We start from the raw sequence: 224,126 nt of genomic DNA, 5'->3' as shown, positions 1-224,126 counted from the left end.
CGTTCCGGGCCAAGGCCGAGCGCCAGGTCGGCAGGCTGCCGACGCGGATGGGGGAGGCCCTCGAGGCGATCCGCGAGCGCGCGCCCGAGGCGACCGTCTTCGTGGTGGGCTACCCGCACCTCTTCCCCGAGGAGGGCACCTGCGAGCTGCTCCCGCTCGCGCGCGGCGACTACCCCTACGCCCGCGACCTGGTCGACCGCGTCAACGACGCCCTGTCCGCCGCCGCGGACCAGGCCGGGGCGACGTACGTCGACGTGGCCGCCGCCACCGACGGACACGACATCTGCTCGACCGATCCGTGGATCGCCGGCCTGGTCCCGGCCGAGGCGGGCCTGGAGTACCACCCCTACGCGAAGGAGCAGGAGGTCGTCACCGAGCTCCTCGTCGACGAGCTGCGCTGACGCGGTCTGTGGAGAACGGCCGAGCCTGGACGAGAAAACTCACGCTGGGACGAGGATGCTTCCTCGTCCCAGCGTGAGTTTCACCGGCCGGCCGGTGAAACTGTCTCCGGCGGCACCCCCGGAGATCAGCCCTCCAGCGCCTGGATCGCCTCGTGGATCGCGAGCGTCCGCTCGGCGGACTCGACGTGCAGGCTCTCGACCATCTTGCCGTTGTAGGTCACGACCCCGGCGCCGCTCGACTGGCGGGCGTCCTCCCACGCCTGGATCAGCCCGCGAGCGTCCTCGACGGCCTGCTCACTGGGGGCGAAGCCGGCGTTGGCGCCCTCGATCTGGCCCGGGTGGATGAGGGTCTTGCCGTCGAAGCCCATCTGGCGGCCCTGCTCGACCTCGGCGAGGAAGCCGTCGACGTTCTTCACGTCGTTGTAGACGCCGTCGACGATCACGATGCCGGCGGCGCGCGCGGCGAGGAGGGCGAGGCCGAGGCCCGTGATCACGGGCTGGCGTCCGGGCACGTGCTCGGCGTACAGCTCCTTGACCAGGTCGTTGGTGCCCATCACGAAGCCGGTGAGGCGTTCCGACGCCGTGGCGATCGACAGTGCGTTCAGCATGCCGATCGGCGTCTCGACCATCGCCCAGAGCTTCGTCTTCTCCGGAGCGCCGGCCGCGGCGAGCGCGTCGACGAGCGCGAGGACCTCCTCGGCGGAGTTCACCTTGGGCACGAGGACGACGTCCGGGCCGGCCTTGGCAGCCACGCGGACGTCCTCGTCGTGCCACTCGGTGCCGATGCCGTTGACCCCGGATGATCAGGTGGCGGCGGCCGTACTCGCCCGAGGCGACCGCGGCGGCGGCGGCCTCGCGGGCGGCGGGCTTGGCGTCGGGCGCGACGGCGTCCTCGAGGTCGAAGATGATCGCGTCGGCGGGCAGCGTCTTCGCCTTCTCCAGCGCCCGCTCGTTGGAGCTGGGCATGTAGAGGACGGAGCGCAGCGGCTTGAACTCGGTCATGGGTCAGGCCTCCGGGGTCTCGATGGCGTCGTAGGTGGCCTTGAGCTCGGGGTCGATCTCGGCCAGCCTCTCGGCGAGCTCGACGAGCACGAGGCACTGCTTGAGGGAGGCGTCGTCCTCCATCTTGCCGTCGATCATGACCGCACCCGTGCCGTCGCCCATGGCAGCGACGACGCGGCGTGCGTGCGCGATGTCCTCGACGCTGGGGGAGAAGACCCGGTTGGCGATCTTGATCTGGGCCGGGTGGAGCGACCAGGTGCCGACGCAGCCGAGGAGGAAGGCGTTGCGGAACTGGTCCTCGCACGCGACGGTGTCCTTGATGTCGCCGAACGGCCCGTAGTACGGGTAGATCCCGTGCGTCGCGCACGCGTCGACCATCTTGGCGATCGTGTAGTGCCACAGGTCCTGCTGGAAGATCGCGCGCTTCGCGTCCAGGTCGGGCAGGCCGTCCCCCGCCGCGCGGCGCGTCCTCGCGGACGAGATAGCCGGGGTGGCCGCCGCCGACGCGGGTGGTCTTCATCTTGCGGTCGGCCGCGAGGTCGGCGGGGCCGAGCGAGAGGCCCTGCATGCGCGGGGAGGCGCCGCAGATCTCCTCGACGTTGGCGACGCCGCGCGCGCCGTCTCGAGGATCGCGTGGACCAGGATCGGCTTGGACAGGCCGGCCTTCGCCTCCAGCTGGGCAAGGATCCGGTCGACGTAGTGGATGTCCTCGGCGCCCTGCACCTTCGGGACCATGATCACGTCGAGCTTCTCGCCGATCGCCGGCACCAGCGTGGTCAGGTCGTCGAGCACCCACGGGCTGTCGAGCGCGTTGATCCGGGTCCACAGCTGGGTGGGCCCGAAGTCGGTCTCCTGGGCGATGCGGACCAGGCCCTCGCGCGCCGCCACCTTGTTGTCGGCCTTGATGGCGTCCTCGAGGTTGCCCAGCAGCACGTCGACCGAGCCGACCATCGCGGGGATCTTGGCCGCCATCTTCTCGTTGCTGGGGTCGAAGAAGTGGATCGCGCGGCTCGGCCGGGCGGGGATCTCGCGCAGTGGCTGCGGGGCGCCCACCGCCAGCGGTCGGAAGAAGTCCTTGGCACTCTTGTGGCTCACGTTTGGACAAACTACCGGCGAGTCACCCTGTCCGGGTATGACGGATCTCTCGCGAGACGGCCGCGCTCCCCGTGGGCCCCGGAGCAGGCGCGCGTGGTGGAGCACCGTGGTCGCGGCGATCGTGCTGGCCGCGGTCTGGACCGGAGCCGCGATCGCCTGGGCGGCGCTCTACTGGGACCGCCTCGCCGAGGCGTGCCCGGCCTACGACGGCGAGGGCACCATGGCCGCACCGCGCTCGCTCCAGGCGCGCGTGGTCTGCGGCGCCGACGGGAGCGACCTGGTCGCGCCGGGCTTCTACCTGCCCCTTCTCGCGGCGATGGGGGTCCTCGTCCTCGTCGCGGTCCTCCTGTGGGCACGCAGACGACCGCTGCCCGTCGTGGCGCTGCTGTGCGTCGGTGTGATCGGTCTCCCCGTCGTCGCCTCCGAGGTGGCGCTGCGGCTGGAGGACGCCTGCTCCGCGGAGCAGTGGAGACGGTACGGCGCGACGGGATGCGAGCAGGACCGCGAGGCGCGGTGAGCCGGGGCGGGCGTGGGTGCGCCTGACACTCAGCGGCGGCGCCACCACCGACGGCGGGGTGGCGGCTGCGGTGCGCGCACGGTCGTACGACGGGCGGCCTGGCGATCGCGCCAGGCGGCGATCGTCTGCTCGTCGTGCTGCTCGTCGTGCGGCTCCGCGGCAGGCTCCGCCGCGGGTCGGTCCTCGCTCTCGCCCATCGTGCTCACCTCGCCGCCAGCGTACGCAGCGCGCTGTAACCCGCCGGCCCTGTGCACGCGCACAACGCGGGGCCTACTGTTCGGCCTGTGGACGGACCGGACGTCAAGGCGGCGCTGCGCGCGCTCAGCGCCCGGCTGCTGCCCGAGTCCGACCAGCTCGGGGTGGCGATGGCGGACGTGATCCGCGCCGAGATCCCCGGGTACAGCGCCGACGGCCTGGTCACCTACGACGAGCTGGTCACCTCGTGCGCCGTCAACACCCGCTACATCCTCGGCAACCTCGCCGGCGACCTGTCCCGCTCCGAGACGCCGGCGGCGACGGGCACGACCCGAGCGGAGCAGGGCGTCCCCTATGCGGACGTGCTGCAGGCGTTCCGGGTGGGCTCCCGCTTCATCTGGGAGGTCCTCGTGGAGCGCGCCGAGCCCGAGGACCGTGACCTGCTGCTCCTCGCCGCGGCCGACATCTGGGCGGTCAGCGACCAGCTCGCGACCGACGTGACCGACGCCTACCGGCGTGCGACGGCGGACCGGGCACGACGCGACAGCCAGATGCGCGCCGTACTGGTCGGGTCGCTCCTCGACGGCGACGCCGACGCGATGTCGTACGTCGGCGAGACGGCCGGCATGCTCGACCTCGGCCGGGGAAGCGAGTACGTCGTGGTGTCGGCGGAGTCACCGTCGCCGGGCAGCGAGGGCGTGGCCGACGTGGAGCGGGTGCTGCGCAGGGTCCACGTGCGCTCCGCCTGGCGTCTCGACCACGACCACCAGGAGGGCGTCGTCGCGCTGCGCCGCGGCTTCGGGGTCGACCAGCTGGTCGACGTGCTCGACGGGATCGCCCGCGCCCGGGTCGGGGTGAGCACCGTGGTCGCCCGCCTCGACGACATCCCGGAGGCCTGCCGCCAGGCTCGGGTCGCCTGCGCGTCGGTCTCCCCGGGGGCGTCCGCCGTCGGCCGGTTCGGGGCCGACCCGCTCGGGGTCCTGCTGGCGGGGAGCCCGGACCAGGCCCGGATGCTGGTGGACGCGGTCCTGGGTCCCGTGCTCGCTCTGCCGGCGGAGGACCGGGACGTGGTGTTCGCGACGGTGCGCGCCTGGCTGGCCGCCAGCGGATCCACGTCGGCCGCAGCGCGCGAGCTGCACGTGCACCGCAACACCGTGCGCTACCGGATCAGGCGGCTCGAGGAGCTCACCGGACGCGACCTCGCCCGCCCTGTCGACGCCGCGGAGCTGTACGTGGCGCTGGAGTGCGTGCGGATCCTGGGGCTGGGGTGAGGCGGGTGGTCCTGCAGAGCTACAGGGGGACGTCCGCCCGCCGCGGGTCGCACCACGAGGAGCCGCTCGGCGTCCGGCTGAACTGCTCGTCGTACAGGCGCTTGTAGAGACCGCCGGCGGCGAGCAGCTCGTCGTGGCTTCCCTGCTCGACCAGGCGTCCGTCCTCGAGGCCGAAGATCACGTCGGCGGAACGGATCGTGGAGAGCCGGTGCGCGATCGCGATCGTGGTGCGGGAGCGGGTGGCGCGCTCCAGCGCCTCCTGGACGAGCCGCTCGGTCTCGGTGTCGAGCGCCGAGGTGGCCTCGTCGAGGATCAGGATGCGCGGGTCCTTGAGCAGGACCCGGGCGATGGCCAGGCGTTGCTTCTCGCCGCCGGACAGGCGGTAGCCCCGCTCGCCGGTGATCGTCTCGTAGCCCTCGGGGAAGCCCATGATCCGGTCGTGGATGTTGGCGTCGCGTGCCGCCTGCACGATCTCCTCCGAGCTCGCCCCGGGCCGCGCGTAGGCGATGTTGTCGCGGATCGTGCCGTGGAAGAGGTACGGCTCCTGGGTCACCATGCCGACGGCGTCGGCCAGGGAGGAGAGGGTGAGGTCGCGGACGTCGTGGCCGTCGATGAGGACCGCACCCTCGGTCACGTCGTAGAAGCGCGGGACGAGGTACGTCGCCGTGGTCTTGCCGCTGCCCGACGGGCCCACGATCGCGGCGAGCTGACCGGGCTCGACGACCAGCGAGACGTCGTCGAGCGCCCAGACCGGCCCTGCGGGCCGCTCGCCACCCTCGGCGTCCTCGCCGTCCGTCGGGATCCGGACTCCCGAGTCACCGAACCGGTCGCGGCCCACCGCGCCCGACAGCGCGCGCGGCTCGGGATAGCGGAAGCGCACGCCGCGGAGCTCGACGCGCCCACGCAGCCGCTCGGGGTCCAGGGCCACCGCGCCGGGCCGCTCGGTGATGGCGGGCTCGAGGTCCAGATACTCGAAGATGCGGCGGAAGAGCGCCAGCGACGTCTGCACGTCGAGAGTGACCCGCATCAGCTGCAGCAGCGGCATCTGGAGCCGGCTCTGCAGGGTCGTGAAAGCGACCAGGGTGCCGGCGGTGAGCGTGTCCGCGCCGACCGGCACGTTGCCCGTGATGATCCAGCCCGCCACGAGGTAGATCAGGGCCGGAGTGATCGCGAAGAAGGTCTGCACCATCGCGAAGAAGGTGCGCCCGGTCATCGCCTGCTCGACCTGCAGCCGGGTCTGGCGGCGGTTCGCCTCGCGGTACCGCTCGACCTCCGACTCGGCGCGGTTGAAGACCTTGGCGAGCAGGATGCCGCTCACCGAGAGCGCCTCCTCGGTGATCGCCGTCATCTCCGAGAGCGACTCCTGGGTGCGCCGGGCCAGCCGCTGCCGGGCCCGGCCGACCCGGAACTGCAGGCCGATGAAGAGCGGCATCAGGAACAGCGTCAGCACGGTGAGCTGCCACGACAGCACGATCATCGACACCAGGGCCGCCGTGACCGTCACGGAGTTCTGCACGATCGTGGTCGCGGTGTCGGTCAGCACGGTCCGCACGCCGGCGACGTCGTTTGCGAGCCGTGACTGGATGGCGCCGGTCTTCGTGGCGGTGAAGAACGCCAGCTCCATCTTCTGCAGGTGCTCGAAGAGATCGCCCCGCAGGTCGGCCATGGCGGAGTTGCCGACCGTGGAGGTGAGCCACATCTGCACGATGCCGATGAGCGCGGCGACCACCGGGATCGCGCACATGCCGGCGATCAGCCAACCCAGCAGCTCCAGGTCCGGGCTGCCGCCGTCGAGCGGGAAGAGCGCGTCGTCGAAGACCGCCCGCGTCAGGAAGGGGACCATCGCCTGCAACGCGGCGGCGGCGAGCACGGCCACGAGGACGAGGGCGATCTTGGCGCGGTAGGGGCGCAGCAGCGACGCGATCCGCGGCAGCACCGGCTCACGCCCGCGCAGGTCGGCGGTCGTCAGGTGGGTCACCACCGGGCTCCGGCGGGGCATCAGGCGTCCCGCCCCGCGGGTGCGTCCGGCGCTCGGTCCCAGCCGGCGCCCCACCGCCCGCGGTGGGCGACCTCGCGCCACGGCGTACGACGGCGACGGCTCGCCGAGCCCTGCGCGCCCGTGGAGCGCGGCGCGGGGTGGCCGACGGTGATCGCGCCGATCGGGTGCGGTGCCTCCGCCTCGGGGGTGTCGACGAGACCGAGCCGCTCCTTCACCGCGTCCACGCGGTCCGGGACCAGCCCGAAGAAGCAGGCGCCGAGACCCGCGTCGGTCACCGACTGCAGCAGCAGGAGCGAGGCCATGGCGGTGTCGAGATGCCAGTAGGGCATCGCCCACCGGCCTTCGTCGCGCTGGTGGAGCCCGGCGCGGAGCTTGTCGGGCTCGGCATAGCGGTCGAGATAGGCGTCCCGCCGGCCGCACGGCACCACGACCACCGGCGCGCTCATCATGCCGGCGAGCCAGCGGTCGGGCGTGCCACCGGGAGCGGCCGCGTCGGTCTGGGCCGCCCAGAAGTCGCGCACCGCCTCCGGAGTGTCGAGCACGATGAACGTCCAGCCCTGGGAGAAGCCTGCGCTCGGCGCGCGGGTGGCGTGGTCGAGCGCCCGCTCGAGGACCGCGGGGTCCACCGGGTCGGAGGTGTACGCGCGCGTCATGCGGCGTCGTCGCACCACCTCCGTGAACTCCACGCGGCCAGCCTAGGGGTGGCCGGGCGCGGCGCGAGCCGAGCGGGCCTCGAGCCGCGCGGCCGGGCCGCAACCTGAGGTACCCGGTGTGCGCGGATAAGGCAGTTGTCCGATGTGAGGGCCTACCTCAGGAGACGAGTCTCTACGTCATGAGCAGCAACTACTTCCTCAACGCAGAGAACGAGTACCGCCGCCAGCAGGCGGCCCGTGGGATCGCCGCCAGCCGGGCGGGGCGCAGCCGCTCCTCGTGGCTGCGGCGCATCGCCGCCACCGACCCCAGCATCGAGCGTCGCTCGCGCTGACGAGTCGCCCGCCTTGCCCACCCTGTCGGTGGCGGACGCCATGATGGTGCCCGTGGCCGCACACAGCAGCCTGACCATGGTCGGGCGTGACACCGAGCTCGCCGAGGCGGTCGCCGTGCTCGACGACGCCGTGAGCGCCGCCGAGTCCGGGACCCCCCGGCGGGCCGTGCTGCTGTCGGGCGACGCCGGCGTCGGCAAGACCCGGCTGCTGCGGGCGCTGCGCGACCACGCGCTGGAGGCCGGATGGCAGGTGCTGGCCGGGCACTGCCTGGACTTCGGCGACAGCGCTCTTCCCTATCTCCCCTTCAGCGAGGTCCTCGGTCGGCTCGACGCCAGCCATCCCGACCTGGTCGAGGCGGTCGCCGCGGTCCACCCCGCGCTGCGCCGGCTGCAGCCCGGGCGACGGGCCCGGGTCGTGGGCGAGGAGAGCGCCGACGAGCACAGCCGCGGCACGGACCGCGGCGACACCTTCGTGGCCGTGCACGCGCTGCTCGATGCGGCGGCCACCGAGGCGCCGGTGCTCCTCGTCGTCGAGGACCTGCACTGGGCCGACCAGTCCACCCGCGACATGCTCGGCTTCCTGTTCACCCGGGCGTTCTCGCGGCCCGTCGCCATCGTGGCGTCGTACCGCTCGGACGACCTGCACCGGCGTCACCCGCTGCGCCGCCAGGTCGCCGAGTGGTCCCGGCTGCCGCAGGTCGGACGGCTGGCGCTCGGACCGCTTCCGGCCGAGGCCGTGCGCGCGTTGGTGCAGGAGCTCGCACCGAGCGGTCTCGACGAGCGGTCGGTCACCCGGATCGTCGAGCGCGCGGAGGGCAACGCCTTCTTCGTCGAGGAGCTCGTCGCGTCCGGGTCGTGCGCGGACGGCGACGTGCCGGGCGACCTGGCCGACCTGCTGCTGGTCCGGCTCGACCGCCTGTCCGAGGACGCCCGGCACGTGGTGCGGGTCGCCAGCGTCGCCGGGCGGCGCGTCACCCACGACCTGCTGGCGGCCACGGCCGACCTGCCGCCCGACCAGCTCGACGCCGGCATCCGGCAGGCGGTGGAGATGAACGTTCTCGAGGTGGGCGGCCATCTCTACTCCTTCCGGCACGCCCTGCTGGGCGAGGCGATCTACGACGACCTGCTGCCCGGCGAGCGGGTCCGGCTGCACGCCCGGTACGCCGCCGCGCTGTCCAGCGGCGCCGCGCGCGGGACCTCCGCCGAGCTGGCCCTGCACGCGCGTCGCGCCAACGACCTGGACCGCGCGGTGACGGCGAGCATCGAGGCCGGTGACGAGGCGATGGCCGTCGGCGGGCCCGACGAGGCGGCCGACCACTACCAGCAGGCCCTCGAGCTGCTCGAGGACCCGGAGCGGGTCGCACGGCTCGACGTCGACCATGCCCGGCTGGTGGTGCGCGCCGCCAACGCGCTCATCACCGGCGGCAACGCCGTCCGGGCAGGGCAGCTCGTCTCCGCGCGCCTGGCCCAGCTGCCGCCCGACGCCCCCGATGCCGACCGCTCGCGCCTGCTCAACACGCTGGCCGAGGTGCTCGCGATGACCGAGACCGAGCTGGACCCGGTCGAGGTGTCCGCCGAGGCGCTGGCGCTCGCGCCCGAGGGGGAGAGCCCGCTGCGCGCGAAGGTGCTGGCCAACCACGCCCGGATCCTGGGCACCTACCGGACCGGCGAGCAGGACGCGGCCGAGGCCTTCCTCACCGAGGCGCTCGCCCTGGCCGAGCGCCTGGCGATGCCCGAGCTCGCCTCCGACATCGTCACCACCCTGAGCGGGCTGCGGGTCAAGGCCGCCGCGGCCTCCGAGCAGGACGCGCTGCGTGCGGCGCTCGAGTCGGCGGTGGAGAGCGCCATCCGCGCCGGGGCCTTCCAGGCCGAGATACGGGGGCGCTGGCTGCTCGGCCGCTCCTACCAGGACTCAGGCGACTGGGAGCAGGCCGCGCGCTGGTTCCGCTCGGCGATGGACATGGGCGAGAAGGCCGGCCTGGTCTGGGCGCCGTTCAGCATCGAGTCGCGCTGGCAGCTCACCTGGATCAGCTATGCGCTCGGCGAGTGGGACGACGTGATCGCGCTCGTCGACGCCGTCGACGGGCTCAGCGGCCCGCCCATCCCCCGCGGGATCATCGAGCCGGCCCGGCTCTCGGTCCTGGCGGCGCGCGGCGAGGACGTGCTCGACCGGCTGCTGCTCCTGCGTGGGCTCTGGGAGGACGAGGGCGGCATCGCCGTCTACAGCTCGGGCGTGGAGATCCAGGTCCACGGCTCGCGGGGCGACGCCGCCGCGGCGATCGCCTCCTACGACCACGTCATCGAGGTGCTCGGCCGGATCTGGGGCGAGTACTTCGGCGGCCGGGTCCGCCTGGCCGCCATGACCCTCGCCGCGATCGCGCGGGCGCTGCCGCAGGCCAGCGCCGCCGAGCGCCGCAGCCTGGTCGGCCGGGCCGACCGGCTCCTCGCCGACGGCGAGGCGGTCCTCGCCGCCATCCGCGAGCGGGGCGGGCCCTGGGGCCCGGAGGGGCGGATGTGGTCCGACCGGCTCGTCGCCGAGCACCACCGGGTCCACTGGATCGGCGCGACCGACGCTCCCGGCGGACCCGACGGCGTACGCCGAGACGCACTGCTCGCCGCCTGGGAGACCGCGCTCGACGCCACCTTGAAGGTCGGGCACGTGCCCGAGCTGACCCGGGTGCGCGCGGCGTACGCCCAGATCCTCCGCCTCGCCGGCGAGACCGCTCGGGCGCGCGACGAGGCCGAGCAGGCGCGCGCCCTCGCCGAGCGGCTCCGCGCGCCCGACCTGGTCGCCGAGCTCACGCCGGACACCGGCGTCGCTCGGACTCCGGCGGCGAGCAGCCACAGCGGCGGCGCCGCGCTGACCCCCCGCGAGCTGGAGATCCTCGCGCTGGTCGCGGAGGGACGCTCCAACGGCGAGATCGGCAAGCAGCTGTTCATCAGCACGAAGACGGTGAGCGTCCACGTCTCCAACATCCTCGGCAAGCTCGGCGCCGCCGGCCGCACGGAGGCCGCCGCGATCGCCCGGCGCGAGAAACTCCTACCGTAGTCGGGTGTGCTGCGGGTCACCGCGGCGTAGCGTCGCCACGGTGACGACCACGGGATCCCGACCGGCCGACCCGGCGCAGGACGACACCCTGCCGCTCACCATGCGCCGCTTCCGACGGATGAGCGTCGTGGGCGGCGGCGATCTGCCGCCGGTGCCGCTCGACCGTCTGCCCCCGGGCCCCCGGTGGCCGGCCCTGGTCCAGACGGTCGCGCTCATGCGCTTCCGGCACCAGTTCCACCCGTGGCTGCAACGCAGGTACGGCGACGTGTTCACCGTCAACCTCATCCCCGGGAACCGCCCGCTCGTGCTCTTCGCGTCCCCGGAGGCGACCAAGGAGATCTTCGGCGGTGACCCCGAGGTCTTCCACGCCGGTCGGGGCAACGCGATCTTGGGTCCGATCATGGGCGAGCACTCCCTGCTCCTGCAGGACTCCGGCGAGCACCACCGCGCCCGCAAGCTGCTCATGCCCGCCTTCCTCGGGCACGCCCTGCGCGGCTACCGCTCCCTGGTCGCCGAGGTCGCCGCCGACGAGGTCGGACGGTGGCGCGAGGGCGAGGACTTCCGCGCGCTCGAGAGGATGAACGCCCTCACCCTCGAGGTGATCCTGCGCGTCGTGTTCGGGGTGACCGACGACGAGCGGCTGGCCCGGCTCCGCCCGGCCGTCAACCGGACGGTCGAGATCAGCCCGGCGATCCTGCTCGGCTGGGCCTACCCGCGCCTCCAGCGGCTCGGTCCCTGGCGGCGTACGGTCGACAACCAGGTCGAGCTCGACCGCCTCATGTACGCCGAGATCCGCGAGCGCCGCAGCGCCGCCGACCTGGCCGACCGCTCCGACGTACTGTCCCGCCTGCTGGCGGCGCACGACCCGGAGGCAGCGCCCGGCGAGGGCGGGCTGTCCGACGTCGAGCTCCGCGACCAGCTCGTCACCCTGCTCCTCGCCGGTCACGAGACGACCGCGTCGGCACTCTCGTGGGCGCTCGTCGAGGTCGGGCGCAACCCCGACCTGCTGGCGCGCACCCAGCGTGCGGTCGACGAGGGCGACGACGCCTGGCTGGAGGCGGTGCTCAAGGAGTCGATGCGGCTGCATCCCATCATCCCGATGGTCGTGCGGACCCTGATGGAGGACGCGACCGTGGGCGGCTGGGAGCTGCCGCGCGGCACCACCGTCGGGCCGTCGATCATCCTCAGCCACCAGCGGGAGCAGAGCTTCCCCGACCCCGAGGTCTTCCGCCCGGAGCGCTTCCTGGGCGACGACGTGCCCCCGCTGACGGTGTGGATCCCGTTCGGCGGCGGCGTGCGCCGCTGCATCGGGGCCGGGTTCTCGCTGATGGAGGGGGTCGAGGTGCTGCGCGCGGTGTTCGGCGCGTACGACGTCGCCGCGGTCGGCACCGACGTGCCGAAGGTCCGCAACATCACCAGCGTCCCGCGCCGCGGCGCGCGGATCCGGGTCCGGGCGCGCTGAGGCTCACGCGGCGGCGCGCGGCACCAGGCGAACGGTCATGGCGACCTCCTCGAAGAGGTCGCAGTAGTCCGCGTAGTCGGCGCGGGCGACGGTGCACGTCAGCGTGACGCCGAGCCCGTCGCGCAGCCATGCCCACTGGTCGCACACCACGTCGACGCCGCCGAGGCGGTGGGAGAAGCGGAGGTAGGCGGCCGGCTCGCCGTCGAGGTCGACCAGGTCGGCGTCCTCGACCTCGAAGGCGGCCAGCTGGGCCGCGAGCGCGCCGACGGCCTCCTCGCGCCACGGCGCGAGGGGGAGCGCCGCGTCGACGGGCGTGGTGTGGAGGACCAGCTCCGGCGTGAAGCCGGACGTGGCCGCCGCCGGCGCTCGGGCCAGCAGGGCGACCCCGGGGACCGGGCTGTCGAGGGACGACCAGCGGCGGGGGACGCTCACGGAGACGGCGGGCGGGCCGCAGGGCTCGGCTGTGCGGGACGGGACGGATGCGATGACGTGGCTCATGACGACAGCCTCGGCCGCGCGTCCCTGGGGACAAACCTCGCTGCATCGCCCCTGTGGACGACAGCGTGCGGCCGGATGTCGGTGGCCGCATCTAGCGTCGGCGCATGGCCATCGCACGCAATCCCCAGTTCGTGATCGACTGCCCGGACCCGAGAGTCCTCGCCGAGTTCTACGGCGCCCTGCTCGGCTGGAGGTCGAGCGTCGACGACGACGGCTCCTGGGCGACGGTCTCCTCCGGAGACCACCACATCCACCTGCAGCGGGTCGAGGACTTCCGCGCGCCGGAGTGGCCGAGCCAGGAGGTGCCGCAGCAGGTCCACCTCGACGTCGACGTCGACGACCTCGACGAGGCGGAGGCCGCGACCCTCGCGCTCGGCGCCACCAAGCACCCGCACCAGCCCGGCACGAGCTTCCGCGTCTTCCTCGACCCCGCCGGGCACCCCTTCTGTCTGTGCCGGTCGTGAGCCGCCGGCTCAGCGGGAGAAGCGCTCGCGGACCTCGTCCTCGGTGAGCCCGTAGTCCGCCAGGTCGTAGCGGTGGGAGGGGCGCCGGGGGCCGCTGCGCGACTCCTCGTCGAGCCGACGCACGGCCTCCTGCGCCGGCTGGCTCCAGGTGAGCCCGAACGCGTCGTAGATCGCGCCCACCGTGCCCACCGGGTCCTGCACGAACGCCCGGTAGTCCACGTCGAAGAACTGCCGCTCGTCGTACTTCTGTCGCGCCTGCCAGAACGCGTCCCACTGCCGGCCCAGGTGGCCGAGCTGGTCCCGGCCGAGGGTCTCGCCGACGAAGGTCGTGGAGTGTCCGGCAGTGGCCTCGGCCGAGAGCGAGCAGGCGGAGGCGACCGACGTGACCGGGTCGCGCTGGGTCATCACGACGAGCGCGTCCGGGTAGACCGTCAGCAGGGCGTCGAGGGCGATCAGGTGGGAGGGGTTCTTCAGCACCCAGCGCCGGTCCTGGTCCTGCAGGCCGATCAGCTGCAGGTTCCGCCGGTGCCGCTCGTAGGCGTCGGTCCAGTCCTGGGTGGCCAACCAGCGTGAGTACGTCGGGATGTGGGCCAGCGACTCGAAGCCGAGTGACTTGCCGGTCTGCCGGAGCACCCGCCAGCACTCCTCGGGCTCGGTGGCGTCGGAGTAGTGGATGCCCATGAACTCGGGGTTGGTGACGTGATGCTCCCGGAACGCCGCCTGCATCGCGGTGAAGACCGGGTCGTCCTCCCACGTCTCCCGCGGTGGCCGCGGCTGGGGGAACTCGGTCAGCCACATCTCGAGCCCTTGGTGGGCCGGGTCCGCGCAGAGCAGGCGGCTCAGCGCGGTGGTGCCCGTCCGGGGGAGGCCCAGCACGAAGAGCGGGCGCTCGATCGCGACGTCGGCGTGCTGGGGATGCTCGGCGAACCGGGCCTGGGTCAGCAGCCGGGCGACGAGGGCGCTCTTGACCTGGGAGCGCATGAAGTAGTTGCCGACCCCGGTCAGGCCCGCGTCCGCCGAGCCCAGGTCCTCGACGAGGATCCGGAAGGCCTCCTCGTGACCGGGGGCGTCGGCGAAGCCGAAGTCGGTCAGGCCGGTGGTGCGCGTGGCGGCCGCGCAGATGTCCTCGAAGGTGCCGACGTCGACGCGCTGGCGGGGCTCGCTCATCGACTCAGGCCCGGAACTCGCCGCAGTCGACGTTGAGCATCACACCGGTCACCGCCGAGGCCAGGTCGGAGGCCAGGAACAAGGTGGCGCGGGCCACCTCGTCGGGGGTGGCCAGGCGCTTGAGGTCGGTCGGCGCCGCCTTCTCGGCGTACACCTCCTCGTGCGTCCGTCCGGTCTCCTGCGCGATCCAGTCGAAGTAGGCCTTGTTGACGTCCTCGTAGATGTACGACGGCGCCACGCTGTTGACGCGGATTCCCCGGGGGCCGAGCTCGGTGGCCAGCGACGACGCCAGGTGCTCGAGGGTGCCCTTGGACAGCTTGTAGCCGGAGTACTCGGGCTGGCTGCTGTAGATGACGCAGGAGTTGACCATGATGACCGAGCCGCCGGGCTTCTCCTCGGTCTGCGCGAGCGCGTCCGCGAAGAGCGCGGAGAGCCGCAGCGGGGCGAAGACGTTGGTCTCGTTGGCGTTGCGCAGGCCGTCGAGGTCGAGGGTGCTGATCGGGTCCATGGGCGGGATGCCGAAGGCGTTGTTGATGAGGCAGTCGACCCTGCCGAACTCCTCGAGCGCAGCCTCGACGAGCTGCTTGCGCTGGTCCTCGTCGGTGATGTCCGTCGGTACGACGAGCGCGCGGCGACCGTAGGAGCGGACCACCTCCGCCATCTTCTCCAGCCGCGCGGGGGTCCGGCTGGCGAGCACGAGGTCCGCACCCATCTTCGCGGCCTCCTCGCCGAGCGCGCGGCCCAGGCCCGGCCCGACGCCGGAGAGCACGACGACCTTGTCGGTCAGCAGATCCACCATCGCCGGTCCTTTCGGTCACTGAGGAGCTCGTGAGGGACGAGCGAGCGACACGAAGTGTAGAACGTGTTTCAGTTTTCGGGAAGGGGGCGCCCGGCTCCGGGTCGTCGTACTGCGCACGGAATAGTCGGCGCCGACGATGGTTGCAACCGGGGTGAGCATTCCCAGCATCGACCTCAACGACCAGACCACCATCCCCCAGTTCGGCCTCGGCGTCTGGCAGGTGCCGCAGGAGGACACCGAGCGGGTGGTGTCCGACGCCTTCGAGATCGGCTACCGCCACGTCGACACCGCCCAGATGTATGGCAACGAGGAGGGCGTCGGCGCCGCCATCGCGCGTTCGGGCCTCGCTCGCGAGGAGCTCTACGTCACCACGAAGCTCAACAACAACCGGCACGAGCCCGCCGCTGCGAAGGACTCGCTGAAGGTCTCCCTCGACAAGCTCGGCCTGGAGAAGGTCGACCTCTTCCTCATCCACTGGCCGCTGCCGACGAGGTACGACGGCGACTTCGTCTCCACCTGGGAGGCGCTGCTCGAGCTGCGCGAGGCCGGCCTGACCACCTCCGTCGGCGTCTCGAACTTCCAGCCCGAGCACCTCGACCGCATCGTCGAGGCGACCGGGGTGGTGCCGGCCGTCAACCAGGTCGAGGCGCACCCGTACTTCGCCAACGAGGCGGTCCGCGCCGCGACCGCCCGCCACGGGGCGCGGGTCCAGGCGTGGTCGCCGCTCGGTCAGGGCGGCGGCGAGCTGACCGACCCGGCCGTCACCGCCCTCGCCGAGCGGCACGGCAAGACGCCGGCCCAGGTGCTGCTGCGCTGGGCGCTCGACCGCGGCGACATCGTCTTCCCCAAGTCCCTGAGCAGGACGCGGCTCGCGGAGAACTTCGAGGTCTTCGACTTCGCGCTCACCGCCGACGAGGTCGCCTCCCTCGCCGCCCTCGACAAGGGCGAGGCGGGTCGCCAGGGCCCGAACCCGGACACCTTCGACTGGATCCCCGACTGATCCCCCGCGAGGTGTGAGTCGTGGGCCCGCGAGGTGTGAGTCGTGGGCCCTCGAGGTGTGAGCTGTGGGGGTACGGATCCGCATCCTCGATGCCCCGGGGTTCACACCTCGCACCCCCGGGGCTCGCACCTCGCGCCCCCGCGCGTCACACCTCGTCAGCTGATCATCCGGCGAGCCACGGCGCGCTGGCGGGCGGCGATCCGCGCGGCGTACTGCTCGGGCGTCAGCCCGACCAGCCCCGGCAGCCGCTTGGCGACCTCGCTGACCGGCATCACCTCGACGCTCGGGCCGTCCTCGGCCGACAGCCCGCGGCTGAGCTGCTGCCAGCGCAGCATGACCGGGCCCGTGCGGTGGCCGGTGGTCTCCAGCCAGTTCGCGGCCGGGGCAGGGGAGCCGTCGAGCAGGGCGGGAGGCTGCTCGGAGATCACGAAGCGCATCGCCCCGTCGGGGTCGGTGAGCGCCTGCGCCTTGGTCAGCGACGTCTGGTGCGTCTCGTAGTCGGTCGAGGCGTACCAGTCCGAGCCGATCTGGATCGCCTGGTAGGTGCAGTCGTCGCAGCGGGGGACGGTGACGACCATCGCCTCGTCCTCGGCCAGCTCGTAGTGGCCGATCGACGAGAACTGCGACGAGAGGCCCCCGGGGGTGGAGGCAGGCGCGGTCAGGGTGTTGACCGGCTCCTTGTACTGGAAGAAGTGCGGGAAGGCGAACCACGTCTGGATGGACCCGGTCAGGGACCGCGCCGCGACCTCGTACCTCTTGCGCACGACGTCCTCGGTCAGCGCGCGGCGCGGCCGCCCCAGGGTGTCCACCCGCTCGATGGTCAGGGTGCCGCGCTCCTCGGTGTCCCAGTCGTTGAAGACCTCGCGCACGATCAGCGTCTTCGCGCCAGGCTCGGCGACGTAGGTGAACTCGAACGTGCCGTCGGGACCGATCTCCAGCTCGCGCTCGTCGAAGGCCAGCAGCGAGGTAGCCGCCGAGTCGGCGCTGTAGGCGCCACCCATGACCTGGAACGAGAGGTCGGCGGACGTGCCTCGACGGCCGCGGACGACGTACTCGACTCCCTCGCGGAGGTAGGCGTGGAGGTAGACCGCGTCGGGGTTGTCCAGGCCCTGGCGGGAGAACTGGTGCGTCGGGTTGATGAAAAGCGGCTGCTCGAGGTCGTAGTCGAAGGCGGTCTGCATCGCCATCCGGATCCGCCCGGCGAGGTAGTCGTAGCCCTCGAGCCGGTCCGCCTCGGTCGTGATGAAGGGCGCGTTGGCGATCAGCTCCTCCGCCTCGGCGATCGCCTCCTGCAGCGGCCTCGTGAGCCCGAGCGCCGCGCTCATCAGCCGGCCGCCTTGGCGATGATGTTCTCGGCGTACTGCTCGAGGTGCTTGATCTTGGTCTCCAGCGGCTCGGTGTCCGGCCCCTTGATGTAGGGCACGCGGAAGCCCACGATGCAGTCCGTGACGCCCTTGTCCTCGAGGCGCTTGATGCCGTCGAGGGTGTAGGCGTCGTAGGAGATGACGTGCACCTCGAAGTCGTCCCGGGTGTCGCCCTCCTCGGCGCGGATCTCCGCCAGCCGGGTGAGCAGCCGGTCGAGCTCCTCGCCGTCGCCGCCGGCGTGCATCCACCCGTCCCCCTTGCGTACGGCGCGGCGCAGGGCCGCGTCCGAGTGTCCGCCGACGAGCAGCGGGATCCGCTCGGTGGGCGCCGGGCACTGCTGGAGCGGCTCGAACTGGAAGAACTCGCCCTGGTAGCCGAAGAAGGTCGGCTCGTCGCCGGGCTGGGTGAGCCCGCGCAGGATGTCGATGCACTCGTCCATCCGCTTGCCGCGCCGCTCCCAGGGGACGCCGAGGGCAGCGAAGTCCTCGGGCCACGGCGAGAGGCCGACGCCCAGGCCGAGCCGGTTCTTCGACAGGTGGGCCAGGGAGGAGGCCTGCTTCGCCACGAGCACGGGCGGCCGGATCGGCAGCTTGAGCACGAACGGCGTCAGTCGGAGCGTCTCGGTCACCGCGAACAGGTGGGCGCACAGGATGAAGGTCTCGATGAACTCCTTGCCGAGCAGGAACTCGCGGTCCCCGGTGTCGGTGTAGGGGTACTTCGAGTCGGACTCCTGGGGGTAGATCAGGCTGTCCGCGATCGTCATCGAGGTGTAGCCGGCGGCCTCGCAGGCCTGGGCGAGCGGGGCGTAGTAGTCGGCATGGGTCATGCCCTCGGCGAAGGAGAAGCGCATGGGCTCACAGTAGAACGTGTTCTAGATCTGTGCCAGAGTGAGAGTCATGCCCGCCACCAAGCCGAAGCCGAACGGCCTCGACCGGCCGATCGTCGCCCAGCTCATCAAGTACGGCGCCAAGGCGAACGTGGCGGTCTACCGGCTGACCAACGGGCGGGTCGGCGCGACGTGGCGGATCGGAGCGGGCTGGAGGAAGCCGGTGCCGGTGCTGCTGCTCGATCACGTCGGTCGCAGGAGCGGGAGGCGGTTCACGACGCCGCTGCTCTACCTGGCCGACGGGCCGGACCTGGTGGTCGTCGCCTCGCAGGGTGGGCTGCCCCGGAACCCCCAGTGGTTCCACAACCTCGTCGCCAGCCCGGAGACGACCGTCGCCGTACCCGGGGAGCGCGACCGTGCCGTGCGTGCGCGGGTCGCCGGCCCCGAGGAGCGGGCGCGACTGTGGCCGCGGCTGGTCGACCTGTACGCCGACTTCGAGAGCTACCAGGCCTGGACCGACCGCGAGATCCCGGTCGTCGTCCTCGAGCCGCGCTGACCGACCCGAGACCGAGTCCCCCGAGGAGAGTGCTGTGGACGTCCAGGAGCTGATCGACCGCGCGGAGATCGCCGACGCGCTTACTCGTTACACCCTCGCGATCGACGAGGGCGACTTCGACCGTCTCGACGCGGTCTTCGTCCCGGACGCGCAGATCGACTACACCGAGAGCGGCGGCGTCGCCGACAGCTACCCGGTGGTGAAGGCCTGGCTCGCCGAGGCGCTGCCCGGCTTCTCGACGCACCGGATCCACATGCTCGGTCAGGTCGCCTGCGCCTTCGCCGCCGGCGGCGACGAGGCCGAGGTGACGGCGTACTTCCACAACCCGATGCGCGTCTCGGACGGCGCGGGCGGGGAGCGGGTGGTCGAGGTCGGCGGACGCTACGAGCACACCTTCGTGCGCACGACCGACGGGTGGCGCTCGCGTCGGCTGCACGAGAAGGTCGTCTGGACGCGCGGTTTCTGATTTCTTCGGGCCGTCTGGACAATGGGCGGGTGAGCGACCACCAGCAGCCTCCTGCCGACCGTCCCGTGCTCAACGGACTGGTGGCGCTGCTCGCGGTCGCGGTCGGCGTGGGCCTGATCCTCGCCATCGTGGCGCTCGTCGGCACCAAGGTGCTCGGCATCGGCGGCGACGGCGGGGACGCGGCCGACGGCGCGAGCGCCCGTCAGTCGATGTACCTCCCCTCGCCGGTGGAGACCGACGAGGCCTCCGGGCCGCTCGTCACCCTCCACACCGAGGACCCGGACGAGCCGGAGGGGTCCGAGGGGGCCGAGCTCCCCGACGAGGAGCCGACCACCGAGCTGACCAGCGAGACCGCGGCCGCCGGCGAGATCTCGCTGCAGGCCCTCGCGACGACGGTCGCGAGCGGTGAGCGGATCTACTTCAGCGGGGTGTACCCCGGCGGCGAGGGCGCGATCTTGTGGGTGCAGCGCTTCGAGAACGGCGAGTGGGCGGACTTCCCGGCGAGCGTCGGCGTCACCAACGGGACCTTCTCCAGCTACATCTTCACCGGCGTCAGCGGCGTGAACCGCTTCCGGGTCGTCGACCGCGACAGCGGGACGATCAGCAACGAGATCAGCGTCACCGTCGGCTGATCGGCCGATCGCCCGCCGTGATCGTCACCGTCGACCTGTTCAGCGCGGCGACCGACACCCGTGCCGGCGCCGGCGCGGCCTTCGCCTCCATCGCCGAGCAGCGCGGCTGGGGGATCGACGGCCGTGCCCTGTACGACGTCTGGGACCGCCACAACAAGGAGCTCCAGCGACGGGCCCGGCCGCCGTGGACGTTCACGCAGGTCTCGCGGATGGCGCTGCGGCGGGCCTACGCCGAGCTCGGCCTCGACCCCGGCCACGCTGGCGCGGACCTGGCTCGCCTGCACGACGGGATCGGCGCCTGGCCGCTGTGGCCCGATGTCGCCGACGGCCTGCGCCGAGTCGCCACGGCCGCCCGGGTCGGCCTGCTGTCGAACGTCGACGACCACCTCGCGCGGCGTACCCGGGCGGCGGCACTGGTCGACCCCGACCTGTTGCTCACCTCCCAGCGGCTCGGTGCCTTCAAGCCGGACCCGGCGATCTACCTCGCCGCTGAGCGCGCGGTGGCGCCGGAGCGACTGGTGCACGTCGCGGCGTCCGGGCGCGACGTGCGCGGCGCGCTGGAGGCCGGGATCGCCGTCGTCCGGCTGGCCCGCCCCGGCCACGCGGTCGACCCGGAGGGGCCGCCTCCGCTGGTCGAGGTGAGCGACGCGCGCGAGCTCGCGGCCGTCGTACGCGACCTGTAGCCGCGCGCCTCAGGCCGTGGGGACGACCAGCAGTGCCCAGGCCACGAGCGGAGCCGCGACGACGATGGACATGCCCCACTGCATGAGCCGTCGGAACACCATCTCCCGCTGGTCGGGGTCGGCGTTGGCGACCACGAGGGCGCCGTTGGTGGAGAACGGGCTGCAGTCGACGACCGAGCTGGAGATCGCCAGCGCCGCGATCAGGGCGATCGCGTTGACCTGGTCGGTCAGCAGGAAGGGCACCGCCAGCGGGATCAGGGCGCCGATGATGCCGGTGGTCGAGGCGAAGGCCGACACCACGGCCCCGATCAGGCAGATGAGGAGCGCCGCCACCAGGGGCGAGCCCACGTCCGCGACGGCGTCGCCGAGCCAGTCGACGACGCCCTGGTTCTGCAGCAGCGTCACGTAGGTGACGATGCCGCCGATCAGCAGCACGGTGCCCCAGCTGATCTTCTCGACCGCTCCCTTGGCCGACGCCGGGAACGCCAGGGTGAGTGCCACCGCGATGGTCAGCGCCGTGAAGCCGACGTCGAGGTCGAAGCCGAGCGCGCCCACCATGAGCGCGGCCAGCCCGACCAGGGTCAGCGCACGCTGGGGGTCGAGGCGGGAGGCGTCGCCCGGGTTGTCGGCACGCATGCTCCGCCGTGCCTCGACCGCCGAGTGCGGGGTGGCCGGAGCGGCACCGCGGGTCGCGGCGTACGACGCCTGCTCGGCCTCCGCGCCGACGGCGACCTCCTGCCGACCCCGGGCGAGAAGCTCACGCCCGCCGAAGGCGAGGTAGGTGATCGCGGCGATGGTGGTGGCGGCGAGGAAGGTGGACACGAACAGCACCCCCTGGTTGCCCGGCAGGTCGTTGGTGTCGACCACGCCGTTGGTGATCGAGCCGAAGATGCCGATGGGGGAGAAGCTCCCGGCCGTCGCGCCCTGCACGACCATCATGCCCATCATCACGGGGTGGATCTCGTAGCGAAGGGCGAAGCCCATGGCCACGGGCGCGACGATCGCGACCGCCGCGGGGCTCACCGCGCCGATCGCGGTCACCGCGGCGCAGACCAGGAACATGGCCCAGGGGACGAGGGCGACGCGCCCCCCGACGGCTCGGACGGCGCCGTGCACGATCCAGTCGACGGTGCCGTTGTTCTTCGCGAGCGCGAACAGGTAGGTGACGCCCACGAGGATCACGAAGAGCCCGCTGGGGAAGCCGGCGAGGACGTCCTCGGTGGTCGCGTTGTAGACCGCCAGGCCGACGACGAAGGACGCCACGAGGGCCAGCGCGCCCATGTTGACGCCCCGAAGGGTCGCAACGAGGAAGACGACGACGAGGACGGCGAGCGAGATCAGCTCGTGGGACATGGCTCTCCCTGCGGGTCGGGGACCGGCCACGGACGTGACCGGCGTCATAGGACGACCCCTGGAGTGTGCCAGTGGCTCATCCACCTGTCCACCAGGCCGCATGGCTAGGATGTCTCCATGCCCGCCCCGCGTGACCGCCCGCAGGTGCCGCCCCTGCGCCGGGAGCGTCTCTACGAGACGCTCGCGAGCCACATCTCGGACTTCATCGAGGCCCAGGGCCTGGTGGGCGGTGACCGGCTGCCGCCGGAGCGCCAGCTGGCCGCCGAGCTCGGCGTGAGCCGGGCGACGCTGTCGCGGGCGCTCGCGGCCCTCGAGACCCGCGGCCGGATCGAGGTGCGCCATGGCGTGGGTGCGCTGGTGCGCGACGCCGCCACCGAGGGAGCCGGCCTCCTGCTCCCCGGCGTCGACACGCGGCCACGCGCCGAGGTCGTGGCCGCACGGGAGGCCGTGCTCGCCGGCATCGCCCGCGCCGCCGCGGTCAACCCGCAGGGCTCGCTGCGCCTGGCGATGCTCGCCGACGACGGCCGGCCGCGCAGCTTCGAGCACACCTGGCGGTGCGTACGCCGCCTCGCCGGCTCCGCCCTGCTGGCCGACCTCGACGACACGCTGGCGGAGCACGCGCCCGACCCCGCCGCGTCGGCCGACCTGCAGGCGCGCCTCGGGGAGCTCGCCGAGGCGGTCGTCCGGGGTGACGCGGCGGCTGCCGCCACTGCCTGCGTCGGCCTGCTCGGCGACGCCTGAGTCCGCGCCTCGGTGGCCGGCGGATCGGTGGCCTAGCCACCTCGCACGGCTGCCGGGGCCGTCGCGCGTTCCGCGGCGCCCGGCGGGAACAACCCGGCGCGTGCCCGGGTTGGGCCCTATGTCAGACTTGAGTCCATCCGGCTCAACTAACTTGCACCAACGTCTTCACGCACGGAGGAGAGACACACATGGCACGAGCTGTCGGCATCGACCTCGGTACGACGAACAGCGTCGTCGCGGTCCTCGAGGGCGGCGAGCCCACGGTCATCGCCAACGCGGAGGGCGCTCGGACCACTCCGTCCGTCGTGGCCTTCGCGAAGAGCGGTGAGGTGCTCGTCGGCGAGGTCGCCAAGCGCCAGGCCGTCACGAACGTCGACCGCACCATCCGGTCGGTCAAGCGCCACATGGGCACCGACTGGACCACCCACATCGGCGACCCGGTGGACAAGGACTTCACGCCGCAGCAGATCTCGGCGTTCATCCTGCAGAAGCTCAAGCGCGACGCGGAGGCCTACCTCGGCGAGACCGTCACCAACGCGGTCATCACCGTGCCGGCGTACTTCTCCGACGCGCAGCGGCAGGCCACCAAGGAGGCCGGCGAGATCGCGGGCCTCAAGGTCGACCGCATCGTCAACGAGCCGACCGCGGCCGCGCTGGCCTACGGACTCGACAAGGGCGACGACCAGACGATCCTCGTCTACGACCTCGGCGGCGGCACCTTCGACGTGTCCCTGCTCGAGATCGGCGAGGGCGTCGTCGAGGTGAAGGCCACCAGCGGCGACAACCACCTCGGTGGTGACGACTGGGACAACGCGATCGTCGAGTGGATGGTCAAGAAGTTCAAGGACGCCAACGGCGTCGACCTCTCCGCCGACAAGATCGCCGCCCAGCGCCTGCAGGAGGCCGCCGAGAAGGCGAAGATCGAGCTGTCCTCGTCGAGCGACACCACGATCCACCTTCCCTACATCACCCACGGCGAGAACGGCCCGCTGCACTTCGAGGAGCGGCTCACCCGCTCGGAGTTCCAGCGGCTCACCGCCGACCTGCTCGAGCGCACCAAGGCCCCCTTCCAGAACGTCCTCAAGGACGCCGGCGTCAAGCTCTCCGACATCGACCACGTGGTCCTCGTCGGCGGCTCGACCCGGATGCCCGCGGTGACCGACCTGGTCAAGGAGCTGCTCGGCGGCAAGGAGCCCAACAAGGGAGTCAACCCCGACGAGGTCGTCGCCGTCGGAGCCGCGCTGCAGGCCGGCGTCCTGGCCGGTGAGGTCAAGGACGTGCTGCTCCTCGACGTCACCCCGCTGAGCCTCGGCATCGAGACCAAGGGCGGCGTGTTCACGACCCTGATCGAGCGCAACACCACCATCCCGACGAAGCGCTCGGAGATCTTCACCACCGCCGACGACAACCAGCCGTCGGTCGAGATCAAGGTCGCCCAGGGTGAGCGGGCCATCTGGTCGCAGAACCAGCCCCTCGGCAACTTCGAGCTCACGGGTCTCCCGCCGGCGCCGCGCGGCGTACCGAAGATCGAGGTCACCTTCGACATCGACGCCAACGGCATCGTGCACGTCTCCGCGAAGGACCAGGCGTCGGGTCGCGAGCAGTCGATGACCATCTCCGGCGGCAGCGCGCTGTCGAAGGACGACATCGACCGCATGGTCAAGGAGGCCGAGCAGTACGCCGAGGAGGACGCCAAGCGTCGCGAGGCCGTCGAGGCCCGCAACCAGGGCGACCAGCTGGTGTACACGACCGAGAAGTTCCTCGCGGACAACGGCGACAAGATCCCGGACGACGTCAAGGCCGAGGTGACCACCGACCTCGAGGCGCTCAAGGGCGTCCTCGAGAACGCCGACGCGAGCGCCGAGGACCTCACCGCCGCCATCTCCAAGCTGGGCGAGTCCAGCCAGAAGATGGGCGCGGCGATGTACGCCGCCGCCGAGGCCGACTCCGCCGCGGCGGGGGGCTCCACCGGGGCGACCGGTGAGTCCGACGACGACGTCGTCGAGGCCGAGATCATCGACGAGGACACCGAGGGCGACGCCAAGTGACCGAGGACAACGTCCGCCCGGAGGGGGAGCAGCCGGAGGCGGCTGCTCCCTCGCCGGAGGGCGACACCACGCCCGAGGCGGCCGCGGCCGCCGAGGCGACCCCGGACGAGGCGGCCCCGGAGCAGGCGACCGAGGGCCAGGCGACCGAGGACCAGGCCACCGAGGACCAGGCCACCGAGGACCGGGCCCCCGAGGACCAGGTGCCCCAGGACCAGGGGACAGGGGACGTACGGTCGGAGGCCGAGCCGACGCCGGAGTCCGACGAGCTCGCCGTCACGAAGATGGAGCTCGAGGAGCGGACCCTCGACCTGCAGCGCCTGCAGGCCGAGTTCCTCAACTACAAGCGCCGCGTCGACCGGGACCGGGAGCTCGTGCGGGAGAACGCGACCTATGCCGCGCTCACCCCGATCATCGACGTCCTCGACACCATCGACCGGGCCCGCGAGCACGAGCCGCTCGAGGGTGGCTTCAAGGCCGTGGCCGAGCAGCTCGAGCGTGTGGTCGCGGGGCTCGGGCTGGTGAAGTTCGGTGAGCCGGGCGACGCCTTCGATCCCACCATCCACGAGGCGCTCTCGCACATCGGTGCCGACGCCGAGGTGGAGGTGACCACGTGCAAGGTGGTCGCCAAGGCCGGCTACAAGATAGGCGACCGCGTGGTCCGCGCCGCGCAGGTGCTCGTGGTCGACCCCGCTTGAGGACAGGACTCACCCCGGTGAGGAGGAGAAGGGAGGTGCGCGATGAGTGACGACGGGATCCGGTCCGACTGGGCGAACAAGGACTTCTACAAGGTGCTCGGCGTCGCGAAGTCCGCGACGCAGGACGAGATCAAGAAGGCCTACCGCAAGCTCGCGCGCGCCAACCATCCCGACTCGCATCCCGACGACGCCGCCAAGCACGAGCGGTTCAAGGCGGTCGCGGAGGCGTACGACGTCATCGGCGACCCCGAGAAGCGCAAGAAGTACGACCAGGCCCGGGAGATGTTCAGCCGCGGCGGCTTCCCCGCCGGGGCAGGCTTCGGCGGCGGCTTCGGCCAGGCTGGCTTCGGGGGCGGTGTCAACGTCGAGGACCTGCTCCGCGACCGCGCCGGCGGCGGAGGCGGGTTCGGCGACCTGTTCGGTGACCTGTTCGGCGCGGGCGGCGGCCGCGGCCGGGCCCGCGCTCCGCGGGCCAGCCGCGGTGCCGACCTCGAGACCAGCGCGACGATCGGCTTCACCGAGGCCCTCGACGGCGCCACCGTCTCGCTGCGGGTCAGCGCCGACGGCGCCTGTGCGACCTGTCGCGGCACGGGCGGCAAGCCCGGCACCCAGCCGCACGTGTGCCCCACCTGCGAGGGCAGCGGCTTCGTCACCGCCTCGGTCGGCGGGGCGTTCTCCATGAACGAGACCTGCCCGACCTGCGGCGGACGCCAGCTGGTGTACGACGACCCCTGCCCGACCTGCCACGGCTCCGGTCTGGGCCGGTCCACCCGGACCATCCAGGCGCGGATCCCGGCCGGGGTCAAGGACGGACAGCGGATCCGGCTGCGCGGCAAGGGCGCGCCGGGCGAGAACGGCGGTCCGGCGGGCGACCTCTACGTCACCGTCAAGGTCACCCCCCACCGCGTGTTCGGCCGCAAGGGGGAGCACCTCACGGTCGACGTACCGGTGTCCTTCCCGGAGCTGGCGCTCGGCGCCGAGATCCGCATCCCGACCCTCGGTGGCGCCCCGGTGACCCTCAAGGTCCCGGCCGGGACGCCGAACGGACGCACCTTCCGCGTGCGCGGCAAGGGTGCCACCAAGGCCGACGGCTCGCGGGGCGACCTGCTGGCGACGGTCGAGGTCCAGGTGCCGGGCACGCTCAGCGCGGAGGCGACCGAGGCGCTCGAGAAGTACGCCGCCGCCACGGGTGACACCCGCCTGCGCTCGGGGCTGTTCGCCGAGGAGGCCGGGCAGCGCAGCGACCAGCACCAGGACGTCGGCTGATGGCCGCCCGGGTGCCGCAGGGACCTCCGGGCGAGGAGGAGGCCGTCTACGTCATCAGCGTCGCGGCCCAGCTCAGCGGACTGCACCCGCAGACGCTGCGCACCTACGAGCGGGTCGGGCTGATCACGCCGGGGCGCACCGGTGGCGGCGGCCGGCGCTACTCCTACCGCGACATCGAGCGGCTGCGCGAGATCGCGCGGCTCACCGCCTCCGGGATCGGCATCGAGGGGGTCAAGCGGATCCTCGACCTCGAGAACGCCGTCAGCGCGCTGCGCGCTCGCAACGCCGAGCTGGTCGCCGAGCTCGAGGCCACTCGTGAGGCCCTGCGTCAGGCCGCGTCCGCCCGGCCCGCCGCTCCGCGGAGCAACCTGCCCGCCCTGCCCGGCACCACCGTCGGGCAGTCCATCGTCGTCTGGCGGCGCAATCCCTGACGAGGTGTGAGCTCTGGGGCCCCGAGGTGTGAGCTCTGGGGCCTCGCGCCCCCGCAAGTCACACCTCGCGCCCCTGCAAGTCACACCTCGCGCCCCCGCGAGTCGCACCTCGCGCCCCCACAACTCACACCTCGCGGTCAGCGGGGGAAGGTGCCCTGGCGGGCCTCGGTCCAGCAGGAGCGGTCGTCGATCCCGTCGGGGGTGGTCGTGGGGGTGCCGTTGGCGGCGAAGCCGATGTCGTCCTTGAAGGGCAGCACCTGGATGCGCAGATGGGGGAGCGTGATGTTGCCGCTCACCTGGGCCTGCCACAGCTGTCCGTAGACGCCGGTGAGGGAGCCGCGGGTCGCGTCGATGCCGGTGAACCCCTGGCCGTTGACGTGCCCGCCGTTGCCCGTGGCGCCGTAGGCCTGGGGGCCGGTGGCGCCCGGTCCGAAGAAGCCGCCGTCGTACGTCGCCGGCACGCCGAACGGGTTCGCGAGGTACGGCGCCGCACCCGGCGCGGTGGTCAGGTCCGTCGTGGCCTGGCCGATCTGCGTGCTGCCCTGCAGGTTGATGCCCCTACCCCTCAGGGTGGTCACGTCGAAGCCGGCATCGGCGGCCCGGATCTCGAGCGCGGACGTGCCGTCGCCGGCGGTGAGCTTGAGGGTGTACTTCACGGGACCGACCGTCTCGGTCTTGGACACGCACAGCCCGTCCATGCCGGCACGCGCGAAGCCCGCGCGGAGCAGGTTCTTCCAGGTGCCGTTGCCGACGCGCACCGGCGCCATGCCGAACGCGGCGTCGTCCGCGGTGATCTGCGAGGACGAGAAGGTGGCGCTCCCGTCCTGGATGACCACCGTCGCGTCGAAGCCGAGTGCCTGCTGCCAGGTCAGCGTCGCGAGGCCGCCGAGCGTCCCGAGCGAGACGGCGAGCGCGGCCCCGAGCCGTCGCCAGCGGGTGCCGTGGTGGGTGTCGTGGTGGACGGTGTCGCGGGCCGTCATCAGCTCACCGAGATCGTGGTGTCGGGCAGCTGCACGGAGTTGAGCGGGCTGCCGGAGCCGTCGACCGGGACCTCGGTGTAGGGATCCGTCGGGTTCTGCCGGTGGGTCACCAGGTAGTAGAAGTCCAGGTTGATGCCGAGCAGCGTGTAGTTCTCGCCGCCGCCGAGCCACTGGGCGAGGCCTCCGGCGAAGTCCGCCGCGCTGAGCTCGCAGGTGCCGCCGATGCCGAGGAACCCGCCCCGGGCCACGCCGCCGACCAGACCGCACGCGAGGTGGGTGGCGGTCGGGAGCTGGGCGACGGGCACCGTGAAGGAGCTCTCCGCCGTGGTGAGCACCTCGGTCCAGACCCCGGCGCCGCCGATGGTGATCGCCTGGTCCGGGTCGATGGTCAGCCGGTAGCCGGTCGCCGGCTTCGGTGCGGGGGCGTCGCCGCTGTCGGCGTACAGCTGGATGTCGGTGGTGCCGGCGCTCGGGCACGCGCCGACCGGCGTGGTGTCGCCGGTGCAGAACTGCAGCCCGCTGAACGCCACCTGGTAGAGGTCGCTCCGGCTGCCGGCCGCGGCGTAGTAGACGGTGTTGGGGAACTTGCGTCCGTACGCCGTCCGGATCTGGCCGATGGCCGCGTCCGGGTTCGAGGTGGCGACGTTGCCGGACTGGAGGTGCCAGCGCACGCCCGCCAGACAGGGATGCATCCGGCCCGCCGCGTTGAAGTCGCCCGCGCCGTTGTCCAGCTGGACCTCCTGGCGGCGCTGCTGCGGGTCGCTGCTGCCCGGCTGGTCGCAGGCGAACGGCTGGTACGCGCCGCTCCGCGCCTGCCCGAGGGCACCCTCGCCGGCCTTCGGCACGAGCACGACGGCGAGCAGGACCGCGAGCACCGCTGTGACCACCAGCCACCGCTGCCGGGCCAGGGACGTCCTCACGAGACCGCGACGGCCCGCCGGCGGCCGCCTCGGGTACGCCGCGGCGCCTTCTCGCCCCAGGCCCACACCATCGAGCCGCCGACGATGCCCAGCACCGACCCGACCAGGTAGCCGCCGAGGTTGGCCGCCACGAACGCCGCGAGCGCGAGGAGGACGGCGAGGATGCCCACCAGCCCGCGGTAGTGCGGCGCGAACCAGGCGACGAGGCCGAAGAGCACCAGCCCCCCGCCGAGGATGTAGCCGGCCGAGTAGCTCCAGCCACCGCTGACGGCGAGGAAGAAGGTGAAGAACATCGAGCGCACGATCCACACGCCAGCGGCGATGCACCACAGCCCGCCCCAGAACGGCCGGGTACGCCGGAAGGTCCGGAGCCACAGCCGGACCGCGCGCAGCCGCGGGCCCATCAGCCGGCCGCCTGCGTCGGGCAGTCGGCCTGTGTCTTGTGGCCGCCCACGACCTTGATCTTCAGGTTCGGCAAGGTGATCGCTCCCTGCAGGTTGATGCCGTAGGTGTCGCCGCCGAGTCCGCCGACGTTGAGCCGGTCGACCGTGAGGCCGAAGTCGCCGGCGTCCGGCTGCGCCTGCTGGGCCGGCCAGTCGATCCCGGCGGTGGTGTCGACGGTGTCCGCGCTCTGCCCGAGGTTCATGCCGCTGATCAGGTTGCCGAAGCCGTTCAGGGAGCGGGAGTTCACGAACAGGTTGCTCGCGGTGATGTGGTTGCCGCCGGTCAGCAGCCCGTTGGCGTCGAAGGTGAGCGGTGTGCCGGCGCCGTCGGTGGTGGTGTTGCTGCCGTTGGCGAACGAGCTCCTCACCGGGACGCCCGCGATGATCATCAACGACACCTCGCCGACGACGGGCACGGTCTCGTAGGCGATGGCGCAGAGCCCGGCGAGCTTGGCCGACCGGATGCCCAGCTCGGCGACGCCGTTGTCCTGGCCGGTCGAGCTGTCGTTGGTCGAGAGGAAGCCCGCGGCCTGGGCGCCCTGCAGGTAGTTCGAGTAGAGCTTGAACTCCTGGTTGGCCGTCGTGAAGTTCACCGCGAGCACGTTGCTGCTGACGAGCTGGAACATCGCGACCAGTGCCGCGAGCCCGCCGGCGAGCGGCACCAGCGCTCGCCGGCGGGTGCCCCGTCGCGTCCCGTCGTCGACGAGCGACCAGCGCTGCGCGAGCGGTCGCGCGAGCTGCTCCCGGAGGAGCCGACGAGCGCTCATCGCGACGCTCGCCGAGCCTGACGCCGGGCCGCCTTCGCCGCGTCCTTCTCGGCGAAGCGGGCCAGCTGCCTGTCGGAGTACGGCGTCCACGCGAACACGAGCCCGGCGCCGGTGATGCCGAGCACCATGCCGACCAGCCAGCCGCCGAGGTTGGCCAGCGGCAGCGAGGCGACGGCGAGCATCAGGGCGACGAGGGCGGGGAAGTGCCGCTGCGCGGGCCGGACGACGGCGATGCCGGCCGCGGCCAGCATGCCTCCTGCCAGCAGGAGCGGGGTGATGCTGCGCGCGCCGATGGTCGTGTAGAAGTCGAAGGTGCCGCCGAGGAGCGGCCGGGCGATGAGGTACGCCCCGAGACTGAGGACGACCGCGCCCCAGAACGGGCGGGTTCGGCGGAACCGGGCGAAGCGGTGCCGGAGCCGGGTCGCGCGGCCCGGCCGCGGCTCCGGACCGGCCGAGGCGGCCGAGGCGGTCGCGGCCGAGCTGGTCGCGCTGGTCGAGCTGGTCGTGCTGGCGCTCGGGGCGCCGAGGGTGTCAGTCATGCGAGATCCCAACGAGGCAGAGGCGGGTGCCGCGCCGGGGCGCGCAGGGGTGCGCGCGCCCCGGCGGGGCGAGTGGGGCGCGCTGCCGCGGGACGCGGCAGCCGGGGCCGGTCAGCTACCGAGGGCAACCTTGAGCGAGAGGTTGTCCAGGGCGAGGCCCTGCAGCGTGATCGCGTACGCCTTCGCGTTGACGTTCGGCAGGTCCGCCGAGCTGCTCGTCAGGGCGAAGCCGTCGGCGACGTAGCCGCTCTCGGCCGTCGTGTTGGCGAAGCCGGCGGACGACTGGGCCTGACCGATCGTGGTCGTGCCCAGCGTCGCGCCGTTCGGCGTGTTCAACGTCTGCGCGTTGAGCTGCACCGAGCCGAGCGCGATCGTGGTGTCCGTCGAGGTCACCTCGAGGTGCGCCGGCAGGTTGATGAGCGGGATCGTGACGTCGGGGGTGATGACCTCGATGCCGCTCGCGTTGGTGGTCGTGCCGGTCTCCGCGTAGATCGTGGCCTGGTCACCGCCCGCGACGTCGGCCGCGCCGGTGCGCGCCTTCAGCCCGTCACTGGTGATCCGGTCACTGTTCAGCGTGAAGCCGTCGGCCGACGACAGCACGGCGCCGACCATTCCCTGCAGCATCGCGACACCGAGACCTGCGGTGAGCAGGGTCGCCGGGACCGTGACTGCCGCGAACCGGCCCAGACGGGTCCGGCCCATTCCTTCGACCTTCTTCAACTTTCCTCCTACAAGGCACCCGCCGATCCCTCCCGAACCGGCGGTGGAACCCTGGCCGCATCCCCATGCCTGTAGGCCAAGCGTGACGGAGTGTGACACACATCTCGGGGTGTGCGCGACACCCAGTAACAGATTTCTCGCGAAGCCGTCCCGGAGAACGCCCGGCCCGCAGCCGATGACGTACCGTTCCTCGCCGTGACCCATCGCGCCGACGCCCGCCCCTGGGTGCGGACCGTGCTCGGAGTCGCAGCGCTGGTGCTGTTCTTCGCCGTGATGCTCGCTCTGATCGCGGCGCTCGCCTTCTCCGTGACGGTGACGGGCAGCAGCATGGAGCCGACGCTCTCGAGCGGCGACCGCCTGCTCGTCGACCCCCGTGGTGCCGGTGACGTCGGGCGCTTCGACATCGTGGAGAGCACCCTCGGTGACCGCGAGATCCCCGTCGTGAAGCGGGTGATCGGGCTTCCGGGCGACCAGGTCCGGGTGCGTGCCGACCTGGACCCGCCGGTCGTGCTGGTCCGGCCCGCCGCCGACGACACGACGTACGTCGTCGACAACCCGGCCTGGACCGGACGGGTGGGCGCCAAGACCGAGGCGTGCTGTGACGACGACGGTACGTCGCTGCCCGCCGGCCGCCCGCAGCAGTGGGTCACCGTGCCGGCGGCCTCGTACTGGGTGGTCGGCGACAACTGGGGCGGCTCGGACGACTCCCGGACCTTCGGCTTCGTCCGGCGCGATCAGGTCAAGGCCCGCGTCGTGCTCCGGCTCCGTCCGCTGCGCGAGATGGGCGGTCTGCCCGGCGCTCCGCGACTGGTCGCGAGGGATCCCGACTGAGCCCGGACGAGGCTCCGCGACCGCGCAGGTTGGTGTGACACCGTGACCTGAGATCCCTGTGCCGTTGGCCACAACAGGCGTTAACCTCCACCCGTCGGGTCCGTCGGTGCATGGGGGCACGGCCGGGAGCCGCAGGACGAGAGGTGCGCGTGGACGCAGTGCTGGAGTGGCTGGAGGACTGGGTCCACCACGTCGACTGGTTCGCCTTCGTGTCGATCCCGTTCTTCACCGGGATCATCGGCTGGCTGATCAACTGGTCCGGTCTGTGGATGCTCTTCAAGCCGATCGACTTCTACGGCTTCCGCGTCCCCGGCCTGCGCGAGGTGGCCGGCGTGCTGCCGCGCAAGCTGCAGGAGGTGCCCGGATGGATGGAGGGGGGACTCGGCTGGCAGGGCATCGTGCCGGCCCGCGCCGCCAAGATGGGCAGCATCGCGGTCGACAAGGTGATCGCCAAGCTCGGCACTCCCGCGGAGTTCTACGCCCAGCTCGAGCCCGACCAGATCGCCGAGCACATCGTCGCGGTCTTCCGTCCCGACCTGCCCGCGCTCGTCGACGACGTGATGATGCGCGAGCACCCCCGGCTGTGGCGCGACCTTCCCCGCCCGGTGCGCCAAGCCGTGATCGACCGGGTCCAGGCCCAGCTGCCGGGCGTGGTCAAGACGATCACCGACGAGATCGGCGTCCACATCAACCAGCTGCTCGACCCGAAGATCATGGTCATCGACCACTTCCGCAAGAACCCGGAGCTGGTCGTCAAGGTCTTCAAGGACGTCGGCCAGCGCGAGCTCAACCTGATGGTCGCCTTCGGCTTCATCTTCGGCTTCCTGCTGGGCATCCCGGTGGCGGTCGTCGACCAGACCTGGCACATCTGGTGGCTGCTGCCCCTGCTCGGTGTCGTGGTCGGGTGGACGACGAACCTGCTCGGCATGTGGCTGATCTTCGACCCGCCGGAGGAGAGGCGGATCCTCGGCATCAAGGTCCAGGGCCTGTTCCTGCGCCGCCAGGACGAGTGCGCCGAGGTGTACGCCCGGATCATCGCCGACGACGTGATCACCCTGGAGCGCATCGGCGACTTCCTCATGGACGGCCCGCGCGGCGACCGCACCCGCCAGATGATCGCCACCGCCATGCGGCCCGCGATCGACAAGGCCGCCGGTCCGCTGCGCGGCGCGGTCAACGTCGCGATGGGCGGCCGGCGCTACGACAGCATCAAGGACTCGTTCGCGAAGGAGGCGGTCGGCCGCACGATCACGCCGTTCCGCGACCCCGGCTTCAGCAAGCAGCAGTCGGAGAAGATCCGGGTGCTCATCGCGCGGCGCACCAAGGAGCTGCCGCCCAAGGACTTCGTGGAGATGATGCGCTCGGCGATCAAGGAGGACGAGTGGATGCTCTACGCCCACGGCGCGATCATGGGAGCGGCGGGCGGCTTCCTGCACCTCGGCATCTTCAACTGGGGCTGGATCCCCGGCTTCCCGCCCAACTGACGAGTCCGAGCACCGGAGAGCTGACATGACTGAGGATCTCGACAGGGACGGCCTGCCCCGGCTGCCCGCGCTGACGGGGCCCGCGGTGGCGGAGTCGCTGCCGGGCCTGGCCCGCGTCGCCGGGTCGGCAGCGCTGCACACCGCCGGGTGGGGCCTGCGCACCACGACACGGAACTGGATGCGGGTCGGGCGCGCCGTGACCAACCGCGACGAGGCTGCTTCGCTGATCCGCGACGTGGGCTCGTACGTCGGTGCGCTCGGCGAGGTCGCCCGACAGGTCTCCGACGGGGTGCCCGTCGCCACCGCGCTCATGCGGGCGGGGGAGTCGCTCGGCGCGAGCCCGGACCGGCCCCGGGAGGTCGTGGCCGTGCCCGTCGTGGACGGGCAGGTGGTCGCCTCCCGCGCCCAGTCGCTGCGCGAGCGGGGCAACGACCTGCTGGAGCGCTCCCGCGACGTGTGGAGCCAGGACGACCGGCACCCGGCGTTCGACCGGATCCTCGACGAGCTCGCGCCGGACGAGGCGCGGATCCTGGTGATGCTGCTGCGCTCCGGGCCGCAGCCCGCGGTCGACGTGCGCACCGGAGGTCCGATCGGGATGGTGAGCAGCCAGCTCATCGCTCCCGGCCTCAACATGGTCGGCCCGCGAGCCGGCCTGCGCTATCTCGAGCAGGTGCCGTCGTATCTCAACAACCTGTTCCGACTCGGCCTGGTCTGGTTCTCCCGGGAGCCGGTGCGCGACCACCTCGAGTACCAGGTGCTCGAGGCCCAGCCCGACGTCCTGGCGGCGCTGCACTCGGTGAAGTTCGCGAAGGTAGTGCGCCGCAGCATCCACCTGACGCCCTTCGGCGAGGAGTTCTGCAAGCTGGCCCTGGTCGACGAGGAGACCGCGGCGAGCGACAGCCTTCCCGAGCACGAGACGCCGCCCGAGCTCGACGCACCCTAGGGCTCCGGAGGGCTCGGCTCAGGTGACGATCCGCCCGCCCGCCGTCTGCCACCACCGCGCGGCGGCGCGGACGGGCGCCGGCAGCTCGGTCGCGGAGGCGAGGGCGGCCAGCTCCGGCTGCTGCGCCATGCCGGCCGCGAAGAGCGCCTCGTAGGCGACCCGGTCGTCGCGGGTGGTGAGCTCGCGGAGCAGGCCGCTGTCCAGGGGAACGCCGGCGAAGCCGCAGATGCTCAGCCCCGCCCCACGGAGGACGGGGTCCGCCGCGGCCAGCCAGGGCGCGGGGTCGGCCGTGTCGAAGGGGATCATCAGGTTGGCGAACGCGAAGGCGGCGCCGTGGCGGGTCACCTCGTCGGGACCGTCCAGCGCCGAGCGGCAGATCAGCTCGCGCACCGTGTCGGCGAAGGGCGAGGCGACGAGCAGGAACGACGAGGTCGTCACGTGGGTGGCGCGGAAGTCGTAGAGCACCTCGAAGAGCAGCCGCGCCAGCATCGACTCGCCGACTCCTGTGTCGCCCACCTGTGCTGCCAGGGAGGCGGCGTACGCGAAGTGGTGGTTGCGCCGGCTCCGGGTCCAGGTCGCGGCCCGTCGCGGCTCGACCAGCTCCTCGGTCAGCCGGCCGCGCACCGCCGTACGGAACTCCGGCGGGCAGTTCGCGAGCGTCGCGCTCAGGATCGGCTGGCGCAGCGGGTCGCCCGCGGCGGCGTCGCACGCGGCGGCGTACGCCGGGACCAGGGGCACCCAGTCGTCCCGGCGCAGCCCGCCGACGCTGCGCATGTTCTGGATGCCGAGGCAGCCGGCCCGCGCCACGACCCAGGACTCGTGCGACAGCAGTTCGCCGCACCACGTGACCAGCTCCGGGGTGGGCAGCTCGGTCACGGCGCTGAGCAGGTCGGCGGGGCGCTGCATGCCGGGCTGCTCGACGGCCTCGCGGACGACGTCCGCGACGACCTCGCCGTACGCGCTGCAGCGCAGCTTGCTGAGGGCCTCGTAGCGCAGCTGGTGGGCGAGCCCGGCCGCCCGGCCGAGCTCCAGGGCCAGGCGCGCCACGAGGGGCCGGATCGTGTCGGCGGTCAGCCCGAAGGCGGTGTGCACGTGGTACTCCGCGAAGCGCAGCCAGTCCTGCGCGCTGGGCGCCTCGGCCTGGACCGCCTCCACCGCGGCGCTGAAGCCTGCCAGCGTGGGCTCCGGGACGTACGGGTCGGTGTCGGGTGGCGCATAGGAGTAGGTCCGGCACAGTACGTCGATCGGCGCGCGGAGATGGCCGTCCGGCATCCCGAGCGCCCGCTCGTACGCCGCGGCGACGGCGCCGCTGCGCCGCCCGGTGGTCTCGACCCGGGAGAGCGTCGCCGGCGAGAGGTGCGGGCTGCCGCCGGCGCGGCTCGCGAAGTCCCGCAGCGGGACGCCCGCGGCGACCCGGCTCGCGCGCAGCAGCCAGCCGATCCGGGCGCCGACGTCGATCCGCGGCCCCGCGAGGGGGGTCGGGTCGTCGATCTCGCCGGTGTGCCGAGCCACGTCGCTATCGTGCCTCCGCGGCGGCGTTTCATGTCACCACCGTGCCGAAACAATCGCCTGCCGGCGGCGTCGCTGTGTCACCGTCAGGGGCAGCGCGGTCGGCCCCAGCCAGCGCGATGTGGGGTCGCGTGTCCCGCCCCGGGGACGGCGAGGACGGCTCCGGGGGCCGACCGCGACAGCTCGCGGTGGGCGGGTGGGCCCGAGAACCGTCCGCCCGCCGCGCCCCTCTCCTCCCCGCCCGGCCGGCGCTCACCCGCGCCCGCGCGCCCGCCGGACCGCGCAGCGCCGCAGCCTCGACGCCCCCTTCCCGCGCGCCGCCCGAAAATTCCAAAGTTGAGTGGAACAGACTCAACTTTGCGCACGTTGTGCCTGGTGAGCGGCCGGAGCTCTCCGGCCACGATGGAGCCAGCACTCTCGAGGAGCCAGTACATGAGCCAGTTCGGGGCCGACAAGTTCACCACGCGCAGCCGCGAGGCGATCGAGGCCGCCCAGCTCGCCGCGACCACGGCGGGCAACACCACCGTCGAGCCGGTCCACCTGCTCGTCGCCCTCCTGCTCCAGGAGGAGGGCACCGCCGCCCACCTCGTCGCGAAGGCGGGGGTGGACGTGCCCGCCCTCGTGCGGGACGCCTCGGCGGCCCGCGACGCCCTGCCGCGCGCCAGCGGCGCCACCGTCCAGCACCCGGCGGGGTCCGCCGCGCTGACCCGCGTGCTGGCGTCCGCGCTCGACCTGGCCCGGTCGATGAAGGACGAGTACGTCGCGACCGAGCACCTGCTGATCGCGCTGGCCACTGTCGAGTCGAGCGCCCAGCGGGTCCTGGCGGACGCCGGGCTGAGCGCGGACGCGCTGCGGGAGTCGCTCACCGCGGTGCGTGGCGACCGCCGGGTGACCTCGCAGGACGCCGAGGCGACCTACGAGGCGCTGGAGAAGTACTCCGTCGACCTCACCGCCGCCGCCGAGGAGGGCAAGCTCGACCCCGTCATCGGCCGTGACCAGGAGATCCGGCGCGTGGTCCAGGTGCTGTCCCGGCGTACCAAGAACAACCCGGTCCTCATCGGCGAGCCGGGCGTCGGCAAGACCGCCGTCGTCGAGGGCCTCGCGCAGCGGGTCGTCGCCGGCGACGTGCCCGACTCCCTCAAGGGCAAGCGGGTGCTGAGCCTGGACCTGATGGGCATGGTCGCGGGCGCGAAGTACCGCGGCGAGTTCGAGGAGCGGCTCAAGGCCGTGCTCGACGAGATCAAGCAGTCCGAGGGCCAGGTCATCACGTTCATCGACGAGCTGCACACCGTCGTGGGCGCGGGCGCCGGTGGCGACAGCCAGATGGACGCCGGCAACATGCTCAAGCCGATGCTCGCGCGCGGTGAGCTGCACATGATCGGCGCGACCACGCTGGACGAGTACCGCGAGTCGATCGAGAAGGACCCCGCACTGGAGCGCCGCTTCCAGCAGGTGTTCGTCGGTGAGCCGTCCGTCGAGGACACCATCCAGATCCTGCGCGGCATCCAGGAGAAGTACGAGGCCCACCACGGGGTGCGGATCACGGATGCCGCCCTCGTCGCCGCCGCGACCCTCTCCGACCGGTACATCTCCGGGCGGCAGCTGCCCGACAAGGCGATCGACCTCGTCGACGAGGCGGCGTCCCGGCTGCGGATGGAGATCGAGTCCTCCCCCGAGGAGATCGACCAGCTGCGCCGCCAGGTCGACCGGCTGAAGATGGAGGAGTTCGCGCTCGCCAAGGAGTCCGACGAGGCCTCCGTCGAGCGCCTCGAGGCGCTGCGGGCCGACCTCGCGGACAAGGAGGAGGAGCTGCGCGGCCTCGAGGCCCGCTGGGAGCGAGAGAAGGCGTCGCTGGAGGGCGAGGGCGAGCTGCGCCGCCAGCTCGACCACCTGCGGATCGAGGCCGACAAGCTGACCCGCGAGGGCAACCTCGCGGGCGCCAGCGAGATCCTCTACGGTCGCATCCCCGCGCTCGAGGAGCAGATCCGCTCCGTCGAGGCGGCCGGTGAGGGCGACGAGGGCGAGTCCGCCGAGAAGCTGGTCGGCGAGGAGGTCGGAGCGACCCAGGTCGCCGAGGTCGTCGAGGCCTGGACCGGCATCCCCACCGGGCGGCTGCTCCAGGGCGAGACCGCCAAGCTGCTCGACATGGAGCAGGTCATCGGCTCCCGCCTGATCGGTCAGGCCGAGGCGGTGCGCGCGGTCAGCGACGCCGTACGGCGGGCGCGGGCGGGGATCTCCGACCCCAACCGTCCCACCGGGTCGTTCCTCTTCCTCGGTCCGACCGGTGTCGGCAAGACCGAGCTCGCGAAGTCCCTCGCGGACTTCCTCTTCGACGACGACCGCGCGATCGTGCGCATCGACATGAGCGAGTACGCCGAGAAGCACTCGGTCGCGCGCCTGGTGGGCGCTCCTCCCGGCTATGTCGGCTACGACGAGGGCGGCCAGCTCACCGAGGCCGTGCGCCGTCGCCCGTACTCGGTGGTGCTGCTCGACGAGGTCGAGAAGGCCCACCCCGAGGTGTTCGACATCCTGCTCCAGGTGCTCGACGACGGGCGGCTCACCGACGGCCAGGGGCGCACGGTCGACTTCCGCAACACGATCCTGATCCTCACCTCCAACCTGGGCTCGCAGTTCCTGGTCGACCCGTCGCTGTCGCCGGAGGTCCAGAAGGAGTCGGTGATGGGCGTGGTGCGCCAGTCGTTCAAGCCGGAGTTCCTCAACCGTCTCGACGAGATCGTCACCTTCGACGCCCTCACCCGTGCGGATCTCGCGCAGATCGTCGAGCTGCTGCTGCGCTCCCTGGAGGCCCGCCTGTCGGCGCGCCGGATCTCGCTCTCCGTCACCCCGGAGGCCCGCGAGTGGCTGGCCGACGTCGGCTACGACCCGGCGTACGGCGCCCGCCCGCTGCGCCGGCTGATCCAGACCGCGATCGGCGACCCGCTCGCGCGGATGCTGATCGGCGGCGAGGTCACCGACGGGGGGGCGGTCACCGTCGACCGTGGTGCCGAGGGGCTGGTGCTGCTCGCGGGGTGAGGCGCGGGGGCGCGGGAATCGCCGCTGGAGCGGTGGTTCCCGCGGTCCCTGGCCTTTGCAAGGCTCAAGAAGCGCAGGAAGCGGCCAGGAAGTACGCCGCCTGGGGCGGTCTGATGGAATGGGCCCATGAGCCAGGAGCAGCCCCGACCGGGACAGGCGACGCTGGCCGGAGCGTTGATCGTCGGCGGGTCGGTGTTCGTCGTGCTGGCCGCCTGGCAGCGGATCTCGACCCTCCACACCCTCGAGGCGCAGGAGGAGCTCGGCCGCATCCTGGGCGACGGGATGACCTCCGAGCTCGGCCTGTCGGTCGACGGGCTCGCGACGATGATCCGGGTGCTCTGCCTGGTCGGCGCCGGCGCCGCGACCGCGTCCGCGATCCTCGGCATCCAGGTCTTCAAGCGCTCGGCGAGCGCCCGGGTCGCGCTCACCGCCCTCGCCCCGCTGCTCTTCGTCGGCGGCCTGGCGACCGCGGGCTTCCTCGCCCCGATGGTGATCGCCGGCATCGCGCTCCTCTGGCTGCAGCCCACCCGGGACTGGTACGCCGGGCGCCCATGGGTCCAGCGCTACGAGGAGCGCCGCGCCGCCCGCCTGGCTGCGCTGCGGCCGCCGGGCCAGCAGTCGCCCGCGGCACCCCCGCGCACGCCGGCTCCGGGGCCGACCCCGCCGCTCCCTCCCGGACCGGAGGCGACGGGCGCCGTGCCGAGCGCCCCGCAGGCCGGCTGGGCGCCCGCCGCCCACCAGCCGGCGCGCCGGGGTCCGCGCCCGCCGGCGCTCGTCGCCGCCTGCACCGTCACCTGGCTGACCTGCGCCCTCGTGCTCGCGGGCCTCGCGGTGACGGCGGCCGTCATCCCCTCGCAGAGCGACGAGCTCTTCGCCGAGATGATGCGCCAGCAGCCGGAGCTGATGAAGGAGTCCGAGCTCGGCGAGAAGGATCTCCTCGCCGTCCTCTACGTCGTCCTCACCGGCCTGATGCTGTGGGCGCTCGCGGCCGTCGTCCTGGCCGGGCTCGCGTTCCTCGGCCAGGGATGGGCCCGGATCGTGCTCGCCCTCTCGGCGGGCAGCGCGGCGGCGGTCGCGCTCTTCTTCACCCTCGCCGCCTGGCCGCTGGTCCTCCTGGTCGCCGCCATGGCCGGCACGACCTGGCTGCTGGTGCGCCCCGAGGTCGGACGCTGGTACGCCGGACGCTGAGCCGCCGGGACCTCCGTCGACGGAGTCTCAGGCGTGCAGGTCCGCCGCGCCCAGGCGGCGTACCGCCTCTGCGATGACGTCGGGGCGCTTGCAGAACGCCCAGCGGACCAGGTGCCGGCCGCCGCCGGGTGCGTCCGGGTCGTCGTAGAAGACCTCCGAGGGGATCGCCACGACGCCGGCCCGGTCGGGGAGCGCGCGGCAGAAGTCCCCGCCGCTGGCCCAGCCGAGAGCGCTCACGTCGGTGGTGGCGAAGTAGGTGCCCTCGGGGAGGTAGGTCGTCAGACCGGCCGCGCGCAGGCCCTCGACCAGCTGGTCGCGCTGGGCCTGGAGGTCGCGCGCGAGCCCGGTCGGGAAGGCGTCGCCGGCGTCGAGGGCGGCGGCCACCGCCGGCTGCAGGGGCGACCCGGAGGTGAACGTCAGCCACTGCTTGGCCGCCGTGACGGCGGCGACGAGCTCGGCAGGCCCCGTCGCCCAGCCGACCTTCCAACCCGTGACGGACCAGGACTTGCCGGCGCTGGAGAGGGTGAGGGTGCGCTCGGCCATGCCCGGCAGGGTCGCGATGGGGACGTGTCGGCGTCCGTCGAAGGTCAGGTGCTCGTAGACCTCGTCGGTGACCACCAGCAGGTCGTGCTCCACCGCCACCCGCGCCACCGCCGCGAGCTCGTCGGCGTCGAGCACCCGGCCGGTCGGGTTGTGCGGCGTGTTCAGCAGGATCAGCCGGGTCCGCGGGGACACGGCCGCCGCGAGCTCGGCCGGGTCGAGCCGGAACTCCGGCGCGCGCAGGGTCACCGGGCGCCGTACGCCGCCGGCGAAGGCGATCATCGCCGTGTAGGAGTCGTAGTACGGCTCGAGCACCACCACCTCGTCGCCGGGGTCGACGAGCCCGAGGAGCGCCCCGGCGATCGCCTCCGTGCAGCCGGTCGTGACGACCACCTGCCGGTCCGGGTCGAGCTCGATCCCGTAGCGGCGCTGCTGGTGCCGCGCGATCGCCTGCCGCAGGGCCGGCACGCCCGGCCCGGGCGCGTACTGGTTCGCGCCGCCGCGCAGTGCCGCGACGGCGGCGTCGATGATCGCGGGCGGCCCGTCGGTGTCGGGGAAGCCCTGGCCGAGGTTGACCGATCCGGTCCGCACGGCGAGCGCGGACATCTCGGCGAAGATGGTCGCGCCCATGCCGGCGACGCGTCGGGCTGCAGGAGGCACGGGGACGACGATAGATAACCTTCGGTCGTGACGACCACGGACACCGCCCTCGCCGCCGACATCGACGCCACCTGCCGCCTCACCGGGGAGTTCACGCTCCGCTCCGGTCAGGTCAGCAACGAGTACTTCGACAAGTACCTCTTCGAGGCCGACCCCCAGCTGCTCGCGCGGGTGGCCCGCGAGGTCGCCCAGCTGCTGCCTGCCGAGATCGACCTGCTCGGGGCTCTCGAGATGGGCGGCATCCCGATCGCGACCGCCGTCAGCCAGCTCGTCGGCATCCCCCTGGTGTTCGTCCGCAAGAAGGCCAAGGAGTACGGCACCGCCAAGCTCGCGGAGGGACCGTCGTACGACGGCAGGAAGGTCGTGCTGATCGAGGACGTCATCACGACCGGCGGAGCGGTGCGCGACGCGACGACCGCGCTGCGGGCGGGCGGCGCCGTGGTCGAGACGGTCGTGTGCGCCATCGACCGCAGCCCCGAGGGCGTGAACCCCCTCGCCGACGTCGGCCTCGAGGTGCGCGCGGTCCTCACCAAGGCGGAGCTGGACGCGGCGCGGGCGGCCGCCCAGGACTGAGCAGCCGCCCGTTCCGCACCCGACAGCCGGGCTCAGCCCTCGCTCGGCGCCCCGGCGATGTTGACCAGCCAGTCGACGCCGTACTTGTCGCGGAGCATGCCGAAGCTGTCGCCCCAGGGCGCCTGCTCGAGCGGCTGGTGGACGGTGGCGCCGTCGGAGAGCCCCTCCCACCATGCCCGCAGCGTCGCCTCGTCCTCGGCGGGCCCGCTGATGCTCACCTGCTGGGTCTGCGGCTCCCCCGGGACGTGCGAGGGGTGGTCGGCGCCCATGAGGAGCACCGAGTCGGACACGGACAGCGCCGCGTGCATGACCCAGTCGACCTCGTTCTCCGCCACGCCCATCGACGTGCCGCCCATGTCGGCGAAGGTCATCACGGTGAGCTCGCCGCCGAGCACGGACTGGTAGAACTCCATCGCCTCGCGGGCCTGGCCGCGCCAGTTGATGTAGGGGTTGAGGTTGATCGCCATCGTCGGCTCCTTGGTGTCGGTCGGATCGTCACCTGTCGAGACCGGGCGGCCTCGGAGGATTCATCGCAGCGGCGGCCGAACGCTCATACGCGGGAGCGGCGTCAGTCGGCGGCGGTCTCGTGCCGCGTGGTGTCCATGCCCGCGATGTCGCGGTCCGGCACGCCGTCGTGGTCGAGGTCCTCGGCCGCGTGGCCGCCGGTACGCCGGTGCCGCCACCACTCCCATGCCAGCGGGATGGCGGAGAAGGCCAGGATGGCGAGGGTGACGTAGTCGATGTTCTCGCCCAGCGCCGGGATGGCCGCGCCGAGGAAGTAGCCCAGCAGCGTGATGGAGATGACCCAGAGCAGCGCGCCCACGACGCTCCACACGAAGAAGCGGCGGCGCTCCATCATCGTGACGCCCGCGACCACCGTGATGTAGGTGCGCACGAACGGCACGAACCTGCCGATCACCAGCGCCTTGTTGCCGTGCTTGTCGAAGAAGGCGCTGGTCTGGTCGAAGTACTTGCGCTTGAGCACGCGCCCGTCGCGCTCGTAGAGCGGCGGCCCGATCTTGCGCCCGATCTCGTAGCCCGCGACGTTGCCCGCGAAGGCCGCGACGATCAGCAGCGCCATCGCGATGACCAGCTCGGCGGGCTCGTTGGAGATGCCGACCACGGAGTAGCCGGTCGTGTTGCTGCCCGCGATGAACAGCCCGAGCGCGAACAGCAGGGTGTCGCCGGGCAGGAACGGGAAGAACAGGCCGCACTCGACGAAGACGATGGCGATCGCGATCCAGATGAACGTGTTGCCGTACTCGTGCTGCAGCCACTCCGGATCCAGCCACTTGATGCCCAGCAGCATCGGCACCAGGAGCGGGGTCGCGACCAGCGAGTTCACGCGCTCACGCTACCTGTCGGTGCCCAACGGTGTGACGGTTAGGGTGCGATCCGTGGAGCGACCCGGTGAGGAGGACCAGCGGGCGCCGTACGACCCGATGCCGCACGGCCCGGCCGAGGTCGGGGTCGGCCCGTGGACGGGTCCGTGGCCGCAGGGTCCGGGCAGCGAGGTGTACGACGAGCAGCTGCTGCGCGAGGGCGACCGGCGCAACGTCGTCGACCGCTATCGGTACTGGTCGGTCGAGGCGATCGTGGCGGACCTCGACCGCCGTCGCCACGGCTTCCACGTCGCGATCGAGAACTGGCAACACGACTTCAACATCGGGACCATCGTGCGCTCCGCGAACGCCTTCCTCGCCGCCGAGGTGCACATCGTCGGCAACCGCCGCTGGAACCGGCGGGGCGCCATGGTCACCGACCGCTACCAGCACGTGCGGCACCACCCGACGGTGGCCGAGCTGCAGGCGTACCTCGCCGAGCAGGGGGTGCCGCTACTGGGCATCGACAACCTGCCCGGCTCAGAGCACCTGGAGACGATGGCCCTCCCCGAGCGCGTCTGCTTCCTCTTCGGGCAGGAGGGCCCCGGCCTCTCGGACGCCGCCCGCCAGGCCTGCGACGGGACGTTCTCCATCGCCCAGTTCGGCTCGACCCGCTCGATCAACGCCTCGGCCGCCGCCGCCATCGCGATGCACTCCTGGGTCCGGCAGCACGCCGACCTGAGCAGCGGCGAGGCTTGGCGGGGGTGAGGGTCTGCTGAGGCGGACGCGGCGGGCGGCGGGCGTCGGATTCACCACGGGATGTAGCCGAATCCGCACTTCTGTAGTGGAGATCCACACGGGATGTGCGCACTCGCCTACATCCCGTGGTGAATCCGCGCCGCCCGGTCCACCGCAGCCGCCCCGCCGACACCACCCGGCCACCTGAGGTCCACAGGCCCTGCCCCGGCCGCGGACGCTCACGGTAGGTTGAGGCGGACGTAACCGGACCCCGTGCAGGAGCCAGCCAGCATGCCCATCGCCACCCCTGAGAAGTACGCCGAGATGCTCGACGCCGCGAAGGCGGGCTCGTTCGCCTTCCCGGCCATCAACGTCACGTCCTCGCAGACGCTCAACGCCGCGCTGAAGGGCTTCGCCGACGCCGGCTCGGACGGCATCCTGCAGGTGTCGACCGGTGGTGCGGAGTACCTCTCCGGGCCGTCGGTGAAGGACATGGTCACCGGCTCGGTCGCCTTCGCCGCGTACGCCGCGGAGGTCGCGAAGAACTACCCGGTCAACATCGCCCTGCACACCGACCACTGCCCCAAGGACAAGCTCGACGCCTTCGTCCGCCCGCTCCTCGCGCTCTCCGCCGAGCGGGTCGCCCGGGGCGAGGCTCCGCTCTTCCAGTCGCACATGTGGGACGGCTCCGCCGTACCGCTCGACGAGAACCTGCAGATCGCCGAGGAGCTGCTGGCCAAGGCCGCCGCGGCCCACGTGATCCTCGAGATCGAGGTCGGTGTCGTCGGCGGCGAGGAGGACGGCATCGTCGGGGCGATCGACGAGAAGCTCTACACCACGCCGGAGGACGCGCTGGCGACGGTGCGCGCGCTCGGGGTGGGTGAGAAGGGCCGCTACCTGACGGCGCTGACCTTCGGCAACGTGCACGGCGTCTACAAGCCGGGCAACGTCAAGCTGCGTCCGGAGATCCTGCGCGACGCGCAGGCGGCGGTCGTCGCCGAGCTCGGCCTCGACGAGGGGGCCCGGCCGTTCGACCTGGTCTTCCACGGCGGGTCCGGCTCGACGGCCGAGGAGATCGCGGCCGCCGTCGACTACGGCGTGGTGAAGATGAACGTCGACACCGACACGCAGTACGCCTTCACCCGCCCGGCCGCGGACCACATGTTCCGCAACTACGACGGCGTGCTGAAGATCGACGGCGAGGTCGGCGACAAGAAGGCCTACGACCCGCGGTCCTGGGGCAAGGCCGCCGAGGCGGGCATGGCCGCCCGCGTCGTCGAGGCGGCCGAGAACCTGCGCTCGGCCGGCAAGACCGTCGGCTGACGTGCCGGCGGTCGACGAGGTCGCGTCGCGACCCGCACGCGACCCCCGGCTCCCGACCGCCGCCGACGTCGACCGGGCGGCCGGCCTGCTCGGATCGGTCATCGCCCCGACGCCGCTGCAGCGCGCCGACCGGCTCTCCGCGCTGACCGGGCTCGACGTCTGGCTCAAGCGCGAGGACCTCACGCCCGTTCGCTCCTACAAGGCACGCGGCGCCTACACCGTGCTCGCCGGTCTCTCGGACGAGGAGCGGGCGCGCGGCGTCACCTGCGCCAGCGCGGGCAACCACGCGCAGGGCGTCGCCTTCGCCTGCGCCCGCGCGGGCGTGCACGCGACGATCTTCCTGCCGCGCACGACACCGCGACAGAAGCGGGACCGGGTCGCCGCGCTGGGCGGCGACCAGGTCGAGGTCGTCATCGCCGGTGACCAGTACGACGACGCGGCCGTCGCCGCGGCGGACTTCGCGGCTGCCTCCGGGGCGACCGTCGTCCCCGCCTTCGACCATCCCGGGATCATCGCCGGCCAGGGCACCGTCGCCGCCGAGATCCTGGCCCAGTCCGCCGGGCTCGGCTGGCAGCCGGACGCCCTGGTGCTGCCGGTCGGCGGCGCGGGCCTGATCGCGGGCTGCCTCACCGTCCTCGGCGAGCGGCTGCCCGGAGCCCGGGTGCTCGCCGCGGAGCCGGCCGGCGCCGCCTCGCTCGCGGCCGCCCTCGCTGCGGGTGGGCCGGTCGAGCTCGACGCGGTCGACCCGTTCGTCGACGGCGCCGCCGTACGCCGGGTCGGCGAGCTGACCTATCGCGCCGTCGCAGACGCCCGCTCGAGCGTCGAGCTGAGCCTCGCCGCCGTCCCCGAGGGCCTGATCTGCGTGGAGATGCTCGACCTCTACCAGGTCGACGGCATCATCGCCGAGCCCGCCGGCGCCCTCGCTCCGGCCGCGCTGCGCCTGCCGGGACCGGGTGCGCCCGATGCGGCGGGGGGCGGAACCGGGATCGCGGGGCTCCCGGCCGGCAGCCACGTGGTCGTGGTCGTCTCCGGCGGCAACAACGACGTGTCGCGCTACGCCGACATCGTGGAGCGGGCGCTGGTGCACGAGGGGCTCAAGCACTACTTCCTGGTGGAGTTCCCCCAGGAGCCCGGTGCGCTGCGCCGCTTCCTCGACGACGTGCTCGGGCCCGACGACGACATCACGCTCTTCGAGTACACCAAGCGCAACAACCGCGAGACCGGCCCGGCGCTCGTCGGCATCGAGATGCAGTCGCCCGACGACCTCGCCGGACTGCTGGCCCGGATGGAGGAGTCCCGGCTGCGCGTGGAGAAGGTGCCACCCGACAGCCCGCTGTTCGGCTTCGTGCTCTCCTGACGGCCCCGCGGCATGCGGGGCCGGAATCACCGGGCCGGGCTCACAGGGCCCCGACCACCCAGAACGCGCACATCCCGGCGAGCAGGATCACGGTCATGTTGGAGGTGCGCAGGCCGACGGCCGTCGCGACCGCCAGCCCGGCGATCTCGGCCGGTCCGACCGCTACCTTCCCCTCGCTGATCATCATGGCGACGATGAGCGCCGACAAGGTGGCGGGGCCCACGTAGTCGAGGGCGCGGATCACCGCGGGCGGGATGGTGCGCCGGCCGAGGCCGACGATGAAGACCGCCCGGCTCACGAAGGTGCCCAGGCCGACCGCGACGATGGCGAGGAAGGCGCTCATCGCGTCCTCCGGTCGGCCAGCACGCCGGCGGCGATGCCCGCCGCGGCGCCGACCAGCAGGCCGGCCCGGTTGGGCATTCCCGCGCAGGCGACCGTGACGGCTGCCGCGACGAGCGCGGCCACCCACTTGGGGTTGGTCGTGAGACCGGGGATCAGCATGCCGGTGAACATGACGGGGACGGCGAACTCCAGGCCCCACGCCGTCGGGATGATCGGACCGAGGGCGAGGCCGATGGCGACGCTGAGGCACCACAGGAGGACGAAGCACAGTCCGGCGGCCAGGTAGTAGCGGCGGAAGTCCGCGGCCGGGTCGCCCTTGCGGCGGTCCGCGAGGACGAACATCTGGTCGATGAGCAGATAGGAGCCCACCCACCGGAACCACGACGGCTGCTGCTGGAAGGCCGGCGCGAGCGCGACGGAGTACATCGCGTGCCGCGCGTTGACCACGAGGGCAGCGGTGACCGCCGCCGCCCAGGCAGCACCGGAGCCCAGCAGCGTGAGGAGCGTGAGCTGGCCGGCGCCGGCGTAGATGATCGGGGAGGAGCTCCAGCCGACGAGCCCGTCGATCTCGGCCTCGGTCACGGCCACGCCGATCACGAAGGCGAACGGGATCGCCGGGATCATCAGGGGCAGGGCGTCGACCACGCCACGTCGGAGCACGGCGCGATGGTGCCGCTCGCCGGGCAGGGAAGGCAATTTGGCTGCGCTCTCAGGTCGGTCCGTCAGGTCGGTCAGGTCCGTCAGGTCGGTCAGTCCTCGTCACGCCCCGCCGAATCCCTGGTGACGCGGCTTCTCGTAGAACATCACCGCCACCAGCCCGACGGCGTACATCACGGCGGGCAGCCACAGGGACTGCTGCATGGCCCTGCTGAACAGCTCTGCCACCTGCGGGTCCGGGATCCGGGCGGCGCCGGCCTCGCCGTGCGCGGCCGCACCGGGAAGGTAGTGCGCGAGCCGGGCGTCCATGAGCATCGCGATCGCCGCCGCGCCGAGCACGGATCCGACCTGGCGCGTGGCGTTGTAGACGCCCGCACCCGCGCCCGCGAGATGCAGGGGGAGGTTGCGGTTGGCGGTGGCGGCGGTCGGCGCCCAGATGAAGGCGTTGCCAACGCCGATGACCGCCATCGGTGCCGCGATCTCCCACACGGCGATGCCCGGCTCCAGGCGCCAGATGAGCAGCAGGAAGCCGGCGAGGCTGACCGCGAACCCGAAGCCGAGGACCTGGCGCGGGTGCAGCCGGTCGGTCAGCCGGCCGACCGGCTGGGCGAGGAAGATGGACATCACCGCCATCGGCACCATCAGCAGGGCTGCCTCGGTGGGGGAGTCGCCGCGGACTGCCTGGGCGTAGAGCATGAGCGGGAAGCCGAAGGACGCCCCGATCGAGCCCATGCAGGTGATCGCCACGTTCGACACCGAGAAGTTGCGGTCGCGGAACAGGCTGAGCGGGACGAGGGGCTCGGCCCGGTTGGCGCGCTGCCAGAGCACGAAGGCGAGGAGCAGTACGACCCCTCCGCCGATCATGGCGAGGATCCACGGCGACCAGTCCATCTGGTGGCCCTCCTGGATGCCGAAGCAGAGCAGGAACATCGCGGCACCGGACAGGGCGACCCCCAGCCAGTCGAAGCGGTGCGCGTGCGTGGGCAGCGCCGGGACCAGCCGCCAGGCCATCACGAAGGCGACCAGGCCGACGGGGATGTTGACGAAGAAGATCCACTCCCAGCCGAGACCGTCGGTGAGGACACCCCCGAGGATCGGCCCGACCACCATCGCGACGCCCGCGGTCGCACCCCACACCGCCATCGCGCTGCCGCGCTGCGCCGGCGGGAAGATCCGGGTGATGATCGCCATCGTCTGCGGCGTCATCATCGAGGCGCCGAAGCCCTGGACGACCCGCGCGACGATGAGCGCCTCGACCGTCGTCGTCAGCCCGCACCACAGCGAGGCGAGGGTGAACACGACGAGGCCGGCCAGATAGAGCCGTTTCGAGCCGAACCGGTCGCCCAGCCGTCCGGTGATGAGGACGGGCACGGCGTAGGCCAGCATGTATCCGCTGGTCACCCAGACCACGTCGTTCACCGACGCGTCGAGGTCGTCGATGATCGTCGGGGTCGCCACCGTGACGATGGTCAGGTCGACCAGGATCATGAAGAACCCGATGACCAGCGCCCACAGCGCGGGCCACGGGCTGGTCTCCGGCGCGTCGGGCGTGGCCGGTGTCGTCGTCGCGGGGGGAGGGGCGCTCTGGGTCACGATCCGAGTCAACACCCGGCCACCGACGCTCCTTCCCGAGCGCGCGACAATGGGTCCATGAGCCTCACGCCCGGCGCCGACCTGATGGCCGGCCCCCCGCCCACCCACCTGCCCGTCGACCCCGCCGAGGAGCTCCTCGCGGAGGGACTCGCGCCTGCCGCCGTCGTACGACGTCTCCCGTCCTCGCCCCTCGCCTGGGCGAGCCTTGCCGAGCAGGCCCGCGACGAGGGTGCCGACGACGTGACCGTCTACGCGTACGCCCGCGTGGGCTACCACCGCTCCCTGGACCTGCTGCGCCGCAACGGCTGGAAGGGCCACGGCCCGGTGCCGTGGGAGCACCAGCCGAACCGCGGCTTCCTGCGCGCGCTCGCGCTGCTGGCCCTGGCCGCGCGGGCGATCGGTGAGACCGAGGAGTGGGAGCGCTGCTCCACCTTCCTGCGTGACTCCAGCCCCACGGCGTACGACGAGCTCCTGGGCTGAGCGACGTCCCGGCCGTCACCGACGCCCGAACCGGGCGCGCGTCGGTGACGGCTCGGCGGGTCGGAACCGACGACTCGGCGGGTCAGAACCGACGACTCAACCCCCTGGGCAGGTCAGCCCTGGACGGCGAAGTAGGCGGCGACGAGCAGGAGGATGACGCCGAGGGCGGCCGCGATCGGCAGGTCGCTCGCGCGCGAGGCGCGGTGGGCACGGGTCGCGGCGGGCCGCTCGGCGGCGGGGACGGGCTGCGTCGCACGGTGCTTGTGGGTCAGCGGGGTCGTGGGCATGTGGGTCTCCTTGTCCGAGATGTACACCTGACCGGACGAGGGCCGGCGGTGTTCATCACGCGGATTTCGGAGTTTTCTCGAGCCCCTCGTCAGGGACGGAGCAGTGAGCGGACCCGCTCGGGCCCCAGCGCGGCGAAGAGCGTCGGCAGCCGCGGGCCGCGCTCGGCGCCGACGAGCAGGTGGTAGAGCAGCCGGAAGAAGGCCTTCTGGTCCGCCTTGACCTCGTCGGTCGGCGCGTCCTCGAGCGCCAGACCGCGGGCGAGCTTCGGCACGCCGTAGATCAGCGTCGTGAGCTCCTCGACGGAGTCGAAGGAGTCCGGCAGCCGGTCGAGCAGCTGGCCCAGCCAGAGCTCCTCGTCCTCGCTCAGCCGGCCGAGCCGCTCGGTGTCGGCCGTCTCGCGCACCACGGTGCGCTCCTCGGGGTCGACGTACGCCTCGATCCAGGTGGCGGCCTTCGAGAGCCGCGGCTCGAGGTCCTCCGGCGCGGCGCCGACGGTGCGGGCGGTGATCTCGCGGGAGCCGGCGGTCACGTCGGCGACCGAGGACAGCATCCGGAACGGTACGACGACCGCCGGCGTCCGCAGGGTCCCTGCGGTCGAGGTGGCCGAGGCCCGCTCCCAGGCGAGCACCGCCGCGTCCCGCTTCTCGGGAATGGCGGCCTTCCTGGTGAGCGCGTCCCACTCGTCGTACAGGCGCAGCACCTCCTGGCCGAAGTCGACGTTGAACGCCTGCTTCGGCTGCCGGCGCACGTAGAGCCAGCGCAGGATCGGGGCCTCGAGGATCCGCAGCGCCTCGGCCGCGGTCGGTACCCCGCCCTTGGAGGACGACATCTTCGGCATCCCGGCCACGCCGACGAACGAGTAGCCGACGAACGAGGGCGCGGTGCCGCCGAAGACCGGTCCGACGATCTCCTTGCCGACCGTGTAGGACGAGCCGGGGCTCGCGTGGTCGACGCCACCGGGCTCGAAGTGGACCCCCTCGAACGTCCAGCGCATCGGCCAGTCGACCTTCCAGACCAGCTTGCCCTCGTCCTGCGTCGCGACCCGGGTGACATAGGAGTCGCCACACACGTCGCAGGTGTAGGACAGGTCGGTGGTCTCGTCGTCGTACGCCGTGAGGGTCACGGTGTCGCGGCCGCAGCCGCGGCAGTAGGGCTTGTAGGGGAAGCGAGCGAGATCCTCGCTGGCGCCGTGGCCGGCGTCGTCCGCCTCGGCCGTGGACTCGCCGGCCTCCGGGTCGGCCTCGGCCTTCTTCGTGCGGAACCGGGACATCACCGTCTCGATCTCGCCGCGCTTGCGGATGGCGGTGAGGATCTGCTCGCGGTAGGTGCCGGCGCGGTACATCTCGGTCTGGCTGACCTCGACCATGTCGCAGCCCATCTCGACGAGTGCGGCGCGCAGGGGCGCCTTGTAGCGCTCGCCCCAGCTCGCGAACTCGCCCGTGGGGTCCGGGACGGCCGACAGCGGACGGCCGATGTGCTCGCTCCACGCGGGGTCGACGCCGGCGGGCACCTTGCGGAAGCGGTCGTAGTCGTCCCAGCTGTGCAGGTGGCGCACGGCGATCCCGCGGCGCCGGATCTCCTCGGCGACGAAGTGCACGGTGAGGAACTCGCGCAGGTTGCCCAGGTGGATCGGCCCCGAGGGGCTGATGCCGGAGGCGCAGGTGACGAGCTCGGGCAGGGTGCCGCCGTTGACCTGCTCGGCGTGCCGGAGTGCCAGGTCGGCGGTGCGGGTCACCCAGTCGTGGGGCTCCTGGTGCTGGCCGCCCTGCTGACCACCGTGCTGACCGCTGGGCTGACCGCCCCGGTTGCGCTCTCCTCGTGCCACGGCGCCCAAGCCTAGGCCGCTAGGACCGCGGGACCACCATCGCGTACGCCGCGGGCAGCACCCGCCAGGTCCGGGAGCGCACCGGCCCGTCGATCTCCCCGTCGCTGTTGCAGTCGAACGGGGTGCCGCTGACCCGCACCGTGCGCCCGCGCACGATCCGGACGTCGGCGTGCTGCTCGTGCCGCGCGAAGGGCAGCCTCAGCAGATATCCGAGCCGCGCCAGCGGTCCGGCCGGGCTCGCGATGAGGACGTCCACCTCGCCGTCGTGGGGCTCGGCGTCGGGGGTCAGCTCGGTGCCCCCGCCGACCGACGCTCCGTTGCCGACGGCGACCATCAGCACCGGCTGGTCGACGTCGACCACGACCTCGTCGTCCACCTCGACCCGGACCCGAAGGCTCGGCGGGTTCAACGCCGTCTCGAGCGCGCCGATCGGGTAGCCGACCTTGCCCAGCCGGGCCTTCCAGCGCGCACCCCGCTTGCCCGCCTCGGCGCCCGCGCCGAGGTGCACGCTGTTGACCGTCACCCGGTCGTCCTCGTCGACCACGAGGTCGGTCGGGCGGGGCGTGCCGGACAGGACCACCCGGGCCGCCTCCTCCGGGTCCAGGGGCAGGTCGAGGGTGCGGGCGAAGTCGTTGCCGGTCCCCAGCGGGACCAGCGCGAGGGTGCGTCCGGCGAGCTCGCCGCGGGAGTGCAGGGCCTGCACGACGGCGTGCATGCTGCCGTCGCCGCCGACCACCACGATCGTCCGGCCCCCCGCGGCGGCGAGCACCTCGTCGAGCTCGTCGGGCGAGGAGGTCGCGCTCACCTCGACCTCGGCGCCCTCGCGGAGCACCGCCACGGCCGCGTCGACCGCCTCCCGGTCCGCCGTACCGGCGTCGCTGTTGGTGATGAGCAGGAGTTCCGTGGCCACGCGGCCAGCCTAGGGCCGGATTGGCACAAGTTGCCGACGAGCGCCACGCGGGAGCGTGGTTGGATTCCGCGTCATGAGCACGGCTACGAGCACGCCCTCGAGCACGCCCCGCCGCTGGACCGCCCGCGAGCTGATCGACCTGGTGCTCGACGACGGCTCCTACGAGTCGTGGGACACGCCGGTCGACATCAGCGGCCACAGCGAGTCCTACCAGGCCGAGCTGCGCGCCGCGGCCGAGAAGGCGGGCACGGACGAGTCCGTCCTGACCGGCCGCGGCACCGTGCGCGGGCGGCCGGTGGCCTTCGTGGTCAACGAGTTCCGCTTCCTCGCCGGCTCGATCGGCGTCGCCGCGGCGAGCCGGATCGCGTCCGCCGTACGACGAGCCACCGCGGAGGGCCTGCCGGTGCTGGCGAGCACGTCGTCGGGCGGGACCCGGATGCAGGAGGGAACGCGCGCCTTCGTGCAGATGGTGGAGATCTCGCGGGCGCTGATGGAGCACCGGGGGGCGGGCCTGCCCTACCTGGTCCACCTGCGCCACCCCACCACCGGTGGCGTGTACGCCTCGTGGGGCTCGCTCGGCCACGTGACCGTGGCGGAGCCGGGCGCCCTGGTCGGCTTCCTCGGCCCCAAGGTCTACGAGGCGCTCAACGGCCGGCCCTTCCCGTCCGGCGTCCAGCTCGCGGAGAACCTCGCGGCGCACGGCGTCATCGACGCCGTCGTCCCGGTCGAGCACCTGCCGGCGCTGGTCGACCACGCGCTCGGAGTGCTGGTCGACCCCGCGGAGCAGCCCGCCCTGGAGCGTCGTACGCCGGTCGCCGCGGGCACCGCGCTCGACCATCCGGTCTGGGAGGACATCGAGGCGACCCGCGCTGAGGGGCGGGTCGGCGTACGGGACCTGTTGCGGTACGGCGCGAGCAGCACGCTGCGGCTCAAGGGGACCGACGAGGGGGAGCGGGACGACTCGGTGCTGATCGCGCTGACCCGGCTCGACGGGCAGCCGTGCGTGCTGGTGGGTCAGGACCGGTCGCGGCAGACGCCGTCGACGCCGATGGGTCCGGCGGCGCTGCGGGAGGCGCGGCGGGCGATGGAGCTGGCCGAGGAGCTTCGGCTGCCGTTGGTGACGGTGGTGGACACTCCGGGGGCCGAGCTGTCGCAGGCGGCGGAGGAGGGCGCGATGGCCGGCGAGATCGCCCGCTGCATCGCAGGGCTGGTCACGATGACGGTGCCGACGGTCTCCGTCATCCTCGGCCAGGGCTGCGGCGGCGGGGCGCTCGCCCTGCTCCCGGCGAGGACCGTGCTCGCCACCGAGCGCGGCTGGCTCTCCCCGCTCCCGCCCGAGGGCGCGAGCGTGATCGTCCACGGCGAGCCCTCCCGCGCCGCGGAGATGGCCAGCCAGCAGAAGGTCGGCGCGCTGGACCTGCTCGCCGACGGCGACGTGCACGGCGTCGTGCCCGAGCGTCCCGACGACACCCCCGAGTCGCTCGCCCGGGCCGTGGTGGCCGAGGTCGCGGCGCGGTTGGCGGGCGCGGAGACAGTTTCACCGGCCGGCCGGTGAAACTCACGCTTGGACGATGAAGGTTCATCGTCCCAGCGCGAGTTTTCTCGTCCCAGTCCCCGACTTCTCCACAGAATCAGCCCGGCGGAGACGGGGACGACCTCAGCTGACGACCATGTCCTCACCCGACCAGAACGCCCGCATGCTGGTGATCCTGCCCTCGTCGTCGAAGGTCATCACGTCGACGGGCGCCAGGGTGTAGGTCTGCTCGCCGGCCTTGGTGACCAGCTCGAAGGAGAAGGCCGCCTCGTTGCCGGCGACGCGGGCGAACAGCAGGCGGCCGGTCTGCTCGAGGCTGTCAAGGGTGCCGTAGAAGGCGGCGATCTGCTCGCGGGTGGTGAGGACCTCGGAGCCCACGGGGTCCTCGACGGTCGCGCCGTCGGCGTACAGGGCGACGACATCGGCCGAGGGGCCGGTGGCCACCAGGTCCACATAGGTCTGGATGGTGTCGAGGATGGTCTCGCGGCTGGCGCCCATGGCTGCTCCTGGGATCGGGGAGAAAAAGAGAACGTGTTCTCGTTCTCGGTCGAATCTAGCCGCAAGGTCGCGCTTTGGTAACGTGACGCCGCAAGAGCCCCGGTCTTGCCGGGGCTTCGTGCTGAGCAGGACATCCCTGACGAACACCCGTACAACCAGTGGTGCGTTGAGCAGCCGTCCCGATCCGGCGGGACGGAGGGACTCCGTCCCGAGCGAAGGAGCGAGCAGATGCCCGCAATCGTGATCGTCGGAGCCCAGTGGGGCGACGAGGGCAAGGGCAAGGCCACCGACCACCTCGGCAGCCAGGTCGACTACGTCGTCAAGTTCAACGGCGGCAACAACGCCGGCCACACCGTCGTCATCGGCGACGAGAAGTACGCCCTGCACCTGCTGCCCAGCGGCATCCTCACCCCGGGCTGCACCCCCGTCATCGGGAACGGCGTCGTCGTCGACATCGACGTCCTCTTCCAGGAGATCGACGGCCTCGAGGCGCGCGGCGTCGAGACCGGCAAGCTCAAGCTCAGCGCCAACGCCCACGTCATCGCGGACTACAACCGCACCATCGACAAGGTCACCGAGCGCTTCCTCGGCTCGCGGCGCATCGGCACCACCGGTCGCGGCATCGGCCCGACGTACGCCGACAAGATGAACCGGATCGGCATCCGGGTGCAGGACCTGTTCGACGAGAAGATCCTCACCCAGAAGGTCGAGGGGGCCCTCGAGCTCAAGGGCCAGATCCTCACCAAGATCTACAACCGCCGCGCGCCCTCCGTCGAGCAGACGGTCGAGGGCCTGCTGGCGCACGCGGAGCGGCTGGCGCCCTACGTCTGCGACACGGGACTCCTGCTGAGCCAGGCGCTCGACCGTGACGAGGTGGTCCTCATGGAGGCCGGCCAGGCGACCCTGCTGGACGTCGACCACGGCACCTACCCCTTCGTGACGTCCAGCAGCGCCGTCGCGGCGGGCGCGTGCACCGGCACCGGCATCCCGCCGACGCGCATCGACCAGGTGATCGCGATCGCCAAGGCCTACACCACCCGCGTCGGCGAGGGTCCCTTCCCGACCGAGCTGCACGACGAGAACGGCGAGTTCCTCCGCAAGGCGGGCTGGGAGTACGGCACCACCACGGGGCGTCCGCGCCGCTGCGGGTGGATGGACACGGTGATCACCCGCTACGCCGCGCGCGTCAACGGGGTCACCGACTTCGTCCTCACCAAGCTGGACACCCTCACGGGCCTGGCGGAGCTCCCCGTCTGCGTCGCGTACGACGTCGACGGCGTCCGCCACGACGAGATGCCGGTCAACCAGACCGACTTCCACCACGCGGTCCCGATCTACGAGAACCTCCCCGGCTGGTCGGAGGACATCTCCGGGTGCCGGTCGTTCGACGAGCTGCCGAAGGCCGCCCAGGCCTATGTGGAGTACGTCGAGGAGCGCTCCGGTGCGCGGATCTCGGTCGTCGGCGTGGGCCCCGAGCGCGAGCAGGCGGTCGTCCGGCACCCGCTGCGCTGAGCCTGCGCCGACCGGCCCCGGCCCCTCCGCCGGCCGTGCCCGAAAGCGCGTACATCCCGCCCAGGTATGGGATCGTCCGTTCGGGGCATTGGCACGACGGACGTGGGGACACATGGGATCTGAAGGTGGTGGCGTGGCGGCGCGACCGACGGTGCTGCTCGTGGACGACTCGCCGGAGCTGCGGGCGGTCGTCGGTGCCCGCCTGCGCGCCTCCGGGCTCTTCGAGGTCGTCGGCGAGGCGGGCGACGGCGGCGAGGCGCTGATGCTCGCCCACGAGCACCAGCCGACGCTGGTGCTCCTCGACACCTCGATGCCGGTGCTCGACGGCCTCGAGTGCCTGCCCCTGGTCCTCGCGGTGTCGCCGGACTCGAAGGTGATCATGTACACCGGCTTCCAGGCCAGCGGGCTCTCGACCCGCGCCCGCGAGCTCGGCGCCACCGACTTCATCGAGAAGGGTGCCCCGCTCGACACGGTCGTGGAGCGCCTGTGGAGCCACGTCGAGGCGTCCTCCGCGCAGCCGCCCGCGCCGCGGGGGCCGGCGCTGCGGCTGGCGCGGCCCGATGACCAGTCGGCCCATGACCAGCAGCTCGTGGCCGAGCATCTCGAGCGCTACCGGGAGGTCTTCGACCAGGCCACCATCGGCATGGCGACGATGACCCTCAACGGCAGCATCGTCCGGGCCAACCGGGCGCTCGTCGAGATGGTCGGCCGTCCCCTCGCCCATCTCGTCGGCCTCGACTACGGCGTCCTGACGCGTCAGCACGGCGACCAGCTCGACGACGCGCTCGCCCGCATCACCGAGGGCGGCGCCGACGAGGCGACCTTCGAGCACCCGATCGAGGACGAGGACGGCGTCCGCACGGTGCGGGTCACCCTGACTCCCGTGCGCGACTCGCGAGGAGCGCCGCTCTACGCCTTCGCGCAGGTCCAGGACATCACGACCGAGGTCGAGCTGCGGCGCAGCGAGGAGGTCTTCCGACTCCTCGTGACGGCGGTCAAGGACTACGCGATCTTCATGCTCGGCGTGGACGGTCGGGTCGCCAGCTGGAATGCCGGAGCCGCCTACATCAAGGGCTACAGCGCGAGCGAGATCGTCGGCCAGCACTTCCGGGTCTTCTACCCGCCCGAGGAGCAGGCCTCCGGACACCCGGAGCAGAACCTCGAGGTCGCCCTGCGCGACGGCGTCCACGCCGAGGAGGGCTGGCGGGTCCGCCGGGACGGCAGCACCTTCTGGGCCCGGGTGGTGATCACCGCCGTGTACGACGAGTCGGGCCGGCACCGCGGCTTCGCCAAGGTGACCCGGGACCAGACCGAGCAGCGCGCGCACGAGGAGGAGCGCCGGCGCGCGCTCGAGCAGCAGGCCCACCTCCTCGCCGTGACCGCCCACGAGCTCCGGACGCCGGCGGCCGTCATCGAGGGGGCGGTCGACATGCTGCGCGACGGACAGGACCTCGACCCCGTCGAGCGGGAGCACATCCTTGACGCCATGTCATCGAGCGCACTGCGGCTCCAGCGGCTGCTGACCGACCTCGGCACGGCGTCCGACGTCCAGGCCGAGGCACTCGCGCTGGCCCCCGAGCCGGTGTCCCTGCGCAGCGTGCTGGTGTCCTCGGTGGAGCGGGTGCACGCCGCGCACGGCGCCGCCCGCGTCCAGGTGCGCATCGACCAGGACGTCGAGCTGGTCGCCGACGCCGCTCGACTGGGCCAGGCTCTCGACAACCTGCTCGAGAACGCCGTCCGCCACGGGCGTCCCCCGATCGTGCTGACCGGCGAGCGCACGGCCGACGGTGTGCGGATGAGCGTCAGCGACGGCGGTCCTGGAGTCCAGCCCCGCCTGGTGGACCGGGTCTTCGACCGCTTCGTCCACGCCGGCCCGACCGCCGGCAGCGGCCTCGGCCTCTACATCGTGCGGGAGATCGCCCGGCTCCACGGCGGCGACGCGCGCTATCTCGTCGACGCCGGCCGCCCGACGTTCGTCGTCGACCTGCCGGTCCGGGCGCAGGTGCCGCGGTCCTGAGGCCGGCGGGTTGCAGGAATCACCGCTCCAGCGGTGCTTCCCTCGCTCCTTGGCCTCTGCAACGGTCAAGAAGTGCAGGTTTCGCCGCTTCTGCGGTGATTCCGACGCGCCCCACCCCCACCGCACACCCGCACCCTCCGCAACACCCACACCCTAGGATCGGCGCTCGTGAAGACCCTCGTCATCGGCACCGGCGGGCGTGAGCACGCGCTCGCCCTCGCGCTCTCCCGCGACCCGGGGGTGAGCGAGGTCCACGCGGCTCCCGGCAACCCGGGCATCGGCGCGTTCGCGACGCTCCACCCGGTCGACCCGATGGACGGGCCCGCCGTGGCCGCCCTCGCCGCCGAGGTCGGCGCCGACCTGGTCGTCATCGGTCCCGAGGCGCCCCTGGTCGCCGGTGTCGCGGACGCCGTGCGCGCGGCGGGGATCGCGGTGTTCGGGCCGTCGCGCGAGGCGGCGATGCTCGAGGGGTCCAAGGCCTTCTCCAAGGAGGTGATGGCGGCGGCCGGCGTGCCGACCGCCGGGTCGCGCACGTGCGCCACGCCCGAGGAGGTCGCGGCCGCGCTCGACGAGCTCGGGCCGCCGTACGTCGTCAAGGACGACGCGCTCGCGGCGGGGAAGGGCGTCGTGGTGACCCGGGACCGCGCCGCGGCGCTCGCCCACGCGGCCGGCTGCGGACGGGTCGTGGTCGAGGAGTTCCTCGACGGGCCGGAGGTCTCCCTGTTCGCCGTCTGCGACGGCACCACGGCGTACCCCCTCCAGCCCGCGCAGGACTTCAAGCGGATCTTCGACGGCGGGCGCGGGCCGAACACCGGCGGCATGGGCTCCTACTCGCCGCTGCCCTGGGCTCCGCCCGACCTCCCCGCGACCGTGATGGCCGAGGTCGTCCAGCCCACCCTCGACGAGATGGCGCGCCGCGGCACGCCGTTCGTGGGCTGCCTGTACGTCGGCCTGGCGCTGACCGCCGACGGCCCGCGGGTGATCGAGTTCAACTGCCGCTTCGGCGACCCGGACGTGCAGCCGGTGCTCGCCCTGCTCGCGTCCCCGCTCGGGGAGCTGCTGCACGCCGCGGCCCGGGGACGGCTCGGCGAGGTCGCGCCGCCGCGCTTCCGTGACGGCGCCTCGGTCACCGTCGTCCTCGCGTCCGCGGGCTACCCCGAGTCGTCGTCGAAGGGCGACGTCATCACCGGCGTGGGACGGGCCAACGGCGTCGCCGACGTCGACGTCATCCACGCCGGCACCGCTCTCGACGGCGACGACGGACCCCGCCTGGTCACCGCCGGCGGGCGGGTGCTCGCCGTGCGCGCTGTGGGCTACGACGTCGCCGACGCCCGCGCCCGCGCGTACGCCGCCGCGGACCTGGTCGCCTTCGACGGCCTCCAGCGCCGCTCCGACATCGCCGCCGAGCCGCTGGGCGCGGTCGAGGGGGCCTCGCTCGTCGACCCGGCCGATGGCTGAGCGGGTCTCGGCCGACCCTGTGCTCGTGCGTGCCGCCGTCGACGCGGACCTCGACGCGGTCGCCGCCATCTACGCCCGCGAGGTCCGCGAGGGCCACGCCACGTTCGACACCGAGCCGCCGCCGCGCTCGCGGTGGGAGGCCAAGCTCGCCTCCCCGCACCCCGGCGACCACTTCCTCGTCGCGGTCACCGGCGACGAGGTGCTCGGCTTCGCCTACTCCGGCCCCTACCGCGAGCGCGGCGCCTACGACCGCACCCGCGAGGTCACCGTCTACGTCGACCCGGCCGCCACCGGGCGCGGCCTCGGCCGCCTGCTGTACGACGCGCTGCTGCCGCGCCTGCGCGAGGGCGGCGTGCACACGGCGCTGGCCTGCATCGCGCTGCCGAACGACGCGAGCGAGGGACTGCACCGCGCCTGCGGGTTCGAGCGACAGGGCGTCCTGCGCGAGGTCGGGCGCAAGTTCGACCGCTGGATCGACGTCGTCTGGTGGCAGCGGATGCTCGCGGACACCGGCGCGCGCTGACCGGAGCCCCACCCGACCCGCCGCTGACGGAAAGGGACCGCCGGGCTCAGGCGCTGAGCACCTCGGCGTGCTCGCCGGTGTGCAGCGCCAGCATCCGGGCCACCGTGCGCTCCCAGCCGTACTGCTCGGCCCGCGCCCGCGCGGCTGTGCGCCGCCGCCGCTCGGGCAGCTCCAGCAGTCGCAGCACGGCGTCGGCGAGATCCTCGGCCCGCGGTGCCGCCCAGGTCCCGCACCCGGCGTCGACCAGCTCCCGGGCGCCGCCGCGGTCGGCGGTGACGACCGGAGTGCCGCAGGCCAGCGCCTCCAGCACCGCCAGGCCGAAGGTCTCGCCGGGACACACGGACAGGGCGACGTCCGCGGCGGCGAGCCGGTCGCGCAGCGCCGCGCGACCGCCGACGTACCCGTGGAAGCGCACCGGCGCGTCCCGGGCCAGCTCCTCCAGTTCGTCGCGGTGCGGCCCCTCGCCGTAGACGTCCAGGCGCAGGGCGACGCCGCGCCGGTGCAGCTCGACCGCGGTGGCGACGGCCAGGTGCGGTGACTTCTCGCGGGACAGCCGGCCGGCGTGCACCAGACGCAGCACGCCGTCGTCCTGCGCCACCCGCCGCGCGGCCGGGCGGAAGGTCGCCAGGTCCACGCCCAGCGGCACCCGCTCGACCGGGCAGCCGGCGGCGTCGGCGACGGTGCGGAACTCGCTCTCGGCGTACGCCGAGGTGACCACCACCGTGTCGAAGCTGCGCACGATCAGCCGGTTGAGGAGCCCGATCGAGACCTTCGAGGTCGTCTCCAGGCCGGTGCGCATCGCGAACATGTCGCCCATCCGCTCGTGGGAGAGCAGGACCGAGCGGACCCCGTTGCGGCGGGCCCACCAGGCCACGGGCAGCAGGGTCAGCTTGTCGCTCCACTCCACGCTGGTCGGCGCGAACCGCTCGAGCGCGTCCATCACCCGCCACGGCTCGACGATCAGGCGGTAGCCACCGCCCACCCGCGGCGCCCGCACCTGGACGACGTCGCCCAGCGCAGTGGCGCGGACCGCGTCGACGGGTCCGGGGATGACGAGGAGGCGCTCGGCGCCGGCGGCGACGTACCCGCGGCCGAGCTGCTCGATCGCAGTCCGCATGCCCCCCGACGTCGCCCCGACGAAGTTGGCCAGCTGGGCGATCCGCACCGGCCCACCCTTGCGGCACCGGGTGAACCCTCGCCCACCTGCCGGTTGACGGGCGCGAAAGGATGGAGGGCATGAGCAACCCGGAAGCCGCGCCCGACGAGGTGGTCTGCGAGGGTCGGCAGGCCGCCGGCATCGAGCTGATGGAGCCGCGCGAGGTCCCGCTGGGAGGCCCGCGTGCGATGTCGGTACGCCGCACCCTCCCGCAGCGCCATCGCTCGCTGATCGGCGCGTGGTGCTTCCTGGACCACTACGGTCCCGACCTGGTCAGCGAGAGCGGCGGCATGGAGGTCGCGCCTCATCCGCACACCGGGCTGCAGACCGTGAGCTGGCTGTTCACCGGCGAGATCGAGCACCGCGACAGCGCCGGGAACGTCGCCATGGTGCGACCGCAGGAGGTCAACCTGATGACGGCGGGCCGCGGGATCAGCCACTCGGAGGTCTCGACCCCCGAGACCACGGTGCTGCACGGCGCGCAGCTGTGGGTCGCGCTGCCCGATGCGGCCCGCGACACCGATCCCGGCTTCGAGCACTACGCGCCCGCTGAGATCGGTGGTGAGGGGTGGCGCGCCCACGTCTTCCTCGGCTCCCTCCTCGGCGACAGCTCGCCGGTGACGACCTTCACCCCGCTGCTCGGCGCGGAGGTGGTCCTCGACCCGGGGACGACGCTGCGCGTGCCGGTCGACCGGTCCTTCGAGCACGGCGTGCTCGTCGACATCGGCTCGGTCACGGTGGGGGACGTCGCCGCGCGGACCGCCGACCTGGCCTATGTGCCCCCGGGTGCCGAGGAGCTGCTCCTGGTCGCCGGCGCCGAGGGGGCGCGGATCCTGGTGCTCGGCGGACCGCCGTTCGGCGAGTCGATCGTGATGTGGTGGAACTTCGTCGGCCGCACCCACGAGGAGGTCGTCGCCTACCGCGCCGCCTGGCAGGACCAGATCACCGCTGCCGACGGGCAGGTCGTCGCGGACGGCCGGCTGGTCGCGCCCGGCCGGTTCGGCGTCGTACCCGACCAGTCGCTGCGCCCGATCCCCGCGCCCGGCCTGCCCAACGCCCGACTCAGGGAGCGCCGGTGATCGCTGGGGTCACCTGGCTGCTGGCGTTCCAGGTGCTGGGCGAGGTCCTGGTCCGCCTCCTGGACGTCACCGTGCCCGGCCCGGTGGCGGGCATGCTCCTGCTGTTCGTGTTCCTCCGCGTGCGGCGGTACGGCGACGACGGGTCCATCGTGCGCGCGGGCTCCGCGCTGCTGCGGCATCTGCAGCTGTTCTTCGTCCCGGCCGGCGTCGGCATCGTCGTCTACCTCGGGGTCCTGCGTGACGACGCCCTGCCGATCGCGGCCGCCGTCATCGGCTCGTGGCTGGTCGGCCTGGCCGTCGTGGCCTGGACGGCGGTGGGGCTCGAGCGGCTGCTCGGCGCGCCGCGCGACGACCTCGGCGCCGGCGCGGAGGGCACGGCGTGAGGGACGACCTGCTCGAGCTGGCCCGCTCGCCGCTCGCCCTGCTCCTGGTCACCCTGCTCGGCTACCAGGCCGGACGGTGGCTCCAGGCCCGCACGGGTGGGCACGCGCTCGCGCAGCCCGTGCTGCCGGCGATCGGTGCGGCCGGGCTCGCGATCACGCTCCTCGACGTCGAGTACGTCGACTACCGCGACGCCACGGAGCTGATCGCGTTCTGGCTCGGTCCGGCGACGGTGGCGCTGGCGATCCCCCTGCATCGGCAGGCCGACCGGCTGAAGGGCTTCGTCGTCCCGCTCCTCGTCGCCATCGTCGTCGGTGCCGCGACCTCGATCGTGACGGCCGTGCTGATCGCCCGGGCGCTCGGCGCGGACGAGGTGCTGGAGAAGACGCTGGCCACGAAGGCGGCCACCACGCCGGTCGCGATCGCGCTCACCCAGAGCCTCGGCGGGATCCCGCCCCTGGCGGCGGTGTTCGCGATCGGCATCGGCATCTTCAGTGCGATCACGGCGCCCGCGACCCTCAACCTGCTGCGCGTCCGCGACCGCCGCGCCCGGGGGCTCGCCGTCGGCGCCGTCTCCCACGGCATCGGTGCCTCCCGGATGCTCCGCGAGGACGAGACCGAGGGTGCCTTCGCGGGTCTCGCGATGGGCCTCTCGGCCCTGGCGATCAGCCTGCTGGTCCCGGTGCTCGCCCTCGTGCTGTTCTGAGCGGCGCCGCCGCCGGCGGCGGCGGGGCCGGCCGCGGGGGCCGGAACTACGACCGTAGTCGGACGTCCGGGGTCCGGCCAGGCGCTAGGTTCCCTGCATGCGCGTGCACGCCTTCACCGACGATGCCCTCGGCGACCTCGACGCGGTCGGCCTGGCCGAACACCTCGCGGCGGGCAAGCTCTCCGCCGCGGAGGCGGTCGACGCCGCCATCGCCCGGGTCGAGGCCGTCAACGGCCCGCTCAACGCGATGGCCCACCTCGCCTTCGACCGCGCCCGCGCCGAGGGCCGCACCCCGCGACCCGGCTTCCTGTCCGGCATCCCGACCCTGGTCAAGGACAACGTCGACGTGGCGGGGATGCCCACCCGTTCCGGCACCGACGCCTGGGAGCCGCGGCCGGCCAGGCGCAACGGAGACTTCGCCGACATGTACCTCGCCACCGGCCTGGTGCCGCTCGGCAAGAGCCAGCTCTCCGAGTACGGCTTCAGCGCCTCCGCCGAGCACCCGCGCCTCGGTGCCGTGCGCACGCCGTGGGACACCGAGCGCACCGCGGGGGCGTCGAGCTCCGGCTCGGGGGCGCTCGTCGCCGCCGGCGCCGTACCCATCGCGCACGCCAACGACGGGGGCGGCTCGATCCGGATCCCGGCGGCCGTCAACGGCCTGGTCGGGCTGAAGCCGACCCGCGGCCGGCTCGCCCAGGACAAGATGTTCCGCGACATGCCGATCCGGATCGTGTCCGACGGCGTGCTGACCCGCTCGGTGCGCGACACCGCCGCGTTCTACCGCGAGGCGGAGCGGCACTACCGCAACCTCAACCTCCCGCCCATCGGCGACCTGACGCGGCCGATCAAGCGGCGGCTGCGGGTCGCGCTCAACACGAGCGGCGTCGGGCGCAGCGCGGACGCGGAGACCCGTGCCCTCACCGAGCAGACGGCCGCGCTCCTCGAGGACCTCGGCCACACCGTCACCGAGACCGAGGCGCCGGTGGCCCCGTCCTTCGTCGACGACTTCCTGCTCTACTGGGCGACGCTCGCCGAGGTGATGCTGGTCACGGGCCGCGCCTTCCACGGCCGCAGCTGGGACCGCGCCAAGCACGACAACCTCACCCTCGGCCTGGCCCGTCACGCCCGCCGCAACCTGCACCGGCTGCCGGCCGCGATCGCGCGGCTCAAGCGCGCCAACGCGCGGGCCGAGCTCTACTACGACAGGTACGACGTCGCGCTGACGCCGACCCTGGCCACGGCCACCCCGAAGGTCGGCCACCTCGACCCGACCCTCGACTACGACACGATCATGGACCGCCTGCTCGACTGGGTCGCCTTCACGCCCTGGCAGAACGTGACCGGCGCGCCGGCCGTCTCCCTGCCCCTGGCGACCACCGCGGCGGGCCTCCCGCAGGGCATGATGCTGGCGGCCGCGCCGGGCCAGGAGGCGCTGCTCATCGAGCTCGCCTACGAGCTCGAGCAGGCCCGTCCGTTCGCACGGATCCAGGGCTGAGCCCAGGCCCAGGGCCGAAAAGCGGTGCCGATTTCGCGCCGTACACAGGCGCGTGTATCGTTCTGCGCCGTTGCCCCTTTAGCTCAGTCGGCAGAGCGTCTCCATGGTAAGGAGAAGGTCTACGGTTCGATTCCGTAAAGGGGCTCTGAGATGGGGCGCCGCCGCACGACCCGCCGGGTGGATACTGGGCGGGAGACGCGGAGGGCGCCCTCCTCACGTGGCGGGATAGCTCAGACGGTTAGAGCGCACGACTCATAATCGTGAGGTCACGGGTTCGATCCCCGTTCCCGCTACCGAGTACCCCGGCACCACCACCTGCAACTCAAAGGACTTCCTGTGGCCAGCAAGAGCAGCGACGTTCGCCCCAAGATCACGCTCGCGTGCGTGGACTGCAAGGAGCGCAACTACATCACCAAGAAGAACCGGCGCAACGACCCCGACCGCATCGAGCTGTCGAAGTTCTGCCCGCGGTGCCGCAAGCACACCGCGCACCGCGAGACCCGCTGAGTCTCCGCTCCACGGAGCGCACCGAAGGCCCGCGTCCCCCTGGGGGCGCGGGCCTTCGCCGTTCCCTCTCGCCGGTCCTCCGCTGACTCGCGAGTAGCCGAGACCCCCGACTAGGGTCAGGCCATGCCGATCGACGCCTCCCTGGCCGGGCGGGCCTTCCCGCCGACCGCGCCGGTCCCGGTCACCACGGACTCGGTCACGGCCTTCGCGACCGCCATCGGCGCGGGCGCCGCCGGCGCCGTCCCGCCGACGTACCCGATCGTGGTCACCTTCGCCGCCCTGCAGGACTTCCTCGCGGCCGAGCAGGTGGAGCTGTCGCGGATCGTGCACGGTGACCAGCGCTTCCGCTACGAGCGGCCGGTCGTGGTCGGTGACGAGCTCACCGCCACCTTGACCGTCACCGGCGTGCGCTCGATCGGTGGGAACGACATCATCAGCACCTCGAGCGAGATCACCGACGCGACCGGTGCGCTGGTCTGCACGGCGACCGCGACCCTGGTGCACCGTGGAGGCGAGTCATGACCGACCCGAGGCCCGCGCTGACGCCGGGAGCGGAGCTGGCGCCGCTGACCTTCGAGGTCACGCGCGCGGACCTCGTCGCGTACGCCGTCGCCAGCGGCGACCCCAACCCGATCCACCAGGACGAGGAGGTCGCCCGCGCGGTCGGCCTGCCCGGCGTGATCGCCCACGGCATGTACACCCTCGCCCTGGTCGGCCGCGCGGTCGCGGAGTGGACCGGCGAGGCCGAGGTCGTGGAGCTGGGCGCGAAGTTCGTCGCGCCCGTCGTCGTCCCCGCCGAGGGCGCCGCGCGCGTCACGGTCGCCGGCACCGTGGGGGAGCGGCGGCCCGACGGCCTGCTGAGCCTCGCTCTGGAGATCACCTCCGACGGCACCAAGGTGCTCGGCGCACCCAAGGTCGCCGTCCGCGCCTGATGAGCCCCGACCCCGCGCTGGCGGACCTGACCACGCTCCGCCTCGGCGGACCGGCGCGCAGGTACGTCGCCGCCCCCGACGCCGACGCCCTCGTCGCGGCCGTGACGGAGGCGGACCAGGCCGGCGAGCCGGTCCTCGTCGTGGGCGGCGGGAGCAACCTCGTGGTCGCCGACGCGGGGTTTGCCGGCACCGTCGTGCACCTGACCGGCGGCGGTGTCCGCGTCGAGGACGGCGGCGAGCGCGTGCGTGTCTCCGTCGCCGCCGGCGAGCCGTGGGACGCCCTCGTGGCCCGCGCCGTCGCGGAGGGCTGGGTGGGCGTCGAGGCGCTGTCCGGCATCCCCGGCACTGCCGGGGCCACGCCGATCCAGAACGTCGGCGCCTACGGGCAGGAGGTCGCCCAGACCATCGAGGCGGTGATCGTCTGGGACCGCGCTCTGCGCGGAGCGCGGACCTTCACCGGCGAGGAGTGCCGGTTCTCCTACCGCCACTCGCGGTTCAAGGCCGACCCCGGCCGCCACCTGGTCCTCAAGGTGACCTTCGCCTTCGACCGCGGCGAGCTGTCCGCTCCCGTCGGGTACGCCGAGCTCGCCCGCACCCTCGGCGTGGCCGCGGGGGAGCGCGCCCCGCTCGCCGCCGTCCGCGAGGCGGTCCTGGGCCTCCGTCGCGGCAAGGGCATGGTCCTCGACCCGGCCGACCACGACACGTGGAGCGCCGGCTCCTTCTTCACCAACCCCTTCGTCGAGGCGGACCGGCTGCCGGAGGGCGCGCCGTCGTACCCCCAGCCGGACGGTCGGGTGAAGACCAGCGCCGCCTGGCTGATCGAGCGCGCGGGCTTCGCCAAGGGCTTCGGCCTCGATCGCCCCGGCGCACGAGTGTCGCTGTCGAGCAAGCACACCCTCGCGCTCACCAACCGCGGCGGCGCGACGACCGCGGAGCTGCTCGCCCTGGCGCGCGCGGTCCGCGACGGTGTGAGGGAGCGGTTCGGGATCGAGCTGGTCAACGAGCCGGTTCTCGTCGGCTGCACGCTCTGAGGGCAATTTCGTCAAAGCGTCTCCAAAGGCGGCGCGCCGAAATTAGTCTGCCCTCACCAGACGGCGCTGCTCCCTGCGCTGTCGTTCTCACGAGGAGTCTCTCGGATGACCAACCTTCTGCTCCGGCGCGCGGCTGCCGGGCTCTCCCTCGCGGCTGTGGCCGCCGCCGGCCTCGCCTCGGTGCCGACGTCCGCCCACGCCCAGATGACCGACGGCTGGGCGTACGGCAACGTCGACATCGACGTCGACGGCCCGTGCGAGTCGCCGGGCGGCGGCGACTGGTTCGAGGGGGAGTGGACCGACAACGGCGCCCCGCACACCGCCGGCACGTCCGACTCGGTGACCGCGACCGGTGCCGAGGGCGACGTGGTCGACGCCGCCAGCTCGTACTCCTCGACGATCACCTCCACCCCGCTCGGCGCGGGTCCGGCGACGGTCACCGGCAAGGTGACGAGCTCGGCATCGGCGCTCTCCCACCAGGCGTCGACCGACTGCGACGTCCGGGCGGACGCGGACGGTCGGGCCTACGGCGTCTTCACCCTCACGCAGCCGATGTGGGTCACGCTGACGGTCGCCAGCGAGAGCCAGCGCAGCGGTGACTCCGGCGGCGCCCTCATGGCGGGCGTCGGCAGCATCGGCGAGTTCGGCTGGCCGCTGCCGGTCCGCCGGGCCGCCGCCGCCGACGAGACGCAGGCCGAGATGCTGATGGCGGCCGTCGGCAACCGCGGCTCGTCGAGCGCCAGCACGCTGCTCCCTCCCGGGGAGTACGCCGTGGCGACCCTCTCCAGCACCTACGCGGAGGCGTCGGGTGACACGGAGGGCAGCATCGCGTTCACGGGCACCTTCAAGATCGACTTCCAGACCCCGGGCACGGCCTCGGCCGTCCTCGGCAAGGGCGCCTCGAAGGTGCAGTTCGGCGCCCGCGACTGCGCCAACGGCAACGTGCCCGTCGCGCTGAGCAAGAAGACCGTGAAGAAGGCCAAGGCCGTCAAGTTCCGCGTCGACGGCAAGAAGGCGCTGACCCTGAAGGGCAAGAAGCTCAAGGGCAAGAAGGCCAAGGCGAAGACGGTGCTCCTGCCGTCCTCGCCCACGGCCCGCGTCACGGTGAAGGTCAAGATCAAGCTGGAGAACGGTCGCAGCATGCAGGCGACCCGGTCGTACCTCCCCTGCAAGTGAGGGGCTTGATCCGTCGCTGAGTGTGGTGGGCCCGGTCGGGAACGACCGGGCCCATCTGCATGTGGGTGACCTCGTCAGAGGTAAAGAAAATATGGATCCGACGTGACCCGCGCCGCCGATCACTAACGTCACGAGCCAACTCCCCCGACCGTGCCGACCGAGGCCGGTCTCCCCCTCTTGAGGAGCTCATTGATGAAGCGAATGATCGTCCGGCGCGGGGCCGTCGGACTCGCCCTAGGTGCTCTCGCGATGACTGGCGTCGCGAGCGTGCCTGCACCCGCTCGGGCCGCTGTCAGCGACGCGTGGGTCTCGACCGATATCGACGTCCACGACGACAGCAGCAACGTCAACTGCGTCGAGAGCGCCACGGGCAACTCCCCGGATGCTCTGGCCTGGAGCGACAACGGTGTGAAGGTGACGCAGAGCTATGCCGAGTCGGGCACGATCACTGCGCCCGGTGAGACGACGGCTCTGACGGCGACCGGCACGACGAGTGTGGTCGCCACTCCTCTCGGCGCCGGCCCGGCGACGCTCACCGCGAGCAGCTCCCTCACGGTCTCCGCCGTCCCGAGCACGGCGGCCACGGCCTGCAGTGGACATGCGACGGCCAGGGGCGAGGCTGACGGCGACTTCGTCCTGTCCCAGCCGATGTGGGCCACCATCACGGTGACGGGCAACGGCAGTGGAGGCGCGGAGGTGGGCGGCGGGGTCTATCTGCAGCTCGCAGACGGTTCCATCTATGCTCAGGCGAGCAAGCGGTCCAGCGGCACGACCACGGTCTTGCTGCCGGCCGGCCCGGTCGACTTCGAGTTCGATGCGTGGGCCGACGCCTACGCGGACGAGCCCGGCCGCTACGCCGGGGCGGTCGTGGTGGACGCCAAGATCGAGCTCCAGCCGCTCGGCGCCGCATCGGCCCTGGCGGGCAAGGGCAAGGCCTACACCGTGTTCGGCGCCCGGGACTGCGCGACCGGCAACATCGCCGCGGCGATCACCAAGAAGGCCAAGAAGAAGGCCCAGCAGGTGCTGATCAAGGTCAACGGCGCCACCGTCGCGAAGTTCAAGGGCAAGAAGCTCAAGAAGCGGACCCTCGCGCTGCCGGCCGCGCCGAGGGCCAACGCCGAGGTCGTCGCGACGATCAAGCTGAAGAACGGCAAGAAGGTGACCGTGACCCGGTCGTACCTGGCTTGCTCCTGACGCACCTGATCACCGCATGAGTGCTGCGGGCCCGGCCGACCGGCCGGGCCCGCAGTGCGTTCACCGGGACCGGGGTGGATCGCGTCAACCAGGGTGACGCGATCGGCCCCGATCAGAGTGATCGGGCCCGCTCAGTCCCGTGCGGCCGGCTCCGCCTGCAGCCAGGCGTCGATGTCGGCGAGCGCGGCGTCGACGAGGTCCTTGGGTGCCCGGCTGGCGCGGAAGGACATGCGCGCGAGCTCGGCCAGCTGTTCGTCGGTGAGGTCGTGGGCGGCGCGCATGGTGGCGTACTGGCCGGCGAGCCGCGAGCCGAAGAGCAGCGGGTCGTCCGCGCCGAGAGCGACGGTCGCCCCGGCTTCCAGCAGCGTCGGCAGCGGGACCGAGGTGAGGTCGGAGTAGACGCCGAGCGCCACGTTCGAGACCGGGCACACCTCGAGCGCCACGCCGGCGTCGACGATGCGGGCCAGCAGGTCCGCGTCCTCCGCGGCGCGTACGCCGTGGCCGAGCCGTCCCGCGTGCAGCGCGTCGAGGCAGACCCGGATGTGCTCGGGGCCGCGCAGCTCGCCGCCGTGCGGCGCGAGCAGCAGCCCCGCTCGCTCGGCGATCGCGAACGCCCCCGCGAAGTCCGCGGTGCGCCCCCGGCGCTCGTCGTTGGAGAGCCCGAAGCCGACCACGCCGCGGTCGACGTACTGGCTGGCGAGGCGGGCCAGGGTCCGGGCGTCGAGCGGATGGCGGGTCCGGTTGGCCGCGATCACGACGGCGATCCCGAGGCCGGTGCGCGCCGAGGCGTCACGCACGGCGTCGAGGACGAGGTCGGTGAACGCGGTGATGCCGCCGAAGCGGGCGGCGTACCCGCTGGGGTCGACCTGGATCTCGAGCCAGCGCCCGCCGTCGGCGACGTCGTCCTGCGCCGCCTCGAGCACGAGCCGGCGGACGTCGGCCTCGGTGCGCAGCACCGACCGAGCGACGTCGTAGAGCCGCTGGAAGCGGAACCAGCCCTTCTCGTCGGCCGCGGTGAGCTGCGGGGGCCACTCCTCGACGAGGGCGTCGGGCAGGTTGATCCGGTCGCGGGCGGCCAGCTCGAGCAGCGTGCTGTGGCGCATCGAGCCGGTGAAGTGCAGGTGGAGGTGCGCCTTGGGCAATGCCGTCAGATCCCGCACGCCGCTCATCCTAGGAGGACGCCGCGGCGCCTCGTACGGCGGAGCGCGGCGCCGCGTTGGGGCCGGGCCGTACTTTGGCGGGTGAGCGGTGCATCTGTAGAGTGCTCCTCGGTGGATCTTCCACATGCTCGGTCGCGCCCTGAACCAGGATGCGGGCGAGCGGGAGAAGCCGCGGAGGGCACTAGCTCAACTGGCAGAGCATCGGTCTCCAAAACCGAAGGTTGGGGGTTCAAGTCCCTCGTGCCCTGCAAGAGATGACGACCAGCCGGCCGCACGGTCGGCTGCAGAGAAGAGAAGGTGAGCAGCGTGGCGGATGCTCCGGCAGTCCGTGGGGATCGCAAGGACCCCTCGGGCGGCAAGCAGGCCGAGAAGCGCACCGGACCGGTGACCTTCTATCGCCAGGTCGTCGCCGAGCTCCGCAAGGTGGTCTGGCCCAGCCGCGACCAGCTCAGCACCTACTTCGTCGTCGTCCTCGTCTTCGTCCTCGTGATGATCGCGATCGTCTCGCTGCTCGACCTCGGCCTGGGCAAGCTCGCGTTCGAGATCTTCACCGGCGCCGACGACATCTGAGCGTCGACGCGTCCCGCGTCGGCCGACAACTGTTTGTTCTTCGACAACTGATGGAGCACCACGTGTCCGAGCAGTACGACCCGGCCCAGGCTGACGAGGCGCTCGCCGAGGCGGCCCACGACGTCGACGACGTCCCGGAGGCCGACGTCGCCGAGGACACCGCCCTCGAGGAGACCGCCCTCGACGAGACCGACGCCGACGACGCCGCTGACGTCGACCCCGACCATGACTCCGACGAGGACTCCGACGAGGACTCCGACGAGGACGAGCCGGCCGAGGCGGCCGACGAGGACCCGCTCGAGGCGTTCCGCCGCGAGCTGTGGGCCAAGCCCGGCGACTGGTTCGTGGTGCACACCTACTCCGGCATGGAGAACCGGGTGAAGCAGAACCTCGAGAACCGGATCCACTCCCTCAACATGGAGGACTACATCCACGAGATCGTGGTCCCCACCGAGGAGGTCGCCGAGATCAAGAACGGTCAGCGCAAGATGGTCAAGCGCACCGTTCTCCCCGGCTACGTGCTCGTCCGCATGGACCTCACCGACGAGTCCTGGGCCGCCGTGCGGCACACGCCGTCGGTCACGGGCTTCGTCGGCCACAGCCACCAGCCGGTGCCGCTGAGCATGGACGAGGTCGAGAAGATGCTCGCGCCGGCCGTCGTCACCGCGGCCGCCGCCGAGGCCGAGGCCGCCGCGGCCAGTGGCGGCGTCGCTGCCGCCACGCCGGCCAAGAAGCCGATCGAGGTCGCCGACTTCGGCATCAACGACTCGGTCCTCATCGTCGACGGCGCGTTCGCGACGCTGCACGCGACGATCACCGAGATCAACGCCGAGGCCCAGCGGGTCAAGGCGCTCGTCGAGATCTTCGGCCGCGAGACGCCGGTCGAGCTGTCGTTCTCCCAGATCCAGCGGGTCTGAATTTCGCTTCTCCGGGCCCCGGCGCGGAGAATGTCCGGGTTGCCCGGCTCCGGCCGGTGCGATGCAGGTGGCAGAGGCGTACGACGTACGCCTCGTCATGACCACGAGAAGAAAGAGATAGAGGAATGCCTCCCAAGAAGAAGATCGCCGCACTGGTCAAGGTGCAGCTGCAGGCCGGCTCGGCCACCCCGGCTCCGCCGGTCGGTACCGCGCTCGGTCCGCACGGCGTCAACATCATGGACTTCTGCAAGGCGTACAACGCGCAGACCGAGTCCATGCGCGGCAACGTCATCCCGGTCGAGATCACCATCTACGAGGACCGGACCTTCGACTTCATCACGAAGACCCCGCCGGCCGCGGAGCTGATCAAGAAGGCCGCCGGCCTGCAGAAGGGCTCGGGTGTCCCGCACAAGGAGAAGGTCGGCAAGCTGACCAAGGACCAGGTGCGCGAGATCGCCACGACCAAGCTCCCCGACCTGAACGCCAACGACATCGACGCCGCGATGAAGATCGTGGAGGGCACTGCGCGCTCCATGGGCGTCACGGTCGACTGACCTACCGTGGAAGGGCCGCGCTGGCCCGCTGACCACACCTCCTCATCTAGCTAAGGAACCACCATGCAGCGCAGCAAGACCTACCGCGCGGCTGCGGAGACGTTCGACAAGAACGAGCTCTACGCGCCGCTGGCCGCGATCAAGATCGCCAAGGCCGCCAGCAAGAAGAAGTTCGACGAGACGGTCGACGTCGTCATGCGCCTGGGTGTCGACCCGCGCAAGGCCGACCAGATGGTCCGGGGCACCGTCAACCTGCCCCACGGCACCGGCAAGACCGCCCGCGTCCTGGTGTTCGCCAACGGTGACAAGGCCGAGGCCGCCCGTGAGGCCGGCGCCGACTTCGTCGGCAGCGACGAGCTGATCGACAAGGTCGCCGGCGGCTGGACCGACTTCGACGCCGTGGTCGCCACCCCGGACCTGATGGGCAAGGTCGGTCGCCTCGGCCGCGTGCTCGGTCCCCGCGGCCTCATGCCGAACCCGAAGGTCGGCACCGTGACGCCCGACCCGGCCAAGGCCGTGTCCGACATCAAGGGCGGCAAGATCGAGTTCCGCGTCGACCGCCACGCCAACCTCCACTTCATCGTGGGCAAGGCGTCCTTCTCCGAGCAGCAGCTCGCCGAGAACTACGCGGCCGCCCTCGAGGAGGTGCTGCGGCTCAAGCCGTCCAGCTCCAAGGGCCGCTACCTGAAGAAGGTCACCGTCTCCACGACCATGGGCCCCGGCGTCCAGGTCGACCCCAACCGCATCAAGAACGTCGCGGTCGAGGACGAGGCCTGATCCAGGCACCCAGCGCGACGACGCCCGCCGCTCCCTCCGGGGATCGGCGGGCGTCGTGCGTCTGCCGACTTCTAGGGTGGGTGCCGTGAGGACGGGGCTGCGGAGGGGGCTGGGGACGAGCCTCGGGACCCTGGCCGCGCTGCTCGCGCTCGCCGCCTGCTCCGACGACCCCGCCCCGGAGACAGACCCGGCGGCCGACGAGCCGACGAGCACCACCGCGCCGCCGGGCCTCGACGAGGTCCCGCCCGGGTACGACGAGCGCCCCGACGGCGCCGCGCCCCCGGCCGACGACGAGCTCGGCGACGCCGCCCTGACCGCGCTCCTGCGCACCCGCTCGTCGGTGCGCGCGGACGGCCACTGCACGCCGGAGCAGGTCGCCGTGACGCTCGAGGGCCTCGACTCGAGCCTGGGGCACCGCTACTCCCGCATCGTCGTCCGCAACCGCTCCCGGGAGGCATGCGCCGTCGAGGGCGTTCCCGGCATCGGCCTCCGGGGCCAGTGGGGCTCGAGGTTCGTGCCGGAGGTGGAGCACAGCGACCGCTCCCTCAACGGCGACCCGGTCGCGTCGGCGCCGCTCCGCCTCGCGCCGGGGGAGCGGGCCGCGAGCGACCTGGAGTGGACCGGCGACCTGGCCGGCGCCGAGGCCGAGCCGGCGTCGCTGCTCGTCGTCCAGCTGGCGTCGGGTCAGGTGCCGGTGGCGATCCCGGCCCGGGTCGGCACCGAGTGGCTGGACTTCGGCCAGTTCACGACGCTCCGGCTGACGCCGTTCGCTCGCACTCCTTGACCGCGCCCCCTCACCCCGCGAGCGACTCCAGCGCCGCCAGCTCGACACACACCGCGACCCCGGCCATGGCCGCCTGCACCTCGTCGAGCACCGGGAAGGTGGGGGCGAGGCGGATGTTGCGGTCGCGCGGGTCGTTGCCGTGCGGGAAGGCCGAGCCGGCGGGGGTGAGCGCGATCCCGGCCTCCTTGGCGAGCTGGACCACGCGCGACGCCGTACCGTCGAGGACGTCGAGGTTCACGAAGTAGCCGCCGGTGGGGACGGTCCACTCCGCGATGCCGAGGCCGCCGAGCCGCGACGACAGCGCCTCCTCGACCGCGGCGAACTTCGGCGCGATCAGGTCGCGGTGCTTGCGCATGTGGGCGCGCACGCCGTCGGCGTCGCCGAAGAACTCGACGTGGCGCAGGTGGTTGACCTTGTCGGGCCCGATGGCGGCGAAGTTGAGCCGCTGCAGGTACCAGGCGCGGTTCTCGGGGGAGGCCGCGAGCGCGGCGACGCCGGCGCCTGCGAAGGTGATCTTGGAGGTCGAGGCGAACATGATCGGCCGGTTCGGGTGCCCCGACGCGGCCGCCAGTCCGAGGGCGTCGGCGCTCTTGGCCTCGTCGTCGGTGAGGTGGTGCACGGCGTACGCGTTGTCCCACAGGATCCGGAAGTCCGGCGCCGCGGTCGGCATCGCCATCAGCTCGGCGGCGACCTCCGGCGAGCACACCGCACCCGTCGGGTTGGCGTACGTCGGCACGATCCACATGCCCTTCACGCTCGGGTCGTCGGCGACGAGCGCGCGCACGGCGGCCGGGTCGGGGCCGTCGGCGTTCATCGGCACGGTGACCATCTCGATGCCGAGCTCGGCCAGCATCGTGAAGTGGCGGTCGTAGCCGGGGACCGGGCACACGAACTTCACCACCGGCTCCTGCGACCACGGTCGCGGGGAGTCCGGACCGCCCTTCAGCAGCATCGCCGTGAGCACCTGGTGCATCATCGTGAGGCTGGAGTTGCCGCCACACACGACGCTGGCGACGTCCACGCCGAGCAGGTCGGCGAAGATCTCCCGCATCTCGACCAGCCCGTCGAGCCCCCCGTAGTTGCGCACGTCCGTGCCCGAACGGTCCCGGTACGACGACGGCAGGCCGAGCAGGTCGTTGGACAGGTCGAGCTGGTCGGCGCCCGGCTTGCCGCGGGTCAGGTCGAGCTTCAGGCCCCGCCCCTTGAGCTCGTCGTAGGCGGCCCGCACGCTCGTCAGGCGCGCGGCGAGGTCGTCGGCGGACAGGGCGGACAGCGGCGTCGAGGAGGAGGGCATGAGGTCCATCGTGCCAAGTCCGCGCGCGACGCGCGCGCCCGGTCCGCGCACGCGGACGGCCGACGACGCGACCTAGGCTCCGCGCTGGACGTCGGCCGGCGACCAGAACGCCCGCATGCTCGTGATCCGGCCCTCCTCGTCGAAGGTCATCACGTCGATCGGCTCGATCGGCGACTGCTCGGCGCCCGACCCGGAGACCACGCGGAAGCTGAAGGCGGCCTCCGCGCCGGCGGCCCGCAGGGCGAGCAGCTCGGTACGGCGCTCGCGACCGGCCAGCACCTCGTAGAACGCGGCGATCTCGTCCGTGCCGCGGCGCACCGGTGCCCCGACCGGATCCTCGACGGTCGCGTCGGCCGCATAGAGAGCGGCGATGTCGGCGCCGCTGCGGGCGGTGGCGACGAGGTCGAGATAGCGGGTGACGATGGCGCGTGCGTCGAGGCTCATGGCCGGATCGTCCGCGTCGGGGGCGCGCCCGCGGACGGACGGTCCCGCTCCCCGGGACTGCGGGCGAGGCCTCGTGGATTTGGCGCGGCGCCGGCGCTCGCCGTACCGTGGGCCACTGAAACCTTAAGACCGCCGGTCGTCCGGGCTCCGAGCCCTGACCGAAGGTTCCGCCGAAGGGCGGACGGCCTGCGCAGGGGATCAGAGCACATCACGGGCGCCGAGAGGCGCACGCGGTCCACGCCCTGAGCGCCTGCGCTCGGGGCGTTCGTCATTGTGGCGAATCCTTCGCGGTGGTCCCCATCCGGAAGGAGACCCATGGCGCGGGCAGACAAGCAGGCCGCCGTCGCGGAGATCGCTGAGTCCTTCAGCGAGTCCGCAGGCGCTGTGCTGACCGAGTACCGCGGTCTCACCGTCAAGGAGCTGCAGGACCTTCGCCGCTCCCTCGGTGCGAACGCCAACTACGCCGTGGTCAAGAACACGCTGGCCAAGCTCGCCGCCACGGAGGCGGGCATCGAGGGCTTCGACGAGCTCCTCACCGGCCCGACCGCCATCGCCTTCATCAAGGGCGACGTGGTCGAGGCGGCCAAGGGCCTGCGTGACTTTGCCAAGGCGAACCCCACCCTGGTCATCAAGGGTGGCGTTCTGGACGGCAACCTCCTCGACGCGAACGAGATCGCCAAGCTGGCCGACCTCGAGTCGCGCGAGGTGCTCCTGGGCAAGCTCGCGGGCGCCATGCTCGCTTCGCTCAGCCAGGCCGTCTACCTCCTCAACGCCCCGCTCGCCCAGGCTGCCCGGCTCGCCGGCGCCCTGGAGGCGAAGGCCCAGGAGGACCCCTCGATCCTCGCAGGTGGTGCCGGTACGCCGGTCGCCGCCGAGGAGGCTCCGGCTGCCGCCGAGGCCCCCGCTGACGAGGCTCCCGCCGCGGACGACGCGGACGCGGCCGCCTCCGACGAGGGCGACACCGCCGAGGCCTGAGGGCCCCGGCGTCACCACCACCTGAAACCCCGGACCGGCCGCGACACCCGCAGCCGGACCACCTGAGAAAGGAAACGCCACCATGGCGAAGCTCACCACCGACGAGCTCCTCGACGCGTTCAAGGAGATGACCCTCATCGAGCTCTCCGAGTTCGTGAAGCAGTTCGAGGAGACCTTCGGCGTCACCGCTGCCGCTCCCGTTGCCGTTGCCGCTGCTCCCGCCGCCGGCGGCGGCGCCGCGGGTGGCGACGACGCCGCTGCCGCGCAGGACGAGTTCGACGTCATCCTCGAGGCCGCTGGTGACAAGAAGATCAACGTCATCAAGGAGGTCCGCGCGCTGACCTCCCTCGGTCTCAAGGAGGCCAAGGACCTCGTCGAGGGCGCCCCCAAGGCGATCCTCGAGAAGGTCAACAAGGAGACGGCCGACAAGGCCAAGGAGTCCCTCGAGGGCGCCGGCGCCACCGTCACGCTCAAGTGATCTCGGCCGAGCGCGTCGCATAGCGTGCTCGCCGCCCGGGGCCTCGCAAGCTCGGCCCCGCGGGCGTCGCACGCTGCGGCTTCGCCGCCGTGCGACGCGCTGCCGGCCTCGCGGTCGAGGTGATCTCGGTGCGAGGCCGACGGGCGGCCAGACGCGGCGGCCCGGCCAGACGTGGCTCGCTGGGCCAGATCTGGCCAGACGCGGCTGGCTCGGCCGAATGCCGGCGGCGCGCTCGGACAGCTCGCTGACACGAGGCGGGTCCCTTCGGGGGCCCGCCTCCTGTGCTTTTTCGGAGGTGGGGGTCGGGGGACGGCTACTCGGGAGTTGGACGCGATGCCTACTCGCCAGTACCTTGCGGGTCTCGATGGCCGGCTACGGGTGACGCGCGCCACGGTTGCCGCGTAACGTGCGCCACGCGGCTGCGTTGTTCCTTCGCAGCCGGGGCCGGCGAGCGGACGAGGGAGAGAGCACACATGGGCGTCGACGTACAGGTCACGAACCTGACGAAGAGTTTCGGGAAGCAGCTCATCTGGAAGGGCGTGACCCTGACCCTGCCCGCAGGCGAGATCTCGGTGATGCTCGGCCCCTCGGGCACCGGAAAGTCCGTCTTCCTCAAGGCGCTCATCGGGCTCATCAAGCCCGACGAGGGCTCGATCGTCATCGAGGGCACCGACATCGCCTCCTGCTCCGAGAAGGAGCTCTACGAGATCCGCAAGCTGTTCGGCGTGCTCTTCCAGGACGGCGCCATGTTCGGCTCCATGAACCTCTACGACAACGTGGCCTTCCCGCTGCGCGAGCACACCAAGAAGAGCGAGTCCCAGATCCGTGACATCGTCATGGAGAAGATGGACATGGTCGGTCTGCTCGGCGCCGAGATGAAGCTGCCCGGCGAGATCTCGGGCGGCATGCGCAAGCGCGCCGGCCTGGCTCGCGCGCTGGTGCTCGACCCCGAGATCCTGCTGATCGACGAGCCCGACTCGGGTCTCGACCCGGTCCGCACCTCGTTCATCAACCAGCTCTTCGTCGACCTCAACGCCCAGATCGACGCCACCTTCCTCATCGTCACCCACGACATCCACAGCGTGCGCGTGGTCCCCGACCAGATCGGCCTGCTCTACCACAAGCACCTGGCCATGTACGGCCCGCGCGAGATGCTGCTGTCGTCCGACGAGCCCGTGGTGCGCCAGTTCCTCAACGCCCAGACGATCGGCCCGATCGGCATGTCGGAGGAGAAGGACGCCGACCAGCTGGCCGCGGAGCGGGACATGGACCTGCCGCCGCTGCCGCCGATCCCGCTGCAGATGGAGCCGTCCAACGGCATCCCGCGGCGCGCCCAGGCGGCGCCCGGGGCCTGGTGCCGGGCCAACGGCGTGATCCCGCCGCCGGGATCCTTCACCCGCGAGGCGGAGCACGCCAGCGGCAGCACCAACCACTGAGCACCACAGCACGACAGACAGCACGACCGAAGGCACGACGATCAGGAACGGAAAGGGGCGGTAGGTGTCGCTCACCGCAGCGCGCGTGGTCGCCCCGCTCGGCACCGCTGGCAAGCTGTTCGCGTTCGCGCTGGACGTGGGGCGCGGCCTGTTCCGCCGTCCCTTCCAGGGCCGCGAGTTCATCCAGCAGGCGTGGTTCATCGCCTCGGTCACGATCATCCCGACCGCGCTGGTCGCCATCCCCTTCGGCGCGGTCATCGCCCTCCAGGTGGGTGGCCTGATCAAGCAGTTCGGTGCGCAGTCCTTCACCGGCTCCGCGTCCGTGCTCGCCGTCATCCAGCAGGCGGGCCCGATCGCGACCGCCCTGCTGATCGCCGGAGCGGGCGGCTCGGCCATCGCGGCCGACCTCGGCGCGCGCAAGATCCGCGAGGAGCTCGACGCCATGATGGTGCTGGGCATCGACCCGATCCAGCGCCTCGTCGTCCCTCGCGTGCTGGCCTGCATGCTCGTCGCGGTGTTCCTCAACGGCATGGTCAGCGTCGTCGGCGTCGGCGGCGGCTACGTGTTCAACGTGATCCTCCAGGACGGGACGCCCGGTGCCTATCTCGCCAGCTTCACCGCGCTCGCCCAGCTGCCCGACGTGTGGATCGGCATGATCAAGGCGCTCGTCTTCGGACTCATCGCCGCGATCGTGGCGGCCTACAAGGGCATGAACGCCGCCGGCGGCCCGAAGGGCGTGGGCGATGCGGTCAACGAGTCCGTGGTCATCACCTTCCTGCTCCTGTTCGTCGTCAACTTCACCTTGAGCACGATCTACCTGCAGGTCGTGCCCCCGAAGACGGGTTAGGGCGGACATGGCGAGCATCAAGGCGATCTACGACCGGCCCATGAAGGGCCTGGACAACCTCGGCCACGAGCTGTCCTTCTACATCAAGGTCCTGCTGGCGCTGCCCCGCTCGGTCAAGCGCTACCCGCGCGAGATCCTGCGGATCCTGGCCGAGGTCACGCTCGGCTCGGGCGCGCTCGCCGTCATCGGCGGCACGGTCGGCGTCATCATCGGCATGACCTTCTTCACCGGCGCCCAGGTCGGGCTGTCCGGCTATGCCGCGCTCAACCAGCTCGGCACTGCCGCCTTCGCCGGCTTCGTGTCGGCGTACTTCAACACCCGTGAGATCGCCCCGCTGGTCGCCGGCATCGCGCTCGCGGCGACCGTCGGCTGCGGCTTCACCGCCCAGCTCGGCGCGATGCGGATCTCCGAGGAGATCGACGCCGTCGAGGTCATGGCGATCCCGTCGATGCAGTTCCTGGTGACGACCCGGGTGGTCGGCGGCCTGATCGCGATCGTCCCGCTCTACGTCGTGGGACTGCTGTCGTCGTACGTCGCGAGCCGGCTCGTGGTCACGCAGTTCTACGGACAGTCATCGGGCACCTACGACTACTACTTCAACCAGTTCCTGCCACCAGGGGACGTGCTCTGGTCGTTCGGCAAGGTCCTGGTGTTCGCCGTCGTCGTGATCCTGATCCACTGCTACCACGGGTACACCGCCTCGGGCGGTCCCGCGGGCGTCGGCGTGGCCGTGGGCCGCGCGGTGCGGACCAGCATCGTGGCGATCAACGTGATCGACCTCTTCCTGTCGATGGCCATCTGGGGTGCCTCGACGACCGTCAGGCTGGCGGGGTGATCGGAGAATGAGCAGGATCCTCTCGGCGCACAAGGCGCTCGGCGTCGTGTTCGTGGTGCTGTTGCTGCTGGGCGTGTGGCTGACCTACGCGACCTTCACGAAGAAGTTCACCGACTACGACGAGGTCACTCTCAAGACCTCCAACATCGGCCTGCAGCTGCCCAACCGCGCCGACGTGAAGGTGCGCGGCGTGCTGGTCGGCGAGGTGCTCGAGGCCCGCTCCGGCGACGCCGGCGGCGCCGAGCTCACCCTCGGGCTGTATCCCGACAAGATCGACGTGATCCCCGCCAATGTGACCGGCTCGATCGTGCCCAAGACGCTCTTCGGCGAGAAGTACGTCTCGCTCGAGGTCCCCGAGACGGGCCCGTCGGGGGTCATCCGAGCGGGCGCCACGATCGACCGCACCGTGGTGTCGACCGAGCTAGAGGAGGTCCTCTCGGACCTGTACCCGCTGCTGCGCACGGTGCAGCCGGCCGAGCTCAACGCGACGCTCACCGCGCTGGCGACGGCGCTGGAGGGCCGCGGCGAGCTGCTCGGCAAGAACCTGGAGACCCTCGACAGCTATCTCAAGCGGATCAACCCGGAGATCCCCGCGCTGCTCGAGGACCTCAAGCTGACCGCGCAGGTCTCCGACATCTACGCCGACATCCTTCCCGAGGTGGCTCAGATCCTCGACGACACCGTGAAGACGACCGGCACCCTGGAGGAGCGCGAGGCCGCGCTCACCGCGACCCTGCGTGACGTGCGGAGCTTCTCCGACACCGCTCGCGCCTTCCTCGACGCCAACGCCGAGAGGCTCAAGCGGGCCGGAGAGCTGAGCACCCAGACCCTGCGGGCGGTGGCGCGCTACGCGCCGACCATCCCGTGCATGGCCGCAGCGGTCGTCAAGGTCCAGGGCCGCCTGGCCGAGGCCTTCCGCGGCTTCGAGCTGCACATCGTGCTGGAGACCCTCAAGGACCAGCCGCGCAAGTACACCGCGGCGGACCGTCCGTTCTTCGGCGAGGACCGGGGCCCGGACTGCCTGGGCCTGCCGAACATCCCGTACAACCAGGAGAACCCCTACCCGCCGTTGCCGCGCCTCAACGACGGCATGAGCAGCTCCACCGGCAAGGGCAACCTGCGCTCCGCTCCCGGCGGCCCGCTCGGCTACACCGGGAGCCCGGACGACGTGGCCGCGCTGCGCGGCGCCCTGGACACGGAGTACGACGGCGCGGGCAGTGACGTCAACGTCCTGCTGGCCGGTCCCCTCCTCGCGGGAGGTGCTCGCTGATGATCCGCGGACTCGACAAGAAGACCGGCGGCGACCTGCTGCGCCTGGTCGTTTTCATGGTGACCACGGCGCTGGCGACGAGCGTGCTGGTCATCACCATCGGCAACCTGTCCTTCGGCGCCACCAAGGAGTACGCCGCCGACTTCGTCGACGCGACGGGCGTGAACAAGGGCGACGACATCCGGATCGCCGGCGTCAAGATCGGCACGGTGCAGGACATCGAGATCATCGAGGCCGACCGGGCGCGGGTCACGTTCACCGTCGACGACGAGACCCGGATCGACGAGGCGACCCACGCGACGGTCAAGTACCGCAACCTGATCGGCCAGCGCTACATCGCGCTGACCCAGGAGGGCAGCGGTGGCGAGCGGCTCGGCGAGGAGGAGGCGATCCCGGTCTCCCGGACCCGCCCGGCGCTCGACCTCACCGTCCTCTTCAACGGCTTCAAGCCGCTCTTCGAGGCGCTCTCGCCGGATGACATCAACAAGCTCTCCTACGAGATCGTCCAGGTCTTCCAGGGTGAGGGCGGCACCGTCGAGGGACTGCTGTCCAGCACCGCCTCGGTCACCCAGACCCTGGCCGAGCGCGACCAGGTGATCGGCGAGCTGCTGACGAACCTCGACTACGTCCTCGACCACGTCGCCGACCGCGACCAGCAGCTGACCGACCTGATCGACAGCTTCCGCAGCCTGGTCGGCGGGCTCAACGAGGACCGCGAGGCGATCCTGTCCTCCCTGGACTCCATCTCGGAGCTCTCGGTGCAGACCGCGGCGCTGGTGACGGACATCAAGGACCCGTTCATCAAGGACATCAAGGAGCTGCGCAAGGTCGCCGGCAACCTCGACCGCGGCCGCAAGGAGATCGACCGCGGCCTGCAGGTGCTGCCGATCAAGCTCACCAAGATCGGCCGGACCGCGACCTACGGCTCCTGGTTCAACTTCTACCTGTGCCACTTCAAGGCCACCATCAAGATCCCGGGCCTTCCCAACCCGGTCGGCGCGACGTACGCGACGGCCGCCGACCGATGCACGCTCGGATGAGGGGAGTGAGCCACCGATGAAGCCCTTCCGCGAGCGCAACCCCGTGGTGATCGGCGCCGCGAGCATCGCCGTCCTCCTCCTGGGGCTCGTCGCCGCCTTCCGTGCCAACGACCTGCCCCTGATCGGCGGTGGGGACACCTACTACGCGTCGTTCAGCGAGGCGGGCGGCCTCAAGGAGAAGGACGAGGTCCGCATCGCCGGTGTCCGCGTCGGCCAGGTCACCGGCCTCGAGCTGGACGGGAACTCGGTGAAGGTCGCCTTCAAGCTCAAGACGGACACGCCGTTCGGTGACGAGACCCGCGCCGACATCAAGGTCAAGACGATCCTCGGCTCGATGTACCTCGCCCTCGACCCCGCCGGTGAGGGTCAGCTCGCGGAGGGCGCCGTCATCCCGGTCGAGCGGACCAGCTCGCCGTACGACGTCGTCGACGCCTTCACGGGCCTGGCCGAGACCTCCGCCGACATCGACACCGACCAGCTCGCCGGCGCTCTGACGACGCTGGCCGACCTGACGCGCAACACGCCCGAGGAGTTCCGCGCGGCGCTGGACGGCCTGTCCTCGCTCGCCGAGACGGTGGCCTCGCGCGACGACGAGATCAACTCCCTGCTGAAGAACCTCAACCGGGTCTCGACGGTGCTCGACTCGCGCGACGAGGACATCGTGGCGCTGATGAAGGACGCCGACACCCTGTTCACGGCGCTCCTGCAGCGCAAGGCGCAGATCCACCGCCTGCTGGAGTCGACGTCCACGCTCAGCACGAAGCTGACCGGGCTGATCAAGGACAGCCGGGCCGACCTGAAGCCGGCGCTGGACCACCTCGACTCCGTGCTGCAGGTCGTGAAGAAGAACGAGGACAACCTGGAGGACTCGATCCACCTGATGGCACCGTTCTACCGCGTGTTCGCCAGCACCCTCGGCAACGGCCCCTGGTTCGACACCTACATCTTCAACCTTCCGCCGGTCCCCGGGACGGTGACCCCGTGAGCCCCGCGCGCCGCTGGATCCCGCTCGCCGTCATCGGCCTGCTCGTCGTGGCGGGCCTCGTCTGGATGGTCGGGGGCCCGAGCAACGACAAGACGGTCACGGCGTACTTCCCGCGCGCCGTCGCGGTGTACGAGGGCAGCGAGGTCCGCGTCCTCGGGATCCCCGTGGGGCGGGTCCGTGACGTGGAGCCGCAGGGGACCAAGGTCAAGGTCGTCATGGCCTACGACGCGGACACCAAGGTGCCGGCCGACGCGGACGCCGTCATCGTCTCGCCCTCGGTCGTCGGCGACCGCTACATCCAGCTCTCGCCCGCCTTCGAGGAGGGCGACGAGGTGATGGCCGACAACACGGTGATCGACGCCTCCAAGACCGCCATCCCACTGGAGCTCGACGAGATCTACGGCAGCATCGACAAGCTGACCGTCGCCCTCGGCCCCGAGGGCGCCAACAAGGAGGGCGCGCTGACCGACCTGCTCGAGCAGACGGCGAAGAACTTCGGCGGGCAGGGCGCTCAGTTCCACCAGACGATCGAGGACTTCGGGCGGCTCAGCGAGACGCTCGACAACAACAAGGACGAGCTCTTCGAGTCCGCGGCGCAGCTGGAGTCGTTCCTCAAGACCCTGGCCGACAACGACACCACGGTGCGCGACTTCAACAAGTCCCTCGGCGACGTCTCCGGCCTGCTGGCCGACGAGCGCCAGGAGCTCACCACCGCGCTCTCGAACCTCGGGACGGCGCTCGACCAGGTGGCGCGCTTCGTCAAGCGCAACCGTGCCGTGCTCGGTCGCAACATCCGCGACGTCAACCGGGTCGCCAAGGTGCTGGTCCGCCAGCGTGCGGCGCTGGACGAGCTGCTGGACGCCGGCCCCCTGGCGCTGACGAACCTCTACCACACCTACAACCCCAAGGACGGCACGCTCGACACGAACGCCAACCTGGGCAACCTCGTGCACGAGCTGACCTCCAACCCGAAGGCCGTCCTGTGCGCCCTGGTCTCGGCCGCGGACAAGAACGGCGACATCTGCGACCTCGTGGGGACGCTGCTGCCGCGCAGCGCGCCCTTCGGCACGGGCTCCTGGCACGGCCAGACCTACGACCCGACCCTCAACGGCCTGGTGGAGGTGGACCGATGAGCCTGCGCAAGCGGATGCGGGCCGTGGGCGCCCTCCTGGCCGGAGCGGTGCTGCTGACCGGCTGCGACTTCGACGTCTACGAGCTGCCGCTGCCCGGCGGCGCCGACACCGGCGACGACCCGATCGAGGTGACGGTCCGCTTCGACGACGTCCTGGACCTGGTGCCGAAGTCCTCGGTCAAGGTCAACGACGTCGCCGTGGGGCAGGTCAGCGGGGTGCGCCTCGACGGCTACCAGGCCGTGGCCACCCTCCAGCTGCGCAAGGACGTCGACCTGCCCGACAACCCCGTGGCGTCGATCCGACAGACCAGCCTCCTGGGCGAGAAGTTCGTCTCGCTCGCCGCTCCGCCCAGCGGTGCGCAGGGGCGTCTGTCCGACGGCGACGTCATCCCCGACGGCGGTCGCAATCCCGAGGTCGAGGAGGTGCTGGGCGCCTTGAGCCTGGTCCTCAACGGCGGCGGCATCGCCCAGCTGAAGACCATCACCTCCGAGCTCAACCTCGCGCTCGAGGGCCGTGAGGACTCCGCGAAGTCGGTGCTGACCCAGGTGTCCTCGCTGATGGGCCAGCTCGACGAGCGCAAGCAGGACATCGTGAACGCCATCGAGTCGGTCAACCGGCTCGCGGTCACGGCGCGGCAGCACCAGGACAGCATCGACCTGGCGCTGGAGGAGCTCCCGAGCGCGCTGGAGTCGCTGGACCGCCAGCGCGACGACCTGGTCGCGATGCTGGACGGACTGACGAAGCTCAGCGACGTCGGCGTCCGGGTGATCAACACGACCAAGGCCGCCACGGTCGACACGCTCAAGTCGCTCGACCCGGTGCTCACCGAGATCGCGAAGGCGGGATCCGACTTCGTCGACGGGTTCAGCACCTTCTTGACGTTCCCGTTCATCGACGAGTCGGTGGGCCGCGACCCGCAGGTCGCCCGCAACCTGCACATGGGCGACTACGTCAACCTGTCCATCGACCTGCAGCTCGACCTCGGCAACCTCAACCTTCCCGACGTGCCCTGCATCCTGGTGAACGAGCTGCCGGACTCGCCGCTCGACCAGCTGGTCAACCTCAAGACCCTGTGCGACAGCACCTGGAAGACCCTGCAGGGCTGCCTGAAGACACCGCCGGACGCCAAGGCGTGCGCCCTGCTCCCGCAGTACCTCCTCGACGACGTCTGCAAGGCCGTCAAGCTGCTGTGCGGTCTGACCGGAGGACTCACCGGAGGTCTGACCGGGGGTGCCAAGAGCGGCACCGCCGGTGCCAGCGGCGCGAGCCCCAACCCGATCCAGAGCCTGCTCTCGAGCGTGCTCAGCGGCGGCGGGCTCGGCCGTCCGGCGCCGGGCGGCGACACCGACGTCGACACCATGTGGTCGGAGTTCGACGCCGCCTACGACACCGATCTCGTCAGCCTCTACGCAGCGCCGCTGACCGAGGGTGGACCGAAGGGGAGGGCCGCGCGGTGATCACTCGTCGTACCCGGATCCAGCTGCTCGTCTTCGCGATCATCACGCTCGTGGGCGTCTCGTTCGTCGGTGCTCGCTATGCGAAGCTCGACCGGGTGCTGGTCGACCGCGACTACACGGTCACGGCGCACTACCCCCAGTCCGGCGGCATCTTCACCGGGGCCGCGGTCACCTACCGCGGTGTCGGCATCGGCACCGTCGGCGAGCTGGAGCTCACCGACGAGGGTGTCGACGTCCACCTCGACATCGACAAGAAGTGGGACAAGATCCCCAGCGACGTACTCGCCCTGGTCGGCAACCGGTCGGCCGTCGGCGAGCAGTACGTCGAGCTGCAGCCGCAGACGGACGACGGGCCCTACCTGCGGGAGGGATCGGAGATCTCCGAGGTCGCGACCCCGATCGCGACCGAGAAGCTGCTGGGCGACCTCTCCGCGACGGTCGCCAGCGTCGACCGCGAGGCGCTGCAGACGACCGTGACCGAGCTGGGCGAGGCCTTCGCCGGCACCGGCCCGGACCTCCAGCGGATCATCGACACCGGCAACTCCTTCATCGAGACCGCCGACGAGAACTTCGACCTCACCACGGCCCTCATCCGGGACAGCAACACCGTCCTGCAGGGCCAGGTGGCCTCCGAGTCGTCGCTGCGCACCTTCGCCCAGCAGCTCTCGCTGTTCAGCTCCGCGCTTGCCGGCGCCGACCCGGCTCTGCGGAAGGTGATCGACTCGGGATCGGTGGCGGCCACCCAGCTGCGGACCTTCCTGGAGCAGAACGGCGTCGAGCTCTCCGAGCTGCTGGCGAACCTGGTCGCGACCGGCGAGGTCGTCGTCAAGCACCTGCCGGCGCTCAAGCAGATGCTCGTCGTCTACCCCTACGTGATCGGCGGCGGCTTCGTCACCGTGGGCAAGCGCTCGAAGCAGCAGGGCGGCAGCGGGTTCTGGGACTCGCACTTCGGCCTGATCATCGCCCCGACGTCGACGCCCTGCTACGCCGGCTATCTCAAGACCCGGCGCAACCCGGAGTCCGACCGCGGCAACCTGCCGATGCCCGACAACGTCGGCTGCACCGAGCCGATCACCAAGTCCAACCCGCGCGGCACGCAGAACCTGCCGCGCGTGGCCCCCGGTGTCCAGGGCTACGACCTGGGTGTCGCGCGCGACGCCGCGGGCGAGCTGACCTGGTCGGTGACCGGGCAGGCTGACGAGTGGCCCGGCATGCGGGGTAACGTGGCGCCCCCGTCGCTGGGAGAGGACTCGTGGAAGTGGCTCTACCTCCAACCGTTGCTCGACCCCACCGCCCGGTGAGGCCGACCTCGAGGACCACCGCGTGAACGAACCGAACGCCGCGCTCCGCTGGAGCGTGACCGGGCTGCTGCTGTGCGTCGCCGTCGCGGCGCTCGGCTTCAGCGTCTGGACGGTGGTCGACAAGGGCGCCGGGTCGAACCCGGTGAAGAAGCTCGACTCGCTCATCGACCCGCCGCGCGACGAGACCACCCAGCGGGAGAAGGCCCTCGCCGCGGGCCGGACCTTCGTCCAGCGCTTCAACACCTACGGTCCCGAGCTCCTCGACGGCGCGGGCAAGATGCCCGAGTACGCCGCGGTCGGGGAGCTGATGACCGCGAAGTTCCGCACCGTCTTCGACAAGAACGTCGGCTATGCCGAGGAGACGGTGAAGCAGACCCAGATCGACCGGGTCGGCAAGACCTACGCCGTGGGCGTGGCCAGCATCGACGAGGACTCCGCCGAGCTGCTGGTCGCCGGGGTGGTCGAGTTCTCCTATCCCGACCCCTCCGACAGCACCAAGCGGATCCCGTTCGAGCCGCTCCGCTTCCGCTACGAGGTCTCGCTGGTCAAGCAGGACGGCAGCTGGCTGGTCGACGACCTCGACGACCTCGACGACGAGCTGCCGTCGTTCGGCGAGGCGTCCATCCCCGAGGGTGGTGCGCCCGGCGGCGGGCAGCCGTCCGAGCAGCCGTCCGACCAGCCGTCCGGGCAGCCCACCGGCGCCCCGGCGCCGTCGGACGGCGCGTCCGAGGGCACGTCCGAGGGGACGTCCGAGGAGACGGGGGAGGGCGAGTGAGCCTCTACGACCTCCTCGACGTCGAGGAGACCGCGAGCGCGGACGAGATCCGCGCGGCCTGGAAGGCCGCGATCGCCGACCTGGACCCCACCGAGCGCCGCTTCCGCGCGTACAACGACGCCGCGGGCGTGCTGCTCGACCCCGACAAGCGCGCGGCGTACGACGCCGAGCTGGCTGCCGAGCGCGCCGCCGAGGCGAGTGCCGACGACGCAAGCGACCCCGACCTGGGGACAACCGACGAGCCTGGACGAGAAAACTCGCGCCTGGACGATGAAGCTTCTTCGTCCCAGCGTGAGTTTCACCGGCCGGCCGGTGAAACTGTCTCGACGCCCGCCCCCCAGCCCCGCCGCGCGCCGGGCACCCCGGCAATCGTCGCGGCGGCGCTCGCCGCCGTCCTCTGCGTCGCGGTGGCGGTGGTCCTGACGACGCTGCCGGGTGCGCGGGGCGAGGCGACTGCGAAGGAGCTGGCCGAGCGCGGGGAGCGGGTGGAGGCCGCGGCGATCTCGGCAGAGGGCGCCGCCGAGCAGATGGTCGCGCCGGTGCTGTCGTACGGCTACGAGACGATGGCGGCGGACCTCGAGCGGCGCGGTCAGCACATGACCGACGACTTCCGGGCGAAGACCGAGCGGGGCTGGCCGGAGATCACCAAGGAGGCCGAGGCGCAGCAGATCGTCGTCGAGGCCAAGCCGACCGGCGCCGCGCTGACCCGGGTGGACCCGGACGGCCGGCGAGCAGCGGTCGTGGTGTTCATCGACCAGTACGTCACCAAGGCGGGGGCCGAGCCCTTCGTGCTGCGGATGTGGGCGACGTTCTCCCTGGTCAAGGTCGACGGCAGCGAGAGCCGGTGGCTCCTCGACGACCTGTGCACCGACGACTCCTGCGACCTGCCGAGCAGCTCCTGACCGGCCAGCCTGCTTGACCTGAGCGGGCCTGCCGAGCATGATCGGCGCACGGTTCCCGCCGGCGTCTCGCCGGGGTACGACGGGCCGCGGTGCGGCTGCGTGAGGTTGCGCAGCCGACATTGTGGAGCGCGCCCGCGTGGTGTATCGTGGCCCCTTGCGCCTGCCCTCAGATGCGCTTCGGCCTGCCCGGTGGCCGATGACGTGGTGGACAGGGCGCTCTCGAAGAGTCGAACCGTCGAAGGACAACTCTTGGCCGCGCGCACGACCCCCGGTAAGTCCCGCATCTCTTTCGCGAAGATCACCGAGCCCCTGGAGCTTCCGCAGCTCCTCTCGCTCCAGACCGACAGCTTCGACTGGCTGGTCGGCAACGAGGCCCACAAGGCCCGGATCGACGCTCGCCTGGCGGAAGGCCAGGACGCCACGCACAAGTCCGGCCTCGAGGAGATCTTCGAGGAGATCTCCCCGATCGAGGACTTCTCCGAGACGATGTCGCTGTCGTTCGAGAACCCTGTGTTCTACGACCCGAAGTACACCGTCGACGAGTGCAAGGAGAAGGACCTCACCTACTCCGCCCCGCTCTACGTCTCCGCCGAGTTCACCAACAACGAGACCGGTGAGATCAAGGGCCAGACGGTCTTCATGGGCGACTTCCCGCTCATGACCCCCAAGGGCACCTTCGTCATCAACGGCACCGAGCGGGTCGTGGTCTCCCAGCTCGTCCGCTCGCCGGGCGTCTACTTCGAGCGCACCGCCGACAAGACGTCCGACAAGGACATCTTCACCGCGAAGCTGATCCCGAGCCGCGGCGCCTGGCTCGAGTTCGAGATCGACAAGCGCGACATGGTCGGCGTCCGCCTCGACCGGAAGCGCAAGCAGAACGTCACGGTCCTGCTCAAGGCCCTCCAGGCCATCGCCGAGGACACCGGCGAGGAGTACGACTACGAGGCGGTCATGGCCGACCTGCGTCAGTACGAGTCGATCCAGCTGACCGAGGAGAAGGACAACACCTCGGGCCCGGACGACGCGCTGCTCGACATCTACCGCAAGCTGCGCCCGGGCGAGCCGCCGACGCGCGAGGCCGCTCTCACCCTGCTGAAGAACTACTACTTCAACCCCAAGCGCTACGACCTCGCCAAGGTCGGCCGCTACAAGGTGAACAAGAAGCTGGGCCAGCAGGAGGCCTTCGACCAGCAGACGATGACGATCGCCGACATGGTCGCGACGATCAAGTACATCGTCCAGCTGCACAACGGCGACGAGTTCGTCACCGGCATCGGCGGCGAGATCCGCAAGGACGCCGACGGCAAGGACCTCCTGGTCACCGCCGACGACATCGACCACTTCGGCAACCGCCGCATGCGCACGGTCGGCGAGCTCATCCAGAACCAGCTCCGCACCGGTCTGGCCCGGATGGAGCGCGTGGTCCGCGAGCGGATGACGACCCAGGACGTCGAGGCGATCACGCCGCAGTCGCTGATCAACATCCGGCCCGTGGTCGCTGCGCTGAAGGAGTTCTTCGGCACCTCGCAGCTCTCGCAGTTCATGGACCAGACCAACCCGATCGCGGGCCTGACGCACAAGCGCCGGCTCTCCGCGCTCGGCCCGGGCGGTCTGTCCCGTGACCGCGCCGGCATGGAGGTCCGTGACGTCCACCCGTCGCACTACGGCCGCATGTGCCCGATCGAGACGCCGGAAGGCCCGAACATCGGTCTGATCGGCTCGCTCGCCTCCTACGGACGGATCAACCCGTTCGGCTTCGTGGAGACGCCCTACCGCCGGGTCGAGAACGGCCGGGTCACCGACCAGATCGACTACCTCACCGCCGACGACGAGGACCGCTACGTCATCGCGCAGGCCAACGCCGTGCTCGACGCCGAGGGCCGGTTCGCCGAGGACCGCGTGCTGGTGCGCCTGCGCCAGGGCGAGGTCTCCGAGATCCCGGGCGACGAGGTCGACTACATGGACGTCTCGCCGCGCCAGATGGTGTCGGTCGCGACCGCGCTGATCCCGTTCCTCGAGCACGACGACGCCAACCGCGCGCTCATGGGCGCCAACATGCAGCGTCAGGCCGTCCCGCTCATCCGCAGCGACAGCCCGATCGTCGGCACCGGCATCGAGTTCCGTGCCGCCGTCGACGCCGGCGACGTCGTGGTGGCCGACAAGGCCGGTGTGGTCAAGGAGGTCTCCGCCGACCTCGTCGAGACGATGAACGACGACGGCACCTACTCGTCGTACCGGCTCGCGAAGTTCAAGCGCTCCAACCAGGGCACCTGCATCAACCAGCGTCCGCTGGTCGAGGCCGGGGACCGTCTCGAGGTCGGCTCGCCGATCGCCGACGGTCCGTGCACCGACAACGCGGAGATGGCCCTGGGCACCAACCTGCTCGTCGCGTTCATGCCGTGGGAGGGCCACAACTACGAGGACGCGATCATCCTCAGCCAGCGCCTCGTGCAGGAGGACGTCCTCACCTCGATCCACATCGAGGAGCACGAGGTCGACGCCCGCGACACGAAGCTGGGGCCGGAGGAGATCACCCGCGACATCCCGAACGTCAGCGAGGAGATGCTCGCCGACCTCGACGAGCGCGGCATCATCCGCATCGGCGCCGAGGTGTCGACCGGTGACATCCTCGTCGGCAAGGTGACGCCCAAGGGCGAGACCGAGCTGACCCCCGAGGAGCGCCTGCTCCGCGCGATCTTCGGCGAGAAGGCGCGCGAGGTCCGCGACACCTCGATGAAGGTGCCGCACGGCGAGTCCGGAACGGTCATCGGCGTGCGCGTCTTCGACCGCGAGGAGGGTGACGAGCTCCCGCCGGGCGTCAACCAGCTGGTGCGCGTCTACGTCGCGCAGAAGCGCAAGATCTCCGTGGGTGACAAGCTGGCCGGCCGTCACGGCAACAAGGGCGTCATCGCGAAGATCCTGCCGATCGAGGACATGCCGTTCATGGAGGACGGCACGCCGGTCGACGTCGTGCTCAACCCGCTGGGTGTGCCGCGACGGATGAACATCGGCCAGATCCTCGAGCTGCACCTCGGCTGGCTCGGCAAGCAGGGCTGGCACATCGACGCCGACCTGCAGGACGAGGACTGGGCCAAGCGGCTCATCTCGATCGGCGCCGACGAGGCCGCGCCCGACACGAAGCTGGCGACGCCGGTCTTCGACGGTGCGCGCGAGGACGAGATCACCGGCCTGCTGGGCTCCACGCTGCCCAACCGCGACGGTGTGCGGATGATCGGCGAGAACGGCAAGGCCCACCTCTTCGACGGCCGCTCCGGCGAGCCGTTCAAGTCCCCGGTCTCGGTCGGCTACATGTACATCCTCAAGCTCCACCACCTGGTCGACGACAAGATCCACGCGCGCTCGACCGGCCCGTACTCGATGATCACGCAGCAGCCGCTGGGCGGTAAGGCCCAGTTCGGTGGCCAGCGGTTCGGCGAGATGGAGGTCTGGGCGATGGAGGCGTACGGCGCCGCCTACGCCCTGCAGGAGCTGCTCACGATCAAGTCCGACGACGTGCCCGGTCGCGTCAAGGTCTACGAGGCCATCGTGAAGGGCGAGAACATCCCCGACTCGGGCATTCCCGAGTCGTTCAAGGTCCTCGTCAAGGAGATGCAGTCGCTCTGCCTCAACGTGGAGGTGCTGTCCCAGGACGGCTCCACCATCGCGTTGAAGGACGCCGAGGAGGACGTCTTCCGGGCGGCCGAGGAGCTCGGCATCGACCTGTCCCGCCGCGAGCCCAGCTCGGTCGAAGAAGTCTGAGTCGCCGGTACGGCGGCCCCGACCGGGCCGCCGTACCCCTCAGTCCCCAAGCCTCACTCTGTACAGAACTAACGAAGGACATCAGCCATCGTGCTCGACGTGAACTTCTTCGACCAGCTTCAGATCGGCCTGGCCACCGCGGACGACATCCGCACCTGGAGCCACGGCGAGGTCAAGAAGCCGGAGACCATCAACTACCGCACGCTCAAGCCCGAGCGTGACGGCCTCTTCTGCGAGAAGATCTTCGGTCCCACCCGGGACTGGGAGTGCTACTGCGGCAAGTACAAGCGCGTGCGCTTCAAGGGCATCATCTGCGAGCGCTGCGGCGTCGAGGTGACCCGGTCCAAGGTCCGCCGCGAGCGCATGGGCCACATCGAGCTCGCCGCCCCGGTCACCCACATCTGGTACTTCAAGGGTGTCCCGAGCCGCCTCGGCTACCTGCTGGACCTCGCGCCGAAGGACCTCGAGAAGGTCATCTACTTCGCCGCCTACATGATCACCTCCGTCGACGAGGAGGCGCGCCACCGCGACCTGTCCTCGCTCGAGGGCAAGATCCAGCTCCAGCGCGAGTCCATCGAGAAGCGCCGCGACGCGGGCCTCGAGGAGCGCACGAAGAAGCTGGAGGAGGACCTCGCCGCGCTCGAGGCGGAGGGGGCCAAGGCCGACCAGCGGCGCAAGGTCCGCGACGGCGCCGAGCGCGAGCTCAAGCAGCTGCGCGACCGCGCGCAGCGCGAGCTGGACCGCCTCGACGAGGTGTGGGAGACCTTCAAGACCCTCAAGGTCCAGGACCTGATGGGCGACGAGGTCCTCTACCGCGAGATGAAGAACTGGTTCGGCAAGTACTTCGAGGGCCACATGGGCGCCACGGCGATCCAGAAGCGCCTGCAGAGCTTCGACATCGACGCCGAGGTCGAGAACCTGCGCGAGACCATCGCCACCGGCAAGGGCCAGCGCAAGGTCCGCGCGCTCAAGCGCCTCAAGGTCGTCGACGCCTTCCGCAAGACGGGCAACAAGCCCGAGGGCATGGTGCTCGACGCCGTCCCGGTCATCCCGCCGGACCTGCGCCCGATGGTGCAGCTCGACGGTGGCCGGTTCGCGACCTCCGACCTCAACGACCTCTACCGCCGCGTCATCAACCGCAACAACCGCCTCAAGCGGCTGCTCGACCTCGGTGCGCCGGAGATCATCGTCAACAACGAGAAGCGGATGCTCCAGGAGGCCGTCGACTCGCTGTTCGACAACGGCCGTCGCGGCCGCCCGGTCACCGGTCCGGGCAACCGGCCGCTCAAGTCGCTCTCCGACATGCTCAAGGGCAAGCAGGGTCGCTTCCGCCAGAACCTGCTCGGCAAGCGCGTCGACTACTCGGGCCGCTCGGTCATCGTCTCGGGTCCGCAGCTGAAGCTGCACCAGTGCGGTCTGCCCAAGCAGATGGCCCTGGAGCTCTTCAAGCCCTTCGTGATGAAGCGGCTCGTGGACCTCTCCCACGCGCAGAACATCAAGTCCGCCAAGCGAATGGTCGAGCGCGCGCGCCCGGTCGTGTGGGACGTCCTCGAAGAGGTCATCACCGAGCACCCCGTGCTGCTGAACCGTGCGCCCACCCTGCACCGCCTCGGCATCCAGGCCTTCGAGCCGCAGCTGATCGAGGGCAAGGCCATCCAGCTCCACCCGCTCGTCTGCACCGCGTTCAACGCGGACTTCGACGGTGACCAGATGGCCGTGCACCTGCCGCTGTCCGCCGAGGCCCAGGCCGAGGCGCGGATCCTGATGCTGTCGACCAACAACATCCTCAAGCCGTCGGACGGCCGTCCGGTGACCATGCCCACCCAGGACATGATCATCGGCCTGTTCTTCCTCACCACCGAGCGTGGCGAGGCGACGGTTCCCGCCGAGGGTGTCGACGGTGGCGTCAGCCTCCGCACGTTCACCTCCCCGGCCGAGGCGATCATGGCCTACGACCGTGGCGAGATCACGCTGCAGAACAAGGTCCGCATCCGCCTCACCGACTACGCGCTCGAGGGTGTGGAGGCCGGCGAGACCACGCTGGTCGAGACCACGCTGGGCCGCACGATCTTCAACGACGCGCTGCCGGCCGACTACCCGTACATCAACGAGGAGGTCGGCAAGAAGCGCCTCGGCGCCATCGTCAACGACCTCGCGGAGCGCTACCCCAAGGTGGTCGTCGCGGCGTCCCTGGACGCCCTGAAGGACAACGGCTTCTACTGGGCGACCCGCTCGGGTGTCACGGTGTCGATCGACGACGTGATCACGCCGGAGAACAAGGCCGAGATCCTCGCCGTGCACGAGAGCGCCGCCGCGAAGATCCAGAAGCAGTTCGAGCGCGGTCTGGTCACCGACGAGGAGCGCCGCCAGGAGCTCATCGAGATCTGGACGAAGGCGAGCCAGGAGGTCGGCAAGGCGCTGCGCGCGACCTTCGAGGCGAACCCGACCAACCCGATCTACGTGCAGGTGCACTCGGGCGCCTCGGGTAACTTCAACCAGATCAACCAGGTCGGCGCGATGCGTGGACTGGTGGCCAACCCGAAGGGCGAGATCATCCCGCGGCCGATCAAGGCCAACTTCCGCGAGGGTCTCTCCGTGCTGGAGTACTTCATCTCCACCCACGGTGCCCGCAAGGGTCTGGCGGACACCGCGCTGCGGACCGCCGACTCGGGCTACCTGACCCGTCGTCTGGTCGACGTGTCCCAGGACGTCATCATCCGTGAGGACGACTGCGGCACCGAGCGCGGCCTGCCCAAGGTCATCGGCGTCAAGGACGAGAACGGCGTCGTCGTCAAGGACGAGAACGCCGAGACCGCGGCGTACGCCCGCTCGGCGGCCAAGGACATCGCGCACCCGACCACCGGCGAGATCCTCGCCGTCGCGGGTGAGGATCTCGGCGACGTCAAGATCGCCGAGCTCATCGAGGCCGGCATCGAGGAGGTCACGGTCCGCTCGGTCCTGACCTGCGACGCTCGCACCGGCACCTGCGCGAAGTGCTACGGCCGCTCGCTGGCCACCGGCAAGCTTGTCGACATCGGCGAGGCCGTCGGCATCATCGCGGCCCAGTCGATCGGTGAGCCCGGCACGCAGCTGACGATGCGTACCTTCCACACCGGTGGTGTGGCGTCGGCCGACGACATCACGCAGGGTCTGCCCCGCGTCGTCGAGCTCTTCGAGGCCCGCACGCCGAAGGGCCACGCCCAGATCTCCGAGGCCGCCGGCCGCGTGGCGATCGAGGAGACCGACAAGGCGCGCATCGTGGTCGTCACCCCCGACGACGGCAGCGACGTCAAGGAGTACCCCGTCTCCCGCCGCTCGCGCCTGCTCGTCGAGGACGGCGGTCGGGTCGAGGTGGGCGACAAGTTCACCGCCGGCACGGAGGACCCGAAGGAGGTGCTGCGCATCCTCGGCGTCCGCCGTACGCAGCAGCACCTCGTCGACCAGGTCCAGGAGGTGTACCGGTCGCAGGGTGTGTCGATCCACGACAAGCACATCGAGATCATCGTGCGGCAGATGCTGCGCCGGATCACGGTGCTCGAGTCGGGTGACACCAACCTGCTGCCGTCCGACCTCGTCGACCGGGTCCGGTTCGAGGAGGAGAACCGCCGCGTGGTCTCCGAGGGCGGCAAGCCGGCCTCGGGTCGTCCCGAGCTCATGGGCATCACCAAGGCCTCGCTCGCGACGGAGTCGTGGCTCTCCGCGGCCTCCTTCCAGGAGACCACCCGGGTGCTCACCGACGCCGCGATCAACGGCCGCTCCGACAGCCTGCGCGGGCTGAAGGAGAACGTGATCATCGGAAAGCTCATCCCGGCCGGCACCGGCCTGGAGCGCTACCGGAACATCCGGGTCGAGCCGACCGAGGAGGCGCGGGCCGCGGCGTACGCCGTCACGGGCTACGAGTCCTACGACTACGAGTTCGGCAACCAGGGCCAGGCCGTGGCACTGGACGACTTCGACTTCGGTTCGTACCAGAACTGACCGAACGACACGAGGGCCCTCCCGAGCACTGCTCGGGAGGGCCCTCGGCCATTTCCGGTGTGCCTGGGCCGGCATCGATGGCGCGGGGCGGCGGTCCCCACGGCCGCCGCCCGCAGCTCAGGCCTGCGTCATCGTGATCGGGCTGCGTCCGACGGCGAGCCAGATGCCCGCCACCACGAGTCCGAGGATGATCATCGCCGGCAGGCCGGGGACGCCGGTGACGAAGACCGCGACCAGCAGTGCGGTCGCCAGAACGGCGGACAGCGCCCCGAGGCCACGCGAGACCAGGCGCTCGCGGAACGCCATCCAGGCCAGGCCGTACGCCGAGGCGAGCAGCGGGATGAACGCGATGTAGGGGCTGAAGTCGGTGAGGATGTAGTAGTTGTACAGCCCCTCGGCGTCGTAGGTGTCGCCCTCGACGCCGGTCGGCAGGTAGTTGCCGACCGCGCCGCGCCAGCCGTAGGTGAGCGTCACCAGGGCGGCGGTGGCGATGACGCCGTACGACACCGCGGTGGCGCCCGACGATCCGGGGAAGCGACGCTCGACGCGGTGACGCCACACGACGGCGGCCGCGACCAGGAGCAGCGCCAGGACGTAGCCGAGCGCTCCGGAGATGCGGTACGGCACGTGGTCCAGGCCGAGGACGTCCTGGGCGGTGACCGGGTAGTCGAAGTCGCTCCCGTTGGCGTCGGGCCGGCCCTCCAGCAGGAGAGCGACGATGCCGACGAGTCCGCACAGGGAGATGAGCAGCGGCCACGCGGTGAAGCGGCGTGCGGGTGCGCCGGTGGCAGAGGACAGGGCAGAGGACAGGGAAGGGGACAGGGGAGAGGTCTCGTTCATGGCCCCGACCCTCGACGGCCCGGCGGCCCGGGCGTCAGGTGCGGGTGTCACGACCTCCCGGGTCGCGCCGTACCCGGATCACGCCGTGCCGGGATCCTCGCCACCGAGGCCGGCCTCACGGGCGCGGACGATCAGCTGGCCGCGGTCGGGCAGGTCGAGCTTGGCGAGGACACCGTAGACGTAGTTGCGCACGGTCTTGCTGCTCAGCACCAGGCGCCGTGCGATGGTGGCGTTGTCGTAGCCGCGGGCCACGAGGTCGACGACCTCGCGCTCCCGGTCGGTCAGCTCCGGCAGCGGTTGGGCGCCGCGGGTCCGCGCGCCGGAGAGGTAGAGGGCGCCGCGCTGGGCCAGCTGAGGCCCGAGCAGGAAGTCGCCGTTCGCGACCGAGCGGACGGCGCGGGCGACCTCCTCGGGAGAGGCGCCCTTGAGCAGGAAGCCTCGCGCTCCGGCGCGCATCGAGGCGAAGAGCGAGTCGTCGTCGCCGAGCATCGTGATCACCAGGACACCCAGGGTCGGGTCGCGCCGGCACAGCTCCCGGGTGGTCTCGACGCCGGAGTCGCCGCCGAGGTCGAGGTCCATGAGGACGACGTGCGGGGCGTGCTCCGCGGCCGCCGCGAGGGCCTCCGCGCGGTCGGCGGCCTCGCCGACGACCTCGATGCCCGGAAGCGACCGCAGCAGCGCGGCCATCCCGATCCGGAACACCGGGTGGTCGTCGACGACCAGCACCCGGATCGTCTCCTCGCCGCTCATGGCAGCACCATGACCACACGGGTCCCCATCCCCTCGAGCGCGTGCACCTCGACGCTGCCGCCGAGCTCGGCGGCCCGCTCGCGCATCGACGCGATCCCGACGCCGGGGGCCGAGGACTCGGCGATGCCGCGTCCGTCGTCATCGACCTCGAGTCGGATCCCTCCGTCCTCCGGCGGGCTCAGCCGGACCAGGCAGCGCCGTGCGCCCGCATGTCGCGCCGCGTTGCGGACCGCCTCGGCGGCCACCTGGTAGACGACGATCTGGTGGATGCCGTCCAGCCGGTCGGCGTACGGCGCGTCCACCTCGACCGAGAAGCGACCCGAGGTGTAGCGCTCGGCGAGCAGCTCGAGCGCCGCGCCCAGCCGGCCCTCGTCGAGCACCGGCGGCAGCAGCACCCGCGCCATCTGCCGTACGTCGTCGGCGCGGTGGCTCAGCTCGTCCACGAGCCGGCGCAGCAGCACCGTGTCGCCGTCGCTCAGCGACGAGGTCGCGGGCACGGCCGCGAGGGCGAGCGCCGTGCCTGACAGGGCCGGCCCGAGGCCGTCGTGGAGCTCGCGGCGGAGCAGGCGGCGCTCCTCCTGGCGGACCTCGACGACCCGGGCGCGGGCCTCCTCGACGGCGCGGTTCGCCTCGTCGAGGAGCGCCGCGACGGCGACGAGACCGGAGATCTGCCGCAGCAGGCGGACGGTGCGCGGGTCCAGCCGCTCACCGCGCGGCGGCACCGCGACCAGGGCGCCGACCCTCCGGCGCCGCTGCTGCAGGTCGAGCACCAGCGCCCGCTCGGCGTCGTCCTCCTCGACGCGGCCGGCCGCGGCGAGCGGGACCCCGTGCAGGCTCACCTCCACGCGCGCCAGCCGGAGGGCCCGCCGCAGGGCGTCGACCAGCTCGGTCAGCTGCTGGCCGTCGGGGTCGCCCGCCTCGAGCGCCAGGGCCACCCGCCCGAGCAGAGCCTCCGGGTCGGCGCCGGAGCCGAAGACCAGGCGCTCGACCTGCGTCTGGAGCCAGTGCTGCAGCGGCAGGACCGCCAGCGCCAGCCCGGCGACGACGAGCATGCCGGTCGACGTCGCGCCCCAGGGCGCGACCTTGCCGAGCGCCCACACCGCGACCACGTACGCCGCGACGAGCGTGGTCGTCAGCAGGAGACCCACGAGCGTGCGGGAGATGGTGAGGTCGACCCGCCAGGAGGGCTGACGGCGGATCAGGACGAACACCGCCGCGAGCAGCATGGCCTCGGCGACCGACAGCAGCACGATGCCGGCGACGAACCAGCCCCCGTCGAGGCTGATCCCGATCTCGAAGGTCATGTAGGCGACGGCGAGCAGCGCGAGCGCGACCAGCAGCCACGCCAGCCCGCGGCGCTGCTCGGCGCTCCCGGTGCGGAAGCGGTGGGCGAGCCACCCGGTCACGCCGAGCCCGAGGAGGAAGTAGAGCGGGATCAGCCCGCCGTCGACGTCGTACGCCAGGTCCGAGGCCGCGCCGCCCCCGGTCAGCGGGTGCGGGGGAGCGCCCGGGGTCTGCACGAGGAGGCGCACGCAGGTGGCGACGAGCACGACGAGCCCACCGACGACGGCCAGGCGTCGCGCCCAGCCGGTGGCGCCCTGGGGCGTCAGCAGGTGGGGCAGGACCAGCAGGGAGATCAAGGTGGCGGTCATCCAGCCGGTGATGAGCAGCGGGTTGGCCCAGGCCTCGCCCGGCACGCCGGGCTCGGCCGTGCACAGCACCGTCCACGCGATCCCCGCCGCGGTGAGGGCGTAGCCCCAGCCGATCCCGAGGAAGGCCCACCCCACGGGATGCCGGCCGCGGACGACGATCAGGGTCCCGAGCGGTCCGTAGAGGAGGCTGGCGACGAGATCCAGCGGAGCGAGCTCACGGCGTACCTCGTAGGAGGGGCCGGCCACGCCGGTCGTGGACAGCAGGACCGCGACCGTGGCGGCCGTCAGCGCCAGCAGCAGCGCTCCGCACCCGATCGCCAGCTGCTCCGGCGCGCCGAGGCGGCGGCGGTCAGCGGCGGCTGGTGACATGTGCGCCATCATCGCCGCTGCGGCGTCGCGGCGGGGCCGGTTCGGTGCCGCGGGACCGGGCACGGGCGCGGACGCGGTAGGTGCGGTGGCGAGCCATGGCGCCCCAGCGTGGCCGCTCCTGCGTCCCGGCTTCCAGGGGCGGGCGGCCCGACTTCCCGGGTCGGCGAGGCCGCCTGACACAATCGGGGGATGAGCACCGCGGCCGACCTGCGCACCGACGTCCTCGTCGTCGGCGCCGGCCCCGCGGGGTCGGCGGCCGCGGCGTGGGCGGCCCGTGCCGGCCTCGACGTGATGCTGGCCGACGCGGCGGTGTTCCCCCGCGACAAGACCTGTGGCGACGGGCTGACCCCGCGCGCGATCGCCGAGCTCGAGCGGCTCGGCCTGCGCGACTGGGTCCGCTCGCACACGGTCAACCAGGGGCTGCGCGCACACGGCTTCGGGCAGACCCTGCACCTGCCGTGGCCGGGCGGCCACCTGCCCGACTGGGGCAGCGCGATCGCTCGTACCGAGCTCGACGACCACCTCCGTACGACGGCCCTCAAGGCCGGCGCCCAGCCGCTCGACGGCGCCCGCGCGGTCGACGTACGGATGGAGGGGGAGCGGGTCGGCGCCGTCGTGTTCAAGGACGGGCGCACGGTCGCCTGCCGGCGGCTCGTGGTGGCGGACGGCGTACGCTCTCCGCTCGGCAAGGTCCTCGGCCGCGAGTGGCATCGCGACACCGTGTACGGCGTCGCCGGGCGCGCCTATGTCAGCTCGACCCGGGCCGACGACCCGTGGATCAGCTCGCATCTGGAGCTGCGCGGCGAGCAGGACGAGATCCTGTCGGGGTACGGCTGGATCTTCCCGCTCGGGAGGGCGAGTGGCGAGGTCAACCTCGGCGCGGGCACGCTCGCCACGGCGAAGCGGCCCGCCGACGTGGCGATCAAGCCGCTGATGAGGCTGTACGCCGACCGCCTGCGCGCCGAGTTCGGCCTGGGCGAGGAGCTGCGGATGCCGACCTCCGCGCTGCTGCCGATGGGTGGTGCCGTCTCGAACGTCGCCGGTCCCAACTGGGCCCTCATCGGCGACGCCGCCGCGTGCGTGAACCCGCTCAACGGCGAGGGCATCGACTACGGCCTGGAGACCGGGCGCGTCGTCGCCGAGCTGCTCGCCGAGGGTGCCGATCTCGGGGCCGTCTGGCCGGAGGTGCTGCGCGAGCACTACGGCGAGTCGTTCTCGATCGCCCGCCGGCTCGCCGGCCTGGTCACCGTGCCCCGGCTGCTGCCCGCCCTCGGCCCGCTCGGCATGCGCTCCGACCTCCTGATGACCCTCGCCCTGCGCTGGATGGGCAATCTCGTCACCGACGAGGACCGCGACCGCGCCGCCCGCGTCTGGCGCTGGGCCGGCCGCCACTCCCTGGCCCGGGACGCTCGCCCCCCGTTCAGCTGAGTGGGGGTTGAGTCGTCAGTTCTGACCCGTCGAGTCGTCACTTCCGACCGTTCGAGTCGCCACTTCCGACCGTTCGAGTGGCCCCTTTCGCATCCCCGAGCCGTCCTCGGTACGGCGGTGCCCCCGCGGCACCCCGGTGCGGGACGGCATAGGCTCCTCGCATCGGGACGCGACGCGGAAGTGACGACTCGACGGGTGAGAAGCGACGACTCGACCGGTCGGAAGTGACGACTCAACGGGAGGCGGGCATGGGGCAGCGGGTGCAGCGGCTGGCGGCGTACGCCGTCATCGTCCGCGGCGACCAGATCCTGCTGTCCCGGCTGGCGGAGCGGGTCACCAAGCGCGAGCTGTGGTCGCTGCCCGGGGGCGGGGTCGACCACGGCGAGGACCCGCGCGACGCGGTGGTGCGCGAGGTCTACGAGGAGACCGGACTGCACGCGCAGGTGGGTGAGACCGCGCAGGTGTACTCCCTCCACGTCGCCGACTCGTGGCGGCGCGGCCGGCGCGTGGACGCCCACTCGGTGCGGATCGTCTACGAGGGCTGGGTCCCCGCCGACGCGCCCGAGCCGCACGTGACCGAGGTCGACGGCTCGACGGCGGAGGCTGCCTGGCAGCCGATCGCTGCGGTGCTCGACGGGACCGTTCCGACCGTGAGCCTGGTGACCGACGCGCTCGCGTCGTACGCCGTGCGCCAGCGGCAGCGCACCGCCGCCTACGCCTATGTCGTCCGCGACGGGGCGATCCTGCTGACCCGGACCTCGGACCTGGCGCCCGACCCGGGCACGTGGCACCTCCCGGGCGGCGGCATCGACCACGGCGAGTCGCCGCGCGACACGATCCGGCGCGAGCTGTGGGAGGAGTGTGGCCTCGTGGGCGAGGCCGGCGACCTGCTCACGGTCCTGGACCACCACTTCACCGGCACCGCCCCCAACGGCCGCGAGGAGGACTTCCACGCGATCGGCATCATCTACCGCGCCGAGGTCGAGCCGGGGGAGCCGCGGGTCGTCGAGGAGGGCGGCACCACCGACGCGGTCGCGTGGGTGCCCCTGGCCGACATCGCGGCCGGCCGGCTGACCGTCTACGGCTCGGTCCGCGCCGCCATCGAGGCGGCCGGCGATAGCGTGTCGGCGTGAGCCCGGACCTCCACCAGCCCGCCGAGACCGTCTTCACCTACGCCGCGCCGGCCCTCAAGTTCGGCCGCGGCGCCGCCGCCGAGGTCGGGTACGACGTCCGCGGCTGGGGCGCGCGCCGGGCCCTGCTCGTCACCGACGCCGGAGTACTGGCCGCCGGCCACGCCGAGACGGTGGCGGCGTCGCTGCGCACGCACGGGGTCGAGGTCGTCACCTACGCGGAGGCCCGGGTGGAGCCCACCGACGCCTCGCTCGAGGACGCCGTCGCCTTCGCGCGCGGTGAGGGCCCGTTCGACGCCGTGGTGGCCGTCGGCGGCGGCTCGTCGATCGACACCGCGAAGGCGGTCGCGCTCCTGCTCACCAACCCGGGCGAGCTGATGGACTACGTCAACGCGCCCGTCGGAAAGGCCCGCGCCCCCGAGCAGCCGGTGCTCCCGCTGGCCGCCGTCCCGACCACGACCGGCACGGGCAGCGAGTCGACGACCATCTGCGTGATGGACGTGCTTGCCCTCGAGGTCAAGACCGGGATCAGCCATCCCGCCCTGCGGCCTCGGCTCGCCGTGGTCGACCCGGCCCTGTCCGCGACCCAGCCGCCCGGAGTGATCGCGGCCGCCGGGATGGACATCCTGTGCCACGCGCTGGAGAGCTACACCGCCCGCTGGTACGGCGACTTCGCGGCCAAGGCCCCGGATCAGCGGGTGCCCTACTGCGGCGCGAACCCGATCGCGGACCTGTGGTCGGAGCGCGCGTTGAGCCTGCTGTCGGGGGCCTTCCGCGCCGCCGTACGCGACGCCCGGGAAGGGCGCGCGGGCACCGACGCTCCCGAGCAGATGGCGCTGGCCGCCACCTTCGCTGGCCTCGGCTTCGGCAACGCCGGCGTGCACATCCCCCACGCCAACGCCTATCCGATCGCCGGCCGGGTCCGCGACTTCCGTCCCGCCGACTACCCGCAGGAGGAGGCGATGGTGCCGCACGGCATGGCGGTCGCCCTCACCGCGCCCGAGGCGTTCCGCTTCACCTTCGACGCCGCGCCCGAGCGCCACCTGCGGGCCGCGGAGCTGCTCTCGCCCGGGGTCGGCGGCGCGGACGCCGACGTCCTGCCCGGGGTCCTGGTGTCGCTGATGCGCGACATCGGCATCCCCAACGGCCTCGCCGAGGTCGGGTACGGCGCGGGCGACGTCGACGCGCTCGTGGAGGGGGCCCTGCAGCAGCAGCGCCTGCTCGCCACCGCACCCAAGGACGTCGCGGGAGAGGACCTGGCGGCGATCATGGCCGCCTCGCTCGAGCACTGGTGATCGTCGACGACCGGAGCAGCCCCCGTAGGATTGCCGGGTGAACCCACGCCACCGCCGCCTGATCATCCCGGCCGCGTTGGTGGCGCTCCTGCTCATCGTCGTCGTGGCGGCGGCGCTGAAGTGAGCACGCCGTGAGCACCGCGCCGCTCGACGAGGGGCTGGCCCGGGTCCGGGCCGAGCTGCTGGCCGACGACCGCCTGGTCCGCGCGGTGGCCTCGGGGCGCCGGCGTGGCGCCGTACCGCCGTGGCGGCGCGTCGAGCTGCGCTGGGTGGACCTCAAGGCGGGTCGTCACCTCCAGGTCGTGCGGTACGACGCCACGCAGGCGCACACCGCCAACCACCTGCGCGGCGGACCGGCGGAGGAGGCGGTCGACGCGCTCCTCGCCGAGCCGTTCGGCAACTGGACCGTGGAGACCGCCGAGCAGGAGCTGAGCCTGCGGGTGACGAAGAAGGGCGCCGCGGCCGTCCACAGCGCCGCCCGGTCGGGAGCGGAGCCGGTGGAGCGCGGTCACGACCGGGCCAAGGACCGGCTGCTCCCCGAGGACGACCCGGTGTTCGCGGCGCTCGGCCTCGCCGACGCCCAGGGGCGGATCAAGCCCAGCCGGATGGCGAAGTACCGCCAGGTCGAGGACTTCCTGCGGATCCTCGACCGCTCCCTCACCGAGGCGGTCGCGAAGGGCCGGCTGCGCCGACCCACCGACGACGCGCCGCTGCGGGTGGTCGACCTGGGGTGCGGCAACGGCTATCTCACCTTCGCGGCGCAGCGCTATCTCAGCGAGCAGCGCGGGCTGCCCGTCCGACTCACCGGCGTGGACGTGAAGGAGCAGTCCCGCGACCACAACAGCGAGGTCGCGCGGCGCCTCGGGATCGACGCCACCTTCGTCGCCGGCACCATCGGTGAGGCACAGCTCGACGAGGCGCCGGACGTGGTGCTCGCCCTGCACGCCTGCGACACCGCGACCGACGATGCGCTCGCCCGCGCGGTCGCGTGGGAGGCGCCGCTCGTGCTGGCGGCGCCCTGCTGCCACCACGACATCGCCGCCCAGCTGCGCAGCGCTTCTGCGCCGGCGCCGTACTCCTCGCTCGTGCGCGACGGCATCCTGCGCGAGCGCTTCGCCGACACCCTGACCGACACCCTGCGCGCGCTGCTGCTGCGCCGTGCCGGCTACCGCGTCGACGTGATGGAGTTCGTCGACAGCCGGCACACGCCGCGCAACACCCTGCTGCGCGCGGTGCGGACGGGGAGCGCGACCGACGATGCTGAGTACGACGCCCTGGTGGCCGCCTGGGGGATCCGGCCGCGCCTCGGCGAGCTGTTGGAGCAGCGCGGGTGAGGACGCTGCTCGGCCTGGTCCTGGCCGTGCCCTTCGCGATCGGCTTCCTCGCGCCGGGCGCGGCGGTGGAGCCGACGCCGGGGGAGCCGGTCTTCGCGTTCACCGACCCGCGGATCACCGAGTCCAGCGGCCTGGTCGCCCGCGGCGGCCTGGTGGTCACGGTCAACGACTCCGGGGACGGCAACCGGGTCTTCACCGTCGACCCCGCCACCGGCGACACCGTCGGGACGACCCGCTGGCCGGGTGAGGCGCGCGACATCGAGGCGCTCGCGCCCGCCGGCGCCGTCGACAGCGGGGAGGTCTGGGTCGGCGACATCGGTGACAACGCGCGGTCCCGCGACCGCATCGCGGTGACGCGCGTGCCGTTCGGACGCGGGGACCGCGAGGTGGACGGGGCGTCGTACGAGCTGGTCTATCCCGACGGCCCGCACGACGCGGAGACCCTGCTCGCCGACCCGGCGACCGGACGGCTCTACGTGGTCGCCAAGGAGCTCATCGGCCGCCTGTACGCCGCACCCGAGCGACTCGATCCGGACGCCCCCAACGAGCTCACCCTCGTCGACGACGTCCTCGGCATCGCGACCGACGGGACCTTCTCGCCCGACGGCCGGCACCTGGTGCTGCGCAACTACGGTCAGGCCGCCGTCTACACCTGGCCCGAACTGCAACGGGTCGACCAGGTCGACCTGCCGCGGCAGCAGATGGGCGAGGGCATCGCGGTCGGCGAGGACGGCGCGGTGCTGCTGAGCGCGGAGGGCGCGGGCGCCGAGGTGCTGCGGGTCGAGCTGCCCCTCCGCGACCCACCTGCCACGCAGCACACGGACGACGGCAGCGGCCGAGCGCCCGTTCGCCTCGACCGGCCGGTGTGGCCCTGGGCGCTCGGGGGCGTGGCCGGGCTGGTGATGGTGGTCGTGCTCGTGCGCGCGCTGCGACCGAGGGACTGACCGGGCCGGTTCCGGTTACCTGTCCGGCGTGGCCCGGCTGCGTCGTACCTCCCCCGAGGAGCCGGGCTGGTCCCGGCGCCGAGCGGGGCGCGGGTTCGTCTACGTCGGCCTCGACGGGCGCCCGCTGCCACCCGAGGACGCCGCTCGCTGCCGGGCGCTGGTCATCCCGCCGGCGTGGACGGAGGTCTGGATCTGCCCGCGCCCCAACGGCCATCTCCAGGCCGTCGGGACGGACGCGGCGGGGCGGCGGCAGTACCTCTACCACCCGGACTGGGTGGCGCAGCGCGCCGCCGAGAAGCACGCGCGCGTGGTCGGCCTCGGCCGCCGGCTGCCGCGACTGCGAGCCGCGGTCCTCGCCGACCTCGACGCGGACGACCTCGGGGCCCGCGCGACCTGCGCGCTCGCCGTACGGCTGATCGACCTCGGCTGCTTCCGGATCGGCAACGACGTGTACGCCGAGGAGTACGGCTCCTTCGGCCTCACCACCCTCGAGCGGCAGCACGTGCGACGCTCGGGCGATGCGCTGGTGTTCGAGTTCACCGGCAAGTCGGGCATCGAGCACCACGTCGAGATCGAGGACCCGGTGGCCGTGCGCGCGCTCGACCGGCGGCGCCGGCGTCGCCGGGCGGATCCCCGGCTGCTGGACGTGACGGGGACCGACGTGAACGAGTACCTGCGCGAGGTGAGCGGGATCGACGTCACCGCCAAGGACTTCCGCACCTGGCACGGCACGGTGCTCGCGGCCGCCGCCCTCGCCGAGGCCCCCGGCCCCGAGGCGTCGACGACCAAGCGCAAGCGGGCGATCACGGCCGCGATGCGCGAGGTCGCGGACTTCCTCGGCAACACGCCGGCGCTGGCGCGCTCGGCGTACGTCGATCCGCGGGTGATCGACGCCTACGAGGAGGGGCGCACCATCCGCTCGGCCGTGCGCCGGCGCTATCCGGACCCGGACGCCCGGCAGCTCGGCCTCGAACGGGCGACGCTGCGGCTGCTGTCGACCTAGCGGTGTCGTGGCTGCTCGAGGGTCGGCGGTCGGTGACACGATCGGCGGATGAGCGAGCACGAGTTCACCGCGCAGCTGTGGCGCTGGCGGGCGCGCGACGAGGAGAGCGGCGGCGCCTGGTTCTTCGTCAGCCTGCCGTTCGAGGTGTCCGACGCGATCGACGAGGCCGGACCACGCAAGGGCTTCGGCAGCGTGCGGGTCGAGGTGAGCGTGGGTGCGAGCACCTGGCGCACCTCGGTGTTCCCCAGCGCGGAGGAGAGGACCTTCGTGCTGCCGGTGAAGAAGGCGGTCCGCACGGCCGAGGGGCTGGTCGAGGGTGGACCGTGCAGCGTCCGGCTCCGTACGGTCGAGTGATGGAGATCGAGGTCGTCCAGGGCGACATCACCCAGCAGGACGTCGACGCGGTGGTCAACGCCGCCAACCGGGCGATGCGAGGCGGGGCCGGCGTCGACGGCGCCATCCACCGCGCCGGCGGACCCGCGGTGCTCGAGGACTGCCGCCGGCGCTTCCCCCACGGACTCGCGACCGGCGACGCCGGGTGGACGACCGCCGGGGAGCTCCCCGCGCGGTGGGTGATCCACGTGGTCGGGCCCAACCGCACCGCCGGCGAGACCGACCGGAGCCTGCTGACCTCCTGCTACCGACGCGCGTTGGAGGTCGCCGACGAGCTCGGCGCCCGCTCCGTGGCGTTCCCGCTGGTCAGCGCCGGGGCCTACGGCTGGCCCCTGGAGGACGCTGCCGACGCTGCCGTCGAGACCCTGCGCTCGACGCCCACCTCGGTCGAGCTGGCCCGGATCGTGGCGTTCGGGCGGTCGGCGTACGAGGTGGTGGTGGGGAGGGTGTAGTGGAGGGGTGGGGTTGTCACTCGTGTCACTCCCGCCGCAAGTTTCACCGGCTGGCCGGTGAAACTGTCTCCTGGACGATGAAGTTTCCTCGTCCAAGCGTGAGTTTCTCCGGCCGGCCGGTGAAACTGTCTCCGCCCCTCAGAGCGCCCCCACCACGAAGTCGATCGACCGCGTCAGCGCCTCGACGTCGGCCGGGTCGACAGCGGGGTACATCGCGATCCGCAGCTGGTTGCGGCCGAGCTTGCGGTAGGGCTCGGTGTCGACGATGCCGTTCGCACGCAGCACCTTCGCCACCTGGGCGGCGTCGATCGCGTCGTCGAAGTCGATGGTGCCGATGACCAGCGAGCGGTGGTCGGGGTCGCTGACATAGGGAGTCGTGTACGACGTGCGCTCGGCCCAGCCGTACAGCGCGTCCGACGAGGCGGTGGTGCGCTCGACCATCACCTTGAGCCCGCCCTGGCCGTTCATCCAGTCCAGCTGCTCGGCCATGAGGAAGAGCGTCGCGACAGAGGGGGTGTTGTAGGTCTGGTTGAGGCGGCTGTTGTCGATGGCGGTCTTGAGGTCGAAGAACGGCGGGATGTAGCGGTCCGAGGCGGCGATCCGCTCGGCGCGCTCGATCGCGGCGGGGCTGAGGATGGCGAACCACAGGCCGCCGTCCGAGGCGAAGCACTTCTGCGGGGCGAAGTAGTACACGTCGCTCTCGGCCAGGTCGACCGGCAGGCCGCCTGCTCCCGAGGTGGCGTCGATGAGCACGAGCGCTCCCTCGTCGATGCCCTCGGGCCGCACGACCGGAGCCATGACGGCCGTGGAGGTCTCGTTGTGGGCCCACGCGTAGGCGTCCACGCCCGTCTCGGCCGTCGCGACGGGGCGGGAGCCCGGGTCGGCGGCGATCACCGAGGGTGCGTCGAGCCACGGCGCGGCCTTGGCGGAGGCGGCGAACTTGCTGGAGAACTCTCCGAACGTGAGGTGCTGCGACCTGCGCTCGATCAGGCCGAACGCGGCGATGTCCCAGAACGCCGTGGCGCCGCCGTTGCCGACCACGACCTCGTAGCCGTCGGGCAGCGTGAACAGGTCCGCGAGGCCCTCGAGGACACGGCCCACCACGTTGCGCACCGGCGCCTGGCGGTGCGACGTACCCATCAGCGTGGCGCCGGTGGCGGCCAGCGCGTCGAGGTGACCGGTCTGGATCTTCGAGGGACCGGCCCCGAAGCGGCCGTCGGCGGGCTTGAGGTCGGCGGGGATCTGGATGTCGGTCACGTGGTCAACCTTCTCGATCGGCACAGGCAGAGAGGACAGGCTGACGACGCTGTCAGAGATGCCTCCATTGTGACAGTCGCCGCCGCGCGATGTTCAATCGGTTTCGCCATGCAAGCCTCCCTCGACCTGCGCGCCGTGGCCTACCTGCACCCCGACGCGGCCGCTCTCGTCGCGCGGGTCCAGCAGGAGTACGTCGAGCGCTATGGCTCCCCCGACGAGAGCCCCGTCGACCCGGCCGTGTTCGACCTGCCCGAGGGCCTCTTCCTCGTCGGGTACGACGACGCCGGGACGCCCGTCGCGACCGGAGCCTGGCGCCGGTCGTCGGTCCGGACCCTCGGCGGCGCCAGCGCGGTCGAGGTGAAGCGGATGTTCGTGGTCCCCGAGCGCCGCGGCCGGGGCTTCGCCCGGGCCATGCTGACCGAGCTCGAGCGGACCGCCGTCGGGGCCGGCCACGACCTCGTCGTACTCGAGACCGGGCTGCGGCAGCCCGAGGCGATCGAGCTGTACCGCAGCGCCGGCTACCAGGAGATCGACGGCTTCGGCTACTACAAGGACGCCCTGCTGTCGCGCTGCTTCGGCAAGCTGCTCGGAGCCCCGGCTCACGGCGTGTGAGCCTCGGCAGTCTCCCCCACCTCACACCTCGCGCCCCCACACCTCACACCTCGCGCCCCCACACCTCACACCTCGCGCCCCCACACCTCACACCTCGTCAGGACACGTCGCGGCGGCGGACCAGGACGATGCTGACCAGGACGGCCAGGACGATGTAGGTGCCGACGGTGAGGGCGGCCCGGTCGGCGGGGAGCAGGTCGAGGACGCCGGGGGTCTGCTCGCCGTCCGCGCCGACGACCGCGCCGACGAGGGAGCCGGCGGCGGTCCCGGGCAGCAGCTCGGTGAGGCTCTCCACCCAGCCGAGCAGCTGGCCCACGCCGCGCAGCAGGTTCTCCACGACGAGTGCCCACACCAGGCCGAGGCCTACCGACAGGGCCGGTCCGCGGGCGAGGGTGCCGAGCAGGAAGCCGAGGACGGCCCACATCTCCAGCACGAGGAAGCCGGTGCCGAGGGCCTCGGCGACGGCCCCGGTCGAGGGCCACACGACGTCCTGACCCTCGGTCAGCGTGATGAGGAGCGACAGCCCGACGTCGAAGGCCACGGTCACCAGGAGCGTCGAGACGACGAGCGCGGTCAGCGCGGCGACGGAGCCCAGGACGGCAGGGACGCGTGGGACGCCCTGCGAGAACAGGGTCTTCCAGGTGCCCCACCCGTAGCCGTTGCCCGCGACGAGCGCGCCGAGCACCATCATCAGCGCGCCGCCGAACATCGGCATCCCCTGGAGGATCACCTCGGGTACGGCGTTCGGCAGCAGGCTGGCGAGCTGCTCGGCCCGGGTCGCGTTCTCGTCGGCGAAGCTGGTGTCGCCGGTCCGGTACGCGAGGTAGTTGAACAGGTAGCCGAACATCAGGCTCAGCGCCAGCCAGGCGCCGAGCGTGATCCAGACGGCCGGCCAGGCGCGCAGGCGCCTCAGCTCGGCGCGGGTGCTGCGGGTCGTGGCGATCGTGGACGGGGTCAGCGTGCTCATCGCACGGCCTCCTTCTGGCTGGTCATCTCGAAGAAGACCTCCTCGAGGCTGCGCTCGGCAGCCGTGATCTCGTGGACGTCGACCCCGGCGCCCACCAGGGCGCGGGTGACGTCGGGGGCGCGGTCCGCCGGCAGGGTGAGCAGCAGCCCGCCGTCCGTGGCGCGTCGTACGCCGTCGTCGCCGGCGAGCCGCATCGCGACCGCCAGCGCCTCCGGCTCGGGAGTGGCCCGCACGCGCAGCGAGACGCCGCCGCGCAGCTCGGCGACGCCCGCCTCCCGGAGCAGCCGGCCGTCGTCGATGACCCCGACGCGGTGGCAGATCTCCTGGACCTCGGCCAGCATGTGGCTGGAAAGCAGGACGGTCTGGCCACCGCGGGCCAGGTCGACGACCAGGGCCCGCATGTCGGCCATGCCCGCCGGGTCCAGGCCGTTGGTCGGCTCGTCGAGGATCACCAGCTCGGGATCGCCCATCAGCGCGGCCGCCACGCCGAGGCGCTGCTTCATCCCCAGCGAGTAGCCCTTGAACCGGTCGTCGCCGCGTCGCGCGAGGTCGACCCGTTCGAGCACGCGCTCGACCTCGGCGTCGCGCAGTCCGCGGTGCCGGGCCAGGACCCGCAGGTTCGCGCGCCCGGACAGGTAGGGGTGGAAGCCGGGGCCCTCGATGAGGGCGCCGACGGAGGGAGTGGTCCGCGCGGACCCGGAGGTCGGCCGGACCAGACCGAGCAGCATGCGCAGGGTCGTGGTCTTCCCGGCGCCGTTCGGACCGAGGAAGCCGTAGACCTCGCCGCGCCGCACGCTCAGCGTGACCTTGTCCACCGCGACCCGGTCGCCGTAGACCTTCGTGAGACTGTCGGTGCTCGCCACCGGTGTGTTCGCTGTCATGGGCTCCACGGTCCCCGGCCCGCCGCGTGCGGGCGTCCGCCGCGGGGAGGTCGTCGCGTACGCAGTCCTGCGTACGGCGGTGGCGCCCGTCGTCGTACGCCCCCGGGCGTGGCGCGCTCTAGCCTCGCTCCATGACCGCACACCTGACCCACCCGGCGGTGGCCGAGCTGTCCCGCGCCCACCGCACCTGGTGGCCGTGGACGGTCCTCGTCATCGTCCTGCTCGGGACCGCGGCGTCGAACGGCGAGAACGACGTGGACCGCCCGGTGCCCCTGGGCGTGCTCCTCGCCGTGCTGGCGACGCTGCCCGCGGTGCTGCCACCCCTGGCCGGCCGCCTGGCGGGCGTCCCGCTCGCGACCTCCGGCGCCCTGTGCGGCGCCTACTTCGCGCTCGGGTACGCCGACGGCCCGGTCTTCCTCGCCCTGCCGGTGGTCACCTTCCTCCTGGCCGGGGCCGTGCCGGTCCGGCGCTGGCTGCCGGGCGCGCTGGTGGGCGCCGTGCTGCTGGCGGCGGGCCTCGGGGCGCGCTGGCAGTGGCATGCCGACGAGCCGCACAAGAGTCTGTGGCAGGCGATCGGCATGCTCGGTGTCGTGCTCGCGGCCGGGGCGGTGGCCACCGCCACGCGCAACCGCTTCGAGGCGCGGGCCGAGCGGGTCGGACGGGCGGCGACCGAGGAGCGCCTGCGCATGGCGCAGGACCTGCACGACGGCGTGGGCCACGGGCTCGCCGTCATCGCGATGCAGGCCGGGGTCGCGCTCCACGTGCTCGACCGTGACCCGGCGGCGGCCCGGGACAGCCTGGAGGCCATCCGCGCGACCAGCAAGGAGGCGCTCGACGCGCTGCGGGCCGAGCTCGCCGCGATCGCCGGCGGGCCGGCGCCGCGGCGTCCCGCGCCGGGGCTCGCCGAGCTCGGCGCGGTGGTCGACCGGGTGCGCGCGGCCGGTCTGCGGGTGGAGGTCCTCGGGGAGCCGGGCGAGGTCGGGGCCGCGACCGGCGAGGTCGCCTACGCGGTGGTGCAGGAGGCCCTGACCAACGTGCTGCGCCATGCCGGAGCCGGCGTCGCGACGCTCGCCTGGGAGCGCGGTCCGGACAGCCTCACCCTCCGCGTCACCGACGACGGCAGGGGCGGCGCGGTGCAGGATGAGGGCATGGGCATCAGCGGGATGCGGGCGCGGGTCGCCGCGGTCGGCGGCACCTTCCGGGCCGGGCCTCTGGAGCAGGACGGCTTCGAGGTCGTCGCGGTGCTCCCCGCATGAGTCGTCCGCCGGGCGAGCCGATCCGCGTCGCGCTCGTCGACGACCAGCCGCTGGTCCGGATGGGGCTGGCCACGCTGGTCGCCGCCGAGCCCGGCCTCGCGCTGGCCGGCGAGGCGGGCGACGGGCGCGAGGGCCTCGCCCTGGTGCGTCGTACGACGCCGGACGTGGTGCTCTGCGACATCCGGATGCCCGTCCTCGACGGGCTGGGCATGTTGGCCGCGGTGGCCGCCGATCCGGCGCTCGCCGGGGTGCGCGTGGTGATGCTGACGACCTTCGAGCTCGACGAGTACGTCTTCGAGGCGCTGCGCGGCGGCGCCAGCGGCTTCCTGCTCAAGGACGCCGAGCCGACCGCGATCCTCGACGCGGTGCGCGTGGTCGCCGAGGGCGGCTCGCTCCTCGCGCCCTCCGTGACCCGCACGGTGATCGACCACTTCGGCGCCACCCGTCCCGAGCGCCCGCACCCGCGGCTCGGCGACCTCACCGAGCGCGAGCGCGAGATCCTCGGCTGGGTGGCCACCGGGATGTCCAACGCGGAGATCGCGGCCGCGCTCGTCGTCAGCCCCGAGACCGTCCGCACGCACGTCAGCCGGGCGATGGTGAAGCTCCAGGCGCGCGATCGCGCGCAGCTGGTGGTGTTCGCGATCGAGTCGGGCCTACGACGCGCGTGATCGGACGTCCTCCGGGACGCGCACCCCGTCCCGGTTGTCCGCGGCCGCCACAGGCGAGCCGATGACCCGGTGGACCGGGAGATGCCCGCCCCAGATCCCCGCCTCGACGTCCTCCGGCTCGTCGACCGGGTCGCCGGAGCGGGCCTTCATCGAGGCCTCGCGCAGCGGCACGGCGAGCACGGCCGTCGCCGCCATCTCCTTGCGGGTGCTGGGGCGCAGGGTCGCGGAGCGGCCGGGGATCATGTGGTCGACGATGAGGTCGAGGGCGCGCTGCCGCTCGGCCGGGTCCTCGACGGCCCGTGCCCGGCCGATCACCACCGCGGAGCGGTAGTTCATCGAGTGATGGAAGGCCGAGCGGCCCGCGACCAGGCCGTCGAGCTCGGTGACGGTGACGCAGACCGTCGCGTCCGCGGACGCACGCAGCCACCGGGCCGCGACCGAGCCGTGGACGTAGAGCGTCCCGCCCTCGTCGGGGCCGGCGGCGTCGACCGCGTAGGCCGTGGGCAGGACGACGGGATGGTCGCCGACGGTGACGCCGAGGTGGGCGACCAGCCCGTCGCCGAGCAGCGCGAGGAGTGCGCTGCGCTCGGCGACGGCACGGTTGCGTCCGCGGCGGATCCGGGTGCGGTCGGTGGGCTCCAGGGCAACGCTCATGGGACTATCGTGGACGACAAGTGGCCTGTATGCGCGGGCCAGTTTCAGGCAACTACGACAGGCCAATCCGATGCTTCCCGTCCGCCTCGACCGGGCCGACCCCCGCCCGCTGGGCACCCAGCTCGCCGACCAGGTCCGTCGGCTCGTGCTCGACGGTGCTCTCGCGCGCGGCGACCGGATGCCCCCGACCCGACGCCTCGCCGCCGAGCTCGGGGTCTCCCGCTCGGTCGTCGAGCAGGCCTTCGACCAGCTGCTCGCCGAGGGCTGGCTCGAGGCGCGCCAAGGGTCCGGCACCTGGGTCGCCGGGGGAGCGGCCGGCCGGCGCGCGGTGCCGGTGCGCCGGCGTACCCCCGCCCGGGAGCGGGACCTGGTCCTCCTCGACGCGGGCACGCCCTGGGTCGACCCGCGCCACCAGGCGGTGTGGCGCCGGGCCTGGCGCGAGGTGTCGACGGCGACCCCGCCGCGGGGCTACGACGACCCCCGAGGCCTGCCCGAGCTCCGGACGCTGCTCGCCGAGCGGCTCGGCCGGACCCGGGGTCTCGCCGTGGATGCCGACCGCGTGCGGCTCACCGGCGGCACCTCCGCCGGGCTTCGGCACCTGCTGGCCGTGCTGCCTCGTGAGCCGGACGATGCCGTCGCCCTGGAGGACCCGGGCTACCGCGCCGCCGCCGCGACGGTGCGCGAGGCGGGCCGCGCGGTGCGGGACCTGCCCGCGCTGGAGCCGGTGACCGACCTCGCGGGCTGTGCGGCGGCCTATGTCACCCCCGCGCACCAGCACCCGCTCGGGCGGGTGATGCCCGCCGCCGACCGGCTCACGCTCCTTGCGAGCGCCCGGCGCGACGGCGCCCTCGTCGTCGAGGACGACTACGACTCGGAGTTCCGCTACGACGTGGCCCCGGTGCCGGCGCTCGCGTCCCTGGACCGCGAGCAGGTCGCCTATCTCGGCACCGCGTCGAAGGCGATCCTGCCGTCGCTGCGGCTGGGGTGGACGGTCGTCCCGGACCGCCTGCTCGACGCCTTCGACGCGCACCGGGCGCTCACCCACGACGCGCCCCCGTGGCCGGTGCAGCGGGCACTGGTCACCCTGCTCCGCGACGGGTACGTCGACGCGGTGGTCCGCTCGGCGCGGCGGGTGTACGCGGAGCGGGCACCCCGGGTCGTCGCCGCCCTCGCGCCGCACGCCGAGCTCGCGGGGCCGGTCGCAGGCATGTACTCGACCTGGCTGCTTCCCCAGGCACGTGCCGTGAGGGTGCGGGCCGCCGCCGAGAGGGCGGGCTTCCGGGTCAACCTGCTGCGGGACTACTGCCGGACGGCGCGGCTCGACGGCCTGGTCGTCGGCTTCGGTGGGCCGACCGACGACCAGCTGGAGCGCGCCCTGGACGTGCTCGTCGACGCGCTCAGCCGGCGTTGATGCGGACCGGCCGGCCCGCGACGTACCCGACGGCGACCTGGGCCAGGCCCAGGCCGATGAGGACGGCGCACGGCGCCGACCAGCTGCCCGTCGCGTCGTGGAGGACGCCGACCAGGAAGGGACCCCCGGCGGCGAGCAGGTAGCCGACGCTCTGCGCCATGGTCGAGAGGGACGCGGTGTCGGCACTCGCGGCGGTGCGCAGGCCGAACAGCGCCAGAGCGACCGGGAAGACCGCGCCGCCCGCCCCCAGGAGCGCCGCCCACAGCCACGCACCGTCGGCGGGCGCCACCCACAGGCCGACCCAGCCCAACACGGTCAGCACCGAGAGGCCGAGGACCAGGTGCCCCTGGTGGCGCACGCGCACCGCGATCATCGGGGCGAGGAAGAAGAAGGGAAGCCCGATCGTGATGCTCGCCGCCAGCAGCAGGCCCGCCGTCGCGTCGCTGAACCCCGCGTCGGCATACACGCTCGGCAGCCAGCTCATCATCACGTAGGCGTTCACCGACTGGGTGGCGAAGAGCAGCGTGACGGCCCAGGCGGTGGGGCTGCGCCACAGCGATGTGCCGCGGACCTCCTGGCGGCGCGGGTCGCGCCGACGGCAGTACGGCGCCCAGGCGACCCCGGCGGCGACGGCGACCAGCGCCCAGACGCCGAGCCCGACCCGCCAGGAGCCGGCCGCGTCGGCGATCGGCACGGTGGTGGCGGCGCCGATGGCCGAGCCGAGCGAGAGGACGGCGGAGTAGGCGCCGGTCATCGTGCCGATCCGCTCGGGGAAGTGCTCCTTGACGATCGCCGGGATGAGGACGTTGCCCAGCGCGATGCCGGAGCAGGCGACCGCCGTGCCCGCCAGCAGCGCGGGTGTCCCGTCGACGACGCGCAGCGCCAGGCCGAGGGCGACCAGGCCGAGTGCGGCGATCAGCCCGCGGTCCACGCCGACCCGGCGGGTGACGGCCATCGCCGTGGCGCCCACGGCGGCGAAGCACAGGACGGGGAGGGAGGTCAGCAGGCCCTGGGTGGCGGCCGAGACACCGAGGTCGCCGAGGTGGTCGAGCAGGGCGCCGAGTGAGGTGATCGCGAGGCGGAGGTTGAACGCGACGAGCAGGACCGCGACCGCCAGGCCGACGCCCGCCCTGCCCGTGCCGGTGGGGGTGCCGGTGGGGGTGCCGGTGGGGGTGCCGGCGCCGGTGTCGTCCGGGTTCGCCATGGGTGGGCCGCCGGGCGCGGCGGCGGCATCATGGACGGAGGCGGACACGCCGCTAGGATAGCCAGACATCCGATGATTGGACCAATGACCGGAGGATCGCCCATGCCGCTCGCGCCCACGACGCCGGCCTCGCTGGTCGACCAGGCCATCGCGGGCATGCGCGCGCTGCTCGCCAGCGGCGAGTGGGAGGTCGGCACCCGGGTCCCGCCCGAGCCCGCCCTCGCCGCGGCGCTGGGCGTCAGCCGCAACACGGTCCGCGAGGCGGTCAAGGCGCTGGCCCATCTCGGCCTGCTGCAGGTGCGCCGCGGGGACGGCACCTATGTCGCGGCGACGACCGACATGCAGGCCCTGATGCGCAAGCAGCTCGACCGGGTCGACCTGGGGCACCTGCTGGAGGTGCGCCACGCGATCGAGGTGCGGGCCGCGGCGCTCGCCGCGGAGCGTCGTACCGACGACGACCTCGCGGCGCTCGACGCGATCATGGTGCGGCGGCGTGCGGCCGTCGGCGCCGGCGACGGGCCGGCGTTCGTCGACGCCGACGTGGACTTCCACTGCGCGGTCGTCGCCGCCGCCCACAACCCCCTGCTGGTCGAGCTGTACGACGGTCTCGTCGAGACCCTGCGCGCCAGCATCGAGGACCCCGGCGTCGCCGACGTGCTCGCCGCGGAGCACGACGCGGTCCTCGCCGCGGTGCGCGCGGGGGACCCCGCGGCCGCCGCGAGCGCCAGCGCCGAGCTGCTGGAGCACGTCATCCCGTGAGCCCTCAGCGCCGGGTGAGCTGGCCGCCGAGGATCGCCGCGAGCGCCAGCGCGAAGCCGACCAGCTGAAGCGGGCGCAGCGCCTCGCCCAGGACCAGCCACCCGAGCGCCGCCGCGACGACCGGCGACAGCAGCCCGAGGAGCGCGGTCGCGACGACCGGCAGCGAGCCGAGCCCACGGAACCACAGGAGATAGGCCGCCAGCCCGCCGACCGCGCCGAGCCACAGGTAGCCGCCCGCCGCCGGGACGTCGATCGCCGGGGGCGCGCCCTCGACGAGCAGGGTCGCCGGCAGCAGCACCAGGCCGCCGGCCGTCAGCAGCCAGCTGACCAGGACCGGCGATCCCACGCCGTCCGGGCGGCCCCAGCGCCGGGTGAGCACGACGCCCGCGGCCATCGACAGCGCTCCGCCGAGACCGGCCAGCAGGCCGACCGGGTCCACGCTCGCGTCGGGGCCGATCACGACGAGCGCGACGCCGCCGACCCCGGCGACGGCCCAGCCGGCCCGAGCGGCGGTGGGGCGCTCGCCGAGGAGCGGGAGCGCCAGCGCGAGGACCAGCAGCGGCTGGACCGCGCCGACCGTGGCGGCCACGCCGCCGGGCAGTCGCTCCGCGGCGACGAACAGCAGGGGGAAGAAGATCCCGATGTTCAGCGCGCCCAGCGCGAGGGAGCGCCACCACCACACGCCCTCGGGCAGGCGCCGCAGGACGAGCAGGAGGAGCAGCCCGGCAGGGAGGGCGCGCAACAGGCCCGCGTAGAGCGGGTGGCCGGGCGGCAGGAGCTCGGTCGTGACCAGGTAGGTCGTGCCCCACACGGCCGGGGCGAGGGCGGTGAGCGCCGTGAGGCCGGCCCGGCCGGTCGCGGCCGCCGTCGTCGGGGTCGCCGGCGCGGCGGTGGGGGTCGCGGTGTGGGGCTCGGTCGTGAGGGTCATGGATCCAGGGTCCGCGTCGCAGATGCATGAGTCCAACACATGCTTTTCATCGGATCGATCGTGGATCAAGATGGATTCGTGGAGTTGCAGCAGATGAGGTACGTCCTGGCCATCGCCGAGCACGGCAGCTTCACCCGCGCCGCGGAGACCTGCTTCGTCGTGCAGTCGGCGCTGAGCCATCAGGTGGCGCGTCTCGAGCAGGAGCTCGGCGTACGGCTCTTCCACCGCACCAGCCGGCAGGTCCGGCTCAGCCCGGCCGGCGCGGCCTTCCTGCCGTTGGCCCGGCAGTGCCTGGACGCCGCGGACCGGGCCCGAGCGGAGGTCGCCGCCGCGACCGGAGAGATCCGGGGCCCGCTGTCGATCGGCGTCATCCCCACGGTCGCCGCGCTCGACGTGCCCGGCGCCCTGCGCACCTTCCGCGAACGGCACCCCCAGGTGCAGGTCCGGCTCGCGAGCGGCAACAGCAGCACCTTCGTGCAGCAGGTCGCCGAGGGGACCCTCGACCTCGCCTTCCTCGGGGTGCCGGAGGGCTGGCCCATCGCCGGAGTCGCGAGCCGTCAGCTGGCGCGCGACCACCATCGGGCCGTGATGGCGCCCGACCATCCGCTGGCGCGGCGCTCCCGGCTCACGCTCGAGCGTCTCGCGGGCGAGACCTTCGTCGACTTCCCCGCGGGCACGACCGGCCGGCTGCAGTCGGACGGCGCGTTCGCCGCCGCGGGCCTGCGCCGCGAGGTGAGCTTCGAGACGACCGACATGCTGCTGATGGGGCGGATCCTGCGGGCCGGCCTGGCGCTCGCCCTGCTGGCGTCGACCTTCGTCGAGCAGCTGCCCGGGCTGGTCGCCGTACCGGTCACGAGAGCGCCGGTGCGCACCGAGCACGTCGTGTGGAGCAGCTTCGGCCCCGCCCCGGCCGCAGCGGCCTTCCTGGAGCAGGTGGGCATCGCGGTCTGAGCCGCTCGGGGTCTCGGCTCAGGTCGCCGGGGGAGCTGCCGATGGACCTGCGTGTCCCTCCCTCGTCCACTTCTCGTCGCGCTGCTGCGCCTCCCGCTCGCCCTCGTGCTGGTCGCCGGCCTCGCCGCGGCGGTCGGTGCCTCGGCGGCGAGCCAGGCGGTCGCCCGCACCGGGTCGGTCGCGGTAGCCACGCCGGTCGCGGAGCCCCGGCCGATCGAGGACTACGCCGTCTACGAGCCGCCCACCCGCTGCTCGCCGCGGGACCGGGTGGGGACGCGCGCCGTCGCGCGCTGGACGGTACGCCGCTTCGGCGGTGCTCTCGGTGGCATCTCCCGCCCCTGCGACGGAGGGGTGTCCGAGCACCACGAGGGACGGGCGTTCGACTGGTCCCTCGACGTACGCCGGCCCGCCGACCGGCGTCGAGCGCGCCGGCTGCTGTCGGCACTCTTCGCGCCCGACGCCGCGGGCAACCCCGCGGCGCTGGCGCGCCGGATGGGCGTCATGTACGTCATCTGGGACGACACCACCTGGTCCTCGTGGCGGCGCTTCGCCCCGGCGCCGTACCTCAGCGCCTCCTGTCCGTCCCGTCGCGAGTGCTCGCGCACCCTGCGCCACCGCGACCACCTGCACCTGTCGCTCACCCGCGCCGGCGCGCGCGGGACGCTCTCGTGGTACGCCGGGCGGGGCGAGCGGTGAGGGTGCGGGGCGAGCTGTAACTACCTGTTCATTCTGCTACCTGACCCGTAGACGGGTCAGGTAGTGACGCGAACAGCTAGTTACAGCAGGCCGGCCGTACGGCGCCGGCCGACGGTCGCCCTACTCCGCCCAGTCCGGGTTCCAGCCCTCGATGTCGCTGGCGGGCCGGGCGGCGGGGCCGGTGTAGATGGCGGACGGGCGGATCAGGCGGCCGGTCCGCTTCTGCTCGAGGATGTGCGCCGACCAGCCGCCGGTGCGGGCGCAGGTGAACATCGACGTGAACATGTTCGCGGGGACCTCGGCGAAGTCGAGCACGATCGCGGCCCAGAACTCCACGTTCGTCTCGAGCACCCGGTCGGGGCGGCGGGCGCGGAGCTCGGCCAGAGCAGCCTTCTCCAGCGCCTCGGCGACCTCGTAGCGCGGTGCGTCGAGCTCGCGGGCGGTGCGACGGAGCACCCGGGCGCGCGGGTCCTCGGCGCGGTAGACGCGGTGACCGAAGCCCATCAGCCGCTCGCCGGAGTCGAGCAGGCCCTTGACGTACGCCTCGGCGTCGCCGCTCTTCTCCACCTCCTCGATCATGTGCAGCACCCGCGACGGCGCGCCGCCGTGCAGCGGGCCGCTCATCGCGCCGATGGCGCCGGAGAACGCCGCGGCGACGTCGGCGCCGGTCGAGGTGATGACGCGGGCGGTGAAGGTCGAGGCGTTCATGCCGTGCTCGGCCGCCGAGGACCAGTACGCGTCGATGGCGTGCGCGTGCTTGGGGTCCGCCTCGCCACGCCAGCGGATGAGGAACTTCTCGGCGAGGGTCTTGCCCTCGTCGACGGTCCGCTGGGGTACGACGGGCAGGTGGATGTCGCGGGCCGACTGGCCGGCGTACGACAGGACCATCACGGCGACCCGGGCCAGGTCGGCGCGGGCCTGCTCGTCGGAGATGTCGTAGGTCTGGCCGAAGCCGAAGGCCGGCGCGAGCATCGCGATGGCGGCCTGGACGTCGACGCGCACGTCGCCGGTGTGGACGGGCAGGGTGAACGCCTCGGCCGGCGGCAGGCCCGGCGTGAAGGCGCCGTCGATCAGCAGGCCCCACACGTGCTCGAAGGGGACCCGGCCGACCAGGTCCTCGATGTCGACGCCGCGGTAGCGCAGCGCGGAGCCTTCCTTGTCGGGCTCGGCGATCTGGGTCTCGAAGGCGACGACGCCCTCCAGTCCGTGGTGTACCTCGGGCATCGACGAACTCCTTCGAAGCGACGGATGCGGGTGCTCACTGCCGGGCAGCCCGCGGGCCACCCGGCATTCTGCCCCACGCCCGCCGCACCGCTGTCCCTAAGGTGGGGTCCATGCCCGCCGACCCGGCCTCCCGCCCCGACCTCGCCGCCCTGCGCCGGGAGTACGGCGACCGAGGGCTCGCCGAGGCCGACGCCGGTCCCGATCCGTGGGGCCTGTGGCAGCGCTGGTTCGGCGAGGTCGCCGCCGCCGGTGTGCACGAGCCGAACGCGATGGTGCTCGCGACGACGGATCCGGACGGCTCGCCGTCGGCGCGGATGGTGCTGCTCAAGGGGGTCACGCCGGCGGGACCGGACGACGGGTTCACCTTCTTCACCAACACCGGCTCCCGTAAGGGCACGGCGCTCCGTGCCGAGCCGCGCTGCGCGCTGCTCTTCCCGTGGCACCCCCTGGAGCGCCAGGTCCGGGTCGAGGGGGAGGCGCATGCCCTGGGGACGGAGGAGGTCGCGGCGTACTTCGCGTCACGCCCCCGGGGCGCCCAGCTCGGCGCCTGGGCCTCGCCGCAGTCGCAGGTGGTCGAGGGCCGAGCCGAGCTCGACCGGCGCTACCGGGCGGCCGAGGAGCGCTTCGACGGCGTGCAGGTGCCCGTCCCGCCCGGATGGGGCGGCTATCGCGTGCGCCCCGCCTCGTTCGAGTTCTGGCAGGGCCGGTCCGGGCGGATGCACGACCGGCTGCGCTATGCCCGCTCCTCCGCGGGCTGGGAGCTGACCAGGCTGGCGCCCTGAGGCAGGCCCTGGTCGACCGGCTGGTCGGACCTCTGCGCGAGGACGTAGATGCCGGCGAGGACGAGCAGGAAGGCGAGGACCCCGACGACGATCAGGGTCTCGCGGCGGTCCGCGGGACCGGGGCGCGCCGCCGGGCGGCCCACCTCCTCCGTCCGCTCGGCGGCAGCCTCCGCGACCGGTGCGGCCTCGACCGGTGCGGCCTCGACCGGTGCGGCCTCGGCCGGTGCGGCCTCGGCCGGTGCGGCCTCGACCGGTGCGGCCTCGGCCGGTGCGGCCTCGACCGTCACCTCCTCGGTCGGGACGTCCTCGTCGCTCACGCCGTCGGCAGCCCCGGCGGCGCGCGCGGTCCGTGGCCGGTGACGGTGGTGGGAGCGGCGACGCTTGCTCCTGCGGCGCCGGACCACGTCGGGGTCGAAGCCCGGGACGGTGCCGGCGCCCTCGAGCGGCTCGAAGTGCGGGACGGCGTGCCCGGACGCGACGACCCGGCGGAAGGCGTCCTGGTCGTCGACCGGCTCGGTGAGCGGGTCGAACCGCGGCACGTCGTGCGACGGCGTCAGGAACGAGCGGAACGCGGCGTGCTCCTGCTCCCGCTCCGCGGCGCGGTCGGCGGTCGGGTCGGGTGCAGCGGAGTCGTCGGGCACGCTGGCATTCTGCCCGATCTCCGCGGGTTCCCCGGCGTGGCCCGACCTTCTAGCGGCGCAGACGGTCGCGGACCTCGGCCGCGATCGTGTCGACGGCCGGCGCCCGCGCGATGCCCGCGGCGATCTCCTCGGCGCGCAGCCGGTACGACGGCTCGCTGAGGACGCGGCGGAGGGCGGGCGCGAGCGCGCCGGGACGGCGGACCCGCACCGCGACCCCCGCGTCGACCAGGCGCACGGCGTGGTCGAACTGGTCGTAGTCCACCGGCCACACCACCGCGGGCAGGCCCGCCGCGAGCGTGTGGCCGAGCACCCCCGCGCCGCCGTGGTGGACGACGGCGTCGAAGCGGGGAAGGTCGCGCGCGTAGTCGACGTACGCATGCACGGTGACGCCGGCCGGCGCCGGGGCGACCGGGCCGGACCCGCCGAGGCTGACGTGGACGTCGACGTCGGGCAGCTTCGCGGCGGCGTCCGCCGCGTGGGCGACGAGCGCGGCCTTGTGCCACGGCAGATGGGTGCCGGCGGTCATCAGCACGGACCGGCGAGCGGCGGCCAGGACGGGTGAGGGGGCGGGTGTGGGAGGAGTGTGCAGCACCGGGCCGACGTACCGGACGGAGCGAGGCAGCGCGCGGGGGTACTCCACGGCCTCGGGCGTCAGCGCGAACACCCGCTCGGCCGAGTAGATCGCCTCGGACCCGTCCGGGCGGTAGATCCGGGTCACGCCGACGTCGGCCAGCCGAACCCCCGCCAGCCGCGGCGCGACCCGCTTGAAGGCGCGCACCCACGACCGCCCGACCGCGTCGCGTGCCCGGCCTGCCGGCGAGGTGCCCGGACGCCAGCCGCCGAGATACGACGGCGGGCCGGCGCGGCCCTCGATCGCGCACGGGGACGGGTGGAGGGTCCACCACGGGATGCCCGCCTCGTCGGCGGCGGTGCCGACCGAGCCCATGGTGAAGTCGGCGATGACCAGGTCCGGTCGCCGCGACTCCCAGGCCCGCAGGAGCTCGCGGCGGAAGTCCGCCTGGAGCGCGACCGCGGCCCTGAACTGCCGGAGGAGCAGCCGGGGGTTGCTGCCGATCCGGTACGGCGGGTCGACCACCGTCTCGATGATCTCGTCGGCGCCCTCCAGCAGGGCGAGGCCGGGCACGCCGGAGGCCGCGGTCGCCGGCTGTGCCGCGGCGGTGCTGATCACGCGGACGGCGATCCCCGGCTCCGCGGCGAGGCGGGCGGCGACGCCGAGCACCGGGTGCAGATGCCCGGCCATCGGGGGCGCGACCAGGTCGACCTGCCTCATGCCCGGTCCCGCGTCGCCGACAGCTCCGCCACCAGGTCCCGGCACAGCGCGGCGAGCTCGGGGCTGGCGAGATAGTCGAGGTGCCCGGCGTCGACCTCGACGTCGTGGGGCCACCACCGCGCCAGGTGGTCGCCGCGGCTGCCGACCCGGATGGTCCGGCAGGCCGGCGGCCGCGTGGCGACCGCGCCGTACGCGACCACCGTGAGCCGCTGCAGCAGGCCGGGAGGCAGGTCCAGGCGCCCGAGCAGGTCGAGGCCGATCGAGCCGCAGAGCACCAGCGAGCGGTCCGCGGCCCGGAGCCGGGCCTCGACCAGCGGACGGTGCCGTCGCGCCCACCGTCCCCGCAGCAGCCGGATCCGGACGAACAGGACCAGGTGGCGCAGGCTGCCGAGCCACAGCGGCACCGGTCGGTACGGCGCCAGGGTGGCGTCGTACGGGAAGTTCAGCCGGACCTTCGCCTCCTCGGGCACCGGGAGGCCGTCGAGGAAGGCGTCCTGGACCGGCGAGAGGCCGCACGAGCGGGGGTCGCTCTGCCCGGTGAGGTGGAGGACCTGAAGCCTCACCGCCGGCTCCGCACCGGCGAGAAGTCGTCGTCGGCCCGCACCCGGTAGGTGCGGCTGCGCCAGCGGATCGTGCGCTGCACCGCGCCGTGCCCGAGATGCACCGGCTGCAGCAGCTCGGAGGCCAGCGACGGCACGGGCGCGTGCAGCGACCGCCCGTAGACCCGCCGCTGCACGAGGCGCAGGAGCAGCCAGCGGCCGGTGAGCAGCGCAGCGAGGGGGCCGAGCCGACGGCGGCGCGCCGACCCCACGAGCACCGCCCAGAGCAGGTTCGGGTGGATCCCGTGCAGGACGCTGATCGCCGCGAACGACCCGACCGGCTGACGGCGCAGCAGCAGGTGCGCGAAGAGCATCCACCGGTGCAGTAGGCGCACATAGTGCCCCGGGGTCTCGACGGTCGTCGTGATCCACTGCGGTGACGCGGTCTGGCAGATCGTCCCTCCCGCGCGCTGGACCGCGCCGGCCACGGCGAGGTCGTCGGTGAGATGGCGCAGGAGGGGCGTGAACCCGCCGAGGGCCCGCAGGTCCGCGACCCTGATCGCCCAGCACATCCCGTTGATCGTCACCGGCGCCATCGGCAGGTAGGTCAGCGCCGCGTTGTTGTCGACGAACTGCTCGACCAGCCGCGCCCACGGCGTCCTCCCGCGCAGGTACGCGGGCAGGCCGGTCGCGAGCGTCGCCCGCTCGAGCCCGCCGAGCAGTGCGCCCAGGCTGGCCCGGGGAAGTCGGGTGTCGTCGTCGAGGACCAGCAGGATCTCGTCGTCCGCGCAGTCCTCGAGCGCCGGCTGCAGCTTCGCGAGCTTGGGGTTGACGCCGTCGGGCGCCGCCGGGCAGAGGCGGGCCTCCAGGCGGGGTGCCGGACCGATCCGGTCGACCACCCGCCGTCCCTCCACGTCGTCCTCGTCGACCAGCCACACGAAGCGCGCGCCCGCCAGCGACAGCAGGTTGTCCCGCAGCGCGTCCTCGAGCCCCGGGTCGCCGGAGAGGATCGGCTGCACCACCACGACCTTCGCGACCGCGGCGGCCGCCGGCTCGACCGGCGCCGGCGCCCGCGACGCCGCCCGCAGCGCCGCTGCGGTCTTGCCCGCCTGCAGGGCGAGATAGGCGGTCGCCGCCACTCCGGTCAGGGAGGGCGTCGTGCCGACGTCCAGCCCGGTCCCTGCGCCGCCCCTCACAGCCGCCCCCGCTGCCACGCAACGAACTCCTCGACGCCCTGCGCCACCGACACCGCGGGCGCGCCCAGGTCGCGGAGCATCCGGTCCGGCACGAAGGTCTTCGACCACGACAGCACGCCCACGCCATAGGGCGTGATGGGCGGCTCACCGGGCAGGCGCAGCAGGCGCCAGGTCCGCTCGAGCACGGTGGCGGCGCGCATCGCGGAGGTCAGACTGACCTCGCGGGTGGGAGGGTCGAAGCCCAGCCGCGCGATCACGTCCAGCAGCATCGCCTGGATCTCGACGGGCTCGGCGTTGGTGAGGTGGTAGACGCCGCGCAGCTCGGGGCGTGCGGCGAGCTGGAGGAGGTAGTCGGCGAGGTTGTCGACGTAGATCAGGTCGCCGACCGCGGGCGTCGCGCGCCCGGTCAGGCGGGGGATCCGGCCGGCCTTCGCGGCCGCGATGATCCGCGGGAAGAGCACGGTGTCGCCCGGGCCGAAGACCGCGCGGGGACGCGCGACGACCCACGAGCCGGCGTACCCGCGCACGATGTCCTCCGATGCCGCCTTGGTGCGCGCGTAGTCGTTCGCGAAGCGCGGCCCGACCGGCGCGTCCTCGGTCAGGTCGAGCTGGTCGCCGTCGCGGTAGAGCACCGAGGACGACGACACGTGCACCAGTCGCGGGCTGCCGAGACGCTGGCACCAGGCGACCACGGTGCGCGTCGCGTCCACGTTGTCGCGCTCGTAGGCCTTGCGCGGTGCGTACGGTGTGGCGCGGGCGGCGCAGTGGACCACCGCGTCCGGCCGCCACGGCAGCTCCGGCAGCGCGTCCACGGCGGTCCGGCCGAGGTCGACGCTGTGGTAGCCGTCGCGGTCGAGTCGCCGACGCCCGATCCCGACGACCTCGTGGCCGGCCGCCCGCGCCCGCTGCTCGAGCCGTCCGCCGACGAAGCCGGACTCTCCGGTCACCAGCAGCCTCACGTGATCCTCCTGATCCGCCGGCGCTTCTGGCCGGGTGTCTCCGCCGGCCACCCCATGGGTACGACGGCCGGGGGCCGCGCGCCCAGGCCGGTCGCGAGCCGGCCGATCTCGGCGCTCACCCGGCCCGTGGCGGCGGGCGACCCGGCCGTCGTGGCCAGCCGCCACTCCGAGCCGTGCTGCTCGATCCGGTAGTCGCCGAGGTCGCCGGCCAGGGCGACGGCGTGGCGCAGCACGTCGGGGTAGACGGCCACCTCGGATGCGCCGTGCGCCATGGGCACGAGGGTGAGCACGTCGTCGGCCCGGCCCAGGACGGCGGCGATGGCGCGCCCCGGGCGCCCGCAGGGACAGGGGCCCGGCGCGGCGAGGAGCACGTCGTCGAGGCGGTGGCGTACGACGTACTGCGTGGTCCGCGTGAAGTCCGTGACGACCGGATGGAAGCGCTGATGGTCGAGCCACTCCGGCTCGACGTGCACGTGGGCCTCGTTGAGGTGCAGCCGCCCGGCGGGGCAGCTGAGCGCCAGCAGGCCCTCGGTGGCCTGGTAGATCTGCTCCACCGGGCGGCCGAACGCCTCGCGGACGACGTCCTCGTCGTCCGGCTCGAGGGTCTCCGCGACGGAGACGACCTGCAGCGGTCGCAGGCCCTCGGGTCGGGCCTCGGCGATGCGACGGAGCACGCTGGCCGGCGCGACCAGCACGTCCGTGCCCGCCAGCGCGGGCAGGTGGCGCGCGAGCGGCACGGTGAGGTCGTGCCAGGAGAAGGACACCCGGCGCGAGCCGAGGGTCTCGTAGAGGTTGCTGTTGGCGCGCAGGAAGAGCGCGACGCGCACCGGCCGCCGGGCCAGGGCGCGCAGGGTGCGCGGCGCCATCAGCTGGCCCATCAGGATCCCCGCCCACAGGCGGCTCTCCGCCTCGGACACGAGGAAGACCCCCCGTGTGCCGGAGGTGCCCGAGGAGAGTCCGACGGTGACCCCGCCGGGGAGACGGTCGGCGAAGTGGCGCGAGCGCTCCGCGGCCTCGGCGACCGCCAGGGCGCGGTCCAGGGTGATCGCGTGGCGGTTGAACGCCGCGAAGTCGGCCAGCACGGTGTCCTTGTCCACGACGGGCAGCTCGTGCAGGGGCCGACCCGCGTAGGGCGCGTAGAACCGGGCGTGGCGCAGCTCGGAGCGCAGGAAGCGGTCCAGCGCGCGCGCCCGCGCCGCGTCGTACCGGCGGGGGAGGAGCCAGCGCTCGCGCGCGAAGGCGGCGGCGACGGCGGTCTGGCCCGTGGCCTCTCCCGAGCCCTGTCCCGAGAGCACCGTCAGGTCCCGGCGGACCAGGCCGCGTGGCCCTCGGGGCAGTGCGCGGGCAGGACCAGCAGCTCGGGGTGTGCCGCGTCGAGGTCGTGCAGCGCGGCGAGCGTGCGAAGCGTGGCGGGCCAGTCGTGCATGATCCCCTTCGCCAGCCGCGACGGCGGCTTGAGCTCGCGGAAGGAGCGCGTCGTCCAGGCCGCGTCGCCGACCAGCAGCACCGGGCGGCCGCCCGACGTGAACAGCAGGCCCAGGTGGCCGGGCATGTGGCCGGGCAGGTCGACGGCCAGCAGGCTGCGGTCGCCGAGCAGGTCCCACCCCCGCAGACCCGCGACGTCGACCGGGGCGAAGCCCTCGACCGGGTCGAGCCGGTCCCGCAGGTCGTCGGGCAGCAGGCCGGGCACGATCGCGTGCCGGACGGCGGCGATGCCCCGCAGCGACAGCGCCTGCTCCGCGCCCGCGCCGCCCGCGACGAAGCGCGCTCGCGGATAGTCGAGGAGCCCGCCCACGTGGTCGCCGTGGAAGTGCGAGACGACGACCCGGCGTACGTCGCCGGGGTCGACGTCCAGGGCCGCGAGCTGCCGCGGCAGCTGCTCCTCCTCGGGAAGGGTGACCGGCAGCGTGCTCCGGTAGAGGAGCTCGGGCAGGCGCCGGGTCGCGTCGAAGAAGTGCTGTGAGTAGCCGGTGTCGAAGAGAGTCCACCCGTGCCGGGGATGGTGCAGCGCGCCGACGTACGACGGGAACTCGACCGGCCACAGGCGGCCACCCTGGCGTGCCATCGCCTCGGGCCCCTTGCAGTGGCCGACGCGCAGCCAGTGGAAGGTGACCTCGGGCTGGTGGGGAAGGGGTGCGGTCAGTAGCACAGCACGACCCCGCCCATGCTGAGCCCGGCCCCGGTGCCGAGGAGCAGCGCGTGGTCGCCGCGCCGCAGCCGCCCGGACTCGACGGCGGCGTGCAGCGCCGACGGCAGCGACGCTCCGACCTGGTTGCCGTGGTCGGCGTAGATGTCGACGAGCCGGCCCTCCTCGATCCCGAACCGCTGGCGCAGCCAGTCCAGCGCGTGGTGGCTGGCCTGGTGCGGGACGACCACGGGCAGGTCCGCCAGCCGTACGTCCGCGGCGGCCAGCAGCCGGTCGACGAACGGCGGCAGGTGTCTCACGGCGAGCCGGAACACGGCGCCGCCCTCCATCCGGAAGCGGCCCCAGTCGGCGTACGCGCCCTCGACGCGGTCGGGAGCGAAGCGCGATCCGCCGCCGCGGATCTCGCAGGTGTGGGCACCCTCGCTGTGGGTGGCGAAGTGGGCTGCCAGCACCGACGATCCCGTCTCGCCGGCGTGACCGACGACCGCCGCGGCCGCCCCGTCGCCGAAGATCCCCGAGGCGCCGAGGTCAGACCAGTCGAGACCGACCGAGGCCAGGTCGCTGGACACGATGAGGATCCGCTCGTGGCGTCCGGCGTCCACCAGGGTCGCCGCCAGGTCGAGGGCGACCAGGAAGCTCAGGCAGCTGGCGTTGACGTCCCAGGCCGGGATCGGCCGGGACGGCGCCAGCTCCTCGTGGAGCAGCGCGGCGTTGCAGGGCAGCGGCTGGTCGGGCGTGGCGCTGGCTCCGATGACCACGTCGACGTCCTCCAGCGTCAGCCCCGCCGCCGCCAGGGCCTTGCGCGCGGCGCGCGCGCCCAGCTCGGCCGCGCTGCCGTGCTCCACGTAGCGCACCCGCACCCCGGTCCGCTCCTCGACGGTGCCGGCGGGCAGGCCGAGGCGAGCGTCCAGCGCGGCGCTCGTGACCGCCTCGTCCGGGAGCACGGCACCCGTGCCGAGGATCCGCAGGGCGCGTGGCCCGAGAGCTGGCACGGCTGCCTCCTTCGTCGTCGGGTCGAGGGTAGTGGGTGGGGGTGGGGAGAGGCGCCGTGTCTCCACGCCGCGCCCGCTCACCGCCCCGCCTCGTCCAGCGCCGCCTTGGTGAGCGACCGGCCGAGATCGACCAGCTCGTCGGCCCGGTGGAAGTCGATGGTCCGGGCGGCGCTGAGGGGGACGGTCACGAGGACGTCGGGCGGCAGGGCGGCGATCCGGTAGCGGGTGATCAGGCTCTGCATCGCGTCGAACGAGAGCGAGACGACCTCGGAGGTCCGTACGTCGGGCCGCGTGTCGGGCCGCGCCTCCGGGCGTACGTCGACCGCCTCGGCGGGGGCGTCGAGTGCCTCCAGCGTCTCGGGCCCGCCGTCGTCGCCGCGGCGGAACCGGCGGCGCAGGTCGGCGGCCCACTCCGCTCGCCGCACGGAGAACCCGCGGGCCGGGGAGGTGGGCTCGTGCGGCTCCCGCGGACCCTGGAGCGAGACCGCGACCGTGAAGTCCGCGGCCGCGGCGGCGGTGGGCTCGAGCGGCAGTGGGTTGAGGAGGCCGCCGTCGACCAGGATCCGGCCGTCCACCACGGCGGGCGTGAACAGGCCGGGGATGGCGAAGGACGCCCGCATGGCGGGGATGAGCGGCCCGCGCTGGAACCAGACCTCGCGGCGCGCGGCCAGGTCGGTGGCGACGGCGGTGTAGGGGATCGGCAGGGACTCGATGGTCACCTCACCGACGATCTCGTCGAGCGCGGCGGTCAGCCGCTGGGCCGTGGCGGCGCCGCCGCCCGCCCAGGTCGGGTCGGCCAGGCGCACCACCCGGCGTCCGGTCAGCGTCGAGGCCCAGGCAGCGAACTCGGTGTCCTTCCCGGCCGCCACGAGGCCGCCGACGACCGCGCCCATCGACGTACCCGAGACCGCGACGATGTCGTGCCCGCGCTCACGCAGCTCCTGGACCGCGCCGAGGTGGGCGTACCCCCGGGCGCCGCCGGAGCCGAGGACCAGAGCGACGCGTGCCATGCCCACCATTGTGGGTCGGCCGCGTCGGGATCGCCCGCCTCCGCCGTGTCGGGGTGCTCACAGGACCCCCGCGATCCCGAAAACAGTTGTGAGTGAGCACTCACTCACCTACAGTGCAGGCATGCCACCCCGCGCTGCCCCCCTCTCGCCCGAGGAGCGGCGGGAGATGCTCATCCGGGCAACCCGCCCGCTGCTCTACGAGCACGGCCGCCGGGTGACGACCCGGCTGATCGCCGAGGCCGCCGGGGTCGCCGAGGGCACGATCTTCCGCGTCTTCGCGTCCAAGGACGACCTCGTCGACGCGACGATCGCCCGCGCCTTCGAGCCCGGCGACGTGCTGGACCGGCTCGACGCGATCGACCCCACCCTGCCCCTGCGGGAGCGGATGCTCGCGATGACCGCGATCCTCCAGCAGCGCTTCCTGGCGATCTTCCAGCTGATGCGCGCGCTCGGCGCCGTCGGCCCGCCGGAGAGCCTGCGCGACCGCCCCGAGATCGTCCAGGGCCTCGAGGAGGTACGTCGACGGCTGCTCGCGCTGCTCGAGCCCGATGCCGACCGGCTGACGCTCCCGCCCGAGCAGGTGCTGCACGTGTGGCGCCTGCTGACCTTCGCCGGCTCCCACCGGGAGATCGCCGACGACGACCTGCTCACCCCGGACCAGATCGTCGACACCGTGCTGCACGGCCTCGTCGTGCGGACCGAGAGAGGGGACTCCTGATGCTCGGACAGCTGCTGCGCAGCCATCTCCGGCCCTACAAGGGCTGGCTCGCCGCCATCGTCGTGCTGCAGTTCACCGGCACCGTGGCCATGCTCTACCTGCCCAGTCTCAACGCCGACATCATCGACCGGGGTGTGGCCCGGGGCGACACCGGATATGTCGTGCAGCTCGGCGCGGTCATGCTCGCCGTCGCCCTGGTCCAGGCCGCCTGCTCGATGAGCGCGGCCTGGTTCGGCGGCCAGGCCGCGATGGCCTTCGGCCGGGACCTGCGCAAGGCCGTGTTCGGCCGGATCGGCAGCTTCTCGGCGCGCGAGGTCTCCTCCTTCGGGGCGCCGTCGCTGATCACCCGCGCGACGAACGACGTGCAGCAGGTGCAGATGCTGGCGATGATGACCTGCCTGATGGCGGTCACGATCCCGATCATGATGGTCGGCGGCGTCATCATGGCGATGCGCGAGGATCTCGGCCTGTCCTGGCTGGTCGTGGCCGTCGTACCGGTCCTCTTCGTCTGCATCGGCATCGTCGTCTCCCAGATGGTCCCGGCGTTCCGCCAGGTCCAGGAGCGGCTCGACGACGTCAACCGCGTGCTGCGCGAGCAGATCACCGGCATCCGCGTGGTCCGGGCGTTCGTCCGCGAGCGGCAGGAGGTCGAGCGCTTCGAGCGCGCCAACGAGGACCTGACCCAGGTCTCCCTGCGCGCGGGCCGGTGGATGGCCGTGATGTTCCCGCTCGTGATGGCGGTGTCGAACGTGGCCAGCGTCGGGGTGATCTGGTTCGGCGGACATCGCGTCGACGACGGCCAGATGCAGGTCGGCGCGCTGACGGCGTTCCTCTCCTATCTCATGCAGATCCTGATGTCGGTGATGATGGGGACCTTCATGCTGATGATGATCCCGCGGGCGTCGGTCAGCGCCGACCGGATCGGCGACGTCCTCGCCACCGAGACCAGCGTCGTACGCCCGCAGCAGCCGGTCACCGAGGTCACGGCTCCCGGTCACCTGGACTTCGAGGGCGTCGGGCTGACCTATCCGGGAGCGGAGGCGCCGGTGCTGCGCGACGTCACGTTCGCGGCCCGGCCGGGCCAGACGGTCGCTCTCATCGGGTCGACGGGCGCCGGCAAGACCACGCTGGTCAACCTCGTCCCCCGCCTGCTCGACGCGACCGAGGGCGTCGTCCGGGTCGCGGGCGTGGACGTCCGCGCGCTCGATCCCGAGCTGCTCTGGTCGCGGATCGGGCTGGTCCCCCAGCGGGCCTTCCTGTTCTCCGGGACCATCGCCTCCAACCTCCGCTATGGCCGGCCCGACGCCACCGACGAGGAGCTGTGGGCCGCGTTGGAGATCGCGCAGGCCGCCGACTTCGTCCGCTCCATGCCCGAGGGGCTCGACACCGCCATCGCCCAGGGCGGTACGACGGTCTCCGGCGGCCAGCGCCAGCGCCTGGCCATCGCGCGGGCACTGGTCCGCCGACCGGAGATCTACCTCTTCGACGACGCATTCTCGGCGTTGGACGTCGCCACGGACGCCCGTCTGCGGGCCGCGCTGGCGCCGGTGACCCGCGACGCGACGGTGCTCATCGTGAGCCAGCGGATCGCCACGATCCGCGACGCCGACCTGATCCTCGTCATCGAGGACGGCGCGGTGGTGGGGAGGGGCACCCATGACGAGCTGCTCCGGGACAACCCGACCTACCGGGAGATCGCCGCCTCACAGGGCGTCCAGGGAGAGGAGGTCAGCGCATGAGCGCGAGCTCGGCCGGTTCGAGCGCCGGCTCCAAGACGATGCGGCAGACCGAGCGGATCGTGCAGCAGGGCGGTCCTGGCCGCGGCCCCATGGGCGGCATGGTCGGCCAGAAGGCCGACGACTTCGGGGCGTCGGCGCGCCGCCTGCTGGCCCGGCTGCGGCCCGCTCGCGGCCGAGCGGTCGCCGTCCTGCTGCTCGGCATCGGCAGCGTCGCGTCCGTCGTGGTCGGCCCGTGGCTCCTCGGCCGGGCGACCGACGAGGTGTTCAACGGCTTCGTGGGTCGCGGGCTGCCGGAGGGCAGCACCAAGGCGGACGCGGTCGCGAACGCCGAGGCCGCGGGCGACGACGGCCTCGCCGACTTCCTGCGCGGCCTCGAGATCGTCCCGGGGCAGGGCGTCGACTTCGACAAGGTCGGCCAGCTCCTGCTCATCACGCTGCTGGTGTACGTCGGCGGCCAGGTCCTCGGCTGGCTGCAGGGCTATCTCGTCAACGACATCGTGCAGGCGACGGTGAAGCGGATGCGCAGCGACGTCGAGGAGAAGGTGCACCGGCTGCCGCTGGCGTACTTCGACCGGCAGCCGCGCGGAGAGCTGCTCAGCCGGGTCACCAACGACATCGACAACGTCGCGCAGAACCTCCAGCAGACGATGAGCCAGCTGCTCACCTCGATCCTGATGGTGGTCGGCGTCCTCGGCGCGATGTTCTGGGTCTCGCCGCTGCTCGCCGTCATCTCACTGGTCTCGGTGCCGCTCGCCATGGTCGCGACCGGCCGGATCATGAAGCGCTCGCAGACGCAGTTCATCAACCAGTGGCGCCAGACCGGCCGGCTCAACGCCCAGGTCGAGGAGGCGATCTCCGGGCACGCGCTGGTCACCGTGTTCGGGCGGCGCCGGGCGGTCGAGGACGCGTTCGACGCCGCCAACGAGGAGCTCTACCAGTCGTCGTACCGCGCGCAGTTCATCAGCGGTCTGGTGATGCCGGTGATGATGCTGATCGGCAACCTCAACTACGTGGTCGTCGCCGTGGTCGGCGGGCTGCGGGTGGCCTCGGGATCGTTGTCGCTCGGCGAGGTGCAGGCCTTCATCCAGTACTCCCGCACCTTCACGCAGCCCATCACCCAGATCGCGTCGATGGCCAACCTGCTGCAGTCCGGCGTGGCCTCGGCCGAGCGGGTCTTCGAGCTGCTCGACGCCGACGAGGAGGTGGACCCGGTGGAGGTCGTCGCCCCGAGCCCCCGGGTGGTTGAGGTGCGAGGAGCGCCAGCGACGAGCGCGCCGGTGGTTGAGGTGCGAGGAGCGCCAGCGACGAGCGCGCCGGTGGTTGAGGTGCGAGGAGCGCCAGCGACGAGCCTCGAAACCTCCGCCGGCGAGGTGCGCTTCGAGCATGTCTCCTTCGCGTACGACCCCGACGCGCCGCTGATCGAGGACCTCTCGCTCGTCGCCCATCCCGGCCAGATGGTGGCGATCGTCGGCCCGACCGGAGCGGGCAAGACGACGCTGGTCAACCTGATCATGCGCTTCTACGAGCTCAGTGGCGGGCGGATCACCCTCGACGGCACGGACATCGCGGCGATGAGCCGGTCCGAGCTGCGCAGCCGGATCGGCATGGTGCTCCAGGACACCTGGCTGTTCGAGGGCACGATCCGCGACAACATCGCCTACGGCCGGCCCGACGCGACCGAGGACGAGGTCCGCGCGGCCGCGCGCGCGACCTATGTCGACCGCTTCGTGCACTCACTGCCCGAGGGCTACGAGACCCGCGTCGACGACGAGGGCTCCAACCTGTCGGCCGGGGAGCGCCAGCTGATCACCATCGCGCGTGCGTTCCTCGCGCAGCCGGCGCTGCTGATCCTCGACGAGGCCACCTCGTCGGTCGACACCCGCACCGAGCTCCTGCTGCAGCACGCGATGGCCGCGCTACGCACCGACCGGACGTCGTTCGTGATCGCGCACCGGCTGTCGACCATCCGCGACGCGGACCTGATCCTGGTCATGGAGGAGGGCCGCATCGTGGAGCAGGGCTCCCACGCCGAGCTGCTGGAGCGGGACGGCGCGTTCGCCCGGCTGCACGCCGCGCAGTTCGCGGCCGCGCTCTGATGCTCAGGCTGGTCCCGCGCCCGTCAGCGGCGCAGCACCCGGCGGGCCAGGAGGTTGCCGCCGAGCTGGATGACCATCACCAGGGCGACGAGCAGCAGGATCGAGGCCCACATCACGACGCTGTCGAACTGGCGGAAGCCGAAGCGCTGGGCGAACGAGCCCAGGCCGCCGCCGGCGACGACGCCCGCGATCGCGGTCATGTCGACGATCGCGACGAAGGCGAAGGTGTAGCCCAGCACGAGCGGGCCGAGCGCCTCGGGGACCAGCACGCGGAAGGTGATCCGTGAGCGACTGGCCCCCATTGCGCGCGCGGCCTCGATGACCCCGGGGCTCACCGTGACGAGGTTCTGCTCGACGATCCGGCTGATGCCGAAGGTGGCGGCGACGACGATCGCGAAGGTCGCGGCCGGCGTCCCGATGCCGGTGCCGACGACGACCCGCGCCAACGGCTGCAGCGCGGCGACGAAGATGACGAAGGGGATGGGCCGGAAGAAGTTGACGACCACGTTGAGGACGACCTGCAGCGGCCGGTTGGCGTACAGCCCGCCCTTGCGGGTGAGGTAGAGACCCAGGCCGAGGGCCAGGCCGAGCAGCCCGCCCAGCACCAGCGCGGTCGTCGCCATCAGCAGGGTCTCGCCCGCCGCCTGCCAGAACTCCGGCTGCAGCTCGCCGAGCCGGGTGTCGATCGCCAGGACCTCCATCAGGCCACCTCCGTCCAGGCGACCAAGGAGCCGACCTCGGCGAGCGCCCGGTCGACGGCGTCGTCGTCGCCGGTGAGCGCCAGGGTCAGGTTGCCGAAGGTCGTGCCCTGGACCTCCTCGATGCCGCCGTAGACGAGCTCGAAGGCGACCTCGTGGCGCAGGAGGGTGGCGAACACCTCGGACTGGCGCACCTCCTCCCGGCGGAACGCCAGCCGCACGAAGCGGCCCGGGTGCCGCTCACGCAGCGCCGCGACGACCTCGGGGGCGGGCAGGTCGTCCACGACGGTGCCGACGAACCTCTTGGTCACGGGGTGCTGGGGATCGGAGAACAGGTCGACCGCGCGGCCCTGCTCCACGACCCGGCCGTCCTCCATCACGGCGACCCGGTGGGCGATGCGTCGTACGACGTCCATCTCGTGGGTGATGAGCAAGATGGTGATGCCGAGCTCGCGGTTGACCCGCGCCAGCAGGTCGAGCACGTCCCGGGTCGTGTCCGGGTCGAGTGCGCTGGTCGCCTCGTCGGCGAGCAGCAGCCGGGGCTCCGTCGCCAGCGCGCGGGCGATGCCGACCCGCTGCTTCTGGCCCCCGGACAGGTCGCTGACCCGGGCGTGCGCCTTGTCGGCGAGGCCGACGAAGTGCAGCAGCTCGGAGATCCGCCGCTGCTGCTCGGCGCGGGAGCGGCCGGCCACGGCGAGCGGGAAGGCGAGATTGCCCCAGACGGTCCGCGACTCCATCAGGTTGAACTGCTGGAACACCATGCCGATGCCGCGGCGCAGCTCGCGCAGACCCTTCTCGGAGAGCGCGGTGACGTCGACGCCGTCGACCACCACGCTCCCCGAGGTCACCGGCTCGAGCGCGTTGACCAGGCGGACCAGCGTCGACTTGCCGGCGCCGGAGTAGCCGATGATCGCGAAGATCTCGCCGGCCTCGACGCTCAGGTCGACGCCGTCGACGGCGCGGTTCGCCGGCGCCCCGCGGCGTACGCCGGGGAACTCCTTGACGACGCCGCGCAGCTGGACGAGTGGCTCGGCCGGTGTCGCGGTCACTTCTGCTCGCGGATCTGCGCCTCGACGTCGTGCAGGCTCTGCTCGAGCTCGGCCTGGCTCAGCGTGACGAACTCGGCGGTGCCACCCGCGGCCTCGTCGACGCCGTCGAGCACGGCCTGGGTCTGCTGGTAGACCTCGACCAGCTTCTGCAGCACCGGGTTGTCCTTGTCCTCGGCGCGCACGGCGAAGATGTTGACGTACGGCACGGCCTTGGGGTCGCTGGGGTCGTCGACCGCGATGGCGTCGTCGAAGGACAGTCCGGCGTCCTCGACGAAGTCGTTGTTGACGATCGCGGCGGCGACGTCCGGCAGCGAGGTCGGCGTCAGGTCGGCCTGCAGCGCCTTGACCTTCACTCGCGAGGCCGCCTCGTCGACGTCGGCGACGGTCGAGAAGATCGAGCCGCCGTCCTTGAGCTTGATGAGGCCCGCCGACTGGAGCACCAGCAGGCCGCGGGCCTGGTTGGAGTCGTCGTCGGGGACGACGACCGTCTCACCGTCGGGGATGTCGGCCACGTCGTCGTACTTCTGCGAGTAGAGGCCCAGCGGGTAGATCGCGGTGGAGCCGAGCGGGACCAGGTCGTCGTCGTTCGCGACGTTGTACTCGGCCAGGTAGACGATGTGCTGGAACTGGTTGGCGTCCAGCTCGTTCTCGGCGAGCGCGGGGTTCGGCAGCGGGTACTCGGCGAAGTCGCGGATCTCCAGCTCGATCCCGGCCTCCTTCGCGGCGTCCTCGAAGGTCTTCCAGTACGGGTCGCTCGCGCCGACCGTGCCGAGGACGACCTTGACCGGGTCGTCCTGGGACAGCTGCGCCGCGTCGCCGTCGGTCGCCCGGCGAGTGTCGTCCCCGCGGGTGAGCAGGAACACCGCGCCGGCGATGAGGGCCAGTGCCACCACGACCGCGCCGATCACGAGCGGCCGGCGGGACTTGGGGGCCTCGATGAGAGGGATCTGGTCGGACATGCTCGGTCTAATGCCACCAACTCGCTCGACATTCCCCGTCGGCGAGTCGCCTGGGTCACACGCGCGCCGGTCCGCGGGTGTGAGGGTCCGGGAAATGACGTTGTGCGGGCTTGATCGGCGACCTACGGTGGTCGCACACGGGAAAGGAGGTGGTCCGAAGAATGATTTCTTTGAGGACGCGTGAGGTGGCTGCGCGCTAGCAGCCCAGCAGTCTGATCGGGCTGCGCGCGAATCCAACGCAGCCACCCGACCCGCAGGTGAGCCCGGCACGTCCACCGGGCGAGGCTCGTCCGAGCCGCACCTGCGGGTCGCTGCATTTTTCTCGGGGGGCGGGCGGATTCACCACGGGATGTAGGCGGAGCGCCGCTTCTGTAGTGGAACTCCGCAGGGGAAGTGCGGACTCGGCTACATCCCGTGGTGAATCCGCGCCCCCCGGGGACCACGCAGAATCCACCACCCCGGCCCCTGTCTCCCCCGTCACAACAAGTTGCCATCGTCAACCATTCGACATATGGTTGATCTTCGGCAACCAATTTAGGTGATGACGAGAAGAGATGACGCCTCGATGACCCATGCTCCGTCGGCCCCCGCCGAGTCGGACCAGATGACCCACCGCGAGATCATGGAGGCCCTGACCGGCCTGCTGCTCGCGATGTTCGTGGCGATGCTCTCCAGCACGGTGGTGAGCAACGCCCTCCCCGCGATCGTGACCGACCTCGAGGGCAGCCAGACCGGCTACACCTGGGTCGTCGTCGCCACCCTTCTCACGATGACCGCGACGACGCCCATCTGGGGCAAGCTCGCCGACCTGTTCAGCAAGAAGCTGCTCGTGCAGGTCGCCCTGGTCATCTTCTCGGCCGGCTCGGTCGTCGCGGCCGTCGCGCCCAGCATGGGCGTGCTCATCGGCGCCCGCGCCTTCCAGGGTCTCGGCGTCGGCGGCCTCACCGCCCTCGTGCAGGTCGTCATCGCCTCGATGGTCTCGCCGCGGGAGCGGGGACGCTACAGCGGCTACATCGGCGCCGTGTTCGCCACGGCCACCGTCAGCGGACCCCTGCTCGGCGGTCTCATCGTCGACAGCCCGCTGGGCTGGCGCGGCTGCTTCGTGGTCGGCATCCCGATCGCCGCCATCGCCTTCGTCGTCCTCCAGAAGACCCTGCACCTGCCGACCGTCCGTCGTGACGTGAGGATCGACTACCTCGGCGCCACCCTGATCATGGCCGGCATCAGCCTGATCCTGGTCTGGGTCAGCCTCGCCGGCACGAGCTTCGACTGGATCTCCGGTACGTCGACCGCGCTCGTCGCGGGCAGCGTGGCCCTGATCGCGGCCGCCCTGTGGGTGGAGGCCCGGGTCGCACCCGAGCCGGTCATCCCGCTGCGCCTCTTCCGCGACCGGACCACCGCGCTGGCCACCGCCGCGTCGGTGATGATCGGCGTCGCGATGTTCGGCGCCACGGTCTATCTCAGCCAGTACTTCCAGCTCGCCCGCGGCATGAGTCCCACCGAGGCGGGCCTGATGTCGGTGGCGATGGTCGGCGGCCTGCTCGTCTCGAGCATCCTCAGCGGCCGCGTCATCACCCGCACCGGGCTGTGGAAGCGCTGGCTGGTCGGCGGGATGGTGCTCGTCATCGCCGGCATCGCGCTGCTCGGCACGATCGACGCGACGACCTCGCTGTGGGTGGTCGGCGGGTACATGGCGCTGACCGGCATCGGGCTCGGCGCGACGATGCAGAACCTCGTGCTCGCCGTACAGAACAACACCGCCCCGGCCGACCTCGGCGCCGCCAGCTCGGTCGTCGCGATGTTCCGCTCGATCGGCGGCTCCGCCGGCGTGGCGGCGCTCGGCGCCGTCCTCGCCCACCAGGTCAGCGACGGGGTGCGGACCGGTGTCGAGGGCCTCGTGCGGGCGGGGCGGATCAGCCAGGAGCAGCTGGTCGCGATGCAGCACTCGACGGGCGACATCCCGAAGCTGGCCGACCTGCCCGCGCCGATCCGCGCGATCTACGAGGCGTCGTTCGGTGACGCGGTCGGCCACCTCTTCCTGGTCGCCGCGCCGTTCGCCGTGGTCGCCTTCCTCTGCATCCTGTTCATCGAGGAGGTGCCGCTGCGGACGACCAACGGGCCGACGGTGGCCGAGTCCGAGGTCGAGGCGGCGCTGGTCGCGACCGGTGAGCCCGCGGACTATCCGGGCTACCGGGTCGAGGGCGCGGAGGGCGACCCGCGGCCGGGTGGACCGGTCCGGTGAGCGCGACGGCGACCCGCGGCGACGCGCTGCGGGAGCTCGAGACCGAGGTCGGCGTCCTCATCCGCCGCGTGCGGCGGGTGATCGGCGAGCGCGCCCGCGCGGTCCATCCGGACCTGATGCCGTCGTCGTACCTCATGCTCGGCTACGTCCGCGAGCACGGGCCGCTGCGCGCCTCGGCGATGTGCGCGGTGTTCGAGATCGACAAGGGCGCGGTCAGCCGCCAGGTGCAGCACCTGATCGACCTGGGTCTCGTGGACCGCGCCCCCGACCCCGGCGACGGCCGCGCGACCCTCCTCAGCGTCAGCGAGGAGGGCGCGCGCCGGCTCGACGACGTCGCCGAGGAGCGGCGCGAGCTGCTCGCCGAGCGGCTGGGGGAGTGGCCGGTCGAGGAGCTGGAGGACTTCGCCGCCTCGCTCCGTCGCTACAACGACGCGCTGAGCCTGCCCGGCGACCGCTGACGCCCGTCCCCGGTGCGATAGTCCCTCGCGAAAAGCACCGGAATCCGGCGGGGGACGGTGCTTTTCGCGAGGGACTATCGCCGGCGGCTCAGCGGACCCAGACCGCGGTGTCCGGGGGCAGTACGCCGCCGGGCAGCGGCCCGCTGCTGATCAGCAGCTCGCCCTCGGGCAGGGGCGCGGGATAGGTCCCGGCGTTGAGGACGACGCTCACCCCCGCCCGGCGTACGACGAGCAGGTCGTCCTCCGCGCGCGCCACCGTCACCTCGTCGGCCCCGGCGAACACTGCGCGTCGGGCGGCGAGCGCCTGGCGGTAGAACGCCAGGGTCGACCCCGGGTCGCCGTCCTGGGCCTCCACGGTCAGCCCGGCCCAGGTGTCCGGCTGCGGGATCCACGGCTGCGTGTCCTGGGCCCCGCCGAAGCCGTACGGCGGCGCGTCGCCCGACCACGGCAGCGGCACCCGGCAGCCGTCGCGGCCCGGCTGCCCGGTCCGGAACCAGGACGGGTCCTGGCGCGCCTCGGGCGGCACGTCCACCTGCTCGAGGCCCAGCTCCTCGCCCTGGTAGAGGTACGCCGAGCCCGGCAGCGCCAGCATCGTCAGCGTGGCCGCGCGGGCGCGGGCCAGGCCGGCCGGCCCGCCGCCGTACCGCGTCGGATGGCGCTCGACGTCGTGGTTGGACAGCACCCAGGTCGGCGCGGAGGAGGCCGCGGCGACCGCGGCGATCGAGTCGGTGATCACCTCCGCGAAGGCCTCGGCCGACCACGGCGTGCCGAGCCAGCCGAAGTTGAACGCCTGGTGGAGCTCGTCGGGGCGGATGAACATCGCCATCGACTCCGCCGTCTGGGTCCACGCCTCCGCGACCGCCATCCGGTTGCCCGGGTAGGAGTCGAGCACGCGCCGCCACCGGCGGTAGACCTCGTGCACCTCGGGCTGGTCCCACATCGGCTCGTCGTTGACGACCCGCTCGACCATGGACTCGGCCTGGCGCTGCTGCTTCTCCGGGCGCACCTGGTCGCGCAGCGACGACTCCTTGTAGAGGCCGTGCGCGACGTCGACCCGGAAGCCGTCCACACCGCGGTCCAGCCAGAACCGGAGCACGCCCTCGAACATGTCCCCGACCTCGGGGTTGCGCCAGTCGAGGTCGGGCTGGGAGCTGTCGAAGAGGTGCAGATACCACTCGCCGTCGGGCACCCGGGTCCACGCCGGTCCGCCGAAGATCGACTCCCAGTTGTTCGGCGGCAGCTCGCCCCGGGCGCCCTGGCCGGGCCGGAAGAGGTAGCGCGCCCGCTCCGGGGACCCGGGTGCCGCGGCCAGCGCGGCCCGGAACCACGGGTGCTGGTCGGAGGTGTGGTTGGGGACGAGGTCGACGATCACCCGCAGGCCGAGGGCGTGCGCGTCCTCCAGGAGGCGGTCGACGTCCGCGAGGCTGCCGAACAGCGGGTCGACGTCGGTGTAGTCGGCGACGTCGTACCCGTGGTCCTTCTGCGGAGAGGTGTAGAACGGCGTGATCCACAGTGCGTCGACCCCGAGCTCGCGCAGGTAGGGCAGCCGCGACGTGATCCCGGGGAGGTCGCCGATCCCGTCGCCCGCGCCGGCCGGCAGGCCGTCCGCGAAGCTGCGCACGTAGACCTGGTAGACCACCGCCTCGCGCCACCACGGGCGGCCGGCGGCGCTCACAGGTAGTCCTTCGGGTCGACGGTGAACCACACGTGCTCCGCGGTCGCGACCACCTCGTCGTCGGGACCGTAGAGCGTCGCCGCGGTGAAGGTACGACGCCCCTCGATGCCGCGCAGCTCGCCGACGACGACGTACCGCTCCGAGGTGCGGGGCAGGCTGTGGACCTCGGCGGTCATCCGGCCCAGGACCGACGGGCGGCCCTCGAGGTCGCTCGACCAGCCGCCCGGGCAGTCGAGTGCCGCCCAGGCGACGGGCACCGCGCTGTCGTGCGGCGTCCAGGTGGCCGCGACGCGCTCGCCGTCGACCGGGCCGGCGAAGATGCGCAGCCCGTCGCCGACCCGGCGGTCCGGCCCGCAGACGTAGCAGGTGGGGAAGGGATGGACCCGGTGACCGGGATAGCCCGCCGCGGCCTCGGCGGCGGCCGCCACGGACACCGGCGCGACCGGCGCGGGCCGCTCCTCGGCGTACACGGCCTCGGCGACGACCTCGCCGTCATGGGTGAGGGTGGCCCCGGCGGCGGTCGGGAGGACCGGCATCGGCACGTCGAGCGGCGGTGGCCGGCGCAGGGTGACCGTGACGGCCGCACCGACGCCCTGGGCCGGGAGGGTCGCGGCGAGCGCGCCCGAGGTCCAGCCTCCGTTGCCCGAGCGGGGCGGTCCGTTGAAGCGGTGGGGGACGATCAGCGGGGGCAGCGAGCTCACCGTCCCAGCATGGCAGGCGGCTGGTGTGCGGCCTTTCTCTTAATAAGTCAGAATATGCGGGTGAGCGATCTCATCGACACCACCGAGATGTACCTCCGCACGATCTACGAGCTGATCGAGGAGGGCATCGTCCCGCTGCGGGCGCGGATCGCCGAGCGCCTGCACCAGAGCGGGCCCACGGTGTCGCAGACGGTCGCGCGCATGGAGCGCGACGGCCTGCTCACGGTCGAGGGCGACCGTCACCTCGAGCTCACCGAGGAGGGCCAGCGCCTGGCCACCCGCGTGATGCGCAAGCACCGCCTCGCCGAGCGCCTCCTGACCGACGTGATCGGCCTCGACTGGGAGCTCGTCCACGAGGAGGCGTGCCGCTGGGAGCACGTCATGTCCGAGACCGTGGAGCGCCGGCTCATCGAGCTGCTCGGCCACCCGACCGAGTCGCCCTACGGCAACCCGATCCCGGGCCTCGCCGAGCTCGGCCAGGCCGCATTGGGCGAGAACTTCATGGCGGACGTCGAGCCGCTCTCCAAGGCGGCCGGCACGGAGAGCGCCCGGGCCGTCGTACGCCGCATCTCCGAGGAGATGCAGAAGGACGACGCGCTGATGAGCGCCATGCGCCGTGTCGGCGCCCTGCCCGACAAGACCATCACCATCCAGGCCACCTCCGACGGCGTCCTGGTCGGCTCCGGCGGTGAGACCGCCGAGATCTTCCCCGAGGCGGCGGACCACATCTTCGTGAAGCGGCTCTAGGCAGCCCCCGGGGACAGTTTCACCGGCCGGCCGGTGAAACTCACGCCTGGACGATGAAGCTTCTTCGTCCCAGCGTGAGTTTTCTCGTCCCAGCTGCCGTTATGACACGCGCAGCGAGGCCCGGGCGGCGGCCAGGGCGGGCAGCCACTCCCCGGTCCCGGCATCCACCTTGTACGACGCCAGCTCGTCGCCGCGGGTCGGCCCGCGGTTGAGGATCACCACCGGCACCCCCCGCTGCGCGGCCCGGCGGACGAACCGCAGCCCGCTCATCACGGTCAGGCTCGAGCCCGCGACGAGCAGGCTGCCGCCGCTCTCGGCCAGCGCCTCGACCGCGGCGAAGCAGCGCTCGACCCGTGCCTTGGGGACGTTCTCGCCGAAGAAGACGACGTCGGGCTTGAGCGGGCCCCCGCACTCCGTGCACCCGGGGACGGCGAAGTCGGCTGTCACCTCCAGCTCCACGTCACCGTCGGGGCGGACCGCGACCTCCGCATGACGGGCGGCCCAGCCCGGGTTGGCGTCCTCGAGGCGCCGCTGCAGCGCCGCGCGCGACGTCGTACGACGACAGGCGAGGCAGACCACGTCGGCGATCCGGCCGTGCAGGGCGACCAGCGCCGGGGTTCCGGCGGCCTCGTGGAGGCCGTCGACGTTCTGGGTGATCACGAGCTCCGCGCCGAGCGCGGCGACCGCGCGGTGTCCGGCGTTGGGCTCGGCGCGGCGCATGCGCGACCAGCCGAGATGGCTGCGCGCCCAGTAGCGCTGCTGCGCGGCCGGGCCGGACACGAACTCCTGGTAGGTCATCGGCATCCGTGCGGGAGCGCCGGGGCCCCGGTAGTCCGGGATGCCCGAGTCGGTCGAGATCCCCGCCCCGGTCAGTACGACGAGCGGGCCGCGGGCGCATCGCTCGAGCGCGGCCAGCTGGTCGGGGCGCGGGCCGGCGACGGTCACCGGTCCAGGGTACGCAGCGGCACGAACACGTACCGGCCGTGCCGCTCGACCCGCACCATCTCCCCGGAGACCGGGCCCACCAGCACCCCACCGGGACGCAGCTGTGCGACGAGGGCGTTCGGCAGCACCGTCGCGTCGGCGGACACGAGCACCCGGTCGTACGGCGCCGCCGCCGGCCAGCCGAGCACCGCGGGGTCGGCCTGGTGGAGCTCGACGTGCGCGATGCCGCGGAGGTTGTCGCGCGCCGTCGCGAGCACCTCGGGCACCAGCTCGACACCCACGACGACGCCCTGCGGGCCCGTCAGATGGGCGAGCAGCGCGGTCGACCACCCGGACCCGCACCCCACGTCGAGCACGCGGTCGCCGGGCTCCACGCCCAGCAGCGCGAGCATCGCCCGCACGGTCGAGGGTTGGGAGTTCGTGACGTCGTACCCGAGGGGGAGGGCGTGGTCGACGTGCGCGTAGCGCCGCTGGTCAGGGGGCAGGAAGCGCTCGCGCGGGACGGCGTCGAACGCGGCGGCGATGCGGCGCTCAGCCGTAGCGGAGCCGCGCACGCTCGCGCGCCTTCTGCGCCTCGACCTCGCGGTTCTTCGGCGGCGCTGTCGTGACGAGCTCGTCGAGGAGATGCTCGGTGATGTGCGCGATCTCGGCGACCGCGCGGTCGAAGGCCGCCTGGTTGGCCTGGCTGGGCTTGGTCGTCCCACTGACCTTGCGGACGAACTGCAACGCCGCGGCGGTCACCTCGTCCCGCGTCGCCGGGGGCTCGAAGTTGTTGAGCGGTCGGATGTTGCGGCACATGTCTCCACGGTACGCCGGGCGGCAGCCCGCTCGGCCGGTACTGACGGTTCGACGGGTCGGAAGTGACGACTCGACGGGTCGGAAGTGACGACTCAACGGAGCGGAGGGCGCACTGGGTTCCCTCGGGTTCGGGAGCGATGGAAGAGTGGGGACATGGCTGACAGCACGCGCCCGTACGACGTCGTCCTGTTCGGGGCCACCGGCTTCACCGGGGGGCTCACCGCCGACTATCTCGCGGCGCACGCGCCGGCCGGGCTGCGCTGGGCGCTGGCCGGGCGCAACGAGGAGAGGCTCGCCGCGGTCCGCGAGCACCTCGCGCTCACCGACCCGGCGCTCGCCGACCTGCCGCTGCTCGTCGCGGACGCCGAGGACCCCGACGCCCTGGCCGAGGTGGTCGCGACGACCAAGGTGGTGGCCACGACCGTCGGGCCCTACATCGAGTACGGCGGCCCGCTGGTCGCCGCGTGTGCCAGCGCCGGCACCGACTACGTCGACCTGACCGGCGAGCCGGAGTTCGTCGACCGCACCTATGTCGAGCACAACGCGGCCGCCGAGGGATCCGGTGCCCGGCTCGTGCACTCCTGCGGCTTCGACTCCATCCCGCACGACCTCGGGGCGTACTTCACGATCAAGGAGCTCACCCGCGAGCTCGGCGGCGAGATCACCACGCCGGTGACGATGCGGGGCGTCGTGCGCAGCCGGGCCGGGTTCTCGGGCGGGACCTTCCACTCGGCGCTCACCGCCTTCTCCCGCGCCCGCCAGATGAAGGAGGCGTCCTCCGCGCGCCGGCGGATGGAGCCGCGCCCCGAGGACCGGCGCTCGCGCGCGAGCGCGGGTCGGCCCCGCCGCGACCCGGACCTGGGGTACTGGCTGCTCCCGCTGCCCACCATCGACCCGGTGGTCGTCGCCCGCAGCGGCGCCCACCTGCCGTCGTACGGGCCGTCGTTCAGCTATGCGCACTACGCCGGCACCAAGACGCTGCGGTACGCCGCGGGTGGTGCCGTCGGGGTCACGGGCCTGACCCTGGCGGCCCAGGTCCCGCCCCTGCGCAACGCGCTGCTCAAGCGGGTCCCCCAGGGGGAGGGACCCTCGGCGAGCCGCCGTGAGAAGTCCTGGTTCACGGTCGACTTCGTCGCCGAGACCGCGGGCGCCAAGGTCCGCACCCGGGTGTCGGGCGGCGATCCCGGCTACACCGAGACCGCGAAGATGCTGGCCGAGTCCGCGCTCTGCCTGTCGCTCGACGAGAACCCGAACGTCACGGGTCAGGTCACCACCGCCACCGCGATGGGCGACGCGCTGCTCGCCCGGCTGCAGCGGGCCGGCATCGCCTTCGAGCGTCGCTGACCACCGGGTCGCACCGCCACCAGAACGTCGACGGCCGACCGGTTGCCCGGTCGGCCGTCGTCGTCCCTCGGGGGAGCGGTCGCGCTCAGTGGCGTCCGCGCACCAGGCGGCGCCCCGCCAGGGCGGAGCCGACCGCCGTCACCGCTCCGCCGCCGGCCAGGAGCCAGGCGAGCTGGAGACCCTCCTCGGCGCCGGCACCGGCGTCGATCCGGGTCGGCACCGGAACGTCCGCGGAAGCCACCCGCGGCTGGTCGACGGAGGCGTCCGTGTCGCCCTTGCCGTCCTTGTCGCCGTGGCCGCCGTTGCCGCCGTTCTCCTCCGGGGTGTCCGGCTTGTCCTGCGGGTCCGGGATGGCGATGTCGCCGGGGCCCTCGGGCCGCGGGCCGTCACCCTGGTTCGGACCGTCCTTGTCCCCCGGGATCTGCGGGCCGGGCTCGTCGCCGTCGTCGGGGTTGGTGATGTCGCCCGGGCCGTCGGGCTGCGGGTCGTCGCCGGGCTCGGGGTGGGTGATCTCGCCGGGGCCCTCGGGCTGCGGGTCGCCGTCGGGCAGCGGCAGCACGATGGTGCCGGGGCCGGCCGGCTCGCCGTCGGCGTGCGCGGCACCGACCAGGCCGGCGACACCGCCGACGGTCAGGGCGGCCGCCGCGAGCGGGGTGGCGACGAGGACGCGGAGTGCGGTGCGGGTGGTGGTGTTCATGACTGCTCCTGGGTGGTGTTCGGGCGGTGCCCGGGTTCGTTGTTCGACGGGGGTAGGAGCAGCCGGGACGAGGGACCTTGCAGCTTTTCGTCAGGATCTCTGGAGATTTCGTTGCGGCTCCACCGGACACGGCGACGGCGCCCGGTGCCTGGGGCACCGGACGCCGTCGCTCGGAGGGGCCTGCTCAGCCGGCGAGGGTCGCCGCCAGATGGGCGTAGACCACCGTGTTGTCGGGATAGCCCCGTGCCGTGCGCGGGCCGCCGCAGGTGATCAGCCGCAGCAGCGGCACCGTGGACTCCGGCCAGATCCGCTCCTCGGGCAGGTCCTCCTTCGGCACCCGCTCCACGGCGTCGACGACGAAGACCGCGACCGCACCGGGTCGGCGCACCCGGACCTCGTCCCCCGGATCCAGCTCCGCGAGCTCCCAGAAGACGTCGGGTCCGTCGGGGCCGTGCACATGGGCCACGACGACCGCGCCCCCGGGCTCTCCGGGCCGCGGACCGAGGCGGTACCAGCTCGCGTCGCCGAAGTCCGGCGTGTCGAAGGACCCGTCCGGCCTCAGCCCCCGGCCCTCGAGGCGCTCGTCCACGCCGATCGCCGGGATCTCGAGCCGGGTCGGCGCGGCCACAGGGGCCGCGGCCGCCGGTGCGGCCGTGGGGTCCGCGCCCGCCGGCGACGGTACGACGACCTCCGGCCGTGCCGCTGCCGTGGCCGCGGAGCCGGGTGGCGTCGCCGGAGTGCGGTCCACCGCCAGCGCCATGCCGAAGACGCTCAGCGCGAGGCCTAGCACCACGCCGAGCGTGGTGAGGAGGACCGCCGTCCTGCGGCGGGCTCGTGTCGTCGTACCCATGGTCCTGCTCCCGTCTCCCGTGCTTGCCTCGGATAGGAGCGCGAGGGCCCGGCGACCTTGCACCTTTTCCGCCCGGGCAGGGGGCCACGCGGGGCGTGCGCAGATCAGCCGGGGCAGGGGTCGGTGTCGAAGGTCCGCGTGCGGGTGGCGGTGTGGCCGGCCGCGTCGACGGCGGTGACGGTGGCGGTCACGGTGCCCCCGATGGGGAAGGGCCCGATGCTCGCCGTCCAGCCGCCGCCCGAGGCGGTCATCGCCTTCTGGCCGTCGCCGCTGTTGCCGCTCCACGCGACCCGCACCGAGCGGAGCGTGGTGTCGCTGACTGTCGTGGAGAGGGTGCGCCCGGTGCAGTCGGTCGGCCCCCCGACGGCGATGTCGCCGATCACCGGCGCGCGGTCCACGGAGACCTGGACGGACACGAGCACGGTGCCGCCCGACCAGCCGATCGCCACCGTTCCGGTGCTGCTGCCCTCGGCGAGGGTGGACCGGTCGGCCCGGATCGTCAGCCCCGAGCCGGCACCCGGCTCCAGGGACCCACTGCGCCGCGACACCGACAGCCACGACACCCGCGGCTTGACGGTGTAGGCGACCGCAGTGCCTCCCGCGTTGGTGAGCCGCACCGAGCCGGAGTCCTTCGGGCCCAGACGCAGGGTGCGGGTGGAGACCTGCAGCTCGCCGGGCGCCGCGATCGTCGCCTCGGTCGTCGCCTCGGTGGTCGCCTCGCTCGTCGGCGCGCTCTCGGCGGCGGTCGGCGCGGGCGGAGCGGCCGAGGTCGTAGGGTCGCCGGACGGCACCGGCGCGACGGAGGGAGTCGGCTCCGGAGTGGGGACGGCCGCGGTCGTCGCCGGGTCGGTGGCCACGTCCGGTGCGGACCCGTCCGGCCACCAGGCGAGGACGGCACCGCCGCTGAGCGCGAGCAGCACGACGACCATCCCGACCACGAGCAGCGCCCGCCTCGTCGTCCGGCCCCCGGCCAGGGGCGCGGCGGCTCGCGCCACCGGGTCGTCGACGTAGTAGGCGACCAGCCGCTCGTCCTCCAGGACCCGGTCCTTGAGCGCCGCGGGGGCCGCGAACGCCGGTACGCCGGCGAGCAGGGCCAGCGGGCTCACCATCAGCCGGCGACGGGCCTCGCACACCTCGCAGTTGTCGATGTGCCGCGCGACCCGCTTGCGGATCAGCGGCGAGAAGCGGCCGTCCCAGCCGGACAGCAGACCGGACAGGTCCGCGCAGAGCTCGCTGCCGCGGCGGGCGATGAGGAGCGCCCCGAGCGAGCGCTCGACCTGGTCGCGGGCGCGGCTGAGCATGACATAGGAGTTCTGCGGGGTGACGTCCATCGCCGCGGCCAGCTCGGCGCCGTCGAGCCCCTGGCGCAGGTGGAGGTCGAGGAGCGCACGGTCGCGGTCGTTGAGTCCCTCGATCGCGTCCCAGACCAGCGTGCGCAGCTCCTCGTGGACGGCGGCGTCGGTGACCTGCTGCTCCGGCCCGCTGGCGTGGTCAGGCATGGCCTCGAGCCATTCGTCGTCGTGCGCCTCCCGTGCCCGGCCGCGCAGCGTGCGCAGGCACTCGTTGCGGACCACGGAGTACAACCACGGCCGCAGCCGCGACGGGTCGCGCAGCTGCCCCAGCTTCTCCGCCATCACCACGAAGGAGTCCGCGACGCAGTCCGCCGCCTCCTCCCGGTTGCGCAGCATCGAGTACGCGAAGTCGTGGAGCCGGTCGGCGTAGCGCTCGTAGACGCCGGCGAAGGCGCTCCGGTCGCCCGCGAGGACGCCCGCGACGAGGGTCGCGTCGTCCGCGGGCGCACCCGGGGCAGTCATGGCGTGATCGTAGGGACACAGACGTACGAGCGCAGGCGGTTGCGAACCTTGCACTTTTTCGATGGGCCGAGCGTGGCGCAGATCGAGCGGCACCGCACGGCCCTCGCTCCGCTCGCGCCGCGGGCGCCGCCCGATGCGGCTGCGCCGCCGTGCGCCACGCTGCCGGCCGGACGATGGGCCGAGCGTGGCGCAGATCGAGCGGCACCGCTCTTCCTTCGGGCCGAGCGTGGCGCAGATCGACCGGCACCGCACGGCCCTCGCTCTGGACGGAGCCCACAACGAATCCCCGCGAAGCCTGTGGGTTCTCCACTGTCACCGGCGCGGCGCCAGATGGAAGGGTCGGAATCGTGCCACAGGTCTCCCGAATCGCCATCGTCAACCGCGGCGAGGCCGCGATGCGGCTGATCCACGCCGTCCGCGACCTCAACGCCCGGCACACCTCCGCGGACACCGCCCACGGCGCTCCGCTGCGCACCATCGCGCTGCACACCGACGTCGACGCGGGGGCGGCCTTCGTGCGCGAGGCCGACGAGGCCCACCTGCTCGGTGCGGCCGCCGACCGCCCCTATCTCGACCTCGCCGTCCTCGAGCGCGCCCTCGTCGAGACCCGGGCCGACGCGGCCTGGGTCGGCTGGGGCTTCGTCGCCGAGGACCCCGCCTTCGCCGAGCTGTGCGAGCGCCTCGGCGTGACCTTCGTCGGCCCGTCGCCGGCGGCGATGCGCAAGCTGGGCGACAAGATCGGGTCGAAGCTGATCGCCGAGGAGGTCGGCGTACCGGTCGCGCCGTGGAGCCGCGGCGGCGTCGACACCCTCGAGCAGGCGCTCGCCAGCGCCGAGGAGATCGGCTACCCACTCATGCTCAAGGCCACGGCGGGCGGCGGTGGTCGCGGCATCCGCAAGGTCACCTCGAGCGACGAGCTCGCCGAGGCCTACCAGCGCACGCGCGACGAGGCCGAGCGCGCGTTCGGCAGCGGCGTGGTGTTCCTCGAGAAGCTGGTGACCGACGCCCGTCACGTCGAGGTGCAGGTGATCGCCGACGGCCAGGGCACCGCCTGGGCCATCGGCGTCCGCGACTGCTCCGTGCAGCGGCGCAACCAGAAGGTGATCGAGGAGTCCGCCTCGCCGCTGCTGAGCGAGGACCAGGCCGCGGAGCTCAAGGCGTCAGCCGAGCGGCTCGCCGCGGCGGTGGGCTACGCCGGCGCCGGGACCGTCGAGTTCCTCTACCACCCGCGGGAGCGGACCTTCGCGTTCCTCGAGGTCAACACCCGCCTCCAGGTCGAGCATCCCATCACCGAGGCGGTGACCGGCACCGACCTGGTCGCGCTCCAGCTGCAGGTCGCCCGCGGGATCCCACTCACCGGCGACCGGCCGGTCGAGCACGGCCACGCGGTCGAGGCACGCCTCAACGCCGAGGACCCCGACCGCGACTTCGCCCCTGCCCCGGGCCGGATCAGCCGGCTCGAGTTCCCCGCCGGGCCCGGGATCCGCGTCGACACCGGCGTCGCGGAGGGCGACACCATCCCCGCCGACTTCGACTCGATGATCGCCAAGGTGATCGCCTGGGGCGCCGACCGCGAGCAGGCCCTGGCCCGCCTGCGCCGGGCGATGGGCGAGACCACCGTGATCATCGACGGCGGCGCCACCAACAAGAGCTTCATCCTCGACCTGCTCGACCAGCCCGAGGTCACCACCGGGGAGCCCGCCTGGGCCGACACCGGGTGGATCGACCGGGTGCGCGGCGAGGGCCGGCTGCAGGCCGCCCGCCATGCCGGCGTCGCCCTCGTCGCCGCCGCGATCGAGGGCTACGACGAGGCGGAGCGGTCCGAGATCGCCCGCATGCTCCAGACGGCCCAGGGCGGCCGGCCGCAGATCCAGCACGACCCGGCCCGCACCATCGAGCTCAAGCTGCGCGGCGCGACCTACGCGCTGACCGTGCGGCAGCCGGGGCCCGCGCGCTACGACGTCACCATCGCCGCCGGCGGCGAGCGGCGCACGCTCACCGCGACACTGGACCGGATCGACGAGGTCCACGGCCGGCTCACCGTCGACGGCCACCGGTACCGGCTGGTGACCTCCACCCACGGCCCTGTCCACCTGGTCGAGGTCGACGACGTCATGCACCGGATCAGCCGCGACGAGGGCGGCATGGTGCGTGCACCCGCGCCGGCGCTCGTCGTCTCCACCCCGCTCGCCGTCGGCGACGAGGTGAGCGCGGGCCATCCGGTCCTGGTGCTCGAGTCGATGAAGATGGAGACGGCGCTGACCGCGCCCTTCACCGGGCGGGTCAAGGAGCTCCTGGTCCGCGTCGGCAGCCAGGTCGAGACCGCGGCGCCGCTCCTGCGCCTCGAGCCGACCGGCGACGCCGAGGGCGAGGCCGCGACCTCCGCGCGCCTCACGGACCTCGACCTGCCGGAGGCCGGCGCGGAGACCGGGCGCGCGGGTGCCCTGGGGGATCTGCGCAGCCTGCTGCTCGGGTACGACGTCGAGGCGGACCAGCGCCCGGTCCTGCTCGCCGCCCATCTGGCCGCCCGCCCGGCCGGCTCCTCCGCCGACACCCTCCGTGCGGAGATGGACCTGCTGGCGCTGTTCACCGACTTCGCCGAGCTCAGCCGCAACCGCCCGGCCGGTGACGAGCCGTCCGCCGAGCTGCGCGTGCACAGCTCGCGGGAGTACTTCCACACCTACCTGCGCAGCCTGGACCCCGACCGCGGCGCGCTCCCCGACCACTTCCGCGACAAGCTGCTGCGGGTCCTCGCCCACTACGGGGTCACCGACCTGGAGCGCACTCCTGAGCTGGAGCGTGCGGTGTTCCGCATCTTCCTCGCCCAGCAGCATCCCGCGGACGTGGACATCGCGATCGGCGTGCTGCAGCGCTGGCTCGGCGATCCGCCGCCGCCGGCGGACGACGCGGCCGCGGTCCGTGCGCTGCTCGAGCGGATCGTGCGCGCGACGCAGCTGCGATTCGCGGTGGTCGGCGACCTGGCCCGGTCGGTCCGCTTCGGCTGGTTCGACCAGCCGCTCGTCGACGACGAGCGCCGGGCGGTGCTGGAGGGCGTGGCCGCCGAGGTCGCCGCCCTCGCCGACCCCGGTGCTCCCGACCGGGCGGCGCGGATCGACGCGCTCACCGCCGTACCCGAGCAGCTGGTCGGCTTCCTGCGCGACCGGCTCGCCGACGGCCTCCCCGAGCGCGAGCCGCTGCTGGAGGTGCTCATCCGGCGCCACTATCTCGAGTACGACCTGCACGACCTGACCGTCACTGCCGCCGACGGGCACGACGGGCGTCCGGTCGTGTACGCCGAGTACGCCACCGACGAGAAGGGCGCGACCCGGGTCGTGTCCACGATCGGCGACGTCGCCGAGCTCGCCGACCCCGACGGCCCGCTCGCCGCCGCGGTCGCCCCCGCGCTCACCGCGGACCACGACGACGTCATCGAGATCTACCTGCGCTGGACCGACGCGCCCGAGGACGCCGACCACGCCTCGGCCGAGCTCGCGAAGCTGCTCGCCGGCCAGGAGTTCGCCCGCCGTGCCCGGCGGGTCTCGGTCGCCGTGTGCCCGCCGGCGCCCCAGCCGGTCGGCTACTACACCTTCCGGCACGAGGGCCCCGACGGCGAGGAGCTGGTCGAGGACACCCTGGTCCGCGGCATGCATCCGATGGTCGGCCGCCGGCTGAACCTGTGGCGGCTGCGCGAGTTCGAGGTGACCCGGCTCGCGGCGCCCGACGACGTCCTGCTCTACGAGTGCGTGGCCCGTGCGAACCCCGCCGACCGCCGCCTGGTCGCGGCCGCCCAGGTCCGCCAGCTCGCCGTCGTGCGCGACGACGACGGTCGCGTGATCGCGCTGCCGCACGCCGAGCGCGCCGTCGAGAACTGCCTCGAGGCGATCCGCCGGGTGCGCACCGCGCGTGGCCGGGAGGGCACCAAGCTCGACGTCAACCACGTGTGGGTGACCGTGTGGCCGGTGGTCGAGGCGCACCTCGACCAGCTCACCGCGCTCCAGGGGAAGATCACGCCGCTGAGCGAGGGGGCCGGGATCGAGGAGGTGCTGGCCGAGGGCCGCGTCGCCGGGCCCGACGGCGGCGCTCCCGTGCCGCTGGCCATCCGCTTCCACGCGAAGCCCGGCGCGGGCGTCGTGGCCGACGTCATCGAGCCGCCGACCGAGCCGCTGGCTCCCCTCGACGAGTACGCCGGCAAGGTGCTGCGCGCGCGTCGGCGCGGCCTGGTCTACCCCTACGAGCTGCAGCCGGTGCTGGCCGGGGGCGGCACCGTGGTCGAGCACGACCTCGACCCGAGCGGCGCCCTCGTGCCCGTCGACCGCGAGCCCGGGCAGAACACCGCCGGCATCATCGTGGCCGTCGTGACCACGCCCACCCCGCTCTACCCGGAGGGCATCACCCGCGTGGTCCTGTGTGGCGACCCTCTCAAGTCGCTCGGGGCGCTCTCCGAGCCGGAGTGCGCCCGGGTGATCGCGGCCATCGACCTCGCCGAGCGGATGGGTGTGCCGGTCGAGTGGTTCGCGGTGTCCGCCGGTGCCCGGATCTCGATGGAGAGCGGCACCGAGAACATGGACTGGGTCGCGGCCGCACTGCGCCGGATCGTCCACTTCACCCAGGCCGGCGGCGAGATCAACATCGTCGTCGCGGGGATCAACGTCGGCGCGCAGCCGTACTGGAACGCCGAGGCGACGATGCTGATGCACACCAGGGGCATCCTCGTGATGACCCCGGACAGCGCGATGGTGCTCACCGGCAAGCAGTCCCTCGACTTCTCCGGCGGCGTGTCCGCCGAGGACAACCACGGCATCGGCGGCTACGACCGGGTGATGGGGCCCAACGGCCAGGCGCAGTACTGGGTGCCCGACCTGGCCGGCGCCTTCGGCGTCCTCATGGCGCACTACGAGCACAGCTACGTGATGCCCGGAGAGCAGGGACCGCGACGGGCGGCGTCGAGCGACCCGGTGGACCGCGACATCACGTCGTACCCGCACGCCGGCGACTTCCGGACCGTGGGCGAGATCTTCTCGGCGGAGCACAACCCCGACCGCAAGCGGCCCTTCGACATCCGCACGGTGATGCGCGCCCTGGCCGACGCCGACCACCAGATGCTGGAGCGCTGGGCCGGCATGGCCGACGCCGACACCGCCGTGGTCGTCGACACCCGGATCGGGGGCTACCCGGTCAGCCTGGTCGGCATCGAGTCCAAGCCGGTGCCGCGCGCGGGCTTCCCGCCCACCGACGGCCCCGACACCTACACCGCGGGCACCCTGTTCCCGCGGTCGTCGAAGAAGGTGGCCCGGGCGATCAACGCCGCGTCGGGCAACCGGCCCCTGGTGGTGCTCGCCAACCTCTCCGGCTTCGACGGCTCGCCGGAGTCGATGCGCAACCTGCAGCTCGAGTACGGCGCCGAGATCGGCCGCGCCATCGTCAACTTCCGCGGGCCGATCGTCTTCTGCGTCATCTCGCGCTACCACGGCGGCGCCTTCGTGGTCTTCTCCAAGCAGCTGAACCCCGCGATGACGGTGCTCGCGATCGAGGGCTCCTACGCCTCGGTCCTCGGCGGTGCGCCGGCCGCGGCCGTGGTCTTCGCCGCGGAGGTCGCCAAGCGTGCCGCCGCGGACCCGCGGGTCGCGACCCTGCAGGAACGCATCGACCACGCGGAGGACGGGGAGCGGGGCGCCCTCGTCGTCGAGCTGGCCGAGCTGCGCGCCCAGCTGCGCGCCGACAAGATCGCCGAGGTCGCCGCCGAGTTCGACGGGGTGCACGACATCCACCGAGCGGTCGAGGTCGGCTCGGTGGACGAGGTGATCGCGGCGAGCGACCTGCGGCCCAAGGTCGTCGAGGCGATCGAGCGGGGCCTCACACGGGGGTGATGGGCAGGGAGCGCCGCGGCTCGAACGTGAACGAGGCGCCCGTGCTGAACCGGGTGACGGCGACCTCGTCGGCCTCGGGCGCGGGCGCGTCGCGGCGTACGACGCTCGCGCGCCAGCCCTCCTGACCGGACAGCGGCGTCACCTCGACGTCGAGGTGCGGGTCCACGGCCCGGACCACGGCCTGCAGCGCCGCGGTCCAGCCGGGCCCGCACAGGGCGATCCACGCGTCGTCCTCGTGGCCGGGGGAGGGCCGGACGACGACGGCACCGTGCTCCAGCGCGGCGTCGACGTAGGCGGCCGGGTTGAGCAGGGGATGGACGGCGAGCAGCCGTACCGCGGCGGTCACCGGGTCCGCGGCGGCGTCCAGGCCCAGGGCCCGCGCTAGCCGCTCTGCCCCGATCCCCGCGACGCCGACCAGCTGCTTGCGGCGGATCCGCTGCAGCTCGGCCTCGGTCGGGGTGCGCTCGGCGACGGCGAGGGCGAACGCACGGTCGAGCAGGTGCATCTGCAGACAGACCTCGTCGGCGATCCGGGCCAGCGCCGAGCGTGAGAACGCGGCGAAGTCGATGTCGGACAGCAGCGGGCCGGCGTAGTCGGCCGCGCCCTCCTCGGCCGGGTCGATGGGGTCGAGCGCGAGGGTGGCGGCGCGTGAGCGCGCGGTGACGGCCAGCGCCGGCACCGGCTCCGGGACGGGGTGGGAGGGGTCGATCGTCACCGTCCACGCGCAGTGCGGGTGGCGGTCCGCCGGGGTCCGCGGGGGACGGTGGATCGGGCGCACCTGCGCCTGGGGGTTGGTGGCGACCGCGGTGGCGTCGAAGGTGGGGTCCTCGATGTCGTGGCACATGCCGCGCACGTAGTCCTCGCCCATCGGCTCCACGTCCATCAGCGCACCGCAGTGGTCGAGCCGGAACTCGCCGTGCCACGGGTCGTGGACGGTGTAGCGGAAGTCCATGAACTGCGGCGGCGCGCCGATGTCCAGCTGCAGGCCCTTGAAGATGGTCACCACGTCGCCCTGGCCGGGCTCCGTGGGCGCGTAGCCCAGCGCCTCCTGCATCCGCCGGGTGTAGATCGGGCTCGCGGCCGCCCACTCCTCGATCGCGATCTGCAGCATCTCCTCGCGGCCGAAGGCGGCGATGCACCAGGCCATGCCCGAGCGGTCGATGAGCTGGCCCATCAGCAGCAGCTCGGGGACGAGGGTCGCGAGCTCGGCGCGGTCGAGGTCGGCGTACCTGCTCGACGGGCTCACGCCAGCCCCAGGCGCGCGGCCATCTTGTCGAGATAGGCGAGCACCGCGGCCTCGTCGGAGTCGGGGACGCCCCAGATCAGCTCGGATGCGCCCGCCGCCGTCCAGTCCGCGAAGTCGGCCTCGGTCGGTCGCTTCGCCACCAGCACCCGGACGTCCGGCTCGCCCTCGCGCCCGGCGGCGGCCCACTCCTTGCGGAGCAGCTCGGCGCTCGCCGCGACGTCCGTCGACGTCGGCGTGGTCATCCAGCCGTCGGCGTGCGCGGCGATCCATCGCATCGTCTGCGGGCCGGCCCCGGCCCCGACGATGACCGGGATCCGGCCCTGCGGGGGCTTCGGATAGGCCCAGCTCGGTCCGAAGGAGACGAACTCCCCGTCGTACGACGCCTCCTCCTCGGTCCACAGCGCGCGCATCGCCTCGAGGTACTCCTTGAGGACGGTGCGCCGCCGCTCGGCGGGCACGTGGTGGTCGGCCAGCTCGTCGGTGTTCCAGCCGAAGCCGGCGCCGATGGTGACCCGTCCCCCGGAGAGGTGGTCGAGGGTGGCGAGGGTCTTGGCGAGGGTGATCGGGTCGGACTCCACCGGCAGCGAGACGGCGGTGGAGAGGCCGATCCGGGTCGTCACGGCCGCGCAGGTGGCCAGCGAGACCCAGGGGTCGAGGGTGCGCAGGTAGCGGTCGTCCGGCAGCTCCTCGCCGCCCGTCGGGTGCAGCGCGTCGCGGCGTACCGGGATGTGCGTGTGCTCGGGGACGTAGATGGTGTCGAAGCCCCGCTCCTCGGCGGCCACGGCGAGGCGGGCGGGCGTGATGCCGCGGTCGGAGGTGAAGAGGACGATCCCGTTGCGCATGGGGACCACCATAAGAACGTGTTCTAGAAATGTCTTGCGCCGTCGCGGATCGTCTCCTATGTTGGACAGGTGTCCAGTCAGGTGTTCGAGATGCCGCGCCAAGGGTTGAACCCGCGCCAGGCCGAGACCGTCGAGCGACTGCTCGCCGCCGGGCTCGAGGAGCTGCGCGCGGTCGGTCACGAGGCGCTGACGGTGCGCACGGTCGCCCAGCGGGCGGGCGTCTCGCCGGCGACGGCGTACACCTATCTCGCATCGAAGAACCACCTCTTCGCCGAGCTCTTCTGGCGTCATCTCAGCGCGGCCCGTGCCGAGCAGGCGGGCGGCGGCACGCCGCTCGAACGACTCCAGGCCACCATGCGGGCGCTGACCGCCCGGATCGTCGAGGAGCCGGAGCTCGCCGCGGCGGTGACGCCGGCCCTGCTGGGCACCGACCCGGACGTCGCCCGGCTGCGGCTGCGCATCGGCGGGGAGTTCCTGGCCCGCTTCGAGGCCGCGCTCGCCGAGCCGGACCGGCCCGCCGACCCCGCCGTGCTCGAGGTCCTCGTGCTCACCCTCTCCGGCGCGCTGCTCCAGGCGGGGATGGGGCTGATGACCTACGACGAGATCGCCGAGCGCCTGGCCTCCGCCGCCGAGGTCGTCCTCCGGGGGAACGCATGACGACCGCCGCGGGGACCCCGCTGCTCTTCGACCCCTACGACTACGACTTCCAGGACGACCCGTACCCGACCTACCGGCGGCTGCGGGACGAGGCGCCGGTCTTCCACGCGGAGGCCGACGACCTCTGGGTGATCTCGCGCCACCAGCACGTCTTCGAGGTGCTGCGCGATGACGTCACCTTCTCCAACCGGATGGGGGTCTCCCTCGACGCCTCCGCGTGGAGTCCCGAGGCCCACCGGGTGATGAGCTTCCTCGGCCTCGACGGCGCCGAGCAGTCGCGCATCCGGCGGCTGGTGTCGGCCGCCTTCACGCCGCGCCGGGTCCGCGAGCTGACGCCGGAGGTCGAGGAGCTCACGGAGCGCTACCTCGCGCGCACGCTCGCCGCCAACGCCGAGCGCGGCGAGGCCGACTGGATCGGGGACCTCGCCGGCAAGCTGCCGATGGACGTCATCTCCGAGATGATGGGGGTGCCGGTGGCCGACCGCGACGAGGTGCGCCGCCTGGCCGACCTGGTCGTGCACCGCGAGGACGGCGTGCGCGACGTCCCCCAGGCCGGCATGGAGGCCTCCTTCGCGCTCTTCGAGTACTACGGCGACATGGTCGCCCGGCGCCGCCGGACGCCCAGCGACGACCTGACCTCGGCCCTGGTCGCGGCCGAGGTCGACGGGGACCGGCTCACCGACGGCGAGATCATGGCCTTCCTGTTCCTCATGGTCGTCGCCGGCAACGAGACGACCACCAAGCTGCTCGGCAACGCGCTCTTCCACCTGTCCGCCCACCCCGCGCAGCTCGCCGAGGTGCTCGCCGCCCCCGCGCTGGTGCCGGCCTGGATCGAGGAGACCCTGCGCCACGACACGTCGAGCCAGATGCTGGCGCGCTACGTCGTCGCCGACGCCGAGGTCGGCGGCGTGCGGATCCCCGCCGGGGCGAAGGCGCTGGTGCTGCTCGGCAGCGCCAACCGCGACGAGCGCGTGTTCACCGAGCCCACGACGTACGACATCCACCGCGACAAGGCCGAGCTGTCGCAGATCCTCAGCTTCGGCACCGGCCGGCACTTCTGCCTCGGCGCCAACCTCGCCCGGCTGGAGGCCCGGATCGTGCTCGAGGCGCTGGTCCGGCGGGTCACCGGCTTCGAGGTGCACGCCGAGCGCGCGGTCCGGGTGCACTCCACGAGCGTGCGGGGCTTCGCCGCGCTGCCGGTCACCTTCAGCTCACGGAGGGACGGCTGATGGCCGGTTCGCGCAAGCCCGTCCACCCCGACCGCCGGCCCGCGGTCGTCGCCGGCGCCTCGTCGGGCATCGGCGCCGCGACGGCGCGATCCCTGGCTGCGGCGGGCTTTCCCGTCGCACTCGGCGCCCGCCGGGTCGATCGGCTCGAGGACCTCGCGGGAGCGATCCGGGCGGCCGGGGGAGAGGCCTTTGTGCACCCGCTCGACGTGGCGTCGACCGCCTCGGTCGAGAAGTTCGCCGCCGCGGCCGTGGCCGCACTCGGCGAGATCGAGGTCGTGGTCAGCAACGCCGGCCTGCTCGCGCCCGGCGCGATCGTCGACGCGACGACCGAGCAGCTCGCGGCCGAGTTCGACGTCAACGTGCTCGGCGCCCACCGGCTGGTCCGGGCCTTCGGCGCCGCGATGGTGGAGCGGCGGCGCGGTGACCTGGTGTTCGTCTCCTCCGACACCGCCGTGCGGGCGCGACCGTTCATGCGCGGCTACAGCGCCACCAAGTCCGGCCTCGAGGGGCTGGTCGAGGCCCTGCAGATGGAGCTCGAGGGCTCCGGCGTCCGCGCCTCGATCGTGCGCCCGGGTCCCACCTGGTCCGAGATGGGGGCGGACTGGGACGCCGACGCCGGAGCCAAGGTCCTCACCGAGTGGGTCAGGTGGGGGCACGCCCGGCACTCCCACTTCCTCAAGGCCACGGCCATCGCCGAGGCGATCACGACCGTCGTGAGCGCCCCCCGGGGCGTCCACATCAGCCCGGTCGACGTGAACCCCGAGGCACCGCTGTCGAAGCCACCCTCGAAGGAGGACCCGTCATGACGCTGGCCGACATCCCCGAGGTCTCGACCGTGCTCGACGACCAGGACGCCAGCGTCCCGGCGATCATCAAGGGCACCGGCCACCTCCCGGAGATGCGGGTCGACCCGATCGCCCTCTTCCACCGGGTGCGTGAGGAGTGCGGCGACGTGGGCCGCTTCCGCCTCGCCGACAAGCAGGTCGTGCTGGTCACCGGCGCCGCGGCCAACGAGGCGTTCTTCCGCGCGCCCGACGACGTGCTGGACCAGGCGGCGGCGTACCCCTTCATGACGCCGATCTTCGGCAAGGGCGTGGTCTTCGACGCCTCGCCCGAGGAGCGCCAGCAGATGCTGAAGAACCAGGCGCTGCGCGGTGACATGATGCGCGGGCACGCGCGGACCATCGAGGCCGAGATCCGCCGGATGGTCGCGGGTTGGGGCGACGAGGGCGAGATCGACCTGCTCGACTTCTTCGCCGAGCTGACCATCTACACGACCTCGTCCTGCCTGATCGGCAAGCCCTTCCGCGACCAGCTCGACGGCTCCTTCGCCGAGATCTACCACCGGCTCGAGCACGGCACCGACGCGATCGCGTACGTCGACCCGTACGCCGACATCGAGAGCTTCCGGATCCGCGACCGGGCCCGGGAGGAGCTCGTCGCGAAGGTCCAGGCGATCATCGCCGCCCGGGTGGCCCAGGGAGAGATACCCAAGGAGGACCGGGACCTGCTCGACGTGCTCATCGCGGTCGGGTACGACGCCGAGATGGTCACCGGCATCTTCATCTCGATGATGTTCGCCGGCCATCACACGTCGTCGGGCACCGCCTCGTGGGCGATGATCGAGCTGCTCCGCAACCCGGGCGTGATGGCCGACGTGGTCGCCGAGCTCGACGCGCTGTACGCCGACGGGTCCGAGGTGTCCTTCCAGGCGCTCCGCTCCATCCCCGTGCTGGAGGCGGCGCTCAAGGAGACCCTGCGCCTGCACCCGCCGCTGGTCATCCTCATGCGCCTGGTCCAGCAGGACTTCGACCTGCTCGGCCGCACCATCCCCGCCGGGACCGTCCTCGCCGCGTCGCCGCGGGTGTCCAACCGGATCGAGGAGGACTTCCCGAAGGCGGACGCCTTCGACCCGGGCCGGTACGTCGACCCGCGCCAGGAGGACCTGCAGAACCGCTGGACCTGGATCCCGTTCGGCGCCGGGAAGCACCGCTGCGTCGGCAACGCCTTCGCGATGATGCAGATGAAGGCGATCTTCTCGGTGATCCTGCGCGACTTCACCTTCGAGCCGGTGCAGCCGCTGGACTCCTACCGCGACGACTTCACCAAGATGGTGATCCAGCTGGCCCAGCCCGCGCGCGTGCGCTACCGCAGGCGGCAGCGATGAGGGTCGTCGCCGACACCGGCCTCTGCCAGGGCCACCAGCTCTGCCAGGGCGAGGCCCCGGCCGTGTTCGGCTTCGACGAGGTCGCGGACGTCGTCGTCCTCCTCGACGAGCACCCGGACGAGGCCCAGCGCGCCGATGTCACCACTGCCGTGAGGTACTGCCCCGCTTTCGCCCTTTCGATCGAAGAGGACTGAGATGACCGACCTGACCGCGCCCCTCAGCAGGGCGGAGATCGAGGAGTTCTGGGCCACCTGGCTGCAGATCAACCGCGACGTCGAGGCCGCGGGCGACTGGCGCCCGATGGCCGAGTGGTACGCCGAGGACGCGACCTACGGCTGGATGTACGCGCCCGACGAGCACTTCATGGCGGTCGGGCGCGACCAGATCCGGGACTGGGCGATCGGGATCGAGATGGACGGTCTCGACGGCTGGCACTACGACTACGTCTGCACCGTCATCGACGAGCAGAAGGCGATGGTCGTCGGATTCTGGAAGCAGCGCTCCGGGATCCTCGACGACGACGGCAAGGAGTTCGAGATCCTCGGGCTCGGCGGATCGTGGTTCGGGCTCAAGCGCGTCACGGCGGGCGCCGACGCCGGTCTGGTGAAGATCGACTGGCAGCGCGACTGGTTCGACATGCCGTCGACGGCGCACACGTTCCTGGAGATCATCAAGGCCGGCAAGGCACCGGACACGCTCCTCGAGCGCATGTCGGTCTCCGGCCATGGCGTCCCCGGGCACTACCACCACAAGGACCTTCCCTCCACCGTGTGGCCGCCCCCGGTCGAGGCCGGTCGGTATGTCACCCAGGCCGCCGCGCCCGAGGCCGCCTCGTGAGTGCGCTGCCTCCGCCCGCCCAACAGCTGGTCGACGGCAAGCTGGTGGGTGCGAGCGACGGCGCGACGTACCCGATCCTCGATCCTGCGTCGGGCTCCGAGATCGGGCACGCGCCCGACGGCACCGCGGCGGACGTCGACGCCGCGATCGCCGCCGCCCGACGGGCGTTCGACGAGTCGCCGTGGTCGACCGACCGCGACCTCCGCCTCCGCTGCCTCCGGCAGCTGCACGCCGCCCTCCTCGAGAACGCCGACGCGTTCCGCGCGTTGACCACCGCGGAGGTCGGCATGCCGGGCTTCATGATGGGCGCGGCCGGCTTCGACGTACCGGTCGAGGGCCTGAGGTGGGTGACCGACCTGCTGGAGACCTACGCCTTCGAGACGGACCTGGGGGTCGCCTCGCCGATGGGGATCCCGTCGCGCCGGACCGTGCGACGCGAGCCGGTCGGCGTGGTCGCCGCGATCACGCCGTGGAACGTGCCGACCCAGATCAACCTCGCGAAGATCGGCCCGGCGCTCGCAGCGGGCTGCACCGTCGTCCTCAAGCCGGCGCCGGACACCCCCTGGGTGGCCGCGGAGCTCGGGCGGCTCGCCGCCGAGCACACCGACATGCCTCCCGGCGTCCTCAACGTGGTGACGCCGCGGTCCGACGAGGTCGCCTCCGTCCTGTCGACCGACCCCCGCGTCGACATGGTGTCCTTCACCGGCTCGACCGCGGTGGGCCGCACGATCATGGCCGCCGCCGCGCCCACCTTGAAGAAGGTCTTCCTCGAGCTGGGCGGCAAGTCCGCCGCCATCGCGCTCGACGACGCGGACGTCGCCGCGGTCGCGGGCGCCACCGCCTTCGCAGCGTGCATCCACGCCGGCCAGGGCTGCGCGATCACGACCCGGCTGGTCGTCCCCCGGGAGCGCTACGACGAGGCGGTGTCCGTCGCCGCCGCGACCATGGAGTCGATCGGCGCGCGCGATCCCCAGGACCCCGGCGCCATCTGCGGTCCGGTCATCTCCCGCGCCCAGCGCGACCGCGTGGCGTCGTACTTCGACGTCGCCCGCGCCGAGGGCGGCACCTTCGCCACCGGCGGCTCGGTGATCGACCGGCCGGGCTTCTGGGTGGAGCCGACCGTCGTCGCGGGGCTCGACAACTCCTCGCGCCTGGCGCAGGAGGAGATCTTCGGCCCCGTGCTCGTGGTCATCCCCCACGACGGCGACGACGACGCGGTCCGGATCGCCAACGACTCGGCGTACGGGCTCTCCGGCTCCGTCGACTCGGGCGACCTGGAGCGGGCGAAGGCCGTCGCCGCGCGGATCCGGACCGGGACCCTCGCCGTCAACGGCGGCGTCTGGTTCAGCCCGGACGCGCCGTTCGGCGGCTACAAGCAGTCCGGCATCGGCCGGGAGATGGGCGTCGCCGGGTTCGAGGAGTACCTGGAGATGAAGACCATCGCCGAGCCGGCGTGAGCTGGCGATTCCCACACCCGAACAGGAGCGAGATGCGTTTCGACAACAAGGTCGCCGTCGTCACCGGCGCGGCCCAGGGCATCGGCGAGGCCTACGCCCGGGCGGTCGCGGGGGAGGGCGCCGCGGTCGTCGTGGCCGACCTCAACGACGAGGCGGGGGCCAAGGTCGCGGCCGGCATCAACGAGGACGGGGGTCGCGCGATCTTCGTCCGCTGTGACGTCTCCTCCCCCACGTCGGCCGAGGCCCTGGTCGCGCAGACGGTCGAGGAGCTCGGCGGGATCGACCACCTCGTCAACAACGCCGCCATCTACGGCGACATGGAGTTCAACCTGCTGGTCTCCGTCGACTGGGACTACTACCGGAGGTTCATGAGCGTGAACCTCGACGGCGCGCTCGTGATGACCCGCGCGGTCTACCCCGAGATCGCTCGGCGGGGCGGCGGCGCCATCGTCAACCAGTCCAGTACGGCGGCGTACCTCTACTCCGGCTTCTACGGGCTCGCCAAGGCCGGCATCAACAGCCTCACCCAGCAGCTCGCCCACGAGCTCGGCGGCCAGGGGATCCGGGTCAACGCGATCGCGCCCGGTCCCACCGACACCGAGGCCACCCGCACGCAGGCGGGCGACGCCGCGAAGGACATCGTCCGCAGCAGCCTCGCGATCAAGCGGATGGGCACGGTCGAGGACATGGTCGGCGCGCTGCTCTACCTGCTCTCCGACGACGCGTCGTGGGTGACCGGCCAGGTCCTGGCGGTCGACGGCGGCCAGACCTTCCGGCTATGAGCGGCCCGATCGCCCGGGTGGGCTTCGTCGGGCTGGGAAGCATCGGCAAGCCGATGGCGCTCCGCCTGGCCGCGGCGGAGAGCATCGACCTGCGGGTGTACGACGTCGCGCCGGACCCCGTCGCCGAGCTGGTCGCCGTCGGCGCCGCGGGCGCGCGGAGTGTCGCCGAGCTGTCCGCCGACGCCGACGTGGTGTGCGTGATGGTGCGCGACGACGAGCAGGTCCGCGCGGTGGCCGCCGAGGTCGGACCGGGCCCCGTCCTCGTCGTCCACTCGACGGTCGCTCCCGGCACCCCGGCAGCGCTCGAGGGGCAGGGGCTGACGGTGCTCGACGCACCCGTCAGCGGAGGGCCGATGGGCGCCTCCGCGGGCAGCCTCGCGATCATGGTCGGGGGCTCCGAAGGCGCCTTCGCGACCGCCCGGCCGGCGCTGGAGGCGATGGGCTCCAAGGTCGTGCACGCGGGTCCGCTGGGCGCCGGCACCCGGATGAAGCTGGCCCGCAACCTGATCCACTTCGTCGCCTTCACGGCGGTCACCGAGGCCCAGCGCCTCGCCGAGGCGTCGGGGCTCGACCTGCTCGCCCTGGGCGAGGTCGTGCGGCACACCGACGCCGTCACCGGCGGCCCGGGCGCGATCATGCACCGTACGACGACCGCGGCCCTCGCGCCGGACGACTTCTGGCACGGCGTCTTCGACCACGTGCGCGCGTTGGGGGAGAAGGACCTGGCCTTCGCGATCGCGCTCGCCGGCGAGCTCGGGGTCGACGTACCGCTGGCCCGGGAGGCACTGCCGCGACTGGGGAAGGGACTGGGCATCGGATGACTGACGAGAACGCCGAGAGCGCCGAGAGGGCGGGCGCCGACAGGGACAAGTTCGCCGACCTGCCGGAGCTGCGGGCCAGGGGCCTGCGCCGCATGGAGCAGGTCTACGGGTTCGAGATGACCGACGGCACGGGCGACTTCTTCCGCTACACCGCCGACCACCTCTTCGCCGACATCTGGAACCGTCCGGGGCTGTCCGACCGCGACCGGCGGCTGTTCCTCATCGGCCTGCTCGTGGGACAGCGCGCCGACGACGTGCTCGGCATCCAGGTCCCGGCCGCCCTCGCCAACGACGAGCTGGACGCCGAGGCGCTGCGGGAGCTGGTGATCCTCGCCTGCCACTACGACGGCTGGCCCAACGGCTCCCGGCTGAACTCCGTGGTCGAGCAGGCGATCGCGCGGGCGCGGCCGACGAGCGAGGAGCCCGACGAGGCCAGCTGAGCACCCGCGCCGTGAGCGGCCTCACAGCTGCTTGTTAGCCTCGGGAGCGATGACTCGCGACGTGGCCCAGGCCGTTCCGGAGCCGGAGGCGGAGCCGGTGGCTCCGGACGTCCTCGACTCCCTCCTCAACACCCCGGTGACCCGCGGCGGCGCCGGCGTCGCGGTCTGGCGGATCGAGACCGCGACCGTGGGCGACGAGGAGCTCGAGGTGGCCCGCCAGTGGCTCGACGAGGGCGAGCGGCAGCAGGCGTCGTCGTACGTCCGGGCCGAGCTGCGCCGCGCCTACGAGATCGCGCACGCGGCGGCCCGGCTGGTGGTCGGCGCGGTCGTCGACAGTCCGCCGGAGAAGGTGGTCTGGGGACGGCATCCCTGCCCCGGCTGCGGCGAGCCCCACGGCCGCCCGCGCGCCGAGGGGGCCGGCGTCGAGTTCTCGCTGAGCCACACCCCGGGTCAGGTGCTGGTCGCGGTCGCCGACGCCGCCGTGGGCGTCGACGTGGAGCGCCACCCGGACGACCCGGTGGCGCTGGCCAAGCTGCTCCACCCCCGCGAGCTCGAGGAGATCGAGGCCGCGGCGCACGGGCTCCTCGACGGTGGCCGGGCGTCGGTCCGGTTCACCCGCGCCTGGGCGCGCACGGAGGCCTATCTCAAGGGCATCGGGATCGGCCTGGGCCGCGACCCGCATCTCGACTATCTCGGCACCGACGCCGCCCCCCGGCGCCGCTTGGGGGAGTGGACCGTGCGTGACGTCGTCGTCCCCGAGGGGTACGGCGCCGCACTCGCCCTCCTGTCCTGATCCCCGGAAAGGTTAAATCTGCCGCTGAAGCGGGGGTTTTGCCGTCATTCGTGCGCCGAGGACGCCGCTCGTCCTTACGCTGCAAGTGGGTTCTGGCCGTTGCCACCGTCTCGGAGGCGTCGGCGGCCGGTGGAGGGAGTGTGGAGCCACGGTTCGCGGTGGGGCGCGGACCACGCGGCTCGATGCTCCCTTCTGGCTTTCTCGGGACCGCCCGCGTCAGCACCTGACAACAGTCGCGGCTCCCCTCGGACGCGACCCATGGGGGTTTCTGAGGATGACCATTTCCTTGCGCCGTGTCCGGCGCCCCGTCGAGCAGGCCGGGGCGCGCAGCGCCCGCCGCCGGCGGCACCTGATCGCACTCGTCCTGCCGGCGGCCCTCGTGGCCGGTGCCGCGTTCAGCGGCCCGGCGGTCGCCGACGACGTCGACTCCGGCCCGGCGTCCGCCGAGGCCTCGCAGGAGACGCCGGCACCTGAGCCGGCCCCGGAGCCGAAGCCGGAGCCGAAGCCGGAGCCCGAGCCCGAGCCGAAGCCCGAGCCGAAGCCGGAGCCCGAGCCCGAGCCGAAGCCCGACCCCAAGCCGGAGCCGAAGCCCGAGCCGAGCGAGGAGGCTCCACCGCCGGCGGAGGAGCAGCCCGCCGACGAGGAGAAGGCAGACGAGGTCGCCGAGGAGGATGCGGCGGTCGTCGTACCGGAGGATGCCGTCCCCGTGGGCAAGGAGGCGGAGAAGGCCGCGAGCCTGATCCCCCCGAAGGTCGCCAAGGAGGTCGCGCCCGCGGCCGAGCCGGTCAACACCAAGAAGTGGGTGGTCTGCAAGTACTCCGCGACCCCCGAGATCGGTGAGAAGGCCCAGACCGTCGTCATCACCGACGTCCCGAACGACTTCGACGGGACCTTCCCGGAGAGCTTCAACGACGCGCAGTTCGCCTCGCTCGCCATCCGCTACGCCAAGGTCGGCGAGCAGTCCAAGGACCTGACCCCCGACAACTGCCCGCTGTTCGGCGACCCCATCCCCGTGACGCCGCCGGTGCCGGTCCCGACCGACCCCTGCGGTCCCGCCAACGCGTTCTTCCCCGAGGACCAGATCCCGACGGAGACCGAGGGCTACACGGTGTCGACCTCGGGAACGCCGGTCACCTCGATCACGATCACCGCGAAGGACGGCTTCGTCCTGACCGTCGGGGACGGCGAGCAGGTGACCTATACCGCCACGGACTCGGGGGCGCTGTGCGAGGCGACGCCACCGCCGAAGCCGCCGGTCACGGACCCGTGCGGCCTGGCCAACGCGTTCTTCGCCCCGGCCGTGGTCCCCGCCGACACCGCCGGCTACGACGTGTCGACCTCGGGTGACCCGATCACCACGATCACGATCACGCCCAACCCGGGCTTCCAGTTCCCGCAGGGGACGCCCAACCCGCTGGTCTACACCGCCGAGGACTCCGGCGCCCTGTGCCCGGTGACGCCGCCGGGCCCGCCGCAGCCGACCGACCCGTGTGGTCTGGCCAATGCGTACTTCGCGGACGGGGTCGTCCCGGCCGACGGCGTCGGGTTCGACGTGACGACCGAGGGTGACCCGGTCACGAAGATCACGATCGTGCCGCTGCCGAACTACGAGTTCCCCGACGGTACGCCGAACCCGCTCGTCTACGAGGCGGTCGACTCGGGCGCGCTGTGCCCCGCACAGGCGCCGCCGATGCCCGAGGTGACCGACCCGTGCGGTCTGGCGAACGCCTACTTCGCGGCCGAGGACATCCCCGCCGACACCGCGGCGTACGACGTCTCGACGGCGGGCAACCCGGTCACGACGATCACCATCACCGCGAACCCGGACTACGAGTTCCCCGGTGAGGACCCGGTGGTCTACACGGCCGTCGACTCGGGGGCCCTGTGCCCGGCGACGCCGCCGGCCAAGCCGGCCGTCACCGACCCGTGCGGTCTGGCCAACGCGTACTTCGCGGCCGACGACATCCCTGCCGACGGCCAGGGCTACGACGTGACGACCGAGGGCGACCCGGTCACGAAGATCACGATCACGGTGCTGCCGAACTACGAGTTCCCGGACGAGACGCCCAGTCCCGTCGTCTACACGGCGGACGACTCCGGCGCGCTCTGCCCGGCGACGCCGCCGGCCAAGCCCCAGGTGACTGACCCGTGCGGACTGGCGAACGCCTACTTCGCCGCCGAGGACATCCCGGTCGACGGCGAGGGCTTCGTCGTCACCACCGAGGGCGACCCGGTCACCAAGGTCACGATCACGGCGCTGCCGAACTACGAGTTCCCGGACGCGACGCCGAGCCCGGTCGTGTACGAGGCGACCGACTCGGGCACCGCCTGCCTGGTGGCGCCGGCACTGGCCGCCAACGACCCGTGTGGCCTGGCCAATGCGACCTGGGTCACCCCCACGCCGACCGCGGACTACTCGGTGTCCCTGGTCAACGGCGTGATCCAGCTGATCGCGGCCGCGGGCAAGGCGTTCGAGGGCAACCAGCCGACGTACACCTACGCCGTCGCGCCGACGCCGCCCGACTCCGGAGTGACCTGCGCGGTCGCCGGTGTCGAGGAGACCAAGAAGCCCCCGAAGAAGGGCGCGGTGAAGGGCGTGCAGGCCACGGCCCTGCCGAGCACGGGTGGTCCGCTCGGCTGGCTGCTGCCGCTCGGCGTCGGACTGGTGCTCGCCGGAGGCGGCCTGGTCCTCACCCGCCGGAGCCGGACAGTGTGACCGGCTGGCCGGCAGCGAAGGACAGGTGAACGCACGCAGCCCGCGCCGGGAACCGGCGCGGGCTGCGGCGTCCCCGAGCGGGGCTGTGCGACGGGCGTGTCATAACGGGAGCCTGGACGAAGAAACTCACGCTGGGACGATGAAGCTTCCTCGTCCCAGCGTGAGTTTCACCGGCCGGCCGGTGAAACTGTCTCTGCCCGTCCCCCCGACCCCCATCCGGACCCGCCCCCACCTCACCGGACCATGTGGCGCCGGTCACCGGGAAAGGTTAAATCTTCCGCCGCCGCAGGGTTTTACCCGAAAACCCCGCGACCGGGACTTTGGTCCTCCCTAGGGTGCTCAGAGGGTTCTGGTGGTCCTCCTCCGATCTCGGGAGAAGCGGACCACCGGGGGTACGTCGTCGGACTGGGCTCGCGGTGGGGCGCGGGCATCGGGCCGGCGGTCGCACTGAGCCGTCTGGCCGCCCGCTCCACCGCTGTGCCACCGTCGCGGCTCCCCTCAGCGCGACGGATAAGGGGAATCCCATCATGTCCAGTCCTGTGCGCCGCGTGCGGCGTCCACGCACCATCGCGCTGGCGGTGCCCGCGATGCTGCTCGCCAGCCTCGCTCTCGGCACCCCGGCCTTCGCCGACGACGTCGTCGACCCTGGCCCGGCCTCCGCCGAGACCAGCACGCCGTCCGAGCCGGCCCCGGAGCCTCCGCGGGAGGAGCCGAAGCCCGAGCCCGAGGCCGAACCGAAGCCCGAACCGAAGCCCGAACCGGAGCAGAAGCCCGAGCCGGAGCAGAAGCCCGACCCGAAGCCCGACGCGCCCGCGCCGAGCCCCGAGCCGAAGGCCGACCCCGCGGAGGAGTCCGCGCCGGTCGAGGTCCCGGCCGACGCCGTACCGGCGGGCAAGGAGGCCGAGAAGGCGGCGGCCCTGGTCAAGGAGCCGCAGGCGGCGCAGGACACCTGCCCCGACGGCGGCGGCTGGATCAAGGTCGAGCCGGTGGACGCGCTCACCAAGACGATCACCGCGCCTGCCAACAAGCTGATCGCCGAGGTCTGCGCGAAGTCGAGCACGAACGTCGTCTCGATCGTGCTCGACCCGCCCGCCGCCGAGTACACCTTCACCTCCGGCGAGGGGCCGTGGGCGGTCTTCGTGAACGGCCAGGGACAGCCGCAGAACATCAGCCACGTCTCGTACCGCCTCATCGACGTCCCCGTCGAGGTGCCCGGACCGCCGGCCCCGACCCAGCTCGACCCGTGCGGGCCGAACAACGCCTACTTCACCGAGGCCAGCATCCCGGCGGACACCGACCAGTACGACGTCACCACCGAGGGCAACCCGGTCACCAAGGTGACCATCGAGGCCAAGCCCGGCTTCGTGCTGACCGGTGGCAACAAGGTGTACACGGTCCAGGACTCCGGCACGGCCTGCATCGTGGTGCCCCAGCTCCAGCCGACGGACCCCTGCGGCCCGAACAACGCCACGTGGGTGCTCCCGGCCGAGACGGCCGAGTACAGCGCGGCCCTCGTCGACGGCAAGATCGTCCTCACCGCCAAGGGCGCGGCCCGGTTCCCCGGGGACGAGACGACCTACACCTACGACGTCGGCCCGGCGCCGGACTCCGGCACCGCGTGCGCAGTCGACCGTGCCGTCGTGTGTGCGACGACCGTCGTCCAGGCGCGCGCCGCCGCCGACACCCCGGGGACGATCCTGATCGTCAACCTGGCCGACCTGATCGCCAAGGGCTTCACCGGCTCCTACCCGTTCACCTACACCGAGAACGGGGTGACCTACCAGGTCATCCGGGCCGCGGCTCCGGGTGAGACCGCGGGATCGGTCACCGGCATCACCTGCGCGGTGGCTGGCGTTGAGGTCACGAACACGCCGCAGGAGAAGGGTGAGGTCCGCGGCGTCGCCGCCACGGCCCTGCCCAACACCGGTGGTCCCGACGGCCTGCTGCTCCTGCTCGGCGTCGGGCTCGTGCTCGGCGGTGCCGGCGTGGTCCTGGCGCAGCGCCGGGAGGCCTGAGGCCCTGAGATGAGAGCCGCGCGCCACCGCTCGCGGCGCTGAACGACGGAGCCCGTGCCGAGGAGATCCTCGGCACGGGCTCCGTGCGTTCCGAGCAGTGCGGGGCGAACCCCGGTCCCGGTGCCCCAGGCAAGAGTCGAACTTGCGACCTTTCGCTTAGGAGGCGGCTGCTCTATCCACTGAGCTACTGGGGCGTGGGAGCCATCTTGTCAGGTCCGGGCCGTGTCGCCCGGATTGGGTCGTCGCCTCCCGCTTCGCGACAATGGTCGCGACTCGCCGCCGCCCTTGTCGTGAGTCCGTACGGTGATCGTGATACCAGTGCCGTCGGCCGCTGACTCGGCAGCGCAGTCGAGCCCTTGACCCTCCGCCCCGTGCGGCCACACGACCAGGTGAACCATGACGCAGGACGATGAGACCCGGCGCCCCGAGTCGACCCCGGGCAGCCGTGCCCGTCGGGTGCCGACCTCGCGCGCCGAGCGGCGCCGACGTCGCCTGGGCGGCGGTCCGGGCCGTCGTACGGCGGGCGGTCGGCGCAAGGCGCCCCAGCCGGGCAAGACCGTCTTCAGGGTCATCGTGGCGAGCCTGCTCTCGCTCGGCCTGGCCACGGGGCTGGGCGTCGTCATGGTCTACAACAACTGGAACGGCAACATCGACCGGCAGGACCTGGCGGCCCAGCTCAAGAACCGTCCGAAGAAGGAGAAGGTCGCCGGTCCGCGCCAGCCGATGAACATCCTGGTGATGGGCTCCGACAGCCGTGACTGCAAGGGCTGCGGCGTCGACGGGGAGTCGACCAACGGCCTCTCCGACACCACGATCCTGTTCCACCTCTCCGCCAACCGGAAGTTCGCCTACGGCATCTCGATCCCGCGGGACACCGCGGTCATGCGACCGACCTGCTACAAGGCCGACGGCTCGGAGATCCCGGCCTCGGGCTCGTACGAGAAGTGGAACGCCGCGTTCTCGTACGGCGGGCCGGCGTGCACCATGCAGCAGTTCGAGCAGGTCACCGGGATCCCGCTCGACAACTATGTCGTCGTCAACTTCGGCCAGTTCAAGGACATGGTCAACGCCCTCGACGGGGTCGAGGTGTGCATCCCGGAGGACATCGAGGACGACGTCCGCAACATCTACCTCAAGGCCGGCACCCGGGAGATCAAGGGGGACGAGGCGCTGACCTACGTCCGCGCCCGCTACCGGATCGGGGACGGCACCGACCCCAACCGCACCCGCCGCCAGCAGGCCTTCATCGGCTCGATGATCAACAAGGCGCTCACCAAGGGCATGCTCGCCCGGCCCGACCGCCTGATCGGCTTCATGAACGCCGCGACCACGGGCCTGCAGACGAACTTCGAGAACATCGCGCAGATGGCGGACCTGGCGGTCACCGCCCAGGGCATCGGCGCCGAGAACATCAAGTTCATCACCACGCCCTGGGTCTACTCCGACAAGGTGAGCTCGGGCATCGAGTGGACCCCCGAGGTCGCCAAGCTGTGGCGCCTGGTCCTCGAGGACAAGCGCCTGACGCCGGAGTTCCTCAAGGACGCGCTCAGCGCCGGGGACGAGCCCGACGGCTCGCCGACCGCGCCGGTCGGTGGCACGCAGTCGCCGTCCGACACCGCGTCCTCCGACAGCGAGAGCCCGTCCGGCTCCACATCCGGCTCTCCGAGCGGTACGCCCAGCGGTACGCCGAGCAACGGCACGCAGACGCCGCCGCCGGCCGAGGGCCTGAGCGCCTCCGGGCGCGAGGCCGCCGGCCTGTGCACCTGAGGGCACCTGAGGGCACCTGAGGGAACCGGAGGCCTGCCGTGGCTGAGCGAGACGACGACACCCCGCGGAGCGAGACGCCATGGGAGCGACGGCGTCGGCTGGCCGCCATCTTCGGTGACGCCGAGCCGGCCGTGACCTCCGACGAGCGCGACGACGTACCCCCCGCGGAGCGGGAGAGCGCCGCGGACCGCTGGCTCAAGTCCCAGGTCCCGCCGCACCACGGCGACTGACCCCGGACGCACCGAGGGCCGGCGGGGAGGTATCCTCACCGGCCCTCGTCGCCGTTGAGTCGTCACTAGACGACCGTTGAGTCGTCAGTAGCTCGCGGGCGAACTATCGACGACTCAACGGGTCGGTTGTGACGACTCGACGGGTCGGATGTGACGACTCAACCGAGATCAGGGACGCGCGGCGAGCGAGTCGCGGATCTGGGTGAGCAGGTCGAGCTCGGTCTCGCCGGGCTCGGGGTCGGGGAAGAAGCGCTCCTTGGCCTTGGTGTACGGCGTCACGACCAGGAAGTAGACGACGGCGGCGAGCAGGACGAAGGCGACGACCGCGTTGAGGAACGCGCCGAAGGAGTTCGGGGCGTTGCTGAAGTACTCGTTGGCGCTGTCGGGCATCTGCGCGGTGAGCCAGTTGACGAACGTGGTGACGACGGTGGCGAACGACGCGCCGATGATGAAGGCGACGGCGATGTCGACCAGGTTGCCCTGGAGAAGGAACTTCTTGAACCCGGACATAGGTATCTCCTCTTTCCCGAGAGTGGCGGTGAGGTGTGGGAACCCACTCTCGATCCCCGAAACTAACTGCGACTCCATGTATAAGTCACGTATTCGGCAGCGGCCGCCTCCGTGACGTGGTACAGCGCATTCGAATCTAGGGCGAGGACGACCAGCCGTCCGGGAAGCGCGCCGTCGGCGGCCGCAGCCGCATCCGGTACGGCGAGCACGGTCGCCTCGCGCGCCAGCAACCGCGTCGCCCGCGCCTGGGTGTCCGTGCTCAGCAGGCTGATCCGGTCGCCCGGCGTCAGCAGGGCGACCTGGCCGGCGTCGGACAGCCGCACCGGTACGGCGACCGTGCCCGGCGGCTGGGCCGTCGCGAGCGCGTCGCCGACCAGGCGTACGTCGGTCACCGGCTCGCCCGCCGCGACCGGGGCCGCCAGCCGACGGCCGAGCGGCTCGTCCGCCACCCGGTGCGGTACGGCGTCCGGCGGCATCCGCACCGTGGCGAGGTCGCCGCGCTCCAGCATCCGTCCTGCGGGGAGGTCGCGCGCCGCGACCAGCACGCTCGCCGTGATCGGCGGAGGCGGCGCGAGGGCGCGGACGCCGACCGCCGCCGCGCCGCCCAGGAGGAGGGCGGCGACCAGGCGACGACGGCGCAGCACCCGGCGGCGTACCTCGTCGCGGGCGTCCCGGATCCGGCGCAGGGGGTCCCGCGGCGGGCGCGGGGGAGCGTGGAGGTCCATGCGGGCGACCGTAGGCCGCCCCGGCGCAGCGCGTCGGCGTCCTCCACAGGCCCGCTTCACCGGCCCGCTTCACCTGCCCGCGAAGGCGCCGTCCGTCAGGCGGGCGCGGCGGCCGAGCTCGAGCTGGAGGAGCCGGACGAGCTCGCGGACCCGGCGTCGCCGGAGGATGAGGACGAGGACGACGCGGCCGGCGCGCTGGACGCGCTCGACGCAGACTTGCTGTCGGACTTGCTGTCGGTCTTGTAGAAGCCCGAGCCCTTGAACACGACCCCGACGGAGTTGAATACCTTGCGCAGCCTGCCCGTGCACTGGGGGCACGTGGTCAGGGCGTCGTCGCTGAACTTCTGGACCTGCTCGAAGGCGTGTCCGCACTCGGTGCACAGATACTGGTAGGTGGGCATCGACTCGTCCTCGCTTGGCACTCTCGCCCTAGCACTCTTACCGGGCGAGTGCCAATGCTACGTCAGGATGCCAGGGCACGGCACAATGGCGCCCACCATGGTGGACCACGACCCGGGCGCCGACGCCCCGCCCGCGACGCGCCGTTCCCCCTCCTGGCCCCGGTGGCTGCGCTGGACCTCGGCGATCGGGGTGCTGGTGGCCCTCGCGCTCGTCGCGGGGCTGACCACCGCCGTCGTCGGCGTACGCCGGTCCTGGCCGCAGACGGGCGGGGAGCTCTCGATCAGCGGCCTCGAGGGCGAGGTGCGCGTGGTGCGCGACGACCACGGCATCCCGCAGATCTACGCCGACTCGACGCACGACCTGATGCTGGCGCAGGGCTTCGTCCACGCACAGGACCGCTTCTTCGAGATGGACGTCCGCCGGCACGCCACGGCCGGCCGCCTGTCGGAGCTATTCGGCGAGTCCGGACTGGAGACCGACCTCGTGGTGCGCACGCTCGGCTGGCGCGATGTCGCCGAGAAGGAGGTCACGCTGCTGCGCCCGGCCACGCGCAGCGCCCTCGACGCCTACGCCGAGGGGGTCAACGCCTACCTGGAGGGCCGTTCGCCCTCGGAGATGGCCCTGGAGTACACCCTGCTCGGCATCACCGGCCTCGACTACCAGCCGGAGAAGTGGAGCGCCGTCGACTCCGTGGCCTGGCTCAAGGCGATGGCCTGGGACCTGCGCGGCAACCTCGAGGAGGAGATCGGCCGCGCGATCGCGACGGAGGTCGTGGGCGCGCAGCGCGCGCAGGACCTCTATCCCGCCTACCCGTACGACGAGCACGCGCCCGTCGTACAGCAGGGCGCCGTCGTCGGCGCGGGCGACCAGCGGGTCTTCGCGCAGGACGCCCGGGACACCCAGGACGCCCGGGGCGCAGGGACGACGCGCACCCTGGCGCGGGTGCGGGCGGTGCTGGCCGGCGTCCCGGCGCTGCTCGGGAGGGGCGACGGGCTGGGCAGCAACGCGTGGGTCGTCGACGGCGGTCGGACCGACACGGGAGCGCCGATCCTCGCCAACGACCCCCACCTCGGCATCTCGCTGCCGGGCGTGTGGACCCAGGTCGGGCTGCACTGCCGCACGCTGTCGGACGAGTGCCCCTACGACGTCGCCGGGTTCAGCTTCTCCGGGGTCCCCGGGGTCGTCATCGGGCACAACCGCGACATCGCCTGGGGCTTCACCAACCTCGGGCCCGACGTCACCGACCTCTACGTCGAGCGGATCGAGGGCGACACCTGGGAGTACGACGGCCAGCGGCTGCCGCTGGTCAGCCGCACCGAGAGGATCGAGGTCCGCGACGGCGAGGACGTCGAGATCACGGTCCGCTCGACCGGCCACGGCCCGTTGCTGTCCGACCTGGCGCGCTTCGCCGACGAGGACGGTATCGAGCTCACCGAGGACGGCCTGCTCGACCAGGTCGAGGGCATCGCCGCGGTCCAGGACACCGGTGAGGACGCGATTTCCCTGGCCTGGACGGCCCTCACGCCGCGCCCGACCGCCGACGCGCTGCTCGCCCTCGACCGCGCGAGCGACTGGACGTCCTTCCGCAAGGCCCTGTCGGACTTCGCCGTGCCCGGCCAGAACGTCGTGTACGCCGACACCGAGGGGCACATCGGCTACCAGGCCACCGGCCTGGTCCCGGTCCGGCGGCCGGGGTCCGACGGCCGGCTGCCCGCCGCGGGCTGGCTGCGGGAGACCGACTGGACCGGCGAGTTCGTCCCGTACGACGCCCTGCCGAGCGTGCTGGACCCCGAGTCCGGGATCATCGCCACCGCCAACCAGGCGGTCGTCGACCCGGCCCGCTACGCGCCGTACCTGACCTCCGACTGGGACCAGGGCTACCGCTCGGACCGGATCAACCGACTGCTGGCGGCCGACGACGAGCTCGACGTCGAGGCCATGGCGGCCATCCAGCTCGACGACCGCAGCGCGATCGGCGAGGCACTCACGCCGTACCTCCTCGACATCGAGCTGCCGCGCGGCTACTACTCCGACGGGCAGCGGCTGCTGCGCTCGTGGAACTACCAGCAGGACGCGGACAGCGCGGCCGCGGCGTACTTCAACGTGGTGTGGCGCGAGGTGCTCGAGCGCACCTTCCGCGACGAGCTGCCGTCGGTGATCGCACCCGACGGCGGCGACCGGTGGTTCGCGGTCGTGACCGCGATGCTGCCGCGGGGGCGCAACGCCTGGTGGGACGACGTGCGCACCGACGACAAGGTCGAGCGGCGCAGCGACATCCTGCGCGCGGCGATGATCGCCGCCCGCGACGAGCTCACGGCGCTGTCATCGCCGGACCCCGACGAGTGGTCCTGGGGCCAGCTGCACGAGCTGGAGCTGCGCTCCTCGACGTTAGGGGAGTCCGGGATCGGGATCGTCGAGCGGCTGTTCAACCGGGGCGGCTGGGAGGTCGGCGGCGGCGGCTCCCTGGTCAACGCGACCGCCTGGGACGCGCGGACCGGCTACGAGGTGGTGACCGCGCCGTCGATGCGCATGATCGTCCCCCTCGACGACCTCGACGCGGCCCGCTGGGTCAACCTGACCGGTGTCTCCGGCCACGCCTTCCATCCGCACTACACCGACCAGACCGACCTCTGGGCCCGCGGCGAGACCCTGCCCTGGATGTTCTCGCAGAAGGCCGTGGAAGCGGCGGCCGAGGACGTCCTGCTGCTCACCCCCTCGGGTTGAGTCGTCACATTCGACCCGTCGAGTCGTCAGTGGTGACCCGTCGAGTCGTCAGCTGGCGCCCCCCGGCGGCCCGAACCGACGAGTCGAGGGGTCGGATGTGACGACTCGACGGGTCAGAACCGACGACTCAACCCAGGCGGCGGAGCCCCGAGGGGGTTGCGGCGGCGCTCACCCGGCGGTCGTGCGGCTCGGCGGGTACGGCGGGGAGGACCTCGTCGTCGTACAGCAGGACGCAGGTGAAGGTGCCGACGGGCACCCGGGCCAGGGCCCGGTCGTAGGAGCCGCCGCCGCGCCCGATCCGTAGGCCGTCGGGCGCGACGGCCAGTCCCGGGACCAGGACCACGTCGGCCGTCGCGACCGCATCGACGCCGAGGGTCGGGCCGAGCGGCTCGAGCAGGCCGCGGCGGGCCGGGGCGAGCGACCCCGGCCCCCGGTACGACGCCCAGTCGAGGTCGTTGTCGGCCATCAGCACCGGCAGGATCACCCGCTTTCCGGCCTCGAGGAGCAGGTCGAGAAGCCCGGTCGTGCCCGGCTCGCTGCCGACCGAGACGTACGCCGCCACGGTGGCTGCGCGGCGTACCTCCGGTGCCGCGAGCAGGTGCTCGGCGATGGCGCGCGCGGCCTCGCCGACCTCGGCGAGCGGGCGCCGGCGCCGCGCGGTGAGCAGCTGGTCGCGGACGGCGACCTTGGCCGCTTCGTGGAGCGGTTGTGGACCTGTCACGCAAGAAGCCTACGATCGGCTCATGGGTATGAGCGGCCGGAGCAGCGGCCTGGAGAAGGCGCGGGCGAAGATGCTCGACGCGGGGGTCGACCCCGTGGCGATCGAGACGTTTGCGCACTACTACCGCCTGCTCGAGCACGGGGAGACCGGGATGATCCCCGAGTCGACGATCGACCCGGTGGACATGGAGAGCCTCGCCGACGTGGAGGTCCCCGACGACGTCGCCGCCGACGCGATCGGGAAGACGGTCACGATCAAGCTCAACGGCGGCCTCGGCACGTCGATGGGCATGGAGCGGGCCAAGTCGCTGCTGTGCGTGCGGCGCGGGCTGTCCTTCCTCGACATCATCGCCCGCCAGACCCTCCACCTGCGTGAGCGGTACGGCGCCCGGGTGCCGCTGCTGTTCATGAACTCCTTCCGCACCTCGGCCGACACCCTGCACGCGCTGGGCCGCTACGAGGACCTGGCGGTCGACGGACTGCCGCTGGAGTTCCTGCAGAACAAGGAGCCCAAGCTCCTCACCTCCGACCTCACCCCGGTGTCCTGGCCCAAGGAGCCCGACCTCGAGTGGTGTCCGCCCGGGCACGGGGACCTCTACACCGCGCTGCGCGGCACCGGCCTGCTCGACCGGCTGATCGAGCAGGGCTACCGCTACGTCTTCGTCTCCAACTCCGACAACCTCGGCGCGGTCGCGGACCCGCGGGTCGCGGGCTGGTTCGCCTCCTCGGGCGCGCCGTTCGCGATCGAGGCGGTGCGGCGCACCGCCTCCGACCGCAAGGGCGGCCACTTCGCGCGGCGCCGGGCCGACGGTCGGATCGTGCTGCGCGAGACCGCGCAGACCCTGCCGGAGGACCGCGAGGCCCTGGCGGACCTCGAGCGGCACCGGTACACCTCGACCAACAACCTCTGGTTCGACCTGCACGCGATGAAGGCGGTGCTGGACGGCCGCGACGGCATCCTCGGCCTCCCACTGATCCGCAACGTCAAGCACGTCGACCCGGCGGACCCGTCCTCGCCCGAGGTGGTCCAGATCGAGACCGCGATGGGCGCGGCGATCGAGATCTTCGACGGCGCCCGCCTGATCGAGGTCGGGCGTGCCCGGTTCATCCCGGTCAAGACGACCAACGACCTGCTGGTGCTGCGCTCCGACGTGTACGAGATCGGCTCCGACTTCGCGCTCACCCAGGTCGCGGCCGACGTGCCCTATGTCGACCTCGACGCCGACCACTACAAGGTGGTCGGGGAGTTCGACAAGCGCTTCCCGGAGGGCGCGCCGTCGCTGGCCAAGGCGAAGGCGCTCAAGGTCGAGGGCGACTGGACCTTCGGCCACGGGGTGCAGGTGGTCGGCTCGGTCGAGCTGGCGTCGAAGGGCGCCCAGCGGGTCCCGGCCGGCGAGGTGCTGTCGGGGTCGGATGGCTGACCCGGCCTGCTCGGTCGACGAGCACCGGTCGCGGGTGGTCGAAGGCGTCACCCGGCTGGCCCCGGAGGTCGTGCCGTTGGCGGACGCGCTGGGCCGCCGGCTCGCGGCCGACGTCGTGGCGACCCTGTCCGTCCCGCCGTTCGACCACGCCGCGATGGACGGGTTCGCCGTCCGTGCGGCGGACCTCGCGTCCGTCCCGGTCTCGCTGCCGGTGTCGGGCGCCGTGGCCGCCGGCGACACCGTCACGCCCCTCGAGCCCGGTACGGCGGTCCGGATCATGACCGGCGCCCCGGTCCCGCCCGGGGCCGACCTGGTCGTCCCCTTCGAGTGGACCTCCGGCAGTGACCCGGTCGAGATCCGGCAGCGGGCGGACGCCGGACGGCACATCCGGTTCGAGGGCGAGGACGTCCGCGCGGGCGACATCGCCGCCTCCGCCGGATCCTGGCTGCCGCCGGCGCGGCTCGGGTTGCTCGCCTCGGTCGGCGCCACCACCGTCGAGGTGCTCGCGCGGCCGCGGCTGGGCGTGATCTCCACCGGTGCCGAGCTGGTCGAGGGGCACGTCCCCGACAGCAACACCGTCATGCTGAGCGCCGCCGGGCGTGACCTCGGCGCCGTGGTCACGGCGTACGGGCCCGCGCCGGACGACCCCGGGCGCTTCCTCGACGTGCTGCGGACCGCCGCCGAGCACTCCGACCTCGTCGTGACCACCGGGGGGATCTCGGCCGGCGACCACGACGTCGTGAAGGCTGCGCTGCGCGACGACCCGGCGTTCTGGTTCGGGCCCGTGGCGCTCAAGCCCGGGCGGCCGCAGGGCTGCGGCTCCGTGGTGACGAGCGACGGCCGCCGGGTCCCGGTCGTGACGCTGCCCGGTACGCCGATCGCGGCGTACGCGGCGTTCCACCTGTTCGTGCGCGCAGTACTCGGGCGGCTGGCCGGGGACGACGCGGAGACGCGGCTGGCGCGGCTCGGCGTCGCCGTGGAGGCAGGGGATCGCACCGTGGTGCTGCCCGCCGTGTACGACGAGAATGACGACGCCGTCCCCCTGCGTGGGCACACCGGGCACTCCCAGCGGCTGCTCGCGCGGGCCGAGGCTCTGCTGGTCGTGCCGCCGGCGCGCCGGACCTTGGCGGCGGGCACGGTCCTCGAGGCGTTCCCGCTGTGAGTCCGAAGGAGAAATGATGGCAGCCGACCGACTGACCCACGTCGACTCTTCCGGCGCCGCCCGCATGGTCGACGTGTCCGCGAAGGACGTGACCCACCGGGTGGCGACGGCGTCGGGCCGGGTGCTCGTCTCGCCGGAGGTGGTCGGACTGCTGCGCGGGGAGGGCGTGCCCAAGGGCGACGCCCTGGCCGTCGCGCGGATCGCCGGGATCATGGGCGCCAAGCAGACGCCCGCGCTGGTCCCGCTGTGCCACCCGCTGTCGATCTCCGGGGTGACGGTCGACCTCACCGTCGCCGACGACGCCGTCGAGATTGCCGCGACGGTCAAGACCACCGACCGCACGGGAGTGGAGATGGAGGCGCTGACCGCGGTCTCGGTCGCAGCGCTCACCGTGGTCGACATGGTCAAGGCGGTCGACAAGGGCGCCGTGATCACCGACGTTCGCGTCGAGGCCAAGACCGGCGGCACGTCGGGGGACTGGTCGCGATGACGGGGGCCGGCTACCGCGCCGTCGTCGTCGTGGCGTCGAACCGCGCCGCGGCCGGCGTGTACGACGACACCACGGGCCCGCTCATCGTCGAGGCCCTGCGCTCGTGGGGCTTCGCGGTGGACGAGCCGGTCGTGCGGCCCGACGGCGAGCCCGTCGGGGCGGCGATCGCCCTCGCGGTGCGCGACGGCGCGCGGGTGGTGCTCACCACCGGCGGGACCGGTCTCACGCCGACCGACCGGACCCCCGAGGTGACCCGGCCGCTGCTCGACCGCGAGGTCCCCGGCCTGGCCGAGGCGATCCGGGCGGCCGGAGTGGCGAAGGGCGTGCCGACCGCGGTGCTCTCCCGGGGGCTCGCCGGCGTCGCGGGCCAGGCCCTGGTCGTCAACCTGCCCGGCTCACGGGGCGGCGTGAAGGACGCGCTCGCCGTCCTGGAGCCGGTCCTGCTGCATGCCGTCGAGCAGATCGTCGGGAGCGACCATTGAGCGAGGGTCGGGCCGAGGGGCGCGAGCGGATGCACGTCGGCGTCCCGGGACGGGCGTGGCCGAACGAGCTGGTCTCGGGCACCGACCCGGTCGTCCGGCTGCGACCGATCGGCCGCGGCGACGCACGGGCCTGGCGCTCCGCACGCCGGCGCAACGCGCTCTGGCTGGGGCCCTGGGATGCGACCGCGCCGCCCGGCGCGGACGCCCGGCCGACGTCGTTCCGGACCCTGGTGAAGCGCCTGCGCAAGGCCGCGCGACGCGGGACGACGTACCCCTTCGTGGTGGAGGTCGACGGGGTCTTCGCCGGGCAGGTGAGCGTCAACAACATCGTGCGCGGGTCGGCGCAGTTCGCCTCGGTGGGCTACTGGATCGACCAGCAGTTCGCGGGTCGCGGCGTCATCCCGCGTGCCGTGGCGATGGTGATCGACCACTGCTTCTTCCAGGCGGGGCTGCACCGCATCGAGATCTGCATCCGCCCGGAGAACTCCAACTCGCTGCGCGTGGTGGAGAAGCTCGGCATCCGCGAGGTCGGCTACGCGCCGTACTTCCTGCACATCGACGGCGAGTGGCGTGACCATCGCATCTTCGCGGTCACCCGTGAGGAGGCGCCGCGCGGTGTCCTGGTCCGGCTCGAGGACCACGCCGACGGCTGAATCACATCCGTCACACGAATCAATCTGTGACACACCGATGGACATGCGCCCCGTCCTGAGGTACCGCTCCTAACCTCTCGGTGTGGACCTGAGCTCGCTGATCTTCGTCGCCTTGTTCGTGGCGTGGGCGGTCTACCTCGTCCCGAAGGCCCTCCGGCACCACGAGGAGGACGCCTCCAGCCGCTCGGTGGAGGGCTTCTCCGACCGGCTGCGGGTGCTCGCCCGGCGCGAGGCGGTCTCCGCCACCGAGGCCGAGCTGGTCACGGCCGGTCGCCCGGTGCGCAAGGCCGCCGAGCCTCAGGTGGAGCCGCTGACCGAGCCCGCCGACGACAGCGCGGAGCCCGCGGCGCCCACCCCTGCGCCGCGTGCCTCCCGTCCCTCGCGCTCGGGTGCGGCCCGCCGGGCGGCCGCCCGGCGGCGGCGGGTCTTCAACGTGCTCCTGGTCGCCATCGTCGTGGTCGGCGGCATGGCGATCGGCAAGGTCGTCGCCTGGGCCTGGCTCGCGGCACCGGTCTCCCTGATGGCGCTCTGGCTGGTCGCCTGCCGCCTGATGGTCCGGCGCGAGCGCGCCGCGCGCTCCGCCCGCCCCGTCCGGGTCCGCAAGCCGCGGACCACCCTCGCCGACGAGGCGATCGCGGCCGAGGACGCCGAGCCGGCGGACCCCGCGGGCGTGCCCGGCCCCTTCGGCGAGCTGAGCGACGACACCGACGAGATCCCCGTCGTGACAGCGGAGGTGCTCGACGACTCCGGCACCGACGCCGCCGCGCAGGGCTGGACGCCCGTCCCCGTGCCGCTGCCGACGTACGTCGCCAAGGCGCCGGCCGGTCGCACCGTCCGCACCATCGACCTCGACGCCACCGGCGTGTGGAGCTCGGGCCGCAACGAGGCCGACTCGCAGCTGGCCCGCGAGGCCGATGCCCAGCGCGCGCAGAGCGACGCCGCGGGCGAGGCCGAGCAGCGCCGCGCCACCGGCAGCTGACCCTCCGGATGGGCCGTTCGTGGCCGGGTAACGCACGGCCATGACCGACCACAGCTCCGAAGGCAGCGCGGCCGACCGACAGGCCGCCCAGCAGACCCGCGAGCAGGAGAAGCGGCAGGCGGACTCGGCGACCGCCGTCTCGCCGGACACCCAGTTCGCCGACCCCGGAGAGATCGTCGACGACAGCCCGTTCTCGGGCGAGGCATCCCGTGGCCAGTCGACGACCTTCGAGGACCCGCCGAAGCCGCGCGCGAGCTCCGACGTCGACGACGGCCCGAGCGGCGACGACCAGCCGCGCCCCGCCGGACACGCGGACGACGACCGCAACTAGCATCCCGATTCGGAACGGGCGCCGCGCGGGTGCTACCGTTTCTCCTCGCTTGGGGGTGTGGCGCAGTTGGTAGCGCGTCTCGTTCGCAATGAGAAGGTCAGGGGTTCGAATCCCCTCACCTCCACCACAGCAGCAAGAACCGGCAGGTCGCCTCTGACCTGCCGGTTCTCGCGTTTTCGGATCTATGGCGGTTGGACTTCCGCGGACGGGATTCACCGCGCCGGGCCGTCTCGCTTACCCCCGGCGTACCCCCGGCCGGTGGGCGTGCCGCGCAGTGCCTCCCGGGTGCTCCGACCAAGGCGGTCAGTCGCCTCGATCTCGGGCTCGGCTTTCGGGCCCGGGCCGCGGCTGGGGTCGTTCAACCGATCCAGGCCGGCCTGGTCAGCCGAGGTGCCGAGGAAGTGCAGGTAGCGGTTCGTGGTGGCGATCGACTCGTGGCCCATCCACGCCTGGACGGTGCCGGGATCCACGCCGCGCGCCAGCCACAAGCAGGCGGCCGTGTGGCGCAGGTCGTGGATACGCCGGCCTCCGGCGGTCTGATCCCACTTCACGGTGCGCAGCACAGCGGTGCGATGCAGCTGGGCGCCTCCGCCGGTGGTGATCAGCAGGTCGGTCGGCTCCTTGCCCTCGGCCATGCGCTGGACGATCGGCAGAATGCGGTCGGCCAACGGGACGCGACGTCCACGGCGACCCTTGGTGGCCTTGACCGCTCCGCCCTCGGTCTGCGACCGCCGCACCAGCATCCCGGGCGTGGGTACGTCGACGACGTCCTCGACGAGCAGGGAGCGCGCCTCGCCCCACCGCATCCCGGTCCAGCCCAGCACGAGCAGCACGTCGGCCAGGTGCGGGTCCCGCGCCTTCCACCGGTCGTAGGTGGCCTCGAGCTCGGCCTCGGTCCACGGCCGCATCTCGGTCGCCTCCTCGGAGGACCGCGGCACCTTCGTCGCGGTGACCGGATTGCGCACGACGGCCTTCTCCCGCACGCACCAGGCGAAGAACGTCGACAGGCTTGCGCGGTACCGGACCACCGAGCGCTCACTGAGCCCGCGCTGGATCAGCGTCTCGAACGACCGCGCGATCTCTCGCTCCGAGACGGCCCCCACCTGCATCGCCTGCATGCTCGTCGGCACCAACCGCTGCAGCGCCTGGTCGCTGCGGTACGAACCGTCAAGCCTCGAGCGGCACGTCAGCGCCGTTCTCGACTCCCCCAGCGCCTGTCGACGCGTGCTCTTGCGGAGGATCTGTCTGCCGCGCAGCTGGCGAACCCGGTGGTCGACACCCTTCGCGCGACAGGTGGTCTACCCTCCAATTACGTGACGAAGAGCCAAGCCGCCGCCGCAGGGTGGTCCCCGGGCAAGGCCCTCGACAACTACGTGCCAGGTGGACAGCTCGGTGGCGACGTTTTCAAGAACCCGGCGGGCGTCGGATTGCCGACGGCTCCAGGTCGCACGTGGTTCGAGGCCGACATCGGTCTTTCTGGATCCATGAGCCGGGCGAAGCAGCCGGGAACCAGATTGCTCTACTCCAACGACGGGATGGCATACGTGACTCCAGATCACTACCGCCGTCTTTACCAACTTCCAGGGTGGTAGAAGTGGCTGACGTAACAATCAACGGGGCGGAGATCTACACCGAGGCGGACCTTCATCGCTCACTCGAAGTCCAGCTGGAGTTCGGTGAGTATTACGGTCGCAACCTCGCCGCACTTCGTGACCGCCTTCTAGCTGACGTACCGCGACCTGTCAGGTTGGTCTGGGAGCACTCCGACATCAGCCGAGCGCGTTTGGGAGACGACCTCTTCGACAAGGTCCGAGCGGTCCTCGAGGAAGTCGTTGAGCAGGACGTGGAGTTCGGTTGGGAGGACCGATTTGAGTATCACTTGGCGTGACATCCGAGCTTGGTCGCCCTCGTTGTCGGCCTACTTGCCGCCCTGGCGGCGATCCTCGTCGGAACCACGTCGTCGGCGTCGGCGGCTGGGGTCGCTGAAACTTCGCGTCGAGCCGGTCTCCGTGGCATCACGGGCCGACCGAAGTGGATGCAGAACAAGCCCGCCACCAGCGCGACGGAATGGTCAAATGGCCTTCGCCGGGCCAGGAGCGGCCCGACTCCCGATCCGGGTGACCGGGCATCACCGAGCACCCCACGCGGGAGGGCGAGGTCGAATGCTGGGTCGTGCTGGACACGTACTCGCGTCGGGTCGTGGGCTAGTCGATCGACACGTCGCCGACCGCGGCCCTGGTGACTGACACGCTCGGCATGGGGATGGACAGCAGGCTCGGGAAGACCACAACAGCTTGGACCGTGATCCATCCCGGCCAAGGCGTCCAATTCGATTCGTGGGCCTTCACTGACTGCGCCAAGACCTCCGGCCGGCTGGCGGTCGCTACCGGTGTTGACACCTGGGCCGTTGGGTCCAACGCTGGGGGAGTCCATGGCCCCCCGGCGTGGAGAAGCCGGCACTCAGCTCACCGGGGGCTCCTACCCCCGGCGTGCCCCGAGGGTGCAATCTACGCGGTTCCATGCGTTGAATCGACGCCTGGGCAGGCGTGGATCGGACAGGTGTCCGCAGGGAAGGCCATTCGCAATGAGAAGGTCAGGGGTTCGAATCCCCTCACCTCCACCAGCACAGCTTGAACCGGCAGGTCGCCTCTGACCTGCCGGTTCTCGCGTCTCGGACTGCCGGCCGTGAGCTTCTCCGCTGAGGCCAGCGCCAGCGCCCGCGAGCTCGTCGCTCGAGCACGTGGCAGCGGCGTCGGCTGAGGACTTCGGGCCCTGGCCCGGCCGTGACTATGCTGGGGGCGTGTTGGTAGAGGTCGACAGACGCCAGCCGCCTGCCCTGGCGGCCGCCTCCCTCTCCCTCTGATCCCTGAGCGGATCCCTCTCCGGACGTCGCCCGGCGACTGCGTCCCGCTGCGTCCCGCTGCGCATCGATGCAGCGTCCGCGCGCGTGCGTGCGGCCGGTGACGGCCCTGGTGACCGGGGGCTGAGCGGCGCGCGTCGATGGCAGGCAGCGCGACGCCACCTCCAACTCATCGAAAGCACTCCCATGTCTCGACCCGTCATCACCCTGCGCGACGTCTCCTTCGAATGGCCGGACGGCTCCATCGCGCTCTCCCATCTCAGCGGCTCCTTCGCAACGGGGCGCACCGGACTCGTCGGCCGGAACGGGGCCGGCAAGTCCACGCTCCTCAAGCTCGTCGCCGGACTGCTGCGACCGACGAGCGGCGCAGTCGAGGCGGCCGGCGAGGTCGCCTATCTGCCCCAGAAGCTGACCCTTCAGTCGTTGACGACCGGTGCCGATCTGCTGGGCATCACGCCGGTCGTCGACGCCATCAACGCGGTGGAGGCCGGCGACGTGCGACAGGAGCTCTTCGACGTCATCGGCGACGACTGGGACATCGAGTCGCGTGCCGCCGAGCTGCTCGACCAGGTCGGGTTCGGAGCAGGTGACCTCCAGCGCCGGGTGGCCGAGCTGTCCGGCGGCGAGGCCATGCTGCTCGCGGTGACCGGTCTGCGCGTACGCCGATCGCCCATCACGCTGCTGGACGAGCCCACCAACAACCTCGACCGGCCGACCCGCGCCCAGCTCTCGGACCTGGTGGACCAGTGGCCGGGCGCTCTCGTCGTGGTGAGCCACGACCTGGAGCTGCTGGAGCGGATGGACCACACCGCGGAGCTTCACGACGGCGAGCTCTCGACGTTCGGTGGGCCCTACAGCGGATGGCGTGCCCAGCGAGAGCAGCAGGAGGAGGCCGCGCAGCGGGCCGCCCGCGCGGCGCAGCAGGCGCTGAGGGTCGAGAAGCGGCAGCGCATGGAGGCCGAGACGAAGCTGGCGCGGCGCGAGCGCACCGCCCGCAAGACACAGAGCAGCGGTGGCATCCCGAGGATCCTCGCGGGCAACAGGGCGAGCAAGGCGCAGAACGCTGCGGGCTCGCTGCGCTCGACGCTCGACGACAAGGTCAACGCGGCGCAGGCCGCGCTGGACGAGGCGGATGCCCGGGTCCGTCGCCACGAGCGCATCAACCTGACCCTTCCGGACCCCGCGCTGCCGCGCGGGCGTCGCCTGGCGGAGATCTCGCACGAGGGCGGAGCCATCGTGGTCCAGGGTCCGGAGCGCCTGGCCGTGATCGGCGCCAACGGCTCCGGAAAGTCCACACTGGTGCGCCAGCTGGTGGGGGAGACCCCGAGGAGCGGCCAGGGTCCCGCTGCCACGCTGCTGACCGAGCGCTTCGGCTACCTTCCCCAGCGGCTGGACAACCTCGACGAGGACGCCAGCGCGATGGTGAACGTGAAGAAGGTCGCCGGCGACGTCGCCGACGACGTGATCAGGAACCAGCTGGCGCGGCTGCTGCTGCGCGGACCCGCAGCGGATCGCCCCGTCCGCACGCTGTCGGGTGGCGAGCGCTTCCGTGCCTCGCTGGCCACCCTGCTGTTCGCCCAGCCGCCCGCCGAGATCCTCGTCCTCGACGAGCCCACCAACAACCTCGACATCGAGAGCGTCGACCAGCTGGTCGACGCCCTGGGACAGTACCGCGGCGCTCTGGTCGTGGTCAGCCACGACCTGGGCTTCCTCAGGCGTCTCGGCATCGACCTCGTCGTCGAGGTCGAGGCGCTCGGGCGGGTGGTCCGGCGCGCGGGCCTGGACGGGGACTCCTAGGTCGGCGACGCCGGGCGCGCGGGGCTGCTGGCGACGAGCCCGGCCGTCGCCAGCGCGGCCGCTGCGAAGGCGAGGAGAAGGGCTCCGGGCGTCGCGCCGGCGCCGAGGAGGAGCCCGCCGGCGAGTGGACCTGCCGCGGCTCCGAGACGGCCGATCCCCAGGGCCCAGCCCAGCCCTGTCGCCCGGAGGTCGGCACCGTACGCCGTGGCGGTGGCACCGTTGAGGATCGTGGTGGCGCCCATGGTGCCGAGCCCGGCCAGCCAGAGCAGGACGGACGCCGCACGCGAGGCCGGATCCGTCGCCAGGACCGCGAGGCCCACCGCTCCGCCCGCGAAGAGCGCGAAGGCCGTGCCGGGTTGGCCCCACCGGTCGGCTGCCAGCCCTGCGAGTGGTGTCCCCAGGACGGCGCCGAGGTTGAAGACCGCGAGCAGGCGGAGAGAGTCCGTGGGCCCGTGGCCCGCGTCGAGCAGCAGCTGGACGAGCCAGGCGTTCAGCCCGTAGACCACGAGCAGTGACATCGCAGTGCTCGCCCAGTGCGTCACGGTCAGCCGGCGCGTCGCGGGGGTCCACAGCGCCCTGACGCCGACCAGATCCCCTGCTCCTGCCCGACCGCCACCGTCCCTCGTCAGGCGCGGCAGGACGAGCACCAGGCAGGCAGCGGCCCCAGCGCCTACCCCGAACAGGGGGCGCCAGCCCCCGCCGTGCAGGATCACCGGCGCGGCCAGCGCGCCCAGCGCCGAACCGAGCTGCAGCCCGGAGAACATGAGCGTGTGCACCGCCGTACGACGACGGCGCGGCGCGACGGCGGCCGTCAGCGCGATCGCGCTCGGGACCGCGGCACCGGCCCCGACTCCCGTCAGCAGCCGACCCACGCCCAGCGCCCACGGCTGCGTGGCGACGGTGCACGCGGCCATCCCGGCGACCATGGTGGCGACCGCGGCGCGCAGGACGGTGGACGAGGGGTGACGCCGGCTGAGCCGGGCCGAGCCCAGGCCGCCCACCAGCATCCCCGCCATCGCGCCCGAGGCCACGACGCCGGCCGAGGCGTCACTCAGGCGCACGTCCGTGCCGCCGACCAGCCGCGGCAGCGCGGCGGCATAGGCAGCGAGCTCGTAGCCGGTCAGGAGGACAGCGAGGAAGCAGCCCGCGACCGGCATCACCCACCGCGCGCTCACCAGGCGGCACTCACGAGGCGGTCACGAGACGGCCGGCGCGCGCTCCGGCTCGGCGTCGAGCGCGAGGAGCGCCTGCTCCAGGGCGGCGCCCTCCTCGTCGGCCAGCGCCGCGGAGCGGAGCCCGGCGAGGGTGCCTGCCGCGCCCGCCCGCCCGACCAGGCGGTCGGCCGCCTCCATCAGCGTGGTGAAGCTCTCGACGCTGTGGTGGTGCGTCTCGCCGTATCCCTTCAGCACCCGCTGGCATTCGACGATCTCACACGCCAGGTCATAGTCGATCGGCGCGACCGCACGGGCCTTCTCGAGCCACGCCTCGATCGCCGCCTGCTCGCGGCCGAAGCGCAGTGACCGGGGCCGGATCGGACGGAACATCGCCATCGCCCACAGCAGCGTGAACCCGATGATGCCGGTGGTGTTGACCACGATCCCGTTGCGCGTCAGACGCCCGACGGCCGCCCCGAACCACCGCGACCTCGCGACCCACCGGCCGAGGCGGGTCGGCAGGGTGTCGGCGATCTCCTCGACCTGGGGATGGAGATACTCCCGCACGTTCATCAGCTGCCCGGGCGCAGCCTTGGCCTCCGCACGGACGCCCTCGATGCGGCGGCGGCGGATCTTCTGCTGCGCCACCTGGATCGTGTCCTGGTAGCACATCCAGAGGGCGATGTGACGGGCTCCCTCGGTCGTCAGGCGCGCCGAGCCATCGGTGTCGACCGCCGCGAGGCGGGCGACCCGGTCGAGATAGCGGTCGGTGTACGCCGGGCTCTGGTAGACCGCCGTGCGCACGGCGCCGTGGAGCAGCATCGACCGTGCGGTGGTGGGGAACTCCTCCGCGATCCGTGCCGCCTGGGGCTGCAGCCGAGGGCCGACGAGCGAGGCCGGGTCGGTCGCCGCGACCTCGCTGCGGCGCCGCTCGGCCTCTGCGGCGGCCTCCTCGGCCGGGTCGATCGGTCGCCGGCCGATCGTGATCGGGACCGGGCCGCCGCCCGCAGGCGCCGCCGGCGCGGCGACCGGCCGGGGCGCCGGACGCTGCGCGGCGTCGTACCCGAGTGCGAAGGCGGCCAGGGACGCCTCGACGCCCTTGCCCGCGGCGCGGATCGCGTCCTCGAAGGCGTCGCGGGAGAACGGGACCGCCCCCGATCCGGCCAGGGCGCCGAAGAGCGCCGCGCTGATCACGCTGTGCGCGTCGAGGGCGAGCTGCATGAAGTCCGCGCCGATGAACCTCTTCGCCCCGGCGTGGGCGGCCTCGAGCAGGGCGTTGCTGTCGACGCGGCCGTCGCCGAGGGCGAGCTTCTCGTCCATCGAGTACACCCGGTTGGTCGACGCGATGAGCGTGGTCCGGTCGGGCGTGGCGAAGCCGCGCTGGATCGCCCGTCCGGCCTCCATCAGCTCGGAGGCGATGACGACGTCGACCTCGCCGGGGGTGGGGAACAGCGACAGGACAGGCTCCCGTCGTACGTCGCCCTCGTGCGGCTCGGCGTCCGGGTACATCTCGACGTAGTAGACCGTCGCACCGGTGCGCTGGGCCACGCCGGCGACCGACGTGGTCTGGGCGTGGTAGCCGGACCGCTCGCCGACGTCGACGATCCAGTCGGCGAGCACCCCGCCGCCCTCGCCGCCCATCGCCAGGATCGCGATCGTGATGGGCCGTCGGCCCTCGTTCCAGCTGGACATCAGCTCACCTCGACGACTTCGTAGCGGGCGGCGCGGCGCTCGACACCGCTGGAGAGGATCCCGATCCAGCCCTTGCGCAAGCCAGCGAGCACCTTGTCGCGGCGGTTCGGGTTGTAGACCAGGTCGCTGCGATAGAACGACGGGCAAAGCGACGCCGCGTGGGCGTTGGCTCCGCACACACCGCACCCGACGCACGAGTCGAGGACGGTCGCGACCGGGTCGGTGCGCATCGGGTCGGGGTTGGCCTTGATGCTCAACGACGGGCAGCCGGAGACGCGGATGCAGGCGTGGTCGCCGGTGCAGGTGTCGGCGTCGACGCCGAAGCGCTCCTTGACGACGCGCTTGCCCTCCTTCATCGCCCTCGCGCGGATCGGCTTCTCGCGGCGCTGCTTGTTGAGCATGCACTCGCTCTGCGCGACGACGACCTTGGGTCCGGCGGTGCGGGTGGTGAGCGCCTTGACGAACAGGTCGCGCAGCTTGCCGATCTGGTAGGTGTCGCTGACCGTCCTGGCCCAGGTGACGCCGACGCCGCGGACGGCCTTCTCGATCGGGTGCTTGGTGGAGCGGAGCACGTTGTCGGCCTTCGACGACAGCACGTCCTGGCCACCGGTCGCGGCGCTGTAGGCGTTGTCGACGACCAACAGCAGCTGGTCGCTCTGGTTGAACACGGCGTTGCCCACGCCGCTGGTCAAGCCGTTGTGCCAGAAGCCGCCGTCACCCATCACGGCGACGGTGCGACGGTCGGCGTCCTTGGAGTTGAGTGCAGCAGCGCCAGCGGAGCCCAGCCCGTAGCCCATCGTGGTCGCGCCGAGGTTGAACGGCTCGTTGATGGCGAAGAGGTGGCAGCCGATGTCGGCGCTGACGTGGTGCTTCTTGCCGGTCTCCTTCTCCGCCAGCTTGAGGGCGGAGAAGATCGGCCGCTCCGGACACCCGGTGCACAGGCCCGGGGGACGGGTGCGGACGACGGACGCGTCCACCCGGGGCGCGAACGGGCTGGCCGGATCCGACTGCGGCAGCAGCAGGCTCGGCGTGTCCTGGACCGCGCCGGGCGCGTACCTGCTCAAGAAGGCGTGCACGCCCTTGGTCACCGCGGTCGCGGTGTACTCACCACCCACCGGCAGGAGATCCTTGCCGTGCAGCGCGACACCGGATCCCGCGCGGCGCAAGATGGCGTTGAGGTTCTGCTCGATGTAGTCCGGCTGCCCTTCCTCGACGAGCAGGACCGCACGCTTTCCCTCGCAGAACTCGAGGATCTCCGCGTCCACGACCGGATAGGTCACGTTCATGACGTACGTCGGAACGTGCGTGTTGCCGAAGGCGTCCGAGCAGCCGAGGAGCTCCATCGCGCGGTTGAGGGTGTTGTAGACGCCGCCCTGCACGATGATGCCCACATCGCCGTGGGAGCCGTCCGCGCCGAGCACCTCGTTGAGGCCGCGCGACCGGATGTAGTCGACCGCGGCCGGCCAGCGGTCCTCGAGCTTCTCCTTCTCGTGCAGGAAGCTCGCCGGCGGCAGCACGATCCGGTCCAGCTGGCGCGACGGGTTCTCGACGGCGTCCTTGACCGTCATCGGAGGGCGCACGTTGTCCTTCGCGGTGAAGCTCCCGTACAGGTGGCAGGAGCGCAGCCTCAGCTGCAGCATCACCGGGGTGTTGCTGGCCTCCGAGAGCTCGAACCCGGCCTCGACGGCGTTCACGATCGCCTCGATGTTCGGCCGCGGGTCGAGCAGCCACATCTGCGACTTCATGGCGAAGGCGTGCGAGCGCTCCTGCATGATGCTGGAGCCCTCGCCGTAGTCCTCGCCGACGATGATCAGCGCGCCACCGCGCACCCCGCCGCTCGCGAGGTTCGCCAGGGCGTCGGACGCCACGTTGGTGCCGACGGTCGACTTGAAGGTGATCGCCCCACGCAGCGGGTAGTTCACCGATGCCGCGAGCATCGCCGCCGCCGTGGCCTCCGACGCGCTGTTCTCGAAGTACACGTCCAGCTCGTCGAGGATCTCGTGCGCGTCGCCGAGCACGTCCATCAGGTGGGAGATCGGCGCGCCCTGGTAGCCGCCCACGTACGCGACCCCCGACTGGAGCAGCGCCTTGGTCACCGCGAGGATGCCCTCACCGGAGAACCGGCCTCCCTCGCCCATGCGCAGCTTCTTCACCTCGTGGGCGAACGACCGCTCGGCCATCGTGGTCCTTCCTCGTCGTCGGTCGGGTCGGTCAGGCGGGGATGATCGCGAGCACCCGGGCCGGCGACCCGGTGCCGCCCACGATCGGCAGCGGCGAGGCGATGATGAGCGCGCCGGACGCCGGGAGGCGTTCGAGGTTCTGCAGCTGGGTCAGCCCGAACTTGTTGGCACCGAGCAGGTAGTGGTGCACCGGGAAGGGTGGCTCCATGGCGCCCGCCTGACCCGCGTCGACGCCGACCGTCTCGACCGCGAAACCGGTGATCGGCGAACGGGCCAGCCACTCGGCGCCCGCGGGGGAGACCCCCGGGGTGTGGGGGCCGTTCTCGTCGGCGTTGGCGAACGCCGCGGCGTCCTTGTTGAACCGGCTCCAGCCGGTGCGGAAGACCAGCCAGGCGCCCTCGGGGATCGGCCCGTTGTTGGCGACGTGCTTGTCCAGGTGCTCGGGCTCCAGCACGAAGTCGGGGTCCTCGGCCGCCTCCGCGGTGAAGTCGAGTACGACGGCCGGACCGACCAGGCGGCTCGGCGGGATGGCGTCGACGGAGTATCCGTCGCGGCCCGTCGCCCAGTGCACCGGCGCGTCGAGGTGGGTGCCGGTGTGCTCGCCCGTGTGGATGTTGTTCCAGCCCCAGGCGGGCCCGGCCTCGTCGAAGTCGGACACGGTCTCGAGCGAGAGGGGGATCGTGTTCGCGAACGGCGGGGGGAGCTGGAGGATCGGGGTCTCCGGTGACAGCGGAGCGGTGAGGTCGAGGATCTCGACCTCGCCGGCGGCGAGGCCGGCGAGGAGCGCGGCGACTGCGGTCATGGCGGCAACCTTTCGAAGGACGTCAGCGGTGCGTGAGCGTGGTCACACGCGGTTGTCGCAGGACGCTAGGCGCAGCCCGGGGCGGACCTCTATCCGCAAAACGCGTGGCTCAGCCGGAAAGCGCCGAGATCGTCGAGGGCACCCTCCTGCTGCGACGCAGGCGACCCTCAGCGGCTGCGCTGAAGGGTCTCGCTGGGCGTCTCGCCGAACGCCGCGCGGTAGTCGCCGGAGAGGCGTCCGAGATGGGTGATGCCCCACCGGGCGGCCGCCTCGGTGACGGACCGGGCGGTGCCGTCGGAGAGCGACTGACGCACGCGCTCCAGGCGAGCTTGGCGCACATAGGCCATCGGCGTCGTGTCGAGGTGGAGCTTGAAGCCGGCCTGGAGGGCGCGGATCGAGACGCCGACCGCGTCCGCGATGTCGAGCGTCCCGAGCGGCTCGGCGCAGTGCTCCTCGATCAGCCTCGCGGCGCGCCGCACGACCCGGTCGGGCGTCGCCCGCTCGGCCACGGTGTCCTCGGGCGTCGCGGCGAGCGACACGAGCAGCCCGTCGACCACGGCGACCTGGAGCGCCTCGGCGGCGAGCGGCGAGCTGACGAGCCCGTCCTCCCGCTCGAGGTCGGTCATCACCATGTCGAGGAGTCCGCGCCAGCTGCGCCCCGCGCCCCGCGTGATGTCGAAGGTGCCGCCCGCGTCCTGCGGTACGACGAGCCCGCCCGCCGTGGCCATCTCCAGCCGCTCGCGCAGGAGGTCCGGCGTGATCCGGACCATCAGCCGCGGGTTGCCCGCGGAGTAGCGCATCCGCACCGGCTCGCCCGGCGAGGTGACCGCGGCCCGGCGCGGGCTGGCGGTGAAGGACTGGCTGCCGGCGACGATGTGGCTCAGCCCGCCGAGCGGGATCTGGATGAGGTGGAAGTCGAGCCGGTCGGCCCTGACCTCGACCTCGGTGCCGTAGTCGATGTAGTGGAAGCTCAGCCGGTGCAGCTCGGCCGCGTTGTGGAGCGCCCGGAAGCGCTCGCTCGCGCGCAGCGGGGTGAGCTCGTGGGGCGCGAGCGATGCGGCGACGGACGCGCGTGCGTCATCGACGTTCGTGGTGCGCAGCACGCCGTGCGAGCCCAGCGGCGTCGGGACACGAGCCATGGCTCCTCCTGCAGTCCGGTGATGCGATTCTGCAACGAACGTCAAGATAATGACATGTCTGCGCGGAGTGGACAGGGCAGTCGTCACGCGGATAGCGGCCACCCGGATGCCGGTCCGACGATTCTGGCATGACCTGTGTGACACCGACCACACTCGACGTGACGCCGTCCGTGCTGCGCAGCCAGCTCGCGCGCTGGCCCACCGGCGTCGCCATCGTCACCGCCCTGGGGCCCGACGGGCCGGTGGGGAAGACCGTCAACAGCTTCCACGCCACCTCGCTCGAGCCCGCACTCGTCGGCTGGTGCATCGACCACCGATCCAGCCAGCTCGAGGCGTGGCTCGCGGCCGAGGGCTATGTCGTGCACGTGGCTGCCGCCGACCAGACGGATCTGGTCACGCGGTTCGCGACCGCGGCCGCCGACCGCTTCGCGGGGCTCGCGTGGCGGCCGGGAGTCGACGGCATGCCGATCCTGCCCGTCGACGTCCCGCTGCGGCTCGAGTGCCGGGTGGCGCACCGGTTCGCGGTGGGCGACCACACCTACCTGATCGGCGAGGTCGTCGCCATGACGGCCGCGGCCGACGTCGTACCCATGACCCTCCAACGCTGACCGCCCCCTGCCGGACCCGACCGAACCGACTCGACCAGGAGCAACCATGAGCATCCCGATCCTCGACAACGACCACTTCCGCCTCGGCCTCTTCTCGTCCAACTGCTCGGGCGGTCTCGCCGTCACCACGATCCCCGAGCGGTGGTCGGCGTCGTGGGAGGACAACCTGCGGCTGGCCCGGGTGGCCGACGAGACCGGGATCGACTTCATGCTCCCGATCGCCCGCTGGATCGGCTACGGCGGCGACACCAACTTCCACGAGGGAGTGCTCGAGCCGATCCCGTGGGCCACCGCGATCCTCGCGCACACCGAGCGGGTCAACGTCTTCGCGACGGTCCACACGGCGTTCAACCATCCCGCGGTCGTGGCGAAGCAGCTCGCGACGATCGACCAGATGGCCCCGGGCCGCGTCGGCGTCAACGTCGTCGCGGGCTGGAACCAGCCGGAGTACGTCGCCATGGGAGCCGACCTCCCCCAGGACCACGACTCCCGCTACCAGCTGGCCCAGGAGTGGATCGACGTGGTCACCACGCTCTGGAGCAAGGACGGGCGTTACGACATCGAGGGCCGGTTCTGGAGCCTCGAGGGCATCGAGTCGGTGCCCAAGCCGGCGGCGGGCCGCCTCCCGATCCTCAATGCCGGCTCCTCGGAGCAGGGCAAGGCCTATGCCGCCCGCAACGCGGACTTCGTCTTCACCATCGTGGGCGGACCCGAGGACGGTGCCGGGGTCGTGACGCAGCTGCAGGCCAACTCCGCCGCTCTCGGGCGGAAGGCCGGCGTCCTCACGCCGACGCACGTCGTGTGCCGCCCCACCCGCAAGGAGGCCGAGGAGTACCTCCACTACTACGCCGTCGAGAACGCGGACTGGGACGCCGTCGACAACCTGATGCGGCTGCAGGGCCTGCACGCGCAGTCCTTCTCCAAGGAGCTGCTGGAGAACTTCCGGGGCCGCTTCGCCGCCGGGCACGGCACCTGCCCGTTGGTCGGCTCGCCGGACGACGTCGCCGACGAGATCGAGCGGTTCGCCCAGGCTGGCTTCGGGGGCATCACCATGGCGTTCGTCGACTACGTCGGAGAGCTGGAGTACTTCGCCGAGGAGGTCATGCCGCGCCTGGTCAAGAAGGGCCTGCGGCCCGAGAGCCTCTGAGGCCGCTGGTCACGGGCGCACACGCATGCGGCGCGGCCGCGGTCCGGCCCGAACCGGTCAGGACCGCGGCCAGTGCGTCTTCGCGTGCTTGAGGGCCTGCTTCTCCAAGGCGGCGACGAGACGCTCGAAGAGCGCGGTCGCCTCCGGAGCCGACCACTTCGGGTCGAGGACCTCGCTGGGCAGGCCCGGGTCCCGGAAGGGCAGCTTGCGCCAGGTGTCCACGAGGGTGAGATACGCCGCGAACGCGGCGGCGCCCCTGAGTCCCCGCAGCTCCTCGACCCGCGGCGCGTAGGCGGCGACGAAGTCCCGGTAGCCCTGGTCGATCGCGTCCAGGTCCCAGGAGCCGTAGAGCAGGTCGGTCAGGTCCTGCGGGCCGTGGTAGTCGCCGACGAAGATCGCCGCGTGCTCGGACAGGTCGAGCTCGGCGACCGCCCGCTCCGCGGCCGCGCGCATGCGCGCCGGCGCGATCCACAGCGCCGTACCGGCGTTCCCGAAGCCCAGGTGGGCGAGGTGGGCGCGCAGCTGGTGGCGTTGCGCCCGCTTGGACTCGGGCACGCCGAAGTGCACGATGCACCAGCCGTCCGCGAGGTCGGCCGGTCGGCGCGCGTGCCAGATGACCTCGTCGCCCGCAGCGAGCGTCTCGTCGGCCTCGGCGGTGAGCGCGTAGCCGCGAGCGCCGTGCTGGGAGACCGAGTCGAGCCAGCCGTTCTTCTTGAGCCGGAAGACCGCCGTGCGGACTCCCGGAGCGTCGATGCCGACCTCGGCGAGGAGATCGACGGCACCGGCGATCGGCATCCATCCCCCGAGCGGGCGCACGACGGCGCCGAGGAAGGTGACGACGGTGGTGCGCGGCTGCGGGGCCCTGCTGCTCACGGACGCCCATTCTGCCCGGAGGCGCCGGCGTTCCCGGCCAGCGCCGCGACCCAGTCGACGGGCCAGGGCCGGCTACGGCGGGTGCCGTCGACCGCGGTGGCGGCGACCTGGCCCGTGCCCATGTGCACCGTGACATAGCGGCCCCGCGCCGCCTGGGTCCGCGGCCGGCCCTCGAAGGCCTCGCCCCAGACCTCGAACTCCCAGGTCATCGACGCGGTGCCGATCGTGGCGAGCGTGACGGTCGCCGTCACCTCCTGGCCGAAGAACAGGGGCGCGCGGAAGTCGGCCTCGAAGCGGACCCGCGGCGCGCTGGCGAAGTAGCCGTGGAGGCCACGCTCACGCATGAGCGTGGCCTCCGCCGCTTCGACGAACCGGGTCACCGTGCTGTTGTGGTAGATCCCTGACGCATCGGTGTCCACCCACTCGACGCGCGAGCGGAAGACGCCGGAGGGGCGAGGGGAGTCGTCCATGTCCGGCATTCTCGGCGACGTCAGGCCGTCGCCTGCACGGGGGGCGGAGTCCAGCGCAGGTGCACGTCCTCCGTCTCGCCCTCGCGCAGCAGCTGCAGACGCGGGGGGACCTTGTCCGTCCGCGACGTCGGCGGCCGTCGACGGCCGGCGGCCCACTGCACGGGCCAGTCGGCCGCCGCCCCGGTGTACTCCTGCTCGGCCGCGGCGTGGAGCGTCCAGCTCGGGTCGTAGAGATGGGTCCGGCCGAGGGCACAGATGTCGGCACGCCCCGCGAGCAGGATCGAGTTGACGTCGTCGTACGACGAGATCGCGCCGACCGCGATGACCTTCACGCCCGCGGGCTCGGCCACCAGGTGGCGGATCTTGTCGGCGAACGGGGTCTGGTACGAGCGGCCGAAGGCGGGTCGCTCCTCCTTGCCGACCTGGCCGGACGACACGTCGATCGCTGCGGCCCCGGCGGCGATGAACGCCCGGGCGATCTCGACCGCGTCGTCGTCGGTGTTGCCGTCGGGGATCCAGTCGGTCGCCGAGATCCGCACCGTCACCGGGATCCGCGCCGGAACGGCGTCGCGCACGGCAGCGAACACCTCGATCGGGAAGCGCAGGCGGTTCTCGAGCGAGCCGCCGTACTCGTCCGTGCGGTGGTTGGCGACGGGGGAGAGGAAGGACGAGAGCAGGTAGCCGTGGGCGGCGTGGACCTCGACGAGGTCGAAGCCGGCGTCGACGGCCCGGCGGGCGGCCGCGACGAAGTCGGCGACCACCCGGTCCAGGTCGGCACGGGTCGCCTCGCGCGGCACGTGGCAGCCGGGACCGTAGGGCAGGGCCGAGGGGCCGACGACCTCCCAGTTGCCCTCCTCCAGCGGCTCGTCCATGCCCTCCCACATCAGCTTGGTCGAGCCCTTGCGCCCCGAGTGGCCCAGCTGCGTGCCGATCTTCGCGGTGCTGTGGGCGTGGACGAAGTCGGTGACCCGTCGCCACGCCGCCGCCTGCTCGTCGGTCCACAGGCCGGGGCAGCCCGGGGTGATCCGGCCCTCGGGGGACACGCAGGTCATCTCGGTCATGACGAGGCCGGCGCCGCCGAGGGCCTTGCTGCCGAGATGGACGAGGTGGAAGTCGGTCGGGACGCCCTCGACCGCGCAGTACTGGTCCATCGGCGACAGCATGACCCGGTTCTTCAGCTCCAGCTCGCCGATGCGGACCGGCTGGAACATGGCCGGCGCGGACTCGTCACCTCCCTGGCTGCGCGCGAAGGCGCTCTCCATGAGGCCGGCGAACCCGGCGTCGCGCTCCTTGAGGTTCTCGAAGGTGATCCGGCGCGAGCGGGTCAGCAGGTTGAAGACGAACTGCGCCGGCTCCTGGTCGGCGTACATGCCGATGTTCTCGAACCACTCCAGCGAGGCCTGCGCCGCACGCTGCGTCGACTCCACGACCGGCTTCCGCTCGGTCTGGTACGCCGCCAGGGCAGCCTCGACGCTCGGGTGCTCGTGCAGGCAGGCCGCCAGCGCGAGCGCGTCCTCCATCGCGAGCTTGGTGCCCGAGCCGATCGAGAAGTGCGCGGTGTGGGCGGCGTCGCCGAGCAGGACGACGTTGTCGTGGTGCCAGCGCTCGTTGCGGACGGTGTGGAAGTTGAGCCACTTCGAGTTGTTCGTGAGGATCCGGTGTCCCTGCAGCTCGTCGGCGAAGATCTCGGCGATCCGCTCGACGGCGTACTCGTCCGAGACGCCGGGCGGGAAGATCTCGTGCTCGGTCCGGTCCAGGCCGGCCCGGCGCCAGACGTCGTCGTGCATCTCCACGATGAAGGTCGAGCCCTGGTCGGAGTAGGGGTAGCCGTGGATCTGCATTGTGCCGAACTCGGTCTGCTTGACGAAGAACTGGAAGGCCTCGAAGACGAGGTCGGTGCCGAACCAGATGTACTTGTTGTCGCGTCGGTCCAGGCTCGGGCGGAAGACGTCGGCGTACTTGGTGCGGACCGCTGAGTTGAGGCCGTCAGCGGCGAGCACGAGGTCGAACTCGGCGCGCAGCCGGTCGGGATCGGGCGCCTCGGTGCGGTAGTGCACGGTCACGCCGAGCTCGGCGACGCGCTCCTGCATGATCTGCAGCAGCTCCTTGCGTGACATCGCCGCGAAGCCCTGCCCGCCGACCGTGAAGGGCGTGCCGTTGAACTCCACGTCGATGTCGGTCCACCGCGCGAAGCGGGCCTCCATCCGGTCGTGGATCACCTGGTCGGCACCCTCGATGCTGCCGAGGGTCTCGTCGGAGAAGACGACTCCGAAGCCGAAGGTGTCGTCGGGGGCGTTGCGCTCCCAGACGGTGATGTCGTGACGGGGGTCGAGGGTCTTCATCAAGGTGGCGAAGTAGAGCCCCCCGGGCCCGCCGCCGACGATCGCGATCCTCATGCTCGGTTCTCCGATCCGCTGAGCTGCCGCAGTCTGAAGTGCTGCAGCTTTCCGTTGGTGTTGCGCGGCAGGGCCTCGAGGAAGCGCACCTGGCGCGGGTACTTGTACGGCGCGAGACGCGCCTTGACGTGCTGCTGGAGCTCGGCGACCTTCGCAGGGTCGCCGTCGACGCCCTCGCGGAGCACCACGAAGGCGCACACGATCGCACCGCGGTCCGGATCGGGAGCGCCGACCACGCCGGCCTCCACCACGTCGGGGTGGGTGCCGAGCGCCTCCTCCACCTCGGGGCCGCTGATGTTGTAGCCGGAGGAGACGATCATGTCGTCGGTGCGGGAGCGGTACCAGAAGTAGCCCTCCTCGTCCCGGACGAAGGTGTCCCCGGTGACGTTCCAGCCGTTGACGACGTAGCTGCGCTGCCGAGAGTCGTCGAGATAGCGGCATCCCACCGGACCGATCACGGCCAGGCGTCCCTCGACGCCTGGGCCGACCTCGTTCCCGTCGGCGTCGAGGATCGTCGCGCGGTAGCCCGGCACGGGCCTCCCGGTCGCTCCGGGACGGATGTCGTCGCCCGCGGCGGACAGGAAGATGTGGAGCAGCTCGGTGGCTCCGATCCCGTCGATGACCTTCAGGTCCAGCTCGCGACGCAGCTCCTCCCACGTCGCCTGAGGCATGTGCTCGCCGGCGGTGACGGCGACGCGCAGGCCCTTGAGCTGCCCGACCGCGCCCGACTTCAGGATCTGCTTGTACGCCGTCGGGGCGGTCGCGAGCGCCGTGACGCCGTGCTCGTCGACGAGCCGGGCGAGCTGGACCGGCGTCGCCGTCTCGGTCAGCAGCGCGCACGCGCCCGCTCGGAGCGTGAACACGACGAGCATGCCGAGGCCGAAGGTGAACGCCAGGGGTGCCGTGCAGGCGACGAGGTCGTCGGGCCGCAGCTGCAGGGTGGTGCGACCGAAGGTGTTGTCGATCGACAGGAGGTCGCGGTGGAAGTGCGTCGTCAGCTTGGGCACGCCCGTCGTTCCGGACGTGGGCCCGAGGAGTGCGACGTCGTCGGCCGCGGTGTCGACCGCCTCGAACGCAACGGGCTTGCTCAAAGCTCGCCGGGTCAGGTCGTCGTCCGCGTCCCCGCCGTAGGCGACGACCGCCATGCCGGGAGCGACGCTTTCGCGAACCTCGTGCACGTCGCCGAGGAAGCGGTGGTCGACCAGCGCCACGCTCGGGCGGGTCCGCTCGACGATCGGCGTCAGCTCCGTCGCCCGGAGTGCGGCCATCGTGGTGACGACGATGCCGCCGGCCTTCAGCACCCCGAGCCACGCGGCCACGGTCCACGGGTTGTTCGGGGAGCGCAGCAGCACTCGGTTGCCGCTGACCAGGCCGAGGTCGTCGACGAGCACGTGAGCGACCTGGTTGGCGCGCGCGAGCAGCTCGCCGTAGGTCCACACGGTCCCGTCGGGAGTCCGCAGGGCAGCCCGGTCGGGTCCGTGGGTCGCGACAGCGGCGTCGATGATCTCGACCGCGGCGTTGAGCCGCTCGGGATACTGCAGCAGCGGTGTCGTGAACTCCAGCGTGGGCCACAGCTCGGCAGGCGGCAGGTGGTCACGGGCGAAGGTGTCCACCAGTCCCGAGGGAGCCAGCGGGGCGAACGCGCCGGTCATGACGTCGCCCCGGCCGCACGGATCATGCCCTCCTGGACCACGGTCGCGACGAGCGTGCCCTCGGGCGTGAAGAAGCGGCCCAGGCCCGACCCGCGTCCGGCCTCGACCGACACGGCCTCCTGCGCGTAGAGCAGCCAGTCGTCCATCCGGACCGGGCGGTGGAACCACATCGCATGGTCGAGGCTCGCGGTCACCAGTCCCTCGTCGGCCCAGGCCAGGCCGAGCACGCGGAGCGCCGGCTCGAGGATCGTGTAGTCGCAGACGTAGGCCAGGGCGGCGAGGTCACGCTGCTCGTCGGTCAGTCCCTCGACCGGGCGCAGGGTGTCGTACGGCTTGACCCAGACCGCCTGGTGCGGCGTGTGCCCGCCCTCGACGGTCAGGTAGACCGGTCCGGGGACGTGGCGCATGTCGAAGCTGCGACCGCCCGACCAGTAGGCCTTCGAGGTCTGGGTCATGGTGCCGCCGGTGCGCTCCGCGAGGTACGCCGCGGAGGTGGGCAGGTCCACGGGTCCCGGGAGGCCTGCCGGCAGCTCGGCCTGGAACGAGCCGCCGACCTCGCCCGCCGCGAAGCTCGCCAGGCAGACATAGACGACCTTGCCGTTCTGGAAGGCGCGCACCTGACGGGTGCTGTAGCCGCGCCCGTCCCGCAGCAGCTCGACCTCGTAGCGGACCTCCGCCCCGATGTCGACGGGCCGCATGAAGTACGAGTGCATCGAGTGCAGGGCCTTGCCGTCCGGGCCGGCCGACGGCACGGTCCGTACCGCCGCGACGACCGCCTGCGCGACCATGTCGCCACCGTAGGCCTTCGGCCACGGACACGGCTGGGTCGTCGCGGTGAAGGCCACGTCGAAGACCTCGGCCTCGCTCTCCTTGAGCGTGACCGCGTCGGTGAAGATCGCGCTGGTGGGTGCCATGGGAGGTCCTTCGGTCGTAGGGGTGAGGGTCAGGCGATGCGGACGGTGTTGGTGAGCAGGCCGATCTCGGGGATCTCGGTCTCGACCACGTCGCCGTCGCGGAGGTAGGTGGGCGGCTCCATCCCCATGCCGACGCCGCCGGGCGTGCCGGTCAGCACGACGTCGCCCGGACGCAGCACCGTGAAGGTCGAGACGTAGGACAGGAGTGCGGCGCTGTCGAAGACGAGGGTCCTGGTGTTGCCGCGCTGCCGCTCGACGCCGTTCACCCGGCAGATCACGTCGACGCCCGCGGTGGGGTCGACCTCGTCGGGCGTGACGACGACGGGGCCGAGGGGTGTGGTCGCGTCCCAGGCCTTGCCCTGGAACCACTGCAGGGTCCGGCGCTGCCAGTCGCGCACCGAGATGTCGTTGGCGACGGTGTAGCCGGCGATGGCCGCCTGGGCCTCGGCCGGCGTCGCGTGGCGCAGCTGCGTGCCGACGACGACCGCCAGCTCGGCCTCCCAGTCCAGCTGGAGGCCGTCGCGGTCCGGCAGCACGATGTCCTCGCCGGGCCCGAGCAGCGTGTCGGCGTACTTCGCGAAGAGCGTCGGGTACGCCGGCACGTCACGGCCGGTCTCGGCGATGTGGTCGGCGTAGTTGAGGCCGCAGCAGATCACCTTGCCCGGACGGGGCAGGGGGAGCACGGGCCGAGCGCCAGGGATCTCAGCGCCCGGCACGAGTGCCGCGCCGGACGCCAGCAGCTCGCAGAGGTCGGCGGCCGGCAGGGCGTGCCACCGCCCCTCGACCGCGACGGCCGCAGTCGTGCCGTGGCCGGCGGGTGGGGCGACGGTGGCGATGCGCATATGTCATTTTGAGCACGAACGTTGCGTATATGTCAATAACCGACCTAGGGTGTCCGCATGACCACCGACCTCACCCAGCACGTCGCGCCGGATCTCACCCCCGTTGCCGTGAACCCTGCGGAGCTGGCGGCGCCCAGCGGCTACTCGCACGGCACGCTCAGCGGAAACACGCTCTACCTCGGCGGTCAGACCGCCCTCGACGCGGACATGCGGATCGTGCCTGGCGGGATCGTCGAGCAGTTCCGTCAGGCCTTCGGCAACGTGCTCACGACGCTCCGCGCGGCGGGCGGCGTACCCGAGGACCTCGTTTCGATCACCATCTATCTGACCGACATCCCCGACTACCAGGCTCACGGGCGCGAGATCGGGGCCGTCTGGCGCGAGCTCGCCGGACCCGTCTATCCCGCCATGGCCGGCATCGGCACGACGGGACTGTGGCAGCCCGAGGCGCTCATCGAGATCCTCGGCGTCGCCGTCATCCCCGACGAGCGACTCGTCCGCCCCGGCGGCTGACGCGACCAGCACCCATCAGCACCCCGACCACCATCGAAGGAGAACCGCCATGCCCGCCATGACCCCCTACGCGGACGACCTCAACGCCCTCCCGCCCCTCGCCTCCCGCTACGTCCAGGTCGACGAGCTGCCGTGGAAGCCCACCGGCTTCCCGGGCATCGACATGAAGGTGCTGCTCCGCGAGCCGGAGACCGGCCTGCTGACGGCGCTGTTCCGCTGGCAGCCGGGCGCCGTCCTGCCGCTGCACGAGCACGTCGAGATCGAGCAGACCTACGTCCTCGAGGGCAGCATCGTCGACGAGGAGGGCGAGACCACGCCCGGCAACTTCTCGTGGCGCCCCAAGGGCAACCAGCACCGAGCGCACGCGCCCAACGGCGCCCTGCTCATCGCCTTCTTCCTCAAGCCCAACGTGTTCCTCGAGGGCGCCGAGGCCGGCACCACCCTGGAGTGAGGGCGCGAGCACCATGCGGATCACCACCTTCCGCCACGCCGGTGGCACCGGCTGGGGGCTCGTCGAGGGCGACGGCATCGTCGACCTGAGCGGCGACCCTTCGCTGCCGTACGCCGACGCGTCGGAGGCGCTGCGGAGCGAGACCGTGATGGATCTCGCCCTGTCCGCCTGCGGGCTGGCTCCGCAGCATCGGCTCGCCGAGGTCACCCTCCTCGCGCCCCTGCCGGCTCCGCGTCGGGTGCTCGTCGTCATCGACGGGCAGATCACGGAGCTCGACCAGCCGGAGGTCGCCCGCGCCGGCACGGCCATGCCGGGTGGCAGCCGGATGCTCGCCGTGGTCATCGGCAGTCCCACGCGCGAGGTCGCACGCGAGCGTGCGGTGGAGCACCTGCTGGGCGCCACCGACGCCGTCCTGGGCGGCCGCCGGCTGACCCTCGGGCCCTGGGTCGTCAGCCGCGACGAGACCGGCGACCTCGACGCCCTCCACGACGCCGGACGAGGCCTCGCCGACATCGTCAGCGAGGCCTCGCGGCGGTGGTCGCTCAGCTCCGGCGACGTCGTCCTGGTGCCCGCCTGCTGATCAGCTGTTGGGCCACGAGGTGCCCGGAGCCGCCGCCCAGGCCCGGGCCCGGGTGCGTGAACGCGCCGATGTGGAACACATTGGGGACGCCGGTCCGGTGGCCCGTGCCCGTGCCGGGACGCCACAGCAGCGACTGGTCGAGCTCGGCCGCGCCGCCGTAGGGGTCGCCGTGCACCGCGTTCGCGTTGGCGGACGCCAGTCCCGTCGGGTCGATCACGTGACGGTCGACCACGCTGCCGGCCAGGCCGGGTGCGAACTGCTCGATGCGCGCGACGACGCGGTCGGCGTACGCGTCGGCGAGGGCGGGGGTCCAGCCGTCGGCCGTGTCGAGCTCGCCCGCCGCATCCCCGACGGGACGCCACGGCAGCTCCTGGAGCTGGATCCACAGCGTGGCCCTGCCGGCCGGAGCGCGGCTCGGGTCCAGCACGCACTGCTGGCCGACCACCACGGTCGGCTCCGCGGGAAGGAGCCCGGCCTCGGCCTGGGCGCAGGCGATCGCGGTGCTGTCCGAGCCGTTGCTCACGTGGATGAGAGGGACCTCGTCGAGGCGGCTGTCCCTCCAGCGCACGGGTGCGTCGAGGGCGAGGTGGACCTGTGCCGCGGCGCGGCCGGGGCGATGGAGTCGGACCGCCCGACGCCCGGAGTCTCCGGCAGCCTCGGGTGCGAGGAGGCCGTCGTACAGGCGTCCGGTGGACGTCGACGCGAGCACCGCGTGCGCCCGCAGGTGGCCGGCGCCGGTGTCGACGCCGACCGCGCGACCGGATCGGAGGGTGATCGCCTTCGCGGGCGTGGCAAGGAAGACGTCGACGCCGCGCTCCTCGAGCAGGGCTGCGAAGGCGGCGACGAAGTTGCCGGCGCCGCCCTCGACGACGGGGAGGCCGATCTCGTGCATCGTGAACGCCATCACGGGCAGCATCAGCCCGCCGGTGGCCTGGTCGGGCGCGAGGCCGGCGTGCAGCAGCCACGGCGCCCAGAGCTGGTCGACCTCAGGGCCGGCGAACCGCTCGCGCGCCAGACCCCGGCCGCTCTGGGTCGCGACCCGCATCAGCTCGGTCAGCCCGTCGCGCCCGAGCCCGCGAACGGCCCCCAGCCCGAGCCGCGCGAGGTCGCGCGTGCGCAGCTCCGAGCCGAGGGCGCCGAAGACGTGCGGCGCCCAGCTCCCGAGGTCGGCCAGCATCGCGCCGTACGACGCGCGGTCCGCGGCGTGCTCGAAGCCGGCCGCGGTCTGCTCGGGATCTCGATGGGCGACCACCGTCCCGCGCTCGGAGACCGAGGCGGTGACGGCGCCCTCGGCGTTGCGGTACGCGAGTCCGAGCCGGTGGAGGTCCGCGCCGAGCTCGGCGTACGCGGCTCCGGCCTGGAACAGCGGGTGCCAGGAGCTGAAGGTGTCGTGGACGAAGCCCGGCACGGTGAGCTCCTCGGAGGCGATGAACCCGCCGAGACGGTCTCTCTCCTCGACGAGCGCCACCGACCGTCCGGCCCCCGCGAGCTCCGCGGCGGCGACCAGGCCGTTGATCCCCGACCCGATCACCACGACGTCGTACGCGTCCCTCATGGCCGGGTGACGCCGAGCCGGCGTGCGAGCTTCGGCGTGATCCGGCGGTAGTCCGCGGGCTTGACCGGCATCAGCCACTGCTTCGCCTTCGTGCGCCGCGGGACGTCCAGACCGACGTCGGAGAGCACCTCGTCCACGTTGTGCATCGAGAACGGGATGATGTTCGTCCCTCGTGCGTGCATGCCTCCCGTGCGCTCGCGCATCCAGGCGAGTCGGGAACGGGTCTGCGCCAGCATCTCGTCGCGCGAGGGCACCTGGTGGTGACCGCCGAGGTGCGAGCCGATCCAGATCGCGGACACCTCGGCGGACAGGGGCGAGAAGAACGAGGAGTTGTAGCCCGCGAAGCTCAGGTCGGGGACGTTGATCGGGTGGATCTGCCGGTAGAGCAGGAAGTCGCCGTTCTCGTCGAGCAGCCGGTCGAGCACCTCACGGGGCAGGAACGGGATGTCCTGGGTCCAGCCGGTGGCCGCGATGACCACGTCGGCGCGGAGCACCTGGCCGTTGGCGAGCTCGGCGTGCGGCTTGCCGTCCTTCTCGAGGAAGCGGGTGATCACGGTGTCGCGGTGGACTCGGATCGCGCCGGTGGAGACACCCTCGAAGAAGCCCTCCGTGGCCAGCGAGACCGTCGACTTCGCGATGTCGGCGAAGGTGCCCTGGGGGACGAGGCCGAGCTTGTCGAGCTTCAGCTGCTTGGTCGTCACGCTCTCGACCGTGCCGAGCATGTTGTTCGCCATCATCGAGTCACGGGCGTGGAGCAGGCGCTCCGCGCCGTTCACCGAGCGGTAGCGGAACAGGCCCTCGCCGAGACGGGTGAGCATCAGGTACTTGTAGTTGACGACGCCGCTGACCTTGCGCGGCATCTTCCAGAGCAGCTCGCGCGCGACGACCGACGTGGCGGCGGCCTCCTTGGCGATCTCGACCGTGATGTCGCAGGCGGACTTCCCGTAGCCGAGGACGACGGTGTGCTTGTCGCGGACCTGGTCCAAGCTGTGGAACTCGCTCGACGGGAGGTACTGCCCGCCCGCCTGCTCGAAGTCCTCCAGGCCGTCGATCGGCGGCACGAACGGGCGCGAGAAGATCCCGCTGGCCAGGACCAGGTGGTCGTAGTGCTCGGTGCCACGGGCGGTCGTGACGTCCCAGCCACCTCCGGGGGCCGGCGCCGCGTGCTGGACCTCGGTGTTGAGCCGGACGTGCGGCGTGACCCCGAACTCGTCCGCGTACGACGCCAGGTACGCCGCCACCTGCTCGCCGCTGGGCCACTCGGGGTAGCTGCGCGGCATCTTCTTGTCCGAGAGACAGTAGGTGCCCTTGTTGTTCTGCGTCTTCAGGCCGGGATAGCGGCGCGTGCGGCTCCAGACGCCCCCGATGTCGGGGGTCTTCTCGAGCACGGTGACGTCGTGGCCGAGCTGGCGCAGGACCTTGGCGGAGGAGATGCCGGCGAAACCGGCTCCGACGATCGCGATCTTCATGGTGGTGGTCCTCACTGGGTGAGCTGCGGGATGGCGGGAACGGCCCGCTCCGGGCCGAGGGCGGAGTAGCCGCCGTCGGCGGCCCAGTCGGCCCCGGTGACGACGGATGCGGCGTCGGAGACCAGGAAGGCCACGACGGCGCCGACCTCGGCCCCGTCGCCGACGCGTCCGGTGAGGTGGAAGGGCGCCGCGACGGCGTCGGTCTTGACGCGGTCGCCACCCGAGAGGTCGTCCATGATCTTCGACCAGGTCCAGCCGGGGCTCACCGAGTTGACCCGGATGCCGTCAGGAGCGAGGTCCATCGCCATCGACCGGGTCACCGAGACGATCGCCGCCTTCGACGCGGGGTAGACCCAGCGACCGGTCTGGGCGACCTTGCTCGAGATCGAGGTGAAGTTGACGACCGCCGCGTGCTCGCTGGCCGTGAGGTGGGGATGCGCGGCGCGGACCACCTCGACCATCGAGACCACGTTCACGTCGAGTGCCCTGAGCCAGTCGCCGCGCGAGGTCGCGAAGCCCTCGTCGAGGTACGTCGCCGCGAGGTTGACCACGATGTCGACGCCACCGAACCGCTCGGCCGTCCCGGAGACGAGGTCGGCGACAGATCGGTCGTCGGTGACGTCGGTGCGCACGAAGACGACCTCGTCCCCCAGCTTCTCGGCGGCCCGGCCGCCCTCCTCGTCGATGTCGGCCACGACGACGCGCGCGCCGGCGCGGGCGAGCGCCCCGACGACTCCGTGTGCCAGCAGTGTCGCGCCGCCGGTGACGATCGCGGTCCGACCGGTCAGCTCGGTCAGGTCTGCCATGGATGTACCTCCGCCTCAGAGCCATGCGATGCAGGTCACATCGCGATGCCGGGACCGTAGGCACCGCGCGGCGCCCGCACTATCCGGAAAGCGCGGCGGGCGTCCGCGAACCGCGGCGGGCGGACGTCCGGAGGGAGCACGGGCGCGTGGCGGGTCCATGACGATCGTTGAGCCGTTGACATATCTCCCGGAGGATGCGCCAATGGGACCGTACGAAGGGAGAGCCGCGTGGCCCGCACACTGCTCGCCGAGCATCGTCAGATCCACACGGCGGACGTCGAGCAGGCGCGCCGCGAGGTGGGCGAGCGGTTCTGCGCGCACCGCCTCGAGCTGACCCGCCGCGATGGTCGTCTCGACATGCTGCACAGCTCCGCGTCCATCGGCGCCGACATCAGCCTCAACTACCTCCGCTACGGCGACGAGGTCCGGATCACGCCGGGCACGTTCGACGACTTCTTCCTCGTGCAGATCCCGCTGCAGGGCACCGCTCGGGTGCGGGTGGGCGATCAGGTCGTCGCGTCCTCGCGCAGCCGCGCCTCCATCGGCTCGCCCACCGAGGCGGTCGACATGGTGTGGAGCGACGGCTGTGAGCAGCTGCTGGTCTACCTGCGTCGCCGTGCCGTCGAGGAGATCGCCTCCGATGGCGACGCCCCGGCTCCGGTCGTGTTCAACGCGGCGATGGACCTCGAGACCCCGGCCACCCGTGCCTGGCTGCGCCTGGTCCACCTCGCGCTCGACGACATCGAGGCCGGGGGAGCGCTGTTCCGCTCGCCGTTGGCGTCCACGCACTTCGAGCAGACCCTGATCGCCGGGTTGCTGGGGGCACAGCCGAACAACCGACAGGTGGTCGCGCCGCCCGAGACCTCGTGCCCGCGGGTCGTCCGCACCGTCGTCGACCTGATCGAGGCCGAGCCCGAGCGCGCGTGGCGGCTGGCCGAGCTGGCCGGGCACGCCGGCGTCTCCGCGCGCACGCTGCAGGAGGCGTTCCACCGCGAGCTGGGAGTCAGCCCGCTCGAGCGGCTGCGCGCGGCGCGGATGGCACGCGCCCGCGCCGACCTGCTCGCGGCCGACCCGGCGACGGTGTCGGTGACCGACGTCGCCGCCCGCTGGGGCTTCTTCCACCTCGGCCGCTTCGCGCAGGCCTACCGCGCGGCGTACCAGGAGCTTCCCTCGCAGACGCTGAGGCGCTGACACCTGACGCGCCCGGTACCGTGCTCGCGTGGACTCCCGGGAGACGCCCGACCTGGTCGCCGATGCGCTGGCGGCCGAGCTCGAGACGCTGAGCCGGGAGTGCCGGCTCGACGCGGCGCGGCTCGACTCCTTCCTGAGCGAGGACTTCCACGAGTTCGGCGCGTCGGGCGTCGAGGTCGTGAAGGCCGGTACGGCGGAGCGGGTCGCGGCGTACACGGCGCAGAGCGACCAGGTCCTCGAGCCGAGCGAGTTGCGCGGGGTGCTGATCGCCGCCGACGTCGTCATGGTGAAGTACGTGCTCCAGGCCGGAGAGGTGCGCTCGAACCGGACATCGCTGTGGCGGCGCACCCCGGACGGGCGGTGGCAGATGTTCCACCACCAGGGCACCCTCGCCGCCGCGCAGCGCGCCGACGGCTGACGCCTCGCTAGGCTCACCGAGGTGAGCAGCGAGGGCCGGAGGTGGGCGTGACGCGCGTGCTCCCGTACGGCGACCGGGCGTTCCTGCTCGAGCTCGACGATGTCCAGCAGGTGATCGGACATCACGCGGCGATCGTCGCCGCCGCCCCGGCCGGCATCGTCGACCTGGTCCCTGCCGCACGCACGATCCTCGTCCAGGTCGACCTGTCCGTGCGGCCGTTGCACGAGGTGGCGCGCGAGGTGGCAGCGCTGACCCCGCTGTCCGCGGACGACGAGCGGTCGGCGCCCGTGCTCGAGATCCCCGTCCGGTACGACGGTCCTGACCTCGCCGAGGCGGCGGCCGCGGTCGGCGTCGAGGTCGACGAGCTCATCCGCCGTCACGCCTCCCAGACCTGGGTCGCCGCGTTCACCGGCTTCGCGCCGGGCTTCGCCTACCTCCTGGGCGAGGAGGAGTGGGAGATCCCGCGGCGCGCGTCGCCCCGCACGGCGGTGCCCGCGGGCGCGGTCGCGCTGGCCGGCCCCTTCACCGGCATCTACCCGCGGGAGTCGCCCGGCGGCTGGCAGGTCGTCGGACGCACCGACGTCGCGCTGTGGGACCTCGCGCGCGCGCAGCCGGCGCTGATCGTCGCCGGGCAGCGGGTCCGCTTCCGGGCGGACCGGTGACCGGCCGCGCCCTCGAGGTCCTCGACCCGGGGCCGCTCGCCACGACCCAGGACCTCGGCCGGCCCGGCCTGATGAGCCTGGGCGTCCCGCGCTCGGGGGCCGCCGACCGGGACAGCCTGCGCCTGGCGAACCGACTGGTCGGCAACCCCGAGGGCATCGTGGCGGTCGAGGCCACCTTCGGCGGCCTGCGGGTGCGGGCGCACGGTGCGCTGACGGTGGCGCTGACCGGGGCGGCCGCCCCGGCGCGGCGCAACGACCGGCGCGTCGCGCACAACAGCGTCGTCCGGCTGGCCGACGGGGACGTGCTGTCGCTGGGCGCGCCCGAGGCGGGTGCACGCACCTATCTCGCGGTCCGCGGCGGGCTCCGCACCGACCTGGCGCTGGGGTCCGGCGCCACGGACCTCCTCTCGGGACTGGGGCCGCCACCGCTCGCGGCCGGCGCGATGCTCGCCGTCGGCACGACCCCGCTCGACCTGCCGGCGATCGACCTCGCACCCGTGCCGCGGACCGGCGGCGGGACGATCGAGCTGCCCGTCACGTGGGGGCCGCGCGCCGACTGGCTGACGCCCCGGTCCCGAGCCGACCTGCTCGCCACCTCCTGGACCGTCACCTCGGCGTCCAACCGCATCGGTCTGCGCCTGGCCGGCCCCGCCCTGGAGCCCGCCGTCGAGCGCGAGCTCCCCAGCGAGGGCCTGTTGGAGGGGGCGATCCAGGTCCCCCGCGAGGGCCAGCCGATCCTGTTCCTCGCCGACCACCCGGTGACCGGGGGCTATCCCGTCGTCGTCGTCGTCGACGCGCTGGCGATCCCCGCCGCCGGACAGGCCGTGCCGGGCCAGCAGGTCCGGTTCCGGCTCGCGGCCCAGGTGTGAGAAGTGACGGTCGGCGGCCGGGCTGCTCCTTGTCGGGCGCGGCCGCTCCGGCTTCCGTGCCGAGGGACTGCGCGGTCAGCCGATGGTGGACGTGTCGATCACGAACCGGTAGCGCACATCGGAGGCGAGCACCCGCTCGTAGGCCTCGTTGACCGCCGAGGCGGGGATCACCTCGACATCGGCGCCGATGCCGTGCTCGGCGCAGAAGTCGAGCATCTCCTGGGTCTCCGCCATCCCGCCGATCATCGAGCCCGCGACGGTGTGGCGGCCGTAGATCAGGGACATCGGGTTCACGCTGAACGGCTCCGGCGGCGCGCCGACGTTCACGAAGGCGCCGTCCACCGCCAGGAGGCGCAGGTAGGCGTTGATGTCCAGGCTGGCGCTCACGGTGTTGAGCACTAGGTCGAAGCGGCCCGCGAGCGCGCCGAACGTGCCGCGGTCGGAGCTCGCGTAGTAGTGGTCCGCGCCCAGGCGCAGTGCGTCCTCCTGCTTCTTCAGGGACTGCGACAGTACGGTCACCTCGGCGCCCATGGCGTGGGCGATCTTCACGCCCATGTGGCCCAGTCCGCCGAGGCCGACGATGGCGACCTGCTTGCCGGGACCCGCGCCCCAGCGCTTGAGCGGCGAGTACGTCGTGATGCCGGCGCACAGTAGCGGTGCGGCCGCAGCAGGGTCGATGCCGTCGGGGACCGACATCACGAAGTGCGCGTCGACGACCACGTGGGTGGAGTAGCCGCCCTGGGTGGTGGTGCCGTCGCGGTCGGTGACGGCGTACGTCCCGACGCCGCCGTCGAGGCAGAACTGCTCGTCGCCGCGCAGGCAGTTGACGCACTGCCGGCAGGAGTTCACGAAGCAGCCGACACCGACGCGGTCGCCCACGCGGTGCCGGGTGACCGCGGAGCCGACCTCGGCGACGGTGCCGACGATCTCGTGGCCCGGGACGACCGGGAACGGCTGCGGGCCCCAGTCGCCGCGGACCGTGTGGATGTCGGAGTGGCAGATGCCGGCGTACTCGATCGCGATGAGGACGTCGTTCTCGCCGACCGCGCGCCGCTCGATCGTGGTCGGCGCGAGCGGCTCGCCGCTGGCCGGAGCGGCCCAGGCGGCGACGCGGGTGCGGTCGTAGGTCTTGGAGGTGGTCCCGGAGGTGGTCCCGGAGGTGGTCCCGGAGGTGGGCATGGAGGTGTCTCCTCGTCAGTTGGTCTTCTTGAGCGCGTCGGCGAGTGCGCGCGCCTGCGCTGACAACGACGCCGCGTGGGCGTCGTCGCCGTCCGCGACGGCCCGCCAGTAGTCGATCTTGAGGTCGACATAGCGCCGGCGTACGGCGAGCAGCTCGGCCTCGCGCGCCAGGCGGTCGCGCTGGGCGGTGAGCAGGTCGACCTGCTGTCCGGCCGCCGCCGCGCCGGCGGCGCCGTTGGCGACGTACTGCTTCATGTCGCTCACCGACATCCCGGTCGCGTTCAGGCAGGCGACCCAGGTGAGCAGGTCGAGGTCGTCCTCGGTGTAGACCCGGTGACCGCTGCTGGCGGACCGGCCGACCGGGGCCACGACGCCGATCGACTCGTAGTAGCGCAGAGTGCTGGCGGGGAGACCGGTCAGCGCGGCCGCCTCCTTGATGGAGAAGGTCCTGCCGTCGGCTCGCGCACTCACCTCATCGAGGCTAGGAACTTCAAGTACTCGAAGTCAAAGAGGCCGCAAGGCGCCCCGGGCGAGGAATTCGCCGTCCGCGGTTCAGGGCCCGGGGCCGTTGGGTAGGGTCGCCACGTCTGTTCGGTCGAGTGGGGGTGTGCGGATCGTGAGGACTGCGTGGGGGAACGCGCCGGCGCTAGGGAGTGCGCGGGCGGTGGCGGCAGGCATCGCCCTTCTCCTCGCCGTGACGGTGCTCGTCACCGGGCACGGCCTCCTTCCCGCGGCTGGGGCCGCTCCGGCGGCCCACGCGGCCCCGAGCGCGGCGCGCAAGCCCGACCCGGCGTACGTCGTGACGCCCGGGATCACCTTCAACCACCCGTTCCGGCGCGGGCAGCGCGGCAAGATCCACCGCAAGATCGTCAAGACCCTCAAGAACGCCCCCGCGGGCGCGACGGTCCGGGTGATCACGTGGAACTTCGACTCGCCCTACCTGGCACGCAAGTTCATCCGCGCCCACGAGCGCGGCGTCTCGGTGCAGATCATCATGTCCCGCGGCCTGGCCCGCTCCCAGGGGGGCAACCCCGCGCGCTCGTACCCGATGATGCTGCGGGCCTTCCAGCGCGACGAGGAGAACCGCCCGCCCGGCATGGAGAGCTGGATCCGCACCTGCTCCCAGACCTGCCGGGGCAAGCGCGGCTCCATGCACCCGAAGCTGATGATCGTCAGCCGCTCCGGCGCGACGAACTGGATCGTCATGCAGGGCTCGGGCAACTTCACCGGCGCGGCCGCCGTCCAGCAGTTCAACGACTGGACCACCGTCACCGAGAACAAGCCGCTCTACGACGGCTGGATGCGGATGTGGGACGAGGCCAAGCAGGACCGCAACTTCCCCGTCCTGCGCTTCACCACCGGCAACATCACCTCGATGTTCGCGCCGCACCGGGACAACGTCGACCCCGCGATGTCGGTGCTCAACAAGGTGCAGTGCGCCGGGGCGACCAACACCTCGCACGGTCGCACCAAGGTGCGCATCGCCAACGCGGTGTGGGGCGAGGCGCGCGGCGCCCGGATCGCCCGCAAGGCCCGCCAGCTCGACCGCCAGGGCTGCGACGTCGAGATCGTGTTCATGATGATGCAGCGCCGCATCCGGCACATCCTGCGCGGGATGCGGGCCAAGCAGATGGTCTACATCTACGGCGAGCAGGCCGACAAGTTCAAGGACCGCTACGTCCACATGAAGGGCCTGGCGGTCCAGGGCAATTTCGACGGTCGCCCGGACGGCAACGTGGTGCTCTCCAGCAGTGAGAACTGGACCCAGCTCGGCTGGCACTCCGACGAGCAGAACATCATCATCCGCGACGATGCCGTGATGACGCAGAAGTACGTCGACCAGGTGGACCTGATCTACCGCGAGGCGCCGCGCACCCTCAGCAACTACGTGAACTCGGCCGACCCCGATCCCGACCCGCGGGTGCGCCACTCGGACCGGGAGTACCTCTCCCCGAAGGAGTACCCCTTCCACCTGCTCGAGGCTGAGCTGTCCTGAGTGGGGGTGGGTGCTGGTGGGGCGGATTCACCACGGGATGTAGGTGAGCCCGCGCGGATTCACCACGGGATGTAGGTGGATCGGCACTCCCCGCGCGGAACTCCGCTACAGATGCTCGGATTCGGCTACATCCCGTGGTGAATCCGCGCCGCGCACCCACCTACATCCCGTGGTGAATCCGCAGCCAGACCGACCCCGGCATCCCCACGACGCCCCGGCGCGGGGGGCGGCTGTCATCCTGGGCCCGTGAGCGATGCAGTGCTGTCAGTGCGCGGGCTGACGCGCTCGTTCGGCGACCACCGGGTCCTGGCCGGCCTCGACCTCGACCTGCCGGCCGGATCGGCCGCCGTCCTGGTCGGCCCGAACGGCGCCGGGAAGTCGACCGCGCTGCGCTGCATCACCGGTGCCGACCAGGCCGACGGCGGCACCGTCGAGCTCCTGGGCGAGACCCTCGACGAGCGCTCGGCAACCGTCCGGGCCGCGCTCGCGGTGGTGATGGACGACCTGGACTTCTTCCCCGACCTCACCGTCGTCGAGCACCTCGACCTCTTCGCCCGGGCCCATCGCACGCACGACGCGGACGCGGTCGTCGACGACGTCCTGGAGGAGGTCGGGCTCCTCGCCCAGTCCGGGCAGCTCCCGACCTCCCTGTCGTCGGGCCAGCGTCGCCGGCTCGCCTTGGCCAGCGCCTTCGTCCGCCCGCGCCGCCTGCTCGTGCTCGACGAGCCCGAGCAGCGGCTGGACCAGGAGGGTCTCGACTGGCTCGTCGGCCGGCTCCGGGCCGAGAAGGAGGCAGGCCTCGCGGTGCTGCTCGCCAGCCACTCGCCCCGGCTGGTCGAGGCGGTCGCGGACGACGTCGTGCAGCTGGCCCACCCGGCATGAGCCCCGGCACGAGCCCCGGCACGAGCCCCGGCACGAGCCCCGGCACGAGCCCCGGCACGAGCCCCGGCACCAGCTCCGGCACCAGCACCGGCACGAGCCCCGGGGACCTCGACCGCCCCCGAGCCGCGGAGCTGTGGTCCGACATCCGGCACTGGCGCCGCAGCCGCCGTACCCTCTCGCTCGGCGAGGCGCTCCAGGACCTCTACATCGGCGTCTTCGCCGTGCTCATGCTGGGCTCGATGCTGGTCAGCGTCCTGGTGAACGTCGGCGAGATGGGCGACCGGGCCTGCGTCACGACCACCTGCGCCGGCGCACGGTCCCTGCTCCCGTGGCTGGTCGTCGCCACGACGCTCGCGGCGCTCTGGTCCGTCGCGCGGATGGTCGGACCGGTGGCGGTCAGCCCCGGGATGGCGACCTGGCTGCTGACGACGCCGGTCGACCGGGGCGACCTGCTGCGCCGCCGCGCCCGCGGCGTCGCCCTGCTCGGGGCGGCGGTCGCGGCACCGGTCGCGGCGGCGACCGCGACGCTCGCCGGCTTCGGCGTGGCCGACCTCGCCCTGTTCGCGGCGGGCGCCGCCGGTGTCGGGTCGTACGGCGTGGGCGCGCTCGCCCACGCCCAGAGCGCCGGCCGCGCGCGCCATCCCGCCCTGCTGCTCGGGCCGGTCAGCCTGCTCGCGGTCGGACTGGGGCTCGCGGCGATCGCCTCCACGAGGCTGCCGTCCCTGTCCGCCTCGGGACCGGTCAGGACGACCGCCGTCGGCGTCGGGGCAGTGGCGTGGGCGGGCGTGGCGCTCTTCCTGGTCCGCGCGAGGGCGACCTCCGCTCGGCTGCGGCGCCGCGACGTGGCCCCCGGCGGGGTGCTCGTGCCCGGTCTCGGCGGGGCGCTGGCCACCCTCGACCTGGCCTTGATGTTCGACGTCCTCGTCGGCCACGCCAGTGCCCGCCGGGGCGCCGTCCGGCCCCGCCGCGGAGGGCCGCCGGGGGTCGCCGCGGTCGCCTGGCGCGATGTGATCCGGCTGCGCCGCCAGCCCGGTCGGCTGGCTCTCCTCACCGGGTCGCTGCTGGTCCCGTACGCCGTCGCCGCGGTCGGGGGCGGCGTCGTCACGGTGCTGGTCGAGGTGCTGGTGTGCTTCGTGCTCGGGGTCCCCTTGCTGGTCGGCCTGCGCGTGCTCACCCGCTCGCCGGGCATGGTGCGGATGCTTCCCAGCCGGCTGGGCGCGACCCGAGCGGCGGCCGTCGTCGTACCGGGTGCGCTCCTGGCGGTGCACGGCCTCCTCGGTGCTCCTGCGCTGGGGGACGGGGTGGAGGGCCCCGCGGCCGCGGTCGCACTGGTCGGTGCCGCGGCCGGGCTGGCGGGCCTCGCCGCGGCGGTGCGCTGGGTCACCGGACGCCCGCCGGACTACGGTCGGCCGCTGGTCTCCACGCCGGCGGGGGGCGTGCCGACGAACCTCTACGGCAGCGTGCTGCGCGGCTTCGACATCGCCGCGCTGGCCGCCCTCCCGCTGCTGTTCGCCCCGACCGCCGCAGGTGCGGTGTCCAGCATCCTGGTCTCAGGGGGAGTCGTCGGCTACCTCTGCGCGAGGAAGTGAGCGGAGCGCGCGGGGCGCCGGGTCCCCTGGTTGCTCCCGCCGTCGCGACCGCTGTTCAGGCGGATGGGGACGGGCCGTCGAGCTCGATGGTCTCGCCGCGGCGGACCGTCCGCACCCGGGTCGACAGCCCGGCCGCCCCTGCTGCCCGCAGGAAGGCCGAAAGGGGCGAGCGGAAGACGCGGTAGTCGTCGTGATGGACGGGCACGGCCTGTCGGGGCGAGCAGCGGCGCAGGAAGTCGACTCCTTGCGCGTCGTCCATGGTGACCGTGTGGAGCAGCACGCGCGTGCCCCCGAGGTGGACGACGGCGGTATCGATGTCGGGATGGCGTCTCGCGATCTCCGAGACATGCTCCCCGCTGAGGGTGTCCCCGCTGAGATAGACCCGATGGCGGACGGCGCCGCCGACACGGTGCTCCAGCAGCGAGCCCATCACCGGCGGGAGGAGACGTCCCATGACACCGCGAGCGTGGACGGCGGGGAGCGACTCGACCGTCAGCTGCTCGTCGCCCGCGCGCAGCTCGAAGCGCTCCCAGGTGCGCAGTCCCTCCGCGCTGAAGCCCCACCGGGTCAGCCGGCGCGCCGCGTCCGGTGTGGTGAGCAGGGGCACCTCCCGGGCGAGGGTGCGCCGAGCGATGCGGTCGAAGTGGTCGCCGTGGAGGTGGGAGAGGACCACCGCGTCGAGCCACGGCAGGTCCTCGGGGCCCATCGCGGGCTCGGTGAGCCGGCGCGACCACAGCCCCTTGCCGAGATAGGCCCGCTGCCCTCGGTGGAGGAAGTTGGGATCGGTCAGCACCGTGAACGCCCCGAAGCGCAGCAGCGTCGTCGCGGTCCCGATGAACGTCAGCGTCCCGGCGGGCCGACGCCCGCCGCGTGAGGCGGCGGCCTCGGGACTGGTGCGCTCGTCGTCCACGGCCGTCCAGTGCCCGCTCGCGACGCGGTCAGACCGGGGCCCCGGGCGAGTCGGCCGACCCTCAACCTAGCACTTGCTTGGTATTGGGCCTATGATCCTCCTTCGGAGGACGACGAAAGGGATTCGGTGGCGTACAGCATCGACATGTCCGGTCAGGTGGTGCTCGTGACCGGCGGCGGCCGGGGTGTGGGCGACGGCATCGTGCAGGCCTACCTGGAGGCCGGAGCCACCGTGGAGATCTGCGGTCGCAGCACGCCCGACTCCCTGCGCGAGGTCGACGGCCGCACGCCGCACTTCTCACCGGTCGACGTGCGCGAGCCCGACCAGGTCGCGAGCTGGGTCGAGGACGTCGTACGACGGCACGGGCGGCTCGACGTGGCCGTCAACAACGCCGGCGGGGCGCCCTTCGCGCAGTTCGACGCCGGCTCGGCCCGCTTCCACGCGAAGGTCAACGACCTCAACTTCATGTCCGCGGTCTACGTCGCGCTCGCGGTGCGCCCGCACCTGCGGACCAGCAACGGCTCGATGGTCAACATCACCTCCATCTCCGCCCGGCGGCCCAGCCCCGGCACGGCCGTGTACGGCGCCGCCAAGGCCGCGCTCGAGAGCCTCACCGCCAGCCTCGGCACCGAATGGGCGCCCGAGGTCCGGGTCAACGCCGTCAGCTGCGGCCTGGTCGCGACGCCGGGCTCGACCGACCACTACGGCGACGCCGACCAGGTGGCCCGGGTCGCCGCCACCATCCCGCGGGGCGTCTTCGCCTCGCCGCTGGAGGTCGGCCAGGTCTGCGTGTTCCTGTCCTCGCCGCTGGCCAGCCACATCACCGGCGCCGTCGTGAACGTCGACGGCGGCGGCGAGGTGCCCGCCTTCCTCCAGCACACCCCCAACGCCTGAGTCAGGAGCCTCTCCGTGCCCGAAGCCGTCATCGTCTCCGCCGCCCGTTCGCCCATCGGCCGCGCCTACAAGGGATCGCTGCGCGAGATGCGGCCCGACGACCTCGCCGCGCAGATGGTCGACGCGGCGCTGTCCGCCGTGCCCGAGCTCGACCGTGGCGAGGTCGAGGACCTGATCCTCGGCTGCGCCCAGCCGGCCGGCGAGCAGGGCTACAACATCGGCCGCATGGTGGCCTTGCGCCTGGGTCTCGACGGCGTCCCCGGGACGACGGTGCACCGCTACTGCGCATCGTCCCTGCAGGCCACGCGGATGGCGCTGCACGCCATCCGCTCGGGTGAGGGCGACGTGTTCGTCGCGGGCGGCGTGGAGTGCGTGTCCCGCTTCGAGCGGGGCAAGGCGGACGGCATGCCGGACACCCGCAACCCGCTGTACGCCGAGGCGGCGGCGCGCGCCGCCGAGCGGGCGGCGGCCCGGCAGCCGTGGGTGGACCCGCGCTCGCTCGGCGAGCTGCCGGACGTCTACCTGGCGATGGGCCAGACCGCCGAGAACGTCGCGTCGTACCGCAGCGTCTCGCGCGCCGCGCAGGACGAGTACGCCGTGCGCAGCCAGAACCTCGCGGAGGCGGCCGCCCAGCGGGGCTTCTGGAAGACCGACATCACCCCGGTCACGCTCGCCGACGGCACGGTCGTCGACAGCGACGACGGCCCGCGCGCCGGGGTGACCCTGGAGAAGGTCGCCTCGATGGCACCGGTCTTCCACCCGGAGGGCACCGTCACCGCCGCGAACTGCTGCCCCCTCAACGACGGTGCCGCCGCGCTCGTCGTCATGAGCGACACCCGCGCCGCCCGTCTCGGCATCACGCCGCTGGCGCGCGTCGTCTCCACCGGCGTCTCCGCGCTGAGCCCCGAGATCATGGGCCTCGGGCCGGTCGAGGCCAGCCGCCAGGCGATCGCCCGCGCGGGCCTCTCCGTCGGCGACATCGACCTGGTCGAGATGAACGAGGCCTTCGCGGCGCAGGTGCTCCCGTGCATCGACGAGCTCGGCCTCGACCTCGACCGCGTCAACGTCAACGGTGGCGCGATCGCTCTCGGCCACCCCTTCGGCTCCACCGGCGCCCGGATGGCCACCACGCTGATCCACGGCCTCCAGGAGCGCGACGCCCAGTTCGGCCTCGAGACCATGTGCGCCGCCGGCGGGCAGGGCATGGCGATGGTGCTCGAGCGGCT

At 72.5% G+C, this 224,126-nt stretch carries 211 protein-coding genes, 5 tRNA genes and 1 pseudogene (2 of these 217 cut by a window edge); 129 read left to right on the top strand and 88 right to left on the bottom strand.

The window, feature by feature from the left end:
* On the top strand, window positions 1–401 hold the final stretch of the coding sequence (locus tag ACJ5H2_RS19160; RefSeq protein ID WP_408897031.1) for an SGNH/GDSL hydrolase family protein. 511 nt of this gene lie to the left of the window's left edge; 401 of the gene's 912 nt are visible here — the last part of the coding sequence; the start codon falls outside the window, past its left edge; its stop codon occupies window positions 399–401.
* A gap of 125 nt (window positions 402–526) precedes the next feature.
* Here ACJ5H2_RS19160 and ACJ5H2_RS19155 read toward each other — a convergent pair.
* The 3 genes and pseudogenes from ACJ5H2_RS19155 to ACJ5H2_RS19145 form a co-directional block, all read right to left on the bottom strand.
* A pseudogene (locus tag ACJ5H2_RS19155) lies at window positions 527–1,367 on the bottom strand (HpcH/HpaI aldolase/citrate lyase family protein).
* Window positions 1,368–1,406: 39 nt separating this feature from the next.
* The gene (locus tag ACJ5H2_RS19150; RefSeq protein ID WP_408897030.1) at window positions 1,407–1,781 is read right to left on the bottom strand and encodes a hypothetical protein; all 375 of its coding nucleotides are present in this window, start codon (window positions 1,779–1,781) and stop codon (window positions 1,407–1,409) included.
* A 138-nt stretch (window positions 1,782–1,919) separates the two neighbouring features.
* Window positions 1,920–2,498 (bottom strand): aldolase/citrate lyase family protein, encoded by a 579-nt coding sequence (locus ACJ5H2_RS19145; RefSeq protein WP_408897029.1) that lies wholly within the window; start codon window positions 2,496–2,498, stop codon window positions 1,920–1,922.
* 106 nt (window positions 2,499–2,604) lie between these two features.
* Between ACJ5H2_RS19145 and ACJ5H2_RS19140 the strand changes: the two genes are divergently transcribed.
* The gene (locus ACJ5H2_RS19140; RefSeq protein WP_408897028.1) at window positions 2,605–3,015 is read left to right on the top strand and encodes a hypothetical protein; all 411 of its coding nucleotides are present in this window, start codon (window positions 2,605–2,607) and stop codon (window positions 3,013–3,015) included.
* 29 nt (window positions 3,016–3,044) lie between these two features.
* Here the strand turns inward: ACJ5H2_RS19140 and ACJ5H2_RS19135 are convergent, their stop codons facing one another.
* Window positions 3,045–3,212, bottom strand: coding sequence for a hypothetical protein (locus ACJ5H2_RS19135; RefSeq protein ID WP_408897027.1), 168 nt, complete (start codon window positions 3,210–3,212; stop codon window positions 3,045–3,047).
* 87 nt (window positions 3,213–3,299) lie between these two features.
* On the opposite strand from ACJ5H2_RS19135, the gene ACJ5H2_RS19130 reads away from it, so the two are divergent.
* On the top strand, window positions 3,300–4,481 hold the full coding sequence (locus ACJ5H2_RS19130) for a PucR family transcriptional regulator (RefSeq protein WP_408897026.1): 1,182 nt from the start codon (window positions 3,300–3,302) through the stop codon (window positions 4,479–4,481).
* Window positions 4,482–4,500: 19 nt separating this feature from the next.
* Here ACJ5H2_RS19130 and ACJ5H2_RS19125 read toward each other — a convergent pair whose 3' ends face one another.
* Entirely contained in the window at window positions 4,501–6,480 is a 1,980-nt protein-coding gene (locus ACJ5H2_RS19125) for an ABC transporter ATP-binding protein (protein WP_408897025.1), read from the bottom strand.
* A complete protein-coding gene (locus ACJ5H2_RS19120; RefSeq protein ID WP_408897024.1) occupies window positions 6,480–7,166 on the bottom strand; it encodes a nitroreductase family protein in 687 nt (228 codons plus the stop codon). Before ACJ5H2_RS19120 ends, ACJ5H2_RS19125 begins: the two co-directional genes overlap by 1 nt.
* Window positions 7,167–7,312: 146 nt before the next feature.
* Between ACJ5H2_RS19120 and ACJ5H2_RS19115 the strand changes: the two genes are divergently transcribed.
* The 3 genes from ACJ5H2_RS19115 to ACJ5H2_RS19105 are packed head-to-tail and all read left to right on the top strand — an operon-like array spanning window position 7,313 to window position 11,976.
* Window positions 7,313–7,465 (top strand): hypothetical protein, encoded by a 153-nt coding sequence (locus ACJ5H2_RS19115; protein WP_408897023.1) that lies wholly within the window; start codon window positions 7,313–7,315, stop codon window positions 7,463–7,465.
* Between the two features lie 52 nt (window positions 7,466–7,517).
* Window positions 7,518–10,514 (top strand): AAA family ATPase, encoded by a 2,997-nt coding sequence (locus tag ACJ5H2_RS19110; protein ID WP_408897022.1) that lies wholly within the window; start codon window positions 7,518–7,520, stop codon window positions 10,512–10,514.
* 40 nt (window positions 10,515–10,554) lie between these two features.
* Complete coding sequence (locus ACJ5H2_RS19105; protein ID WP_408897021.1) at window positions 10,555–11,976, top strand: cytochrome P450; 1,422 nt, start codon at window positions 10,555–10,557, stop codon at window positions 11,974–11,976.
* A gap of 3 nt (window positions 11,977–11,979) precedes the next feature.
* On the opposite strand, the gene ACJ5H2_RS19100 is transcribed toward ACJ5H2_RS19105, so the two are convergent.
* Window positions 11,980–12,474, bottom strand: coding sequence for a hypothetical protein (locus ACJ5H2_RS19100; RefSeq protein ID WP_408897020.1), 495 nt, complete (start codon window positions 12,472–12,474; stop codon window positions 11,980–11,982).
* Window positions 12,475–12,578: 104 nt separating this feature from the next.
* On the opposite strand from ACJ5H2_RS19100, the gene ACJ5H2_RS19095 reads away from it, so the two are divergent.
* Entirely contained in the window at window positions 12,579–12,938 is a 360-nt protein-coding gene (locus ACJ5H2_RS19095) for a VOC family protein (RefSeq protein WP_408897019.1), read from the top strand.
* A gap of 9 nt (window positions 12,939–12,947) precedes the next feature.
* Here the strand turns inward: ACJ5H2_RS19095 and ACJ5H2_RS19090 are convergent, their stop codons facing one another.
* Both ACJ5H2_RS19090 and ACJ5H2_RS19085 read right to left on the bottom strand, forming a co-directional pair.
* Entirely contained in the window at window positions 12,948–14,105 is a 1,158-nt protein-coding gene (locus tag ACJ5H2_RS19090; protein ID WP_408897018.1) for a sulfotransferase family protein, read from the bottom strand.
* A 4-nt stretch (window positions 14,106–14,109) separates the two neighbouring features.
* Window positions 14,110–14,904 carry an SDR family oxidoreductase gene (locus ACJ5H2_RS19085; RefSeq protein ID WP_408897017.1) on the bottom strand — a complete coding sequence of 265 codons (795 nt, stop codon included), beginning with the start codon at window positions 14,902–14,904 and terminating at the stop codon, window positions 14,110–14,112.
* Between the two features lie 151 nt (window positions 14,905–15,055).
* Here ACJ5H2_RS19085 and ACJ5H2_RS19080 point away from each other — a divergent pair, with 151 nt between their 5' ends.
* Window positions 15,056–15,904, top strand: a complete 849-nt coding sequence (locus ACJ5H2_RS19080) for an aldo/keto reductase (RefSeq protein WP_408897016.1) — start codon at window positions 15,056–15,058, stop codon at window positions 15,902–15,904.
* Window positions 15,905–16,059: 155 nt separating this feature from the next.
* Here ACJ5H2_RS19080 and ACJ5H2_RS19075 read toward each other — a convergent pair whose 3' ends face one another.
* Window positions 16,060–17,229 (bottom strand): hypothetical protein, encoded by a 1,170-nt coding sequence (locus tag ACJ5H2_RS19075; protein ID WP_408897015.1) that lies wholly within the window; start codon window positions 17,227–17,229, stop codon window positions 16,060–16,062.
* A complete protein-coding gene (locus tag ACJ5H2_RS19070; RefSeq protein WP_408897014.1) occupies window positions 17,229–18,119 on the bottom strand; it encodes a TIGR03619 family F420-dependent LLM class oxidoreductase in 891 nt (296 codons plus the stop codon). The genes ACJ5H2_RS19075 and ACJ5H2_RS19070 overlap by 1 nt, the downstream gene beginning before the upstream one ends.
* 46 nt (window positions 18,120–18,165) lie before the next feature.
* Here ACJ5H2_RS19070 and ACJ5H2_RS19065 point away from each other — a divergent pair, with 46 nt between their 5' ends.
* Genes ACJ5H2_RS19065 through ACJ5H2_RS19050 form a run of 4 tightly spaced genes read left to right on the top strand, consistent with a single transcriptional unit; the run spans window position 18,166 to window position 20,432 of the window.
* Window positions 18,166–18,651 carry a nitroreductase family deazaflavin-dependent oxidoreductase gene (locus tag ACJ5H2_RS19065; protein ID WP_408897013.1) on the top strand — a complete coding sequence of 162 codons (486 nt, stop codon included), beginning with the start codon at window positions 18,166–18,168 and terminating at the stop codon, window positions 18,649–18,651.
* A 34-nt stretch (window positions 18,652–18,685) separates the two neighbouring features.
* Window positions 18,686–19,117: a nuclear transport factor 2 family protein gene (locus ACJ5H2_RS19060; RefSeq protein ID WP_408897012.1), complete on the top strand. Its 432-nt coding sequence runs from the start codon at window positions 18,686–18,688 to the stop codon at window positions 19,115–19,117.
* A 29-nt stretch (window positions 19,118–19,146) separates the two neighbouring features.
* The gene (locus tag ACJ5H2_RS19055) at window positions 19,147–19,749 is read left to right on the top strand and encodes a hypothetical protein (RefSeq protein ID WP_408897011.1); all 603 of its coding nucleotides are present in this window, start codon (window positions 19,147–19,149) and stop codon (window positions 19,747–19,749) included.
* Between the two features lie 17 nt (window positions 19,750–19,766).
* Entirely contained in the window at window positions 19,767–20,432 is a 666-nt protein-coding gene (locus ACJ5H2_RS19050; protein WP_408897010.1) for an HAD-IA family hydrolase, read from the top strand.
* A 9-nt stretch (window positions 20,433–20,441) separates the two neighbouring features.
* Here ACJ5H2_RS19050 and ACJ5H2_RS19045 read toward each other — a convergent pair whose 3' ends face one another.
* Window positions 20,442–21,785, bottom strand: coding sequence for an SLC13 family permease (locus tag ACJ5H2_RS19045; RefSeq protein ID WP_408897009.1), 1,344 nt, complete (start codon window positions 21,783–21,785; stop codon window positions 20,442–20,444).
* A 117-nt stretch (window positions 21,786–21,902) separates the two neighbouring features.
* Here ACJ5H2_RS19045 and ACJ5H2_RS19040 point away from each other — a divergent pair, with 117 nt between their 5' ends.
* The 5 genes from ACJ5H2_RS19040 to ACJ5H2_RS19020 all read left to right on the top strand — a co-directional run bounded on the left by ACJ5H2_RS19040 (window position 21,903) and on the right by ACJ5H2_RS19020 (window position 26,966).
* Window positions 21,903–22,526, top strand: coding sequence for a FadR/GntR family transcriptional regulator (locus tag ACJ5H2_RS19040; protein ID WP_408897008.1), 624 nt, complete (start codon window positions 21,903–21,905; stop codon window positions 22,524–22,526).
* Window positions 22,527–22,714: 188 nt separating this feature from the next.
* Window positions 22,715–24,574, top strand: a complete 1,860-nt coding sequence (dnaK, locus tag ACJ5H2_RS19035; RefSeq protein ID WP_408897007.1) for a molecular chaperone DnaK — start codon at window positions 22,715–22,717, stop codon at window positions 24,572–24,574.
* The gene (gene grpE, locus ACJ5H2_RS19030; protein ID WP_408897006.1) at window positions 24,571–25,269 is read left to right on the top strand and encodes a nucleotide exchange factor GrpE; all 699 of its coding nucleotides are present in this window, start codon (window positions 24,571–24,573) and stop codon (window positions 25,267–25,269) included. The genes dnaK and grpE overlap by 4 nt, the downstream gene beginning before the upstream one ends.
* A 42-nt stretch (window positions 25,270–25,311) precedes the next feature.
* Window positions 25,312–26,535, top strand: coding sequence for a molecular chaperone DnaJ (gene dnaJ / locus ACJ5H2_RS19025; RefSeq protein ID WP_408897005.1), 1,224 nt, complete (start codon window positions 25,312–25,314; stop codon window positions 26,533–26,535).
* On the top strand, window positions 26,535–26,966 hold the full coding sequence (locus tag ACJ5H2_RS19020) for a heat shock protein transcriptional repressor HspR (RefSeq protein WP_408897004.1): 432 nt from the start codon (window positions 26,535–26,537) through the stop codon (window positions 26,964–26,966). Before dnaJ ends, ACJ5H2_RS19020 begins: the two co-directional genes overlap by 1 nt.
* Window positions 26,967–27,103: 137 nt before the next feature.
* Here ACJ5H2_RS19020 and ACJ5H2_RS19015 read toward each other — a convergent pair whose 3' ends face one another.
* The 6 genes from ACJ5H2_RS19015 to ACJ5H2_RS18990 form a co-directional block, all read right to left on the bottom strand.
* A complete protein-coding gene (locus tag ACJ5H2_RS19015) occupies window positions 27,104–27,946 on the bottom strand; it encodes a DUF6230 family protein (RefSeq protein ID WP_408897003.1) in 843 nt (280 codons plus the stop codon).
* Window positions 27,946–28,866 (bottom strand): hypothetical protein, encoded by a 921-nt coding sequence (locus ACJ5H2_RS19010; RefSeq protein WP_408897002.1) that lies wholly within the window; start codon window positions 28,864–28,866, stop codon window positions 27,946–27,948. Before ACJ5H2_RS19010 ends, ACJ5H2_RS19015 begins: the two co-directional genes overlap by 1 nt.
* Window positions 28,863–29,270, bottom strand: a complete 408-nt coding sequence (locus ACJ5H2_RS19005; RefSeq protein ID WP_408897001.1) for a DUF6114 domain-containing protein — start codon at window positions 29,268–29,270, stop codon at window positions 28,863–28,865. The genes ACJ5H2_RS19010 and ACJ5H2_RS19005 overlap by 4 nt, the downstream gene beginning before the upstream one ends.
* The gene (locus ACJ5H2_RS19000) at window positions 29,270–30,076 is read right to left on the bottom strand and encodes a DUF6230 family protein (RefSeq protein ID WP_408897000.1); all 807 of its coding nucleotides are present in this window, start codon (window positions 30,074–30,076) and stop codon (window positions 29,270–29,272) included. The genes ACJ5H2_RS19005 and ACJ5H2_RS19000 overlap by 1 nt, the downstream gene beginning before the upstream one ends.
* Window positions 30,073–30,615, bottom strand: coding sequence for a DUF6114 domain-containing protein (locus tag ACJ5H2_RS18995; protein ID WP_408896999.1), 543 nt, complete (start codon window positions 30,613–30,615; stop codon window positions 30,073–30,075). The genes ACJ5H2_RS19000 and ACJ5H2_RS18995 overlap by 4 nt, the downstream gene beginning before the upstream one ends.
* Window positions 30,616–30,726: 111 nt before the next feature.
* Complete coding sequence (locus ACJ5H2_RS18990; RefSeq protein WP_408896998.1) at window positions 30,727–31,317, bottom strand: DUF6230 family protein; 591 nt, start codon at window positions 31,315–31,317, stop codon at window positions 30,727–30,729.
* A 213-nt stretch (window positions 31,318–31,530) separates the two neighbouring features.
* Here ACJ5H2_RS18990 and lepB point away from each other — a divergent pair, with 213 nt between their 5' ends.
* The 3 genes from lepB to ACJ5H2_RS18975 all read left to right on the top strand — a co-directional run bounded on the left by lepB (window position 31,531) and on the right by ACJ5H2_RS18975 (window position 34,593).
* A complete protein-coding gene (gene lepB / locus ACJ5H2_RS18985) occupies window positions 31,531–32,166 on the top strand; it encodes a signal peptidase I (RefSeq protein WP_408896997.1) in 636 nt (211 codons plus the stop codon).
* A 149-nt stretch (window positions 32,167–32,315) separates the two neighbouring features.
* Window positions 32,316–33,650, top strand: coding sequence for a hypothetical protein (locus ACJ5H2_RS18980; RefSeq protein WP_408896996.1), 1,335 nt, complete (start codon window positions 32,316–32,318; stop codon window positions 33,648–33,650).
* Window positions 33,651–33,675: 25 nt separating this feature from the next.
* Window positions 33,676–34,593: an Abi-alpha family protein gene (locus ACJ5H2_RS18975; RefSeq protein ID WP_408896995.1), complete on the top strand. Its 918-nt coding sequence runs from the start codon at window positions 33,676–33,678 to the stop codon at window positions 34,591–34,593.
* An 18-nt stretch (window positions 34,594–34,611) separates the two neighbouring features.
* Here ACJ5H2_RS18975 and ACJ5H2_RS18970 read toward each other — a convergent pair whose 3' ends face one another.
* On the bottom strand, window positions 34,612–36,105 hold the full coding sequence (locus tag ACJ5H2_RS18970; RefSeq protein WP_408896994.1) for a helix-turn-helix domain-containing protein: 1,494 nt from the start codon (window positions 36,103–36,105) through the stop codon (window positions 34,612–34,614).
* A gap of 429 nt (window positions 36,106–36,534) precedes the next feature.
* Here ACJ5H2_RS18970 and clpB point away from each other — a divergent pair, with 429 nt between their 5' ends.
* On the top strand, window positions 36,535–39,135 hold the full coding sequence (gene clpB / locus ACJ5H2_RS18965; protein ID WP_408896993.1) for an ATP-dependent chaperone ClpB: 2,601 nt from the start codon (window positions 36,535–36,537) through the stop codon (window positions 39,133–39,135).
* 126 nt (window positions 39,136–39,261) lie between these two features.
* The gene (locus ACJ5H2_RS18960; protein WP_408896992.1) at window positions 39,262–40,323 is read left to right on the top strand and encodes a hypothetical protein; all 1,062 of its coding nucleotides are present in this window, start codon (window positions 39,262–39,264) and stop codon (window positions 40,321–40,323) included.
* 27 nt (window positions 40,324–40,350) lie between these two features.
* On the opposite strand, the gene ACJ5H2_RS18955 is transcribed toward ACJ5H2_RS18960, so the two are convergent.
* Window positions 40,351–41,523 carry a pyridoxal phosphate-dependent aminotransferase gene (locus ACJ5H2_RS18955; RefSeq protein ID WP_408896990.1) on the bottom strand — a complete coding sequence of 391 codons (1,173 nt, stop codon included), beginning with the start codon at window positions 41,521–41,523 and terminating at the stop codon, window positions 40,351–40,353.
* A 27-nt stretch (window positions 41,524–41,550) separates the two neighbouring features.
* On the opposite strand from ACJ5H2_RS18955, the gene pyrE reads away from it, so the two are divergent.
* Window positions 41,551–42,096 carry an orotate phosphoribosyltransferase gene (gene pyrE / locus ACJ5H2_RS18950; protein ID WP_408896989.1) on the top strand — a complete coding sequence of 182 codons (546 nt, stop codon included), beginning with the start codon at window positions 41,551–41,553 and terminating at the stop codon, window positions 42,094–42,096.
* A gap of 32 nt (window positions 42,097–42,128) precedes the next feature.
* Here the strand turns inward: pyrE and ACJ5H2_RS18945 are convergent, their stop codons facing one another.
* Together ACJ5H2_RS18945 and ACJ5H2_RS18940 are read right to left on the bottom strand one after the other, a co-directional pair.
* A complete protein-coding gene (locus ACJ5H2_RS18945) occupies window positions 42,129–42,563 on the bottom strand; it encodes a VOC family protein (RefSeq protein WP_408896988.1) in 435 nt (144 codons plus the stop codon).
* 101 nt (window positions 42,564–42,664) lie between these two features.
* Window positions 42,665–43,441 (bottom strand): DedA family protein, encoded by a 777-nt coding sequence (locus ACJ5H2_RS18940; RefSeq protein ID WP_408896987.1) that lies wholly within the window; start codon window positions 43,439–43,441, stop codon window positions 42,665–42,667.
* Window positions 43,442–43,538: 97 nt separating this feature from the next.
* On the opposite strand from ACJ5H2_RS18940, the gene ACJ5H2_RS18935 reads away from it, so the two are divergent.
* From ACJ5H2_RS18935 to ilvA, 3 genes are all read left to right on the top strand, one after another.
* Window positions 43,539–44,186 carry a TrmH family RNA methyltransferase gene (locus ACJ5H2_RS18935; RefSeq protein ID WP_408899651.1) on the top strand — a complete coding sequence of 216 codons (648 nt, stop codon included), beginning with the start codon at window positions 43,539–43,541 and terminating at the stop codon, window positions 44,184–44,186.
* A 261-nt stretch (window positions 44,187–44,447) separates the two neighbouring features.
* Window positions 44,448–45,479, top strand: a complete 1,032-nt coding sequence (gene fbaA / locus ACJ5H2_RS18930) for a class II fructose-bisphosphate aldolase (RefSeq protein ID WP_408896986.1) — start codon at window positions 44,448–44,450, stop codon at window positions 45,477–45,479.
* A 1-nt stretch (window position 45,480) separates the two neighbouring features.
* A complete protein-coding gene (gene ilvA / locus ACJ5H2_RS18925; protein WP_408896985.1) occupies window positions 45,481–46,836 on the top strand; it encodes a threonine ammonia-lyase IlvA in 1,356 nt (451 codons plus the stop codon).
* A gap of 40 nt (window positions 46,837–46,876) precedes the next feature.
* Here the strand turns inward: ilvA and ACJ5H2_RS18920 are convergent, their stop codons facing one another.
* The 3 genes from ACJ5H2_RS18920 to ACJ5H2_RS18910 all read right to left on the bottom strand — a co-directional run bounded on the left by ACJ5H2_RS18920 (window position 46,877) and on the right by ACJ5H2_RS18910 (window position 49,428).
* Entirely contained in the window at window positions 46,877–47,179 is a 303-nt protein-coding gene (locus ACJ5H2_RS18920; protein ID WP_408896984.1) for an AzlD domain-containing protein, read from the bottom strand.
* Window positions 47,176–47,838, bottom strand: a complete 663-nt coding sequence (locus ACJ5H2_RS18915; RefSeq protein ID WP_408896983.1) for an AzlC family ABC transporter permease — start codon at window positions 47,836–47,838, stop codon at window positions 47,176–47,178. The genes ACJ5H2_RS18920 and ACJ5H2_RS18915 overlap by 4 nt, the downstream gene beginning before the upstream one ends.
* 99 nt (window positions 47,839–47,937) lie before the next feature.
* Window positions 47,938–49,428 carry a DHA2 family efflux MFS transporter permease subunit gene (locus tag ACJ5H2_RS18910; protein ID WP_408896982.1) on the bottom strand — a complete coding sequence of 497 codons (1,491 nt, stop codon included), beginning with the start codon at window positions 49,426–49,428 and terminating at the stop codon, window positions 47,938–47,940.
* A gap of 57 nt (window positions 49,429–49,485) precedes the next feature.
* Between ACJ5H2_RS18910 and ACJ5H2_RS18905 the strand changes: the two genes are divergently transcribed.
* Window positions 49,486–49,908: a DUF3151 domain-containing protein gene (locus ACJ5H2_RS18905; RefSeq protein WP_408896981.1), complete on the top strand. Its 423-nt coding sequence runs from the start codon at window positions 49,486–49,488 to the stop codon at window positions 49,906–49,908.
* A gap of 113 nt (window positions 49,909–50,021) precedes the next feature.
* Here the strand turns inward: ACJ5H2_RS18905 and ACJ5H2_RS18900 are convergent, their stop codons facing one another.
* The 3 genes from ACJ5H2_RS18900 to ACJ5H2_RS18890 form a co-directional block, all read right to left on the bottom strand.
* Window positions 50,022–50,195 (bottom strand): hypothetical protein, encoded by a 174-nt coding sequence (locus tag ACJ5H2_RS18900; RefSeq protein WP_408896980.1) that lies wholly within the window; start codon window positions 50,193–50,195, stop codon window positions 50,022–50,024.
* 89 nt (window positions 50,196–50,284) lie between these two features.
* Window positions 50,285–52,021 (bottom strand): lysine--tRNA ligase, encoded by a 1,737-nt coding sequence (lysS, locus tag ACJ5H2_RS18895; protein WP_408896979.1) that lies wholly within the window; start codon window positions 52,019–52,021, stop codon window positions 50,285–50,287.
* Between the two features lie 19 nt (window positions 52,022–52,040).
* Window positions 52,041–52,931: a diacylglycerol/lipid kinase family protein gene (locus ACJ5H2_RS18890; protein WP_408896978.1), complete on the bottom strand. Its 891-nt coding sequence runs from the start codon at window positions 52,929–52,931 to the stop codon at window positions 52,041–52,043.
* A gap of 73 nt (window positions 52,932–53,004) precedes the next feature.
* Between ACJ5H2_RS18890 and ACJ5H2_RS18885 the strand changes: the two genes are divergently transcribed.
* Complete coding sequence (locus ACJ5H2_RS18885; protein WP_408896977.1) at window positions 53,005–54,486, top strand: carboxyl transferase domain-containing protein; 1,482 nt, start codon at window positions 53,005–53,007, stop codon at window positions 54,484–54,486.
* A 102-nt stretch (window positions 54,487–54,588) separates the two neighbouring features.
* On the opposite strand, the gene ACJ5H2_RS18880 is transcribed toward ACJ5H2_RS18885, so the two are convergent.
* Window positions 54,589–54,963 carry a nuclear transport factor 2 family protein gene (locus ACJ5H2_RS18880; RefSeq protein ID WP_408896976.1) on the bottom strand — a complete coding sequence of 125 codons (375 nt, stop codon included), beginning with the start codon at window positions 54,961–54,963 and terminating at the stop codon, window positions 54,589–54,591.
* 228 nt (window positions 54,964–55,191) lie between these two features.
* Between ACJ5H2_RS18880 and ACJ5H2_RS18875 the strand changes: the two genes are divergently transcribed.
* The 4 genes from ACJ5H2_RS18875 to ACJ5H2_RS18860 all read left to right on the top strand — a co-directional run bounded on the left by ACJ5H2_RS18875 (window position 55,192) and on the right by ACJ5H2_RS18860 (window position 60,473).
* A complete protein-coding gene (locus tag ACJ5H2_RS18875) occupies window positions 55,192–56,475 on the top strand; it encodes an adenylosuccinate synthase (protein WP_408896975.1) in 1,284 nt (427 codons plus the stop codon).
* A gap of 133 nt (window positions 56,476–56,608) precedes the next feature.
* Complete coding sequence (locus tag ACJ5H2_RS18870) at window positions 56,609–58,492, top strand: PAS domain S-box protein (RefSeq protein ID WP_408896974.1); 1,884 nt, start codon at window positions 56,609–56,611, stop codon at window positions 58,490–58,492.
* A gap of 168 nt (window positions 58,493–58,660) precedes the next feature.
* Window positions 58,661–59,950 (top strand): phosphoribosylamine--glycine ligase, encoded by a 1,290-nt coding sequence (gene purD / locus ACJ5H2_RS18865; protein ID WP_408896973.1) that lies wholly within the window; start codon window positions 58,661–58,663, stop codon window positions 59,948–59,950.
* Complete coding sequence (locus ACJ5H2_RS18860; RefSeq protein ID WP_408896972.1) at window positions 59,943–60,473, top strand: N-acetyltransferase family protein; 531 nt, start codon at window positions 59,943–59,945, stop codon at window positions 60,471–60,473. The genes purD and ACJ5H2_RS18860 overlap by 8 nt, the downstream gene beginning before the upstream one ends.
* A gap of 46 nt (window positions 60,474–60,519) precedes the next feature.
* Here the strand turns inward: ACJ5H2_RS18860 and ACJ5H2_RS18855 are convergent, their stop codons facing one another.
* The gene (locus tag ACJ5H2_RS18855) at window positions 60,520–61,638 is read right to left on the bottom strand and encodes a glycosyltransferase (protein ID WP_408896971.1); all 1,119 of its coding nucleotides are present in this window, start codon (window positions 61,636–61,638) and stop codon (window positions 60,520–60,522) included.
* A 71-nt stretch (window positions 61,639–61,709) separates the two neighbouring features.
* On the opposite strand from ACJ5H2_RS18855, the gene ACJ5H2_RS18850 reads away from it, so the two are divergent.
* The 12 genes from ACJ5H2_RS18850 to ACJ5H2_RS18795 all read left to right on the top strand — a co-directional run bounded on the left by ACJ5H2_RS18850 (window position 61,710) and on the right by ACJ5H2_RS18795 (window position 70,130).
* A complete protein-coding gene (locus tag ACJ5H2_RS18850; protein WP_408896970.1) occupies window positions 61,710–62,708 on the top strand; it encodes a pirin family protein in 999 nt (332 codons plus the stop codon).
* Window positions 62,705–63,091 (top strand): CidA/LrgA family protein, encoded by a 387-nt coding sequence (locus tag ACJ5H2_RS18845; protein ID WP_408896969.1) that lies wholly within the window; start codon window positions 62,705–62,707, stop codon window positions 63,089–63,091. Before ACJ5H2_RS18850 ends, ACJ5H2_RS18845 begins: the two co-directional genes overlap by 4 nt.
* Complete coding sequence (locus tag ACJ5H2_RS18840) at window positions 63,088–63,795, top strand: LrgB family protein (RefSeq protein WP_408896968.1); 708 nt, start codon at window positions 63,088–63,090, stop codon at window positions 63,793–63,795. The genes ACJ5H2_RS18845 and ACJ5H2_RS18840 overlap by 4 nt, the downstream gene beginning before the upstream one ends.
* A 97-nt stretch (window positions 63,796–63,892) precedes the next feature.
* The gene (locus ACJ5H2_RS18835; RefSeq protein WP_408896967.1) at window positions 63,893–65,290 is read left to right on the top strand and encodes an amidase; all 1,398 of its coding nucleotides are present in this window, start codon (window positions 63,893–63,895) and stop codon (window positions 65,288–65,290) included.
* 72 nt (window positions 65,291–65,362) lie between these two features.
* Window positions 65,363–65,435 (top strand) — tRNA-Thr (locus ACJ5H2_RS18830).
* A gap of 74 nt (window positions 65,436–65,509) precedes the next feature.
* Window positions 65,510–65,583 (top strand) — tRNA-Met (locus ACJ5H2_RS18825).
* A 43-nt stretch (window positions 65,584–65,626) separates the two neighbouring features.
* On the top strand, window positions 65,627–65,797 hold the full coding sequence (rpmG, locus tag ACJ5H2_RS18820; protein WP_028654832.1) for a 50S ribosomal protein L33: 171 nt from the start codon (window positions 65,627–65,629) through the stop codon (window positions 65,795–65,797).
* Between the two features lie 123 nt (window positions 65,798–65,920).
* On the top strand, window positions 65,921–66,319 hold the full coding sequence (locus tag ACJ5H2_RS18815) for a MaoC family dehydratase N-terminal domain-containing protein (RefSeq protein ID WP_408896966.1): 399 nt from the start codon (window positions 65,921–65,923) through the stop codon (window positions 66,317–66,319).
* A complete protein-coding gene (locus ACJ5H2_RS18810; RefSeq protein ID WP_408896965.1) occupies window positions 66,316–66,729 on the top strand; it encodes a MaoC/PaaZ C-terminal domain-containing protein in 414 nt (137 codons plus the stop codon). Before ACJ5H2_RS18815 ends, ACJ5H2_RS18810 begins: the two co-directional genes overlap by 4 nt.
* On the top strand, window positions 66,729–67,760 hold the full coding sequence (locus tag ACJ5H2_RS18805; RefSeq protein WP_408896964.1) for a UDP-N-acetylmuramate dehydrogenase: 1,032 nt from the start codon (window positions 66,729–66,731) through the stop codon (window positions 67,758–67,760). Before ACJ5H2_RS18810 ends, ACJ5H2_RS18805 begins: the two co-directional genes overlap by 1 nt.
* 105 nt (window positions 67,761–67,865) lie before the next feature.
* Window positions 67,866–68,936 carry a hypothetical protein gene (locus ACJ5H2_RS18800; protein ID WP_408896963.1) on the top strand — a complete coding sequence of 357 codons (1,071 nt, stop codon included), beginning with the start codon at window positions 67,866–67,868 and terminating at the stop codon, window positions 68,934–68,936.
* 267 nt (window positions 68,937–69,203) lie between these two features.
* Entirely contained in the window at window positions 69,204–70,130 is a 927-nt protein-coding gene (locus ACJ5H2_RS18795) for a hypothetical protein (RefSeq protein WP_408896962.1), read from the top strand.
* 131 nt (window positions 70,131–70,261) lie between these two features.
* On the opposite strand, the gene ACJ5H2_RS18790 is transcribed toward ACJ5H2_RS18795, so the two are convergent.
* Complete coding sequence (locus ACJ5H2_RS18790) at window positions 70,262–71,290, bottom strand: adenosine deaminase (protein ID WP_408896961.1); 1,029 nt, start codon at window positions 71,288–71,290, stop codon at window positions 70,262–70,264.
* Between the two features lie 175 nt (window positions 71,291–71,465).
* On the opposite strand from ACJ5H2_RS18790, the gene ACJ5H2_RS18785 reads away from it, so the two are divergent.
* The 6 genes from ACJ5H2_RS18785 (at window position 71,466) to ACJ5H2_RS18760 (ending at window position 74,892) form a co-directional block, all read left to right on the top strand.
* Window positions 71,466–71,538: transfer RNA gene (locus tag ACJ5H2_RS18785), tRNA-Trp, on the top strand.
* Window positions 71,539–71,587: 49 nt separating this feature from the next.
* Window positions 71,588–71,860 carry a preprotein translocase subunit SecE gene (gene secE, locus ACJ5H2_RS18780; RefSeq protein ID WP_408896960.1) on the top strand — a complete coding sequence of 91 codons (273 nt, stop codon included), beginning with the start codon at window positions 71,588–71,590 and terminating at the stop codon, window positions 71,858–71,860.
* A 50-nt stretch (window positions 71,861–71,910) separates the two neighbouring features.
* Window positions 71,911–72,777, top strand: coding sequence for a transcription termination/antitermination protein NusG (gene nusG / locus ACJ5H2_RS18775; protein ID WP_408896959.1), 867 nt, complete (start codon window positions 71,911–71,913; stop codon window positions 72,775–72,777).
* Window positions 72,778–72,902: 125 nt separating this feature from the next.
* Window positions 72,903–73,331: a 50S ribosomal protein L11 gene (gene rplK, locus ACJ5H2_RS18770; protein WP_141004427.1), complete on the top strand. Its 429-nt coding sequence runs from the start codon at window positions 72,903–72,905 to the stop codon at window positions 73,329–73,331.
* 63 nt (window positions 73,332–73,394) lie between these two features.
* The gene (gene rplA, locus ACJ5H2_RS18765) at window positions 73,395–74,108 is read left to right on the top strand and encodes a 50S ribosomal protein L1 (RefSeq protein ID WP_408896958.1); all 714 of its coding nucleotides are present in this window, start codon (window positions 73,395–73,397) and stop codon (window positions 74,106–74,108) included.
* 85 nt (window positions 74,109–74,193) lie between these two features.
* Window positions 74,194–74,892, top strand: coding sequence for a DUF4232 domain-containing protein (locus ACJ5H2_RS18760; protein ID WP_408896957.1), 699 nt, complete (start codon window positions 74,194–74,196; stop codon window positions 74,890–74,892).
* A gap of 10 nt (window positions 74,893–74,902) precedes the next feature.
* Here the strand turns inward: ACJ5H2_RS18760 and ACJ5H2_RS18755 are convergent, their stop codons facing one another.
* Both ACJ5H2_RS18755 and ACJ5H2_RS18750 read right to left on the bottom strand, forming a co-directional pair.
* Window positions 74,903–76,186 (bottom strand): aminotransferase class I/II-fold pyridoxal phosphate-dependent enzyme, encoded by a 1,284-nt coding sequence (locus ACJ5H2_RS18755; RefSeq protein WP_408896956.1) that lies wholly within the window; start codon window positions 76,184–76,186, stop codon window positions 74,903–74,905.
* Between the two features lie 72 nt (window positions 76,187–76,258).
* Window positions 76,259–76,630 (bottom strand): nuclear transport factor 2 family protein, encoded by a 372-nt coding sequence (locus ACJ5H2_RS18750; RefSeq protein ID WP_408896955.1) that lies wholly within the window; start codon window positions 76,628–76,630, stop codon window positions 76,259–76,261.
* Window positions 76,631–76,945: 315 nt separating this feature from the next.
* Between ACJ5H2_RS18750 and rplJ the strand changes: the two genes are divergently transcribed.
* The 15 genes from rplJ to ACJ5H2_RS18675 all read left to right on the top strand — a co-directional run bounded on the left by rplJ (window position 76,946) and on the right by ACJ5H2_RS18675 (window position 97,801).
* Complete coding sequence (rplJ, locus tag ACJ5H2_RS18745) at window positions 76,946–77,605, top strand: 50S ribosomal protein L10 (RefSeq protein ID WP_408896954.1); 660 nt, start codon at window positions 76,946–76,948, stop codon at window positions 77,603–77,605.
* An 82-nt stretch (window positions 77,606–77,687) separates the two neighbouring features.
* Complete coding sequence (rplL, locus tag ACJ5H2_RS18740) at window positions 77,688–78,083, top strand: 50S ribosomal protein L7/L12 (protein WP_408896953.1); 396 nt, start codon at window positions 77,688–77,690, stop codon at window positions 78,081–78,083.
* A gap of 473 nt (window positions 78,084–78,556) precedes the next feature.
* Window positions 78,557–79,519 carry an ABC transporter ATP-binding protein gene (locus ACJ5H2_RS18735; protein WP_408896952.1) on the top strand — a complete coding sequence of 321 codons (963 nt, stop codon included), beginning with the start codon at window positions 78,557–78,559 and terminating at the stop codon, window positions 79,517–79,519.
* Window positions 79,520–79,583: 64 nt separating this feature from the next.
* Window positions 79,584–80,366, top strand: coding sequence for an MlaE family ABC transporter permease (locus ACJ5H2_RS18730; RefSeq protein ID WP_408896951.1), 783 nt, complete (start codon window positions 79,584–79,586; stop codon window positions 80,364–80,366).
* 7 nt (window positions 80,367–80,373) lie between these two features.
* Window positions 80,374–81,201 carry an MlaE family ABC transporter permease gene (locus ACJ5H2_RS18725; protein WP_408896950.1) on the top strand — a complete coding sequence of 276 codons (828 nt, stop codon included), beginning with the start codon at window positions 80,374–80,376 and terminating at the stop codon, window positions 81,199–81,201.
* Between the two features lie 7 nt (window positions 81,202–81,208).
* The gene (locus ACJ5H2_RS18720; protein ID WP_408896949.1) at window positions 81,209–82,471 is read left to right on the top strand and encodes an MCE family protein; all 1,263 of its coding nucleotides are present in this window, start codon (window positions 81,209–81,211) and stop codon (window positions 82,469–82,471) included.
* On the top strand, window positions 82,471–83,511 hold the full coding sequence (locus tag ACJ5H2_RS18715) for an MCE family protein (RefSeq protein ID WP_408896948.1): 1,041 nt from the start codon (window positions 82,471–82,473) through the stop codon (window positions 83,509–83,511). Before ACJ5H2_RS18720 ends, ACJ5H2_RS18715 begins: the two co-directional genes overlap by 1 nt.
* Window positions 83,512–83,527: 16 nt before the next feature.
* Window positions 83,528–84,496 (top strand): MCE family protein, encoded by a 969-nt coding sequence (locus tag ACJ5H2_RS18710; protein ID WP_408896947.1) that lies wholly within the window; start codon window positions 83,528–83,530, stop codon window positions 84,494–84,496.
* Window positions 84,493–85,629: an MCE family protein gene (locus ACJ5H2_RS18705; protein WP_408896946.1), complete on the top strand. Its 1,137-nt coding sequence runs from the start codon at window positions 84,493–84,495 to the stop codon at window positions 85,627–85,629. Before ACJ5H2_RS18710 ends, ACJ5H2_RS18705 begins: the two co-directional genes overlap by 4 nt.
* Window positions 85,626–87,086 (top strand): MCE family protein, encoded by a 1,461-nt coding sequence (locus tag ACJ5H2_RS18700; protein WP_408896945.1) that lies wholly within the window; start codon window positions 85,626–85,628, stop codon window positions 87,084–87,086. Before ACJ5H2_RS18705 ends, ACJ5H2_RS18700 begins: the two co-directional genes overlap by 4 nt.
* On the top strand, window positions 87,083–88,387 hold the full coding sequence (locus ACJ5H2_RS18695; protein ID WP_408896944.1) for an MCE family protein: 1,305 nt from the start codon (window positions 87,083–87,085) through the stop codon (window positions 88,385–88,387). Before ACJ5H2_RS18700 ends, ACJ5H2_RS18695 begins: the two co-directional genes overlap by 4 nt.
* A 22-nt stretch (window positions 88,388–88,409) precedes the next feature.
* Window positions 88,410–89,162: a hypothetical protein gene (locus ACJ5H2_RS18690; protein ID WP_408896943.1), complete on the top strand. Its 753-nt coding sequence runs from the start codon at window positions 88,410–88,412 to the stop codon at window positions 89,160–89,162.
* On the top strand, window positions 89,159–90,064 hold the full coding sequence (locus tag ACJ5H2_RS18685) for a J domain-containing protein (protein ID WP_408896942.1): 906 nt from the start codon (window positions 89,159–89,161) through the stop codon (window positions 90,062–90,064). The genes ACJ5H2_RS18690 and ACJ5H2_RS18685 overlap by 4 nt, the downstream gene beginning before the upstream one ends.
* A 249-nt stretch (window positions 90,065–90,313) precedes the next feature.
* The gene (gene rpoB, locus ACJ5H2_RS18680; RefSeq protein WP_408896941.1) at window positions 90,314–93,823 is read left to right on the top strand and encodes a DNA-directed RNA polymerase subunit beta; all 3,510 of its coding nucleotides are present in this window, start codon (window positions 90,314–90,316) and stop codon (window positions 93,821–93,823) included.
* A 90-nt stretch (window positions 93,824–93,913) separates the two neighbouring features.
* Entirely contained in the window at window positions 93,914–97,801 is a 3,888-nt protein-coding gene (locus ACJ5H2_RS18675; RefSeq protein ID WP_408896940.1) for a DNA-directed RNA polymerase subunit beta', read from the top strand.
* A 117-nt stretch (window positions 97,802–97,918) separates the two neighbouring features.
* Here the strand turns inward: ACJ5H2_RS18675 and ACJ5H2_RS18670 are convergent, their stop codons facing one another.
* The 3 genes from ACJ5H2_RS18670 to ACJ5H2_RS18660 all read right to left on the bottom strand — a co-directional run bounded on the left by ACJ5H2_RS18670 (window position 97,919) and on the right by ACJ5H2_RS18660 (window position 101,412).
* Entirely contained in the window at window positions 97,919–98,641 is a 723-nt protein-coding gene (locus ACJ5H2_RS18670; protein WP_408896939.1) for a hypothetical protein, read from the bottom strand.
* A gap of 78 nt (window positions 98,642–98,719) precedes the next feature.
* Complete coding sequence (locus tag ACJ5H2_RS18665; protein WP_408896938.1) at window positions 98,720–99,391, bottom strand: response regulator; 672 nt, start codon at window positions 99,389–99,391, stop codon at window positions 98,720–98,722.
* The gene (locus tag ACJ5H2_RS18660; protein ID WP_408896937.1) at window positions 99,388–101,412 is read right to left on the bottom strand and encodes a sensor histidine kinase; all 2,025 of its coding nucleotides are present in this window, start codon (window positions 101,410–101,412) and stop codon (window positions 99,388–99,390) included. The genes ACJ5H2_RS18665 and ACJ5H2_RS18660 overlap by 4 nt, the downstream gene beginning before the upstream one ends.
* A 189-nt stretch (window positions 101,413–101,601) precedes the next feature.
* Between ACJ5H2_RS18660 and ACJ5H2_RS18655 the strand changes: the two genes are divergently transcribed.
* The 8 genes from ACJ5H2_RS18655 (at window position 101,602) to ACJ5H2_RS18620 (ending at window position 109,391) form a co-directional block, all read left to right on the top strand.
* Window positions 101,602–102,840 (top strand): geranylgeranyl reductase family protein, encoded by a 1,239-nt coding sequence (locus ACJ5H2_RS18655; protein WP_408896936.1) that lies wholly within the window; start codon window positions 101,602–101,604, stop codon window positions 102,838–102,840.
* 248 nt (window positions 102,841–103,088) lie between these two features.
* Entirely contained in the window at window positions 103,089–103,973 is an 885-nt protein-coding gene (locus ACJ5H2_RS18650) for an NUDIX domain-containing protein (RefSeq protein WP_408896935.1), read from the top strand.
* A complete protein-coding gene (locus ACJ5H2_RS18645) occupies window positions 103,970–105,265 on the top strand; it encodes a hydroxyacid-oxoacid transhydrogenase (protein WP_408896934.1) in 1,296 nt (431 codons plus the stop codon). Before ACJ5H2_RS18650 ends, ACJ5H2_RS18645 begins: the two co-directional genes overlap by 4 nt.
* 131 nt (window positions 105,266–105,396) lie before the next feature.
* The gene (locus ACJ5H2_RS18640; protein ID WP_408896933.1) at window positions 105,397–106,599 is read left to right on the top strand and encodes a class I SAM-dependent methyltransferase; all 1,203 of its coding nucleotides are present in this window, start codon (window positions 105,397–105,399) and stop codon (window positions 106,597–106,599) included.
* Window positions 106,596–107,543, top strand: coding sequence for a hypothetical protein (locus tag ACJ5H2_RS18635; protein ID WP_408896932.1), 948 nt, complete (start codon window positions 106,596–106,598; stop codon window positions 107,541–107,543). Before ACJ5H2_RS18640 ends, ACJ5H2_RS18635 begins: the two co-directional genes overlap by 4 nt.
* 28 nt (window positions 107,544–107,571) lie before the next feature.
* A complete protein-coding gene (locus ACJ5H2_RS18630) occupies window positions 107,572–108,546 on the top strand; it encodes a DNA topoisomerase IB (RefSeq protein WP_408896931.1) in 975 nt (324 codons plus the stop codon).
* A 48-nt stretch (window positions 108,547–108,594) separates the two neighbouring features.
* Complete coding sequence (locus tag ACJ5H2_RS18625) at window positions 108,595–108,900, top strand: DUF1905 domain-containing protein (RefSeq protein WP_408896930.1); 306 nt, start codon at window positions 108,595–108,597, stop codon at window positions 108,898–108,900.
* A complete protein-coding gene (locus ACJ5H2_RS18620) occupies window positions 108,897–109,391 on the top strand; it encodes an O-acetyl-ADP-ribose deacetylase (RefSeq protein WP_408899650.1) in 495 nt (164 codons plus the stop codon). The genes ACJ5H2_RS18625 and ACJ5H2_RS18620 overlap by 4 nt, the downstream gene beginning before the upstream one ends.
* 138 nt (window positions 109,392–109,529) lie before the next feature.
* Here ACJ5H2_RS18620 and serC read toward each other — a convergent pair whose 3' ends face one another.
* Window positions 109,530–110,648 (bottom strand): phosphoserine transaminase, encoded by a 1,119-nt coding sequence (gene serC, locus ACJ5H2_RS18615; RefSeq protein WP_408896929.1) that lies wholly within the window; start codon window positions 110,646–110,648, stop codon window positions 109,530–109,532.
* Window positions 110,649–110,756: 108 nt separating this feature from the next.
* Between serC and ACJ5H2_RS18610 the strand changes: the two genes are divergently transcribed.
* Window positions 110,757–111,260, top strand: coding sequence for a GNAT family N-acetyltransferase (locus tag ACJ5H2_RS18610; RefSeq protein ID WP_408896928.1), 504 nt, complete (start codon window positions 110,757–110,759; stop codon window positions 111,258–111,260).
* A gap of 97 nt (window positions 111,261–111,357) precedes the next feature.
* On the opposite strand, the gene ACJ5H2_RS18605 is transcribed toward ACJ5H2_RS18610, so the two are convergent.
* Both ACJ5H2_RS18605 and ACJ5H2_RS18600 read right to left on the bottom strand, forming a co-directional pair.
* Window positions 111,358–112,227 (bottom strand): ABC transporter permease, encoded by an 870-nt coding sequence (locus ACJ5H2_RS18605; protein ID WP_408896927.1) that lies wholly within the window; start codon window positions 112,225–112,227, stop codon window positions 111,358–111,360.
* On the bottom strand, window positions 112,224–113,108 hold the full coding sequence (locus tag ACJ5H2_RS18600) for an ABC transporter ATP-binding protein (protein WP_408896926.1): 885 nt from the start codon (window positions 113,106–113,108) through the stop codon (window positions 112,224–112,226). Before ACJ5H2_RS18600 ends, ACJ5H2_RS18605 begins: the two co-directional genes overlap by 4 nt.
* Before the next feature lie 131 nt (window positions 113,109–113,239).
* On the opposite strand from ACJ5H2_RS18600, the gene ACJ5H2_RS18595 reads away from it, so the two are divergent.
* Both ACJ5H2_RS18595 and ACJ5H2_RS18590 read left to right on the top strand, forming a co-directional pair.
* On the top strand, window positions 113,240–114,364 hold the full coding sequence (locus ACJ5H2_RS18595; RefSeq protein ID WP_408896925.1) for a sensor histidine kinase: 1,125 nt from the start codon (window positions 113,240–113,242) through the stop codon (window positions 114,362–114,364).
* Entirely contained in the window at window positions 114,361–115,032 is a 672-nt protein-coding gene (locus tag ACJ5H2_RS18590) for a response regulator (RefSeq protein ID WP_408896924.1), read from the top strand. The genes ACJ5H2_RS18595 and ACJ5H2_RS18590 overlap by 4 nt, the downstream gene beginning before the upstream one ends.
* Here the strand turns inward: ACJ5H2_RS18590 and ACJ5H2_RS18585 are convergent.
* Window positions 115,018–115,686, bottom strand: a complete 669-nt coding sequence (locus ACJ5H2_RS18585; RefSeq protein WP_408896923.1) for a pyridoxamine 5'-phosphate oxidase family protein — start codon at window positions 115,684–115,686, stop codon at window positions 115,018–115,020. The two genes, ACJ5H2_RS18590 and ACJ5H2_RS18585, sit on opposite strands and share 15 nt — an antisense overlap.
* 70 nt (window positions 115,687–115,756) lie before the next feature.
* On the opposite strand from ACJ5H2_RS18585, the gene ACJ5H2_RS18580 reads away from it, so the two are divergent.
* Window positions 115,757–117,097 carry a PLP-dependent aminotransferase family protein gene (locus ACJ5H2_RS18580; RefSeq protein ID WP_408896922.1) on the top strand — a complete coding sequence of 447 codons (1,341 nt, stop codon included), beginning with the start codon at window positions 115,757–115,759 and terminating at the stop codon, window positions 117,095–117,097.
* On the opposite strand, the gene ACJ5H2_RS18575 is transcribed toward ACJ5H2_RS18580, so the two are convergent.
* Window positions 117,084–118,349, bottom strand: a complete 1,266-nt coding sequence (locus tag ACJ5H2_RS18575) for a CynX/NimT family MFS transporter (RefSeq protein ID WP_408896921.1) — start codon at window positions 118,347–118,349, stop codon at window positions 117,084–117,086. The two genes, ACJ5H2_RS18580 and ACJ5H2_RS18575, sit on opposite strands and share 14 nt — an antisense overlap.
* A gap of 54 nt (window positions 118,350–118,403) precedes the next feature.
* Between ACJ5H2_RS18575 and ACJ5H2_RS18570 the strand changes: the two genes are divergently transcribed.
* A complete protein-coding gene (locus tag ACJ5H2_RS18570; RefSeq protein ID WP_408896920.1) occupies window positions 118,404–119,060 on the top strand; it encodes a FadR/GntR family transcriptional regulator in 657 nt (218 codons plus the stop codon).
* A gap of 4 nt (window positions 119,061–119,064) precedes the next feature.
* Here ACJ5H2_RS18570 and ACJ5H2_RS18565 read toward each other — a convergent pair whose 3' ends face one another.
* Window positions 119,065–119,988 carry an EamA family transporter gene (locus ACJ5H2_RS18565; protein WP_408896919.1) on the bottom strand — a complete coding sequence of 308 codons (924 nt, stop codon included), beginning with the start codon at window positions 119,986–119,988 and terminating at the stop codon, window positions 119,065–119,067.
* 78 nt (window positions 119,989–120,066) lie between these two features.
* Here ACJ5H2_RS18565 and ACJ5H2_RS18560 point away from each other — a divergent pair, with 78 nt between their 5' ends.
* Both ACJ5H2_RS18560 and ACJ5H2_RS18555 read left to right on the top strand, forming a co-directional pair.
* A complete protein-coding gene (locus ACJ5H2_RS18560) occupies window positions 120,067–120,939 on the top strand; it encodes a LysR substrate-binding domain-containing protein (RefSeq protein WP_408896918.1) in 873 nt (290 codons plus the stop codon).
* 51 nt (window positions 120,940–120,990) lie between these two features.
* Window positions 120,991–121,635: a hypothetical protein gene (locus ACJ5H2_RS18555; RefSeq protein ID WP_408896917.1), complete on the top strand. Its 645-nt coding sequence runs from the start codon at window positions 120,991–120,993 to the stop codon at window positions 121,633–121,635.
* Between the two features lie 120 nt (window positions 121,636–121,755).
* Here the strand turns inward: ACJ5H2_RS18555 and ACJ5H2_RS18550 are convergent, their stop codons facing one another.
* Window positions 121,756–122,859 (bottom strand): citrate synthase 2, encoded by a 1,104-nt coding sequence (locus tag ACJ5H2_RS18550; RefSeq protein WP_408896916.1) that lies wholly within the window; start codon window positions 122,857–122,859, stop codon window positions 121,756–121,758.
* 110 nt (window positions 122,860–122,969) lie between these two features.
* On the opposite strand from ACJ5H2_RS18550, the gene pdxH reads away from it, so the two are divergent.
* Complete coding sequence (gene pdxH / locus ACJ5H2_RS18545) at window positions 122,970–123,641, top strand: pyridoxamine 5'-phosphate oxidase (RefSeq protein WP_408896915.1); 672 nt, start codon at window positions 122,970–122,972, stop codon at window positions 123,639–123,641.
* On the opposite strand, the gene ACJ5H2_RS18540 is transcribed toward pdxH, so the two are convergent.
* The 9 genes from ACJ5H2_RS18540 to ACJ5H2_RS18500 all read right to left on the bottom strand — a co-directional run bounded on the left by ACJ5H2_RS18540 (window position 123,593) and on the right by ACJ5H2_RS18500 (window position 132,415).
* Window positions 123,593–124,282 carry a hypothetical protein gene (locus tag ACJ5H2_RS18540; protein ID WP_408896914.1) on the bottom strand — a complete coding sequence of 230 codons (690 nt, stop codon included), beginning with the start codon at window positions 124,280–124,282 and terminating at the stop codon, window positions 123,593–123,595. The genes pdxH and ACJ5H2_RS18540 overlap by 49 nt on opposite strands.
* A 49-nt stretch (window positions 124,283–124,331) precedes the next feature.
* Window positions 124,332–125,573 carry a nucleotide disphospho-sugar-binding domain-containing protein gene (locus tag ACJ5H2_RS18535; RefSeq protein WP_408896913.1) on the bottom strand — a complete coding sequence of 414 codons (1,242 nt, stop codon included), beginning with the start codon at window positions 125,571–125,573 and terminating at the stop codon, window positions 124,332–124,334.
* Window positions 125,570–126,136, bottom strand: coding sequence for a hypothetical protein (locus ACJ5H2_RS18530; RefSeq protein WP_408896912.1), 567 nt, complete (start codon window positions 126,134–126,136; stop codon window positions 125,570–125,572). The genes ACJ5H2_RS18535 and ACJ5H2_RS18530 overlap by 4 nt, the downstream gene beginning before the upstream one ends.
* Entirely contained in the window at window positions 126,133–127,326 is a 1,194-nt protein-coding gene (locus ACJ5H2_RS18525) for a glycosyltransferase (RefSeq protein WP_408896911.1), read from the bottom strand. The genes ACJ5H2_RS18530 and ACJ5H2_RS18525 overlap by 4 nt, the downstream gene beginning before the upstream one ends.
* Window positions 127,305–128,267 carry an NAD-dependent epimerase/dehydratase family protein gene (locus tag ACJ5H2_RS18520; RefSeq protein ID WP_408896910.1) on the bottom strand — a complete coding sequence of 321 codons (963 nt, stop codon included), beginning with the start codon at window positions 128,265–128,267 and terminating at the stop codon, window positions 127,305–127,307. Before ACJ5H2_RS18520 ends, ACJ5H2_RS18525 begins: the two co-directional genes overlap by 22 nt.
* Window positions 128,264–129,562 carry a F390 synthetase-related protein gene (locus ACJ5H2_RS18515; RefSeq protein ID WP_408896909.1) on the bottom strand — a complete coding sequence of 433 codons (1,299 nt, stop codon included), beginning with the start codon at window positions 129,560–129,562 and terminating at the stop codon, window positions 128,264–128,266. The genes ACJ5H2_RS18520 and ACJ5H2_RS18515 overlap by 4 nt, the downstream gene beginning before the upstream one ends.
* A 2-nt stretch (window positions 129,563–129,564) precedes the next feature.
* Window positions 129,565–130,416, bottom strand: a complete 852-nt coding sequence (locus ACJ5H2_RS18510) for an MBL fold metallo-hydrolase (RefSeq protein WP_408896908.1) — start codon at window positions 130,414–130,416, stop codon at window positions 129,565–129,567.
* Entirely contained in the window at window positions 130,407–131,405 is a 999-nt protein-coding gene (locus ACJ5H2_RS18505; RefSeq protein WP_408896907.1) for a 3-oxoacyl-[acyl-carrier-protein] synthase III C-terminal domain-containing protein, read from the bottom strand. The genes ACJ5H2_RS18510 and ACJ5H2_RS18505 overlap by 10 nt, the downstream gene beginning before the upstream one ends.
* 77 nt (window positions 131,406–131,482) lie before the next feature.
* Window positions 131,483–132,415, bottom strand: a complete 933-nt coding sequence (locus ACJ5H2_RS18500) for a patatin-like phospholipase family protein (RefSeq protein ID WP_408896906.1) — start codon at window positions 132,413–132,415, stop codon at window positions 131,483–131,485.
* 121 nt (window positions 132,416–132,536) lie between these two features.
* Here ACJ5H2_RS18500 and ACJ5H2_RS18495 point away from each other — a divergent pair, with 121 nt between their 5' ends.
* Genes ACJ5H2_RS18495 through ACJ5H2_RS18485 form a run of 3 tightly spaced genes read left to right on the top strand, consistent with a single transcriptional unit; the run spans window position 132,537 to window position 136,968 of the window.
* Window positions 132,537–133,133 carry a TetR/AcrR family transcriptional regulator gene (locus ACJ5H2_RS18495; RefSeq protein WP_408896905.1) on the top strand — a complete coding sequence of 199 codons (597 nt, stop codon included), beginning with the start codon at window positions 132,537–132,539 and terminating at the stop codon, window positions 133,131–133,133.
* On the top strand, window positions 133,133–134,872 hold the full coding sequence (locus ACJ5H2_RS18490) for an ABC transporter ATP-binding protein (protein ID WP_408896904.1): 1,740 nt from the start codon (window positions 133,133–133,135) through the stop codon (window positions 134,870–134,872). Before ACJ5H2_RS18495 ends, ACJ5H2_RS18490 begins: the two co-directional genes overlap by 1 nt.
* A complete protein-coding gene (locus tag ACJ5H2_RS18485) occupies window positions 134,869–136,968 on the top strand; it encodes an ABC transporter ATP-binding protein (protein WP_408896903.1) in 2,100 nt (699 codons plus the stop codon). Before ACJ5H2_RS18490 ends, ACJ5H2_RS18485 begins: the two co-directional genes overlap by 4 nt.
* A gap of 23 nt (window positions 136,969–136,991) precedes the next feature.
* Here the strand turns inward: ACJ5H2_RS18485 and ACJ5H2_RS18480 are convergent, their stop codons facing one another.
* The 3 genes from ACJ5H2_RS18480 to ACJ5H2_RS18470 are packed head-to-tail and all read right to left on the bottom strand — an operon-like array spanning window position 136,992 to window position 139,674.
* Window positions 136,992–137,669, bottom strand: coding sequence for a methionine ABC transporter permease (locus ACJ5H2_RS18480; protein ID WP_408896902.1), 678 nt, complete (start codon window positions 137,667–137,669; stop codon window positions 136,992–136,994).
* Complete coding sequence (locus tag ACJ5H2_RS18475) at window positions 137,669–138,715, bottom strand: methionine ABC transporter ATP-binding protein (protein ID WP_408896901.1); 1,047 nt, start codon at window positions 138,713–138,715, stop codon at window positions 137,669–137,671. The genes ACJ5H2_RS18480 and ACJ5H2_RS18475 overlap by 1 nt, the downstream gene beginning before the upstream one ends.
* Window positions 138,712–139,674, bottom strand: coding sequence for a MetQ/NlpA family ABC transporter substrate-binding protein (locus ACJ5H2_RS18470; RefSeq protein ID WP_408896900.1), 963 nt, complete (start codon window positions 139,672–139,674; stop codon window positions 138,712–138,714). The genes ACJ5H2_RS18475 and ACJ5H2_RS18470 overlap by 4 nt, the downstream gene beginning before the upstream one ends.
* A 565-nt stretch (window positions 139,675–140,239) precedes the next feature.
* Here ACJ5H2_RS18470 and ACJ5H2_RS18465 point away from each other — a divergent pair.
* Together ACJ5H2_RS18465 and ACJ5H2_RS18460 are read left to right on the top strand one after the other, a co-directional pair.
* Window positions 140,240–141,916: an MDR family MFS transporter gene (locus ACJ5H2_RS18465; RefSeq protein WP_408896899.1), complete on the top strand. Its 1,677-nt coding sequence runs from the start codon at window positions 140,240–140,242 to the stop codon at window positions 141,914–141,916.
* Window positions 141,913–142,374: a MarR family winged helix-turn-helix transcriptional regulator gene (locus ACJ5H2_RS18460; RefSeq protein ID WP_408896898.1), complete on the top strand. Its 462-nt coding sequence runs from the start codon at window positions 141,913–141,915 to the stop codon at window positions 142,372–142,374. The genes ACJ5H2_RS18465 and ACJ5H2_RS18460 overlap by 4 nt, the downstream gene beginning before the upstream one ends.
* A gap of 88 nt (window positions 142,375–142,462) precedes the next feature.
* Here the strand turns inward: ACJ5H2_RS18460 and ACJ5H2_RS18455 are convergent, their stop codons facing one another.
* Both ACJ5H2_RS18455 and ACJ5H2_RS18450 read right to left on the bottom strand, forming a co-directional pair.
* Complete coding sequence (locus tag ACJ5H2_RS18455; protein ID WP_408896897.1) at window positions 142,463–144,049, bottom strand: glycoside hydrolase family 13 protein; 1,587 nt, start codon at window positions 144,047–144,049, stop codon at window positions 142,463–142,465.
* Window positions 144,046–144,750 carry a hypothetical protein gene (locus ACJ5H2_RS18450; protein WP_408896896.1) on the bottom strand — a complete coding sequence of 235 codons (705 nt, stop codon included), beginning with the start codon at window positions 144,748–144,750 and terminating at the stop codon, window positions 144,046–144,048. The genes ACJ5H2_RS18455 and ACJ5H2_RS18450 overlap by 4 nt, the downstream gene beginning before the upstream one ends.
* Window positions 144,751–144,810: 60 nt before the next feature.
* Here ACJ5H2_RS18450 and ACJ5H2_RS18445 point away from each other — a divergent pair, with 60 nt between their 5' ends.
* A complete protein-coding gene (locus ACJ5H2_RS18445) occupies window positions 144,811–145,497 on the top strand; it encodes a metal-dependent transcriptional regulator (RefSeq protein WP_408896895.1) in 687 nt (228 codons plus the stop codon).
* A 99-nt stretch (window positions 145,498–145,596) separates the two neighbouring features.
* On the opposite strand, the gene ACJ5H2_RS18440 is transcribed toward ACJ5H2_RS18445, so the two are convergent.
* The 3 genes from ACJ5H2_RS18440 to ACJ5H2_RS18430 are packed head-to-tail and all read right to left on the bottom strand — an operon-like array spanning window position 145,597 to window position 147,240.
* Window positions 145,597–146,442 carry a Sir2 family NAD-dependent protein deacetylase gene (locus tag ACJ5H2_RS18440; RefSeq protein ID WP_408896894.1) on the bottom strand — a complete coding sequence of 282 codons (846 nt, stop codon included), beginning with the start codon at window positions 146,440–146,442 and terminating at the stop codon, window positions 145,597–145,599.
* Window positions 146,439–146,996: a protein-L-isoaspartate O-methyltransferase family protein gene (locus ACJ5H2_RS18435; protein WP_408896893.1), complete on the bottom strand. Its 558-nt coding sequence runs from the start codon at window positions 146,994–146,996 to the stop codon at window positions 146,439–146,441. The genes ACJ5H2_RS18440 and ACJ5H2_RS18435 overlap by 4 nt, the downstream gene beginning before the upstream one ends.
* A complete protein-coding gene (locus ACJ5H2_RS18430) occupies window positions 146,974–147,240 on the bottom strand; it encodes a DUF2277 domain-containing protein (protein WP_408896892.1) in 267 nt (88 codons plus the stop codon). The genes ACJ5H2_RS18435 and ACJ5H2_RS18430 overlap by 23 nt, the downstream gene beginning before the upstream one ends.
* A gap of 153 nt (window positions 147,241–147,393) precedes the next feature.
* On the opposite strand from ACJ5H2_RS18430, the gene ACJ5H2_RS18425 reads away from it, so the two are divergent.
* Window positions 147,394–148,584: a saccharopine dehydrogenase family protein gene (locus ACJ5H2_RS18425; RefSeq protein ID WP_408896891.1), complete on the top strand. Its 1,191-nt coding sequence runs from the start codon at window positions 147,394–147,396 to the stop codon at window positions 148,582–148,584.
* Window positions 148,585–148,669: 85 nt separating this feature from the next.
* On the opposite strand, the gene ACJ5H2_RS18420 is transcribed toward ACJ5H2_RS18425, so the two are convergent.
* The 3 genes from ACJ5H2_RS18420 to ACJ5H2_RS18410 all read right to left on the bottom strand — a co-directional run bounded on the left by ACJ5H2_RS18420 (window position 148,670) and on the right by ACJ5H2_RS18410 (window position 151,945).
* On the bottom strand, window positions 148,670–149,281 hold the full coding sequence (locus tag ACJ5H2_RS18420; RefSeq protein WP_408896890.1) for a hypothetical protein: 612 nt from the start codon (window positions 149,279–149,281) through the stop codon (window positions 148,670–148,672).
* A gap of 184 nt (window positions 149,282–149,465) precedes the next feature.
* The gene (locus tag ACJ5H2_RS18415; RefSeq protein WP_408896889.1) at window positions 149,466–150,131 is read right to left on the bottom strand and encodes a sortase domain-bontaining protein; all 666 of its coding nucleotides are present in this window, start codon (window positions 150,129–150,131) and stop codon (window positions 149,466–149,468) included.
* A 104-nt stretch (window positions 150,132–150,235) separates the two neighbouring features.
* Window positions 150,236–151,945: a sigma-70 family RNA polymerase sigma factor gene (locus ACJ5H2_RS18410; RefSeq protein WP_408896888.1), complete on the bottom strand. Its 1,710-nt coding sequence runs from the start codon at window positions 151,943–151,945 to the stop codon at window positions 150,236–150,238.
* A 347-nt stretch (window positions 151,946–152,292) separates the two neighbouring features.
* Between ACJ5H2_RS18410 and ACJ5H2_RS18405 the strand changes: the two genes are divergently transcribed.
* On the top strand, window positions 152,293–157,812 hold the full coding sequence (locus ACJ5H2_RS18405) for a carboxyl transferase domain-containing protein (protein WP_408896887.1): 5,520 nt from the start codon (window positions 152,293–152,295) through the stop codon (window positions 157,810–157,812).
* On the opposite strand, the gene ACJ5H2_RS18400 is transcribed toward ACJ5H2_RS18405, so the two are convergent.
* Together ACJ5H2_RS18400 and ACJ5H2_RS18395 are read right to left on the bottom strand one after the other, a co-directional pair.
* Window positions 157,799–159,058, bottom strand: coding sequence for a hypothetical protein (locus ACJ5H2_RS18400; RefSeq protein ID WP_408896886.1), 1,260 nt, complete (start codon window positions 159,056–159,058; stop codon window positions 157,799–157,801). The genes ACJ5H2_RS18405 and ACJ5H2_RS18400 overlap by 14 nt on opposite strands.
* Window positions 159,055–159,900 carry an LLM class F420-dependent oxidoreductase gene (locus ACJ5H2_RS18395; protein WP_408896885.1) on the bottom strand — a complete coding sequence of 282 codons (846 nt, stop codon included), beginning with the start codon at window positions 159,898–159,900 and terminating at the stop codon, window positions 159,055–159,057. The genes ACJ5H2_RS18400 and ACJ5H2_RS18395 overlap by 4 nt, the downstream gene beginning before the upstream one ends.
* Before the next feature lie 69 nt (window positions 159,901–159,969).
* Between ACJ5H2_RS18395 and ACJ5H2_RS18390 the strand changes: the two genes are divergently transcribed.
* The 13 genes from ACJ5H2_RS18390 to ACJ5H2_RS18330 all read left to right on the top strand — a co-directional run bounded on the left by ACJ5H2_RS18390 (window position 159,970) and on the right by ACJ5H2_RS18330 (window position 173,814).
* Window positions 159,970–160,557, top strand: a complete 588-nt coding sequence (locus ACJ5H2_RS18390; protein ID WP_408896884.1) for a TetR/AcrR family transcriptional regulator — start codon at window positions 159,970–159,972, stop codon at window positions 160,555–160,557.
* Entirely contained in the window at window positions 160,554–161,786 is a 1,233-nt protein-coding gene (locus ACJ5H2_RS18385) for a cytochrome P450 (protein ID WP_408896883.1), read from the top strand. The genes ACJ5H2_RS18390 and ACJ5H2_RS18385 overlap by 4 nt, the downstream gene beginning before the upstream one ends.
* Entirely contained in the window at window positions 161,786–162,592 is an 807-nt protein-coding gene (locus tag ACJ5H2_RS18380; protein ID WP_408896882.1) for an SDR family oxidoreductase, read from the top strand. Before ACJ5H2_RS18385 ends, ACJ5H2_RS18380 begins: the two co-directional genes overlap by 1 nt.
* Window positions 162,589–163,953: a cytochrome P450 gene (locus tag ACJ5H2_RS18375; RefSeq protein ID WP_408896881.1), complete on the top strand. Its 1,365-nt coding sequence runs from the start codon at window positions 162,589–162,591 to the stop codon at window positions 163,951–163,953. The genes ACJ5H2_RS18380 and ACJ5H2_RS18375 overlap by 4 nt, the downstream gene beginning before the upstream one ends.
* Window positions 163,950–164,147: a ferredoxin gene (locus ACJ5H2_RS18370; protein ID WP_408896880.1), complete on the top strand. Its 198-nt coding sequence runs from the start codon at window positions 163,950–163,952 to the stop codon at window positions 164,145–164,147. Before ACJ5H2_RS18375 ends, ACJ5H2_RS18370 begins: the two co-directional genes overlap by 4 nt.
* A gap of 1 nt (window position 164,148) precedes the next feature.
* Window positions 164,149–164,790: a hypothetical protein gene (locus tag ACJ5H2_RS18365; RefSeq protein WP_408896879.1), complete on the top strand. Its 642-nt coding sequence runs from the start codon at window positions 164,149–164,151 to the stop codon at window positions 164,788–164,790.
* Window positions 164,787–166,247 (top strand): aldehyde dehydrogenase, encoded by a 1,461-nt coding sequence (locus tag ACJ5H2_RS18360; RefSeq protein WP_408896878.1) that lies wholly within the window; start codon window positions 164,787–164,789, stop codon window positions 166,245–166,247. The genes ACJ5H2_RS18365 and ACJ5H2_RS18360 overlap by 4 nt, the downstream gene beginning before the upstream one ends.
* 32 nt (window positions 166,248–166,279) lie before the next feature.
* The gene (locus tag ACJ5H2_RS18355; protein WP_408896877.1) at window positions 166,280–167,029 is read left to right on the top strand and encodes an SDR family oxidoreductase; all 750 of its coding nucleotides are present in this window, start codon (window positions 166,280–166,282) and stop codon (window positions 167,027–167,029) included.
* A complete protein-coding gene (locus ACJ5H2_RS18350) occupies window positions 167,026–167,850 on the top strand; it encodes an NAD(P)-dependent oxidoreductase (RefSeq protein WP_408896876.1) in 825 nt (274 codons plus the stop codon). Before ACJ5H2_RS18355 ends, ACJ5H2_RS18350 begins: the two co-directional genes overlap by 4 nt.
* Window positions 167,847–168,290: a carboxymuconolactone decarboxylase family protein gene (locus tag ACJ5H2_RS18345; protein WP_408896875.1), complete on the top strand. Its 444-nt coding sequence runs from the start codon at window positions 167,847–167,849 to the stop codon at window positions 168,288–168,290. The genes ACJ5H2_RS18350 and ACJ5H2_RS18345 overlap by 4 nt, the downstream gene beginning before the upstream one ends.
* Window positions 168,291–168,339: 49 nt before the next feature.
* Window positions 168,340–169,083 (top strand): 4'-phosphopantetheinyl transferase family protein, encoded by a 744-nt coding sequence (locus ACJ5H2_RS18340; RefSeq protein WP_408896874.1) that lies wholly within the window; start codon window positions 168,340–168,342, stop codon window positions 169,081–169,083.
* A gap of 274 nt (window positions 169,084–169,357) precedes the next feature.
* Window positions 169,358–171,799, top strand: coding sequence for a hypothetical protein (locus tag ACJ5H2_RS18335; RefSeq protein ID WP_408896873.1), 2,442 nt, complete (start codon window positions 169,358–169,360; stop codon window positions 171,797–171,799).
* Between the two features lie 527 nt (window positions 171,800–172,326).
* The gene (locus tag ACJ5H2_RS18330; protein ID WP_408896872.1) at window positions 172,327–173,814 is read left to right on the top strand and encodes an LPXTG cell wall anchor domain-containing protein; all 1,488 of its coding nucleotides are present in this window, start codon (window positions 172,327–172,329) and stop codon (window positions 173,812–173,814) included.
* 121 nt (window positions 173,815–173,935) lie between these two features.
* On the opposite strand, the gene ACJ5H2_RS18325 is transcribed toward ACJ5H2_RS18330, so the two are convergent.
* A tRNA-Arg gene (locus tag ACJ5H2_RS18325) sits at window positions 173,936–174,008 on the bottom strand.
* Between the two features lie 202 nt (window positions 174,009–174,210).
* Here ACJ5H2_RS18325 and ACJ5H2_RS18320 point away from each other — a divergent pair.
* The gene (locus ACJ5H2_RS18320; RefSeq protein WP_408896871.1) at window positions 174,211–175,581 is read left to right on the top strand and encodes an LCP family protein; all 1,371 of its coding nucleotides are present in this window, start codon (window positions 174,211–174,213) and stop codon (window positions 175,579–175,581) included.
* A 38-nt stretch (window positions 175,582–175,619) separates the two neighbouring features.
* Window positions 175,620–175,811: a hypothetical protein gene (locus ACJ5H2_RS18315; protein WP_408896870.1), complete on the top strand. Its 192-nt coding sequence runs from the start codon at window positions 175,620–175,622 to the stop codon at window positions 175,809–175,811.
* 168 nt (window positions 175,812–175,979) lie between these two features.
* Here ACJ5H2_RS18315 and ACJ5H2_RS18310 read toward each other — a convergent pair whose 3' ends face one another.
* From ACJ5H2_RS18310 to ACJ5H2_RS18300, 3 genes are all read right to left on the bottom strand, one after another.
* Complete coding sequence (locus tag ACJ5H2_RS18310) at window positions 175,980–176,321, bottom strand: MscL family protein (protein ID WP_408896869.1); 342 nt, start codon at window positions 176,319–176,321, stop codon at window positions 175,980–175,982.
* A 62-nt stretch (window positions 176,322–176,383) separates the two neighbouring features.
* Window positions 176,384–177,046, bottom strand: a complete 663-nt coding sequence (locus ACJ5H2_RS18305) for an SAF domain-containing protein (RefSeq protein ID WP_408896868.1) — start codon at window positions 177,044–177,046, stop codon at window positions 176,384–176,386.
* Window positions 177,047–177,141: 95 nt separating this feature from the next.
* Entirely contained in the window at window positions 177,142–177,447 is a 306-nt protein-coding gene (locus ACJ5H2_RS18300; RefSeq protein WP_408896867.1) for an FmdB family zinc ribbon protein, read from the bottom strand.
* Between the two features lie 97 nt (window positions 177,448–177,544).
* Between ACJ5H2_RS18300 and ACJ5H2_RS18295 the strand changes: the two genes are divergently transcribed.
* Entirely contained in the window at window positions 177,545–180,172 is a 2,628-nt protein-coding gene (locus ACJ5H2_RS18295) for a penicillin acylase family protein (RefSeq protein ID WP_408896866.1), read from the top strand.
* Window positions 180,173–180,299: 127 nt separating this feature from the next.
* Here ACJ5H2_RS18295 and ACJ5H2_RS18290 read toward each other — a convergent pair whose 3' ends face one another.
* Window positions 180,300–180,893: a 5-formyltetrahydrofolate cyclo-ligase gene (locus tag ACJ5H2_RS18290; protein ID WP_408896865.1), complete on the bottom strand. Its 594-nt coding sequence runs from the start codon at window positions 180,891–180,893 to the stop codon at window positions 180,300–180,302.
* Window positions 180,894–180,921: 28 nt separating this feature from the next.
* Between ACJ5H2_RS18290 and ACJ5H2_RS18285 the strand changes: the two genes are divergently transcribed.
* The 8 genes from ACJ5H2_RS18285 to ACJ5H2_RS18250 all read left to right on the top strand — a co-directional run bounded on the left by ACJ5H2_RS18285 (window position 180,922) and on the right by ACJ5H2_RS18250 (window position 186,537).
* A complete protein-coding gene (locus ACJ5H2_RS18285; RefSeq protein WP_408899649.1) occupies window positions 180,922–182,313 on the top strand; it encodes a UTP--glucose-1-phosphate uridylyltransferase in 1,392 nt (463 codons plus the stop codon).
* The gene (glp, locus tag ACJ5H2_RS18280) at window positions 182,306–183,475 is read left to right on the top strand and encodes a gephyrin-like molybdotransferase Glp (protein ID WP_408896864.1); all 1,170 of its coding nucleotides are present in this window, start codon (window positions 182,306–182,308) and stop codon (window positions 183,473–183,475) included. Before ACJ5H2_RS18285 ends, glp begins: the two co-directional genes overlap by 8 nt.
* Window positions 183,476–183,491: 16 nt before the next feature.
* Complete coding sequence (gene moaC / locus ACJ5H2_RS18275) at window positions 183,492–183,965, top strand: cyclic pyranopterin monophosphate synthase MoaC (RefSeq protein ID WP_408896863.1); 474 nt, start codon at window positions 183,492–183,494, stop codon at window positions 183,963–183,965.
* On the top strand, window positions 183,962–184,447 hold the full coding sequence (locus ACJ5H2_RS18270; protein WP_408896862.1) for a molybdenum cofactor biosynthesis protein B: 486 nt from the start codon (window positions 183,962–183,964) through the stop codon (window positions 184,445–184,447). The genes moaC and ACJ5H2_RS18270 overlap by 4 nt, the downstream gene beginning before the upstream one ends.
* On the top strand, window positions 184,444–185,100 hold the full coding sequence (locus ACJ5H2_RS18265; RefSeq protein ID WP_408896861.1) for a GNAT family N-acetyltransferase: 657 nt from the start codon (window positions 184,444–184,446) through the stop codon (window positions 185,098–185,100). The genes ACJ5H2_RS18270 and ACJ5H2_RS18265 overlap by 4 nt, the downstream gene beginning before the upstream one ends.
* Before the next feature lie 82 nt (window positions 185,101–185,182).
* Window positions 185,183–186,079, top strand: coding sequence for a hypothetical protein (locus ACJ5H2_RS18260; protein WP_408896860.1), 897 nt, complete (start codon window positions 185,183–185,185; stop codon window positions 186,077–186,079).
* Window positions 186,080–186,119: 40 nt separating this feature from the next.
* Window positions 186,120–186,410 (top strand): hypothetical protein, encoded by a 291-nt coding sequence (locus ACJ5H2_RS18255; RefSeq protein ID WP_408896859.1) that lies wholly within the window; start codon window positions 186,120–186,122, stop codon window positions 186,408–186,410.
* Between the two features lie 51 nt (window positions 186,411–186,461).
* Window positions 186,462–186,537, top strand: a tRNA-Ala gene (locus tag ACJ5H2_RS18250).
* Between the two features lie 85 nt (window positions 186,538–186,622).
* Here ACJ5H2_RS18250 and ACJ5H2_RS18245 read toward each other — a convergent pair.
* Complete coding sequence (locus ACJ5H2_RS18245) at window positions 186,623–187,519, bottom strand: tyrosine-type recombinase/integrase (protein ID WP_408896858.1); 897 nt, start codon at window positions 187,517–187,519, stop codon at window positions 186,623–186,625.
* 485 nt (window positions 187,520–188,004) lie between these two features.
* Here ACJ5H2_RS18245 and ACJ5H2_RS18240 point away from each other — a divergent pair, with 485 nt between their 5' ends.
* Window positions 188,005–188,298, top strand: a complete 294-nt coding sequence (locus ACJ5H2_RS18240) for a barstar family protein (protein ID WP_408896857.1) — start codon at window positions 188,005–188,007, stop codon at window positions 188,296–188,298.
* 1,158 nt (window positions 188,299–189,456) lie between these two features.
* Window positions 189,457–191,067 (top strand): ABC-F family ATP-binding cassette domain-containing protein, encoded by a 1,611-nt coding sequence (locus tag ACJ5H2_RS18235; protein WP_408896856.1) that lies wholly within the window; start codon window positions 189,457–189,459, stop codon window positions 191,065–191,067.
* On the opposite strand, the gene ACJ5H2_RS18230 is transcribed toward ACJ5H2_RS18235, so the two are convergent.
* The 5 genes from ACJ5H2_RS18230 to ACJ5H2_RS18210 all read right to left on the bottom strand — a co-directional run bounded on the left by ACJ5H2_RS18230 (window position 191,064) and on the right by ACJ5H2_RS18210 (window position 198,034).
* Window positions 191,064–192,242, bottom strand: coding sequence for an MFS transporter (locus ACJ5H2_RS18230; RefSeq protein ID WP_408896855.1), 1,179 nt, complete (start codon window positions 192,240–192,242; stop codon window positions 191,064–191,066). The genes ACJ5H2_RS18235 and ACJ5H2_RS18230 overlap by 4 nt on opposite strands.
* 21 nt (window positions 192,243–192,263) lie before the next feature.
* Window positions 192,264–193,913 (bottom strand): indolepyruvate oxidoreductase subunit beta family protein, encoded by a 1,650-nt coding sequence (locus ACJ5H2_RS18225; RefSeq protein ID WP_408896854.1) that lies wholly within the window; start codon window positions 193,911–193,913, stop codon window positions 192,264–192,266.
* Entirely contained in the window at window positions 193,913–196,093 is a 2,181-nt protein-coding gene (locus ACJ5H2_RS18220; RefSeq protein ID WP_408896853.1) for a thiamine pyrophosphate-dependent enzyme, read from the bottom strand. Before ACJ5H2_RS18220 ends, ACJ5H2_RS18225 begins: the two co-directional genes overlap by 1 nt.
* Window positions 196,094–196,124: 31 nt before the next feature.
* Entirely contained in the window at window positions 196,125–196,895 is a 771-nt protein-coding gene (locus tag ACJ5H2_RS18215) for a cyclase family protein (RefSeq protein ID WP_408896852.1), read from the bottom strand.
* Between the two features lie 167 nt (window positions 196,896–197,062).
* Window positions 197,063–198,034 carry an AraC family transcriptional regulator gene (locus ACJ5H2_RS18210; RefSeq protein WP_408896851.1) on the bottom strand — a complete coding sequence of 324 codons (972 nt, stop codon included), beginning with the start codon at window positions 198,032–198,034 and terminating at the stop codon, window positions 197,063–197,065.
* Window positions 198,035–198,162: 128 nt separating this feature from the next.
* On the opposite strand from ACJ5H2_RS18210, the gene ACJ5H2_RS18205 reads away from it, so the two are divergent.
* Both ACJ5H2_RS18205 and ACJ5H2_RS18200 read left to right on the top strand, forming a co-directional pair.
* On the top strand, window positions 198,163–198,642 hold the full coding sequence (locus tag ACJ5H2_RS18205) for a flavin reductase family protein (RefSeq protein ID WP_408896850.1): 480 nt from the start codon (window positions 198,163–198,165) through the stop codon (window positions 198,640–198,642).
* A 46-nt stretch (window positions 198,643–198,688) separates the two neighbouring features.
* Window positions 198,689–199,789: an LLM class flavin-dependent oxidoreductase gene (locus ACJ5H2_RS18200; protein WP_408896849.1), complete on the top strand. Its 1,101-nt coding sequence runs from the start codon at window positions 198,689–198,691 to the stop codon at window positions 199,787–199,789.
* 57 nt (window positions 199,790–199,846) lie between these two features.
* On the opposite strand, the gene ACJ5H2_RS18195 is transcribed toward ACJ5H2_RS18200, so the two are convergent.
* Genes ACJ5H2_RS18195 through ACJ5H2_RS18170 form a run of 6 tightly spaced genes read right to left on the bottom strand, consistent with a single transcriptional unit; the run spans window position 199,847 to window position 206,936 of the window.
* Complete coding sequence (locus tag ACJ5H2_RS18195) at window positions 199,847–200,662, bottom strand: PaaX family transcriptional regulator C-terminal domain-containing protein (RefSeq protein ID WP_408896848.1); 816 nt, start codon at window positions 200,660–200,662, stop codon at window positions 199,847–199,849.
* A complete protein-coding gene (locus ACJ5H2_RS18190; protein WP_408896847.1) occupies window positions 200,659–201,132 on the bottom strand; it encodes an acyl-CoA thioesterase in 474 nt (157 codons plus the stop codon). Before ACJ5H2_RS18190 ends, ACJ5H2_RS18195 begins: the two co-directional genes overlap by 4 nt.
* A 20-nt stretch (window positions 201,133–201,152) precedes the next feature.
* Complete coding sequence (locus ACJ5H2_RS18185) at window positions 201,153–203,528, bottom strand: bifunctional salicylyl-CoA 5-hydroxylase/oxidoreductase (protein WP_408896846.1); 2,376 nt, start codon at window positions 203,526–203,528, stop codon at window positions 201,153–201,155.
* Entirely contained in the window at window positions 203,525–205,180 is a 1,656-nt protein-coding gene (locus ACJ5H2_RS18180) for an AMP-binding protein (RefSeq protein WP_408896845.1), read from the bottom strand. The genes ACJ5H2_RS18185 and ACJ5H2_RS18180 overlap by 4 nt, the downstream gene beginning before the upstream one ends.
* On the bottom strand, window positions 205,177–206,094 hold the full coding sequence (locus tag ACJ5H2_RS18175; RefSeq protein ID WP_408896844.1) for an acyl-CoA thioesterase: 918 nt from the start codon (window positions 206,092–206,094) through the stop codon (window positions 205,177–205,179). The genes ACJ5H2_RS18180 and ACJ5H2_RS18175 overlap by 4 nt, the downstream gene beginning before the upstream one ends.
* Window positions 206,095–206,123: 29 nt before the next feature.
* A complete protein-coding gene (locus ACJ5H2_RS18170) occupies window positions 206,124–206,936 on the bottom strand; it encodes a fumarylacetoacetate hydrolase family protein (RefSeq protein ID WP_408896843.1) in 813 nt (270 codons plus the stop codon).
* A 57-nt stretch (window positions 206,937–206,993) separates the two neighbouring features.
* Here ACJ5H2_RS18170 and ACJ5H2_RS18165 point away from each other — a divergent pair, with 57 nt between their 5' ends.
* From ACJ5H2_RS18165 to ACJ5H2_RS18155, 3 genes are read left to right on the top strand one after another with little or no spacing between them, the layout of a single operon-like run.
* The gene (locus ACJ5H2_RS18165) at window positions 206,994–207,449 is read left to right on the top strand and encodes a RidA family protein (protein ID WP_408896842.1); all 456 of its coding nucleotides are present in this window, start codon (window positions 206,994–206,996) and stop codon (window positions 207,447–207,449) included.
* 49 nt (window positions 207,450–207,498) lie between these two features.
* A complete protein-coding gene (locus tag ACJ5H2_RS18160) occupies window positions 207,499–207,900 on the top strand; it encodes a cupin domain-containing protein (protein ID WP_408896841.1) in 402 nt (133 codons plus the stop codon).
* 13 nt (window positions 207,901–207,913) lie between these two features.
* Window positions 207,914–208,480, top strand: coding sequence for an Rv2993c-like domain-containing protein (locus tag ACJ5H2_RS18155; protein WP_408896840.1), 567 nt, complete (start codon window positions 207,914–207,916; stop codon window positions 208,478–208,480).
* On the opposite strand, the gene ACJ5H2_RS18150 is transcribed toward ACJ5H2_RS18155, so the two are convergent.
* The 3 genes from ACJ5H2_RS18150 to ACJ5H2_RS18140 are packed head-to-tail and all read right to left on the bottom strand — an operon-like array spanning window position 208,443 to window position 212,310.
* Window positions 208,443–210,035, bottom strand: a complete 1,593-nt coding sequence (locus tag ACJ5H2_RS18150; protein WP_408896839.1) for a phytoene desaturase family protein — start codon at window positions 210,033–210,035, stop codon at window positions 208,443–208,445. The genes ACJ5H2_RS18155 and ACJ5H2_RS18150 overlap by 38 nt on opposite strands.
* Complete coding sequence (locus ACJ5H2_RS18145; RefSeq protein WP_408896838.1) at window positions 210,032–211,504, bottom strand: flavin-containing monooxygenase; 1,473 nt, start codon at window positions 211,502–211,504, stop codon at window positions 210,032–210,034. The genes ACJ5H2_RS18150 and ACJ5H2_RS18145 overlap by 4 nt, the downstream gene beginning before the upstream one ends.
* 11 nt (window positions 211,505–211,515) lie before the next feature.
* On the bottom strand, window positions 211,516–212,310 hold the full coding sequence (locus ACJ5H2_RS18140) for an SDR family oxidoreductase (RefSeq protein WP_408896837.1): 795 nt from the start codon (window positions 212,308–212,310) through the stop codon (window positions 211,516–211,518).
* Between the two features lie 228 nt (window positions 212,311–212,538).
* On the opposite strand from ACJ5H2_RS18140, the gene ACJ5H2_RS18135 reads away from it, so the two are divergent.
* The 4 genes from ACJ5H2_RS18135 to ACJ5H2_RS18120 are packed head-to-tail and all read left to right on the top strand — an operon-like array spanning window position 212,539 to window position 215,450.
* The gene (locus ACJ5H2_RS18135) at window positions 212,539–213,501 is read left to right on the top strand and encodes an AraC family transcriptional regulator (protein WP_408896836.1); all 963 of its coding nucleotides are present in this window, start codon (window positions 212,539–212,541) and stop codon (window positions 213,499–213,501) included.
* A gap of 28 nt (window positions 213,502–213,529) precedes the next feature.
* Window positions 213,530–213,919, top strand: a complete 390-nt coding sequence (locus ACJ5H2_RS18130) for a DUF4440 domain-containing protein (RefSeq protein ID WP_408896835.1) — start codon at window positions 213,530–213,532, stop codon at window positions 213,917–213,919.
* A gap of 47 nt (window positions 213,920–213,966) precedes the next feature.
* On the top strand, window positions 213,967–214,581 hold the full coding sequence (locus tag ACJ5H2_RS18125) for a 5-oxoprolinase subunit B family protein (protein WP_408896834.1): 615 nt from the start codon (window positions 213,967–213,969) through the stop codon (window positions 214,579–214,581).
* Window positions 214,578–215,450, top strand: coding sequence for a biotin-dependent carboxyltransferase family protein (locus tag ACJ5H2_RS18120; protein WP_408896833.1), 873 nt, complete (start codon window positions 214,578–214,580; stop codon window positions 215,448–215,450). The genes ACJ5H2_RS18125 and ACJ5H2_RS18120 overlap by 4 nt, the downstream gene beginning before the upstream one ends.
* Window positions 215,451–215,525: 75 nt before the next feature.
* Here the strand turns inward: ACJ5H2_RS18120 and ACJ5H2_RS18115 are convergent, their stop codons facing one another.
* Complete coding sequence (locus tag ACJ5H2_RS18115; RefSeq protein WP_408896832.1) at window positions 215,526–216,629, bottom strand: NAD(P)-dependent alcohol dehydrogenase; 1,104 nt, start codon at window positions 216,627–216,629, stop codon at window positions 215,526–215,528.
* 15 nt (window positions 216,630–216,644) lie between these two features.
* Complete coding sequence (locus ACJ5H2_RS18110) at window positions 216,645–217,100, bottom strand: MerR family transcriptional regulator (RefSeq protein WP_408896831.1); 456 nt, start codon at window positions 217,098–217,100, stop codon at window positions 216,645–216,647.
* Window positions 217,101–217,293: 193 nt separating this feature from the next.
* Between ACJ5H2_RS18110 and ACJ5H2_RS18105 the strand changes: the two genes are divergently transcribed.
* From ACJ5H2_RS18105 to ACJ5H2_RS18095, 3 genes are all read left to right on the top strand, one after another.
* Window positions 217,294–218,625, top strand: coding sequence for a phospholipase D-like domain-containing protein (locus ACJ5H2_RS18105; protein WP_408896830.1), 1,332 nt, complete (start codon window positions 217,294–217,296; stop codon window positions 218,623–218,625).
* Window positions 218,626–218,871: 246 nt separating this feature from the next.
* Window positions 218,872–219,507 (top strand): ATP-binding cassette domain-containing protein, encoded by a 636-nt coding sequence (locus ACJ5H2_RS18100; RefSeq protein WP_408896829.1) that lies wholly within the window; start codon window positions 218,872–218,874, stop codon window positions 219,505–219,507.
* Window positions 219,504–221,096, top strand: a complete 1,593-nt coding sequence (locus ACJ5H2_RS18095; RefSeq protein WP_408896828.1) for a DUF6297 family protein — start codon at window positions 219,504–219,506, stop codon at window positions 221,094–221,096. The genes ACJ5H2_RS18100 and ACJ5H2_RS18095 overlap by 4 nt, the downstream gene beginning before the upstream one ends.
* 55 nt (window positions 221,097–221,151) lie before the next feature.
* Here ACJ5H2_RS18095 and ACJ5H2_RS18090 read toward each other — a convergent pair whose 3' ends face one another.
* Entirely contained in the window at window positions 221,152–222,006 is an 855-nt protein-coding gene (locus ACJ5H2_RS18090) for an MBL fold metallo-hydrolase (RefSeq protein ID WP_408896827.1), read from the bottom strand.
* Window positions 222,007–222,150: 144 nt separating this feature from the next.
* Here ACJ5H2_RS18090 and ACJ5H2_RS18085 point away from each other — a divergent pair, with 144 nt between their 5' ends.
* Both ACJ5H2_RS18085 and ACJ5H2_RS18080 read left to right on the top strand, forming a co-directional pair.
* On the top strand, window positions 222,151–222,900 hold the full coding sequence (locus tag ACJ5H2_RS18085; protein WP_408896826.1) for an SDR family oxidoreductase: 750 nt from the start codon (window positions 222,151–222,153) through the stop codon (window positions 222,898–222,900).
* Window positions 222,901–222,915: 15 nt separating this feature from the next.
* Window positions 222,916–224,126, top strand: partial view of an acetyl-CoA C-acetyltransferase gene (locus ACJ5H2_RS18080; protein WP_408896825.1) — the 5' portion only. The gene runs 7 nt beyond the window's last position; 1,211 of the gene's 1,218 nt are visible here — the first part of the coding sequence; it begins with the start codon at window positions 222,916–222,918; the stop codon falls past the right edge of the window.

The organism is Nocardioides pymetrozini, assembly GCF_046058985.1.
Classification (GTDB): domain Bacteria; phylum Actinomycetota; class Actinomycetes; order Propionibacteriales; family Nocardioidaceae; genus Nocardioides.
This window is presented reverse-complemented; position numbering and strand designations above follow the sequence as displayed.

Bases quoted from the DNA above. Each gene is read 5' to 3' on its own strand.
- ACJ5H2_RS18900 (WP_408896980.1), bottom strand. From the start codon at position 50,195: ATGCCCACGACCCCGCTGACCCACAAGCACCGTGCGACGCAGCCCGTC.
- ACJ5H2_RS18665 (WP_408896938.1), bottom strand. From the start codon at position 99,391: ATGAGCGGCGAGGAGACGATCCGGGTGCTGGTCGTCGACGACCACCCG.
- ACJ5H2_RS19020 (WP_408897004.1), top strand. From the start codon at position 26,535: ATGGCCGCCCGGGTGCCGCAGGGACCTCCGGGCGAGGAGGAGGCCGTC.
- ACJ5H2_RS18995 (WP_408896999.1), bottom strand. From the start codon at position 30,615: ATGACTGACACCCTCGGCGCCCCGAGCGCCAGCACGACCAGCTCGACC.
- ACJ5H2_RS18170 (WP_408896843.1), bottom strand. From the start codon at position 206,936: ATGCGCATCGCCACCGTCGCCCCACCCGCCGGCCACGGCACGACTGCG.
- ACJ5H2_RS18305 (WP_408896868.1), bottom strand. From the start codon at position 177,046: ATGGACCTCCACGCTCCCCCGCGCCCGCCGCGGGACCCCCTGCGCCGG.
- ACJ5H2_RS19000 (WP_408897000.1), bottom strand. From the start codon at position 30,076: ATGAGCGCTCGTCGGCTCCTCCGGGAGCAGCTCGCGCGACCGCTCGCG.
- ACJ5H2_RS18835 (WP_408896967.1), top strand. From the start codon at position 63,893: ATGCGCGTGCACGCCTTCACCGACGATGCCCTCGGCGACCTCGACGCG.
- dnaJ (WP_408897005.1), top strand. From the start codon at position 25,312: ATGAGTGACGACGGGATCCGGTCCGACTGGGCGAACAAGGACTTCTAC.
- ACJ5H2_RS18345 (WP_408896875.1), top strand. From the start codon at position 167,847: ATGACTGACGAGAACGCCGAGAGCGCCGAGAGGGCGGGCGCCGACAGG.
- ACJ5H2_RS18735 (WP_408896952.1), top strand. From the start codon at position 78,557: ATGGGCGTCGACGTACAGGTCACGAACCTGACGAAGAGTTTCGGGAAG.
- ACJ5H2_RS18600 (WP_408896926.1), bottom strand. From the start codon at position 113,108: ATGACAGCGAACACACCGGTGGCGAGCACCGACAGTCTCACGAAGGTC.
- pdxH (WP_408896915.1), top strand. From the start codon at position 122,970: ATGCCCGCCGACCCGGCCTCCCGCCCCGACCTCGCCGCCCTGCGCCGG.
- ACJ5H2_RS18310 (WP_408896869.1), bottom strand. From the start codon at position 176,321: ATGTCCGGGTTCAAGAAGTTCCTTCTCCAGGGCAACCTGGTCGACATC.
- ACJ5H2_RS19150 (WP_408897030.1), bottom strand. From the start codon at position 1,781: ATGGTCGACGCGTGCGCGACGCACGGGATCTACCCGTACTACGGGCCG.
- ACJ5H2_RS19115 (WP_408897023.1), top strand. From the start codon at position 7,313: ATGAGCAGCAACTACTTCCTCAACGCAGAGAACGAGTACCGCCGCCAG.
- ACJ5H2_RS18565 (WP_408896919.1), bottom strand. From the start codon at position 119,988: ATGACCCTCACGACCGAGCCCCACACCGCGACCCCCACCGCCGCGCCG.
- ACJ5H2_RS18180 (WP_408896845.1), bottom strand. From the start codon at position 205,180: ATGACCGGCGCGTTCGCCCCGCTGGCTCCCTCGGGACTGGTGGACACC.
- ACJ5H2_RS18750 (WP_408896955.1), bottom strand. From the start codon at position 76,630: ATGAGCCTCGACGCACGCGCCATCGTCACCCGCTATCTCGACCTCGTC.
- ACJ5H2_RS18875 (WP_408896975.1), top strand. From the start codon at position 55,192: ATGCCCGCAATCGTGATCGTCGGAGCCCAGTGGGGCGACGAGGGCAAG.
- ACJ5H2_RS18700 (WP_408896945.1), top strand. From the start codon at position 85,626: ATGAGCCTGCGCAAGCGGATGCGGGCCGTGGGCGCCCTCCTGGCCGGA.
- ACJ5H2_RS18410 (WP_408896888.1), bottom strand. From the start codon at position 151,945: ATGACTGCCCCGGGTGCGCCCGCGGACGACGCGACCCTCGTCGCGGGC.
- ACJ5H2_RS18755 (WP_408896956.1), bottom strand. From the start codon at position 76,186: ATGCCCTCCTCCTCGACGCCGCTGTCCGCCCTGTCCGCCGACGACCTC.
- ACJ5H2_RS19075 (WP_408897015.1), bottom strand. From the start codon at position 17,229: ATGAGCGCGGCGCTCGGGCTCACGAGGCCGCTGCAGGAGGCGATCGCC.
- ACJ5H2_RS18570 (WP_408896920.1), top strand. From the start codon at position 118,404: ATGCCGCTCGCGCCCACGACGCCGGCCTCGCTGGTCGACCAGGCCATC.
- ACJ5H2_RS18155 (WP_408896840.1), top strand. From the start codon at position 207,914: ATGCGGATCACCACCTTCCGCCACGCCGGTGGCACCGGCTGGGGGCTC.
- ACJ5H2_RS18815 (WP_408896966.1), top strand. From the start codon at position 65,921: ATGCCGATCGACGCCTCCCTGGCCGGGCGGGCCTTCCCGCCGACCGCG.
- ACJ5H2_RS18320 (WP_408896871.1), top strand. From the start codon at position 174,211: ATGACGCAGGACGATGAGACCCGGCGCCCCGAGTCGACCCCGGGCAGC.
- ACJ5H2_RS18255 (WP_408896859.1), top strand. From the start codon at position 186,120: ATGACCGACCACAGCTCCGAAGGCAGCGCGGCCGACCGACAGGCCGCC.
- glp (WP_408896864.1), top strand. From the start codon at position 182,306: ATGGCTGACCCGGCCTGCTCGGTCGACGAGCACCGGTCGCGGGTGGTC.
- ACJ5H2_RS18805 (WP_408896964.1), top strand. From the start codon at position 66,729: ATGAGCCCCGACCCCGCGCTGGCGGACCTGACCACGCTCCGCCTCGGC.
- ACJ5H2_RS18095 (WP_408896828.1), top strand. From the start codon at position 219,504: ATGAGCCCCGGCACGAGCCCCGGCACGAGCCCCGGCACGAGCCCCGGC.
- ACJ5H2_RS18860 (WP_408896972.1), top strand. From the start codon at position 59,943: ATGGCTGAGCGGGTCTCGGCCGACCCTGTGCTCGTGCGTGCCGCCGTC.
- ACJ5H2_RS18960 (WP_408896992.1), top strand. From the start codon at position 39,262: ATGAGCCAGGAGCAGCCCCGACCGGGACAGGCGACGCTGGCCGGAGCG.
- nusG (WP_408896959.1), top strand. From the start codon at position 71,911: ATGGAGCACCACGTGTCCGAGCAGTACGACCCGGCCCAGGCTGACGAG.
- ACJ5H2_RS18715 (WP_408896948.1), top strand. From the start codon at position 82,471: ATGATCCGCGGACTCGACAAGAAGACCGGCGGCGACCTGCTGCGCCTG.
- ACJ5H2_RS18905 (WP_408896981.1), top strand. From the start codon at position 49,486: ATGAGCCTCACGCCCGGCGCCGACCTGATGGCCGGCCCCCCGCCCACC.
- ACJ5H2_RS18190 (WP_408896847.1), bottom strand. From the start codon at position 201,132: ATGGACGACTCCCCTCGCCCCTCCGGCGTCTTCCGCTCGCGCGTCGAG.
- ACJ5H2_RS18975 (WP_408896995.1), top strand. From the start codon at position 33,676: ATGACTGAGGATCTCGACAGGGACGGCCTGCCCCGGCTGCCCGCGCTG.
- ACJ5H2_RS18205 (WP_408896850.1), top strand. From the start codon at position 198,163: ATGACCTGTGTGACACCGACCACACTCGACGTGACGCCGTCCGTGCTG.
- ACJ5H2_RS18935 (WP_408899651.1), top strand. From the start codon at position 43,539: ATGCCGCACGGCCCGGCCGAGGTCGGGGTCGGCCCGTGGACGGGTCCG.
- ACJ5H2_RS18470 (WP_408896900.1), bottom strand. From the start codon at position 139,674: ATGTCCGACCAGATCCCTCTCATCGAGGCCCCCAAGTCCCGCCGGCCG.
- ACJ5H2_RS18585 (WP_408896923.1), bottom strand. From the start codon at position 115,686: ATGAGCGTTGCCCTGGAGCCCACCGACCGCACCCGGATCCGCCGCGGA.
- ACJ5H2_RS18370 (WP_408896880.1), top strand. From the start codon at position 163,950: ATGAGGGTCGTCGCCGACACCGGCCTCTGCCAGGGCCACCAGCTCTGC.
- ACJ5H2_RS19085 (WP_408897017.1), bottom strand. From the start codon at position 14,904: ATGGTGGATCTGCTGACCGACAAGGTCGTCGTGCTCTCCGGCGTCGGG.
- ACJ5H2_RS18495 (WP_408896905.1), top strand. From the start codon at position 132,537: ATGCCACCCCGCGCTGCCCCCCTCTCGCCCGAGGAGCGGCGGGAGATG.
- rplL (WP_408896953.1), top strand. From the start codon at position 77,688: ATGGCGAAGCTCACCACCGACGAGCTCCTCGACGCGTTCAAGGAGATG.
- ACJ5H2_RS19135 (WP_408897027.1), bottom strand. From the start codon at position 3,212: ATGGGCGAGAGCGAGGACCGACCCGCGGCGGAGCCTGCCGCGGAGCCG.
- dnaK (WP_408897007.1), top strand. From the start codon at position 22,715: ATGGCACGAGCTGTCGGCATCGACCTCGGTACGACGAACAGCGTCGTC.
- ACJ5H2_RS19040 (WP_408897008.1), top strand. From the start codon at position 21,903: ATGCCCGCCCCGCGTGACCGCCCGCAGGTGCCGCCCCTGCGCCGGGAG.
- rplK (WP_141004427.1), top strand. From the start codon at position 72,903: ATGCCTCCCAAGAAGAAGATCGCCGCACTGGTCAAGGTGCAGCTGCAG.
- ACJ5H2_RS19015 (WP_408897003.1), bottom strand. From the start codon at position 27,946: ATGACGGCCCGCGACACCGTCCACCACGACACCCACCACGGCACCCGC.
- ACJ5H2_RS18415 (WP_408896889.1), bottom strand. From the start codon at position 150,131: ATGGGTACGACGACACGAGCCCGCCGCAGGACGGCGGTCCTCCTCACC.
- ACJ5H2_RS18330 (WP_408896872.1), top strand. From the start codon at position 172,327: ATGTCCAGTCCTGTGCGCCGCGTGCGGCGTCCACGCACCATCGCGCTG.
- ACJ5H2_RS18295 (WP_408896866.1), top strand. From the start codon at position 177,545: ATGGTGGACCACGACCCGGGCGCCGACGCCCCGCCCGCGACGCGCCGT.
- ACJ5H2_RS18355 (WP_408896877.1), top strand. From the start codon at position 166,280: ATGCGTTTCGACAACAAGGTCGCCGTCGTCACCGGCGCGGCCCAGGGC.
- ACJ5H2_RS18425 (WP_408896891.1), top strand. From the start codon at position 147,394: ATGGCTGACAGCACGCGCCCGTACGACGTCGTCCTGTTCGGGGCCACC.
- ACJ5H2_RS18220 (WP_408896853.1), bottom strand. From the start codon at position 196,093: ATGGCCGAGCGGTCGTTCGCCCACGAGGTGAAGAAGCTGCGCATGGGC.
- ACJ5H2_RS18210 (WP_408896851.1), bottom strand. From the start codon at position 198,034: ATGGCTCGTGTCCCGACGCCGCTGGGCTCGCACGGCGTGCTGCGCACC.
- rplA (WP_408896958.1), top strand. From the start codon at position 73,395: ATGCAGCGCAGCAAGACCTACCGCGCGGCTGCGGAGACGTTCGACAAG.
- ACJ5H2_RS18165 (WP_408896842.1), top strand. From the start codon at position 206,994: ATGACCACCGACCTCACCCAGCACGTCGCGCCGGATCTCACCCCCGTT.
- ACJ5H2_RS18145 (WP_408896838.1), bottom strand. From the start codon at position 211,504: ATGAAGATCGCGATCGTCGGAGCCGGTTTCGCCGGCATCTCCTCCGCC.
- ACJ5H2_RS18535 (WP_408896913.1), bottom strand. From the start codon at position 125,573: ATGAGGCAGGTCGACCTGGTCGCGCCCCCGATGGCCGGGCATCTGCAC.
- ACJ5H2_RS18235 (WP_408896856.1), top strand. From the start codon at position 189,457: ATGTCTCGACCCGTCATCACCCTGCGCGACGTCTCCTTCGAATGGCCG.
- ACJ5H2_RS18850 (WP_408896970.1), top strand. From the start codon at position 61,710: ATGAGCAACCCGGAAGCCGCGCCCGACGAGGTGGTCTGCGAGGGTCGG.
- ACJ5H2_RS18430 (WP_408896892.1), bottom strand. From the start codon at position 147,240: ATGTGCCGCAACATCCGACCGCTCAACAACTTCGAGCCCCCGGCGACG.
- ACJ5H2_RS18490 (WP_408896904.1), top strand. From the start codon at position 133,133: ATGCTCGGACAGCTGCTGCGCAGCCATCTCCGGCCCTACAAGGGCTGG.
- ACJ5H2_RS19005 (WP_408897001.1), bottom strand. From the start codon at position 29,270: ATGGGCCCGCGGCTGCGCGCGGTCCGGCTGTGGCTCCGGACCTTCCGG.
- ACJ5H2_RS18245 (WP_408896858.1), bottom strand. From the start codon at position 187,519: ATGCAGGTGGGGGCCGTCTCGGAGCGAGAGATCGCGCGGTCGTTCGAG.
- ACJ5H2_RS18720 (WP_408896949.1), top strand. From the start codon at position 81,209: ATGAGCAGGATCCTCTCGGCGCACAAGGCGCTCGGCGTCGTGTTCGTG.
- ACJ5H2_RS19045 (WP_408897009.1), bottom strand. From the start codon at position 21,785: ATGTCCCACGAGCTGATCTCGCTCGCCGTCCTCGTCGTCGTCTTCCTC.
- ACJ5H2_RS18485 (WP_408896903.1), top strand. From the start codon at position 134,869: ATGAGCGCGAGCTCGGCCGGTTCGAGCGCCGGCTCCAAGACGATGCGG.
- ACJ5H2_RS18385 (WP_408896883.1), top strand. From the start codon at position 160,554: ATGACGACCGCCGCGGGGACCCCGCTGCTCTTCGACCCCTACGACTAC.
- ACJ5H2_RS18395 (WP_408896885.1), bottom strand. From the start codon at position 159,900: ATGCGCAACGGGATCGTCCTCTTCACCTCCGACCGCGGCATCACGCCC.
- ACJ5H2_RS18285 (WP_408899649.1), top strand. From the start codon at position 180,922: ATGAGCGGCCGGAGCAGCGGCCTGGAGAAGGCGCGGGCGAAGATGCTC.
- ACJ5H2_RS18150 (WP_408896839.1), bottom strand. From the start codon at position 210,035: ATGAGGGACGCGTACGACGTCGTGGTGATCGGGTCGGGGATCAACGGC.
- ACJ5H2_RS18590 (WP_408896924.1), top strand. From the start codon at position 114,361: ATGAGTCGTCCGCCGGGCGAGCCGATCCGCGTCGCGCTCGTCGACGAC.
- rplJ (WP_408896954.1), top strand. From the start codon at position 76,946: ATGGCGCGGGCAGACAAGCAGGCCGCCGTCGCGGAGATCGCTGAGTCC.
- ACJ5H2_RS18990 (WP_408896998.1), bottom strand. From the start codon at position 31,317: ATGGGCCGGACCCGTCTGGGCCGGTTCGCGGCAGTCACGGTCCCGGCG.
- ACJ5H2_RS18810 (WP_408896965.1), top strand. From the start codon at position 66,316: ATGACCGACCCGAGGCCCGCGCTGACGCCGGGAGCGGAGCTGGCGCCG.
- ACJ5H2_RS18800 (WP_408896963.1), top strand. From the start codon at position 67,866: ATGACCAACCTTCTGCTCCGGCGCGCGGCTGCCGGGCTCTCCCTCGCG.
- ACJ5H2_RS18225 (WP_408896854.1), bottom strand. From the start codon at position 193,913: ATGTCCAGCTGGAACGAGGGCCGACGGCCCATCACGATCGCGATCCTG.
- ACJ5H2_RS18300 (WP_408896867.1), bottom strand. From the start codon at position 177,447: ATGCCCACCTACCAGTATCTGTGCACCGAGTGCGGACACGCCTTCGAG.
- fbaA (WP_408896986.1), top strand. From the start codon at position 44,448: ATGCCCATCGCCACCCCTGAGAAGTACGCCGAGATGCTCGACGCCGCG.
- ACJ5H2_RS18580 (WP_408896922.1), top strand. From the start codon at position 115,757: ATGCTTCCCGTCCGCCTCGACCGGGCCGACCCCCGCCCGCTGGGCACC.
- ACJ5H2_RS19070 (WP_408897014.1), bottom strand. From the start codon at position 18,119: ATGCGCTTCTCCTTCGCCGAGGGCATGACCCATGCCGACTACTACGCC.
- ACJ5H2_RS18380 (WP_408896882.1), top strand. From the start codon at position 161,786: ATGGCCGGTTCGCGCAAGCCCGTCCACCCCGACCGCCGGCCCGCGGTC.
- ACJ5H2_RS18650 (WP_408896935.1), top strand. From the start codon at position 103,089: ATGGGGCAGCGGGTGCAGCGGCTGGCGGCGTACGCCGTCATCGTCCGC.
- ACJ5H2_RS18200 (WP_408896849.1), top strand. From the start codon at position 198,689: ATGAGCATCCCGATCCTCGACAACGACCACTTCCGCCTCGGCCTCTTC.
- moaC (WP_408896863.1), top strand. From the start codon at position 183,492: ATGGCAGCCGACCGACTGACCCACGTCGACTCTTCCGGCGCCGCCCGC.
- ACJ5H2_RS18465 (WP_408896899.1), top strand. From the start codon at position 140,240: ATGACCCATGCTCCGTCGGCCCCCGCCGAGTCGGACCAGATGACCCAC.
- ACJ5H2_RS18365 (WP_408896879.1), top strand. From the start codon at position 164,149: ATGACCGACCTGACCGCGCCCCTCAGCAGGGCGGAGATCGAGGAGTTC.
- ACJ5H2_RS18175 (WP_408896844.1), bottom strand. From the start codon at position 206,094: ATGGCACCCACCAGCGCGATCTTCACCGACGCGGTCACGCTCAAGGAG.
- clpB (WP_408896993.1), top strand. From the start codon at position 36,535: ATGAGCCAGTTCGGGGCCGACAAGTTCACCACGCGCAGCCGCGAGGCG.
- ACJ5H2_RS18660 (WP_408896937.1), bottom strand. From the start codon at position 101,412: ATGTCACCAGCCGCCGCTGACCGCCGCCGCCTCGGCGCGCCGGAGCAG.
- ACJ5H2_RS18500 (WP_408896906.1), bottom strand. From the start codon at position 132,415: ATGGCACGCGTCGCTCTGGTCCTCGGCTCCGGCGGCGCCCGGGGGTAC.
- ACJ5H2_RS18270 (WP_408896862.1), top strand. From the start codon at position 183,962: ATGACGGGGGCCGGCTACCGCGCCGTCGTCGTCGTGGCGTCGAACCGC.
- ACJ5H2_RS18945 (WP_408896988.1), bottom strand. From the start codon at position 42,563: ATGGCGATCAACCTCAACCCCTACATCAACTGGCGCGGCCAGGCCCGC.
- ACJ5H2_RS19065 (WP_408897013.1), top strand. From the start codon at position 18,166: ATGCCCGCCACCAAGCCGAAGCCGAACGGCCTCGACCGGCCGATCGTC.
- ACJ5H2_RS18605 (WP_408896927.1), bottom strand. From the start codon at position 112,227: ATGAGCACGCTGACCCCGTCCACGATCGCCACGACCCGCAGCACCCGC.
- ACJ5H2_RS19095 (WP_408897019.1), top strand. From the start codon at position 12,579: ATGGCCATCGCACGCAATCCCCAGTTCGTGATCGACTGCCCGGACCCG.
- ACJ5H2_RS18920 (WP_408896984.1), bottom strand. From the start codon at position 47,179: ATGAGCGCCTTCCTCGCCATCGTCGCGGTCGGCCTGGGCACCTTCGTG.
- ACJ5H2_RS18885 (WP_408896977.1), top strand. From the start codon at position 53,005: ATGAGCACGGCTACGAGCACGCCCTCGAGCACGCCCCGCCGCTGGACC.
- ACJ5H2_RS18340 (WP_408896874.1), top strand. From the start codon at position 168,340: ATGACTCGCGACGTGGCCCAGGCCGTTCCGGAGCCGGAGGCGGAGCCG.
- ACJ5H2_RS18115 (WP_408896832.1), bottom strand. From the start codon at position 216,629: ATGCCCACCTCCGGGACCACCTCCGGGACCACCTCCGGGACCACCTCC.
- ACJ5H2_RS18140 (WP_408896837.1), bottom strand. From the start codon at position 212,310: ATGGCAGACCTGACCGAGCTGACCGGTCGGACCGCGATCGTCACCGGC.
- ACJ5H2_RS18725 (WP_408896950.1), top strand. From the start codon at position 80,374: ATGGCGAGCATCAAGGCGATCTACGACCGGCCCATGAAGGGCCTGGAC.
- ACJ5H2_RS18655 (WP_408896936.1), top strand. From the start codon at position 101,602: ATGAGCACCGCGGCCGACCTGCGCACCGACGTCCTCGTCGTCGGCGCC.
- ACJ5H2_RS18625 (WP_408896930.1), top strand. From the start codon at position 108,595: ATGAGCGAGCACGAGTTCACCGCGCAGCTGTGGCGCTGGCGGGCGCGC.
- ACJ5H2_RS18375 (WP_408896881.1), top strand. From the start codon at position 162,589: ATGACGCTGGCCGACATCCCCGAGGTCTCGACCGTGCTCGACGACCAG.
- ACJ5H2_RS18420 (WP_408896890.1), bottom strand. From the start codon at position 149,281: ATGAACACCACCACCCGCACCGCACTCCGCGTCCTCGTCGCCACCCCG.
- ACJ5H2_RS18185 (WP_408896846.1), bottom strand. From the start codon at position 203,528: ATGAGGATCGCGATCGTCGGCGGCGGGCCCGGGGGGCTCTACTTCGCC.
- ACJ5H2_RS19100 (WP_408897020.1), bottom strand. From the start codon at position 12,474: ATGAGCCACGTCATCGCATCCGTCCCGTCCCGCACAGCCGAGCCCTGC.
- ACJ5H2_RS18880 (WP_408896976.1), bottom strand. From the start codon at position 54,963: ATGGGCGCCAGCCGCGAGACCATCCTCGACACCATCCAGACCTATGTG.
- ACJ5H2_RS19125 (WP_408897025.1), bottom strand. From the start codon at position 6,480: ATGCCCCGCCGGAGCCCGGTGGTGACCCACCTGACGACCGCCGACCTG.
- ACJ5H2_RS18480 (WP_408896902.1), bottom strand. From the start codon at position 137,669: ATGGAGGTCCTGGCGATCGACACCCGGCTCGGCGAGCTGCAGCCGGAG.
- ACJ5H2_RS18085 (WP_408896826.1), top strand. From the start codon at position 222,151: ATGTCCGGTCAGGTGGTGCTCGTGACCGGCGGCGGCCGGGGTGTGGGC.
- ACJ5H2_RS18670 (WP_408896939.1), bottom strand. From the start codon at position 98,641: ATGAACGAGACCTCTCCCCTGTCCCCTTCCCTGTCCTCTGCCCTGTCC.
- ACJ5H2_RS18595 (WP_408896925.1), top strand. From the start codon at position 113,240: ATGACCGCACACCTGACCCACCCGGCGGTGGCCGAGCTGTCCCGCGCC.
- ACJ5H2_RS19090 (WP_408897018.1), bottom strand. From the start codon at position 14,105: ATGAGCGAGCCCCGCCAGCGCGTCGACGTCGGCACCTTCGAGGACATC.
- ACJ5H2_RS18350 (WP_408896876.1), top strand. From the start codon at position 167,026: ATGAGCGGCCCGATCGCCCGGGTGGGCTTCGTCGGGCTGGGAAGCATC.
- ACJ5H2_RS18710 (WP_408896947.1), top strand. From the start codon at position 83,528: ATGAAGCCCTTCCGCGAGCGCAACCCCGTGGTGATCGGCGCCGCGAGC.
- ACJ5H2_RS18160 (WP_408896841.1), top strand. From the start codon at position 207,499: ATGCCCGCCATGACCCCCTACGCGGACGACCTCAACGCCCTCCCGCCC.
- ACJ5H2_RS18335 (WP_408896873.1), top strand. From the start codon at position 169,358: ATGACCATTTCCTTGCGCCGTGTCCGGCGCCCCGTCGAGCAGGCCGGG.
- ACJ5H2_RS18550 (WP_408896916.1), bottom strand. From the start codon at position 122,859: ATGCCCGAGGTACACCACGGACTGGAGGGCGTCGTCGCCTTCGAGACC.
- ACJ5H2_RS18610 (WP_408896928.1), top strand. From the start codon at position 110,757: ATGCAAGCCTCCCTCGACCTGCGCGCCGTGGCCTACCTGCACCCCGAC.
- ACJ5H2_RS18215 (WP_408896852.1), bottom strand. From the start codon at position 196,895: ATGACCGCAGTCGCCGCGCTCCTCGCCGGCCTCGCCGCCGGCGAGGTC.